Origin of the sequence: Streptomyces sp. AN091965 (genome assembly GCF_022698285.1) — a bacterium.
In the GTDB taxonomy this organism is placed as follows: domain Bacteria; phylum Actinomycetota; class Actinomycetes; order Streptomycetales; family Streptomycetaceae; genus Streptomyces.
The window spans coordinates 5019846-5246707 of the sequence record NZ_JALDMY010000001.1 but is presented as its reverse complement, the minus strand read 5'-3'; the positions used below and the strand labels follow the sequence as shown (position 1 = coordinate 5246707).

At 72.0% G+C, this 226862-nt stretch carries 206 protein-coding genes, 4 tRNA genes and 2 pseudogenes (2 of these 212 cut by a window edge); 108 read left to right on the top strand and 104 right to left on the bottom strand.

Annotated elements, in window-relative coordinates:
- A protein-coding gene (locus tag MQV74_RS41200) for a helix-turn-helix transcriptional regulator (protein ID WP_242720243.1) crosses the window boundary here: on the top strand, nt 1–973 show its 3' portion. 59 nt of this gene lie to the left of the window's left edge; 973 of the gene's 1032 nt are visible here — the last part of the coding sequence; the start codon falls outside the window, past its left edge; the stop codon is at nt 971–973.
- A 14-nt stretch (nt 974–987) separates the two neighbouring features.
- Nucleotides 988–2049: a helix-turn-helix transcriptional regulator gene (locus MQV74_RS22240; RefSeq protein ID WP_242720241.1), complete on the top strand. Its 1062-nt coding sequence runs from the start codon at nt 988–990 to the stop codon at nt 2047–2049.
- A 217-nt stretch (nt 2050–2266) separates the two neighbouring features.
- Here the strand turns inward: MQV74_RS22240 and MQV74_RS22235 are convergent, their stop codons facing one another.
- The gene (locus tag MQV74_RS22235; protein ID WP_242720239.1) at nt 2267–2773 is read right to left on the bottom strand and encodes a hypothetical protein; all 507 of its coding nucleotides are present in this window, start codon (nt 2771–2773) and stop codon (nt 2267–2269) included.
- Nucleotides 2774–3013: 240 nt separating this feature from the next.
- Here MQV74_RS22235 and MQV74_RS22230 point away from each other — a divergent pair, with 240 nt between their 5' ends.
- Nucleotides 3014–3742, top strand: a complete 729-nt coding sequence (locus tag MQV74_RS22230; protein WP_242720237.1) for a fibronectin type III domain-containing protein — start codon at nt 3014–3016, stop codon at nt 3740–3742.
- Nucleotides 3743–3838: 96 nt separating this feature from the next.
- Here MQV74_RS22230 and MQV74_RS22225 read toward each other — a convergent pair whose 3' ends face one another.
- The 4 genes from MQV74_RS22225 to dnaK form a co-directional block, all read right to left on the bottom strand.
- Nucleotides 3839–4294: a heat shock protein transcriptional repressor HspR gene (locus tag MQV74_RS22225; protein ID WP_030682652.1), complete on the bottom strand. Its 456-nt coding sequence runs from the start codon at nt 4292–4294 to the stop codon at nt 3839–3841.
- A gap of 4 nt (nt 4295–4298) precedes the next feature.
- Nucleotides 4299–5486: a molecular chaperone DnaJ gene (gene dnaJ / locus MQV74_RS22220; protein ID WP_242720235.1), complete on the bottom strand. Its 1188-nt coding sequence runs from the start codon at nt 5484–5486 to the stop codon at nt 4299–4301.
- A 120-nt stretch (nt 5487–5606) separates the two neighbouring features.
- The gene (gene grpE, locus MQV74_RS22215) at nt 5607–6353 is read right to left on the bottom strand and encodes a nucleotide exchange factor GrpE (protein WP_242720233.1); all 747 of its coding nucleotides are present in this window, start codon (nt 6351–6353) and stop codon (nt 5607–5609) included.
- Nucleotides 6353–8221: a molecular chaperone DnaK gene (dnaK, locus tag MQV74_RS22210; protein ID WP_242720231.1), complete on the bottom strand. Its 1869-nt coding sequence runs from the start codon at nt 8219–8221 to the stop codon at nt 6353–6355. The genes grpE and dnaK overlap by 1 nt, the downstream gene beginning before the upstream one ends.
- A 313-nt stretch (nt 8222–8534) precedes the next feature.
- Between dnaK and MQV74_RS22205 the strand changes: the two genes are divergently transcribed.
- The 11 genes from MQV74_RS22205 (at nt 8535) to MQV74_RS22155 (ending at nt 23188) form a co-directional block, all read left to right on the top strand.
- The gene (locus tag MQV74_RS22205) at nt 8535–10826 is read left to right on the top strand and encodes a (Fe-S)-binding protein (RefSeq protein ID WP_242720229.1); all 2292 of its coding nucleotides are present in this window, start codon (nt 8535–8537) and stop codon (nt 10824–10826) included.
- A 112-nt stretch (nt 10827–10938) separates the two neighbouring features.
- On the top strand, nt 10939–12249 hold the full coding sequence (locus tag MQV74_RS22200; RefSeq protein WP_242720227.1) for an FG-GAP repeat domain-containing protein: 1311 nt from the start codon (nt 10939–10941) through the stop codon (nt 12247–12249).
- Between the two features lie 101 nt (nt 12250–12350).
- A complete protein-coding gene (locus tag MQV74_RS22195) occupies nt 12351–13781 on the top strand; it encodes an FG-GAP-like repeat-containing protein (RefSeq protein WP_242720226.1) in 1431 nt (476 codons plus the stop codon).
- A gap of 48 nt (nt 13782–13829) precedes the next feature.
- Nucleotides 13830–15269: an FG-GAP and VCBS repeat-containing protein gene (locus MQV74_RS22190; RefSeq protein WP_242720224.1), complete on the top strand. Its 1440-nt coding sequence runs from the start codon at nt 13830–13832 to the stop codon at nt 15267–15269.
- 377 nt (nt 15270–15646) lie between these two features.
- Nucleotides 15647–16210, top strand: coding sequence for a hypothetical protein (locus MQV74_RS22185; RefSeq protein ID WP_242720222.1), 564 nt, complete (start codon nt 15647–15649; stop codon nt 16208–16210).
- Nucleotides 16211–16342: 132 nt separating this feature from the next.
- Nucleotides 16343–17851 carry an FG-GAP repeat protein gene (locus MQV74_RS22180; protein WP_242720220.1) on the top strand — a complete coding sequence of 503 codons (1509 nt, stop codon included), beginning with the start codon at nt 16343–16345 and terminating at the stop codon, nt 17849–17851.
- A gap of 61 nt (nt 17852–17912) precedes the next feature.
- Entirely contained in the window at nt 17913–19274 is a 1362-nt protein-coding gene (locus tag MQV74_RS22175) for an FG-GAP and VCBS repeat-containing protein (protein ID WP_242720218.1), read from the top strand.
- Nucleotides 19275–19369: 95 nt separating this feature from the next.
- Nucleotides 19370–20848 carry an FG-GAP-like repeat-containing protein gene (locus MQV74_RS22170; protein ID WP_242720217.1) on the top strand — a complete coding sequence of 493 codons (1479 nt, stop codon included), beginning with the start codon at nt 19370–19372 and terminating at the stop codon, nt 20846–20848.
- A gap of 178 nt (nt 20849–21026) precedes the next feature.
- The gene (locus MQV74_RS22165; protein WP_242720215.1) at nt 21027–22088 is read left to right on the top strand and encodes a YIP1 family protein; all 1062 of its coding nucleotides are present in this window, start codon (nt 21027–21029) and stop codon (nt 22086–22088) included.
- Nucleotides 22089–22233: 145 nt separating this feature from the next.
- A complete protein-coding gene (locus MQV74_RS22160) occupies nt 22234–22614 on the top strand; it encodes a PadR family transcriptional regulator (RefSeq protein ID WP_242720213.1) in 381 nt (126 codons plus the stop codon).
- Complete coding sequence (locus tag MQV74_RS22155) at nt 22601–23188, top strand: HAAS signaling domain-containing protein (protein ID WP_242720211.1); 588 nt, start codon at nt 22601–22603, stop codon at nt 23186–23188. The genes MQV74_RS22160 and MQV74_RS22155 overlap by 14 nt, the downstream gene beginning before the upstream one ends.
- 75 nt (nt 23189–23263) lie before the next feature.
- Here the strand turns inward: MQV74_RS22155 and MQV74_RS22150 are convergent, their stop codons facing one another.
- The 3 genes from MQV74_RS22150 to MQV74_RS22140 all read right to left on the bottom strand — a co-directional run bounded on the left by MQV74_RS22150 (nt 23264) and on the right by MQV74_RS22140 (nt 24636).
- Nucleotides 23264–23761 carry a phosphoribosyltransferase gene (locus MQV74_RS22150; RefSeq protein WP_138960925.1) on the bottom strand — a complete coding sequence of 166 codons (498 nt, stop codon included), beginning with the start codon at nt 23759–23761 and terminating at the stop codon, nt 23264–23266.
- Between the two features lie 8 nt (nt 23762–23769).
- Complete coding sequence (gene dcd, locus MQV74_RS22145) at nt 23770–24345, bottom strand: dCTP deaminase (RefSeq protein ID WP_138960924.1); 576 nt, start codon at nt 24343–24345, stop codon at nt 23770–23772.
- A gap of 132 nt (nt 24346–24477) precedes the next feature.
- Nucleotides 24478–24636, bottom strand: a complete 159-nt coding sequence (locus MQV74_RS22140) for a hypothetical protein (RefSeq protein ID WP_170316473.1) — start codon at nt 24634–24636, stop codon at nt 24478–24480.
- A 458-nt stretch (nt 24637–25094) separates the two neighbouring features.
- Here MQV74_RS22140 and MQV74_RS22135 point away from each other — a divergent pair.
- Nucleotides 25095–25168: transfer RNA gene (locus tag MQV74_RS22135), tRNA-Gly, on the top strand.
- A gap of 253 nt (nt 25169–25421) precedes the next feature.
- Here the strand turns inward: MQV74_RS22135 and MQV74_RS22130 are convergent.
- From MQV74_RS22130 to MQV74_RS22120, 3 genes and pseudogenes are all read right to left on the bottom strand, one after another.
- A pseudogene (locus MQV74_RS22130) lies at nt 25422–25690 on the bottom strand (FtsK/SpoIIIE domain-containing protein); the annotation flags it as partial.
- Entirely contained in the window at nt 25690–26046 is a 357-nt protein-coding gene (locus MQV74_RS22125) for an SCO3933 family regulatory protein (RefSeq protein ID WP_242720209.1), read from the bottom strand. The pseudogene MQV74_RS22130 and the gene MQV74_RS22125, both read right to left, overlap by 1 nt.
- 158 nt (nt 26047–26204) lie before the next feature.
- The gene (locus tag MQV74_RS22120) at nt 26205–26993 is read right to left on the bottom strand and encodes a GntR family transcriptional regulator (RefSeq protein ID WP_242720207.1); all 789 of its coding nucleotides are present in this window, start codon (nt 26991–26993) and stop codon (nt 26205–26207) included.
- Nucleotides 26994–27102: 109 nt separating this feature from the next.
- On the opposite strand from MQV74_RS22120, the gene MQV74_RS22115 reads away from it, so the two are divergent.
- From MQV74_RS22115 to MQV74_RS22105, 3 genes are read left to right on the top strand one after another with little or no spacing between them, the layout of a single operon-like run.
- Complete coding sequence (locus MQV74_RS22115) at nt 27103–27510, top strand: NUDIX hydrolase (protein WP_242728984.1); 408 nt, start codon at nt 27103–27105, stop codon at nt 27508–27510.
- Between the two features lie 45 nt (nt 27511–27555).
- Nucleotides 27556–27987 (top strand): ATP-binding protein, encoded by a 432-nt coding sequence (locus MQV74_RS22110; RefSeq protein WP_242720205.1) that lies wholly within the window; start codon nt 27556–27558, stop codon nt 27985–27987.
- Nucleotides 27981–28370, top strand: coding sequence for a hypothetical protein (locus MQV74_RS22105; RefSeq protein ID WP_242720203.1), 390 nt, complete (start codon nt 27981–27983; stop codon nt 28368–28370). The genes MQV74_RS22110 and MQV74_RS22105 overlap by 7 nt, the downstream gene beginning before the upstream one ends.
- Nucleotides 28371–28712: 342 nt before the next feature.
- Here MQV74_RS22105 and MQV74_RS22100 read toward each other — a convergent pair whose 3' ends face one another.
- Both MQV74_RS22100 and MQV74_RS22095 read right to left on the bottom strand, forming a co-directional pair.
- Entirely contained in the window at nt 28713–29612 is a 900-nt protein-coding gene (locus MQV74_RS22100; RefSeq protein WP_242720202.1) for a hypothetical protein, read from the bottom strand.
- 35 nt (nt 29613–29647) lie between these two features.
- Nucleotides 29648–30844, bottom strand: coding sequence for an AAA family ATPase (locus MQV74_RS22095; RefSeq protein WP_242720200.1), 1197 nt, complete (start codon nt 30842–30844; stop codon nt 29648–29650).
- 755 nt (nt 30845–31599) lie between these two features.
- Here MQV74_RS22095 and MQV74_RS22090 point away from each other — a divergent pair.
- The 4 genes from MQV74_RS22090 (at nt 31600) to MQV74_RS22075 (ending at nt 34639) form a co-directional block, all read left to right on the top strand.
- The gene (locus MQV74_RS22090; RefSeq protein ID WP_242720198.1) at nt 31600–32325 is read left to right on the top strand and encodes a transporter substrate-binding domain-containing protein; all 726 of its coding nucleotides are present in this window, start codon (nt 31600–31602) and stop codon (nt 32323–32325) included.
- A gap of 504 nt (nt 32326–32829) precedes the next feature.
- Entirely contained in the window at nt 32830–33033 is a 204-nt protein-coding gene (locus MQV74_RS22085) for a cold-shock protein (protein WP_030362120.1), read from the top strand.
- Nucleotides 33034–33402: 369 nt separating this feature from the next.
- Nucleotides 33403–33720: an SCO5918 family protein gene (locus MQV74_RS22080; RefSeq protein ID WP_242720196.1), complete on the top strand. Its 318-nt coding sequence runs from the start codon at nt 33403–33405 to the stop codon at nt 33718–33720.
- 568 nt (nt 33721–34288) lie between these two features.
- Nucleotides 34289–34639: a helix-turn-helix domain-containing protein gene (locus tag MQV74_RS22075; protein ID WP_242720194.1), complete on the top strand. Its 351-nt coding sequence runs from the start codon at nt 34289–34291 to the stop codon at nt 34637–34639.
- 36 nt (nt 34640–34675) lie between these two features.
- Here the strand turns inward: MQV74_RS22075 and MQV74_RS22070 are convergent, their stop codons facing one another.
- Nucleotides 34676–37744, bottom strand: a complete 3069-nt coding sequence (locus tag MQV74_RS22070; protein WP_242720192.1) for an ATP-binding protein — start codon at nt 37742–37744, stop codon at nt 34676–34678.
- A gap of 81 nt (nt 37745–37825) precedes the next feature.
- Nucleotides 37826–37948, bottom strand: a complete 123-nt coding sequence (locus tag MQV74_RS40835; RefSeq protein WP_260422877.1) for a hypothetical protein — start codon at nt 37946–37948, stop codon at nt 37826–37828.
- Between the two features lie 146 nt (nt 37949–38094).
- On the opposite strand from MQV74_RS40835, the gene MQV74_RS22065 reads away from it, so the two are divergent.
- Entirely contained in the window at nt 38095–38952 is an 858-nt protein-coding gene (locus MQV74_RS22065) for a DUF72 domain-containing protein (protein WP_242720189.1), read from the top strand.
- Nucleotides 38953–39034: 82 nt separating this feature from the next.
- Here the strand turns inward: MQV74_RS22065 and MQV74_RS22060 are convergent, their stop codons facing one another.
- Nucleotides 39035–39796, bottom strand: a complete 762-nt coding sequence (locus MQV74_RS22060; RefSeq protein ID WP_242720181.1) for a 3-oxoacyl-ACP reductase family protein — start codon at nt 39794–39796, stop codon at nt 39035–39037.
- Nucleotides 39797–39931: 135 nt separating this feature from the next.
- Between MQV74_RS22060 and MQV74_RS22055 the strand changes: the two genes are divergently transcribed.
- Together MQV74_RS22055 and MQV74_RS22050 are read left to right on the top strand one after the other, a co-directional pair.
- Nucleotides 39932–40432: a MarR family winged helix-turn-helix transcriptional regulator gene (locus MQV74_RS22055; RefSeq protein ID WP_242720179.1), complete on the top strand. Its 501-nt coding sequence runs from the start codon at nt 39932–39934 to the stop codon at nt 40430–40432.
- A 145-nt stretch (nt 40433–40577) separates the two neighbouring features.
- Nucleotides 40578–42017, top strand: coding sequence for a condensation domain-containing protein (locus tag MQV74_RS22050; RefSeq protein WP_242720177.1), 1440 nt, complete (start codon nt 40578–40580; stop codon nt 42015–42017).
- Here the strand turns inward: MQV74_RS22050 and MQV74_RS22045 are convergent.
- Nucleotides 42001–42921, bottom strand: coding sequence for a LysR family transcriptional regulator (locus tag MQV74_RS22045; protein ID WP_242720175.1), 921 nt, complete (start codon nt 42919–42921; stop codon nt 42001–42003). The two genes, MQV74_RS22050 and MQV74_RS22045, sit on opposite strands and share 17 nt — an antisense overlap.
- Before the next feature lie 155 nt (nt 42922–43076).
- Between MQV74_RS22045 and MQV74_RS22040 the strand changes: the two genes are divergently transcribed.
- Together MQV74_RS22040 and MQV74_RS22035 are read left to right on the top strand one after the other, a co-directional pair.
- Nucleotides 43077–44162 (top strand): YncE family protein, encoded by a 1086-nt coding sequence (locus MQV74_RS22040; protein WP_242720173.1) that lies wholly within the window; start codon nt 43077–43079, stop codon nt 44160–44162.
- A 122-nt stretch (nt 44163–44284) separates the two neighbouring features.
- Nucleotides 44285–45070, top strand: coding sequence for an HpcH/HpaI aldolase family protein (locus MQV74_RS22035; RefSeq protein WP_242720171.1), 786 nt, complete (start codon nt 44285–44287; stop codon nt 45068–45070).
- A gap of 199 nt (nt 45071–45269) precedes the next feature.
- On the opposite strand, the gene MQV74_RS22030 is transcribed toward MQV74_RS22035, so the two are convergent.
- Nucleotides 45270–45866: a TetR/AcrR family transcriptional regulator gene (locus MQV74_RS22030; protein WP_242720169.1), complete on the bottom strand. Its 597-nt coding sequence runs from the start codon at nt 45864–45866 to the stop codon at nt 45270–45272.
- A gap of 195 nt (nt 45867–46061) precedes the next feature.
- On the opposite strand from MQV74_RS22030, the gene MQV74_RS22025 reads away from it, so the two are divergent.
- On the top strand, nt 46062–47624 hold the full coding sequence (locus MQV74_RS22025) for an outer membrane protein assembly factor BamB family protein (RefSeq protein WP_242720167.1): 1563 nt from the start codon (nt 46062–46064) through the stop codon (nt 47622–47624).
- Between the two features lie 67 nt (nt 47625–47691).
- Nucleotides 47692–49302: an outer membrane protein assembly factor BamB family protein gene (locus tag MQV74_RS22020; RefSeq protein ID WP_242720165.1), complete on the top strand. Its 1611-nt coding sequence runs from the start codon at nt 47692–47694 to the stop codon at nt 49300–49302.
- Here the strand turns inward: MQV74_RS22020 and MQV74_RS22015 are convergent.
- The 3 genes from MQV74_RS22015 to MQV74_RS22005 are packed head-to-tail and all read right to left on the bottom strand — an operon-like array spanning nt 49299 to nt 52026.
- Nucleotides 49299–49817 (bottom strand): hypothetical protein, encoded by a 519-nt coding sequence (locus MQV74_RS22015; protein WP_242720163.1) that lies wholly within the window; start codon nt 49815–49817, stop codon nt 49299–49301. The genes MQV74_RS22020 and MQV74_RS22015 overlap by 4 nt on opposite strands.
- Complete coding sequence (locus tag MQV74_RS22010) at nt 49814–51340, bottom strand: ATP-binding protein (RefSeq protein WP_374120665.1); 1527 nt, start codon at nt 51338–51340, stop codon at nt 49814–49816. Before MQV74_RS22010 ends, MQV74_RS22015 begins: the two co-directional genes overlap by 4 nt.
- Entirely contained in the window at nt 51337–52026 is a 690-nt protein-coding gene (locus tag MQV74_RS22005; RefSeq protein ID WP_242720161.1) for a response regulator transcription factor, read from the bottom strand. Before MQV74_RS22005 ends, MQV74_RS22010 begins: the two co-directional genes overlap by 4 nt.
- Before the next feature lie 134 nt (nt 52027–52160).
- Between MQV74_RS22005 and MQV74_RS22000 the strand changes: the two genes are divergently transcribed.
- From MQV74_RS22000 to MQV74_RS21970, 6 genes are all read left to right on the top strand, one after another.
- Nucleotides 52161–52838 carry a hypothetical protein gene (locus MQV74_RS22000; protein ID WP_242720159.1) on the top strand — a complete coding sequence of 226 codons (678 nt, stop codon included), beginning with the start codon at nt 52161–52163 and terminating at the stop codon, nt 52836–52838.
- Nucleotides 52835–53908, top strand: a complete 1074-nt coding sequence (locus tag MQV74_RS21995; RefSeq protein ID WP_242720157.1) for an efflux RND transporter periplasmic adaptor subunit — start codon at nt 52835–52837, stop codon at nt 53906–53908. Before MQV74_RS22000 ends, MQV74_RS21995 begins: the two co-directional genes overlap by 4 nt.
- A 47-nt stretch (nt 53909–53955) precedes the next feature.
- Complete coding sequence (locus tag MQV74_RS21990; RefSeq protein WP_242720155.1) at nt 53956–54645, top strand: ABC transporter ATP-binding protein; 690 nt, start codon at nt 53956–53958, stop codon at nt 54643–54645.
- Nucleotides 54642–55847 carry an ABC transporter permease gene (locus MQV74_RS21985; protein WP_242720153.1) on the top strand — a complete coding sequence of 402 codons (1206 nt, stop codon included), beginning with the start codon at nt 54642–54644 and terminating at the stop codon, nt 55845–55847. Before MQV74_RS21990 ends, MQV74_RS21985 begins: the two co-directional genes overlap by 4 nt.
- Before the next feature lie 31 nt (nt 55848–55878).
- A complete protein-coding gene (locus MQV74_RS21980) occupies nt 55879–57351 on the top strand; it encodes an aminotransferase class I/II-fold pyridoxal phosphate-dependent enzyme (protein WP_242720151.1) in 1473 nt (490 codons plus the stop codon).
- 486 nt (nt 57352–57837) lie between these two features.
- Nucleotides 57838–58524: a hypothetical protein gene (locus MQV74_RS21970; RefSeq protein WP_242720149.1), complete on the top strand. Its 687-nt coding sequence runs from the start codon at nt 57838–57840 to the stop codon at nt 58522–58524.
- Between the two features lie 1395 nt (nt 58525–59919).
- Here the strand turns inward: MQV74_RS21970 and MQV74_RS21965 are convergent.
- Nucleotides 59920–61371 (bottom strand): MFS transporter, encoded by a 1452-nt coding sequence (locus MQV74_RS21965; protein ID WP_242720147.1) that lies wholly within the window; start codon nt 61369–61371, stop codon nt 59920–59922.
- Nucleotides 61372–61594: 223 nt separating this feature from the next.
- Here MQV74_RS21965 and MQV74_RS21960 point away from each other — a divergent pair, with 223 nt between their 5' ends.
- The 3 genes from MQV74_RS21960 (at nt 61595) to MQV74_RS21950 (ending at nt 63025) form a co-directional block, all read left to right on the top strand.
- On the top strand, nt 61595–62080 hold the full coding sequence (locus tag MQV74_RS21960) for a MarR family winged helix-turn-helix transcriptional regulator (RefSeq protein WP_242720145.1): 486 nt from the start codon (nt 61595–61597) through the stop codon (nt 62078–62080).
- Nucleotides 62081–62187: 107 nt separating this feature from the next.
- Nucleotides 62188–62553, top strand: a complete 366-nt coding sequence (locus MQV74_RS21955; RefSeq protein WP_030688977.1) for a PH domain-containing protein — start codon at nt 62188–62190, stop codon at nt 62551–62553.
- A gap of 139 nt (nt 62554–62692) precedes the next feature.
- Nucleotides 62693–63025 carry a putative quinol monooxygenase gene (locus MQV74_RS21950; RefSeq protein ID WP_242720144.1) on the top strand — a complete coding sequence of 111 codons (333 nt, stop codon included), beginning with the start codon at nt 62693–62695 and terminating at the stop codon, nt 63023–63025.
- 71 nt (nt 63026–63096) lie between these two features.
- Here the strand turns inward: MQV74_RS21950 and MQV74_RS21945 are convergent, their stop codons facing one another.
- Nucleotides 63097–63474, bottom strand: coding sequence for a nuclear transport factor 2 family protein (locus tag MQV74_RS21945; protein WP_242720142.1), 378 nt, complete (start codon nt 63472–63474; stop codon nt 63097–63099).
- A gap of 214 nt (nt 63475–63688) precedes the next feature.
- Here MQV74_RS21945 and MQV74_RS21940 point away from each other — a divergent pair, with 214 nt between their 5' ends.
- Nucleotides 63689–64684 carry an SGNH/GDSL hydrolase family protein gene (locus MQV74_RS21940; protein WP_242720140.1) on the top strand — a complete coding sequence of 332 codons (996 nt, stop codon included), beginning with the start codon at nt 63689–63691 and terminating at the stop codon, nt 64682–64684.
- Nucleotides 64685–64701: 17 nt separating this feature from the next.
- Here the strand turns inward: MQV74_RS21940 and MQV74_RS21935 are convergent, their stop codons facing one another.
- Both MQV74_RS21935 and MQV74_RS21930 read right to left on the bottom strand, forming a co-directional pair.
- A complete protein-coding gene (locus MQV74_RS21935) occupies nt 64702–65541 on the bottom strand; it encodes a hypothetical protein (protein WP_242720132.1) in 840 nt (279 codons plus the stop codon).
- Entirely contained in the window at nt 65534–66070 is a 537-nt protein-coding gene (locus tag MQV74_RS21930; RefSeq protein ID WP_242720130.1) for an RNA polymerase sigma factor, read from the bottom strand. Before MQV74_RS21930 ends, MQV74_RS21935 begins: the two co-directional genes overlap by 8 nt.
- 106 nt (nt 66071–66176) lie before the next feature.
- Between MQV74_RS21930 and ctaD the strand changes: the two genes are divergently transcribed.
- Both ctaD and MQV74_RS21920 read left to right on the top strand, forming a co-directional pair.
- Nucleotides 66177–67805 carry an aa3-type cytochrome oxidase subunit I gene (ctaD, locus tag MQV74_RS21925; protein ID WP_242720128.1) on the top strand — a complete coding sequence of 543 codons (1629 nt, stop codon included), beginning with the start codon at nt 66177–66179 and terminating at the stop codon, nt 67803–67805.
- Nucleotides 67806–67810: 5 nt separating this feature from the next.
- Nucleotides 67811–68161 (top strand): hypothetical protein, encoded by a 351-nt coding sequence (locus MQV74_RS21920; RefSeq protein ID WP_242728980.1) that lies wholly within the window; start codon nt 67811–67813, stop codon nt 68159–68161.
- 49 nt (nt 68162–68210) lie between these two features.
- Here MQV74_RS21920 and MQV74_RS21915 read toward each other — a convergent pair whose 3' ends face one another.
- Entirely contained in the window at nt 68211–69077 is an 867-nt protein-coding gene (locus MQV74_RS21915) for an LLM class flavin-dependent oxidoreductase (protein WP_242720126.1), read from the bottom strand.
- An 83-nt stretch (nt 69078–69160) separates the two neighbouring features.
- Between MQV74_RS21915 and MQV74_RS21910 the strand changes: the two genes are divergently transcribed.
- The gene (locus MQV74_RS21910) at nt 69161–69619 is read left to right on the top strand and encodes a nuclear transport factor 2 family protein (protein WP_242720124.1); all 459 of its coding nucleotides are present in this window, start codon (nt 69161–69163) and stop codon (nt 69617–69619) included.
- Between the two features lie 46 nt (nt 69620–69665).
- Here the strand turns inward: MQV74_RS21910 and MQV74_RS21905 are convergent, their stop codons facing one another.
- Nucleotides 69666–70655, bottom strand: a complete 990-nt coding sequence (locus MQV74_RS21905) for an esterase/lipase family protein (RefSeq protein ID WP_242720122.1) — start codon at nt 70653–70655, stop codon at nt 69666–69668.
- 237 nt (nt 70656–70892) lie between these two features.
- On the opposite strand from MQV74_RS21905, the gene MQV74_RS21900 reads away from it, so the two are divergent.
- The gene (locus MQV74_RS21900) at nt 70893–71585 is read left to right on the top strand and encodes a TetR/AcrR family transcriptional regulator (protein WP_242720120.1); all 693 of its coding nucleotides are present in this window, start codon (nt 70893–70895) and stop codon (nt 71583–71585) included.
- 27 nt (nt 71586–71612) lie between these two features.
- Here the strand turns inward: MQV74_RS21900 and MQV74_RS21895 are convergent, their stop codons facing one another.
- Both MQV74_RS21895 and MQV74_RS21890 read right to left on the bottom strand, forming a co-directional pair.
- Nucleotides 71613–71882: a DUF397 domain-containing protein gene (locus MQV74_RS21895; RefSeq protein WP_242720118.1), complete on the bottom strand. Its 270-nt coding sequence runs from the start codon at nt 71880–71882 to the stop codon at nt 71613–71615.
- Entirely contained in the window at nt 71842–72690 is an 849-nt protein-coding gene (locus MQV74_RS21890; RefSeq protein ID WP_242720116.1) for a helix-turn-helix domain-containing protein, read from the bottom strand. The genes MQV74_RS21895 and MQV74_RS21890 overlap by 41 nt, the downstream gene beginning before the upstream one ends.
- Before the next feature lie 88 nt (nt 72691–72778).
- Here MQV74_RS21890 and MQV74_RS21885 point away from each other — a divergent pair, with 88 nt between their 5' ends.
- From MQV74_RS21885 to MQV74_RS21875, 3 genes are read left to right on the top strand one after another with little or no spacing between them, the layout of a single operon-like run.
- Complete coding sequence (locus MQV74_RS21885; protein WP_242720114.1) at nt 72779–73222, top strand: ATP-binding protein; 444 nt, start codon at nt 72779–72781, stop codon at nt 73220–73222.
- On the top strand, nt 73212–73682 hold the full coding sequence (locus MQV74_RS21880) for a cupin domain-containing protein (protein ID WP_242720112.1): 471 nt from the start codon (nt 73212–73214) through the stop codon (nt 73680–73682). The genes MQV74_RS21885 and MQV74_RS21880 overlap by 11 nt, the downstream gene beginning before the upstream one ends.
- Nucleotides 73675–74451: an SDR family NAD(P)-dependent oxidoreductase gene (locus MQV74_RS21875; protein WP_242720110.1), complete on the top strand. Its 777-nt coding sequence runs from the start codon at nt 73675–73677 to the stop codon at nt 74449–74451. Before MQV74_RS21880 ends, MQV74_RS21875 begins: the two co-directional genes overlap by 8 nt.
- A 150-nt stretch (nt 74452–74601) precedes the next feature.
- On the opposite strand, the gene MQV74_RS21870 is transcribed toward MQV74_RS21875, so the two are convergent.
- Entirely contained in the window at nt 74602–74841 is a 240-nt protein-coding gene (locus tag MQV74_RS21870; protein ID WP_242720108.1) for an SH3 domain-containing protein, read from the bottom strand.
- A gap of 324 nt (nt 74842–75165) precedes the next feature.
- Nucleotides 75166–76731 carry an MFS transporter gene (locus MQV74_RS21865; protein WP_242720106.1) on the bottom strand — a complete coding sequence of 522 codons (1566 nt, stop codon included), beginning with the start codon at nt 76729–76731 and terminating at the stop codon, nt 75166–75168.
- 135 nt (nt 76732–76866) lie between these two features.
- On the opposite strand from MQV74_RS21865, the gene MQV74_RS21860 reads away from it, so the two are divergent.
- On the top strand, nt 76867–77610 hold the full coding sequence (locus MQV74_RS21860; protein WP_242720105.1) for a TetR/AcrR family transcriptional regulator: 744 nt from the start codon (nt 76867–76869) through the stop codon (nt 77608–77610).
- Between the two features lie 73 nt (nt 77611–77683).
- Nucleotides 77684–78139 (top strand): DUF7144 family membrane protein, encoded by a 456-nt coding sequence (locus MQV74_RS21855; RefSeq protein WP_242720103.1) that lies wholly within the window; start codon nt 77684–77686, stop codon nt 78137–78139.
- On the opposite strand, the gene MQV74_RS21850 is transcribed toward MQV74_RS21855, so the two are convergent.
- Nucleotides 78136–79044, bottom strand: a complete 909-nt coding sequence (locus MQV74_RS21850) for a LysR family transcriptional regulator (protein ID WP_242720101.1) — start codon at nt 79042–79044, stop codon at nt 78136–78138. The genes MQV74_RS21855 and MQV74_RS21850 overlap by 4 nt on opposite strands.
- Before the next feature lie 155 nt (nt 79045–79199).
- Here MQV74_RS21850 and MQV74_RS21845 point away from each other — a divergent pair, with 155 nt between their 5' ends.
- Nucleotides 79200–80471 (top strand): SGNH/GDSL hydrolase family protein, encoded by a 1272-nt coding sequence (locus MQV74_RS21845; protein ID WP_242720099.1) that lies wholly within the window; start codon nt 79200–79202, stop codon nt 80469–80471.
- A 71-nt stretch (nt 80472–80542) separates the two neighbouring features.
- Here the strand turns inward: MQV74_RS21845 and MQV74_RS21840 are convergent, their stop codons facing one another.
- Nucleotides 80543–80920 (bottom strand): hypothetical protein, encoded by a 378-nt coding sequence (locus MQV74_RS21840; RefSeq protein ID WP_242720098.1) that lies wholly within the window; start codon nt 80918–80920, stop codon nt 80543–80545.
- A gap of 198 nt (nt 80921–81118) precedes the next feature.
- Here MQV74_RS21840 and MQV74_RS21835 point away from each other — a divergent pair, with 198 nt between their 5' ends.
- The 5 genes from MQV74_RS21835 (at nt 81119) to MQV74_RS21815 (ending at nt 87098) form a co-directional block, all read left to right on the top strand.
- On the top strand, nt 81119–82174 hold the full coding sequence (locus MQV74_RS21835) for an ATP-binding cassette domain-containing protein (RefSeq protein ID WP_242720096.1): 1056 nt from the start codon (nt 81119–81121) through the stop codon (nt 82172–82174).
- Nucleotides 82171–83016 carry an ABC transporter permease gene (locus tag MQV74_RS21830; protein ID WP_242720094.1) on the top strand — a complete coding sequence of 282 codons (846 nt, stop codon included), beginning with the start codon at nt 82171–82173 and terminating at the stop codon, nt 83014–83016. Before MQV74_RS21835 ends, MQV74_RS21830 begins: the two co-directional genes overlap by 4 nt.
- A 77-nt stretch (nt 83017–83093) precedes the next feature.
- Nucleotides 83094–83957, top strand: a complete 864-nt coding sequence (locus MQV74_RS21825) for a hypothetical protein (RefSeq protein ID WP_242720092.1) — start codon at nt 83094–83096, stop codon at nt 83955–83957.
- 57 nt (nt 83958–84014) lie between these two features.
- Nucleotides 84015–85031 (top strand): endonuclease/exonuclease/phosphatase family protein, encoded by a 1017-nt coding sequence (locus MQV74_RS21820; protein ID WP_242720090.1) that lies wholly within the window; start codon nt 84015–84017, stop codon nt 85029–85031.
- Between the two features lie 102 nt (nt 85032–85133).
- Nucleotides 85134–87098 (top strand): FUSC family protein, encoded by a 1965-nt coding sequence (locus MQV74_RS21815; protein ID WP_242720088.1) that lies wholly within the window; start codon nt 85134–85136, stop codon nt 87096–87098.
- A 22-nt stretch (nt 87099–87120) separates the two neighbouring features.
- On the opposite strand, the gene snpA is transcribed toward MQV74_RS21815, so the two are convergent.
- Nucleotides 87121–87798, bottom strand: coding sequence for a snapalysin (gene snpA, locus MQV74_RS21810; protein ID WP_242720086.1), 678 nt, complete (start codon nt 87796–87798; stop codon nt 87121–87123).
- Between the two features lie 208 nt (nt 87799–88006).
- Here snpA and MQV74_RS21805 point away from each other — a divergent pair, with 208 nt between their 5' ends.
- Nucleotides 88007–89059, top strand: a complete 1053-nt coding sequence (locus tag MQV74_RS21805; protein ID WP_242720084.1) for a LysR family transcriptional regulator — start codon at nt 88007–88009, stop codon at nt 89057–89059.
- A gap of 162 nt (nt 89060–89221) precedes the next feature.
- Nucleotides 89222–90208: a hypothetical protein gene (locus MQV74_RS21800; protein WP_242720082.1), complete on the top strand. Its 987-nt coding sequence runs from the start codon at nt 89222–89224 to the stop codon at nt 90206–90208.
- Nucleotides 90209–90263: 55 nt separating this feature from the next.
- Here MQV74_RS21800 and MQV74_RS21795 read toward each other — a convergent pair whose 3' ends face one another.
- Nucleotides 90264–92375 carry a PhoX family protein gene (locus MQV74_RS21795; RefSeq protein WP_242720080.1) on the bottom strand — a complete coding sequence of 704 codons (2112 nt, stop codon included), beginning with the start codon at nt 92373–92375 and terminating at the stop codon, nt 90264–90266.
- 84 nt (nt 92376–92459) lie between these two features.
- On the opposite strand from MQV74_RS21795, the gene MQV74_RS21790 reads away from it, so the two are divergent.
- Both MQV74_RS21790 and metG read left to right on the top strand, forming a co-directional pair.
- Complete coding sequence (locus MQV74_RS21790) at nt 92460–93896, top strand: VWA domain-containing protein (protein ID WP_441349358.1); 1437 nt, start codon at nt 92460–92462, stop codon at nt 93894–93896.
- A gap of 38 nt (nt 93897–93934) precedes the next feature.
- Nucleotides 93935–95563 (top strand): methionine--tRNA ligase, encoded by a 1629-nt coding sequence (gene metG, locus MQV74_RS21785; RefSeq protein ID WP_242720076.1) that lies wholly within the window; start codon nt 93935–93937, stop codon nt 95561–95563.
- A 91-nt stretch (nt 95564–95654) separates the two neighbouring features.
- On the opposite strand, the gene MQV74_RS21780 is transcribed toward metG, so the two are convergent.
- The gene (locus MQV74_RS21780) at nt 95655–96242 is read right to left on the bottom strand and encodes a TetR/AcrR family transcriptional regulator (protein WP_242720074.1); all 588 of its coding nucleotides are present in this window, start codon (nt 96240–96242) and stop codon (nt 95655–95657) included.
- A gap of 118 nt (nt 96243–96360) precedes the next feature.
- Here MQV74_RS21780 and MQV74_RS21775 point away from each other — a divergent pair, with 118 nt between their 5' ends.
- A complete protein-coding gene (locus MQV74_RS21775) occupies nt 96361–97230 on the top strand; it encodes an NAD(P)-dependent oxidoreductase (protein WP_242720072.1) in 870 nt (289 codons plus the stop codon).
- Between the two features lie 131 nt (nt 97231–97361).
- A complete protein-coding gene (locus MQV74_RS21770) occupies nt 97362–97559 on the top strand; it encodes a hypothetical protein (RefSeq protein WP_242720070.1) in 198 nt (65 codons plus the stop codon).
- A 3-nt stretch (nt 97560–97562) separates the two neighbouring features.
- Here MQV74_RS21770 and MQV74_RS21765 read toward each other — a convergent pair whose 3' ends face one another.
- From MQV74_RS21765 to aspS, 4 genes are all read right to left on the bottom strand, one after another.
- Nucleotides 97563–99140: an amino acid ABC transporter substrate-binding protein gene (locus tag MQV74_RS21765; RefSeq protein WP_242720068.1), complete on the bottom strand. Its 1578-nt coding sequence runs from the start codon at nt 99138–99140 to the stop codon at nt 97563–97565.
- A 53-nt stretch (nt 99141–99193) separates the two neighbouring features.
- Entirely contained in the window at nt 99194–101407 is a 2214-nt protein-coding gene (locus tag MQV74_RS21760; RefSeq protein WP_242720066.1) for a hypothetical protein, read from the bottom strand.
- Nucleotides 101408–101517: 110 nt separating this feature from the next.
- Nucleotides 101518–102102 carry a TetR/AcrR family transcriptional regulator gene (locus MQV74_RS21755; protein ID WP_242720063.1) on the bottom strand — a complete coding sequence of 195 codons (585 nt, stop codon included), beginning with the start codon at nt 102100–102102 and terminating at the stop codon, nt 101518–101520.
- A 227-nt stretch (nt 102103–102329) separates the two neighbouring features.
- Nucleotides 102330–104111, bottom strand: a complete 1782-nt coding sequence (gene aspS, locus MQV74_RS21750) for an aspartate--tRNA ligase (RefSeq protein WP_242720061.1) — start codon at nt 104109–104111, stop codon at nt 102330–102332.
- Between the two features lie 240 nt (nt 104112–104351).
- Here aspS and MQV74_RS21745 point away from each other — a divergent pair, with 240 nt between their 5' ends.
- Nucleotides 104352–106649: a SpoIIE family protein phosphatase gene (locus MQV74_RS21745; protein WP_242720059.1), complete on the top strand. Its 2298-nt coding sequence runs from the start codon at nt 104352–104354 to the stop codon at nt 106647–106649.
- Here the strand turns inward: MQV74_RS21745 and MQV74_RS21740 are convergent.
- The 3 genes from MQV74_RS21740 to MQV74_RS21730 all read right to left on the bottom strand — a co-directional run bounded on the left by MQV74_RS21740 (nt 106583) and on the right by MQV74_RS21730 (nt 110373).
- Nucleotides 106583–107668: an AI-2E family transporter gene (locus MQV74_RS21740; protein ID WP_242720058.1), complete on the bottom strand. Its 1086-nt coding sequence runs from the start codon at nt 107666–107668 to the stop codon at nt 106583–106585. The genes MQV74_RS21745 and MQV74_RS21740 overlap by 67 nt on opposite strands.
- Before the next feature lie 265 nt (nt 107669–107933).
- Complete coding sequence (locus tag MQV74_RS21735) at nt 107934–108890, bottom strand: pirin family protein (RefSeq protein ID WP_242720056.1); 957 nt, start codon at nt 108888–108890, stop codon at nt 107934–107936.
- 1003 nt (nt 108891–109893) lie between these two features.
- Nucleotides 109894–110373 carry an SseB family protein gene (locus MQV74_RS21730; protein ID WP_172385119.1) on the bottom strand — a complete coding sequence of 160 codons (480 nt, stop codon included), beginning with the start codon at nt 110371–110373 and terminating at the stop codon, nt 109894–109896.
- A gap of 144 nt (nt 110374–110517) precedes the next feature.
- On the opposite strand from MQV74_RS21730, the gene MQV74_RS21725 reads away from it, so the two are divergent.
- The 4 genes from MQV74_RS21725 to MQV74_RS21710 all read left to right on the top strand — a co-directional run bounded on the left by MQV74_RS21725 (nt 110518) and on the right by MQV74_RS21710 (nt 115354).
- Entirely contained in the window at nt 110518–111375 is an 858-nt protein-coding gene (locus MQV74_RS21725; RefSeq protein WP_242720054.1) for an alpha/beta fold hydrolase, read from the top strand.
- 129 nt (nt 111376–111504) lie between these two features.
- Nucleotides 111505–113331: an acyl-CoA dehydrogenase gene (locus MQV74_RS21720; RefSeq protein ID WP_242720052.1), complete on the top strand. Its 1827-nt coding sequence runs from the start codon at nt 111505–111507 to the stop codon at nt 113329–113331.
- Nucleotides 113332–113486: 155 nt separating this feature from the next.
- Nucleotides 113487–114791: a M18 family aminopeptidase gene (locus MQV74_RS21715; RefSeq protein WP_242720050.1), complete on the top strand. Its 1305-nt coding sequence runs from the start codon at nt 113487–113489 to the stop codon at nt 114789–114791.
- Between the two features lie 65 nt (nt 114792–114856).
- On the top strand, nt 114857–115354 hold the full coding sequence (locus MQV74_RS21710; protein WP_242720048.1) for an LURP-one-related/scramblase family protein: 498 nt from the start codon (nt 114857–114859) through the stop codon (nt 115352–115354).
- Between the two features lie 161 nt (nt 115355–115515).
- On the opposite strand, the gene MQV74_RS21705 is transcribed toward MQV74_RS21710, so the two are convergent.
- Entirely contained in the window at nt 115516–116346 is an 831-nt protein-coding gene (locus tag MQV74_RS21705; protein WP_242720046.1) for a carbon-nitrogen family hydrolase, read from the bottom strand.
- 136 nt (nt 116347–116482) lie between these two features.
- On the opposite strand from MQV74_RS21705, the gene MQV74_RS21700 reads away from it, so the two are divergent.
- Nucleotides 116483–117307 carry a maleylpyruvate isomerase family mycothiol-dependent enzyme gene (locus tag MQV74_RS21700; RefSeq protein WP_242720045.1) on the top strand — a complete coding sequence of 275 codons (825 nt, stop codon included), beginning with the start codon at nt 116483–116485 and terminating at the stop codon, nt 117305–117307.
- 67 nt (nt 117308–117374) lie between these two features.
- Here MQV74_RS21700 and MQV74_RS21695 read toward each other — a convergent pair whose 3' ends face one another.
- Together MQV74_RS21695 and MQV74_RS21690 are read right to left on the bottom strand one after the other, a co-directional pair.
- Nucleotides 117375–118697 carry an MFS transporter gene (locus MQV74_RS21695; protein WP_242720043.1) on the bottom strand — a complete coding sequence of 441 codons (1323 nt, stop codon included), beginning with the start codon at nt 118695–118697 and terminating at the stop codon, nt 117375–117377.
- Nucleotides 118694–119416, bottom strand: a complete 723-nt coding sequence (locus MQV74_RS21690; protein ID WP_242720041.1) for a GntR family transcriptional regulator — start codon at nt 119414–119416, stop codon at nt 118694–118696. Before MQV74_RS21690 ends, MQV74_RS21695 begins: the two co-directional genes overlap by 4 nt.
- 460 nt (nt 119417–119876) lie before the next feature.
- On the opposite strand from MQV74_RS21690, the gene MQV74_RS21685 reads away from it, so the two are divergent.
- Complete coding sequence (locus tag MQV74_RS21685) at nt 119877–120761, top strand: D-alanyl-D-alanine carboxypeptidase family protein (RefSeq protein WP_242720039.1); 885 nt, start codon at nt 119877–119879, stop codon at nt 120759–120761.
- Between the two features lie 77 nt (nt 120762–120838).
- Here the strand turns inward: MQV74_RS21685 and MQV74_RS21680 are convergent, their stop codons facing one another.
- The 3 genes from MQV74_RS21680 to pdhA (MQV74_RS21670) are packed head-to-tail and all read right to left on the bottom strand — an operon-like array spanning nt 120839 to nt 124499.
- Nucleotides 120839–122269 (bottom strand): dihydrolipoamide acetyltransferase family protein, encoded by a 1431-nt coding sequence (locus MQV74_RS21680; RefSeq protein ID WP_242720037.1) that lies wholly within the window; start codon nt 122267–122269, stop codon nt 120839–120841.
- A gap of 11 nt (nt 122270–122280) precedes the next feature.
- On the bottom strand, nt 122281–123261 hold the full coding sequence (locus MQV74_RS21675; RefSeq protein WP_242720035.1) for an alpha-ketoacid dehydrogenase subunit beta: 981 nt from the start codon (nt 123259–123261) through the stop codon (nt 122281–122283).
- 2 nt (nt 123262–123263) lie between these two features.
- Nucleotides 123264–124499, bottom strand: a complete 1236-nt coding sequence (gene pdhA, locus MQV74_RS21670) for a pyruvate dehydrogenase (acetyl-transferring) E1 component subunit alpha (RefSeq protein WP_242720033.1) — start codon at nt 124497–124499, stop codon at nt 123264–123266.
- 359 nt (nt 124500–124858) lie between these two features.
- Between pdhA (MQV74_RS21670) and MQV74_RS21665 the strand changes: the two genes are divergently transcribed.
- The gene (locus MQV74_RS21665) at nt 124859–125521 is read left to right on the top strand and encodes a response regulator (RefSeq protein ID WP_150512111.1); all 663 of its coding nucleotides are present in this window, start codon (nt 124859–124861) and stop codon (nt 125519–125521) included.
- A gap of 206 nt (nt 125522–125727) precedes the next feature.
- Nucleotides 125728–126168: a pyridoxamine 5'-phosphate oxidase family protein gene (locus MQV74_RS21660; protein WP_242720029.1), complete on the top strand. Its 441-nt coding sequence runs from the start codon at nt 125728–125730 to the stop codon at nt 126166–126168.
- Between the two features lie 8 nt (nt 126169–126176).
- Here MQV74_RS21660 and MQV74_RS21655 read toward each other — a convergent pair whose 3' ends face one another.
- Nucleotides 126177–127778, bottom strand: coding sequence for a protein kinase domain-containing protein (locus MQV74_RS21655; RefSeq protein ID WP_242720027.1), 1602 nt, complete (start codon nt 127776–127778; stop codon nt 126177–126179).
- A 363-nt stretch (nt 127779–128141) separates the two neighbouring features.
- On the opposite strand from MQV74_RS21655, the gene MQV74_RS21650 reads away from it, so the two are divergent.
- Together MQV74_RS21650 and MQV74_RS21645 are read left to right on the top strand one after the other, a co-directional pair.
- Nucleotides 128142–129803, top strand: coding sequence for a protein kinase domain-containing protein (locus tag MQV74_RS21650; protein ID WP_242720025.1), 1662 nt, complete (start codon nt 128142–128144; stop codon nt 129801–129803).
- Between the two features lie 164 nt (nt 129804–129967).
- On the top strand, nt 129968–130429 hold the full coding sequence (locus MQV74_RS21645) for a carboxymuconolactone decarboxylase family protein (protein WP_242720023.1): 462 nt from the start codon (nt 129968–129970) through the stop codon (nt 130427–130429).
- Between the two features lie 81 nt (nt 130430–130510).
- Here MQV74_RS21645 and MQV74_RS21640 read toward each other — a convergent pair whose 3' ends face one another.
- The 9 genes from MQV74_RS21640 to pdhA (MQV74_RS21600) form a co-directional block, all read right to left on the bottom strand.
- Nucleotides 130511–131053 carry a bacterial proteasome activator family protein gene (locus MQV74_RS21640; protein WP_138960842.1) on the bottom strand — a complete coding sequence of 181 codons (543 nt, stop codon included), beginning with the start codon at nt 131051–131053 and terminating at the stop codon, nt 130511–130513.
- A 99-nt stretch (nt 131054–131152) separates the two neighbouring features.
- A complete protein-coding gene (locus MQV74_RS21635) occupies nt 131153–131572 on the bottom strand; it encodes a hypothetical protein (RefSeq protein WP_242720021.1) in 420 nt (139 codons plus the stop codon).
- A gap of 201 nt (nt 131573–131773) precedes the next feature.
- Nucleotides 131774–132751, bottom strand: a complete 978-nt coding sequence (locus MQV74_RS21630) for an NAD(P)H-quinone oxidoreductase (RefSeq protein ID WP_242720019.1) — start codon at nt 132749–132751, stop codon at nt 131774–131776.
- A gap of 134 nt (nt 132752–132885) precedes the next feature.
- Nucleotides 132886–134001 carry a potassium channel family protein gene (locus MQV74_RS21625; protein WP_242720017.1) on the bottom strand — a complete coding sequence of 372 codons (1116 nt, stop codon included), beginning with the start codon at nt 133999–134001 and terminating at the stop codon, nt 132886–132888.
- A gap of 25 nt (nt 134002–134026) precedes the next feature.
- Nucleotides 134027–135475, bottom strand: a complete 1449-nt coding sequence (locus tag MQV74_RS21620) for a molybdopterin molybdotransferase MoeA (RefSeq protein ID WP_308402295.1) — start codon at nt 135473–135475, stop codon at nt 134027–134029.
- Between the two features lie 314 nt (nt 135476–135789).
- Nucleotides 135790–136851: a DUF6457 domain-containing protein gene (locus MQV74_RS21615; RefSeq protein ID WP_242720013.1), complete on the bottom strand. Its 1062-nt coding sequence runs from the start codon at nt 136849–136851 to the stop codon at nt 135790–135792.
- Between the two features lie 201 nt (nt 136852–137052).
- Nucleotides 137053–138516 carry a dihydrolipoamide acetyltransferase family protein gene (locus MQV74_RS21610; protein WP_242728974.1) on the bottom strand — a complete coding sequence of 488 codons (1464 nt, stop codon included), beginning with the start codon at nt 138514–138516 and terminating at the stop codon, nt 137053–137055.
- Nucleotides 138516–139520, bottom strand: a complete 1005-nt coding sequence (locus MQV74_RS21605) for an alpha-ketoacid dehydrogenase subunit beta (RefSeq protein ID WP_242720011.1) — start codon at nt 139518–139520, stop codon at nt 138516–138518. Before MQV74_RS21605 ends, MQV74_RS21610 begins: the two co-directional genes overlap by 1 nt.
- Nucleotides 139517–140659: a pyruvate dehydrogenase (acetyl-transferring) E1 component subunit alpha gene (gene pdhA, locus MQV74_RS21600; RefSeq protein WP_242720009.1), complete on the bottom strand. Its 1143-nt coding sequence runs from the start codon at nt 140657–140659 to the stop codon at nt 139517–139519. The genes MQV74_RS21605 and pdhA (MQV74_RS21600) overlap by 4 nt, the downstream gene beginning before the upstream one ends.
- Before the next feature lie 216 nt (nt 140660–140875).
- Here pdhA (MQV74_RS21600) and MQV74_RS21595 point away from each other — a divergent pair, with 216 nt between their 5' ends.
- Complete coding sequence (locus MQV74_RS21595) at nt 140876–141361, top strand: Lrp/AsnC family transcriptional regulator (protein ID WP_242728971.1); 486 nt, start codon at nt 140876–140878, stop codon at nt 141359–141361.
- Between the two features lie 62 nt (nt 141362–141423).
- On the opposite strand, the gene MQV74_RS21590 is transcribed toward MQV74_RS21595, so the two are convergent.
- Nucleotides 141424–142017 carry a TetR/AcrR family transcriptional regulator gene (locus MQV74_RS21590; RefSeq protein WP_242720007.1) on the bottom strand — a complete coding sequence of 198 codons (594 nt, stop codon included), beginning with the start codon at nt 142015–142017 and terminating at the stop codon, nt 141424–141426.
- Nucleotides 142014–143528 (bottom strand): 3-hydroxyacyl-CoA dehydrogenase, encoded by a 1515-nt coding sequence (locus MQV74_RS21585; RefSeq protein WP_242720005.1) that lies wholly within the window; start codon nt 143526–143528, stop codon nt 142014–142016. Before MQV74_RS21585 ends, MQV74_RS21590 begins: the two co-directional genes overlap by 4 nt.
- A gap of 194 nt (nt 143529–143722) precedes the next feature.
- Between MQV74_RS21585 and paaN the strand changes: the two genes are divergently transcribed.
- Nucleotides 143723–145414, top strand: coding sequence for a phenylacetic acid degradation protein PaaN (gene paaN, locus MQV74_RS21580; RefSeq protein ID WP_242720002.1), 1692 nt, complete (start codon nt 143723–143725; stop codon nt 145412–145414).
- Between the two features lie 49 nt (nt 145415–145463).
- Here paaN and MQV74_RS21575 read toward each other — a convergent pair whose 3' ends face one another.
- From MQV74_RS21575 to MQV74_RS21565, 3 genes are read right to left on the bottom strand one after another with little or no spacing between them, the layout of a single operon-like run.
- Nucleotides 145464–146267 carry a TrmH family RNA methyltransferase gene (locus MQV74_RS21575; RefSeq protein ID WP_242720000.1) on the bottom strand — a complete coding sequence of 268 codons (804 nt, stop codon included), beginning with the start codon at nt 146265–146267 and terminating at the stop codon, nt 145464–145466.
- A complete protein-coding gene (locus MQV74_RS21570; protein WP_242719998.1) occupies nt 146264–147502 on the bottom strand; it encodes an HTTM domain-containing protein in 1239 nt (412 codons plus the stop codon). Before MQV74_RS21570 ends, MQV74_RS21575 begins: the two co-directional genes overlap by 4 nt.
- A 20-nt stretch (nt 147503–147522) precedes the next feature.
- Nucleotides 147523–148152 carry a DUF5819 family protein gene (locus tag MQV74_RS21565; protein ID WP_374120664.1) on the bottom strand — a complete coding sequence of 210 codons (630 nt, stop codon included), beginning with the start codon at nt 148150–148152 and terminating at the stop codon, nt 147523–147525.
- Between the two features lie 932 nt (nt 148153–149084).
- On the opposite strand from MQV74_RS21565, the gene paaA reads away from it, so the two are divergent.
- From paaA to MQV74_RS21535, 6 genes are all read left to right on the top strand, one after another.
- The gene (paaA, locus tag MQV74_RS21560; protein ID WP_242719996.1) at nt 149085–150140 is read left to right on the top strand and encodes a 1,2-phenylacetyl-CoA epoxidase subunit PaaA; all 1056 of its coding nucleotides are present in this window, start codon (nt 149085–149087) and stop codon (nt 150138–150140) included.
- Entirely contained in the window at nt 150137–150427 is a 291-nt protein-coding gene (gene paaB, locus MQV74_RS21555; RefSeq protein ID WP_138960827.1) for a 1,2-phenylacetyl-CoA epoxidase subunit PaaB, read from the top strand. The genes paaA and paaB overlap by 4 nt, the downstream gene beginning before the upstream one ends.
- Nucleotides 150424–151149: a 1,2-phenylacetyl-CoA epoxidase subunit PaaC gene (gene paaC, locus MQV74_RS21550; RefSeq protein ID WP_242719994.1), complete on the top strand. Its 726-nt coding sequence runs from the start codon at nt 150424–150426 to the stop codon at nt 151147–151149. Before paaB ends, paaC begins: the two co-directional genes overlap by 4 nt.
- The gene (gene paaD, locus MQV74_RS21545) at nt 151143–151643 is read left to right on the top strand and encodes a 1,2-phenylacetyl-CoA epoxidase subunit PaaD (RefSeq protein ID WP_242719992.1); all 501 of its coding nucleotides are present in this window, start codon (nt 151143–151145) and stop codon (nt 151641–151643) included. The genes paaC and paaD overlap by 7 nt, the downstream gene beginning before the upstream one ends.
- Nucleotides 151643–152710 (top strand): 1,2-phenylacetyl-CoA epoxidase subunit PaaE, encoded by a 1068-nt coding sequence (paaE, locus tag MQV74_RS21540; RefSeq protein WP_242719990.1) that lies wholly within the window; start codon nt 151643–151645, stop codon nt 152708–152710. Before paaD ends, paaE begins: the two co-directional genes overlap by 1 nt.
- 144 nt (nt 152711–152854) lie before the next feature.
- Nucleotides 152855–154003, top strand: coding sequence for an acyl-CoA dehydrogenase family protein (locus tag MQV74_RS21535; protein ID WP_242719988.1), 1149 nt, complete (start codon nt 152855–152857; stop codon nt 154001–154003).
- Between the two features lie 77 nt (nt 154004–154080).
- Here the strand turns inward: MQV74_RS21535 and MQV74_RS21530 are convergent, their stop codons facing one another.
- The 4 genes from MQV74_RS21530 to MQV74_RS21515 all read right to left on the bottom strand — a co-directional run bounded on the left by MQV74_RS21530 (nt 154081) and on the right by MQV74_RS21515 (nt 157675).
- Nucleotides 154081–154410, bottom strand: coding sequence for a rhodanese-like domain-containing protein (locus MQV74_RS21530; RefSeq protein WP_138966823.1), 330 nt, complete (start codon nt 154408–154410; stop codon nt 154081–154083).
- Nucleotides 154411–154515: 105 nt separating this feature from the next.
- Nucleotides 154516–155358 carry a J domain-containing protein gene (locus MQV74_RS21525; RefSeq protein ID WP_242719986.1) on the bottom strand — a complete coding sequence of 281 codons (843 nt, stop codon included), beginning with the start codon at nt 155356–155358 and terminating at the stop codon, nt 154516–154518.
- A gap of 202 nt (nt 155359–155560) precedes the next feature.
- On the bottom strand, nt 155561–157096 hold the full coding sequence (locus MQV74_RS21520; protein WP_242719984.1) for a DUF2252 domain-containing protein: 1536 nt from the start codon (nt 157094–157096) through the stop codon (nt 155561–155563).
- A 492-nt stretch (nt 157097–157588) separates the two neighbouring features.
- Nucleotides 157589–157675 (bottom strand) — tRNA-Leu (locus tag MQV74_RS21515).
- 1638 nt (nt 157676–159313) lie between these two features.
- Here MQV74_RS21515 and MQV74_RS21510 point away from each other — a divergent pair.
- From MQV74_RS21510 to pknB, 6 genes are all read left to right on the top strand, one after another.
- Nucleotides 159314–160204: an FhaA domain-containing protein gene (locus MQV74_RS21510; RefSeq protein WP_242719982.1), complete on the top strand. Its 891-nt coding sequence runs from the start codon at nt 159314–159316 to the stop codon at nt 160202–160204.
- Between the two features lie 10 nt (nt 160205–160214).
- Complete coding sequence (locus MQV74_RS21505; protein WP_138960818.1) at nt 160215–160751, top strand: FHA domain-containing protein FhaB/FipA; 537 nt, start codon at nt 160215–160217, stop codon at nt 160749–160751.
- Between the two features lie 120 nt (nt 160752–160871).
- Nucleotides 160872–162413 carry a Stp1/IreP family PP2C-type Ser/Thr phosphatase gene (locus MQV74_RS21500; RefSeq protein WP_242719980.1) on the top strand — a complete coding sequence of 514 codons (1542 nt, stop codon included), beginning with the start codon at nt 160872–160874 and terminating at the stop codon, nt 162411–162413.
- Nucleotides 162414–162439: 26 nt separating this feature from the next.
- Nucleotides 162440–163867, top strand: a complete 1428-nt coding sequence (locus MQV74_RS21495; protein ID WP_242719978.1) for an FtsW/RodA/SpoVE family cell cycle protein — start codon at nt 162440–162442, stop codon at nt 163865–163867.
- Nucleotides 163864–165327: a peptidoglycan D,D-transpeptidase FtsI family protein gene (locus MQV74_RS21490; RefSeq protein WP_242719975.1), complete on the top strand. Its 1464-nt coding sequence runs from the start codon at nt 163864–163866 to the stop codon at nt 165325–165327. The genes MQV74_RS21495 and MQV74_RS21490 overlap by 4 nt, the downstream gene beginning before the upstream one ends.
- A gap of 170 nt (nt 165328–165497) precedes the next feature.
- The gene (pknB, locus tag MQV74_RS21485; protein ID WP_242719973.1) at nt 165498–167540 is read left to right on the top strand and encodes a Stk1 family PASTA domain-containing Ser/Thr kinase; all 2043 of its coding nucleotides are present in this window, start codon (nt 165498–165500) and stop codon (nt 167538–167540) included.
- Between the two features lie 69 nt (nt 167541–167609).
- Here pknB and MQV74_RS21480 read toward each other — a convergent pair whose 3' ends face one another.
- From MQV74_RS21480 to MQV74_RS21460, 5 genes are all read right to left on the bottom strand, one after another.
- Nucleotides 167610–168344 carry a class E sortase gene (locus MQV74_RS21480; RefSeq protein WP_242719971.1) on the bottom strand — a complete coding sequence of 245 codons (735 nt, stop codon included), beginning with the start codon at nt 168342–168344 and terminating at the stop codon, nt 167610–167612.
- 36 nt (nt 168345–168380) lie between these two features.
- Complete coding sequence (locus MQV74_RS21475) at nt 168381–169487, bottom strand: class E sortase (protein ID WP_242719969.1); 1107 nt, start codon at nt 169485–169487, stop codon at nt 168381–168383.
- A complete protein-coding gene (locus MQV74_RS21470; RefSeq protein WP_030683943.1) occupies nt 169484–170122 on the bottom strand; it encodes an aminodeoxychorismate/anthranilate synthase component II in 639 nt (212 codons plus the stop codon). Before MQV74_RS21470 ends, MQV74_RS21475 begins: the two co-directional genes overlap by 4 nt.
- A gap of 228 nt (nt 170123–170350) precedes the next feature.
- Nucleotides 170351–171040 (bottom strand): class E sortase, encoded by a 690-nt coding sequence (locus tag MQV74_RS21465; RefSeq protein WP_242728964.1) that lies wholly within the window; start codon nt 171038–171040, stop codon nt 170351–170353.
- Nucleotides 171041–171069: 29 nt separating this feature from the next.
- A complete protein-coding gene (locus MQV74_RS21460; protein ID WP_242719967.1) occupies nt 171070–171861 on the bottom strand; it encodes a DUF881 domain-containing protein in 792 nt (263 codons plus the stop codon).
- Nucleotides 171862–172003: 142 nt separating this feature from the next.
- On the opposite strand from MQV74_RS21460, the gene crgA reads away from it, so the two are divergent.
- On the top strand, nt 172004–172261 hold the full coding sequence (crgA, locus tag MQV74_RS21455) for a cell division protein CrgA (RefSeq protein WP_138960810.1): 258 nt from the start codon (nt 172004–172006) through the stop codon (nt 172259–172261).
- 443 nt (nt 172262–172704) lie between these two features.
- On the opposite strand, the gene MQV74_RS21450 is transcribed toward crgA, so the two are convergent.
- Complete coding sequence (locus MQV74_RS21450; RefSeq protein ID WP_242719965.1) at nt 172705–173598, bottom strand: rhomboid family intramembrane serine protease; 894 nt, start codon at nt 173596–173598, stop codon at nt 172705–172707.
- Nucleotides 173599–173760: 162 nt separating this feature from the next.
- Nucleotides 173761–174294, bottom strand: a complete 534-nt coding sequence (locus tag MQV74_RS21445) for a peptidylprolyl isomerase (RefSeq protein WP_144319944.1) — start codon at nt 174292–174294, stop codon at nt 173761–173763.
- Nucleotides 174295–174665: 371 nt separating this feature from the next.
- Here MQV74_RS21445 and MQV74_RS21440 point away from each other — a divergent pair, with 371 nt between their 5' ends.
- Entirely contained in the window at nt 174666–175379 is a 714-nt protein-coding gene (locus MQV74_RS21440) for a DUF5324 family protein (protein ID WP_242719963.1), read from the top strand.
- A gap of 37 nt (nt 175380–175416) precedes the next feature.
- On the opposite strand, the gene MQV74_RS21435 is transcribed toward MQV74_RS21440, so the two are convergent.
- The 4 genes from MQV74_RS21435 to MQV74_RS21420 form a co-directional block, all read right to left on the bottom strand.
- Nucleotides 175417–176133, bottom strand: a complete 717-nt coding sequence (locus MQV74_RS21435) for a GAF and ANTAR domain-containing protein (RefSeq protein ID WP_242719961.1) — start codon at nt 176131–176133, stop codon at nt 175417–175419.
- Complete coding sequence (locus tag MQV74_RS21430; RefSeq protein ID WP_242719959.1) at nt 176130–176993, bottom strand: GAF and ANTAR domain-containing protein; 864 nt, start codon at nt 176991–176993, stop codon at nt 176130–176132. Before MQV74_RS21430 ends, MQV74_RS21435 begins: the two co-directional genes overlap by 4 nt.
- A gap of 172 nt (nt 176994–177165) precedes the next feature.
- Nucleotides 177166–179031: a CheR family methyltransferase gene (locus MQV74_RS21425; protein ID WP_242719957.1), complete on the bottom strand. Its 1866-nt coding sequence runs from the start codon at nt 179029–179031 to the stop codon at nt 177166–177168.
- Nucleotides 179031–179639, bottom strand: a complete 609-nt coding sequence (locus tag MQV74_RS21420; RefSeq protein WP_242728962.1) for a chemotaxis protein CheB — start codon at nt 179637–179639, stop codon at nt 179031–179033. Before MQV74_RS21420 ends, MQV74_RS21425 begins: the two co-directional genes overlap by 1 nt.
- Before the next feature lie 143 nt (nt 179640–179782).
- On the opposite strand from MQV74_RS21420, the gene MQV74_RS21415 reads away from it, so the two are divergent.
- Nucleotides 179783–180577, top strand: a complete 795-nt coding sequence (locus MQV74_RS21415) for a M23 family metallopeptidase (RefSeq protein WP_242719955.1) — start codon at nt 179783–179785, stop codon at nt 180575–180577.
- A gap of 21 nt (nt 180578–180598) precedes the next feature.
- Here the strand turns inward: MQV74_RS21415 and MQV74_RS21410 are convergent, their stop codons facing one another.
- Nucleotides 180599–180883, bottom strand: coding sequence for a hypothetical protein (locus MQV74_RS21410; RefSeq protein WP_242719953.1), 285 nt, complete (start codon nt 180881–180883; stop codon nt 180599–180601).
- Between the two features lie 223 nt (nt 180884–181106).
- On the opposite strand from MQV74_RS21410, the gene MQV74_RS21405 reads away from it, so the two are divergent.
- Entirely contained in the window at nt 181107–181379 is a 273-nt protein-coding gene (locus MQV74_RS21405) for a chaplin (RefSeq protein WP_242719951.1), read from the top strand.
- A 161-nt stretch (nt 181380–181540) separates the two neighbouring features.
- Here MQV74_RS21405 and MQV74_RS21400 read toward each other — a convergent pair whose 3' ends face one another.
- The 8 genes from MQV74_RS21400 to MQV74_RS21365 all read right to left on the bottom strand — a co-directional run bounded on the left by MQV74_RS21400 (nt 181541) and on the right by MQV74_RS21365 (nt 186824).
- The gene (locus tag MQV74_RS21400; protein WP_242719949.1) at nt 181541–182410 is read right to left on the bottom strand and encodes a tyrosinase family protein; all 870 of its coding nucleotides are present in this window, start codon (nt 182408–182410) and stop codon (nt 181541–181543) included.
- A 46-nt stretch (nt 182411–182456) separates the two neighbouring features.
- Complete coding sequence (locus MQV74_RS21395; RefSeq protein ID WP_278194193.1) at nt 182457–182849, bottom strand: tyrosinase family oxidase copper chaperone; 393 nt, start codon at nt 182847–182849, stop codon at nt 182457–182459.
- Nucleotides 182850–182992: 143 nt separating this feature from the next.
- On the bottom strand, nt 182993–183499 hold the full coding sequence (locus MQV74_RS21390) for a hypothetical protein (protein ID WP_242719947.1): 507 nt from the start codon (nt 183497–183499) through the stop codon (nt 182993–182995).
- Nucleotides 183500–183672: 173 nt separating this feature from the next.
- Nucleotides 183673–184176, bottom strand: a complete 504-nt coding sequence (locus tag MQV74_RS21385) for a DUF5949 family protein (protein ID WP_242719946.1) — start codon at nt 184174–184176, stop codon at nt 183673–183675.
- Nucleotides 184177–184523: 347 nt separating this feature from the next.
- Nucleotides 184524–184763 (bottom strand): chaplin family protein, encoded by a 240-nt coding sequence (locus tag MQV74_RS21380; protein WP_242719943.1) that lies wholly within the window; start codon nt 184761–184763, stop codon nt 184524–184526.
- A gap of 132 nt (nt 184764–184895) precedes the next feature.
- Nucleotides 184896–185174 (bottom strand): hypothetical protein, encoded by a 279-nt coding sequence (locus MQV74_RS21375; protein WP_138960796.1) that lies wholly within the window; start codon nt 185172–185174, stop codon nt 184896–184898.
- A gap of 335 nt (nt 185175–185509) precedes the next feature.
- Entirely contained in the window at nt 185510–186244 is a 735-nt protein-coding gene (locus tag MQV74_RS21370) for a hypothetical protein (RefSeq protein ID WP_242719941.1), read from the bottom strand.
- Nucleotides 186245–186584: 340 nt separating this feature from the next.
- Nucleotides 186585–186824 carry a chaplin gene (locus MQV74_RS21365; protein WP_030683987.1) on the bottom strand — a complete coding sequence of 80 codons (240 nt, stop codon included), beginning with the start codon at nt 186822–186824 and terminating at the stop codon, nt 186585–186587.
- An 814-nt stretch (nt 186825–187638) separates the two neighbouring features.
- Between MQV74_RS21365 and MQV74_RS21360 the strand changes: the two genes are divergently transcribed.
- The 8 genes and pseudogenes from MQV74_RS21360 (at nt 187639) to MQV74_RS21325 (ending at nt 197521) form a co-directional block, all read left to right on the top strand.
- Nucleotides 187639–188802 carry a glycosyltransferase gene (locus MQV74_RS21360; RefSeq protein ID WP_242719939.1) on the top strand — a complete coding sequence of 388 codons (1164 nt, stop codon included), beginning with the start codon at nt 187639–187641 and terminating at the stop codon, nt 188800–188802.
- Nucleotides 188799–190355: a sugar transferase gene (locus MQV74_RS21355; RefSeq protein ID WP_242719937.1), complete on the top strand. Its 1557-nt coding sequence runs from the start codon at nt 188799–188801 to the stop codon at nt 190353–190355. Before MQV74_RS21360 ends, MQV74_RS21355 begins: the two co-directional genes overlap by 4 nt.
- 6 nt (nt 190356–190361) lie before the next feature.
- Nucleotides 190362–191750 carry an O-antigen ligase family protein gene (locus MQV74_RS21350; protein WP_374120663.1) on the top strand — a complete coding sequence of 463 codons (1389 nt, stop codon included), beginning with the start codon at nt 190362–190364 and terminating at the stop codon, nt 191748–191750.
- Complete coding sequence (gene murJ / locus MQV74_RS21345; RefSeq protein WP_242719935.1) at nt 191747–193504, top strand: murein biosynthesis integral membrane protein MurJ; 1758 nt, start codon at nt 191747–191749, stop codon at nt 193502–193504. The genes MQV74_RS21350 and murJ overlap by 4 nt, the downstream gene beginning before the upstream one ends.
- A pseudogene (locus MQV74_RS21340) lies at nt 193494–194222 on the top strand (polysaccharide deacetylase family protein); the annotation flags it as partial. The gene murJ and the pseudogene MQV74_RS21340, both read left to right, overlap by 11 nt.
- A gap of 398 nt (nt 194223–194620) precedes the next feature.
- Complete coding sequence (locus tag MQV74_RS21335) at nt 194621–195769, top strand: glycosyltransferase (protein ID WP_242719933.1); 1149 nt, start codon at nt 194621–194623, stop codon at nt 195767–195769.
- Nucleotides 195762–196406, top strand: a complete 645-nt coding sequence (locus MQV74_RS21330) for a lipopolysaccharide biosynthesis protein (protein WP_242719931.1) — start codon at nt 195762–195764, stop codon at nt 196404–196406. Before MQV74_RS21335 ends, MQV74_RS21330 begins: the two co-directional genes overlap by 8 nt.
- A gap of 17 nt (nt 196407–196423) precedes the next feature.
- Nucleotides 196424–197521: a GNAT family N-acetyltransferase gene (locus tag MQV74_RS21325; protein WP_242728953.1), complete on the top strand. Its 1098-nt coding sequence runs from the start codon at nt 196424–196426 to the stop codon at nt 197519–197521.
- Nucleotides 197522–197555: 34 nt separating this feature from the next.
- On the opposite strand, the gene MQV74_RS21320 is transcribed toward MQV74_RS21325, so the two are convergent.
- The gene (locus MQV74_RS21320) at nt 197556–198857 is read right to left on the bottom strand and encodes a glycoside hydrolase family 26 protein (RefSeq protein WP_242719929.1); all 1302 of its coding nucleotides are present in this window, start codon (nt 198855–198857) and stop codon (nt 197556–197558) included.
- A gap of 127 nt (nt 198858–198984) precedes the next feature.
- On the opposite strand from MQV74_RS21320, the gene MQV74_RS21315 reads away from it, so the two are divergent.
- Entirely contained in the window at nt 198985–200217 is a 1233-nt protein-coding gene (locus tag MQV74_RS21315; RefSeq protein WP_242719927.1) for a carboxylate--amine ligase, read from the top strand.
- A gap of 73 nt (nt 200218–200290) precedes the next feature.
- Here MQV74_RS21315 and MQV74_RS41190 read toward each other — a convergent pair whose 3' ends face one another.
- The 3 genes from MQV74_RS41190 to MQV74_RS21300 form a co-directional block, all read right to left on the bottom strand.
- On the bottom strand, nt 200291–201556 hold the full coding sequence (locus MQV74_RS41190) for a chaplin (protein WP_308402294.1): 1266 nt from the start codon (nt 201554–201556) through the stop codon (nt 200291–200293).
- Nucleotides 201557–201676: 120 nt separating this feature from the next.
- The gene (locus MQV74_RS21305) at nt 201677–201934 is read right to left on the bottom strand and encodes a chaplin (RefSeq protein WP_138960788.1); all 258 of its coding nucleotides are present in this window, start codon (nt 201932–201934) and stop codon (nt 201677–201679) included.
- Nucleotides 201935–202261: 327 nt separating this feature from the next.
- Nucleotides 202262–202672, bottom strand: coding sequence for a rodlin (locus tag MQV74_RS21300; protein ID WP_150512052.1), 411 nt, complete (start codon nt 202670–202672; stop codon nt 202262–202264).
- A 339-nt stretch (nt 202673–203011) separates the two neighbouring features.
- Here MQV74_RS21300 and MQV74_RS21295 point away from each other — a divergent pair, with 339 nt between their 5' ends.
- The 4 genes from MQV74_RS21295 to MQV74_RS21280 all read left to right on the top strand — a co-directional run bounded on the left by MQV74_RS21295 (nt 203012) and on the right by MQV74_RS21280 (nt 206937).
- Nucleotides 203012–203422 (top strand): rodlin, encoded by a 411-nt coding sequence (locus MQV74_RS21295; RefSeq protein ID WP_242719925.1) that lies wholly within the window; start codon nt 203012–203014, stop codon nt 203420–203422.
- A 581-nt stretch (nt 203423–204003) separates the two neighbouring features.
- Nucleotides 204004–204411, top strand: a complete 408-nt coding sequence (locus MQV74_RS21290) for a rodlin (RefSeq protein WP_242719923.1) — start codon at nt 204004–204006, stop codon at nt 204409–204411.
- Between the two features lie 217 nt (nt 204412–204628).
- On the top strand, nt 204629–205495 hold the full coding sequence (locus MQV74_RS21285; protein WP_242719921.1) for an LPXTG cell wall anchor domain-containing protein: 867 nt from the start codon (nt 204629–204631) through the stop codon (nt 205493–205495).
- 239 nt (nt 205496–205734) lie between these two features.
- Nucleotides 205735–206937 carry a low temperature requirement protein A gene (locus MQV74_RS21280; protein WP_242719919.1) on the top strand — a complete coding sequence of 401 codons (1203 nt, stop codon included), beginning with the start codon at nt 205735–205737 and terminating at the stop codon, nt 206935–206937.
- Nucleotides 206938–206999: 62 nt separating this feature from the next.
- On the opposite strand, the gene MQV74_RS21275 is transcribed toward MQV74_RS21280, so the two are convergent.
- Nucleotides 207000–207072 (bottom strand) — tRNA-Ala (locus MQV74_RS21275).
- Between the two features lie 184 nt (nt 207073–207256).
- On the opposite strand from MQV74_RS21275, the gene MQV74_RS21270 reads away from it, so the two are divergent.
- Together MQV74_RS21270 and MQV74_RS21265 are read left to right on the top strand one after the other, a co-directional pair.
- On the top strand, nt 207257–207805 hold the full coding sequence (locus MQV74_RS21270) for a helix-turn-helix domain-containing protein (RefSeq protein ID WP_138960712.1): 549 nt from the start codon (nt 207257–207259) through the stop codon (nt 207803–207805).
- A gap of 52 nt (nt 207806–207857) precedes the next feature.
- Nucleotides 207858–209918, top strand: a complete 2061-nt coding sequence (locus MQV74_RS21265; protein WP_242719917.1) for a serine/threonine-protein kinase — start codon at nt 207858–207860, stop codon at nt 209916–209918.
- A gap of 20 nt (nt 209919–209938) precedes the next feature.
- Here the strand turns inward: MQV74_RS21265 and MQV74_RS21260 are convergent, their stop codons facing one another.
- Nucleotides 209939–211441, bottom strand: coding sequence for a hypothetical protein (locus tag MQV74_RS21260; RefSeq protein WP_242719915.1), 1503 nt, complete (start codon nt 211439–211441; stop codon nt 209939–209941).
- 247 nt (nt 211442–211688) lie between these two features.
- A complete protein-coding gene (locus tag MQV74_RS21255) occupies nt 211689–211817 on the bottom strand; it encodes a DLW-39 family protein (protein WP_003999697.1) in 129 nt (42 codons plus the stop codon).
- Between the two features lie 323 nt (nt 211818–212140).
- Between MQV74_RS21255 and MQV74_RS21250 the strand changes: the two genes are divergently transcribed.
- The gene (locus tag MQV74_RS21250) at nt 212141–212476 is read left to right on the top strand and encodes a DUF6344 domain-containing protein (RefSeq protein ID WP_172382851.1); all 336 of its coding nucleotides are present in this window, start codon (nt 212141–212143) and stop codon (nt 212474–212476) included.
- 66 nt (nt 212477–212542) lie between these two features.
- Here MQV74_RS21250 and MQV74_RS21245 read toward each other — a convergent pair.
- The 9 genes from MQV74_RS21245 to dnaA form a co-directional block, all read right to left on the bottom strand.
- Nucleotides 212543–212619, bottom strand: a tRNA-Ile gene (locus MQV74_RS21245).
- A gap of 367 nt (nt 212620–212986) precedes the next feature.
- Nucleotides 212987–213700: a DUF3566 domain-containing protein gene (locus tag MQV74_RS21240; protein ID WP_242719914.1), complete on the bottom strand. Its 714-nt coding sequence runs from the start codon at nt 213698–213700 to the stop codon at nt 212987–212989.
- A gap of 18 nt (nt 213701–213718) precedes the next feature.
- Nucleotides 213719–216304 carry a DNA gyrase subunit A gene (gyrA, locus tag MQV74_RS21235; protein WP_242719913.1) on the bottom strand — a complete coding sequence of 862 codons (2586 nt, stop codon included), beginning with the start codon at nt 216302–216304 and terminating at the stop codon, nt 213719–213721.
- A gap of 56 nt (nt 216305–216360) precedes the next feature.
- Nucleotides 216361–218460 (bottom strand): DNA topoisomerase (ATP-hydrolyzing) subunit B, encoded by a 2100-nt coding sequence (gene gyrB / locus MQV74_RS21230; protein WP_308402293.1) that lies wholly within the window; start codon nt 218458–218460, stop codon nt 216361–216363.
- A gap of 286 nt (nt 218461–218746) precedes the next feature.
- Entirely contained in the window at nt 218747–219325 is a 579-nt protein-coding gene (locus MQV74_RS21225) for a DUF721 domain-containing protein (RefSeq protein WP_242719912.1), read from the bottom strand.
- A complete protein-coding gene (gene recF, locus MQV74_RS21220; protein WP_242719911.1) occupies nt 219322–220446 on the bottom strand; it encodes a DNA replication/repair protein RecF in 1125 nt (374 codons plus the stop codon). The genes MQV74_RS21225 and recF overlap by 4 nt, the downstream gene beginning before the upstream one ends.
- Nucleotides 220447–220578: 132 nt before the next feature.
- Entirely contained in the window at nt 220579–221463 is an 885-nt protein-coding gene (gene gnd / locus MQV74_RS21215; RefSeq protein WP_138960702.1) for a phosphogluconate dehydrogenase (NAD(+)-dependent, decarboxylating), read from the bottom strand.
- 133 nt (nt 221464–221596) lie between these two features.
- The gene (dnaN, locus tag MQV74_RS21210; RefSeq protein WP_030676844.1) at nt 221597–222727 is read right to left on the bottom strand and encodes a DNA polymerase III subunit beta; all 1131 of its coding nucleotides are present in this window, start codon (nt 222725–222727) and stop codon (nt 221597–221599) included.
- Between the two features lie 1141 nt (nt 222728–223868).
- Entirely contained in the window at nt 223869–225812 is a 1944-nt protein-coding gene (gene dnaA / locus MQV74_RS21205) for a chromosomal replication initiator protein DnaA (RefSeq protein WP_308402292.1), read from the bottom strand.
- 386 nt (nt 225813–226198) lie between these two features.
- Here dnaA and rpmH point away from each other — a divergent pair, with 386 nt between their 5' ends.
- The 3 genes in view from rpmH to yidD are tightly spaced (at most 21 nt apart) and all read left to right on the top strand, a layout consistent with a single transcriptional unit that may run on beyond the window.
- The gene (rpmH, locus tag MQV74_RS21200) at nt 226199–226336 is read left to right on the top strand and encodes a 50S ribosomal protein L34 (RefSeq protein ID WP_003956500.1); all 138 of its coding nucleotides are present in this window, start codon (nt 226199–226201) and stop codon (nt 226334–226336) included.
- A 21-nt stretch (nt 226337–226357) separates the two neighbouring features.
- Nucleotides 226358–226729 (top strand): ribonuclease P protein component, encoded by a 372-nt coding sequence (rnpA, locus tag MQV74_RS21195; protein ID WP_078868812.1) that lies wholly within the window; start codon nt 226358–226360, stop codon nt 226727–226729.
- Nucleotides 226726–226862, top strand: partial view of a membrane protein insertion efficiency factor YidD gene (yidD, locus tag MQV74_RS21190; RefSeq protein ID WP_242719909.1) — the 5' end (the start) only. It continues 223 nt past the right edge of the window; the window shows 137 of its 360 coding nt (coding positions 1–137); its start codon is at nt 226726–226728; its stop codon lies beyond the right edge, outside the window. The genes rnpA and yidD overlap by 4 nt, the downstream gene beginning before the upstream one ends.

Genomic DNA, 226862 nt, shown 5'->3' with positions numbered 1-226862 from the left:
CCACGACGTCCTCTGCGAGCAGGCGCGGGCCCTGTACGCCCGGGCCCTGCACGACGGCCGCGTCCCCGCCGGCGCGGCCCACGCCGACTGTCTGCGCCCCTTCGGCCTGCTGCGCGCGGACCCGGCGGGCGACCCGGCGTGGCTGCTGCCCGCCGCGCCCGTCGTGGCCCTGCCCCGGCTCCTTGAGGACATCGAGCGGCGCGTGGCACGGCACCGCGCCCGGGCCGCCCGGCTCGCGGCCGCCTTCGAACCGCTCATCCGGGCGGAGCCGGTCCCCGACCCGGACTCGGCGGCGGCGCACCTCACCGTCCTCCAGGGCGTGCCGAGGATCAGGACGGCCGTGCGGCAGGCCCTCGCCGACGCCCGCGAGGAGCTGCTCGCGGTCCAGCCGAGCGGCCCGAGGCCGCGCCTGCTGCCCCACGACGAGCCGTGGCGCATGGCCGAGTTCGTCGCACGCGGCGGGCAGCTGCGCACCCTCGCCCGGCCGCCGCGGGGCGGCGCGCCGCCGCCCCGGACGCATCCGCTGGGGCCCGCAGCCGACGGCGAGGCCCGCACGCTCGACGAACTCCCGCCCTGCCTCATCCTCTTCGACCGGCGCGTCGCGTTCATTCCGGCGGACCCCGGCGGCGAGATCTCCTTCGAAGTGCGCTCGCCCGCACTCATCTCGTACGTCGCGAGCGCCTTCGACATTCTCTGGCGGCTCGCGCGGCCGCTGTACCGGGAAGACGCCCCGCCCCTGCCCGACAAGGCGATCTCACCGGTGCAGCTGGAGATCGCACGCCTTCTCACCGAAGGCCTCACCGACACGGAAATCGCCACGCGCACGGATCTGAACGTCCGTACCGTACGCGTCCACATCGCCAAGGTGGCGCAGGTCCTCGGCAGTACGAGCCGGACCCAACTCGGCTTTCTCATAAGCCAGTCCGGAATACTCGAACGCCATTCCTCACGGCGTTTCTCACCCGGCCGGTGAGAGGGAGGACCGACATGCCCCCGGGGGACGAGCGGCACCGCCCGCACGGGGCCGACGCGTGGTGCGCCGCGGGGGCCGCGCTCTACGCCCGGGCCCTGCGCGAGCGCCGCGTACCCGCGCGGGACGCGGAACGCGCGCCCTGCCTGGTCGACTTCGGCCTCCTGCACCCCGACCTCGACGACATGGCGTGGCTGCTGCCCAGCGCCCCCTCGCGCGCCCTGCTGCGGCTGCTGCGCGGCATCGAGGAGGACGTGGCGCACGAACGGCGCCGCGAGGCCGAGCTGACCGCCGCCTTCGAGCCGCTGCTCGCCCTCGCGCGCCGGGCGGCGGAGCGGACGGCCGCGCCCGCTCCACCGGACCGTGGCGCACCGCCCAGGAGTTCCGCGATCACCCTGCTCAGGGGCGTGCCCCGGATCACCGACGCCGTCTGCCGGGCCGCGGACACCTGCGCCGACGAGGTCCTGACCGTGCAGCCGGGCGGGTTCCACCGCGTCTGGGACCTGGGCTCGGCGCCGCCGCGCGAACAGCCGCTGCTGTCCCGCGGCTGCCGGCTGCGCACCCTGTACCAGCACACGGCCCGGCACGCCTTCCCCGTGCTCGCCCGCTTCGAGGAGCTGGCGGGCGACGTGGAGGTCCGCACGCTGAGCGAGGTCACGGCCCAGCTCGTCGTCTTCGACCGCGCGGTCGCCTTCGTCCCCGCCGACCGGGACCGCGCCCTGGCCCTGGAGATCCGCGTGCCCGCCCTGGCCCGCTATCTGGCCGCGCTCTTCGACCGCCTGTGGCGCCTGGCGACGCCCCTGTTCCCGCATCCGGCGCCGCAGCCCGCGCGGGACGGCGTCACCGCCCGCCAGCGCGCCATCGCCGAACTGCTCACGGAGGGCCTCACGGACGCGGGCATCGCCGAACGCCTCGGCATGAACGTGCGGACCGTACGCGTCCACATCTCCAAGCTGGCCGAGGTCCTCGGCAGCACGGGCCGCACCCAACTCGGCTACCGCATCGGCCAGTCGGGCCTCCTCGGCCCCACGGACCCGGGCGGCCCCCGCGGATCCCACGGCCCCGGCCGTAGCCGCTGAATCACGAACGTCCGCAATTGCGGCTACTTGCCCCCGCCCCCGCCCCTTGCACCGCAACAAGTTGACGGTAGCGGAGCGTGGGCGCGGCACTGCATGGTGATGACCGCAGCGGCTCTGTTGTGGTCTCCCCCCGCGGGGTCGCGCTTCCCTAAGATGCCCCGGCCCGCCACGTTTCCGTGGCGGGCCGGGGCAGCCACGCGCCCCGCGGACCGGGCGCCTACGCCTGACCCGCCCACTCCCGCAGCAGGCGCTCGCGCAGCTCGCGGCGCGGCGTGCCGCCCTCGTGCGAGCGCCCCCACTCGGCCATCGCCGACAGCGTGGTCAGCAGCGTGGCGGCCCCCTCCGTGAGCCGGGCGAGCAGGGCGCGGGACAGGTCGTACTCCTTCTGGGAGTAGCCGTACGCCGCCGCCACGTACGCGGTCAGCTCGACCTCCTGGTCGGCGGTCTCCACGCACACGGTCATCGAGGGCGCGTCCTCACCGCCGCCGAGCCCGACCGTGAGCGCCATGTCCACCACCATCCCGACCTGCCGCTTCAGCGACTTCACCGGGACGTCCTCGATGCTCAGCGCCCGTACGTCGTCCCAGAGCCACAGGCCCGACTGCTGGTGCCCGAGCCCGGCCACCCCCTCGGGTGTCAGCCGGACCCCGGGAGCGAGCCCGGACGGCTTCGAGCCCACGTACACATCGCCCTCGGCGATCCAGAACAGCCCGACCATGGCCATGGAGAATCCAGCTTTCCCGCGGAAGAGACACGACAGCCTGCCAACTATAGGAGTGCGGCGCGCCGTCTATCGTTCCCCTACGGCTCCTCGCTAGAGTGCCCCGTCCCCCACGGACCAGCGGTTTCTCCCCCCACGTGTGCACCTCCCGTCACTCCTGGAAAGGGACTGCCAGCCGTGTCTCACCCCTCGTCTCCCTCCCCGTCTCCCTCCCCGCGAAGATCCCGTCTCCGCTCGTTCGCCGTGCCGTCGGCGGCGGCCGCCGCCGTGCTCGCCGCGGGGCTCGGCCTGGGCGCCGCGCTCGACACCGGGTCCGGCGGCGCCACCGCCGCCCCCGCCTCGGGCACCGCGCCCAAGGCCCCCGAGAAGCTCAGGGCCGTGTCCGGCGAGCGCGCCAACTCGGTGACCTGGGACGCCTCTTCGGGCGCTCGCACGTACGAGGTGTACCGGGCCGAGGCCGACGGCGCCTTCACCCGCCTCGGCACCGTGACGACGCCGAAGTACACCGACGGGCGGGTCGTACCCGACGTGCCGTACGCCTACAAGGTCAAGGCCGTCGGTTCCGGCGGCAAGACCTCGCCGTACTCCTCGGCCGCGCGGGCGGCCCGGGACACCATCGCGCCACTGCCGCCCGAGCAGCTCTCCGTCGTCACGCCCGACGACGGGCCCGGTGTAGCCCTGGCCTGGCGCGACGGCACCGAAGCGGTGTCGTACACGGTGTACCGCTCGGAGTCCCCGCACGCGCCGCTCAAGAAGATCGGCACGTCCACGACGACCTCGTTCCGCGACACCGGGGCCCCGGGCGGGGACCGCCCGGCCGTCTACTGGGTGAAGGCGGTCGACGCCGCGGGCAACGCCTCCAAGGCCGCCATGGCCACCAGCCGCCCGACCGAGCCGACCCTGCCGCCGACGCAGCCGCCGACCGGCTCGCCGTCCCCCGGGGAGCCGTCGCCGACGCCCGGCGACGGCTGAGCCGCACGGCCGCCCCGGCACGACGAAGGCCGGGCGCCCGCCCACGAACGACTCGTGGGCGGGCGCCCGGCCTGCGCGTGCCGGACTTCCGGCGGGCTACTGCTCCGGCGACCTCTTCGGCCGCCACACCACGAGCGCGCTCGCCTGCTGCACGTCCTGGTACGGCACCAGGTCGCGGCGGTAGGAGGCGTGGACCTGGGCCTCGCGCTGCTGCATCGCGGCGGCCGCGCCCTCGACGGCCGCCGACAGCTCGGCGACCCGGGACTGGAGCGCCGCGACCTGGTTCTCCAGCTCGATGATGCGCTTGATGCCCGCGAGGTTGATGCCCTCCTCCTGGGAGAGCTGCTGGACGGTGCGGAGCAGCTCGATGTCCCGGGCGGAGTACCGCCGGCCCCGGCCGGCGGTGCGGTCGGGCGAGACCAGGCCCAGGCGGTCGTACTGCCGCAGGGTCTGGGGGTGGAGACCGGAGAGCTGGGCCGCCACCGAGATGACGTACACCGGGGTCTCGTCCGTCAGCTGATACGGGTTGCGTCGGCGGCCGTCCCGCTCCATGAGGTCACGCTCCCTTCGCGGCCTTGAACAGTTCTGCCCGCGGATCGAGATCCGCAGTCGCCTTGCGGTACTCCTCCAGGGCTTCCTTCGCCTCGGGGGACAGCGTCGTCGGTACGGACACCTCCACCGTGACGAGCAGGTCGCCGGGGGTGCCGTCCTTGCGGGCGGGGCCCTTGCCGCGCACCCGCATCGTGCGTCCGTTCGGCGTGCCCGGGGGCAGCTTCAGGGTGACGGGCACGCCGCCGAGCGTGGGCACCCGCACCTCGCCGCCGAGCGCGGCCTCGGAGAGGGTCACCGGGACCGTCACCGTGAGGTTCTCGCCCTTGCGGCCGAAGACCGGGTGGGCGTCCACATGGACGACCACGTACAGATCGCCCGCGGGGCCGCCGCGCTCACCGGGCGCGCCCTTGCCGCGCAGCCGGATCCGCTGGCCGTCGCTGACGCCCGCCGGGATGCGCACCTGCATCGTCCGCGACGACTTCGCGCGGCCGCTGCCGTGGCACACCTCGCAGGGCGTCTCGGCGATCAGGCCGCGGCCCTTGCAGTCCACGCAGGGGTCGGTGAGGGAGAACCCGCCACCGCCGCCCCGGGAGACCTGGCCCGTGCCCACACAGGTGGGGCACACGCGCGGCGTGCCGTTCTTGTCGCCGGTGCCCGAGCACGCCTTGCAGGCGGCCTGCGAGGACATGCGCAGCGGAACCGTCGCGCCCTCCACCGCCTCCGTGAAGCTCAGCGTGACCTCGGACTCGATGTCCTGGCCGCGGCGCGGCTGCGTACGCGTCCCCGTGCCCGCGCCACCGCGGTTGAACAGGCCCCCGAAGACGTCACCTAGGCCGCCGCCGAAGCCGCCGGCGCCCGCTCCACCGCCGCCCGGGGCGCCGCCTCCGAAGAGGTCGCCCAGGTCGAAGTTGAACGTGCCGCCGCCCGCTCCGGGGCCTGGCCTGAATCCGCCGTTGCCGAAGAGCGCGCGGGCCTCGTCGTACTCCTTGCGCTTCTTCGGGTCGCCGAGGACGTCGTTCGCCTCGGAGATCTCCTTGAAGCGCTCCTCGGCCTTCGCGTTGCCCTTGTTGGCGTCCGGGTGGTTCTCGCGGGCGAGCTTCCGGTACGCCTTCTTGATCTCGGCTTCGGTGGCGTCCTTGGGGACGCCGAGGACCTTGTAGAAGTCCTTCTCGATGAAGTCCTTGGTGCTCATCCCCGACGTCCCTCCTTCCTCGTCGTCAGGTCGACGCCGACGCCGACCGCGACGCCGGGTCCGCGACCATCATGGTCGCCGGGGGCCCGGCCGCGGCCGACGTCGCCGTCCGTGTCAACGTCAGCCCTTGTCCGGGCCACCGTTCTCCTTGCTCTCGGCCTTGTCGGCCTGGTCGGCGGGCCGGCCCGCGTCCTTGGCCTCGGCCTTGTCCGCGACGTCGGGCGTCCCGCCCTCGCCGTCGGCGTCCTCGGCCGCGTCCGGCTGCACCGTCTGCGCGCCGGGCTGCGGCTCCGCCACCGCCACGCGGGCGGGACGGATGACGCGCTCGCCGATGCGATACCCCGGCTGGAGGATCGCGACGCACGTCGTCTCCGTGACGTCCGGTGCGTAGCTGTGCATCAGGGCCTCGTGGATCGTCGGGTCGAAGGGCTCGCCCTCCTTGCCGAACTGCTGGAGGCCCATCTTGGCGACGACGGTCTCCAGCGATTCGGCCACCGACTTGAAGCCGCCGACCAGCTCGCCGTGGTCCCGCGCGCGGCCGACGTCGTCGAGGGTCGGGAGCAGCTCGGAGAGGAGGTTCGCCGAGGCGATCTCCTTCACCGTCACCTTGTCCCGCTCCACGCGGCGGCGGTAGTTCTGGTACTCGGCCTGGAGCCGCTGGAGGTCCGCGGTGCGCTCGCCGAGCGCCGAGCGGGCCTGGTCCAGCTGGGCCGTCAGTCCTGCTTCTCGCATTGCGTCCCCGGCCGGGGCCGCCGGGCCCTCCTCGGTGGAGGGCTCGGCGGCCTGCGGCGCCGCTTCGTCAGGGGTGGCGCCGGAGGGGACGTCGGGCCGGTCGGCGTCGCCGAAGCCCGGGGTCTCCTCCGTCATCAGACAGCGCCGCCCTTCGCGTCACCGGGCTTCTCGTCGTCGACGATCTCGGCGTCCACGACGTCGTCCTCCTTGGACATGTTCGGCGCGTCGGCGCCGGGGGCGGCACCTTCGGCGCCGGCCGCGCCCGCGGCCTGGGCGTCGGCGTACATGGCCTGGCCCAGCTTCTGGGAGACGGCGGCGACCTTCTCCGTGGCGGTGCGGATCTCCGCGGTGTCCTCGCCCTTGAGCTTCTCCTTCAGCTCGGCGACGGCCGTCTCGACCTCGGTCTTGACGTCACCGGGGACCTTGTCCTCGTTGTCCTTGAGGAACTTCTCCGTCTGGTAGACGAGCTGCTCGCCCTGGTTGCGCGACTCGGCGGCCTCGCGGCGGGCGTGGTCCTCGTCCGCGTACTTCTCGGCCTCTTCGCGCATGCGGTTGACCTCGTCCTTCGGCAGCGAGGAGCCACCGGTGACGGTCATCTTCTGCTCCTTGCCCGTGCCGAGGTCCTTCGCGGTCACGTGCATGATTCCGTTGGCGTCGATGTCGAAGGAGACCTCGATCTGCGGGACGCCGCGCGGGGCCGGGGGCAGACCGGTCAGCTCGAACATGCCGAGCTTCTTGTTGTACGCCGCGATCTCGCGCTCGCCCTGGTAGACCTGGATCTGCACGGACGGCTGGTTGTCCTCGGCCGTCGTGAAGATCTCGGAGCGCTTCGTCGGAATCGTGGTGTTCCGCTCGATGAGCTTGGTCATGATGCCGCCCTTGGTCTCGATGCCGAGGGACAGCGGGGTCACGTCGAGGAGCAGGACGTCCTTGACCTCACCCTTGAGGACACCGGCCTGGAGGGCGGCGCCGATGGCGACGACCTCGTCCGGGTTCACGCCCTTGTTGGCCTCGTTGCCACCGGTCAGCTCCTTGACGAGCTCGGCGACGGCGGGCATGCGGGTGGAGCCGCCGACGAGGACCACGTGGTCGATCTCGGAGAGGGCGATGCCCGCGTCCTTGATCACGTTGTGGAACGGCGTCTTGCAGCGCTCCAGGAGGTCGCTGGTCAGCTGCTGGAACTGGGCGCGCGTGAGCTTCTCGTCCAGGTGCAGCGGGCCCTCGGCGGAGGCCGTGATGTAGGGCAGGTTGATCGTCGTCTCGGTCGAGGACGAGAGCTCGATCTTCGCCTTCTCGGCGGCCTCGCGCAGGCGCTGGAGCGCCATCTTGTCCTTGGACAGGTCGACGCCGTGGCCGTTGGCGAACTGCTTGACCAGGTAGTCGACGACGCGCTGATCCCAGTCGTCACCACCGAGGTGGTTGTCGCCGTTGGTGGCCTTCACCTCGACGACGCCGTCGCCGATCTCGAGCAGCGAGACGTCGAAGGTGCCGCCACCGAGGTCGAAGACGAGAATGGTCTGGTCGTCCTTGTCGAGGCCGTAGGCCAGGGCGGCGGCAGTCGGCTCGTTGACAATGCGCAGGACGTTCAGACCCGCGATCTCGCCGGCCTCCTTGGTGGCCTGGCGCTCGGAGTCGTTGAAGTACGCGGGCACGGTGATGACCGCGTCCGTGACCTTCTCGCCCAGGTACGCCTCGGCGTCGCGCTTCAGCTTCTGCAGGATGAAGGCGCTGATCTGCTGCGGGTTGAAGTTCTTGTCATCGATGTCGACCTTCCAGTCCGTGCCCATGTGGCGCTTCACGGAGCGGATGGTCCTGTCGACGTTGGTGACCGCCTGGCGCTTGGCGACCTCGCCCACCAGGACCTCACCGTTCTTGGCGAAGGCGACGACGGACGGCGTGGTCCTGGCGCCTTCGGCGTTGGTGATGACGGTGGGCTCGCCGCCTTCGAGAACGCTGACGACGGAGTTAGTCGTGCCCAGGTCGATGCCGACCGCACGTGCCATTTCAATGCCTCCAGATACCTACTTGAGTGGAACTGACTCAAGGATGCCCCACAGGTTGCCCCGAGTCAACAGAGCTGAGTCGATGGGACTCAACTCTTATCCCACCCTTACGCGCAACCCGGGGATCACGGAGAGAGACGGCCCCCGGCCCGGAAGGGTTGAGCGGAGACGAGCGAGGGCGGAAAGGGGAGCCTGAGCGACACAGATCACCGCCTGGCTGGCTGCGCGGCCGCACCGTATGTGGGTAGTCTCAGACGGACTGCATAAGTTACTGCTTAGTAATAGACGCCTCGCAGGCCTGAGGAGCCCCGAAATGCAACTCGCCGCGATCATCGTGTCGCTGGTCCTAATCGCGGTCGGCGTCGCGCTGTTCGGCCGTGCCATCCTGCAGATCTACCAGTTCGTGCGGCTCGGCCAGGCCGTGCCCGCAGGCACCCGGACCGACGCGCCCGCCGAGCGCACCCTCACCGTGGCCAAGGAGTTCCTCGGCCACACCCGGATGAACCGGTGGGGCATCGTCGGCGTCGCGCACTGGTTCGTGGCGGTGGGCTTCTTCTCCCTGCTGCTCACGATCGTGAACGCCATCGGCCAGCTCTTCAAGGCCGACTGGATCCTGCCGGTCATCGGTGACTGGGCGCCGTACAACGTCTTCGTCGAGTTCCTCGGCACCATGACCGTGCTCGGCATCCTGACGCTGATCGTCATCCGGCAGCTGAACCGGCCGGGCAAGCCGGGCCGCAAGTCGCGCTTCGCGGGCTCCAACACGGGTCAGGCGTACTTCGTCGAGGGCGTCATCCTCATCGTGGGCGTCTGCATCTTCATGCTGCACGCCCTGGAGGGCGCCCAGCACCACGTGGACGGCTACGAGGCCTCGTTCTTCCTCTCGTACCCGTTCGTCTCGTGGTTCTCGGGCATGGACGTCTCCACCCTGCAGAACCTCACGTACTTCTTCGCGGGCCTGAAGATCGCCACCTCCTTCATCTGGATGATCACGGTCGCCCTGAAGACCGACATGGGCGTCGCCTGGCACCGCTTCCTGGCCTTCCCCAACATCTGGTTCAAGCGGAAGGCCGACGGCTCCACCGCGCTCGGCCCGCTCCTGCCGATGACGAGCGGCGGCAAGGAGATCGACTGGGAGGACCCGGACGAGGACACCGTCTTCGGCGTCAGCCAGGTCGAGCAGTTCTCCTGGAAGGGCATCCTCGACTTCTCCACCTGCACCGAGTGCGGCCGCTGCCAGTCGCAGTGCCCCGCCTGGAACACCGGCAAGCCCCTGTCGCCGAAGCTCCTGATCATGTCGCTGCGCGACCACGCGCACGCCAAGGCCCCGTACCTGCTGGCCGGTGGCGGCAAGTCCATGGAGGGCGAGGAGAAGGCCTCGGCCGAGCAGCTCGCCGACGTCCCCGCCACCGCCCTCGCCGAGGCCGAACGCCCGCTGATCGGGACCCTGGAGGAGAACGGCGTCATCGACCCGGACGTCCTGTGGTCCTGCACCACCTGCGGCGCCTGCGTCGAGCAGTGCCCGGTCGACATCGAGCACATCGACCACATCGTCGACATGCGCCGCTACCAGGTGATGATCGAGTCCGCGTTCCCGTCCGAGGCGGGCACGATGCTCAAGAACCTGGAGAAGAAGGGCAACCCCTGGGGCTTGGCCAAGAAGCAGCGCCTGGAGTGGACCAAGGAGGTCGACTTCGAGGTCCCGGTCGTCGGCAAGGACATCGAGGACCTCACCGAGGTCGACTACCTGTACTGGGTCGGCTGCGCGGGCGCCCTGGAGGACCGGGCCAAGAAGACCACGAAGGCCTTCGCGGAGCTCCTGCACATCGCGGGCGTCAAGTTCGCGATCATGGGCGGCGACGAGAAGTGCACCGGTGACTCGGCCCGGCGCCTCGGCAACGAGCCGCTGTTCCAGCAGCTGGGCGCCGAGAACGTGGCCTCGCTGAACATGGCGTTCGGCGAGTCCCTCGACGAGGACGGGGGTGTGGACGAGTCGACGAAGAAGCCCCGGTCGGCGAAGAAGATCGTCTCCACCTGCCCGCACTGCTTCAACACCATCGCGAACGAGTACCCGCAGCTCGGCGGCGACTACGAGGTCATCCACCACACCCAGCTGCTCCAGCACCTCATCGACGAGGGCAAGCTCGTCCCGGTCACCCCGGTCGAGGGTCTGATCACCTACCACGACCCGTGCTACCTGGGCCGGCACAACAAGGTCTACACGCCCCCGCGCGAGATCATGTCCGCCGTCCCCGGCCTGCGCCAGCAGGAGATGCACCGCCACAAGGAGCGCGGCTTCTGCTGCGGCGCGGGCGGCGCGCGGATGTGGATGGAGGAGCGGATCGGCAAGCGCATCAACACGGAGCGCGTGGACGAGGCGCTCAGCCTCAACCCGGACATCGTGTCGACGGCCTGCCCGTTCTGCCTCGTCATGCTCACGGACTCGGTGAACGGCAAGAAGAACGACGGAGCGGCCAAGGAGTCGCTCCAGGTCGTCGACATCGCGCAGCTCCTGCTCGACTCGGTGAAGGCCCCGGCCGACGACCCGCCCCCGGCGGGCGAGGCCGAGACGGAGAGCGAGCCGGAGCCCGAGCCGGTGAAGTGAGCCGTACAAGACGGTCGTAACGGGCCGGTTCCGCCCTGGCGGAACCGGCCCTTCGTCGTTCGTGTAAACCTGTGGTGCTCATGACGACTGTGGTGACTCAGGGGTGGGTGGCTTGAGGAGATCCGGTATACGACTGCTGGCCGCCGCCGTCGGCGGCGCCCTGGTCCTCGCGGGCTGCGGCGGCGACGGCGAGTCCCACGCCCGCCCCGCGCCCGAAGGACTCACGGCCCGCGGCGCGCCCCACAAGGCCGTCCCGCAGGGCAAGGGCAGCAAGGTGCCCGACGACTTCAACGGCGACGGCGCCCGCGACCTCGTCCTCGACGACCTGGCGCACCGCGGGCACGGCGACGACCCCGGCATCGGCATCGTGTACGGCGGCCGCGCCGGACTCGCCCCCGGCACCCGGCAGCTGCTGACCGTGCGCGCCAACAGCGCCCGTACGCGGGGCGAGCGGCCCGCCGCGTTCGAGTCCGAGGCGGCCTGCGACCTGGACGGGGACGGGTTCACCGACCTGGTGGTGTCGACGGATCCGCCCTACGACGGCCAGGGGCAGCCGCCGGTGCCGCTCCAGCTCCTCTTCGGCTCCCCGAAGGGCCTGACCGGCAAGGCCGTCAAGCTCCGGGTGCCCGCGCGGGCCCGGCTCGGCAACGACTGGCCGGACCAGCCGGTGTGCGGCGACTTCGACGGGGACGGCGCCCAGGACCTCGTCCTGCACGCGAGCGGCGCCCGTCTGACCTTCCTGCGCGGCCCCTTCACCCGCGCGGGCGGGCCGCGCGCGGCCGCGGCCCCGCTCACCGCGCCCGGCAACGAGCTGGTGACGGGCGGCCCCGCCGTGGACGTGAACCGCGACGGCTACGACGACCTGGTGGTCCGCGCCGAGGCGGGCGCGTCCCGCGGCGGCCTGGTCCTCGGCGGCCCCCAGGGGCCGAGCCGCACCGGGGCGCTGCTCCCCGCGGGCACGGACACGGTCTTCGGCGCCTTCCGCGGCGGCCGTGCGGTGGACGCGGCGCTCCCGGGGCCGCGCGGCATCGCCCTGCGCTACGACGTGCCCGGCACCGCGCGGGCCACCCTCCCGGTGCGCGACGCCTTTGTGCGCACCGGCGACCTCGACGGCGACGGCCGCAGCGAGCTCGTCGTGACCGGGGGCCGCCCCGGCGAGGTGTGGCTCTACCGGGGCCGCGCCACGGGCCTCCCGGCCCGCCCCACGGCGACGTTCGCCCCCGCGGGCGGAGGCGACGACGTCCAGGTCCTGAAGGTGGCCGACGTCGACGGCGACCGCCGCGCGGACGTGGTCGTACGGACGGCCCCGGGCCGGGGCGGGGGCACGGACCGCGTGGCGGTGTACCGGGGCGTGCGGTCCGGCGCCCTGGTGGAGCGGAAGCCGGGCCTCGCCTTCTCCACCACGCTGTTCACCAACCGCTAGCCCGCAAGGTCCGGTTCACTTCACAGCCGACCTCGCACAACCATTCGTACAGCCCGCCGGTCACATCCCCGGAAGGACCACTTCACTCACGGGGAGCGTTCGTGCGCGCAAGGAACCTGGCCCTCACGGCGACCGCGGTCGCCCTCGCCGGCGCCGGTGCCACGCTGCCGTTGGCCGGGACGGCCGCCGCCGCGCCCACCGTCCGCAAGGACGACTTCAACGGCGACGGCCACCGCGACCTGGTGATCGGGACGCCGGGGGCCAATTCCGTGACCGTGTCCTACGGTTCGGCGGCGGGCGTCGACGAGCGCCGGTCCACGACCGTCACGCAGAACACGGCCGGGGTGCCCGGAGTCACCGAGCAGGGCGACGAGTTCGGCGAGAGCGTCACCAGCGGGGACGTGAACAGCGACGGCTACGCGGACCTGATCGTCGGCGCGCCGGGCGAGAAGACGGCGGGCAAGCCCGAGGGCACGGTCACGATCGTCTGGGGCGGCAGGGACGGCTTCAAGAAGGGCGGGAGGACGCTCACCGCCCCGGCCGGCAGCGAGCACCGCTTCGGCGAGGCCGCCGTGTTCGTCGACTTCGACGGCGGCGAGGCCGCCAACCTCGCCGTGATCAGCGGGAACAGCTGGTGGTACTACCCCGACAGCGGCCTCCCGCAGGACGGCCGCGCGATCGGCCTCGAGGTCGACTTCCTGCCCGAGGGCGTCCGCCTGGACAACATGACCGCGGGCCACTTCACGTCCAAGGACGGCTATACGTACGTCCTCACCGGCGAGCGCGCGGACGGTGGCGCCTACACCGCCTACATGGTGGGCAGCGCGGGCGATCTCGGCTACTGGTCCGGCGTCCTCGCCGAGGGCAGCGCCCCGAGTGCCTCGCGCGACCCGCTCGCCGTGGGCGACGTCAACGGCGACGGCTACGACGACCTGGTCACCGGCAACCCGCGCGCGGCCAGGGGCGGCGCGATCAGTGTCCGCTTCGGCGCCGACGCGAAGTTGGGCGAGCCCGTGACGTACACGCAGGACAGTGCGGGCGTGCCCGGGACCGCTGAGACCGACGACGCGTTCGGCTGGTCGGTGGCCGCGGGCGACGTGACCGGCGACGGCCGCGCGGACGTCGCCGTCGGCGTGCCGGGCGAGACGTCCGGCGAGGCGGCCCCGCGGCACGCGGGCAGTGTCGTCGTCCTCAAGGGCGGCGCGCGCGGCCTGCGGGACGGCCGCAGCCGGCACCAGGACACACCCGAGGTGCCCGGCGTCGGCGAGAAGGGCGACGTGTTCGGCTCGACCGTCCGCCTGAAGGACGTCACCAAGGACGGCAAGGCGGACCTGGTGGTCGGCGCCGGCGGCGAGGACATCGGCTCGGGCTCCGCCGCGCGGCGGGACGCGGGCGCCGTGTGGGTCCTGCGCGGCTCCTCGGGCGGCGTCACGGCCTCGCACGCGACCTCGTTCAACGGCTCCGACGTCGGCGTACGGCTGCCCGCGGGCGCGGGCGGCGTCGGCAGCGCCTTCGGCGAAACGCTTCGCTGAACCTGCCCCTCCCCCTTCCCCATCTCTCCCAGCACAGTTGGAGCAACCTTGCGCAAGAAGACCCTGTCGGCCGCGGTGCTGTGCGCCGCGACCGTGATCGGTGTCGCGGGCCTGTCCGTCACGCCCGCCGCGGCGGCCGAGCCCGCGCCCCGGCCAAAGGCCGACTTCAACGGCGACGGCTTCGCGGACCTCGCGGTCGGCGTCCCCGACGCGACCGTCGGCGGCAAGACCAAGGCCGGATACGTGAACGTGGTCTGGGGCGGCAAGAACGGCCTCGGCAAGCACGGTTCGGCGACCATCAGCCAGGACTCGGCCGGTGTCCCCGGCAACGCCGAGAAGGGCGACGGCTTCGGCCGCACGGTGAAGCCCGCCGACATGAACGGCGACGGCATCACGGACATCGTCGTCGGCACCCCCGACGAGGACAGCGGCGCCAAGCTGAGCACGGGCACCGTCACCGTCCTGTGGGGCTCGAAGTCCGGCATCAAAGGCGGCTTCACGGCCGCCGGCGGCGACTACTCCGACAACAGCCTGGGTGCCGTCCTCACCACCGGCGACTTCAACGGCGACGGCAAGCAGGACATCGTCCTGAACAGCCACTTCGACGAGTCCAGCGCGCTGATGCTGCGCCCCGGCCCGTTCAAGGCGGGCACGCCCGCGAAGCTGTCGCGCATCGACAGCTGGCACTTCGGCGGCCCGCGCGCGGTCACGACCGGTGACTTCGACGGCGACGGGCGCGACGACCTGGCGCTGGCGTACGGCGGCATGGAGATCCTGGGCACCAAGGTCGTCAGCCGCGCCTCCGGCGAGTGGAAGCCCCAGTGGTCCACCGCCAACGGGTCGACCGCCCTTGCCGCGGGCGACTTCGACGGCGACGGCACGACGGACCTGGCCCTGGGCGGCGTACAGGCCAACCCCGAGTCGGAGGACCCGAGCGAGGCGTTCTGCCAGAACCCGGTGGGCGGCGCGATCGCCACGGTCTACGGCAAGAAGGACGCCGCGCTCGGCGGCCCGGTCGCCTGCACCACGCAGGACTCCCCCGGGGTCGGCGGCACCGCCGAGATCGAGGACGACTTCGGCGCGCACCTGGCCGTGGGCAACCTCGACCGGGACGGCATCGACGAGCTGATCGTGGGCGCCGACACGGAGACGGTGGGCACCGCGAAGAAGGCGGGCAGCTACTGGACGCTGGCCTCCGCGGGCACCGGCAAGCCGTTCGTGGGCCCGTCCTTCACCCAGAACTCGGCGGGCGTCCCCGGCACGGCCGAAGCGGGCGACGGCTTCGGCGCGGCCGTCGCCACCGGTGACTTCAACGGCGACGGCTACCCCGACACGGCGGTCGGCGCGCCCGGCGAGGACGCGGCGACGGGCGGCGTCTGGTACGGCCGGACCCCGAAGGACGGCCCCAACCCGGCCCAGGTCACCGTCACCCCGGGCAAGCTCTCCCTCAAGGGAGCCCACAAGTACGGCACGGTCCTGGGCCGCTAGCCCCACCGCCCCCGTACGGGCCGGGGCCGCGCGCCGGTGCGCGTGGCCCCGGCACCGGCGTCCCCCCTCCGGAACCCCGTGAACGCCGATGGCCCCCTCACTGAACCAGTGAGGGGGCCATCGACTTCATGGAGCGCCCGGCAGGCCTTGCACCTACATTTCCCATCGGATGATGGGCGTCTTTCCTTGGACCACAGACGCGCGACTCCGGTGTTGTGCGCCGAAGTTGTGCCTTGATCTTACACAGCTTCAGGGGCTCAGGTCCAACTCCGCACCCCGTGGCGGACACCTGCGCCGGGGCCTCCGCCACGCGGGGGAGGCGAACATCGCGCGACAGCACGATCCCGGTGTGCCGGTGGCCAACAAGACTGATCCACATGGCGATCAGCGAAGTGAAGCCGGCGGTTGCGGACCACGGCACCGGGGAGACCGAGCGGCCCGTGCCCCTCTGGGCGGAGCGCGTCGCCCGCCTGCTCCCCCTCGTGGCACTGCCCGTGTGCCTGTGGCGGCTGCCCATCGGCTTCGGCCACCGGATGGGCATGGACGTGGCGGCCGAGACGTGGCCACGCTGGCTGAGCGTGCTCTACGTCGTGTCGCTGAGCCTGTTGTCCGAGGCGTTCGCCCTGCTGTGCCGGGGCCTGGTGCGGCCGTGGGGCGAGACCTTCCCTGCCTGGGTGCCGAAGCTTCGCGGGCGGCGGGTGCCGCCCTTGCTCGTGGCCGTGCCGGCGGCGCTGAGCGGCCTCCTGTTCACCGCGCTGCTGGTCGACTGGGTGCTCTGCGTGTTCCACATCGGGGGCTTCTCCGACGTCCCTTACACGAATGGGTGGTGGCGCGTTCTCGCCGCGGTCGTCAGCGGCCTGTTCACGCTGTGGAGCCCGATGGTCCTCGCGTTGACGTACGCGTACTGGCGGCGACGCCAACTCCCCATTACAGCAAGGTGACTTCACCCGGCGGGCACACAACCCTCACACCCCGTCGGCGGTCTCTCCTAGGTCAAGGTCCAGGCCAACGCATACGCAAACGCGTGGCCGGACCCGCACATCCGTCATCAGACCCGCAGGAGAGATCACCGCATGGCTCAGCGCAAGCGCACCGCCTCCCGCGACACCCGGACCCACAGACCCGGCCACCACCTCCGCCTCGCCGCCGCCACGACCGCCGTGGCGCTCACCGGCGGGCTCCTCCTGGGCGCCGTACCGACGGCCACCGCGGCACCGCGGGCCGCCCTCCCCGCCGAGGACGCCGACTTCGACGGCGACGGCTACGCGGACATCGCCACCTCCGCCCCCTTCACCTACGTGAACGGCAAGAAGGCGGCGGGCGCCGTCGTCGTCACGTACGGAAAGGCGAGCGGCGTCGACCGTTCCGTGAAGTACACGCAGAACAGCCAGGACGTCCCCGGGGACGCCGAGGCGCAGGACTGGTTCGGCAACGACCTGGCGTACGGGGACTTCGACGGCGACGGCTACGACGACCTGCTCGTGAGCGTCTCCGGCGAGGACGTCGGCCGGGACAAGGACGGCGGCAGCCTCCAGATCCTGTGGGGCTCGGCCATCGGCCTGCGGGGCGGCACGACCCTGAAGGACCCGCGCCCCAGCAAGCACGACCACTTCGGCGGCGTCCTCCAGGCCGGTGACTTCGACGGCGACGGCAAGGACGACATCGCCATGGGCACGGTGACGACGGCGGTCGTCGACGTCTACCGCGGCGGCTTCACCCGCGCGGGCCGGACCGGCGGCCACTACACCGTCACCCCTCGCATCCACGGCAACGGCGAGGTCGGCGTGCAGAACCTGCACTCCGGGGACGCCAACGGCGACGGCAAGGACGACCTGATCGTCAACGGCTACGAGAACGACACCCAGCGCGGCTACGACGCCAACTGGTGGATCCCCGGCTCCCGTTCCGGCCTCAAGGTGGCCGCCGCGCAGAAGCTGCTTCCCGGCATCATCACGGACCTGGGCGACACCGACAAGGACGGCTACGACGACGTCGTCGTCGGCAACTACTGGGACAGCGGTATCCCGGGCGCGGCCAAGGGCGGCGCGGTGCACGTCGTGCACGGCGGGGCGCGGGGCCCGGCGCACGGGGACCGCGACAAGTTCACCCAGAACACCTCCGGCGTCCCCGGCGGCAGCGAGAAGGGCGACAGCTTCGGCAACGAGCTGGACCTCGGCGACATCAACGGCGACGGCAACCTCGACCTGGTCGTCGGCGCCCCCGGCGAGACCGTCGACGGCATCAAGGACGCGGGCGCGGTGACCGTCCTGTACGGCCGCGCGAACGGCTCCGGCCTCAGCGGCCGCGGCGCGCGGCTCCTCACCCAGGACAGCCCCGGCGTACCGGATTCCAACGAGAAGCACGACTTCCTCGGCACGGACGTGCACGCCGACGACCTGAACGGCGACGGCCGCGCGGACGTGGTCCTGGGCGCCCACGGCGAGAACGCCGGCAACGGCGCCGTCTACCCCCTGCTCTCCGCCCCCGACGGCTCCCTCAGGGGCACCTCCGGCATCTACCCCGGCACAGCGGGCCTCCCGTCCACCGGCACCCCCCGCTTGGGCTCGAACTTCGCCGACTGATAGCCCTATGTCACCACGGCCGGGCCCGCACGGGCCCGGCCCCGACCTCCAGGAACCTCCTTTGCGTCTCCGCACCACCGCCCTGCTCACCACCACCCTCACCGCGGCCGCGCTCGTCCCGGTCGCCCTCCCCGCGACGGCGACCGCGGCCCCGGCCAAGTACGCCGACGACTTCGACGGGGACGGGTACCGGGACTACGCCGCCGGCACGTCCACCGCGGACGACAAGGGCGGCGCCGTCCGCGTCACCTTCGGCACGCCGACCGGGCCCGGCACCAGGACCCAGGTCCTCACACAGAAGAGCCCCGGGGTTCCCGGCGCGGACGAGACCGACGACATGTGGGGAGACGGCACCCGGGTCGCGGCGGACTTCAACCGGGACGGGTACGGGGACCTGGTGGTGCCGGCCGTGAACGAGAAGGTCGGCCGGGACGAGGCCCAGGGCGCGGTGACCATCCTCTGGGGCTCGAAGAAGGGCCTCTCCACGGGCACGGCGCTCCCCAACAAGAACCCGCAGTCGTACGGGAACTTCGGCCGGGACCTCGCCACCGGCGACTTCAACGGCGACGGCAAGCCGGACCTCGCCGTGGTGAACGGCGGCGACACGTACGTGCACTTCGGACCGCTCTCCCCCTCGGGGGCACGCGGTCCGGTCAAGCGCTTCGACCGGGACGGCGCCGGATTCGACGCGACGGCGCTGATCGCGGGCAAGGTCACCAAGGACAGGGCGACCGACCTCGTCGTCATCGGCTCGGTCGTCAAGCCGGGGAAGCGGGCCGCCGACGCCTGGTTCATCAAGGGCGGCAAGACCCTCAAGCCCGGCAAGACACTGCGCGTCGACAAGTCCGCCACCGAGGGCGGGGACGGCGTGATCGCCGACTTCGACAAGGACGGCTACGGCGACATCGCCATCGGGAACCCCGAGGACTCGCACCGCAAGGGCGCCGTGACCGTCTGGCGCGGCGGCCCCGCCGGGCCCGGCACCTCCGTCCGCCTCACCCAGGCCAGCGCGGGGATCGCCGGGGCGCCGGAGAAGGAGGACGCCTTCGGCTCCTCGGTCTCGGCGGGCGACACCGACGGCGACGGATACCAGGACCTGGCGATCGGCGCCCCCGGGGAGACCGTCAACGGCAAGGAGTACGCGGGCGGCGTCCACGTCCTGCGCGGCGGCCGGGGAGGTCTGAAGGGCACCCGCTCGCAGTGGTTCGCCCGCAACACCCCCGGTGTTCCCGGCGAGCTCGGCACGGACGACTCCTTCGGCCGCACCGTGCGCCTGCGGGACACCGACCGCGACGGTCACGCGGACCTGTACGTGGCGGGCATGGACGGCTCGCTCCGCCTGCCGGGCTCGCCGTCCGGCACCACCGTCGCCGGGGTGACGCGCCTGGAGGACGGCGAGATCGTCGAGGGCATCCTCCAGTAGCTCCCGCTCGCGGGCGGCCCGTCACCACAACCCTCGCCCAACCTCGCGTGTCACACAGGTGAAGACCAAGCGTCACCCACAGAGTTGGAGCACCCGTGCGCACACGCACCCTCGCCCTGGCCGCCGCCTCGGCGCTCGCGGCGACCGGCCTCACCCTGCCGTTCGCCGCGAGCGCGGGCGCCGCGCCCGGCGGCGCGACCAAGCCCGTCAAGGCCGACTTCAACGGGGACGGCTACGAGGACCTCGCCGTCGGCGTCCCCGCCGGGAGCGTCGGCGGAAAGGCCAAGGCCGGTTACGTCAGCGTGGTCTGGGGCGGGCCCCAGGGGCTGCACGTCAAGGACAACGTACGGATCAGCCAGGCGACGGCGAACGTGCCGGGCACCCCGGAGGCCGGGGACCGCTTCGGCGCGGCCGTGGCCGTGGCCGACTTCGACGGCGACGGGCTCACGGACCTCGCGGTCGGCGCCCCCGGCGAGGACGTCGACGGCAAGGCGGACGCGGGCAACGCGACCGTCGTGTACGGCGCGAAGGACGGCTTCGGCAAGGCCAACAGCGCGGGTCGCGGCACCAAGGCCAAGGACAGCTACGGCAACGCCCTGGCCGCCGCCGACTTCAACGGCGACAAGCGGACCGACCTGGCCATCGGCGGCACCGACAAGGTCGTCGTCAACTACGACCCGCGCGGGGCGAAGACCCAGCCGGGCATGGGCGACCGCATGGGCGGCCGCGCCCCCGTCCTGTCCACGGGCGACTTCGACGACGACGGCCTCACCGACCTGGCCGTGGCGTACTACACCAAGCAGCAGCCGTACACCCAGTCCCACGTCCACCTCTACCGCTACGACAAGCAGGAGAAGCGCCTCCTGCTGTCCTGGGCCAGCAGCAACGGCGCCGCCTCCGCCCTCGCCACCGGCGACTTCAACGGCGACGGCCTGGACGACCTCGCGTTCGGCAACTGCCGGGAGATCGCCGACGAGAACATCGACGACCCGTGCGGCCCCGAGGAGCTCACCAAGGGCGGCGGAGTCCACATCAAGTACGGCAACCCCAACGGCAGCCTCGGCGCCCGCGAGCAGACCCTCAACCAGGACACCCCTGGCGTCCCCGGCGTCGCCGAGAAGGGCGACGGCTTCGGCGAGGCCGTCACCGCCCGCGACATCGACAACGACGGCTACACCGACCTGATCATCGGCGCCCCCGGCGAGGCCATCGGCAGCAGGAAGAACGCGGGCAGCGTCACCGTCCTGTACGGCGCCAAGAAGGGCATCCTCGACGCCGACGACGAGCTCGGCGACGGCAAGGCCAACGGCTACGCCTTCCAGCAGGACACGAACCACATCCCCGGCCCCGCCGAGACCGGCGACCGCTTCGGCGCCGCCCTCGCCACCGGCGACTTCGACCACGACGGCAAGCCCGACCTGGCCACCGCCGCCCCCGGCGAGAACGCCTCCTCCGGCGGCGTCTGGGCCTCCCCGGACGTCCTGCCGCCCGGCACCACCGTCTTCACCCCCAAGTCCCTGAAACTGCCCGCGCCTTCGTCCGCGCTGACGTACGGCGCCGTCCTCGGCCGCTAGTCCGCCGCACCGCCCGCGCCACCCGAGACACCCGCGTCACGGCAGGTCACCCGCGTCCCGGGGACCCTGAGGACAACCCCTCAGGGTCCCCCTAGGGGTTGTCACAGGTCGGCCGCAAACGGACTCTCCGCCACAGGAGGGGCGCGGCCGCCCCGCCGGACCAGGTACGTTCGATTCCGTGGCTGGATTCAGGATCGGACGCGGCGGCCGGGACAACCGCGCACAGCAATCGGGACGCCCCCAAGGACACCAGGGGCCGGGACAGAGCCCTCAGCAGGGCCCCGGGCAGGCCCCGTACGGACAGCGGCCCCCGCACCAAGGCGGCGGCCAGGCGCCGTACGGCTACCCGCCCGCGCCCTCGCACGGACACCCCGCCCCGCCCCAGTACGGCGGCCGCCCGCCCTACGGCGGCGGCCAGGGCCCCGGCCCCGGCCAGTACGGCGGCGGTCAGCCCGGCGGCGGCCAGCACCACGGCGGCGCCCAGCAGTGGCCCCAGCCCCCCGGCGGCCGGGACGAGCCCGAGTACTTCGGCGGCCAGGGCGGGCACGGTGGCCAGGGCGGCCACGGCGGCCACGGCGGCGCCCACGACCCGTACGCCGCCAACAACCCCGGCAACACCCAGGCCTTCTCCCTCGGCGAGGACCCGTACAACGACGGGGACACCTACCGCGCGGGCCAGGCCCCGGCCGGCCCCATCGGACCCAAGCTGCCCTGGAAGGACCTGCTGCGCGGCATCGTGCTGCGCCCGGGCCCGACCTTCCTGCAGATGCGCGACTACGCGATGTGGGCCCCGGCGGTCGTCGTCACGTTCCTCTACGGCCTGCTCGCCGTCTTCGGCTTCGACGAGGCCCGCGAGGACGTGCTCAACGCCACGCTGTCCACGGCGATCCCGTACGTCCTCACCACCGGCGTCGCGATCTCCCTGAGCGCCCTCATCCTCGGCGTCGTCACGCACAGCCTGGCCCGCCAGTTCGGCGGTGACGGCGCCTGGCAGCCGACCGTGGGCCTGTCCATGCTGATCATGGCGATCACGGACGCGCCGCGCGTCATCGTCGCCCTGTTCCTCGGCGGCGGCAACGGCTTCGTCCAGCTCCTCGGCTGGGCCACCTGGCTCGCGGCGGGCGCCCTGCTCACCCTGATGGTGAGCAAGTCGCACGACCTGCCCTGGCCGCGCGCCCTCGGCGCCTCGGCCATCCAGCTCCTGGCCATCCTGTCGATCATCAAACTCGGTACGTTCTGACGCTGCCGCGCACGCGACCGAGAGCGACCGAGAGCAAGGGCCCCGGCGGGCACGACCGCAGGGGCCCTTGCTCATGCCCGCCTCCGTCACGTACCTTGCAATGCAATGTTCCAGGCAAAGCAAGGAACTGAAAGGGGGCGAGGGGATGACGGAGCCGCTGACGAAGGCCGCGAGCCAGCTGCGCAAGGGCGTACTGGAGTACTGCGTCCTGGCCCTGATGCGGGACGGCCCGCGCTACGGGGTGGAGCTGGTCGAGGAGCTGTCCGCCGTCGCCGTGATGACGACGAGCCAGGGCACGATCTACCCGCTCCTGTCCCGGCTGCGCCGCGACCGCCTGGTGGACACGGAGCTGCGCGAGTCCCCCAGCGGCCCGCCCCGCCGCTACTACACGCTCACGCCCGAGGGCCGCACCGCCCTCGCCGACTTCCACACGAGCTGGCCCCTCTTCCGGGACGCGGTCGACCACTTCCTGGCCCCGGCGCCCCGCACCCCGCACGACACGGAGACCCCCCATGAAGGCACCTGACCACGCCCTCGTCCTCGCCTACCTGACCGACGTGGAGCGGGCGACCACCGCCCTCGACCCGGCCCGCCGCGCGGAGCTGCTCGCGGACCTGCGCGAACACATAGAGGTCAGCCTCGCCGAGGCCGACACGCGGGACGACGCGACGGTGCGCGGGGTCCTGGCCCAGCTGGGCGACCCGGCGGCGATCGCGGCGTCGGCGCTCGCGGAGGCCCCGCCGGCGCCCGACGCCCCCGAGCCGGAGCGGCTCCGCACCCGCCTCACGATCCTCGTACTGGCGGCATCGGGACCGCTGATGCTGTTCGGCGGCCCGCTCGCGATGGTGTGCGCCGTCGCCGCCGGCGTCTACCTCCTGTCCACCTCCACCCGGTGGACCACGCGCCAGAAGCTCAAGGGCGGGGCGCTGACCCTGTCGCTCCCGGCCCTGCTGCTTGTCGGCCTCACCTTGGGCGCGGGCCGCATCGGCATCATGGAACTCCTGCTGCTCCTGCTCCTGAACGTACTGCTGCCCGTCCTCGGCGCACGGCTCCTGTGGCGCACGCGGCGGCACGCCCGGCCGCTGCCGGCCCGGGCATGACGAAGGCGCGGTGCTCCCGCCCGGACGGGCAGGGGGCACCGCGCCCCAGTACGACGATCAGGACCCGGCCACGGGTCAGGCGTCGAGGACCTGCCCGTGCCGCTTCACGACCGGCGGCTCGACGCTCCACGGGAAGTTGATCCACTCGTCGGTCCGCTTCCACACGTACTCGCACTTCACGAGCGAGTGGGACTTCTCATAGATCACGGCGGAGCGGACCTCGGCGACGTGGTCGAGGCAGAAGTCGTGCACGAGCTTCAGCGTCTTGCCGGTGTCGGCGACGTCGTCGGCGATGAGCACCTTCTTGTCGGTGAAGTCGATCGCGTTCGGCACCGGGGCCAGCATGACCGGCATCTCCAAGGTGGTCCCGACACCGGTGTAGAACTCCACGTTCACCAGGTGGATGTTCTTGCAGTCGAGGGCGTACGCGAGGCCGCCGGCGACGAAGACGCCGCCGCGGGCGATGCTCAGCACGACGTCGGGCTCGTACCCGTCGTCGGCGATCGTCTGGGCGAGATCACGGATCGCGCCGCCGAACTTCTCGTACGTAAGGTTCTCGCGCACGTCGCTCATGGGGGATGTCACACCTGGGTCCGATGGAAGTTGAGGAAGGAACGGGAGGCGGTGGGCCCGCGCTGGCCCTGGTAACGCGACCCGTAGCGCTCGGACCCGTACGGGGCCTCGGCGGGCGAGGTCAGCCGGAACATGCAGAGCTGCCCGATCTTCATCCCCGGCCAGAGCTTGATCGGCAGCGTGGCGAGGTTCGACAGCTCCAGGGTCACGTGCCCCGAGAAGCCGGGGTCGATGAACCCGGCGGTGGAGTGCGTGACGAGCCCGAGCCGCCCGAGGCTCGACTTCCCCTCCAGCCTGCTCGCCAGGTCGTCGGGGAGCGTGATGACCTCGTACGTCGACGCGAGCGCGAACTCCCCCGGGTGGAGGATGAACGGCTCGTCCCCCTCCGGCTCGACGAGCCGGGTCAGGTCCGCCTGCTCGACGGAGGGGTCGATGTGCGGGTACCGGTGGTTCTCGAACACCCGGAAGTACCGGTCGAGGCGCACGTCGATGCTCGACGGCTGCACCATGGATTCGTCGTAGGGATCGATCCGTACCCGCCCGGCGTCGATCTCGGCCCGGATGTCCTTGTCTGAGAGAAGCACGCACCGAGGATACGCAGAGCGCGCGGGAAGGCCGCAATTTGCGCAATGCGGCACCCGCGCGCTCTGTCGCCGTACTGGCGGTGGTGGTGCGGGGAGGAGGGGCGCACGGCCCCTCCTCCCCGCACCCCCCGCTTACCGCTTCTCGAACTCCACCGGCACCGCGTGGCGGAGCCGCGCACACCGCGGACAGCGGATGAGGCGGCCGGGCCCGAGCCGGTCGGCCTGCTGCATCGGGAACGAAGCGGTGCTGAACACGTGCCCCTCGGCACAGCGGACGACGGTGCGCTCCATCAAGTCTTTGAGTCCCTTCCCCAAAGCCGTAACTGGCGGACGACGAAAGCCACATTACGGGATGAAAGGGACGCCACTCCAGGCGGCACTCCGACCCCTCGGGGACCCCTCACGACCCCCACACAGGTCCCGCCGGGACCACCCCCGGATCCACCCGGACCTACGACGACGAGACCGACGGCATCCGCTGCGGCGAGGCCCACGGGAGTCGGTGTGACCGCGCCCCCGGGACCCGCTACTGCCGAGCCCACGGGATCTGCCATGGCGAAGCCCGCGGAGGAACCTGCCGAGGAACCTCCGGAGAGACCTCCGGGAGACCCCCACCGTACGCCCCAACTCCCTTCGCCCGCAGTCACCCAGAGCCCACCCAGCGCAGCCGGGCCCGAGGGCGCGGTGCCCGGGGCCTGGGATGAGGTAGAGTGTGCGACAGTACGAAACCGGTTCAACCGGTGTACCGCGCGGGTGTAGTTTAATGGTAGAACATCAGCTTCCCAAGCTGAGAGCGCGAGTTCGATTCTCGTCACCCGCTCCACGCGAAGCCCCCAGGTCATGGACCCGGGGGTTCTTTGTTACCCGGACACTCCGAGCCAGCGGGCGGGGCGTACGGCTAGCTCCCGGCGGGGTCCTCGCCTTGGCGCTCGGGGCGCCCTTGCGGTGCGCCGCACGCCCCACCCGAACCATGCCGCCAGGCCCGACGGCCACGTCGCACTGCCGCTCCTCGCCGGAGGGCTGGCCCGAGGACTGCCCCACACGCCGACGAATAGAACGTTCGTCCCAGCCGGTCACAGTTCGACGACACCTGGCTTGACCGTGGTGACGTACACGGCGTGAACTCCCCAGGCGTGCCGCAGCCGTTCGACGGAGGCGGCGACGTCGGCGGCTTCCTGGCCAGAAGCGAGACGGGGCCGTACGAGCCGATCAGGCGGGCGGCGGATAACGGCATGCCGACCGTGGACCAGTAGACCCCCGGGTGTCGTGCCCGGGTGTAGGCGGCCCCACCGCCGATCGCGGCGACGGGACCACCCACCTCCAACAGCGCCGTCAGATCGACCATCAGGCAGCGGCTCCCGCAGCGGCCGGGAAGGCGGCGGGGGTCACGGCGGCGGAGCGGTAGGCGATGCCGTGGCGCTGCTGGCCGTTGAAGACGTTCTCCCACGGGCGGGCGATGAGCCCCGGGAGCGAGACGGGCGAGCCGAGGACCAGGCCCTCCGCGATCCCGCTCTCCGGGACGGTCACCTTGATCAGGGACGACTCCCCCTCCTCGATATAGACGACGCCGAGGGTCATCAGCGGCTCGCCGCTGACGGCGTCCACGGCCCGCTCGCCGGTCTGACGGTCGCGGACCTTGGGCTCCGGGGCTTCGGTGAGCAGGATCGTGGCGCCCGAGGTCTGAACATGGATGGTGCGCAAGACAGTTCCCCTATCTACTCGTCTATACAAGATGCGTCCGACGAACCCGAACTCTCGGGAACACGAATCACCTTGGCACACAACTTGCCCACTCGTCTATACGAGTATGCCTGTTGGGATGTACGAGTCCGGAAGATGGCCTCGCGCCCCATCGCCCGTCAGGTGGCGGGCAGTTGGTAGGACAGGACGTAGGCGTCCGCGGCCATCACGGTGTCGCAGACCTCCACGGCCCGCCCCTCCGTGTCGTATGCCGTCCGGATCAGATGGATCACGGGCACGCCGGACGCGAGGCGGAGCGTCTTGACCTCGGCGGGTGAGGGCATGCGGGCGCGGATGTCCTCCTCGAAGTGGTCGAGGCGGTGGCCGAGTTCTTCGAGGCGGGCGTAGATGCCGCCGGGGCCGGGGTTGGGCTCGGCGATCTGCGTACCGCGGGCGATGTCGAGCGGGAGGTAGGAGGTGGCGAACTCGACGGGGCGGCCGTTGAGGAGGTAGCGGCGCCTGCGTGCGAGTACCTTGCGCGCCGAACCGAGCCGGGTGGAGATGTCCTGCGTGGCCTTCTCCTCCTTCACCTCCAGGCTGTCCACCTGGGGGTGGCTGCCGGCCGCGTCCGCTTCGACGATGAATGCCGACTTCCCCTGGTCGCGGTGGCGCCGGGCGAACCTGTCCGAGGCGAGGCGCCGTACCGGCGGCCGCGGGCGGACGAAGACGCCCTTGCCGTGCTCGGCATGTACGAGTCCCTCCCCCTGGAGGATGGAGAAGGAGTTGCGGACCGTCATCCGGGACACCCCGTAGTGGTCGACGAGCTCAGCTTCGGAGGGCAGCTTCTCGCCCTCACTGAACCGCCCACGGTCGATGGCCTCGCGCAACTGATCGGCGATCTGCCGGAAGACCGCACGATCGCTCGTGGGGTCGACCTCGCCGAGCAAGCCGGTAGGGAGTGAGGTCACGTGTGTACTCCTTTAGGTATCTAGACGAGTGGGTGAGTGCTGTTGCTACGGTGGAGAGCCTAGCCAGCCGAGAGGGCCGAGGAACGTGAGCACTGACCGCCCCCATTCCGTGAGCGTCGCCGGAGTCATAGTCGACGACCAGGGGCGGGCTCTGCTGATACAGCGCCGCGACAACGGCCAGTGGGAGCCCCCGGGCGGCGTCCTCGAACGTGAGGAAACCATCCCCGAGGCCCTCCAGCGCGAGGTTCTCGAAGAGACCGGCGTGAAGATCGCGCTTCCCGCGACCCTGACCGGCGTCTACAAGAACATGACGGGCCTGATCGTCTCCCTGGTCTTCCGTTGCGAGGCCGCCGACGGCACGCCCACCACCGGCGAGGAGACCCGCGCCCTGCGCTGGGCCACCCGCGAAGAGGTCACCGAACTCGCCGACGAGGCCTACGCGATCCGCGTCCTGGACGCGCTCGACGTGACGACCCCACCGGCCATCCGCGCCCACGACGGCGTGAAACTCGTCTAGCCGAACCCGCTGCACATGGCGGCCTAGCAGCACAAAGGAACTTGTATGCATGAGTATACGAGCACCGCCCGGGTCTGGGGACTCACTTGCCCAGGTCTCCCCGAAGAGGTCAGCCGAGCCCGCCGCTGGACCCGCGACATCCTGGGCTCCTCGCCCCTCGCGGAAGACGCCGAACTCATCGCGAGCGAGCTGAGCGCCAACGCAATCCTGCACACGGCCAGCGGCCGGCCCACGGGCAGCTTCCACCTGGCTCTGGCGGTGTCGCCCCAGGTCATCGCCCTGTCAGTCACGGATGGCGGGGCCGCGGGCGGGACTACTCCGAAGGTCGAGCACCCCGACGAGGAGGCGGTCCACGGCAGAGGCCTGGGCATGGTCAGCGCGCTGGCCCACCGGGTGGTGGTGCGCAACAGCGACGGGGCGCACACGGTGACGGCGGAGCTGTTCAGCGCACCGCGACCGGGGGAGCATCCATGCTGAGCGACGACGACCTAACCCGCGGGTTCTGGTGCGAGTGCTGGGCGGAGGACCTCGCGGAGTCGGGCCGACCGACGGTGACGACATCCTTCGGCGCGTACTCCGCGACACAGGCGGACGGCTGGCTCCCCACAGCCCTACGAGCCATCACGGCGGAGCTGAACCCCGCGGCCCCCAAGGAGACTTGGGACTGGCTCTACGAGAGCCGCATCGACACCCGACGAGCCCTCCTGCGCTCGGAGCCCTGCACGGTGTCGGTGACCTACGCCAGCACACGCATCACGTGGACGGTGCACCCGGTGCTCTTCCTGCCCCTCGCGGACCATCAGGAGCACGTTGAATTCCACCCGTACATGCACGACTTGAAGCCCCCTGCGACCGACTGAGTTACAACTTTCTCTACTGGTTCAAGGCGGCTCGCTCCGCTCCCCGCACGTCCCGGCCCCCAGCCGGGCCTGCGCTCCTGTCTCCGCCCCGCTCCAGCCCGGCCGGCGTCCGTACCGCGCTCAAAGCATGCAGCCGCCTGATGCCAGAGAAGGGGGAGTCATGGCTGGGGCGGTCGGCTCCACGGCTTTACGGAGCCACTTCGGCATGAGCCTCGAAGATCATGGCCCCAACGTCGTGCTTTACGGGCAGGTTCACAGACTGCCCGACTTGCGATGAGCTTGAGGGGCCATGATCACTCGCCCCAAAGCAGCTCCAGCCCAAAGCCGCTCCACCGACCTAGGCTACTCAGCGGACGTCGCGCGCAACCCGTGTGAGACAGCAAGATTTTGGATCGCTTGCTGCATAGCCAGCGACCACGGGCTATCAAATTTCATTGTAGCCGCAACATGCTTCACCAAAGAGGCAGTCAAATGCTTCGCATCTATCTTATTAGGGCAATTGGCCAATATTTGAGATGAGAGAATATGGGCGTACCACTTCCCCTTGAATACTTTATCCCAGCATCCGGATGAGTATTCCGAATCAACGACAGTAAACGCCTCACCCCAATCTCTATCCGCAATTCCTGCTTTTTGAGCATCAGACTGCAACTTAGATGAATATCCCGCCACCAGTGCAGCGTCTGCGGCAAGATGGGCAGCGGAATTGACTGCGGAAGGCCTCCCGTAATTTGCCGCACCCGATATCTTGAGTGTTTTTGCCGCAAAACAAAGACGGACCCATTCCATCCACAGCCTGGCCGCCATCTCCTGCCATGAACCGCGGCCACCAAACTCTTGGCGACACCAGTTTGGCGCTAGGCTGCAACTGGAACTGACCGCTTCCGCAACGTCTCCCTCATGAAACACGTGATTTTCGACGTCATAGAACCAAGTGTAAAGAACGTGCGGCGAATCTACCTGCAATCCCAGCCGGTCATCAACGTCCTTATCCAGGAAAAAGAGAACGACTGTGGCCTTTCCTTTGAAGTCTGTAACCAGGGAGCCGTTCTCCGCAAGATGGGAGTAGTAAGACTTCAGACGTGTTTTTCCACCGCCAGTACCTGGGAGTTCATCTGCCGGCGCGACTCTATATTCAACCCCTAGCGGCCGCAGAGCGCGATCACAGTTAGTGCCATGGACATAGCCATCGACGTTCACCCCTTCCACAAAAGCAAACATCGGAACACGTGACATTTGCATTTGCCTGAGCTTCCCGCCCAGCGAGTGCTGAAGTCTCAAAGTCGGAAGATCTTTTCGTCAGCGATATCGGCCATGATCTCGGGAGAGTGCGTCGCAGTGACAACCTGCGCATCTTCATCCACCGTCTGGATGGACTCGATTAGAACTTGCTGCCAATCGATGTGCATTGAGAGTTCGGGTTCATCAATGATGATGGGCCGACCACCCGCCGACAGCGCCTCGACAAGGATTCGGATTAGCTGACGCTCGCCCGATGAAAGCTTCTCCAGGGAAATTTCCTTTTTGTCTGAAGTGATAGCCTTAATCTGCGTATCAAGAAAGCTAATCTGCTTCGGTCCCTCGATCAAGCGAGAAACTAGTTTCTGTAGCTTCGTGCGCGGCTCTAGCGCATTTTCGATGCGCTCCTCAACTTCATTGATATCCAAGACAACCCGCTTAAATGCCGGGTCTGTGTCAAACCTCTCAAGGAACCCTTCTCTATCGAGTGCGAGGTGAGAGGAACCACGCCGCTTCAAAAAGTTCGTAACGCGAGCGAAAGCTTTATCGTAGTCCAACTCCCAGTCAGCCACGATGGTTTGCTCGGGCGAGATGACTCCTGCAAGAATACGGCCCAAGCCATCTTCCTGCGCCTGTCGCACTGCTGCTAGAATTTCAGTGGAATAGTTGGACCAGAGTCGCTGAATCGAGTCGGCAAAATAGTCATCTAGGTTCCTGTCTCCCATCTCGATTGAAATGTCTCGTGCGTCAAAAATTCGGGACGTAGGCAGGTAGCGATGAGGAAAATCCCCGGCAAATCGAATCTTCTCAGTGTCGTTCGGCTCGTTGCCCGTGTATACGTGACTTGTCTGCCAAGAGAACATCTCCTGCACGTAACGCTCAACGCGGGGATTCATGCGGGCGCCAGGCCGGTTACGAATAGTCGGAGGTAGCGCTCGCCTTATAGAAGCTTCGACATCAGCATCATCAGGAATTTGGATGCTGCGAACTACGATCATTTCATGCTCGGGCACCGAGATCTCCACTGTAGCGCTGTGGAATGGCGCTCCAATTAGAGGCATCAGCTCCTCATTTAGGGCACAATGGATGATGCGAAGCAAAGTTGTTTTACCACTGCCGTTGAGGCCAAAGAAGATGTTAACGTCAGGATTCAATTCCTGTTCGTACGCTTCCTTACGCCCTGCCAGGCCATCTACACGGACACTCTTCACGTACCAACGTGGCGACACGGCCACAGGGGCCCCCTTCAGAGCTCAGAGCAGCTGGAGCCATGATGCCAGGGCCTACGGCACGTAGGGGCTTCTTCCTGCAAGTCAGCACATGGTTCTGCTCAGAAGCCCGCCGTGGAGGCTCGCGCGGCAGCCGTCTCGGTCAAGCGGCTCATGTATGGCGGTCGTCCGCTGCACAGCCGTCCCATTGACGGCTCCGGGCTCGCAGATGGGCGAGCGTGCCATACGCGTGCCAGATCAGACGGGGAATCACGGGGAACGCCGGACAACACGTGGCGGCTCAACCAGGCGCCGACGCCACTACACCCAGGTCAGCACACCAGCTATCCTTACAACACACGAGCTTCCCAAGCTGAGAGCGCGAGTTCGATTCTCGTCACCCGCTCTTCTGAAGCCCCAGGTCAGCGACCTGGGGTTTGTTGTTTTCCGGGGCGGCTGCCCGGTCGTGGGGCAGGACACCGCCGTCGAAGACGAAGCACAGCTGGTCGTTCCACGGGCCGTGGGGCGGAACCCAGTCCACGACCAGGAGCCGGAGCAGGGCGACGTCAAGCCCAGCTCTTCCCGCAGGTCTCGCAGGGCCGCCCGGTGCGGGGGCTCGTTGGCCTTCCGAGCCCGTGCGCGCCCCTTGGACGGAGATGATGCTTCCGGTCGGGGATCGGCCGGTGCGGGGCGGCGCTGCTGGGTGCGGGCGCGCGGTGCCCCAAGCCCGGGCTTCGGCTTCGGTCGCGAACGTTTGGGCAGCTGCCGCCTAGGCTCGGGCCATGACTTCCATAGACGCAGAGCTCGTCCGTGATCTGGCCCCCGCTGGTGTGCTGCGGGTTTCCATCAATCTTGGTAATCCCGTGCTTGCGCAGGGCACGCCCGAGGAGCCGGGTGGGGTAACCGTCGCGCTGGCGCGGGAGGTTGGGGGGCGGCTGGGGGTGCCGGTGCGGTTCGTTTGTTTCGACGCGGCTCGTAAGTCGTACGCCGCGATGGTCGAAGGGCACGCCGACCTGTGTTTTCTGGCCGTGGATCCGGACCGGGAGGAGGAGGTCGCGTTCAGTACGCCGTACGTGCACATCGAGGGGACGTACGCGGTGCCGGTGGGTTCGCGGTTCGCCTCGGCCGCCGACGTGGACCGGGACGGGGTGCGGGTCGGCGTCAAGAAGGGGTCGGCGTACGACCTTTATCTGAGCCGCTCGCTCCGGCACGCCACGGTGGTGCGGGGTGTCGACGGGGTCGACGTGTTCCATGCCGAGGGCCTGGACGTGGCGGCCGGCATCCGGCAGCCGCTGACCGCGCACGTGGCCCCGCGCCCCGAACTGCGCCTTCTTGAGCCCGCGTTCATGACGATCCGGCAGGCCATGGGCACGACGAGGGAGCGGAGTCCGGAGACCGTGCGGTTCCTCAGTGACCTCGTGAGCGAGCTGCTGGCATCCGGATTCGTGGCCGAGGCGCTGCGCTGCTCCGGCCAGGAGCCCACACTGGCCGCCCCCGCTGTGGCGTGACGCCAACCGGGGTGCAATGAGAGTCGGCCGGGGGACCCACATCGGTGCGCCCGGAGCGGAGGGCCGGGGCGTCCCGATTCGTCGCCGAGGCGTTGCGCCGCTCCGGCCAGGAGCCCACGCTGGCTGCCCCCGCTGTGGCGTGACGCCGGCCCGGGTGCGGCGAGGGTCGGCCGGGGGCCCACTCCGTCCGCGCCGGGCGGAGGGCGACGGGCGCCCCTGCCCCGGCAGGGGCGCCCGCACCAGGGTGTGCGACAGGAATACCGCGCCCGGAGAAGAGCAATATCTGTGCTCGCGGAAGGAGAAATAGGAGCGAGCCGTGGCGAGTATTTCTCGGGCGTTGGACGGAGTGAAATGATGGACCGTGCCCGGCCGATCGCAGCGTGCTACTGTCGACCTCAGTTGCAGGTGTGGTTGCCAACAGGTTCATTTCCGACGAGGTAATCATCACGGCGACATGGAATGCGCGCAGCGGATTCCGGAAACCGCCTCTGAAGGAGAAATGACATGGCTGCCGGCACCGTGAAGTGGTTCAACGCGGAAAAGGGCTTCGGCTTCATCGAGCAGGACGGCGGCGGCCCCGACGTCTTCGCCCACTACTCGAACATCGCCACCCAGGGCTTCCGCGAGCTGCTGGAAGGCCAGAAGGTGACGTTCGACATCGCGCAGGGCCAGAAGGGCCCGACGGCCGAGAACATCGTTCCCGCCTGACACCCGCACCACCGCGCACACTTCGCAGCTGGGGCCCGCACCTTGGGGTGCGGGCCCCAGCTCGCTGCGTTTTCGGGTGTGCCCCACGTCATTCCAGCCTGCCGTTTCGGCTCGCCGCTGGGGCTCATTCCTGTGATTTCCCGGCGCCGTCCTCTCGACGTGCCGGGGAATGACCCCCATGAATTTCAGGCGTGCGGCGTGCCCCGCTCCACGCGTAAGTGTGCGGAAATCGAAAAGCCGTACACGGCGCGTTCGCGCTGCCGATGACGGCGACTCCCGCGCCGCCCGTCAACGCCCCCTTCCCAGGAGGCCCTGCCGACCCTCGCGCCCGGTCACCCCACCCTCCTGACTCCTTCCCTGTGAGGCAACATGCGCTGTGTCATCGCCCGGTACCCGTTCGAGCTGACCAAGGACGGGGTGCTGGCCTCGATGGAGGGCGTCACGCCCGAGCCCGTCACGGGCGAGTCCGTGACCATCGGCCGTCGCCGCTACCCGGTCAAGCAAGTGGGCCAGGTCATCACCCGACAGGACCGTCGCGACTTCACCAGCGGCGAGATCGTCCGGGCCATGACCCGCCTCGGCTTCACCTGCCACGCGCAGCCCGAGGCCGCGCCGGCGGACGCCCTCACGCCGTTCCAGAACGCGTCGGCGCTGCTCGGCGGCACCGACGCCGCCGCGGAGGTGTGACGACCGGCGGGAGACCGCCACCAGAGACCCCGTGAGGGCCCCGCCGACACGTGTCGGCGGGGCCCTCACTGCTGTGTCACCGCTTCGCCGCCCTCGCCCCTCCCCCCGCCCGGCGTCCCGGGCCGCAGGGTTCCCCTGACCACTGGAACATAAAATCTGCTCTCGCCAGAGTAGACATCGGCCCATGACGCCTCTACCATTTTTCTTGTCGAGACAGTCGAGTGAGACCCGGCAGACATGAACTGGCGGGTAGCAGTACGAGAAATTCGCAGGTCAGTGCGGCTCTGGAGTTCCGAAGCCACGGTGTTCGCGGAACGGTGACGGGGCTGAGAACCGCACTGGGCAGCCCGCAGGCCAAGGGGCTGCCGACATCGTCCCCACGTCCCCGGAACGGATGGTGGTCCCCGGTCACGCAGTCGCGATCCCCGCACCCCCGCCCCTGCCGGGCCGGGTGACGGAAACAGAAGGTCGGCACAGCATGAGGGCCGACAGATGGTGTTGAATTCCCTTCGGGGCCCTGGTGCCGTACGGCATCGGGGCCCCTCGACGCGTTGCATGACGAGGTGACATGGCAGCAGATAATCCGCTCAGCGGTCGTCTGGACGACGACGACTACCCCGCGTACACCATGGGCCGGGCCGCCGAAATGCTCGGCACCACCCCCGGCTTCCTCCGAGCCATCGGTGAGGCTCGGCTGATCACTCCGCTGCGCTCGGAGGGCGGACACCGCCGGTACTCGCGCTACCAGCTGCGGATCGCCGCCCGCGCCCGCGAGCTCGTCGACCGGGGAACCCCGATCGAGGCCGCTTGCCGCATCGTCATCCTTGAGGACCAGCTCGAGGACGCCCAGCGCATCAACGCCGAGTACCGCCGTGCCGCGGCCGCGGCGTCCGACCGCTCCGCCCCGGGCTCCGACTGACCGCGCGCGGGCCAACGGGCCCCGGCCCGTGGCCGTTCAGGGGCGGCGGGGTGCGAAGCGCCAAGGGCCCGCGAGGGTTCCTTCCGCGGTGAGGCCGTAGTGGGGGAGGTCGTGCCAGCGGGGGTCCGTGCGGGCGCGGAGGGTGGACCAGGCGGGCAGGGACGCGTCGTGTCCCGCGTCGACGGCCAGGCGGTAGAGGCGGTCGGCCTCGGCCAGGGAGCCGCGCTGGGCGCAGAGGTGGGCCAGGTCGGAGAGGGCCTCCACATGGCCCGCGTGGGCGGCGGCGCGGGCGTGGTGTCCGGCCGCCTCGTGGTCGCCCGACTGCTGTTTGAGGCGGGCCAGTTCACCCAGGGCCCGGGTGCGGCCCAGGTCGGCGGCGCGCTGGTAGAGGCGCTCCGCCTCGGGCTTCCTGCCGTCGGACTCCCAGAGCCGGGCCAGTTGCAGCAGGACGCGCCCGCCCCCGGCGGCGGCCAGGCGCTCGGCGCCCTCGCTGTCGCCGCTCTTCTCCCGGCGCAGAACGAACTCGTTGAGCACCTGGGCGTCCCCGGCGCGGGCCGCGCGCAGGACGAGCGCCTCGGCACCGGACTTGTCGCCGGACTTCTCGCGCAGCCGGGCGAGGAGGACGAGGGCACCGGAGTTGCCCGCCCGGTTGGCGGTGTGGGCCAGGCGTTCGGCGCCTTCGGAATCACTGTTCTTCTCGCGCAGCCAGGACAGTTCGAGCAGCGCGAAGGTGCTGCCGCCGCCCGCCGCGCCGCACGCCATGCGCTCGGCCTCCTCGCCCTCGCCCTCCTCCTCCTTGAGCAGGGCGAGGTGGGCGAGCGCGTCCGTGCTGCCGTACGAGGCCGCGCTGCGGTACAGGCGCACCGCGGCCTGTCTGTCCCCGGCCTTCTCCCGCAGCCGGGCCAGCTCGGTCAGCGCGTACACGCTGCCCTGGCGCACGGCCGTGCCCAGGAACCGCTCGGCGCCCTCGCTGTCGCCCCACCGCCGCTTGAGCCGGGCCAGTTCGGTGAGGGCGAAGATGCTGCCGGAGTCCGCGGCGAGGTCGAGGGCGCGGGCCGCGCCCGCGCGGTCCCCGGCCTGCCGCCGCACCCCGGCGAGGCGCAGCGCGGGACGCACCTTGCCCCGGGCGGCGGCCGCGACCACCAGGCGCTCCGCGGCCGCGCCGTCGCCCGCCTTCTCGCGCAGGCCCACCAGGTCGGAGAGGGCGTACGTGCTGCCGGTCTGGGTCAGGGCGAGGAACGCGAGCTCCTCGGCGCCGTGGCGGTCCCCCGCCTCCTCCCGGGACCGGGCGAGTCCCGCGTACGTCCTGATCTTGCCGGTGGCGGCGGCGTTCCTGGTCAGGCGCTGAGCGCCCTCCTCGTCGCCGGCCTCCTGGCGGAGCCGGACGAGACGGGTCAGGGACGAGCTGTCGCCCTGGTTGGCGGCCTCGTGGGCCAGCTCCTCCGCCCGGCCCGGCTCGCCCTTGAGCTGGCGAAGCCGGACGAGTTCCCAGCGCGCCCTGCGGTCGTCCTCCCAGGCGGCCTCGTAGAAGTCCTTCGCCCGGTCGAGGTCCCCGACGGCCTCGGCGAGGCGGCCCAACTCGGGGCGCACGTCGGTGTTCCCGGCCTTCAGCGCCCGGCCGTAGAGGGACGCGGCGATCCGGAGGCGGCCCCGCGTCTGCGCGGCGCGGGCCAGGGTGACGCTGTCGTCGGTGGTGAGGCAGTGGCGCTCGGCCGCGGCCCAGAAGGGGGCCGGGGGGCACATCAGGCGGCGCTCGACGCGGCCGTACTGCTCCAGGTAGTCCGCGAGCCGGTAGGCCCGGCCCTGGCCGGTGCCGCTCCGGGACGCCACGGGCGTGAGCGGTCCCGGCACCCCGTGGCACGGCATGGCGCAGTACGCGAGGGCCTCCTCCAGCCAGGCGCCGCCGCGCAGGCCGCGCTCCTGGTCCTTCAGATAGCCCTCGGCGGCCTCGGCGAGCAGCTCGTGCGGGAGTGCGGGCCCGTGCCCCAGCCTGCGGTAGTCCATGGCGGCGTGGACGAGCGCCTTCTCCGCAGGGGGCGCGCACAGATAGCGCCGCATCAGTTCGGGCACGCCCGCGAGGAACTGGGTGATCTCGCCGTCGGTCGCCCCCGCGAGGGCGCTGGCGAGGCGCGGGTCGTGGTGCGCGCGCTGCCGCGCCCGGTACAAGTCGTGCTCGGTGAACGCCTTGGGCACCACGACGCACCGGCCGATGCCGGTGAGGAGCTTGCGCTGCTGCTCGAAGCGGTCGTCGGCGCCGGTGGCCGAGGGCAGCGTCAGGGCCTCCCAGAACCGGGGCCAGATGGTGGCGAGGACCAGGACCGGGCCGCGGCGCCGGTCGGTCAGGAGCGAGCGCAGGGCGGCGGCGATGCCCTCGGCGGTCCGCGCGTCGGGGGCGAGGAGGTAGTGCTGGATCTCGTTCAGCCAGATCACCGTCTGGGCGCCGACCTCCGCGAGGTGCACGAGGGCGGCGTCCGGGCGGGTCGGGTCGAAGGGGTGCCACACCCGCCACCCCGGCGGAAGCCGCCGCAGCACCTCCCAGCAGGCGCGGGTCTTGCCGGTCGAGGACTCGCCGACCAGCGTGACCAGGAGGCTCTCACCGCCGGTCGCCCGGTCCACGAGGTCGCCAAGGGCCGCGTCGTGGTCCCTCGGTACGTACGCGGGCAGCCTCGGCAGCGACCTGTCGCCGGGCACGCTGATCGCCCGGTGCACCTCCAGGGCGAAGGGGTCGAGGTCGACGACGGGGCTGCCCAGCGGCTGGGCGAGCTGGGCGGCGACCCACATGCGCCGCACCCGCGTCGCCACCTTGCCCGGGTCCCGGCCCGCCCACCGGGCGAGCAGGAGGGCGACGGAGGCGACGTCCTCCTGCCCCGCCGGGAGTTCCGTGGAGCCGATGATCCGGTGGATGGTGGCCTTCGAGGGGCTGCCGGGGAGGGCGTCGTCCTGCCCGATCTCCTCCGCCATGCGCTGCGTCGACGGCGTGCCCGCGTCCACGTAGAGCTCGTAGACGTACTCCTTCAAGTCCCGCAGCGGCGCGGGAGTCACGCCCAGCGGCTGCGGAATCCGTCGCTGGCTCCCTTGCCGCGCACCACTCTTGCGACCGGTCATCGAAGCATCCTTGCGTGGGGGAGGCGCGGCCGCCGCGAAAGTCGCGGAATCGGCCGCGGACGGGGTGTCGGGGGGCGTCGGTCAGGAGACGAGGGCCCGGAAGGTCTCGTCGGCGGCCGCTCCGACGAGGGCGGAGACGAGGCCGCTCAGGACGAATCCCAGCAGGGTCAGCCGCTCGCGACGGCTCAGGGGGCGTCGGGGCATGACGGGGCTCCTGTCTCGGTGGACTCGGGCGGCCGACCGGATCGCCGGCCGGGATCCACTCTCGCGGACGGGCCCGCGCCCGGGACGAGTTGAGACGAGACGGCGGCACGCGTACTGGCCCTGAGGGGCCCGGGTAACCGCACGGGATGGGTGACATCCTCGTGGGCACGTGTTCGTGGACCGACCGGGAGCTCGTGCGGAGCGGCTGGTATCCGGTGGGGCGGCGGGACGCCGAGGGGCGGTTGCGGCACTACGCCGAGCGGTTCCCGGTCGTGGAGGTGGACGCCTCCTACTACGCGCTGCCCAGCGCGCGGAACAGCCTCCTGTGGGCGGAGCGTACGCCGCCCGGGTTCGTCTTCGACGTGAAGGCGTTCTCGCTGCTCACCGGCCATCCCACGCGGAGCGCGGCGCTGCCGGAGGGGATGCGGCACGGGGTCCGGGGCCCGGGGGCGCTCGACGAGGTGTGGGAGCGGTTCACCGCGGGGATCGCACCGCTGCGCCGGGCCGGGCGGCTGGGCAGCGTGCTCTTCCAGTTCCCGCCGTGGTTCCGGCCCGGGCCTGAGGCGGAGGAGTTCCTCGCGGACTGCGCCCGGCGCACCCGGGGGTGGCCCGTCGCGGTCGAGTTCCGGCATCCGGCGTGGTGGTCCACCGAGCGGGTCGGGGCCACGCGCGCGCTGCTCGCGCGGTACGGCATGGCCGCCGTCGCCGTCGACATGAACCGGACGCTGTCCGCCTCGGTGCCGCCGGTCACGGCCGTCACCACGTCACGGCTCTCCGTCGTGCGGTTCCACGGGCGCAGCGCCGCGTGGGGGACGGGGAGCAAGGAGGAGCGGTTCCGGCACGCGTACACGGACGCCGAACTCGCCGAGTGGGTACCGAGGCTGCGCGCCCTCGCCGAGCGGGTCGAGCGGATCCACGCCCTGTTCAACAACTGCTGCGGTGACGCCGCGGTGCGGGCCGCCGAGGCCCTGACACGGCTGCTCGGCCCCACCGGCCCGGGGTGACCGCCGCCCCACCGGTCCGCGGCGACCGCCGCCCCCCGTCCGCGGTGACCACTGCCCCACCCGTCCGCGGTGACCGCCGCGCTCAGCTCAGGAAGCCGCCGTCGATGTTGATCGTCGCGCCCGTCACGTACGCCGACTCCGGGCCCGCCAAGTAGACGATCAGGCCGGTCAGTTCCTCGGGGGTCGCGTAGCGGCCCGCCGGGGTCAGGCCGGTCATGACGTCGGCGATCGGGCCCTGGGGCGGGTTGGTGTCGGTGGCCACCGGGCCGGGCTGGACGTTGTTGACCGTGATCGCCCTGGGGCCGAGCTCCCGGGCGAGGGCCCGGGTGAAGCCGGCGACGGCCGCCTTGGTGAGGGCGTACGTCGTACCGTTCGGGAACGGCATCCGGTCGGCGAAGACGCTGCCGATCGTGATGATCCGGCCGCCGTCGCCCAGGTGCCGCAGGGCCTCCTGCGAGGCCACCCAGACCGCGCGCACGTTCACCGCGACGTCCCGGTCGAAGTCGTCGACGGTGAGCTCGCCGAGCGGGCCCATCGAGCCGACGCCCGCGTTGTTCACCAGGACGTCCAGGCGGCCGAAGGCGGACACCGTGCCGGTGACGGCGGCGCGGACCGCCGCCGCGTCGGCCGAGTCCGCCGCGATGGCCACCGCCGTGCCGCCCTCGGCCTCGATGTCGGCGACGACGCCGTCCGCGCTGCCGGGCGACGAGTGGTAGGTGAGCGCCACGGCCGCGCCCTCGCGGGCGAGCCTGCGGGCGATGGCCGCGCCGATGCCCCGGCTGCCGCCGGTCACCAGGGCGGCCTTGCCGCTGAGGGGTCCGTCCTGCTTCGGCGTGCTCGTCATGCGGCTGCCCTTCGTCGATCGCCCGTTGGCTGATGTGTCAGGTTGATGTGTCAGGTTGATGTGTCAGGTTGATGTGTCAACCCGAAGCTAAGTCCGGTAGGTTGATACGTCAACCTGAACGCGTAGAATCGCGCCATGAGCGATTCCGGTTGGCTGAGCGACGAACAACAGCGCGCGTGGCGGAGCTTCGTCTCCCTGCACACGGCACTGCTCACGCGCCTGAACGCCCACCTCCAGGACGAAGGGGGCCTGTCCTCCTCCGACTACCAGATCCTGGTCGCGCTCTCCGAGGCGCCGGACGGCCGCGCCAGGGCCACCGCCCTCGGCCGGGAGACCGGCTGGGAGAAGAGCCGCCTCTCGCACCACCTCAGCCGCATGGAGCGGCGCGGCCTGCTGCGTCGCGAGGCGTGTGCCGACGACAGCAGGTACGCCGACGTCGTCCTGACCGCCACCGGCCGGGCGGCGATAGAGGCGGCGGCGCCGCGCCATGTCGCGCACGTGCGCGCCTGGTTCGTCGACGCGATGACTCCGGAGGAGCTCGCCGCCTTCGGTGACCTGTGCGACGCGGTGGTGGCCAAGGTGCACGCGCCCACGGATGGGCCCTGCCGGATCGGTTTTGAGCCGACCGGGGCCTGAAACCCGCGCCCCGGGCCCTTTTGCCCCTACGCTCGTTGATCCCCTCAGTGCGGTGTGAGCGGTGCCCGAGCGGCATGGAGGCATGGATCGACAGTGCTGCCCGGCGTCGGCCTCCCGAGGGCAGGTGAGGTGAGATCCCGTGCGCATGACCGACCTTCAGCGCTGCGAGCTCCGTCCCGGACGGCTCGTGGAGTGGACACTGCACCCGACGGCGGTGGGGGCCGCGCGCGAACTGCCCGACGACGTCCGGCCGCCCGCGTACGTGCAGGAGTCGCACATCCGCACCTCGCGCACGGTGCGCAGCGACGGCCTCTTCGTGCCGACCTGGCTCGGCACGGTCTTCGACCTGCCGGGGCGGATCGACCTCGACGTGCTCCAGGACGCGCTGCGGGCCTGGACGCTGCGGCACGAGACGCTGCGCAGCGGCTTCCGCTGGGCGGGCGACGAGATGCGGCGCTTCACGCTGGCCGCCGAGGACGTGGCGCTGCACCGCGCGGAGGGCGGCACCTTCACCGACGCCGCGACCCTGACCCGCTATCTCCAGGACCGCTTCGACACCGCTGCCGACGCGCTGACCTGGCCGAACTTCATCTTCACCGCGATCGTCCGGGACGACGGGGCGACCGTGTGCATGGCGTTCGACCACAGCAACGTCGACGCGTACTCGGTCCACCGCATCACCGCCGAGATCCACGAGCTGTACGCCGCCGGGATCGGGGGCACCCCCGTGGCCGCCGCGCCGGTGGCCAGCTACGTCGACTTCTGCGCGAGCGAGCGCACGGACGCCGACCGGATCGACCACACCCACGCCGTCGTGGCGCGCTGGCGGGAGTTCATCGGCCGGTGCGACGGGAAGCTGCCGAACTTCCCCGTCGACCTCGGCCTCGACCCCGAGGGCCCGCTGCCCGAGCAGCGGCTGCTGCACGAGATGCTCGTGGGCGACGCGGAGGCCGCCGCCTTCGAGGCGTACTGCCGTCCCTACGGCGGCAGCCTCGTCGGCGTCCTCGCGGCGGTCGCCCTCATCACCCGGGAGATCAGCGGCCTGCGGGTGTACCGCACGGTGGTGCCCTTCCACACCCGGGTGCGCTCCCAGTGGGCCGACTCGGTGGGCTGGTACGTGGGCGGGGCGCCGATCGAGGTGCCCGTGGCCGACGCGGTGGACTTCGACGACGCGCTGCGGATGGTCCGCGCCGCCCTGCGCGAGGCCAGGCCGCTGTCCCGCATGCCGATCGCGCGGGTGCTCCCGCTCCTCGGCGCCGACTTCCGGCCCACCTCCCCCGACCTGTACTCGATCGTCTCGTACGTCGACACGCGGGCCCTGCCCGGCTCGGAACGGTGGCAGGAGCTGAAGGCGTACGGCCTGATCCGGGTGTCGTACGGCGACCAGGTGTGCGCGTGGATCACGCGGCTCCACGAGGGGCTGCAGTTCGCCTGCCGCTACCCGGACACCGACGCCGCGTACAAGAACATGCGGCTCGTCGTGGAGCGGCTGCGGGAGCGGGTGGTGGAGGTGGCGCGGGCGGTGCCGGGCGCCGGCAGGACCGTGCGGGCCGAGGGCGTGTCGCGGTTCAACCCGGTTTCCTAGAACCGGGCTTCGCCTCGCGCGGGGCGCGGACCGCCGCCTCCAGGTGGCCGCGGAACCAGCGGTGGCCCGGGTCGGCGTCGTTGCGCGGGTGCCAGGCCATGCCCAGGTCGATCGGCGGCAGCGGCAGCGGCACGGGGAAGGTCCGCAGGCCCAGGGCCTCGGTCGCGCCGGGGAGCCAGCCGGGCAGGGTCAGGGCGACGAGGTCGGTGTCCCGGGCCAGGAGCATCGCGCCGGTGTGGCTGGGGACGACGACCGCGACCCGGCGGCTGAGGCCCAGCTTCGCCAGCTCGGTGTCGATGGGGCCCAGGCGCTTGCCGAGCCGGGAGATGCCGATGTGGCCCGCCTCGGCGAAGCGGCGGGCGTCGACGGGGCCGTCGAAGAGCGGGTGACCGGCGCGGGCGACGCCGACCAGGGTCAGCCGGGACAACTGCCGGGTGCGGGTCTCCGGGTCCAGATGGGCCAGGACGCCCAGTTCGACGTCCACCAGGCCCTGGCGCAGGGCCGGGCCGCCCTCCGCCGACTCCGGCAGGAAGACCACGTCGACGTGCGGCGCCTCGGCGTGGACGCGCTCGGTGAGGGTCCCGGCGAGGCCCGCCTGGAGCAGGTCGATGGTCTGCACGGTGAAGGTGCGCCGGAGGTGTTCGGCCGCGAAGCCCGCGCCGGGGCGCAGGACGTCGTCGCAGCCGCGCAGCAACGCCGCGACCTCCTCGCGGAGTTCGAGCGCCCGCGGGGTGGGGACCATGCCCTGGCCCGCGCGGACCAGGAGGGGGTCGCCGACGGCGCGGCGGAGCCGGGCGAGGGTGCGGCTGGCCGCCGCCGGGGACGTGCCGAGCCGCTCCGCGGCGCGCGTCACGCTGTTCTCCTGGAGCAGGGCGTCCAGGGCGCGCAGCAGGTTGAGATCCATGGGCCCTCCTGAGCTGCATTTTTGCGTAGGCGGCAACTATGGGGTGCCGATCCTTGCATTGCTCCCGCCTCCCGCGGTGGCGAGGGTGGAGGCGTTCCCCGGGGCGGCCGCGACCGCGCGGGCCCCGCCCCCCTTCGCCTTTCTCAGGAGACCTCATGCAGCAGTTCGACCAGGACAAGTCCGCGCGTGCCGGCCGCGAGGGCGACGTGCTCGCCGTGGTCAGCCAGAGCGGCCCGACCGTCTCGTTCTTCGACGCGGTCAGCGACCGGTGCGTCGGCTCGGTGGACGTCCGCGCCGAGCCGCACGAGGTGTGCTTCGACCCGGCGCGGCGGCTGCTGTGGTGCGCGACGACGTACGCCTCCGGCTACTACCACGACAACACCGGGCGGCGTACGGAGCTGACCGTCATCGACCCGGACGCGCGCCGCGTCGTCGAGGTCGTCGACATCGCGCCCGAACACGGGCCGCACGGCCTCGCGTTGGACGTCGGGCGCGGGCGGCTCTACGTCAGCGTGGAGGGGTCCGACGACCGGACCGGCGGGGTCGTGGTGATCGACGTCGAGAGCCGCAAGCCGCTGGGCCGGATCGACACGGACGCGCCGGGCCCGCACTGGTTCGCCATCGACCCGGCGGGCACCATCGGGTACGCCACCAACAAGGAGGCGCCGTTCGTGTCGGTCGTCGACCTCGAACGGGGCGTGCTCACCGCGAAGGTGGAGGTGCCGGGCAGCGAGGGCCTCGCCGTCTCCGCCGACGGCACGCACGCCTTCGTCGCCTCCCCTTACGGGTCCTTCGCCCCGCCGCGGGCCGCCGACGGGACGGCGGGGGCCCCGCCCGCTCCCGGCATCCGCGTCGTCGACGCCAAGACGGCGTCCGTCACGGGATTCCTGCCCACGGAGAACGTCGTCTTCCCGGTGCACCTGACGTCGACGGGCAAGCTGCTCGCGGGCGAGCTGCGGATGACGCCCGCGCCGGGGAGCGGCCTGGGAGGCCACGCGCCCGGCCGCCTCCGGGTGTACTCCGCGGACACCCACGAGGCCCTCGGCGAGACCGAGGTGGGGCACTTCCCGCTGACGATCACCTCGTCGCCCGACGGCAGGCTCGGCTACGTCTCCGGCGTCGTCTCCTCCACCGTCGACGTCGTGGACCTGGAGACGCTGCGGCGCCTGGCCCGCATCGACGTCGCCCGGCACGGCGAGGCCGGCGCCCACGGCCTGGCCTACGTGCCGCGCCCGGCCTGAGGCACCGGGCCCCGGCTCGCCCCGGCGCTCCAGTTCCCGCCGACTTCGGCCGTCCGGGGCCCGCCCCGGGCGGCCGGGGGCCAGACTTCCCGGCAACCGCCGCCGCCCCACTGGAGGACGCCATGCCCACCTCCCCCACCCCTCTCAACGCGTTCAAGACACGCCTGGCCGCGGGCGATTCCCTCACCGGGCTCTGGCTGAGCCTCGGCGATGCGTCCTCGGCCGAGGTCTGCGCGGACGCCGGGTTCGACTGGCTGCTCGTCGACGGCGAGCACGGGCCCAACGACGTGCGCAGCACACTGGACCAGCTCCGCGCGATCGGCGACCGGACCGACGCCGTCGTACGGCCCCCGAACGGGAGCGCGGACGGGCTGCGGCCGCTGATCGACATCGGCGTGCGGACGTTCCTCATTCCGATGGTCGAATCGGCCGCGCAAGCACGGGAGTTGGTCCGCGCGACCCGCTACCCGCCGCACGGCACCCGGGGCGTCGCCAGCGCGGTGACCCGCGCCTCGCGCTGGGACCGCACGCCCGGCTATCTGGGCGCCGCCGACGCCGCCATGTGCCTGGTCCCGCAGATCGAGACGCCGGGCGCGGTGGCCGCGGCGGCGGACATCGCGGCGGTGGACGGCGTGGACGCGCTGTTCGTGGGGCTCTACGACCTGTCGGCCGCGCTCGGGCACCTGGGCGCGCCGGACCACCCGGACGTGTGGGACGCCTTCACCGGGGTCGTCGCCGCGTGCCGCGGGGCGGGGAAGCCGTGCGGCACCTTCGCGCCGACGCCCGAACTCGCCGCTGCCGCACGGCGGGAGGGCTGCGGCTTCGTCGCCGTCGGCAGTGACGTGGGCCTGCTCGTGCGGGGCGCCGCGGAGCTCCTCGCCCGCTCCCGCGCGGGCGGTCGGGCCTAGGGCCTGTCCGATGGGTCGGCGTGGAGCAAGGAGCGGCGTCTGGTGCGTGCGATCGCAAGGCGCCGGGATGTCCTCGGGTGGGGTCTCCCCTGCTCGAACGCAGCTGAGAGCTCGGGGAAGGAGCTACTAGGGCATTTCGGCAACGCGGCGAGCGTGCGTGCCAGACGCCGCGACGCCGCGCCGACCCATCGGACAGGCCCTAGTCGGGGCGCAGCGACCGCCAGATGCGGTCCGGCAGGACCCGGGCCGCCTCGTCCAGGTCCACCTCGTAGGTGCTGGAGAGCCAGCGGTGGGCCGTCTCCGCGACGGGGCCCATGACCAGGACCTCGATCAGGGCCGGCGGCAGGGCGGCCACCTCGCCGGAGACGATGCGCGGGCGCAGCCAGGCGGCGATGGGCGCGAACTTGGCCTCCTTCGCCGCCATCACCTCCTGCGCGTGGGCCGCCAGATAGCTGGAGTACGCGGAGCCGTGCAGGAAGAGGGCCACGTCGCGGTGGTCGCGGGTGAAGTCCAGATACGTCCGCACCAGGGCGCGGATGCCGGTGCGGGCCGTGCGGCAGCGGGTGACGGCGACCGCCACCGGGTCACAGAGCTGGTCCACGCAGCGCAGATAGAGCGCGGCGGCCAGGCCGTCGAAGCTGCCGAAGTGGTGGTACAGGCTGCCGAAGCTCACGCCGCTGCCCGCCGTGACCGCGTTGACCGTGAAGCCCTGCGCGCCCGCGTGCGCGTACACCCCGAGCGCGGTGTCCAGGAGCAGGTCGACGGTGGCCTCGCCCCGCTGCTGCTTAGGGGACACGGCGCCGCCCGGACTTCTCCGTGGCTCCGGAACGGATGCGTCCGGCCGCTGTCACCTCGTCCGCCGCCATGTGCTCCAGCGTAGAGCAGAACCGGCCGCGCGGAGGTCGGCGAGAACGCTTCGGCATCCAGGGCTTCTAGAGGAATTTTCTAGAAAGTATCTCCACCAACTCGCTTACTGGGCCACACTCTTGTCATGGCAGGTCCACCGCCCCAGCGCCCGCACGAGCCCGTCCCCGGCAATCCGTACGTCGACCCCGTCCCCGCCCCGCGGCGGCGCAGGGGCGCGACGGCCTGGATCGTCGCGGGCGCCGTGCTCGCGGCCGCCTGCGCGGGCACGGGGGCGTACGCGCTCCTGAAGGAGGACGGCGGCAAGGGGTCCGGCGGTTTCCGCGCCCCCCTCGCCCGGGAATCGGGGCCGTCGGGCGAGCCGTCCGGCTCGGGGGAGCGGACGGACGCGCCCGGCGGTTCCGGCACGCCGGTGCGGCGGATCGACGTCAACGCCGGGGCGAAACCGGGCGAGTCCAAGGGCTGGCTCGACCTGAACGGCGTCCGGCTGCCCGGCAAGGGCGCCATGCTGGGCGACCTGTGGACGGTGCACAGCGGGTCCGACGCGCTCGTCGTACAGGCCCTCTACGACACGGTCACCGCGTACCGCGCGCGGGACGGCAAGAAGGCGTGGACGCTGCGGCTGCCCGACAAGGTGTGCGACACCCCCGTCGACACCGCGTCCGGCGGCCGCGTCGTCGTCGCGTACGGCGACGGCAGCACCAGCGGCACGGGCAAGTGCAACCAGCTCCAGCAGATCGACCTGCGCACCGGCGAGCGGGGCTGGCACCGCGAGCTCAAGGAGCACGACCTCTCGGACAGCACCAGCTCCGTGCGCCTCGCCGTCACCGGCGCCGCCGTCACCGTCGCCCAGGGCGACCTCGCCCACACGTACCGCGTCAGCGACGGCAAGCGGCTCTTCACCTCGAAGCGGGACCGCGTGGGCACCTGCTACCTGAACGACGTCGCGGGCGGCGCGCGGCTCCTGTACGTCGAGAACTGCGCGGCCGGGGCACCCAAGGCCCACGGGCGGGTGAAGAACGTGGACCCGAGGACCGGTGCCGTGCGCTGGCAGTACCGCAGCAGGAAGGGGTGGAGCGTCGACAAGGTGTACTCCGTCGACCCCCTCGTCCTCGCCGTCCGGAAGCGGGGCGACTACGACAAGTGGAGCGTCGTCTCCGTGGACGGCCGAGGGCGCCAGCGCGCCTGGATCCCGATGGACCGGGGGCCGTACGCGTTCGAGTTGTGCGACGGGGCGGGGGACGCGGGCGAAGGCGTGCAGAACTGCCCCGGCGGCGCCGTCGGCGGCGACGCGCTCGCCCTCCCCACCGAGCCCAAGGACGGCATGCTCGGGCCCAACAAGGTCGTCGCCTTCGACCTGGCGACGGGCAAGCGGCGGTGGGACGCCGCCGTGCCCGGGCGGCAGCTCAGACCCGTGCGGCAGACCGGGGACGGCCGGGCCTCCGGGATCGTCGTGTACGTGCGCGCGCAGCACGGCAAGACCGGCCGCACCGTGCGGTTCCCGGCCCCGGGCGGGGCGCCGCGGGTGCTGCTGCGGCACTCGACGCCCGCCCAGAAGTGGGAGGCCGAGATGTTCGCCGGAGAGACGCTGTACAGCGGCGGGCGCTTCTTCGTGGCGCCGTCGCGGCTCGGCCCCAAGAGCCTCAGCGGCAAGAAGGAGCAGGGGCGGCTGCTGTCGTTCGGCCGGTGACGGCCGCGGCCGCGGTGACGCCGCACGGCGCTGAAGCCCCTCGCAGAGCAGAGACCTTGGAGAGACGATGACGCAGCCCCCGCCCGGACCACCCGAGCCCCAGGGGCAGTTCGGGCCGCCGCCGCGGCTGCCGGCGCCGCCCGAGGGCTTCGGACCGCCGCAGGCCGGCTTCGGGCCGCCGCAGGCCGGCTTCGGGCCTCCGGTGGAGCCGCCGCCCGGGGGCTTCGGGCCGCCCGCGCCGGTGCCGCCCCCGCCGAGGGCCCGCCGCCGCAGGGCCGTCGTGATCGCCTCGGTGGTCGCGCTCGCCCTCGTGGCCGGGGGCGGGGCCTGGTACGTCGCCGCGCGCGGGGAGGGCTCGGACGGCGGCGGGGGCAAGGGCGGCGGCAAGAAGCCGGGGCCCGCGTACGCCGAGCCGACGGAGGCCGTGCCCGCCGATCCGAAGGCGACCTTCCACGGCGGGGCGCCCGTGCCCGCGCTGCCGAAGAAGGAGAGCACCTGGCCCGTGAAGGGGTCCTGGCTCACGGACGAGGTGTACGTGAAGTCGTCCGTCGCGAAGATAACGGGCCTCGACGCCGCCACCGGCGAAACGCGCTGGACCCTGCCCAAGCCCGGCCAGTCCTGCGGCGGTTCGCCGGAGATCGGCGCGGGCGGGATAGCCGTGGTGGTCGTCGCGCCCACCACGCACGACAAGAAGGGCTACCGCACGCCCTGCACCCAGGTCATGGCCTTCAAGGTCGCGACCGGCGAGAAGCTGTGGACGAAGACCGTCAGGACCGGCTACCAGACGGAGAAGACGGCGTTCAACCAGGTCGCGATCAGCGGCCGGACGGTCGCCGTCGGGGGGATCTACGGCGGGGCCGCCTTCGACCTGCGCACCGGCGAGCCGCGCTGGAAGCCCAGCGCCAGTGACACCTGCCGGGACGTGGGCTACGGCGGCGGCGCCCGGCTCGTCGCGATCCGCTCCTGCGGCGACTACGGCTCGCAGAAGTACGAGGTGCAGGACCTCGACCCCAGGTCCGGCAAGCCGCGCTGGAGTCACAAGCTGCCGGGCGGCGTGAAGAACCTCAACGTCATCTCCACCTCCCCCGTGGTCGTCGGCGTCGACTCGGGCGAGATCACCGGGCAGGGGGCGAGCGACGTCTTCTCCCTGGACGGCCGCGGCAAGCTGCGCTCGAAGATCTCGCTGCCGGAGCGGAGGTACATGCACGACTGCGGCGACACCAGCGTCGTCAACGACTGCCAGGGCCTCGTCGTCGGCAACGACCGGCTGTACGCGCCGACCGCGCGCCGCGACGCCAAGGACGGGATCTCGTCCACGAACGACATCGTCGTCTTCTCCCTCGCCACCGGGAAGACGACCGGGCAGCGCGGCAACGCCGACAGCAAGGGCCCCGTGTTCCCCCTCCGCATGGACGGCGGGAACGTGCTCGCCTACCGCGACCAGCTGGGCGTCCAGGTGGTGACCCTCGACGGCCGGACCCTGCGCGAGAGGAAGCTGCTCACCTCCACCAGGAGGCCGAGCGGCCTCGTCCCGGTCGGCTCGGAGCTGCTCTTCACCCACGGCCGCCTGTACATCAGCACCGACCTGGTGTCCAGGTCCAGCTCGAAGACCCAGCAGTTCATGATGTACGTCTTCGCCCGCAAGGACCAGAAGGGACAGCAGGGGCAGGGCGGCTAGCCGTCCAGGAACTGCGAGCAGCGGTACGGGCCGAAGCGGCGCTCGCCGTTGTCGAGGGTGACCCGGACGTCGTCAGGGCGGATGCGGCGGTCCTCGTCCTTCGACGACAGGTACGACTGGGCGCGGGCGAGGGTGCAGACGAGCTGGCCGTTGGGCAGGCGGTCGCTGTCGGAGTCGAAGAAGGCTCCGGGCGAGCGGTAGGTGACCCGGTTGCCCCGCCCCGTCACGTCGATCTCGCGGATATCGACGAGGTTGGTCAGGCCGCTCTCCCGCTCGGTGCGCGTCGGGCCGACTCCGAGCATCTTGATGACACCGGCGAGGTCCCTGAGGTTCGTGTAGGGGCGGGACACGCCCCGCAGCCCGGTGCCGTCCACGAAGTAGAGCCGAAGGCCCCGGGTGAGGCCGGTGGCCGGGTCCGCGCCGGTCACCACGCCGGTGGGGCGCACCCCGCAGGCCGTGAGGGCGGCGGCGAGCGTGAGCGCCAGGGCGAGCGCGGCAGCGCGTGCGCGGGTCACCGGGGCTCGTCCTCGGGGCCCGCCGCCGGGCGGAGCGGCAGGCGCAGGGTGAAGACCGCGCCCCGGCCGCCGGGGCCGTTCGCGGCCTCGATGGTGCCGCCGTGCAGGCGCGCGTTCTCCAGGGCGATGGCCGTGCCCAGGCCGCTGCCCTCGGAGCGGGTGCGGGCCGCGTCGGCCTTGTAGAAGCGGTCGAAGACGTGGGCGAGGGCGTCCGGGGCGAGCCCGGGTCCGTGGTCGGTGACGGTGACCGTGGCGAGCCCCGCCCCGGTGGTGAGGCGGACGGTCACCGGCGGGGCGCCGTGCCGCAGCGCGTTCCCGACGAGGTTCGCGACGACCACGTCGATCCTCCGTACGTCGATCAGGGCGGGCGCGGAGTCCGGGAGTTCGGCGGTCACCCGGCCGGTCCAGGCGCGCAGGTCGAGGGACGAGCGGACGGTGGCGGCCAGGTCCGCCTCCGTCAGGTGCAGCCGGGCCACCCCGGCGTCGAAGCGGGACATCTCCATCAGGTCGTCGACCAGCCGGGTCAGCTTCGCCGTCTCGGCGCTGACGGTGCGGGCCGCGTGCGCGGCGTCGGGCGGGAGCCGGTCGGCGTCCTCGTCGAGCACGGTCGCCACCATCGTCATGGCGGCCAGCGGGGTGCGCAGCTCGTGCGACACGTCGGCGACGAACCGCCGCGCCTTCGCCTCCTGCTCCCGGGCCCTGGCCTCCTGGTCGCGCAGCTCGGCGACCGTGGTCTGGAGCGCGTCGGCGGTGGTGTTGAAGTCCCGGGCGAGATCGGCGAGTTCGTCCCGGCCCCGGGGCTCGACGCGGGTGCCGAGGTCGCCGTCGGCGAGGCGGCGCGTGGCCCGGCCCAGGTCCCGCACCGGGCGGAGCACCGTACGGGCGGCAAGGAGCGCGAGCACGGCGGTGAGGACGAGGACGGGCAGCAGTCCGTCGCGCACGGAGGTCAACAGGGCGGCGACGTCCCGCTCTTCGGCGCGCAGCGGCGTGACGGCGAAGACTTCGAGGCGGGAGGCGCGCCCGCCCTCGTAGGTGACGGGCGTGCCGACCGCCAGATACGGCTCGCCCTCGTAGGCGACCCGCTGGAAGCTCATGCGGCCCGAGACGCGGACGTCGGCCCGCAGCCCCGCGGTGATGCGGGGGTCGTCCGGCGCCCCGTCGGAGGCCGCCTTGAGGTTCTCGTACCGGGCCACGACCAGGGGCGAGCCGGGGAGCCCGGAGGACACCGAGCGTGCGAACACGCTCAGCGAGCGCTGGTCGGGCGGCACGTCGACGTCGGGCGCGAGCGCGTCGACGCGCGTGCGGAGGTCCTGCTGCGCGGCCTCCTGGGTGCGGCTGAGGACGGCCGTGCGGGCCTCGCGGTAGGCGAGGGCGGTGGCCGTTGCGGTGCCGATGAGGGCGACGAGGACGAAGGTGACGACGAGACGGGTGCGCAGACCGCGCGGGGCCCGCAGGCCGCGCGGGGCCCGGTCCTTGCCGGGGCGGCGGCCGGGGTGCCCGGGGCGGCGGCCGGGCCGTTTCACAGCGGGCCGAACCGGTAGCCGAAGCCCCGGACCGTCTGGACGTAGCGCGGCCGGGACGCCACGTCCTCGATCTTCGCGCGCAGCCGGCCGACGGCGGCGTCCACGATGCGGGAGTCCCCGAGGAAGTCGTGGTCCCACACGCTGCGCAGCAGCTGTTCGCGGCTGAAGACCTGGCCGGGCGACGCGGAGAGCTCCAGGAGGAGGCGGAGTTCGGTGGGCGGGAGCGCGAGGGGGGTGCCGCCCTTGGTGACGGTCAGGCCCGCGCGGTCCACGACGAGGCCCGCGTAGGTGTCCCGGGCCGGGACGGGGGTGGCGCGGCGCAGGGCCGCGCGGATGCGGGCCTCCAGGACGGGCGCGGTGACGGGCTTGACCACGTAGTCGTCGGCGCCCGCCTCCAGACCCCGGACGACGTCCAGGTCGTCGCCGCGCGCGGTCAGCATGATCACGGGCAGCGTCGGGTGGGACGTGCGGGCCCGCACGCGGCGGCACACCTCGAAGCCGTCGAGGCCGGGGAGCATCAGGTCGAGCACGGCGATGTCGACGGCCTCGCCCCCGGGCCCGTCGAGCAGCGCGAGGGCGGCTTCCCCGGTGGCGGCGACGGACACCTCGTAGCCGTGGCGGCGCAGCACCAGCTCCATCCCGTCGCGTACGGAGGCGTCGTCCTCGATCAGCAGCACATGCGGCATGCGCTCGATTATGGGCGAGGGCCCGGCCTTTCCAAGCTGGTCAGAGGGGTCGGACGGGCGCCGCCCGCACATTGTTACGTGCTCATCATGTGGCCATGGAGGGACCATCATGTGGCCACCGGACGGTGAGGCGCATGACCACCACCTCACGCAGGGCGCCGGTCTCCGGCGCACCCCGGCTCCGGCTCGTCGCGCTCGTCGCGGCCCCCGTGCTCGCGCTCGCCGTCGGCTGCGGCTCGGGCTCCGGCTCCGGCTCCGACGACGGCGGCAAGCAGGACCAGGTCGCCTCCGTGCCCGAGGCCTCCGGCAAGGAGAGCGGCGCCGACAAGGCGAAGGGCCCGGCGGACGCCTCCGCCGGGGACAAGGCAGGCAAGAGCGCCTTCTTCGACGCGCAGATGAGGTACGTCCGCTGCATGCGCACCAAGGCGGGCCTGAAGGACTACCCCGACCCCAAGCTCAGCGGCTATCTCAACTGGCCCGAGATCGACAAGATCGTCGATCCGAAGGGCGGCGGCGAGGAGTACAAGGGCGGCAAGGGCGGCGTCTGCAGCGACGAGCTCCTCGCCGCGATGGACCTGGAGCCCGAGCGCGACCAGCAGCAGGACTTCGAGTCGATGCTCGCGCACGCCAAGTGCATGCGGGACAAGGGCGTCTCGCAGTTCCGTAACCCGACGATGGCCGACGGCAACGCGCAGCCCGGCGGCGAGCCCGACCCCACGTCACCCAAGCTCGACCGGAAGTCCCCCGCCTACAAGGAGGCGCGGGAGGCCTGCGCGGCCAAGCTGCTCGACGGCCTGGACGGCAGGCAGTGAGACGCCGTACGGGCTGGCTGGTGGCGGCCGGTGCGGCCGCCGCCGGGGTCGTGACGGCGGGCGCCTTCGCGTTCGGCGGCGGGCCGCGGGACGGCGTCAGGGACGAGGGCGGTGCGCCGCCCTCGACCGCCGAGGTCGTCCGCACCGACCTGGTGCTCAGCAAGACGGTGGACGGCACGGTCGACTTCGCCGGGCGCAGGCCCGTGAAACCGGCGGTGGAGGGCACGGTGACCGTGGCCGCGCGCGAGGGCGCGACGGTGCGCCAGGGCCAGGCCCTGTACGAGCTGGACGACAAGCCGGTGACCCTGCTGTACGGGCCGGTGCCGATGTTCCGCGCGATGAAGGAGGGCGACCGGGGCACGGACGTGCTCCAACTGGAGCGCAACCTCCGCGACTTGGGGTACGGGGCCGGTCTCTACATCGACGTACGGTACGACGCCGCGACCGCGGCCGCCGTCAAGCGGTGGCAGAAGTCCCTCAACCGGGTGCCGACCGGCCGGGTCGGCAAGGGCGAGGTGGTGTTCCAGGGCGGCCCGGTCAAGGTCGTCGCCGCGGACGCCGCCCTCGGTGACCAGGTCGGTCCCGACGGGGCCGTGCTCACCGCCGCCTCGCCGACGCCCGTGGTGCGGGCCGAGGTCGACCAGGGCGACAGCTCGCTCGCCGCGCGCGGCACCAAGGCGGAGATCCGCCTCGCGGACGGCAAGAAGGTGCGGGGAAGGGTGACGGGGACCGTGCGCCCCGAGACCACCGAGGACTCCGGCCCGCCCGGCGACGGCATCACCGTGGAGATCGCCCTGGGCGGCGGCGCGGCCGCGCCCTCCGGCGAGGCGGCGCGGTCCACCGCCAGCGTCACCTTCGTCAGCGAGAGCAGGCGCGGTGTCCTCGCCGTACCCGTCGAGGCGCTCGTCGCCCTGCGCGGCGAGAGCGGCGGCTACGGCCTCCAGCTCGTACCCGCCTCGGGCCCGCCCCGCATGGTCCGCGTCGAGACCGGCATGACGGCCGACGGCCGCATCGAGGTGCGCGGCGCCGGCCTGCGCGAGGGCGTACGGGTGGGGGTGGCGACCCAGTGAACGGGCCTGCGGCCTGGGGGGAAGCCGTCGCGCCGAGGGAAGCCGTCGTGGCGAGTGGAGACGTCGTGGCGAGTGGAGACGTCGTGGTCGAGCTGCGGGGGGCCGGCAAGGTCTATCCCGGGGGTGTCACCGCTCTGCGTGAGGTCGACCTCACCGTCCACGACGGGGAGTTGCTCGCCATCGTCGGGCCCTCCGGGTCGGGGAAGTCCACCGCCCTGAACCTCATCGGCACGCTGGACCGGCCCACCTCCGGCAGCGTACGGGTGGCCGGGCACGACGTCGGGGCGCTGTCCGACGCGCAGGTGGCGGCGCTCCGGGCCCGGCACATCGGGTTCGTCTTCCAGCACTTCCACCTCGCCCCCGGGCGCAGTGCCCTCGACAACGTCGCCGACGGCCTGCTGTACGCGGGCGTCCCCGCGCGGCGGCGGCGCGCGGCCGCCGCCGAGGCCCTCGGGCGGGTGCGGCTCGGCCACCGGCTCGACCACCGGCCCGGCGAGCTGTCCGGCGGCGAGAAGCAGCGCGTGGCGATCGCCCGCGCGCTGGTGGGCGCGCCCCGGCTGCTGCTGGCCGACGAGCCGACCGGCGCCCTCGACTCCGCGTCCGGACAGGTGGTGATGGATCTCCTTCGCGAGCTGAACGCGGCGGGCACGACCGTGTGCGTCATCACCCACGACCACGACATCGCCGACGCGCTGCCGCGCCGCGTCCGCTTCCGCGACGGGGAGGTCGTCGTATGAGCGCGCCCGGCAGGGACCGGCTCAGGCCCGCGCGGCTCTCCCCCGCCGACGTGCTGCGCGTCGGCTCCGTCGGCCTGCGGGCCCGGCGCGCCCGTGTGGTGCTCTCCTCGCTCGGCATCGCCATCGGCATCGCCACGATGGTGGCCGTCGTGGGCCTTTCCACGTCCAGCCGCGCCGACCTGATGCAGCGCCTCGACCGGCTCGGCACCAATCTGCTGACCGCCGAGGCGGGCAAGGACGCGAGCGGCCGGCCGGTGAAGCTGCCGAAGAGCGCCGTCGCCATGGTCGAGCGCATCGGCCCGGTGCACCAGGCCACCGCCACGGCGGACGTCGACGCGCGCATCCGCCGCAGCGCCGCCGTACCGGAGGAGCGGTCGGCACCGGTGACCGCGCAGGCGGCCCGCACCGACCTGCTCCCGGCCCTCAACACCCGGGTGGCGAAGGGCGCCTGGCTCGACCGGGGGCGGGAGCGGCTGCCCGTGACCGTGCTCGGCCGGATCGCCGCCGAGCGGCTCGGCGTCACCGCGCCCGGCGAGAAGATCATGATGGGTGACCGGTACTTCGTGGTCGTCGGCATCCTCGCGCCGGTGGAGCTGGTGCCGACGCTCGACCGGGTCGCCCTGGTCGGATTCCCGGCCGCGGAGCGGTACTTCGGCTTCGACGGCCACCCCACGACGGTCTTCGAGCGCTCCACGGACGCCTCCGTCGAGGACGTCCGCGCGGTCCTCGCCCGCACGGTCAACCCCGGCAACAAGGGCTCCGTGACGGTCTCGCGCCCCTCCGACGCGCTCGCCGCCAAGACCGCGACCGACGAGGGCCTGACCGCGCTGATGCTCGGGCTCGGCGCGGTGGCGCTCCTCGTCGGCGGGGTCGGCGTCGCCAACACCATGGTGATCTCGGTGCTCGAACGCCGTGCGGAGATCGGCCTGCGGCGCGCCATCGGCGCCACCCGGGGCGCCGTCAGGATCCAGTTCCTGACCGAGTCCCTGCTCCTGTCGGCCATCGGCGGCGTCGCGGGCGCGGGCCTCGGCGCCCTCGCCACCTACGGCTTCGCCCTCGTCCAGGACTGGACCCCGGTCGTGCCGCCCTGGTCCCTCGCGGGCGGCCTGGCCGCGACCCTCGTCATCGGCGTGCTCGCGGGCCTGTACCCGGCGGCGCGGGCGGCGCGGCTGCATCCGACGGTTGCCCTGAACGCCACGTGACATCCGGCGCGATCGCGGTACCCATCCCCCTATGGAGCCCATCGACCACACCGCGGCCCCGGTCCTGGAAGCCCTCGACGCCTACCACGACCGGGGTCGGCTCGCCTTCACCCCGCCCGGCCACAAACAGGCCCGCGGCGCCGATCCACAGGCGCGGCGGGTCCTGGGGGACGCCGTGTTCCGGTCCGACGTGCTCGCCGTCGGCGGCCTCGACGACCGGCGCGCGAGCGGACACGTGCTGAGCCGGGCCGAACACCTCATGGCCGACGCCGTGCACGCCGACCACACGTACTTCACCACCTGCGGCAGCTCCCTGTCCGTCAAGGCGGCCATGCTGACCGTGGCCCACCCCGGAGACCGGCTCCTGATCGGCAGGGACGCGCACAAGTCCGTGGTCGCGGGGCTGATCCTGTGCGGCATCGACCCGGTGTGGGTGGAGCCCCAGTGGGACGCGGAGCGCTCCCTGGCGCACCCCCCGTCCGTGGCCTCGTACAAGGAGGCCCTCGACCGGCACCCCGACGCGCGCGGCGCGCTCGTCACCAGCCCCACGCCGTACGGCAGCTGCGCCGATCTGCGGGGGCTCGCCGAGCTGTGCCACGCGCACGGCCTGCCCCTCGTCGTCGACGAGGCGTGGGGCGCGCATCTGCCCTTCCACGGCGACCTGCCGTCGTGGGCGATGGACGCGGGCGCCGACATCTGCGTGACCAGCATCCACAAGATGGGCAGCGGCCTGGAGCAGGGTTCCGTCTTCCACCTCCAGGGCGACCGCGTCGACCCCGCCGAACTGGCCTCGCGCGCCGACCTGCTCGGCACCACCAGCCCCTCCGTCCTCATCTACGCGGGACTCGACGCCTGGCGCCGCCAGATGGTGCTGCGCGGCCACGAGCTGATGTCCGGCGCGCTGCGGCTCGCCGCCGAGGTCCACGAGGAGATCGAGCTGATCCCGGGCCTGCACGTGAACGGCCGCGCCGACCTCACGGGCCCCGGGCTCGCCGCCGACCTCGACCCGCTGCCCACGGTGATCGACATCTCCGGACTCGGTACGACGGGCTACCGCGCCGCCGACTGGCTGCGCGAGCACCACGCGCTGACCGTGCACATCGGCGACCACCGCCGCATCGGCGCGCAGCTCACCCACGCCGACTCCCGCGAGACCGTCGACCCCCTCCTCGACGCCCTGCGCGACCTGGCCGCCCACCGCGCCGAACTCGCCGACGCGCCGCGCGTCGACGTGCCCTCCCCCGCCGAGCTGCGCATGGAGCAGGTGTGCCTGCCGCGCGACGCGTACTTCGGCGCCGTGGAGTCGGTGCCCCTCGACCGGGCCGCGGGCCGCGTGGCCGCCGAGATGGCCACGCCCTACCCGCCGGGCATCCCCGCCGCCCTCCCCGGCGAACGCCTCACCGAACCGGTCCTGGAGTACCTGCGGAGCGGCCACGCGGCGGGCATGTACATCCCCGACACCGCCGACCACACCCTCCGTACGCTCCGCGTCCTCAAGGAATGAGCGGCGCCGGGCCGCCCGGACCATGACGTTCTCCTCTAGCCTTGCGTACGTGTGTCGCACGCGTGTCCGACACACGTACGCACTGGAGCGAAGTGCCTCGCGGCGCGACGCGGTGAACAAGAGGACGGACAACCGATGCCGCGGCGGCCCCCGAGACGCCCCCGCGGGCGAAGACGCCCGCAGCCCCGGATAGCGGGGGCGCTGCCGCCGGGGGCTGCGGGCTCGACGCCGTGCCCGGCTCGGGACGGGGCCGGGCCGGGGGTGGGTCCGGTGCTCCGGGCGGAGGGCGAGTCCCGGACGCAGGGCGAAGCGGGGCCGGAGCCGGGCTCCGCGCCTCGGGTGCAGGGTGAGGCCGAGACCCGGGCTCAGGGTGGGGCCGGGGCGGAGCCGGGCCCCGTGCCCCGGGCGCAGGGTGAGGCCGGGGCGGAGTCGGGTCCCGTGCCCCGGGCGCAGGTTACGGAGGCCGGGCTCCGGGCCGAGCCCGGCGTGGCTGTCCGGGACCGCGGTGTGCTGCCCCGGCTCCGTGGCGTCCTGCGGCGGGAGTGGCAGGACGTCGCCGTCGCCGCGTGGCGGGAGCTGCGCTCCCGGGGCGTGGCGGGCATCGCGCTCGCCGTCGGCGGCACCCTCGCGATGCTCGTCCTGCACGGCCTGGAGCAGATACCCGACCCCGACCGGGTCGTCCGCATGCTCGGTGAGGTCCGCGCCGACCAGCCCCTGTGGCAGTCGCTGCTCCGCACGCCCCTGTCCGTGTTCATACCGACCCGCGACCAGCCGCCCTGGGGCGGCGTCCCCCGCCTGGTCCTCGCCTTCGGCCTGGCGCAACTGCTCGTCGGCTGGCGCCGCACGCTCCTCGTCGCGTACGGGGCCACGCTCGCGGGCACGCTCGGCGCCCGCGTGATGATCGCCATCGGCCCCGGCCACTGGGCCGGGGTCCCGGCCTCCTACGCCCACGCCGTGGACACGGGGGCCTCCGCGGCCGTCGTGGGCCTCTTCACCTATCTGGCGGTACGGCTACGGGCCCCCGTCCTGTGCCTGGCCTTCGTCGTCCCCACGGTCGTCGGTTCCCTCCTCAACCCGAACCTCGCGGGCCGGGAGCACCTGGTGGCGGTGGCGGTGGTCGCGGGGGTGGCCGCGCTGCGCCAGGGCCGGGGCGGACTGGCGCGCAGCGGCTGAGGCGGTGCCCGCCGCTACCGCGGCGGGGTTCCTCCCGCCCTCCCACCCGGCACTCGGCAGCCTTGCCGACCAGACCCCGACGCGGAGCGCCCGCGGGTGGTGCCCTACGGATCCCGGTCCGGGCGGGGGCGGGCGGCGGGACCACGCCGGGCTCGCACGGCCGGGCCTCAGCACGTCGCGAAGCGCCTGCGCCTGCGTGGGCGGTACCGCCGCTACCGCGGCGGATCTCCCCCACCCTCCCACCCGACACTCAGCAGCCTTGCCGACCAGGCCCCGACGCCCAGCGCCCGCGGGTGGCGCCCCATGCCTACCCGGCGGGGGCGGGCGGCGGGACCACGCCGAGCATGGACGGCCGGGCCCCGCCCTCAAGCACCCACGGGTGGCACCCCAGGCACCCCGCCCCGGGCAAGGGGCGGAGCGCAGGACCACCCCGACCTGGACAGCCGGGCCCCCGCCACAAGCACCCACAGGTAGCCCCCAGACACCCCGCCCCGGGCAAGGGCGGAGCGCAGGATCACCCCGGGCATGGATGGCCGGGCCCCGGCCTCAAGCACCTACGGGTGGCACCCCCAGGCACCCCGCCCCGGCCGGGGCAGAGGGCAGGACCACCCCAAACCTGGACAGCCGGGCCCCCGCCACAAGCACCCACGGGTGGCACCCCCAGGCACCCCGCCCCGGCCGGGGCAGAGGGCAGGACCACCCCAGGCGTGGGCGGCCGGGCCCCGACGCCAAGTGCCTGCGGCAGGGTGCGCTGCCCTCGGCGGGGGCGGGACCGCGTCGGGCCTCGGCGCCAGGCTCCTTCGGCCGGGCGCCCCACGGGCCGCACCCCGGGCTGGCGGGGCCGCGCCGGGCCCGTGTGACGGGGCCCGGCGCGGCGCGTCTGGGGCAGGGGGTGCCGAGGCACCCGTTCGAGTTCTGGGCGGGTGGGTGGGACCGTCCCGGGCGCGCGGAGCGCGGCCTCCTGGCGCCGGGGCCGAGGGCGGGCGCCCTCCCTCGGGGTCGCCTCCCCGGGCGAGGGCGGGCGGCGGGACCCCGCCGGGCCTGGTCCACCAGACCTGGACCCCAGACCTGGACCCCAGGCTTGGACCACCAGACCTGGACCCCAGGCCAGGACCCCAGACCTGGGCCCCGGGCCAGGGGACCCCGGGCCAGGACCCCGGGCCAGGACCCCGGGCCAGGACCCCGGGCCAGAGCCCCGGGCCAGGGCCTCCGGGCTCGGCTGTGGGTGGGGGGCGCGTGGTGCCCCGTTCAAGTTGGGGGCGGGTGGGTGGGGCCGCCCCGGCTGCGCGGAGCGCGGCCTCCTGGCACCGGGGTCAGGGGCAGGCGCCCTGCCTCGGGGGCACGTCCCCGGACGGGGCGGAGCCGGGGCCCTGGCCCGGCTCCGCAGGGCCCTCGTCAGCGCCTGGGGCGCAGGAGGGTGGCCGCGGTCAGGAAGGCCGCGGCGAGCAGGGCCGTGCCGACGCCGAAGGCCAGGTGGTAGCCCGAGGTCAGCGCCTCGGCCCGGGAGTGGCCGGAGGCGAGGAGGGACTCCGTACGGGAGGCGGCGAGCGTCGAGAGGACGGCGACGCCGAGCGCGCTGCCGACCTGCTGCGTGGTGTTGAAGAGCCCGGACGCGAGCCCCGCGTCGTCGGCCCGGGCCCCGGACATCGCGAGGGAGGTCAGCGCGGGCAGCGCGAGACCGAAGCCGGCGGCGAGGAGCATGACGGGGAGCAGGTCCACCCAGTAGTTGGCGTGCACGGGCACCCGGGTCAGCAGGCCGAGGACGCCGAGGAGCAGCACGAGCCCGGCGAGGAGCACGGTGCGTTCGCCGAAGCGGGCGTTGAGGCGGGCGGAGACCCCGAGGGACACCACGCCGATGACGGCGGCGGCGGGCAGCATGGCGAGGCCGGTCTCGGCGGCGCCGTACCCGAGGACGTTCTGCAGGTAGAGGGCGACGAGCACCTGGAAGGAGAAGAGGGCGGCGACCATCAGCATCTGCACGACGTTGGCCCCGGTCACGGCCCGGGAGCGGAACATCCGCAGGGGCAGCAGCGGCGTACGCGCCTTGGTCTGGCGGACCGCGAAGCCGCCGAGCAGCGCGACGGCGAGCCCGCCGAAGCCGAGCGTGTGCCCGGAGGCCCAGCCGTGCTGTTCCACCTTCACCACGCTGTAGATGCCGGTCATCAGGCCCGCCGTCACCAGGAGCGCCCCCGTGACGTCGGCCCCGGCACGCAGCCCGAGCCCCCGGTCGGCGGGCAGCGCGGGCAGGGCGAGGAGCAGGGCGGCGAGGCCGATCGGCAGGTTGATGAAGAAGATCCAGTGCCAGTTCAGGGCGTCGGTGAGGACGCCGCCGAGCACCTGCCCGAGGGAGGCCCCCGCGGCCCCGGTGAAGCTGAACACGGCGATGGCCCGGGCCCGTTCGCCCGGCTCGGTGAACAGGGTGACGAGGATGCCGAGGCTGACCGCCGAGCTCATGGCCCCGCCGACGCCTTGCAGGAAGCGCGCGGCGATGAGCGTCGCGGGGCTCGTGGCCGCGCCCGCGAGGACGGAGGCGAGCGTGAAGAGACCGATGCCGGTGACGAACATCCGCTTGCGGCCGATCAGGTCGCCGAGCCGTCCCGCGAGGAGGAGCAGGCTGCCGAAGGCGATGAGGTAGGCGTTCACCACCCAACTCAGCCCGGCGGGCGTGAAGTCGAGGTCCTTCTGCATGGCGGGCATGGCCACGGTCACGATGCTGCCGTCGAGGATGATCATCAGCATCCCGGTGGCGATGACACCGAGGGCAAGGCGCCGGGAGCGGCCCGCGGACGGTGCGCCCGCGGCATCCGGGGCCGCCGGGGCCTCGGCCGGTGCGGTGGTGGCGGTCATGGGTCTCTCCTGTCCGGTACGGCCGGGCGACGGAGCCAGGCACGCGAGAAGGGGGGGGCGGGAAGCGCGGCGCCCGGGGCGGTCACGACCGGCGCCGAGCCCGAGCCCGAGCGCCGAGCCCGGGCGGCGCCCGTCCCTGCCGATAGCCAGGACCGTAGCAGATAGTTTTGTTGCAGACTATCTATCTCGGGCGCACTGCTCGCCGCTCGGCTACCCTGGCCCCATGACCGCCATGGCACCCACCCGCACCGAACCGGACCTCTCCTTCCTCCTCGACCACACCAGCCACGTCCTGCGCACGCAGATGGCGGCGGCGCTCGGCGAGATCGGGCTCACGGCGCGCATGCACTGCGTCCTCGTGCACGCGCTCCAGGAGGAGCGCACGCAGGCGCAGCTGGCCGAGATCGGGGACATGGACAAGACGACGATGGTCGTCACCGTGGACGCCCTGGAGAAGGCGGGCCTCGCCGAGCGGCGCCCGGCGCGCGAGGACCGCAGGGCCCGTGTCATCGCCGTCACGGAGAAGGGCGCCGAGGTCGCGGCCCGCAGCCAGGAGATCGTCGACGGGGTGCACGAGCGGGCGCTCGGCGCGCTGTCCAAGACCGACCGCACGGCCCTGCTCCGCGCCCTGAACCGCCTGGTCGAGGGCCACTTGGCGACGCCGAGCGAGAGCCCGCGCCCCGCCCGCAGGGCGCGCCAGCGGGCCTGACGGCCACCCTTCGCGGTCCGTCCGCGCGGTCCCGTACGGTGAGAGGTCCCGGTGCGCCGTCGGCGCGTACGGGCGACCGCAGAGGAACGAACGAGGGTGGGGCCACCATGGCGCTGTTCGGAAACGCGCACACCGTCGACCCGGCGTCGGCGCAGCAGGAGTACGCGCGGCTCATGGGCCACGGCGAGCAGGTGTACGCCGCGTACCGGCTGATACGCGACACGATCCTGCTCACCGACCGGCGCATGATCTTCGTCGACAAGCAGGGGATGACCGGCAAGAAGGTCGAGTACCACTCCGTGCCGTACCGGAGCATCACGCACTTCGCGGTGGAGACCGCGGGCCACTTCGACCTGGACGCCGAGCTCAAGATCTGGATATCCAGCAACCCGGTGCCGATCGAGAAGACCTTCACCAAGGGCGTCGACATCTACGAGGTGCAGGCGATCCTGACGCAGTTCGTCGCGCGCTAGGGCCTGACCGGCGGGTCGCGGCGACGCCGCGCCGACCGTTGGGCGGATGCCGGCCCCCGCGCGGGCGCCCCGGACGGGCGCCGGGTGGGCGGGTCGGGGTACGTTCGTAGGGCACCTAAAGGCTAAGAGGGAACGCCCCATGATCTTCATCACCGTGAAATTCACCGTCCGCCCCGAGCGCAGCGAGGACTGGCTCGACCTCGTCGACGACTTCACGCGTGCCACCCGTGACGAACCCGGCAACATCTTCTTCGAGTGGTCCCGCAGCGTTGACGACCCCCACCAGTTCGTCCTGGTGGAGGCCTTCCGCGACGGCGAGGCGGGCCGCGAGCACGTGGAGTCCGCGCACTTCGCCGCCGCGATGGAGACCATGTCGTACGCCATCGCGAGCACCCCGCAGATCGTCAGCACGGAGATCCCCGGCATGGACGGCTGGGGCGCGATGGGCGAGGTCTCGCCGCGCGAGGCCTGAGCACGGCGGCGCGCACGCGCGAGAGGGGCCCGGACCGTCGAACGGTCCGGGCCCCTCTCGCTCTGTTCACGTCACGCCTGCGGCAGCCGGTCCAGGAAGCCGTACACCCTGCGGATGCGGCCGTCCTCCGCGAGCACCGCCACGTCCGAACCGGCCACCGGGGCGGAGCCGTCCGCCCCCGACACCAGCTCCCAGCTGAACCGGACGATCCCGTGGTGCCCGTCGACCTCCCCCGTCCGCCGGAACTCGAACCCCGGGAACTGCTTCTGCGCGGCGGCTATCACCGCCACCAGCGCCTCCGTCCCCGCCGCGTCGGCCAGCGGGTCGGTGTACGCGGCGTCCTGCGTCCAGGCCGCCTCCACGGCCTTGCGGACGTCGTCGGCGCCCGTGGCGTTCCAGGCCTCGAAGTACCGGGCGACAGCGGTCTCGTGAACGTCCTGTGCGGGCATGGTCTTCGCCTCCGGTGAGTGTCGGTCTCCGTACGTCGTTCCCGGGGCCCGGCCGGAGTGCGCCGCCCGGGCCTCGGTGACCTCACAGTGCCGCGCGGGGGCCGCCCGGCGCGATTACGCCCCAGGTAAAGCAGTCTCGTGGGTGGCTTCCGCCGGGCGCGCGCGTGTGTTGTCCTAGGGGGCCGATTTCGTTCGCCGAGCCGGGAGTTGCCGGATGCGGAAGCAGTTGGTCGGTGGTGTCGTCGCGGGGATGCTGCTGCTCGGGGCCTGCGGGGACCCGGGTGCGGAGGACGGCTCGGGCGGGGTGCCCGCGCAGGATCCGCCCGCGGCCTCGCGCACGGACGGGTCGGGCCCGCCGTCGCAGACGAACCGGCAGCAGGCGGAGCCGGACGAGCCCGGGAAGCCCCGCAAGTCCCCCAAGTCGCCCGGCGCGTCGGCCGGTCGGGCGCCCGGGCCCAAGCCCGCGCCCCGCGTGCTCTACCTCGGCGACTCCCTCGCCATGGAGAACCAGGACGTCCTCGGCGACCTCCTGCGCGACCGGCTCGCCGCCCGCTACACCAGCGCCCCCTACTCCGGCACCACCCTCTGCGACTACCTGGAGGACACCGGCGAGGACTCCCTCGTACCGGACGGGGACAAGGCGGCCACGCTCGTGCGCAAGCTGCGGCCCGACTTCGTGGTGCTCCAGTTCTGGGGCAACGCCTGGGGCTACACGCCGTGCATGGGCGGCGTCACGTACGACAAGCAGCGCGCCACGTACTTCACGCGGTACGCGGCCGACGCGCGGCGCCTGACCCGGCAGATCGAGGAGGCCGCGCGGGACGTGGGCGCGGCGCGGCCGAAGGTGGTGTGGGTGTCGCAGGGCCCGGACGTCATGACGCCCGACCGCGTGCGCCGCGTGAACGAGCTGTACCGGCGCCAGGCCGCCGCCTCCGGCGACCTGGTCTCGGACGCGGGCCGGGCCGTCAGCCCGGCGTCGGCCCGCTACCGGTGGGTGCGGGAGCTGCCCTGCACGGCGGACGAGCGCGCGCACCCGGTGTACTGCACGGAGCCGGACGGCCGCACCGCGCTGCACCGGGGCGACGACCACCTGCACTTCTGTCTGGCGCCCACGACCCCGAAGTCCCGGCCCTGTCCGGTGCGTTCACCGGGCATCCGCCGGATCGGGCAGGCGGTCACGGACACGGTGGCCCGCGCCGCCCGGCGCTGACCGGGCCCGGCAGCGGCTCAGTCCCGGCGCCACGCGCTGTAGGTCTTCACGTCCCCCGCCCGCGCCTCGATCCGCGGCTGCGCCTTGGTGAACATCACCTCCAGGCCGAGCACGGCCCCCGTCCCCGGGTCGAGGATCAGCATGCGGCGCAGCGCGTCGTCCCCGGAGCGCCCGGAGAGCCCGGCCCGGGACTTGTGCACGTACGCCTGCCCGGGGCGGCCGAGCCGGTCGGTGATCGCCCCCGCGGGCCGCAGGCCCTCGGTGTCGGCGAGCACGCGGGCGAGCGCGGCGCTCTCGCGGGCGCCGAGCGTCCAGGTGTCGAGGAGCCGCGGCAGCACGTCGAGGAGCTGGTCCGCGGTGAGCGGACCCGAGCGGCGGCCCGCGCCCGGGTCGTAGGCGTCCGTCAGATACGCGCGCAGCCCGGCGGGGGTGTGCGGCGGCCTGGCCGTCCTCGCGGGCGGCTCGGCGCGCGGCCCGGTCTCCGCGGGGAGGCTCCAGGTCCGGACGTGGCTGCCCTCGCGCAGGCCCGGCTCGCCGTCGCGCGCGGCGGCCCGCGCCCGCTCGGCGACCTCGGCGAGCGGCACGGCGGCGGAGCCCGCGCGCGGGTGCAGGGCGCGGGGCGCGGCCGTGGCGGACGTGGCAGCGAGGTCGGGCAGGGTGAGCACGAGCACCGCGGCGAGCGCGACGGCGGCGGCCTCCGCCCACAGCACGACGCGGCGGCGGGCCCGGCGCCGGGAGGTGTACAGGAGCTGGTGGAGGCCGCGTTCCGCGCGGGCGTCGAGCGGCCGGTCGCGCCAGGGGCCCTCGGTGGCGGACACGGGGTCGGCCGCGCGCAGCAGGTCCAGTTCGTCAGTCATGGGTGCCGTCTCCTGCCGTTACGTTCATCCGCATCCGGTCGATCTCCGCGCGAAGGCGCCTCCGGGCCCGGTGCAGCCGCATCGCGGCGGCGCTCCGGCCGCAGCCGAGGGCGACGGCCAGGTCGTCGACGCCCAGCTCCTCCCAGGTGGTCAGGCGCAGCGCCTCCTGGTCGGCGGGCGAGAGCCGGGCGAGGGCCTCGTGCACCCAGGCGCCGGGCGCGTCGGCGTCGGGTCCGGTGACGACCTGGCCGTGCCGGGTGGCCTCGTGGTGGCCGATGCGGTGCAGCAGCCGGCGGTAGCGGCCGAGGCCCCGCACCGTGTTGGCCAGGCAGTTGCGGGCGACGCCGTACAGCCAGGGCAACGCGTTCTCGGGCAGCTCGGCGCGGCGCCGCCAGGCTATGGAGAAGACCTCCGCGACGACTTCCTCGACCTCGTGCGTCTCGCCCGCGCCGAGTCTGCGCGCCACGAAGCGGCTCACCGCCCAGTAGTGCGCGCGGTAGGCGGCCGCGAAGGCTTCGTCCGTGCTCATGAACCGTAGGTGTCCGGCATGTCCCCGATCTTCACACCCGGGCGCTGTGACCTTCGTGGCAGGGGTTCGCGGTGACGCCCCGGGCGGTCCCGGACACGTACGGGGCATGAAGGCAACCGTGAAGTGGCTGACGACCACCGACCACAAGACGATCGGCACGCTGTATCTGGTCACGGCGTTCGCGTTCTTCTGCATCGGCGGTGTGATGGCGCTGTTCATGCGCGCCGAGCTGGCCCGCCCGGGGCTCCAGATCATGTCGAACGAACAGTTCAACCAGGCGTTCACGATGCACGGCACGCTCATGCTGCTGATGTTCGCGACGCCGCTGTTCGCGGGCTTCGCGAACTGGCTGATGCCGCTCCAGATCGGCGCCCCCGACGTGGCGTTCCCCCGTCTGAACATGTTCGCCTACTGGCTGTACCTGTTCGGCTCGCTGATCGCGGTGGGCGGCTTCCTCACCCCGGGAGGGGCGGCGGACTTCGGCTGGACCGCGTACGCGCCGATCACGGACGCCGCGCACGCGACGAACATCGGCGCCGACATGTGGATCATGGGTCTGGCCCTCTCCGGCTTCGGCACGATCCTCGGCGCGGTCAACTTCATCACCACGATCATCTGCATGCGCGCGCCCGGCATGACCATGTTCCGCATGCCGATCTTCACCTGGAACGTGCTCCTGACCGGCGTCCTGGTGCTGCTCGCCTTCCCGGTGCTCGCGGCGGCGCTGTTCGCCCTCGAAGTGGACCGGAAGTTCGGCGCGCACATCTTCGACGTGGCGAACGGCGGGGCGCTGCTGTGGCAGCACCTGTTCTGGTTCTTCGGCCATCCCGAGGTGTACATCATCGCGCTGCCGTTCTTCGGCATCATCTCCGAGGTCATTCCGGTCTTCTCGCGCAAGCCGATGTTCGGCTACATGGGCCTGATCGGCGCGACCATCGCCATCGCGGGCCTTTCCGTGACGGTGTGGGCGCACCACATGTACGCGACGGGCGGCGTCCTGCTGCCGTTCTTCTCCTTCATGACGTTCCTCATCGCGGTGCCGACGGGGGTGAAGTTCTTCAACTGGATCGGCACCATGTGGAAGGGCTCGCTGAGTTTCGAGACCCCGATGCTGTGGGCGGTCGGCTTCCTCATCACCTTCGTGTTCGGCGGTCTGACCGGGGTGCTCCTGGCGTCCCCGCCGATGGACTTCGCGGTGACCGACTCGTACTTCGTGGTCGCGCACTTCCATTACGTCATCTTCGGCACGGTCGTGTTCGCGATGTTCTCCGGATTCCACTTCTGGTGGCCCAAGTTCACCGGGAAGATGCTCGACGAGCGGCTCGGGAAAATCACCTTCTGGACGCTCTTCATCGGCTTCCACGGCACGTTCCTCGTGCAGCACTGGCTGGGCGCGGCGGGAATGCAGCGCCGCATCCCCGACTATCTGGACGCGGAGGGCTTCACCGGTCTGAACACCCTGTCCACGGTCTTCTCGTTCCTGCTCGGGATGTCCCTGCTGCCGTTCTTCTACAACGTCTGGAAGACCGCGAAGTACGGCGAACACGTCCAGGAGAACGACCCCTGGGGCTACGGCCGCTCCCTGGAGTGGGCGACGACCTGCCCGCCGCCGCGCCACAACTTCCACTCCCTGCCGCGCATCCGCTCCGAGTCCCCGGCGTTCGACCTGCGCCACCCCGAGATCGCGGCGGAGCTCGCGCCCGCGCCGACGCCGGCGGAGAGGGCCGCCCTGTGACCGCGATGGACGACCGCCCGGTGGCCCCGGCGGAGGCGGCCCTGCTCATCCACGAGATCGAGGGCCACCTCCTCCTGGAGTCCGCCCGCACGGAGAGCCGCGCGGCGGCCGCCCGGTTCACCGCCCGCCTCGACTGGCTGACCCAGGCCCAGCGCGAGGAGGTGGAACGGGCCTACGCCGACGACCACATGGCCCTCACCCGCCGCACCTGGCGCCACACCGCCCACCGCTGCCGACAGCTCCGCACGGAGTACGAGACCCGCTACCGGTCCCTGCGCCGCCGTCTCCTGGCCTCGTGCCTGCTGGGCGTCACGTTCGCTCTGATGGTCACCGGGGCCTGGCTGAGCGCCCTTTAGGGGCGCGGGGAACTGCGCGACCAGCCCCCACCCACCCGCAGACGACCGACTAAAGGGCAGGAGGCCCGGCCTCCACCCGCCGGAGAACGGGGGCAAGCCGGTCAAGGCCAGGGCCCGACTGAAGCTGCCGCTCGTCCCACCAGGTCGCACCAGCGTCCCGCAGGGGCGCGACCACATCCCCCGCGGCGGCGGGGTCGAGGGGCGTAGCCCCACCCAGCACGAGATCGAAGGCCCCGCCCCCGTAAGGACGGTGAGCCCGAAGGTAGGACACAAGGTCGCGCACCTCGGCGACAGCCGGAACGCACCCGTGTCGGGCGGCCTTGAACAAGGGCACGGCCCCGTCCCACCGGGCGGCCCTGCGCATCGGGGGCCGGTTCGGCCAGAACCCCCCGATCCACACGGGCGGCCGGGGCCGCTGCACGGTCGCGGGCAGCAGCGTGACGTCACGGACCTGGAAGTGCGGGCCCTCGTGGCTGACGGCCTGCCCGGACCAGTACCGGCTCAGGAGGTCCAGGCCCTCGTCCAGGAGCTCGGCGAGGACGCGCGGGTCCGTGGGCTCGCCGAAGCTGCCGTACTCGTCGTCGACGGGCCCGCCGAGCCCGGCGGTGAAGATCACCCGGCCGCCGGACAGGGCGTCCAGGGTGGCGACCTGCCGGGCCAGCTGGTGGGGCCGGCGGCGGGCCACCGGCGTCACCAGGGTGCCGAGCCGCAGCCGCGAGGTGGCGAGCGCGGCGGCGGTCAGGAGGATCCAGGGGTCCCCGAAGGGCTTGCCCGCCTGCGCGGCCTTGTCGTGCACGACGTGGTCCCAGACGAACAGGCCGTCCCAGCCCGCCTGTTCGGCGGCGACGGCGACCCGCGCGACCGCCCTCGGGTCGGCGAAGTCACCGAAGTTCGGAATGTTGATCGAGAAGCGCATGGAACGCATGGTGACGCCCGTGCCCGGACGCGGGCAATCACTTTGCCCCGCGCGGGGCCGCGCGGATCGCCACCATGGACTCCATGGAACCCCATGAGGAAACCGACGCGGAAGCAGACGCGGAAACCGGCGCGGAAACCGGCGCGGAGTCCCCCACCGACATCGCCGTCCGTTACCACCGGGCCGTGGGCGCCGGTGTCACGGGCGACGAGCTGGCGGCGTTCTTCACGGCGGACGTGGTCCACCACGAGCTGCCCAATCTGCTCTTCCCGAAGGGCGTCGTGCGCGATCTGCCGGGCATCCTGGAGGCCGCGGAGGCCGGACGCGGCACGCTGCGCCGCCAGACGTACGACATCCGCAACGCGGTGGCCTGCGGCGACAAGGTGGCCCTTGAGGTGGAGTGGACCGGCGAACTCGCCGTCCCGCTCGGCACCCTGCCCGCGGGCCACGTGCTGCGGGCCCGCATCGCCGCGTTCCTGGACTTCCGCGACGGCCGGATCAGCGCCCAGCGGAACTACGACTGCTACGAGCCGCCGGCCTGAGGGCGAACGCCCCCGGGCCAGCGGCCCGCGCACACCCCGGCCGGGGTCAGAACGGCAGCCCGTAGTCCTCGCACCTGGGCTTGAAGTCGGGCTCGTCGGCGCCCAGGGCGTTGACGACGTCCTGGGTCGTCGGGCCGTCGGTGAACAGGCCGACGTGGCCGACCGGGTTCTTCGGACACTGGTCCTGGACGACGATGTTGCGGACGTCGTCGCCCTTCAGGAAGCCCTGGCTGTACGGGGTGGAGACGCGGTCGTTCTTCGTCGCGATGACCGTGTAGCGCACGCCCGGGACGGTGTCGCCGTCCGCGAACAGGGCCTTCTGGAAGTCCGAGCCCTCCTCCTGGTCCTTGAGGCCCTGGAGGTTCAGATGGTCGAACGCGCCGTTGACCAGGCCCATGACGCCGAGGGCGTGGCCCAGTTCGACCAGGCCGCTGAGGGTGGTGCCGTGGTTGGTGGGGGCGAGCGCGACGAGCCGGTCGACCTTCTTCGCGCCGCCGAGCCGCTTGATGTAGTAGTTCGGCATCATGCCGCCCTGCGAGTGCCCGACCACGCTGACCTTCTTCGCACCGGTCGACGCGAGCACCTTGTCCACGAAGGCGCTCATCGACCCGGCCGACCGGGCGATGCCGGTGAGGCCGCCGACACGGCCGCCGAAGTTGAACGGGCTGCCCATGCCGTAGTTGAAGGCGTAGACGCAGTGGCCTTCGTTGGCGAGGGTCGGGCCCATCGTGACCCAGTTGGCGCCGAGGTTGACGCCGGTGCCGTGGACGAGCACGACGGGGTTGGGGTGCTCGGCGGACGGCTTGCAGCTCCAGTCGTTCACGCCGGTCACGGCGTTGGGGCTGAGTAAGAAGTTGCGGACGCCGTCGGCGACCCCGCCGACGGGGTACGACGGCTTGCGCGGCTGCTCGGCGGCGCCCGCCGGGGCCCCGGCGGCGGTGAGCGCGGTGGCGGCGAGGGCGACGGGCACGACGACGGCGGCGCCGCGCCGCAGGGAGCGCGGCAGATGGCGGCCCGGTGCGGATGTTCCGTTCACGGTTCCTGTCCCTTCGGGCGAGTTGGCACGTGCGGGGGGGTGAGGGCGTCACGAGGACGCGCCAGGGGAAGGTCATGGCCATGACACACCGACGAGAGGAAATCTGAAACGACACCGCTTCAGATTTGGTTACTTGAAAGTAGGAGCGGGGCGGCGCCAGCGCAAGAGGCGTGCGCGAGACAATTTCCCTACGAGGGCGGCGAGTTGGCGAAGCGGCAGGTGGGAGGGGCAGCAGAGGTGGAGTCCGACGAGGCGGGCGGGCCGGGTGGGGCCGCGCGGCGCCCCGCGCGGGCGTACGGAGGCAAGTCGGCCGAGCAGCGCAAGGCGGAGCGGCGGCGGCGCCTCCTCGACGCGGGCGTCGACCTCTTCGGCACGGGCCCCGGCGCCTACCGCGCCGCGTCCGTCGCCGCCCTGTGCGCCCGCGCGGGCCTGTCGACGCGCCAGTTCTACGAGGAGTTCCGCAACCTCGAAGAGGTGCTCGCGGCCCTGCACCAGCACGTCCAGCAGGCCGCGCAGACCGCCGTCCTCGCGGCCCTGGCCGAGGTCACGGACGGCACCGTGCGCGAGCGCGTGGAGTCCGCGTTCCGCGCGTACGCGCGCGTGCTCACCGCCCATCCGCACCTCGTACGGATCGCCTTCGTGGAGGTCACCGGCGTCACACCGGAGCTGGAGAAGCAGCGCCTCGAGGCCCGCAAGGGCTGGGTCGGCCTGCTCGTCGCCGCCCTCGACGAGGCCGCGGCGCGCGGCGAGATCGGCGCCCGCGACTACCGCGTGGCCGCGCTCGGCTTCGTCGGGGCGGTCAACGCGCTGCTCTACGACTGGACCACCGGGTACGTGGACGCGGACCTGGACACGATCGTGGACGAGCTGATGCGGATGTTCATGGGTCTGCTCCAGCCTCCGCCCGGGCCCGCGCCGGGCCTGGCCTGACGCCCTGGGGCGGAGGCCCTGCCGCCGCTACCGTGTGGCCCCGCGCACGAGGGCGGTGAAGGCCGCCACCGAGACGGTGACGCGGGGCCCGTCGGGCCACTTGCTGTCGCGGATGGCTATGTGGGGGCCGGGGAGTTCGGCGACCTCCAGACACTCGCCACCGGTGCCACCGCTGTACGAAGACTTCCGCCAGGCTGTGCCGTTGAGGGCGGCACACTCCACACAATCGCCGCCGGTGCTTCCGCTGTACGACGACTTACGCCACCGCGCGTTCGTCAGGCCCAGAGTGGTCCCCATAACGTTCCTCCATCACGCGGGTGATCAGTTCCGCCGAGTGCTCCACCGAGAGGGCGGCAGCCTGCAAATTAGCGTAACGGAGCGAAGCATCGCGGATGGTCTCCGGATTAGCCGTCATGTGTCCGGAGATCAGATCCTCGGTGTAGACGATCTCGGGGTCGTCATCGAAGCGGAGCAGGTTGAACCAACCGTCGAGGCCTGTGTGTTCACCTGCGGAGTAAGGCAGGACCTGGATGCGCACCCAGCGCCGCTGTTGGCAGTCCAACAGGTGCCGCAGTTGCTCGCGCATAATCGCGCGACCCCCGATGGGCCGGTGAAGGACCGCCTCATCCAGCGTTACCAAAGTCAGCGGCGGACGCTCGCGCTCCAGGATGCGCTGGCGGTCCATACGAGCGGCTACTAGGTCGTCGAGGTTGTTGGGCATGCCCGTGGCCAGTACAGCTCGGGCGTACCTCTCGGTTTGCAGCAGTCCGTGGACCAACTGCACTTGGAAGGTGGAGATGTAGGTAGCCTTCGCCTCCATCTCGGCGTAGGCCTGGAACCAGCTGGGCAACTGGCTGCGCAGCACCAGCCCCACCAACCGCGAGAACAACCCATCCGTGCCGAGGGCGGCGTCCACCCGCTCGGAGAACTCGCGCGTGGGCACCTTCTTGGCGGTTTCCACCTGTCCGACCAAGGACCCCGTACAGAAAATGCAGCCGCCGAGCTCGGCCTGGTTGAGGCCCGCGCCTTCTCTCAGGCGGCGGAGCTCCGATCCGTAGAAGTCGAGCGGGGACGCGCTCGGGTCGAGTTCGTTGATGCGTACCACGGGAAGGTTCACCCCCGGCGTCAAACGCCCGTCAGCGTTGCTCTCGTTGCGTAGCCAAGGGTAAGCGGAGCGCGTCAGCCTGAGTGACATGAATCACGCAACTGACCTCCTTGACCAAGGAGTTGGCGGCAGCTATCGGATGAGCTTCACCGTCGGTGAGCACTCGGCGCGGCCGCTGCGGCGGATCCTGCGGACGTACCTGGGGCGCTGGGGCCTGGCCGGGCTGGCGGACGACGCGGAGCTGGCGCTCACGGAGCTGGTCGCGAACGTCGTCCGGCACGTGCCGGACCGGCGGTGCGCGGTGCTGATCGTGCGGCGGCCCAGAGGGCTCCGGGTGGAGGTGATGGACGGCAGTCCGGTGCTGCCCGCCCCGGCGGAGGGCACGGACGGCGAACCGGCGGAGGGCGGGCACGGGCTGAGGCTCGTTGCGGCGGTGACGGACCGGTGGGACGTTACGGTCCTTCCGGGTGGCGCGGGGAAGACCATCTGGTTCGAGTGCGACGACGGGAAGGGTGTGGACGGTGACCCCTGAGGAACTGATCGCCGAGCACGGTCTTGTGCCGCTGGAGTTCGAGGGCGGCAGGTTCCGCAGGACGTGGGCGGGGCCGCCGGACGCGGCGGGGCGCCCCGTGGGGACGGCGATCATCATGCTCCTGACGTCGGAGCCGGGCGACTTCTCGGCGCTGCACCGCCTGCCGATCGACGAGGTGTGGCACTTCTACCGGGGGGACGCGCTGGAGCTGCTGCTCCTGCACCCGGACGGGAGCGACGAGGTGCGGGTCCTCGGCGGGGACGGGGGCGAGTTCCAGGTCGTCGTACCGGCGGGGACGTGGATGGGCGCGCGGGTGCGGGGCGGGGGCGACTGGGCGTTCTTCGGTACGACGATGGCGCCCGGGTTCATGGACGAGGATTACGAGGGCGGGGAGGCGGGCGCGCTCGCCGCCGCGTACCCGAGCCGAGCGACTCACATCAGGGAGCTGTGCCGTGACTGACCCCGAACTTCCCTCGCTGGCGGGCCGCGTGGCCCTCGTGACCGGGGCCAGCGGACTGCTCGGCGGCGGGATCGCCCGGCGGTTCGCGGCGGCCGGGGCGGCGGTGGTCCTGCACGGCCGCCAACAGGCCGCGCGGGCCGAGGCGTTGGCCGAAGAGATCCGTGCGGCGGGCGGGGACGCGCTGGCCGTGGCGGCGGACCTGCGGGAGGAGAGCGAGTGCCGACGCCTGGTCGGCGCGGCCCACGCCTGGCGGGGGCGGCTCGACGCGCTGGTGAACAACGCCGGGGTGCAGCCCGTGCAGCCGCTGCCCGGCATGTCCGTCGGCGACTGGCGGGAGCTTCAGGAGGCCAATGTGACCAGTGCGTTCGCCTGTACGCAGGCGGCGGCCGAGGTCATGGGGGCGCAGGAGGGCGGGGGCAGCGTCACGCAGATCGCCTCCATCGAGGGGCACCAGCCCGCGCCGGGGCACGCGCACTACGCCGCGTCGAAGGCGGCGCTGATCATGTTCGCGCGGGCGGCGGCGGTGGAGTACGGGGCGGTGGGGGTGCGGGTGAACAGCGTGTCGCCGGGGCTCATCGGGCGGCCCGGGCTCGCGGAGGACTGGCCCGAGGGGGTGGAGCGGTGGGGGCGGGCCGCGCCGCTCTCTCGCCTCGGGCGGGCGGAGGACGTGGGCTCGGCCTGTGTGTTCCTGGCGTCCTCGGGGGCCTCGTGGATCACGGGGGCGGACCTGGTCGTGGACGGCGGGGTGAGCGCCCGCCCCACGTGGTGACCTGACGGTCAGTCCCCCCGGGCTCCCGCGCGACCCCGGCTCTTGCACCGGGGGGGGGCTGCCCCGGGCCGCCCCTGCGCCGGGGGCTCCCCGGGGCCCTGCCCTGCGCTGGAGGCCTCCCCGGGGCCCTGGGCCAGGGCCTGGCGTCCGCTAGCCCTCCGTGTCGCCGGCGGTCGCGTCGCCGCAGGTCCGCACGGTGCCGGTGTTGTCCACGTACCGGGCCGAGACCCATCCCGGGCGGTCGCGCAGCAGGTACCAGACCGCGTTGCCGTCGATGAGCTGAGCCCTCACCTTGCAGCGCAGGCCGACCGTGGCCCTGAAGGGCAACCTGGCGATGGCGGAGGAGTCCGTGCTGGGGAACTCCCGCACGTTGACTCCCGCTTCGTTCACGACGGTTCCGTAGGGCTGCCTGGGTGTCGAAGCCATCTCTTCCTCGCTTTCCTGCGTCGCCGAAACCCGGGTGAGGGTCCACCCGTGTGCCGAGGGCCTGAAGGAGTTGTCGGCACGATCCGCCTCGCTGACACCGTCTCGGCAATCTGTTCGCGCGAAACAGGCCAGGTGTGTCCCTCCCCGGGCAAGGGCCCCGGAACGGCGACAACCCGCGAGCCGGGGGAGGATCGCGGGTGTCGCCGGGGGATCTATGGAGGGCCGGGCGGGGTTGACCCGCCGCAGGCCCAGGGCCGAAGCCCCGTGGTGGAGGCCCAGGGGCCAGGGTCAGTGGGAGACGAGGTCCGGCTCCCGGTCCTCGTCGACGGCCGGGGCCTCGGGCCCGGGCTTCATCAGGAAGAGGGAGAGGACCGCGGCGACGAGGACGGCGGCCGCCCCGGTCACGAAGGTCGCGGACATCGCCTCGGTGAAGGCGGACCGCACCGCGTCCCCAAGCGCCGCGTTCCCCGTCTTGGCGGCTTCCGCGAGCCCCTCGACGACGGAGTTGTCCGCGGTGTCGGAGGCCGACGCCGGCATCTCCTTGGCGTACGTGCTGGAGAGGACGGAGCCGAGGATCGCGACGCCGAGGGCGGCGCCCGCCTGCTGGACGGTGTCGTTGAGGGCGGAGCCGACACCGGCGTGCTCACCGGGAACCGCGCTCATGAGGGCGGCCACGGCGGCGGGCATCGCGAGGCCGCCGCCCATGCCCATCAGGACCATGGCGATGGCGACGATGCCGAAGCCGTCACCGGGCTCCAGCGTGGTGAGGGTGAAGAAGCCACCGGCGGTGATGGTGAGACCGACGGCCACCAGGAAGCGGTTGCCGAGCTTCTGGCCGAGCGTGGCGCCCAGCGTGTTGAAGACGAGGGAGGCGACGGCGAGCGGCGCGAAGGCCCAGCCGGTCTTCGTCGGCGAGTAGTGCAGGACGAACTGGAGGTACTGGGTCAGGACGAGCAGCAGACCGCCGTTGGCGAAGGTCAGCAGGACGATCGAGAAGCTGGCGCCGGTGAAGACGCGGTTGCGGAACAGCTCGATGGGGACCATCGGCTCGTCGACGCGCGTCTCCCAGAAGCCGAAGCCGACGAGGGCGGCCACGGCCACGATCCCGGCGACGAACACCTTCGGGGAGTCGAAGCCCTCCTTCGGCCACTCGGTGATCGTCCACACCAGCGCGACCATGCCGACGACCGACAGGATGATGCCGAGCGGGTCGGCCTTGCGCCAGGGGCCCTTGGACTCCGGCATCAGGATGAGCGCGGCCAGGATCGCGAGGCCCACGATGGGCAGGTTGATCAGGAAGACCGAGCCCCACCAGAAGTGGCCGAGCAGGGCACCGCCGAACACCGGGCCGCCGACGAGGCCGACCATCGCCACGGCGCTCCAGGCCGCGATGGCCTTGGGCCGCTCGTCCTCGTCGAAGACGGTGATGAGGATCGAGAGGGTGCTGGGCATGATCAGCGCGCCGCCGACGCCCATGAGGACGCGGCCCGCGATCAGCTGCTCGGGGCTGTTCGCGATGGTCGCGATCAGTGAGGCCCCGCCGAAGAGGACAAGGCCGAGCACCATGACCTTGCGGCGACCGAAGCGGTCCGAGAGCGAACCGGACGTCAGCAGCAGGCCCGCGAAGACCAGCATGTACGAGTCGAGGATCCACTGGATGTCGGAGGCGGTGGCGTCGATGTCCTCGGCGATGGGCGGGATCGCCACGGTCAGGATCATGTTGTCCACGACCAGGACCAGCGTGCTCAGGCACAGCACGACGAGGATCAGCCAACGTCGCGGGTCACGCACCGGGGTCTCACCGCCCGTTCCCTCCCCCCGGTCGTCCGTGCCCTGCGCTGCAAGCCCGTCCATCGGACCTCCTCGGTACGTCGTTCGCTGACACCGAACACTGTACGCACGCCGCACACTGTTCGCAAGCTCCGAACACTGTTCGCATTCTGCGCTAAGGTGGGGGCTTCACGTCGGAGCAGAAAGAAGGGTGGCCGCATGCCGCGCACCGGGAAGCCGACCGCGATCTCCGTCTGGACCCGGCCGCAGCGACCGCGCCGGGAACAGCCCGCGCTCAGTCGCGACCAGATCGTCTCCGAGGCCATCGCGCTCCTCGACGCCGAGGGCCTGGAGGCCCTGAGCATGCGCAAGCTGGGCACGCGGCTGAACGCGGGCGCCACCTCGCTCTACACCCACGTGTCGAACAAGGACGAGATCATCGAGCTCGCCGTCGACCGGGTCTACGGCGAGATCGAAGTGCCGCTGCCCGCCTCCGGCTCCCGCGACGACTGGCGCGCCGCGACCAAGCAGTTCGCCGAGAACGTCCGCGAGACGCTCCTGAGTCACCTGTGGATCTCCTCCGTCCTCGGCGAGCTGGGCATGGCCCATCTGGGGCCGAACATGATGGGGCTCACGGAGGAGATGCTCGGCCTGTTCGAGGCGGGCGGCTTCGACCTGGAGACCTCCGAGATCGCCGTCAAGACCATCTGGGCGTACGTCATCGGCATCGCCACCACCGAGGCCGCGTACCTCACGACGGTCGCGCGCAGCGGCCGCACCGAGCAGGAGTGGCACGACACGGTGCGGCCCGCGGCTGCCGACGCGGTGCAGGCGTATCCGCGCCTGCGGAAGATGTACGCGATGTCGCCGCAGGGCGCCGACGCGAGCAGTGCGCGGCAGGGCTACTTCGAGGTGGGCATCGCGTGCATCCTCGACGGCCTGGAGACCCACGTCGCCCCCTGACGCGGGCGGGCCCCGGTCCCTCCAATGGCCCGCTCCGGTGGCCGTCCCCCGACGGCCGCCGGACGCTCGGGCCATGACCTCACCGGAACGTGACACGCATCGCGCGGCGCCCCCCGGGCCCGCCGGACCCTCGGGCTACGGCGACGACAAGAGCGCCTGGGCGACGGGCGGCACGCTCTTCGCCGGTGTGCTCATGCTCGTGTACGGGACCCTCGGGGTGCTCACGGGGATCGCAGGCATCGGCAAGGACGACGTGTACGCGCGCATCGGCGACTACGTGTACAAGTTCAACCTCACCGCCTGGGGATGGATCCACCTCGTGCTCGGAGTCCTGGTGGCGGTGACGGGCTGGGGCATCCTCAAGGGCGCCGAATGGGCCCGCGCGACCGGCATCGCCCTCGCCGCGGTGGCCATGGTCGCCCAGTTCCTCTGGCTCCCCTACAGCCCCCTGTGGGCCCTGATCTCCCTGGCCATCGGAGCGTTCATCATCTGGGCCCTCTGCACGAACGACTCCGCCGACAACGTCTAGAACGTCGCGGGGCCGCCGTTGGCCGCCAGGGCGTCGTGGATGGCCTGGGTGAAGGCCTGGGCGGGGGCCGACGGGGTGCCCGTGCGCCACACCGCCGCCACCTCCGCCGCGGGCAGGTCCGGCACAGGTACGAAGGTGATGTCGGGCCGGGAATAGTACGTCTCCACGGAGGCGATGACCGGCGAGACCCCCTGGCCCGTGGCGATGAGCGTGATGAGCTCCTGGAACGTGGCCACCGCCTGCCCCCGCCTGATCTCCCGGCCGGACGGCGTCCGCGGCGGCACCTGGAAGTCCCACCAGTAGGACGGCGCGCTGTTCACCACCCCGAAGCAGGTCTCGCCCGCCAGGTCCTCCCAGGACAGGGAGGCACGCCCGGCCAGCCGGTGCCCCACGGGCATCGCCAGGACGCGGGGCTGGCTGATGACGACGGGCCCGACGGTCAGGTCGGGCTCGCGCACGGGCAGGCAGGTGAAGAGCACGTCGACCTCCCCGGACCGCAGCGGCCCGAGCGGATCCTGGAACTGGGTCTCCCGCATCCGGACCTCGCACCGCGGGCACCGCTCGCGGAACAGCTTGAGGATGGGCTGGGTCAGCGCCCCGGCCCCCGCGCCGAGGAAGCCGACGCCCAACTCGCCCTCCACCCCGCGCGCCACGTCCTTGGCGCGGGCCACCGCCTCCTCCATGAGCCGGTGCAGCGGCGCCAGGTCCTCGTACAGCTGACGCCCGAGCGGCGACAACCGCACCACGCGGCTGGTGCGTTCGAAGAGCGTGCCGCCGATCGTGCGCTCCAGCTTCTTCACGGTCTGGCTGACGCGTGCCTGCGAGACGAGCAGGCGCTCCGCCGTGTGCCCGAAGTGCAGCTCCTCGGCGAGCGTCAGAAACGTCTCCAGCTCCTGCCGTTCCATCCCCGGCCCCTCCCCTGCTCGGCCCCTGGCCAGCCCCTGACCTGCATCGATAAGTCGGAGCATGGTGATCGTTTCATGAATCGTCGTTGATCGGCCGCGGGCGGCGGCGGATCGTTGGCCTTGGCCCGCCCCACGTCAACTTCCAAGGATCCGCCATGTCTTCGCGCCCCCGCAGGTCCGTCGTCGCCGCCACCGCACTCGCCCTCGTCGCGGGACTCTCCGCAGCCGGGGCCAGCGCCTCCACCGCCCCCGCGGGCAAGGGCACGCAGTGGAACGCCGCCTGGGCCGCCGCCCCGCAGCGTCCCAGCACCGGCTTCAAGCCCAACTGGTCGGAGGCGGGCTTCGACCGCCACACGCTGCGCCAGGTGGTGCGCGTGACCCAGGGCGGCGACCGGGCCCGCATCCGCCTCTCCAACGCCTACGGCGCCTCCCCGCTGCGCATCGAGGGCGCCACCGTCGCACGCACCGAGGGCGCCAAGGGCGCCGCCGTCGAGAAGGGCACGCTGCGCCGCCTCACCTTCGGCGGCGAGCGCACGGTCACGATCCCGGCCGGAGGGCAGCTCTCCAGCGACGCGGCCGCACTCGGCCTCGACCGCTTCGACTCCGTCACCGTGACGCTCCGGCTCGCGGGCACCACCGGGCCCGCCACCTTCCACGCCCAGTCCTTCGCGACCAGCTACCGCGCCGCGGGCGACCACCTCACCGACACCGGCGGCGGCGCCTTCGGCGAGTCCACCGAGTCCTGGTACTACCTCTCGGGCGTCGACGTACGCGGCGAGCGGCCCGCGCGGCGCGACGGGGTCGTCCTGTTCGGCGACTCCATCACCGACGGCTTCGGCTCCTCCGCCGACCTCAACCGCCGCTGGTCCGACGCCCTCGCCGAACGCCTCGCCAAGGCGGGCAAGGCACGCCCCGTGGTCAACTCCGGCATCGGCGGCAACCTCGTCCTCAACGACTCGGCGTGGTTCGGCGACAAGAGCTCCACCCGGTTCGCGCGGGACGTCACCGACCTGCCGAACGCCGGGACCGTCGTCGTCCTCGAAGGCGTCAACGACATCGGCTTCAGCGAGACCGACAAGCCGACGTACAAGCCCGCGCCGGTCGTGACCGCGAAGGAACTCATCAACGGCCACCGGAAGCTGATCCGCGCCGCGCACGCCAAGGGCCTGAAGGTCGTCGGCGCCACCCTGGTGCCGTTCGGCGGCTCCGACCACTACGGCGAGCGCGCCGCCGCCGTCAGCGACGCCTTCAACACCTGGGTGCGGACGTCCGGCGCGTACGACGGGTACGTCGACTTCGACAAGGCCCTCGCCGACCCCGCGGACCCCGAGCGCATCCGGCCCGCGTACGACAGCGGCGACCATCTGCACCCGAACGACGCCGGGTACCGGGCCATGGCCCGCGCGGTCGACCTCACGACCCTCTAGCCCCGCCCCCTCTTCTGTTCCCGCTCTGGATAGAACGTTCGCTCCACTCGGTGATGAGGTTCCGCCGTGGGCTACTCGCGCGTGTAGAAGTGGTAGAACGTCGCCGCGAAGACGCCGCCCGCGACCACCGCGGCCATGCCCGTCGCCCGCAGCACGCTCGCGTCCGTGAGGCTGTACAGGAAGCCGAAGCTCACACCCGCGAAGGTGGCCCAGGCCAGGGCGCGCAGCTCGCGCGGCAGGCCGGGGGCGAAGCGGCGCACGGCGGCGTACAGGGCGCCGAAGGCCACCCCGGTGACCACGCCGTACAGGACGTTCCCGCCGGTGATGGGGCCGCCCTCGCGATGGATGCCCGCCGCCCAGACGCCGTAGACGACGGCGAGGACGAGGGGCCCCGCGAGGACGTGGGAGAGGCTGCGGATGCCGGGGGATCCGTGTGCGGTGAGTGCCATGGCGGTTCCTCTCTGCTCGGGCCCTGCGGCCTCCTCCCAGGAAACACCCGCGCGGCCACGCGCTCCACCGGAGCGCGTGGCACGCTGGGAATGAGCCACGGCCCCGGCGATGAGTTTCCGGGCCGGGCCCGGTCTCCCTCATGACACGGCGCACCGCTACCGCACCGCGCGAGGCATCGCATCGGAGGGCGTAGGGACATGAGCAGCACACAGCCGGGACGGGACCCGAATCCGGACGGCCTCGCCATCGAGACCGCGGGCCTGGTGAAGACGTTCGGCGACAACCGCGCGGTCGACGGCGTCGACCTGGCCGTCCCCGGGGGCACGGTCTACGGCCTGCTCGGGCCGAACGGCGCGGGGAAGACGACGACCGTGAAGATGCTCGCCACGCTGCTGCGCCCGGACGGCGGCGAGGCGCACGTCTTCGGCCACGACGTGGTCCGCGAGGCCGACGCCGTCCGCACCCGCGTCAGCCTCACCGGGCAGTACGCGTCGGTGGACGAGGACCTCACCGGCACCGAGAACCTGGTCCTGCTCGCCCGGCTCACGGGCCACGGCAAGAAGGCCTCGTACGCGCGCGCCGAGCAGCTGCTCGCGGCGTTCGGCCTGGCCGAGGCCGCCGGGCGGCAGGTGAAGAACTACTCGGGCGGCATGCGGCGCCGCATCGACATCGCCGCGTCCATCCTGAACACGCCCGACCTGCTCTTCCTCGACGAGCCGACCACGGGGCTCGATCCGCGCAGCCGCAACCAGGTGTGGGACATCGTGCGGGCCGTCGTCGCCCAGGGCACCACGGTCCTGCTGACCACGCAGTATCTGGACGAGGCCGACCAGCTGGCGTCCCGGATCGCCGTCATCGACAAGGGCCGGGTCATCGCCGAGGGCACCAAGGGCGAGCTGAAGGCGTCCGTCGGCGCGGGCTCCGTGCACGTCCGGCTGCGGGACGCGGCCCAGCGCGAGGAGGCGGCCCGGCTGCTCGGACGCACCCTGGACGCGCAGGTGCAGCCGGAGCCCGACCCGGTGGCGCTCACCGCCCGGGTCGGCGACGGCGGGCGCGGCGCCGAGGAGGCCGCCGCCGAGAAGGCCTCCCGGGCCCTCGCCGAACTCGCCCGCGCGGGCATCGTCGTCGACAACTTCTCCCTGGGCCAGCCCAGCCTCGACGAGGTGTTCCTGGCCCTCACCGACCAGCCGCTCGACCCCCACCAGCAGAGCCGCACACAGCAGGACCGCGAGGAAGCCGAGGCCGCGCTATGAGCACCGTGACCACCGTCGAGGCCCAGGAACTCGCGCCCGTCCACACGGAGTCCCTCGCCGAACTGCTCATCTCCAAGGACCGGCCGCGCCGGCCCAGCGCCCTGTCGACGTCCCTGACGTTCGGCTGGCGGGCCGTCCTGAAGATCAAGCACGTGCCGGAGCAGCTCTTCGACGTGACGGCTTTCCCGATCATGATGGTGCTGATGTACACGTACCTCTTCGGGGGAGCGCTCGCCGGATCGCCGCGCGAGTACATCCAGTACCTGCTGCCCGGCATCCTCGTGATGTCCGTCGTCATGATCACGATGTACACGGGCGTCTCGGTCAACACCGACATCGAGAAGGGCGTCTTCGACCGCTTCCGCTCGCTGCCGATCTGGCGGCCCTCGGCGATGGTCGGCTATCTCCTCGGTGACGTCCTGCGCTACGCCATGGCCTCCGCCGTGATGCTGAGCGTCGGCCTCATCCTCGGCTTCCGCCCGGACGGGGCGCTCGGGGTGCTGCTCGGCGTGCTGCTCCTGCTGGTCTTCTCGTTCGCCTTCTCCTGGGTGTGGACGATGTTCGGGCTGCTCCTTCGCACCGAGAAGTCCGTGATGGGCGTGAGCATGATGGTGCTGTTCCCGCTGACGTTCCTCTCCGACATCTTCGTGAAGCCCGAGACGATGCCGGGCTGGCTCCAGGCCTTCGTCAACAACAACCCCGTCACGCACGTCGCCTCCGCCGTGCGCGGCCTGATGGCCGGCGACTGGCCGGGCGCGGAGATCGCGTGGAGCCTGGGCTGGGCGGGCCTGCTCGTGGCGGTCTTCGGGCCGGTGACGATGCGCCTGTACAACCGCAAGTAGGCAGCCGCACGCCCGTCCTGCTCCATCCGGAGTCACCCCGGTCGCGCCCGGCGCGGCCGGGGTCTTGCCTGGGTGGCGTGCCCCCACGCCTGCGCGCCGCCCTCTGTGCCGTCCTGCTCGTCCTCGCCTGCCTCCTGGTGCCCCTCGGCGCGGTCTCGACCTGGGCGGCGTACGAGATCCACGACACGGACCGGTACGTGGCCACGATGGCGCCCCTGTCCTTCGACCCGGCGGTGCGGGCGGCCGTGGCCGACGCCGTCACCGACTCCGTGGTCAAGGAGATCGACGCGGGGCCGCTCCAGTCCACGGTCGAGTCGTTCGTCCGGGACGCCGTGGGTTCCTTCACCGGTACCGCGGCCTTCCGCACCGCCTGGAACGCGGCGAACCGCGCCGCGCACGCGGCCGTCGAACAGGCCCTGGAGCACGACTCCGACGGCGAGGTGAGCATCGACCTCGCACCGATCACGGAACAGGTCAAACGGCGGCTCGCCGAAGAGGGCGTGCCGTTCGCCGACCGCATCCCGGTGCGCCACACCGAGGTCACGGTCATGAAGGCGCAGGACCTGAGCGACTACCGGAAGGTGTTCCGCATGCTCCAGGCCGCGGGCCTCTGGCTGCCCGTCGCCGCGGCGGTCTTCGCCGTCGGCGGCATCCTCCTCGCGGTGCGCCGCCGCCGCGCCGTCATCGCGACCGCCCTCGGCACGGCCGCCGGGGCCGCCGTGCTCGCCGCCGCCGTCGCCGTCGGCCGCGCGCTCACCCTGGACGACCTGCCCCCGGACGTGTCCCGGGCCGCCGCGGGTGCCGTCTACGACGCGCTCACGGAGAGCCTGCGCGTGACGGCGTGGGTCCTGCTGGGCCTCGGTCTCCTCGTGGCGGCCGGAGTGTGGTGGCTCTCCCGCGGGCGCCCCGGGAAACTTTCCGCGGGGCCGCCACGTCTCTAAGGGAGGATTCGGACAGCGCGCCGCCCGGCGGGCGCCCCGTCGAGGAAAGGCCGCCCCTTGGAGCACGCGACGGCACCGCCCACCGCCCCCGAGGACCCGTTCCCCGACGACGCCCCCGTCCGGCGGCCGGGCCGGTGGCGGGCCTGCGCCTGGACGGCGGGCCTGCTGCTCGCCGGGGTGAGCGCGGTCCTCGGCTGCCGCGCCGCCGACACCGACGCCGTCACGCCCGTGCCGCAGGTCCTCGCCTTCCTGCCCTGGCTCCTGGCGCCCGCCGTGCTCGCGCTGCTGCTCGCCGCGTACGGGCGCTGGCGCGTCGGGCTCGTCTGGGCGGTGGCCGTGCTCGGCGGGCTCGCCTGGTTCATGGAGCCGTACGGGAAGCTCGCGGAGCCGGACGGGCCGCCCCTGGCCGATCTGCGCGTGCTCGCCGCCAACGTCGAGTTCGGGCACGGGGCCCCCGGCCTCGTCGAGGCGGTACGCAAGCACAAGCCGGACCTCGTCTTCGTCTCCGAGTGCGACCGCGCCTGCCAGGACACGCTGCGCGAGGGGCTGCCGAAGTCGGCGTACCCCCACCGGGTGGCCGCCGGGGGCAACGGGGCCGACGGGTCCGTCATCCTCGCCGACGTGCCCCTGAAGCGGGCCGAGGGCGTGCGCGGCACGCTCGGCATGCCCGGGGCCGTCGCCGACGTCAAGGGCGTGGCCGTGCGGCTCCAGCTCGCCCACCCCATGCCGCCCACGCCCGGCGACGTCGACCGCTGGCGCACCGAGCTCGGCGCCCTGCGGGACTTCGCCGCGGCGGGGGACGGGCGGCCCACCATCCTGGCCGGGGACTTCAACGCCACGCAGGACCACGCGGCGTTCCGGCGCATCCTCGGTACCGGGCTGCACGACGGGGCGCGTCTCGCCGGGGCCTCGCGGACGCCCACCTGGCCCACGGTGCTGCCGCGGCCCTTCGGCGCGCAGATCGACCACGTCCTCACGACGCCGGACTTCGCCGCGCGCTCGGCCGGCTTCCTGACCCTCGGCAACACGGACCACCGTGCGGTGCTGCTCGACCTGACCTTGCACCGGGGCTGACCCTGGATCTTTCCGCCCCTCCGGCGTTTGAGGAGCGGGGTCTGGGGGCGGGGCGCGCGGCCGTAAGCGCAGGTCAAGCCGAGCCCCGGCGATAATGGCGGCATGCCCCGCCCACCGGACTGGCTCGTCAGGTCGCTCAAGCCCCAACCGGCCCCCGTCCCCTGGGCGGCGGTCGCCCGCGCCGCCATCGCCATGGCCCTGCCCCTGGCGATCGGCACGGCGGCGGGCCACCCGGCCTACGGGGCGCTCGCCAGCATGGGCGCCCTGTCCGGCGTGATCGGCGACACCGCCGACGCGTACCGCATGCGGATCCTCAACATCGCCGTCCCGCAGCTGTTCGGCGCGCTCGGCGTCACCCTGGGCTCGCTGGCCCACGGCCACGCCTTGGCTGCGGTCGCCGCGGTGACCGTCATCGCCCTGGTCTCGGGGATGATGTCGACGATCGGCGCCGTCGCCTCTGTGTCGGGGCTCCTGCTGCTGCTCAACGCGGTCATCGGCGCGGGCCTGCCGCTGCCCGGCGCGTGGTGGCTGGCCCCCGCCCTGATGACCGGCGGCGGCCTGCTCGTCCTCGTGCTCGCGCTGCTCGCCTGGCCGCTGCGGTCCGGCGTACCCGAACGGGCCGCCGTCGCGGCCGCGTACGACAAGGTGGCCGCGCTCCTGGAGGCGGCGGGCACCGAACACACCGGGGACGACGCCTACGACGAGGCCCGCGCCGCCGTCACCGCCCAGCTCAACCAGGCCTACGACCTCGTCCTGGCCCGCCGCGCCCGCGACCACGGCCGCAGCCCCGACCTGGTGCGGCTCATCGCCGAGCTGAACGCCATCACCCCGGTCGTCGAGGCAGCGCCCGCCGCCCACCAGTACGGCGAGGAGCTGCCGCCCGAACTGCCGGAGGCGGCCCGCCGGCTCGCCGCCGCCATCGCGCGCGGCCCCGGCGCGGAGCCCGCGGAACTCGGGCTGCCCGTGGAGCTGCCGGGGACGTACGGGGCCGCGGCCCGCGCCGTGTACCAGGCGCTGCGGCACGCCGCCGACACCCTCGCCGACCCCGACCCGCTGACCGCCGTGCACGCCGACGACCGGCTCGGACGGCCCGCCGCGCTGCGCGTGCGGGCCCGGCGCGCGACCCGCAACGTCGTGCTCTCCGGGGCCTCCTGGCGCTACGGTCTGCGGCTCGCGCTGTGCATCGGCATCGCGCAGTCCCTGGTGTCCCTCATCGACGTGCCGCGCTCGTACTGGGTGGCGCTCACCGTCACCTTCGTCCTGAAACCGGACTTCGGCTCGGTGTTCTCGCGCGCGGTGATGCGGGCCGTCGGCACGGCGGTGGGCCTCGTGGTGGCCGCGGCGGTGCTCGCCGCCCTCGAACGGGGCTGGTGGGACGTGCCCGTGGTGCTCGTCCTCGCCATGCTCATCCCCGCGCTCACCCCGCGCGGGTACGGCTACCAGACCGCCGCCATCACCCCGGTGATCCTGCTCCTGTCGGACGTCCTCAACCACCAGGGCTTCGGGCTCGTCCTGCCCCGGCTGCTCGACAGCCTCATCGGCTGCGCCATCGCGCTGGTCGCGGGCTATCTGCTGTGGCCGGAGAGCTGGCACACGCGGATCGGGGACCGGCTCGCGGACGCGGTCGCCGACACGGCGGCGTACGTGGAGTGCGCGTTCGGCAAGGACGGCGCGGGAGGCGATCCCGCCGCGCGGGCCCGGATGCGGCGGCGCCTGTACCGCGACCTGTCCGACATCCGCACCGAGTTCCAGCGGGCGCTGACCGAGCCGCCGCCCGTGGGGGCGCGGGCCGCCGCGTGGTGGCCGCTGGTGGTGGCCGTGGAGCGGATCGTCGACGCGACCACGGCCGCGCGGGTGCGCGTACGGCACGGAGCCTCCGCCCCCGAGGGGGCGGAGGCCGGGGAAGTCGTGCGTCAGCTGCGCGAACTGGCTGCCGCGCTGCGGGAGGTGGAGGTGCTCGTCCCGGTGCCCGTGGAGTTCACGGGCCCCAAGGACAGCGTCCTCGAACCCCTCCGTCAGGAGGTGGCCGCGGCCCGCGCGATCGCGTCACCGCGGCCTCGGCCCTAGCGGGCCCTGGCTCCCCGCGAGGTCACTTCGCCGCTTCGACCTGCTTCATGGCCTTGGCCAGGCCGTTGGCCCAGAGCTGGTTGACGCGGGCCCGCTCCTGCGCGTTCGGCTGGGCGTTCTGGCAGGACGTGCCGGGGCCGCCGCCGGACATCAGTTCCGAACAGGGGCCGGAGTAGTGGTCGGGGAGGCCGAGCACGTGGCCGGTCTCGTGGGCGGTCACGCGGGTGGAGTTGTACTGCTGGTTCTGCCGGTAGTCGAGGAAGATGTAGCCGCGGCCGTGGCCGTTGGTGCTCGCGTACGAGCCGCGCGGGTCGTTGCCCTCGCGGTACTCGAAGCTCGTACCGCTCGTGCCCTCCTGGAGCTTGACGTTGGAGACGGCCGCGTTCCATATGGAGGTGCTCGCGGCGATCTGCTGCCGGAACGACGGGGCGCGCTGGGTGCTGTAGGTCACCGTGACGGCCTTGACGCCGGGGTTGGCGGCACGCTTCTCGGCGACCGCCTTGACGACGGCCTCGAAGAACGCCTTGTTGGCCGCGGCCTCTTCGGAGGAGCCGGTGTACCCGGCGTAGGAGGACGACGCGGTGGTCCTGGCGGCCTTGGCCGAATCGGACGACGTGGCCGCCGAAGCGACGGAGGAGGTGCCGAGCGCGGCGACCGCGAGTCCGAGTGCGGCGGCGACGGACACATAACGCTTGTGCATGTGGGGGGCTCCCTACTCGTTCGGTGAAAGATGAACGTTTCGGTACCCGTGAGTGTCGGGGAGCCAGGCGCGTTGCGGATGATGGCAGCTGGCGATAGCCCGGGCCTATCGCCGTACATCCGGTCACCGGACGGAGGGGCAACTTCTACGGTTCCATGGGTGTTTGGGAGGCTGGTGTGCTGCCGTAACCCGCTCTACGCTCACGGCCATGGAGCTCGAGGTCAGGCACCTCCGCGCACTCTGCGCCATCGCTGACAGCGGCAGCCTGCACAAGGCGGCGCGCCAACTCGGCATGAGCCAGCCCTCGTTGACCACCCAGCTGCGGCGCATCGAGCACGCCGTGGGCGGCCAGCTCTTCACCCGCGAGCGCACCGGCTGCCGCCCCACCCCGCTGGGCCGCACCGTCCTCAGCCGCGCCCGGCCGCTGGTCATCGAGATGCGGGCGCTCGTCACCGAGGCCCGCGCGGCCGCCGCCCGCTCCGCCGACGGGGAACCGCGCCTGCGCATCGGCTCCACGGCGAGCCGCGCCATACCGGGCTGGCTGCGCAGGCTGCGCGCCAGCATGCCCGGCACCGAGACCTCGCTCCAGATGGACGTGTCCGCGAACGCGCTGCTCCGCGACGTCGCCGAGGGCCGCCTCGACGTCGCGTTCGTGCACGAGGTGGAGGGCAGTCCGCTCAGATTCCCCGACGGGCTCGCCCGCCGCGTACTCATCGACCGCGAGCCGCAGTTCGTCTCGCTCGCCGCCGACCACCCCGCCGCCCGCGAGCCCGTCATCAGCCTCGCCGACCTCGCCGACGACCGCTGGATGGTCGACCCGACCGTGGACGGCGAGTGGGACGGCCTGCGGAGGATGCTGAGATCCGCGGGGCTCGACCCCCGCGTGCTGCACGGCGACTATCTGACCGCCGCCACGCTCGTCGCCACCGGCGAGGTCGTCACCGTCTGCCAGCCCACCTCGGTGGCGAGACCCGACATGGCGGTCAGACCCCTGCACGGCGATCCGCTGGGCGTCCGCCTGTACGTCGCGGCCCGTACGGAGACGGAGCTGAACGCCGTGTACGGCGAGCTGGAGGCCGCCTACTGGGAGGCCGCCGCGGAGGCCCCCGCCTACCAGGACTGGCTGCTCGGCACCCGCGGCGCCGGACCCCCCTCGACCTGTCCCCCCGCGCCTCCCCCCGGCCGTCCGGCACGGTCTGTCCCCGCGCCCGGGGACCTTGGCCCCCACCCCGCTCGGGACCTTCGGCCAACGCCTCTCTGACCTGCATCTTTTACCGTTTTACGGTTCCGCGTGGCGGTCTGCGGCCAGTTGTTACGTTCCCTACGGACGACGCACACATGGCGCCCGTAGCTTCATATCCGTCGCCACCGCAAAGGGGCACAAAGACGGACAAGACGCCGACCAGTACGAGGGAACCACGCCATGCGCGCCACCCGACGCACCATCCGCACCGCTGCCATCGCCACCGGCGCGATCGCCGCGCTCGCCGTCCCCACCACCGCGGCCTTCGCCGACTCCCCGGCGGCCCCGCACCCGGTCGACGGCGCCGCCGCGCCGGGCGATCGGACCGGCGACGACACGACGCCGGACCCGGACCCCACGCCGACCCCGGACGACCACACCAAGCCGGACGACGAGACCAAGCCGGACGACCACACCAAGCCCGACGACGAGACCAAGCCGGACGAGGACAAGGACAAGCCGGTCCCCGGCGGCTGGGAGTCCAAGGGCACGATCGCCCTCGGCCACGGCTGGACCGCGAAAGTCGACGTCAACGCCTCCGCGCGCTCCGCCAAGGCCCAGCTCCTCAAGGACGGCGTCGCCAAGGGCTCGCTGAAGGCGTACATCAAGTCCGCCTCCACGAAGATCGACGGCTGTACGTTCACGCTGACCGCCGACGGCACGGTCACCAAGACCGGCACGCCGACCCCGCCGAAGCCGCAGCCGAAGCCGAAGCCGCAGCCCGCGAAGAAGCGCACCTTCGTGCGCGAGTACGAGAACCTCGGCAAGACCGGCTTCGACGCCAAGGTCTACAAGACCAAGGCGGGCTACGAGGCGGACCTGATCGCCCCGGCTCCGGACACCGGCAGGAAGACCGTCTGGGACACCCTGAAGCAGACCGGCGCCAAGGCCGCCTACGGGCAGCACAACGGCGCGCACTTCGTGCTCAACCCCGACGGCACCATGAAGGGCTGGGTCGAGGGCCGCGCGCAGGGCGGCACCGCGCCGAAGCCCACGCACCCCTCCACCAAGGTGCCGCAGGGCGGCGTCAAGGCGGGCGCCGACGGCGTGGACGGCTCCGCCGACGCCTCGCACGCCACCCCGCTGGTCGCCGCGGGCGGCGGCATGGCGGCCCTGGGCGCGGCGGGCCTGGGCTTCGCGATGTACCGCCGCAAGCAGAACGACTAGGCACCGGTACGTGAGACGGGGCGCCCCCGGACAAGGGGGCGCCCCACCCGCGTACTCAGACGCCGATGTCGTCGCCGTCCGCGCGCCACACCGACACGACCGCCGGGCGCACGATCTTCCCGGGGCCGTCGGGCCAGACGCTCGCGGGCTTCTCGACGGACGCGCCGTCGACCTCACCCGGGTGCTGCACGGCGACGAGCACGCGCCGCTCCTGTACGAGCGGACCGCAGGTCTCCGCGCCGGTCGGCATCGTCAGGAACTGCTTCAGCTCACCGCGCCGCTCACCCTTCGTGGCCACGCCGAACAGGCCGTCGTGGGAGCCGAGCTGGTTGCCGTCGGTGGAGATCCACAGGTTGCCGTGCGGGTCGAAGGCCACGTTGTCGGGGCAGGAGATGGGGCTGACCTTGTCCTTGGGGAAGCCCGCGAAGTACGTGGCCGGGTCGTTCGGGTCGCCCGCGACGAGGAAGAGGTTCCAGGCGAAGCGCGTGGACTCCGGCCGGTTGCGCGACTCCGTCAGTTCGAGCACCTGCCCGTGCTTGTTGAGGTTGCGCGGGTTGGCCTCGTCGGCGCCGGCCTTGCCGGGCTTGCCGCGGTCGGAGTTGTTCGTCAGGGCGACGTACACCTTGCCGGTCGTCGGGGACGGCTCGATGTCCTCGGGGCGGTCCATCTTCGTGGCGCCCACCTTGTCGCCCGCGAGCCGCGTGAAGACGTACACCTCGTCGGCGGTCATGCCCTCGACGTGCGAGACGGCCTTGCCGCCCGCGTACGCGGTGGCCAGCGGGATCCACTGGCCGCTGCCGTCGAACTCGCCGTCGGCCGGGAGCTTGCCCGTGCCGTCGATCTCCGTCACCGGCGAGTCGCCGGTGAACTTGGCGACGTACAGCGTGCCCTCGTCGAGCAGCGTGAGGTTGTGCTCGCGGGCCCAGCGCGATTCGCCCTTGGCCATGCGCTTGCTGCTGACGAACTTGTAGACGTAGTCGAAGCGCTCGTCGTCACCCATGTAGACCACCGGGCGGCCGTCCCGGGTCAGCCGGGGCTGGGCGCCCTCGTGCTTGAAGCGGCCGAGCGCGGTGCGCTTGCGCGGCACGGAGTCCGGGTCGTACGGGTCGAGCTCGACGACCCAGCCGAAGCGGTGCGGCTCGTTCGGCTCCTTGGTCAGGTCGAAGCGGTCGTCGAACCGCTCCCACTTGCGCTCGGACTCGCCCCCGACGACGCCGTAGCGCTTCAGGCGCGCGGCCCGGTCCGGGTCGGTGACCTTGTCCGCGTGCGCGAAGTACTGGTTGAAGTTCTCCTCGCCGTGCAGCGTGGTGCCCCACGGGGTGGTGCCGCCGGAGCAGTTGTTGAGCGTGCCGAGGACGGTGGTGCCGCGCGGGTCGGCCTTCGTGCGGACGAACTCGCTGCGGGCGGCGGGGCCGGACAGGTGGAACTTGCTGGTGGTGGTCAGGCGCCGGTTCAGCCGGTGGCGGGGCACGGCACGCAGGGCGCCGGTCTTCCGCTCGCCGTCGACCACGACCACGGACAGGCCGTGCGCGGCCCAGGCGATCTCGACCTGCTCGCGGGTCGGGTTCTTGGCGTCGTAGCCCTTGAACATCAGGACTTCGTCCGTGTACTCGTGGTTGGCCACGAGCACCTGACGGCCGTGCTCCTCGCTCTCGCCGCGCAGCGGCAGCAGGCTGAGGAAGTCGTTGTTGTAACCGAACTGGCCGGCCTGGGCCTTCGCGGACTGCTTGTCCGCGTCGAAGGCGGGGGCCCCGCGCAGGATGGGCTCGCCCCAGCGGATCACGACGTTCTGGCGGTAGCCCGCGGGGACGGTGACCTGGTCGGCCGTGTTGGGCGCGACCGGTGTGAACCGCAGGCCGCGGGCCGCCTTCTTCCCTCCGGGTTTGTACGCCGCCGGGGCCGCGCCCGGGGCCGCCGCGGCCTGTCCCGCGCCGGGGCCGAGGGCGACGCCGCCCGCCGCGGCCGTGGCCACGGTCACCACGGCGGCCGCGCGCATCACGGAGCGGCGGCTCAGGGCACCGGCTATGACGTCGCCGACGTACTCGTTGTCGCTGGTGTTCGGCACCGGGTGGAAGCAGGCGTCGCCGCAGCGGAACCGGCACGTCATGGCCGAGCGGCCGCCGGTGCCGCCCGGGTGTGAGGTGATCAGGGGCAGCAGCTTGCGCACGGGTTCCTCCAGGGTGGCTGAAATGGGCTGCGACGTGGCTGTTTTCACTCGATTCACAGCGGTCCGGCTGGAGGCTAGGGGCGGCTGCCAGCAGCACGGGGGACTGCGGGTGAACGGAGCGTGAACCGCGCCTGGCCCCTGGGGTCGGCCGGGGGCCCCGTGCGGCCGGGGAGGCGGCGGATACCCTTACGTGTCCCTTGTGGCCTGGGGGCCGGTCGGGGACTCACTCACGCCGAACTCACACTTAGGGGTGCGCACATGGGCATTCTGGATCGACTGCGGAGCGCCTTCCGCCGCCGCCGAACCACTCCGCCGCCCCTTCCCGAGGCCACGCCCCGGCCGGAGTCCCCCGCCGAGCCCGCGCCCGAGCCCGAGTCCACGCCCGCGCCCGCGGCCACCGTTCCGGCCCCGGCCCCGGTCCCGGCCCGGGAAGAACCCCAGGCCTCCGTCCCCGGCCAGGCCTCCGCGATGGAGGACCTCGTGGCCGCGGCCTTCGACAACGTCACGGTCCGCCGCGCCGCGACGGCCCCCCTCACCGACCCCGCTCATGACGGGGAGGCCCCCACCGCCGCTGGGGGCAATCGTCCCGCGGGGCGGGACGGGTGGGCACAGCCCGAGGTGCCGAGCAACCGTGAAGCAGAGCCCGCCCCGGTGGAGCCCGCTCCCGCAGCGGCGCCCCCGGCGGAGGAGCCCCAGGCCATAGAGACCCCGGCGGAGGAGGAGCCCGAGGCCGAGGTCCCGGCCGAGGCGACGGCCCCCGCCGAGCAGGAGCCCGAGGCGGAAGCCTCGGAGGAGGGCCCGGCCGAGGTGGAACCCCCGGCCCAGGCAGACGCCCCGGCCCAGGCGGAAGCCCCCGCCAAGCCCGCGCTCAGCCTGGCCAGGCTCAAGGCGCGGGCGCCGGGCCTCGCCCCGGCCTACAAGGCAGCAGGCGCGGCCCTGCGCAAGCAGGGCCTGACGGGCACCCGAGCCCGGGTCTACCTCGTACTGGACCGCTCCGGCTCCATGCGCCCGTACTACAAGGACGGCTCCGCCCAGGCCCTCGCCGACCAGACCCTCGCCCTGGCAGCCCACCTCGACCCCACCGCCACCGTCCACGTCGTCTTCTTCTCGACGGACGTCGACGGCACCGGCACCCTCACCCCGGCCGACCACGAGAACCGCGTCGACGAGCTGCACGCGGCCTGCGGCCGCATGGGCCGCACCAGCTACCACCGCGCCGTCGAGGAGGTCGTGGCCCACTACGAGAAGACCGAGGGCGAGGGCCCCGCCCTCGTGGTCTTCCAGACGGACGGCGCCCCGGACGCCAAGGGCCCCGCGACCCAGGCCCTGGCGGACGCCGCCCGGCACCCGCTGTTCTTCTCCTTCGTCGCCTTCGGCGAACAGGACAACAAGGCCTTCGACTACCTGCGCCGCCTCAAGGCGGACAACGCCGCCCACTTCCTCGCGGGCCCCGCCCCCAAGGAGCTCACCGACAAGCAGCTCTACGAGGGCCTCCTGGCGACCTGGCGCCCCCGGCCGTGATGTGAGTCGATCTTCGTTGGGCCGTTAGGATTTCGACCATGGCGGCCACTGGATCCGAGAAGCAGGGGGCGGACGAGAGCGCGAAGGCGTTCTACGTCTCGACCCCCATCTACTACGTAAACGACGCTCCTCACCTGGGCCACGCCTACACGACCGTCGCAGGCGACGTGCTCACGCGCTGGCACCGTCAGCGCGGCGAGAAGGTGTGGTACCTCACCGGCACGGACGAGCACGGTCAGAAGATCATGCGCACGGCCGAGGCGAACGGCGTGACGCCCCAGGAGTGGTGCGACAAGCTCGTCGAGGAGGCCTGGCGCCCCCTCTGGGAGCACCTGGAGATCGCGAACGACGATTTCATCCGGACGACGGAGAAGCGGCACACCGACCGGGTGCAGGAGTTCGTCCAGGACCTCTACGACAAGGGCGAGATCTACAAGGGCGGCTACGAGGGCCCGTACTGCGTCGGCTGTGAGGAGTACAAGCTCCCGGGCGAGCTCCTCGACGGCGAGGGCGCGTACGAGGGCCAGAAGCTCTGCCCGATCCACAAGAAGCCGGTGGAGCTCCTCAGCGAGGAGAACTACTTCTTCAAGCTGAGCGAGTACGGCGACAAGCTCCTGGAGCACTACGCCGCGACCCCGGGCTTCATCCAGCCCGAGTCGGCGCGCAACGAGGTCGTGAACTTCGTCAAGCAGGGGCTTCAGGACCTGTCGATCTCGCGCTCCACCTTCGACTGGGGCGTGAAGGTGCCGTGGGACGACAAGCACGTGATCTACGTGTGGGTCGACGCGCTGCTCAACTACGCCACGGCCGTGGGGTACAACGAGAACCCGGCGAAGTTCGACGGCACCTTCCCCGCGAACGTGCACCTCGTCGGCAAGGACATCCTCCGCTTCCACGCGGTCATCTGGCCCGCGATGCTGATGGCCCAGGGCCTCCCGCTGCCCGGCAAGGTCGCCGCGAACGGCTGGCTGATGGTCGGCGGCGAGAAGATGTCGAAGTCGAACCTGACCGGCATCAAGCCGCAGGACCTGACCTCGCACTTCGGCGTCGACGCCTACCGCTGGTACTTCCTGCGCGCCATCGCCTTCGGCCAGGACGGGTCCTTCTCCTGGGAGGACTTCACCGCCCGCTACACCAGCGAGCTGGCCAACGACTACGGCAACCTCGCCTCGCGCGTGGCCGCCATGGTCGGCAAGTACTTCGGCGGCGCGCTGCCCGCGGCCACGGCGGACGGCCCGGCGGAGGCCGCGGTGCACGAGGGCCTCGCGAAGGCCGTCGCCACGGCGGACGCGAAGATCGGCGACGACCTCGACTTCCAGGGCGGCATCCTCGCCGTCTTCGACTTCGTGAAGCAGGTCAACGGCTACATCACGGAGCAGGAGCCGTGGAAGGTGGCCAAGGACGAGAGCGAGCAGGGCAAGGCCCGCCTCGCGACCATCCTGTACACGGCCGCCGAGTCCCTGCGCGCGGTCGCCGTGCTCCTCAACTCCGTCATGCCGGACACCTCCCAGAAGCTCTGGGACTCCCTCGGCGCCGAGGCGTCCCTGGGCGCGCTGGCGGACCAGAGGGTCCAGGACGCGGGCGCGTGGGGGCAGCTCCCCGCGGGCTCGACGGTGACGAAGGGCGCGGTCCTCTTCCCGCGTCTGGAGGAGCCGAAGAAGGCCTAGCCGGACACGCGGCACAGCTCGGAGGAAGGGCCCGGAACCATGTGTTCCGGGCCCTTCCCGCGTCTCCGCCCGCCTTCCGTACCAGGTGGCGTCAGTCCTCGTACGTCCGGACGAGCCGCGCCAGCTGGCGTCCGGCCGCCCGCAGGGGCTCCTCGCTGCGGTTGACCTGCGCCGTCACCTCGGCGCCCTCCAGGGCGCTGATGACGGTGGTGGCCACCTCGCGCGCGTCGGCCTCCGTGAAGCCGCAGGCCAAAAGCTTCTCGGCGACGATGTTCTCCCAGCTGCGCAGCGCCTCGCCGCACACCCGCTGGATCTCCGAGTCCGTGCCCAGGGTCTCCAGGGCGGCGGCCGTGATGGGGCAGCCGTCGGTCCAGCCCGACGCGCGCAGTTCGACGGCAAGGCGCACGGCGCAGGCCTCGATCGCGGCGGCCGGGTCGCCCTCGGGGCGGAGCGCGTCCTGGAGCAGCCGGCCGAACTCCCTCTCCCCGTGCTTGATCGCGGCCACGGCGACGGCTTCCTTGCCGCCCGGGAAGAAGTGGTAGACGGAGCCGAGCGTGGCCTGCGCCTCCTTGGCGATCTGTTTGATGCCGGTGCCGACGTAGCCCTGCCGCTGGATGAGCTGCGCGGCGACCACGACGATCCGCTCGCGCGTGCTGGGGGGCGCGCTGTACATGCTCATCCCGCCACCTTACCCATCCTCTGAGTAGAGCGTTCGTTCTAGTGCTGTGCTACGTTACTCCCGGCTCTGGATAGAGCGTTCGTTCTAGAGGTACTCAACAGAGAGACAGGAGACAGCTATGTCACAGTCCGTAACTGTTCTGGGGCTCGGTCCGATGGGGCAGGCCATGGCGGGCGCGTTCCTCGACCGGGGCTACGAGGTGACGGTGTGGAACAGGACCCCCTCGCGCGCCGCCGCGCTCGCCGAGCGGGGCGCCCGCGTCGCCGCCACCGCCGAGGAGGCCCTGCGCGCCAACGACCTGGTGGTGCTCAGCCTGATCGACTACGACGCGATGTACACCGCGCTCCAGGGCGCCGAGGCCGCGGTGGCCGGCCGGGTCCTGGTGAACCTCAGCTCGGACGTCCCCGAGAAGGCCCGCGCCGCGGCCCGCTGGGTGACGGAGCTCGGCGGCACCCATCTGACCGGCGGCGTCCTGTCCCCGCCGCCCACCATCGGCAGCCCGGACATGTCCACCTTCTACAGCGGCCCCCGCGAGGCCTACGACACGCACCGCGCGGCCCTGGAGGTCATCACCGGCAAGACCGACTACCGCGGCGAGGACCCGGGGCTCGCGGCCCTGATGTACCAGCTCAACATGGTCGTCTTCTGGCCCGCGATGCTCGCCTACTGGCAGGCCGTCGCCCTCGCCGGGGCGCACGGCATCTCGGCCTCGGAGATGGCCCCGTACGTGGCCGGCAACTACGAGGGCATGCGGCAGTTCATCGACTTCTACGCGCCCCGCATCGACGCGGGCAACCACGCGGGCGACGTGGACCGCATCTCGATGGGCATGGCGAGCATGGAGCACGTCGTCCACACGAACGCGGACGCGGGCGTGGACACGGCGTTCCCGCAGGTCGTCCTGGACGCCTTCCGCCGGGGCGCGGACGCCGGGCACGGCGCCGACAGCTTCAGCAAGCTGGTGGACCTCATGAAGGAGCCCGCCTGACCGCCGGGGCCGTGCGGGCCGCGCGCCGCGGCCCGCACGAGTGGCTTGATCTCTACCCCGTCAATGAGCTCTTGATCACTTCGTGACCGGACTCACTCCCTCTTCACGCCCACGCACGTACGCTTCACAGCATGGCCACGAATCCCGCTTCCGACCCGCGGCGCCCCCAGCGCACCGCGGACGAGGTGAACGAGGAGATCCGTGCGCTGTGGCTGCGCTGCGGCGGGCGGTTGAGCACCGACCAGCGACGCGAGTATCAGCGCCTGGTGACGGAGTGGGCGACGGCGGAAGCCGCGGACCAGCAGGACTCCCCGACCAGAGCGGCGTAGGCGTCAGCCACTGGGCACGACGCAGTCGCGCGGCTGTGGGCGCCCGCCCGGCCACCCGAGCCCCACGAACCTCAGCTTGCGCGTGCGGGGGTCGAGTTCGACCACCGCCACCGGCTTGTCGTAGGGATTGCCCGCATTGGTCAGACACACCCACCCACTGGTTCCGGCCACCCGGTGCGCGGACTCCAGGCGCGACCACTGGGCGGCCACCCGCTCGCGGGGCGGCACCGACCCGGCCGACCGGGCGTTGGCGAGGAAGACGGCCCGGGAGATCGTGAGCACGCCGTCGTGCACGAGCATCGTGCGCGAGTCGTCGTAATGGACGGGCCCGATGTCACCGGCCCCCTGGCGGTCGGTGAGCGCGCGCAGCTCGGCCAACTCCCGCTGCGGTTCTGCCAGGTGGGCGGGTCGGCCCTTCGCCCCGGCCAGCGCCCGCGACCAGGCCTCGGGGTGTCCGGGCGCGGTGTACTGCACGGTGACCGTGGGCTCCTTGGCGCCCGCGTCGCCGCGCAACTTCCGCCAGTCCGCGGCGCTCATGTAGCGGTCCAGGGTCGCCGCGCCCGAACCGCTCACCACGGTGTACCGCTTGCCCCGGCACGGCACTTCCGCGAGCTTCAGCGCGAACAGGCGCAAGTGCACCGGGCGGCCCGCGAAGTAGACGACCTTCGCCCGGGACTGGCAGATGTTGTGGCCGATCAGCGAGAAGTCGTTGCCGGTCTCGCCCGCGTCGCCGATGGACGGGGACGTGAACTCCTGGTCCTTCGCGCCCGGCGGGCCCGCCTCGTCCCCGCTGAACGCCCGCGCGAGCGACTCCACATAGATGTCGTCCGGGCGGGTGTCCTTGACCAGGACCGTCTCCTCGTCGCGCAGGCCGTGGTGGAACGCGGCGAGCGCCGCCGCCTGCTGCCGGTTGGTGGGGATCACCCGCGCGAGCCCGGGGAAGCGCGGCCTGCCCTCGCGCCGCTCGACGTTGGCGAGTTCGTCCGCGCTGGCCCGGCTGATGAGGACCGGGACGCGCAGCTCGTTCGTCAGCCGGTCGACGGCGTCGACGGTGTGCCGCAGGCTCAGGTTGAAGCCGGTCACCGCGCGCAGGTTGTGCTTCCGGTCGTCCGCGAGCTCCGCCAGGTCGTCGACGACGCGGGCCTGCTGGGCGTAGTTCCGGCCGGGGTTGGCCAGCACCAGACGGATCAGCGGCTTCTGCTCGGTGCGGTTGGCGCGGTACTGGGCGAGATAGGCGCCCTGTACGTCGCTGCGCAGCTGGGTGCGCTCGGCGGCCGACTCCGGCTGGAGGGGCAGCATCATCGCCACGGTGACGTGCGGCTCGCCGTCGATCCGCCGGTTCTCCCTGGCGATCGCGGCGCTGACCCTGCTGATCTCGGACGTGCCGAAGTCATAGCCGGAGCCGTTGATTCCGACGCATTCGCCGCCGTGCTTCTCCACGCCGTCCGCGCAGTGGTCGGGACCGCCCACGGCGGGCGGCACCAGGATGCCCACGGCGGCCCCCACGGCCGCCACGACCAGGATCGTGACGGCCTTCTTCAGGCGTGTGGCCCACACGTGGTTGTACAGCCAGTTCAGCACCGCCGCCCCCTTCGCCCCGCCATCCGACGTCCCTTCGCCGTCCGCCCGGCCCGTCAGCCGATGTGCCGCGTGCACGCACACGGCTTCAACGGCTGTCGCTCCCCCGCCCGTTCGGCCCACTCCCCGGCCGTGCGCGACAGCACCTCGACCCCCGGCACGGGTTCGTCGCCGAGCCGGTCGAGCAGCTGCCGCCAGGTGCCCGTCACCGCCGGGTCCACCGGACCCGTGCGGTCCTCGTACAGCCACACCGCGTGCAGCAGCCGGTCCACGCGGCGGCGCAGCACGTCGTCGCCGGGCGCGGGCACCTCCCCGAGCGCGCGGGCGTGCCGGTCGTCCGGCGTGCCCGCGAGCGGCGCCTCGCAGGGCGCGCCCGCGACGGCGAGCAGCTCTCCGCACCAGTCGGCCATGGAGCGGCGCGGGTCGCGTGCGGGGAACGACCGCGTCAGGTGGTCGACGGCCCGCGCGGCCCCGGACGCGGCCAGGTCGTGGTGCGCGGCGTGCGCGGCCGCCGAGCCGAACAGCTCGTCGGCGGCGTCCTGGCCGGGCCCCGCGGCCGGGGGCGGCGGCCCGAAGTGGTCCCGCAGCAGGGCGTGGTCGGCGCGCCACACCGCGCCCCGCCCCCGGCCCGCGCCGCCCGCCGTCGCGTACAGGCGCCGCATCAGGAGGTGGCGCAGGCCGCGGTCGCCGATGAAGTGGCGCGGGCAGTGCGGCCAGCCGTTGTCCTGGAGGAGTTCGGCGACGCGGTACGCGGACAGGCGCTCGTCCCGCTCGCCCTGCCGGGCCCGGATCAGGCGCTGTGCGCACGGCCCGGTGTGCGCGACCGACAGATGGCTGAGCAGGTCGAGCCAGTGGCCGTGCTGCTCGGGCGGCAGTTCCTCGGGGAGCTGGCGTCCGACCAGATCGTCGAGGAGCAGCTCGGCGACGGGCCGCGGCGGCGCCTCGGACGCCTCCCGGCAGCGCACCGGCGCGTCGAGCAGGGACCAGTCGGTGAGCGCGGCCGGGTCCGGGACGCGCAGCGCGGCCGCGGCCTCGCCGAGGCGGGTGACGAAGCGGGGGCGGCCGCCGCTGAGCCGGTGCACGGCGCTCTCCACGCGCAGCCGCGCGGCGTGCTCGTCCGGCCGGTGGCCCACGTCGCGGCCGTGCCCCCGGAGCCGGGCCAGCTCGTGGTTCTGCTGCTCGGGGGTCAGCAGCGGCATCCGGACGAGCAGCACGCCGCGCGCGGGGGCGACCAGGCCCGGAACGCCGCCCTGTCTTCGCGCCCAGCCGGGCAGGCCGCCGTCGGCGGGGCCCCAGACGGCCGGGGCGTCCGCGGCCCCGTCCGGCGAGCGGTACAGGAAGCGGCCGCCGTCGGCGCGGCGCGCGGTGGCGAGGACGACCACGCGGTCGTGGTGGCCGCTCTCGCGGTCGAGCAGCACGGACCGGACGAGGCGGCGGCCGACGCCGTTGTCGGCGTGGTCGAGCAGGACGGCGGGCCGCCCGGCGCGCGCGACGCGGCCGCGTACGGAGGTGTACGCGGCCTCCACGTCCTCGCGCAGGGCCCGGAACAGGAAGCTCTCCGCGTTGGCGCGGGCCTCGCCGCCCTGCTGGAAGTCGACGCTCAGCGCGTGCAGGCCGAGCCGGGGGTGTCCGGCCGCGCCCGAGTAGGAGCCGTAACAGGCCTCCAGGGCGGCCTTGCCCTCGGACGAGGTCCGCTCGAAGAGCTCGTCGAGTATGGCGGTGATCAGCGGTGTGGCCAGCGGCTGGGCGACGAGGAGCGCGCCGAGCGCGGCCAGGTAGGCGCGGAAGGCGCGGTGCAGCACGCCGCCCCAGAACGAGCCCCTCGGCAGCAGGTCGTCGTATCGGCGCACCTCGCCCAGGCCGTCGGCCGGGTTGGCCAGGGCGTCCCCCGCGGCGACCGCGACCAGGCCCGCGTACAGGCGCGGGGCGCCGATCGCCCCGCCGTCGCCGCTCCAGGCGCCGAACTGGACGGCCAGCTCCCGCAGGGCCTCTGTCGCCTCCGAGCGGGTGCTGCGCCGCTGGTCGGCGCCTTCGCGGAACACGGGCGCGGCGCAGTCGACGTGCGCGGCCGGAACGTGGCGCCCGAACGCGTCGCGCACGCACGCCAGCAGCCGCCCCTTGCCCATGCCGGGTCCGCCGGTGACGAGCACCACCGGCAGGTCGGGCCCGTACAGGAGCGGGCGGTTGCGGCCCTTGGCCGTCTTGCCGAGCAGCCGGGCGACCAGGCCGTCGTCGTCCAGCAGTTTGCCGAATCCCAGATCGTCGGGCACCGGTCCCCCGAAGCGTCACGATTCCGTCCCGCGCCCCGTAGCGTGACGGATCGTCAGGGTAAGGGCACGACAGGGGTGTTGAGGAGACCCCGCCGCGTCACGATTGGCCGTCAGGCTCCGGTGAGCGCGGGGTTCGGGGTGAGGATGCGGCGCAGGATCGCCTCGACCTCGGCCCGGGTCGGGGGGCTCTGCGAGGCGAGGGAGCGCAGGCTGATCCCCATGAGCGCGGCTCCCGCGGCGGCGGCGGTGTCCGGGTCGGTGTAGTGGGCCAGGGCGCGCAGGATGTGCCCCTGGTGCTCCTCGGCGATGTGGCGCAGCGCTGGCCGGCGCAGCGCGGCGAGGTACAGCTCCAGGTCGACCACCTGCTGGGCCCGCTCGGGCCCGGCGAGCGGCGGCAGGACCGCGTCGGCGAGCAGCACGGCGTGCTGCTCGGGCGTGAGCTCGGGCCGACGGGCGACCCACTCGTCGAGGTACGCGGCGAACCGGTCGACGGATCGGCGCAGGGCCGCCGCGATCAGGTCGTCCTTGGTGGCGAAGTGGTACGTCGTCGCGCCGAGCGGCACCCCCGCCTCGGCGGCGACGGCCCGGTGCGTGAGCCCCTCGACGCCGCGCTCGGCGATGACGCGCTCGGTGGCGGCGGCGATCTCCTCGACACGCCGCGCGGGATCGCGCCGACGGGGCTCGGCGGCGGCCATGGGGGCCCTTCCTGACGGAGCAGACAACAGTACGTATGTACTGTAACGCGGCACGAGCGCCTGGCGGAGTTCAAGCCCGTCCGGCGTTTGAGGACGAGGCGCGAAGCGCCAATGAGGGGGAAAGGGGCGAAGCCCCAGACGAATGGGGCCCGAACCGGAAGGGGCCCGAACGGAAAAGGGGGCCCGGGACCGCCAAGGTCCCGAACCCCCTGACCTGAGCCAGAGGCTTACTTCTCGGCCTGCTCACCCTTGGCGGGAGCCTTGCGCAGGGCGATGTTCAGCTCCTTGAGCCGCGCCTCCTCCAGGACCGTGGGCGCGCCCATCATCAGGTCCTGGGCGTTGCCGTTGAGCGGGAAGGCGATGGTCTCGCGGATGTTCGGCTCGTCCGCGAGGAGCATGACGATGCGGTCGACGCCCGGCGCGATGCCGCCGTGCGGCGGGGCGCCGAGGCGGAAGGCGCGGAGCATGCCCGCGAACTCCTGCTCGACGGTCTCCGCCGCGTAGCCCGCGATCTCGAAGGCCTTCAGCATGACCTCGGGCTCGTGGTTGCGAATGGCGCCGGAGGACAGCTCGATGCCGTTGCAGACGATGTCGTACTGCCAGGCGAGGATGTCCAGCGGGTCCTTCTCCTCCAGGTCCTTCATGCCGCCCTGGGGCATCGAGAAGGGGTTGTGGGAGAAGTCGATCTTGCCGGTCTCCTCGTCCTTCTCGTACATCGGGAAGTCGACGATCCAGCAGAAGCGGAAGACGTTCTCCTCGAAGTGGCCCGCGCGCTTGGCGGCCTCGACGCGGACCGCGCCCATGATCTTGGAGACCTCGTCGAACTCGCCCGCGCCGAAGAACACGGCGTGGCCGGCCTCCAGGCCGAGGCGCTTGGTCAGCTCCGCCACGTTCGCCTCGGTGAGGAACTTGGCGATCGGGCCCGCGAAGGCCCCGTCCTCGCCGACGCGGATCCAGGCCAGGCCCTTGGCGCCGTGCTCGACGGCGTACTCACCGAGGCCGTCGAAGAACTTGCGGGACTGCCCGGCCGTGTCCGGCACCGGCAGCGCGCGCACGTGCTTGCCCGCGAAGGCCTTGAACTCCGAGCCCTCGAAGACGTCGGTGATGTCGACGAGTTCGAGCTTGGCGCGCAGGTCCGGCTTGTCGTTGCCGTACTTCAGCATCGACTCGCGGAACGGGATGCGCGGGAACGGCGAGGTGACCTCGCGGCCGCCGCCGAACTCCGTGAACAGCTCGGTCATGAGCTTCTCGATGGGCTGGAAGACGTCTTCCTGCTCCACGAAGCTCATCTCGACGTCGAGCTGGTAGAACTCGCCCGGCGAGCGGTCCGCGCGCGCGTCCTCGTCGCGGAAGCACGGCGCGATCTGGAAGTAGCGGTCGAAGCCGGAGATCATCAGCAGCTGCTTGAACTGCTGCGGCGCCTGCGGCAGGGCGTAGAACTTGCCCGGGTTCAGCCGGGAGGGGACCACGAAGTCGCGCGCGCCCTCGGGGGAGGTCGCGGTGAGGATCGGCGTCGCCATCTCGTTGAAGCCGAGGGCCACCATCTTGTGGCGGATCGCGGCGATGACGGCCGAGCGCAGCATGATGTTGCGGTGCATGCGCTCGCGGCGCAGGTCGAGGAAGCGGTACTCCAGGCGCCGCTCCTCGTTGACCCCGTCCTCCGCGTTGATCGTGAAGGGCAGCGGGGCCGCGGCGCCGAGCACCTCGACGTCGGCGGCCTCGATCTCGATCTCGCCGGTGGGCAGCTCCGGGTTCACGTTGTCCGCGCCGCGGGAGACGACCTTGCCGTCGACGCGGACGACCGTCTCCTTGGAGAGCTTGTCCAGGGCCTCGGCGGCGGCCGTGCCGGGACGGGCGACGAGCTGCGTGATGCCGTAGTGGTCGCGCAGATCGATGAAGAGGATGCCGCCCAGGTCGCGCCGATTGTGCAGCCAGCCGCTCAGCCGGACGTCCGTGCCGACGTCAGAGGCGCGGAGCTCACCGCACGTGTGGGACCTGTACCGATGCATCGTCGTTCATCCAGTCTTTCGAGATCGGGGGGACGCTAGCGCTCAAGGCTACCGTTTGCCAGCGCCCCATAGGGGCGCGGGACCGTACCCATGAGCGGCTCCGCCGCGTGGCGCGCCCGGCCACCGCAAGCCCGCGGCCGCGAAATCGAGCGAAGCGATGCGGCGAGAGCGCGAACCGCCAGCGAAGCCGCGCCCGGCACTCGGTGGCGGCTGGTCCGTACCTCTTCCTACAGTGAAGCAATGCGCACCAATGAGCCCCGCGAGCAGGGGGGTGACGCCTCCCTGCCGCCCGGCCAGGGCGCACTGCCCCCTGTGGAGGACGTACTCGCCGCGATCGCCACCGGCCTGTGGCGGTGGGACAACGCGAGCGGCACCGTCACCCTCGACGCGGAGGCCGCCCGGCTGCTCGGCCTCGCGCCGCGCGCCCAGACCACCACCGAGGTCGGCGTGCGCTCCCGCTTCCACCCGGTCGACTGGAACGAGATCCACGGCATCGTGCAGCTCGCCGTCGCCGAGGGCACCCTCGCCGAGGCCCGGCTGCGGATCATGGACGAGCAGGGCCGGCACGTCCTGCGCACGGTCCGCAGCCGCACCAAGCCGGTCGTCCACGACTCCTCGTCGACGGCGTACGAGCTCATCGGCACCCTCCAGGAGGTCACCGAGCCGGGGCCGGGCGCCGCCGCCCGCGCGCCCGTCACCGGCGACTGGCGCCGCTCCCGCGAGGCCTTCCTGCTCGACGCGGGGCGCGCGCTCGCGGAGGCGCGGTCCACGGAGGAGGTCCTGCGGGTCGCCGCGGGCCTGTCGATGCCCGGGTTCTCCCCGGACGGCCTCGCCGTCTTCGGCTCCACCGGCGACCGGCTCACCGTCGTCGGCCACCACGGACACCACGGCTACGGGGACGACGATCCGCTCGCCGCCATGCCCCTGGACACCGACTACCCGGCCGCCGAGGTGCTGCGCACCGGCCGCGCCGTCTATCTGTCGTCGCCGCAGGAGTACCGCCGCCGCTATCCGACGACGTGGCCCCTCGCGTCCCGCTTCAAGCGGCAGTCCTGGGCGTTCCTGCCGCTGACCGTGGCGGGCCGCACGATGGGCGCCTGGATGGCCGCGTTCACGTACCCCGTGTCGTTCACGCCCGACGAGCGCTCCGTCCTGACGACGGTCGCCCGGATGCTGGCGCAGGCCCTGTCGCGGGCCGGGGTCGCGGAGTCCGAGCGGGAGCTGACCGAGGGCCTCCAGCGGTCCATGATGCCGACGCTCGGCCCCGAGATCCCCGGCATGAGCGTCGCCGCGCGCTACGTCCCGACCGGCGGCGGCCTCCAGGTCGGCGGCGACTGGTACGACATGATCCCGCTGCCCAGCGGCCGCATCGCCTTCGTCATCGGCGACGTACAGGGCCACGACGTCCGGGCGGCGGGCCTGATGGGGCAGCTCCGCATCGCCCTGCGCGCGTACGCCTCGGAGGGCCACCGCCCGGACGCGGTCCTGTCCCGCGCCACCCGCTTCCTGTCCGGCATCACGGACGGCATCACCTACGGTTCCACGGACTCCCGCAACGACCCCGACCACGCGGCCACGGACCCGCGCTTCGCGACGTGTCTCTACGTAGAGGCCGATCCGGCGACCGGCCTCCTGGAGATCGCCCGCGCGGGCCACCCCGAACCCGTCATCCGCATGTCCGACGGAACGGTCCTGCAGCGGCCCATCGCGGGCGGCCTGCCCCTGGGCATCGACCCGGACGCGGACTACCCCACGACCCGGCTCGTCCTCGACACCGGCGAGACGATGCTGATCTGCACCGACGGCCTGATAGAGACCGGCGGCCACGACCTGGAGACCGGCTGGACGCGGATCCGGCGCATCCTGGAGAACTACGACGGGTTCTCCGAGTACGCGGAGCCCGCGGGCCCGGAGTACGAGACCCGGTCCCGTCCCTCCGGGGCGGACGACGACCTGGAGACCCTCGCCGACGCCCTCGTCCAGGCGGTGCACGGGCCCTCCTCGCACCACACCACGGGGCCGCTCGCCGACCGCCGCGAGGACGACATCGCCCTCCTGCTGCTGCGCCGCACCGGGCGCCCCGAGGAGCGCGTCCGCATCCGCCGCACGATGCTGACCATCGCGCAGGCCGAGCCGGAGCGCGTCGCGGGCGCGCGCGGGCACCTGCGGGACCTGCTGCACGACTGGGCGGACACCGACCAGGTCGACTCCGCCGTCCTGCTGATCTCCGAGATGATCACCAACGTCCTGGTGCACACCGACGGCGACGCCCTCCTCGTCGCCGAGGTCACCGGCGAGAACGGCACGCGCAGGCTGCGCGCGGAGGTCACCGACAGCAGTGACGACCTGCCGCACAAGCGCCACCCCGGCGAACTCGCCTCCTCCGGGCGCGGCCTCGTCCTCATGGACCTGCTCGCCCACCGGTGGGGCGTGGACCCGCGCGGGGAGGGCAAGAGCATCTGGTTCGAGCTCTACGAAGGCTCGGCCTCGGCCGAAGGGGATGCCGGGGAGGGCCCCGCGGACGCCTTCTCCGTGTAGCGGGCCCGCAACTCGCTGACCACTCCGAAGGCCGCGGCCGTCAGCGGCACGGCGAGCAGCATGCCGATGATCCCGGCGACGGACGCGCCCGCGGTGATCGCGAGCATCACCACCGCCGGGTGCATCTGCACGGTCCTGCTCTGGATCATCGGCTGGAGCACGTGCCCCTCCAGGACCTGCACCGCGAGCACCACGCCGAGCGCCCACAGGGCGATGACGAGGCCCCGGTCGGCGAGCGCCACGAGGATGGCGATGGCCCCGGAGAGGAACGCCCCCAGGTACGGGATGTAGGCCCCGACGAACACCAGGGCGCCGAGCCCCCACGCCCCCGGAACGCGCAGGATCAGCAGCCCGACGGTGATGCACACCGCGTCGATGAGCGCGATGAACGTCGTCCCGCGCATGAACCCCTCGACGGCCGTGAAGGCCCGCCGCGCCATCGCCTCCACGGTGTCCCCGGAGTGCGCGGGCACCAGGGACCGCAGCGTGCTCGCCGCCTTGTGGGAGTCCCGCAGGAAGAAGAACACGAGCAGCAGCGCGAGGACCGCGGTCGCGATCATCTCGCCGACCACGCTCAGGCCGCTGACCACCCCCGAGGCCGCCGTGCCGCCGAACTTGCCGAGGAGGTCCTTGGAGTTGGACGCCAGGTCGTCCAGGGAGGTGCCGGCCGCGCCGAAGTGCTTCGACAGGTCGTGCGCGGCGTTCTTGAGGGAGTCCACGATCTGGCCGCCGGTGTCGATCAGGGCCTTCACGACGATGTACGTCGCCCCGCCGACGACCGCGAGCACGGCCGCGCACGTCAGCCCCGCCGCGAGGGACCGCTGCACCCGCATCCGCACCAGGCGCCGGTACAGCGGCCCGAGCAGCGCGGTCCCGAGCAGCGCGAGCAGCACGGGGGTGACGGCGGTCTTGAAGACGACGCACAGCCAGACCCCGACGGCCGCGACACCCGTGACGAGCAGGGCCACCACACACCAGGCGGCAAGCCGCCGCACCACCTCAGGCAGAAGCGAAGACACCCTGCCACCCGACCACGCCCCCCACCGCTCCGCACGCGGAACGACGCGCCCGGGTGCCCCACCCGCTCCACCGCGGCTGCCCCTCCCGCCCCGGCTGCGGGCAGCTGGGCCGCCCAGAGGGCGGAACGGGTGGGCACAGCCCACGGCGCCGAGCAACCGTCCAACAGGGGCACCGCCCCGGGCAGAGGGGCACCGCCCCGCGCCGAGCGCCCGCGCGGGCAGAGGGCACCCGCCCCGCAGAGGGGGGCAGGCGCCCAGCCGGAGGTCACATGCCGTGCACCGCGGGCACGGACCCCAGCCGCCCCTTCTGGAAGTCCTCGAACGCCTGCTGCAGCTCCTCGCGCGTGTTCATCACGAACGGCCCGTAGTGCGCCATCGGCTCCCGAATCGGCTGCCCGCCAAGGAGCACGACCTCCAGATCCGGCGTGTGGGAGTCCTGCTGCTCGTCCGCCCGGACGGTGAGGGAACCCCCCGCCCCGAAGACGGCGGTCTGCCCCACCTGGACGGGCCTCCGCTCGGCGCCCACGGACCCGCGCCCGGCCAGCACGTACGCCAGCCCGTTGAAGTCCTCCCGCCAGGGCAGCGTGACCTCGGCCCCCGGCCGCACCGTCGCGTGGACCATGGTGATCGGGGTGTGCGTGATCCCGGGCCCCTCGTGCCCGTCGAGCCCACCGGCGATGACCCGCAGGAGCGCCCCGCCGTCCGGCGAGGTGAGCAGCCGCACCTGACCACCGCGGATGTCCTGGTAACGGGGGTCCATCATCTTGTCCTTGGCGGGCAGGTTCACCCACAGCTGGAGCCCGTGGAAGAGGCCGCCGGACATGACGAGCGACTCCGGCGGCGCCTCGATGTGGAGCAGGCCGGAGCCGGCCGTCATCCACTGGGTGTCGCCGTTCTTGATGGTGCCGCCGCCACCGTTGGAGTCCTGGTGCACGAACGTGCCGTCGATCAGATACGTCACGGTCTCGAAGCCGCGGTGCGGGTGCCAGGGCGTGCCCTTGGGCTCTCCGGCCGCGTACTCCACCTCGCCCATCTGGTCCATCATGATGAACGGGTCGAGGTACTTGTAGTTGATCCCGGCAAAGGCCCGGCGCACCGGGAACCCTTCGCCCTCGAAGCCGCTCGGCGCGGTCTTCACGGCGAGCACGGGCCGCGCCGTGGTGTCGGCGGGCACGGTCACGCGGGGCAGGGTCAGCGGGTTCTCAACGGTCACTGCAGGCATGGTTCGGACCTCCTCTTGCGCTCAGGTTAGTTGAACGTAGAACTTTCTGCCACCTGGAACGCGGCACGGCCCGACGGCATTCCCGCCGCCCGCCCCGCCACACACCCCCCTGACCGAAACGCGCCCCCCGCCACCCGCGGCACACCTCCGCACCCCGCCGCACACCCACCCCGCGCCCACCGCCACAAGACCGCCATATATCCCACATATAGAGATAACGACTCCCCGGAACGCACCGAAAGAAGCGCAACCCATTGACAACGTGATCCGGAGACCAATTCGCTCTCCACGCAACAACAGGAGCGCATTTCTCGACACCCTTTGGGGCGTCCGTGAATTGCCGCCCCTAAACCACTGTTTCCGCGTACTCAAAACGCAGAGAGGGAGGTTTTCGCATGGCTAAGATCATCAAGGCCCTTAAGGCCGCCACGAAGAAGAACGAGCCGAGGACGAGGCGAGCCTGAAGCAGTCCGCCTGGCACATCTGGTACTGAGCGCCCTGCTGACCCGGGTCCGGACCGCCCGGCACGTCCGGTACTGGCCTTCGGGCCCGTGGGCCCGCGCACGGCACAGGAGCCGGTTTCCTTCCGTTCCGCCGCGCGGGCCCCTCATTCCGGAGACCTCCGCATGCCATCCACCGAGCACAGCCAGAATCGGCGGAGCCAAAAGGCGGGGGCGCCACCGCCGCCACCGTAGAGAATTCATAAAGCGCAGCGATGTACGGAACCGGCGGCCCCGGAAATCCATCGGCCCCGCCGCGGACATATCCGCGAAATCGCCGCACCACCGTTTTCGCGCCGCGGCTTCAGGCCCTCCTCGACGAGCACACCGGCAAGGATCTCGTACGGCTGGAACCCGACACGATCGGCGTCGCGGGCGCGGAGCTCCCCGACCACGTCCTGGCCGCGCGCCGGACGACCGAGACCGAGCGCCCCGCCTTCAAGCCCCTGCACGGCCGCTCGATCTCCAAGGCTCCCAGGACCGGCCTGCTCGTAGCCCGGTGGTCAGCCGTACATGCGGCGCATCGCGAAGTCCACCATCTGCTCGACGGCCTTCGCGTCGAACACCATGCGGTGCTCGCCCTCCATGTCCAGGACGAAGCCGTAGCCGGTCGGCAGCAGGTCGATCACCTCGGCGCCGGTGATGACGAAGTACTTGGAGTCCTTGCCCGCGTAGCGGCGCAGCTCCTTGAGGGACGTGAACATCGGGATGACCGGCTGCTGGGTGTTGTGCAGCGCGAGGAAGCCCGGGTTGTCACCGCGCGGGCAGTACACCTTCGAGGTCGCGAAGATCTGCTGGAAGTCCTCGGCGGACATCGAGCCCGTGGTGAACGCGCGCACCGCGTCCGCGAGGGACGGCGGCGACGGCTCGGGATACAGCGGGGGCTGCTGGCCGTAACCACCGGGCATCTGCGCGTGCTGCTGCGGCTGCTGCGGCGGGGCGTACCCCTGGCCGACACCGGCGTGTTGGTCGTAGCCGTACATGACCCCCAGCCTACCGAGAGCGGCGTGGCGGGCCGCCGGAATATTTATCTAGTGACCGCTAGACAATGGCGTGGCGACTCGGCTACGGTTTTTGTAGTGGCAGCTACAGATAGTCGTGGCCGCCGGAACCGGAGGGGGACTCCCATGCCCGCACACCCGCAGACGCCGACCTCAGCGACGGATTCGCCGGTCGCGACCGCACCCGCGCCCGGCGCGACGTTCGCCCGCACGGCCGCGGGCACAGGCCCCGGAGTGCTGCTCGCCCACGGCGCGGGCGGCTCGATCGCGGCCAACTACGGCCCGGTTCTTGACGCGTTGACGCCGACGCACCGCGTCGTCGGCGTCGACTACCCGGGCACGGGAGCCACCCCCCGGTCCCGGACCCCGCTGACCCTGGACGCGCTCGCGGACGAGCTGGTCGCGGCGGCCGACGCCGAGGGCCTGGAGACCTTCGCCCTGGTGGGCTATTCGCTGGGCACGGCCGTGGCGCTGCGGGCGGCGACGCGGCACCCGCAGCGGGTGACGGCCCTGGTCCTGACGGCCCCCTTCGCCCGCCCGGACACCCGTACGCGACTGACGGCCGAGGTCTGGCGCGGCCTCGCCGCGTCCGGCGACCGGGACACCCTGGCCCGGTTCCTGCTGCCGCTCGCGCTGAGCCCGGCGGCCCTCGCGTCCCTGTCCGCAGCCGACACGGAGGCGACCGTGCGGGGCACGGCGGAGTCGGTCCCGGAGGGCTCGGCGGACCATGTGGACCTGGTGGCCAGGGTCGACGTGCGGGCCGACCTGGCGCGGATCGCGGTGCCGACCCTGGCGGTCATCACGACCGAGGACCAGCTGATCCCGCCCGCGCTCCAGCGCGAGGCGGCGGCGGGCATCGCGGGCGCCCGGACGGCGGACCTCGCGACGGGCCACCTGCCCTTCGCCGAGAAGCCCGCTCAGTGGCAGCGGCTGATATCCGACTTCCTGGACGGCCTGCCCGCGCACGGGAGCGGGAGGAAGTAGACCCAGCTCACACTTGGCCGCTCAGGGGTTGCCTCTTATTACCGACGGGTAGCATCATTTAAGACCACAAGCTACTTACTGGTACGCCTACGAGGTCCCCGCCTCCCAAGCCATTACGGAGCCGTCGCCATGGGGCACTACAAGTCGAATCTCCGCGACATCGAGTTCAACCTCTTCGAGGTCCTCGGCCGCGACAAGCTGTACGGCACCGGCCCGTTCGCGGAGATGGACGTCGAGACCGCCAAGAGCGTCCTCAGCGAGCTCGCCCGCCTCGCGGAGAACGAGCTGGCCGCTTCCTTCGAGGACGCCGACCGCAACCCTCCGGTCTTCGACCCGGAGACCAACACCGCCCCCGTGCCGGCCTCCTTCAAGAAGAGCTACCAGGCCTTCATGGACTCCGAGTACTGGCGCCTCGGCCTGCCCGAGGAGATCGGCGGCACCACCTCGCCCCGCTCCCTGATCTGGGCGTACGCGGAGCTGCTCCTCGGCTCGAACCCGGCGATCTGGATGTACTCCTCGGGCCCGGCGTTCGCCGGGATCCTCTTCGAGGAGGGCAATGACGTCCAGAAGAAGATCGCCGAGATCGCCGTCGAGAAGCAGTGGGGCTCGACGATGGTCCTCACCGAGCCGGACGCCGGTTCGGACGTGGGCGCGGGCCGCACCAAGGCCGTGCAGCAGGAGGACGGCTCCTGGCACATCGAGGGCGTGAAGCGCTTCATCACGTCCGGCGAGCACGACATGTCGGAGAACATCCTCCACTACGTCCTCGCCCGCCCCGAGGGTGCCGGCCCCGGCACCAAGGGCCTGTCCCTCTTCCTCGTCCCGAAGTTCGAGTTCGACTTCGAGACCGGCGAGCTCGGCGCCCGCAACGGCGCGTACGCGACGAACGTCGAGCACAAGATGGGCCTCAAGGCGTCCAACACCTGCGAGATGACGTTCGGCGACCAGCACCCCGCCAAGGGCTGGCTGATCGGCGACAAGCACGACGGCATCCGCCAGATGTTCCGCATCATCGAGTTCGCCCGCATGATGGTCGGCACGAAGGCGATCTCCACCCTCTCCACGGGCTATCTGAACGCCCTGGAGTACGCCAAGGAGCGCGTCCAGGGCCCCGACCTCGCCCAGTTCATGGACAAGAGCGCGCCGAAGGTGACGATCACCCACCACCCGGACGTGCGCCGCTCCCTCATGACGCAGAAGGCGTACGCGGAGGGCATGCGCGCCCTGGTCCTGCACACCGCCGCCGTCCAGGACGAGATCGCGGTCAAGGAGGCGGCGGGCGAGGACGCCACCACCCTGCACGCGCTCAACGACCTGCTGCTCCCCATCGTCAAGGGCTACGGCTCCGAGAAGGCCTACGAGCAGCTGGCCCAGTCGCTCCAGACCTTCGGCGGCTCGGGCTACCTGCAGGAGTACCCGATCGAGCAGTACATCCGCGACGCCAAGATCGACACGCTCTACGAGGGCACGACCGCCATCCAGGGCCAGGACTTCTTCTTCCGGAAGATCGTCCGCAATCAGGGCGCCGCACTCAACGGCCTCGCCGAGGACATCAAGAAGTTCCTCGCCGTCGGCACCGGAGGCGAGGAGCTCGCTGGGGCCCGCGAGGAGCTGGCCAAGGCCGCCGTCGAGCTGGAGGCCATGGTCGGCGTCATGCTGACCGACCTCGCCGCCACCGAGCAGGACGTGAAGTCGATCTACAAGGTCGGGCTCAACACCACCCGCCTGCTGCTCGCCTCCGGTGACGTGGTCGTGGGCTATCTGCTGCTCCGCGGTGCCGCCGTGGCCGCCGAAAAGCTGCCGACCGCGGCCTCGAAGGACGTGCCCTTCTACCAGGGCAAGATCGCCGCCGCCAGGTTCTTCGCGGCGAACGTCCTGCCGGGCGTCGCCACCCAGCGCGCCCTCGCCGAGGGCGTGGGCCTCGACCTGATGGAGCTGGACGAGGCCGCGTTCTAGGCCTCACCGATGCTCTGGTGGCCCGCTCCCGTCCAGGGGCGGGCCACCGGCGTCGGACGGCGCCCGCCGCGGCGGGCGGAAGGGGACGGGACCAGGGGCACCACCGCGGCCGGAGGCCCCGCACAGGGCCCGAGGGCCTGGTTAGGCTGAGCGGCATGCGCACACGCCCCCGCTTCGATCGCGGTCACACCGACGACCTGATGTCCTTCCTCGCGGCCAGCCCGTCGCCGTACCACGCCGTGGCGAGCGCCGCGGAGCGACTGGAGAAGGCGGGCTTCAGGCAGGTCGAGGAGACCGACGCCTGGGACGCCTCGAGCGGCGGCAAGTACGTGCTGCGCGGCGGCGCGATCATCGCCTGGTTCGTGCCGGAGGGCGCGAGCGCCCACACCCCGTTCCGCATCGTCGGCGCGCACACCGACTCCCCGAACCTGCGGGTGAAGCCGCTGCCGGACGCCGGCGCCCACGGCTGGCGCCAGGTGGCCGTCGAGATCTACGGCGGACCGCTCCTCAACTCCTGGCTGGACCGCGACCTCGGCCTCGCGGGCCGCCTCACCCTGCGGGACGGCTCCACCCGTCTGGTCAACGTGGACCGCCCGCTGCTGCGCGTGCCCCAACTGGCCATCCACATGGACCGTTCGGTGCCCACCGAGGGCCTCAAGCTCGACAAGCAGAAGCACATGCAGCCCATCTGGGGCCTGGGCGACGACGTGCGCGAGGGCGACCTGATCCGCTTCGTGGAGGAGGAGTGCGACCTCGCCCCCGGCGAGGTGACCGGCTGGGACCTCATGACCCACTCCGTCGAGGCGCCCGCGTATCTGGGCCGCGACCGCGAGCTGCTCGCGGGCCCGCGCATGGACAACCTCCTGTCCGTGCACGCCGGTACGGCCGCGCTCGCGGCCGTGGCCACCGCCTCCGGGGCCGACGCGCTGCCGTACATCCCGGTGCTCGCCGCGTTCGACCACGAGGAGAACGGCTCGCAGTCCGACACCGGCGCCGACGGCCCGCTGCTCGGCGGCGTCCTGGAGCGCTCGGTGTTCGCCCGCGGCGGCCGCTACGAGGACAAGGCCCGCGCCTTCGCGGGCACGGTGTGCCTGTCGTCCGACACCGGGCACGCCGTGCACCCCAACTACGCGGAGCGGCACGACCCGACGCACCACCCGCGCGCCAACCGCGGCCCGATCCTGAAGGTGAACGTCAACAACCGCTACGCCACCGACGGCGCCGGCCGCGCGGTGTTCGCCGCCGCGTGCGAGAAGGCGGGCGTGCCGTTCCAGTCGTTCGTCTCCAACAACGCGATGCCCTGCGGCACGACCATCGGCCCCATCACGGCGGCGCGGCACGGCATCAAGACGGTCGACATCGGCGTGGCGATCCTGTCCATGCACAGCGTGCGCGAGCTGTGCGGCGTCGACGACCCGCCCATGCTGGCGGACGCGCTGCGGGCGTTCCTCGAAGGCTGACCCCTTTCGGGCCGTCCCTGCGCCCAGGAGGCGGAAACATCCCGTTTGCGGGTACCCATGGGCACATGAGGCTTCTCGTACGCGACCGTCTGTTCGGCATCGGTGACGACTACTGGATCGAGGACGACCGGGGCCGCAAGGTCTTCCTCGTCGACGGCAAGGCCATGCGGCTGCGGGACACCTTCGAACTGAAGGATCCGCAGGGCCGGGTGCTCATCGACATCCACGCCAAGATGCTCGCCCTGCGCGACACGATGGTGATCGAGCGCGAGGGCGAGCCGCTGGCCAGGATCAAGCGCAAACGGCTCTCGCTGCTGCGCAACCACTACCGCGTGGAGCTGGCCGACGGCAGCACCGTGCTCGACGTCAGCGGCAAGATCTTCGACCGCGAGTTCGCGATCGAGTACGAGGGGGAGCTGCTCGCGGACATCTCCCGCCGCTGGTTCAGCGTGCGGGACACCTACGGCCTCCACATCACCCGCGAAGACGCCGACCCGGCCCTCCTGGTGGCCATCACGGTCTGCGTCATCCGCCTGGCGGAAAAGGAACACGGCGAGGACTAGCCGCCCCCCTGCCTGCAGCGGTCGGCCCCCGCCGCTGTGGGCAATCGTCCCGCAGGGCGAGTGGGGCATCCCCTGCTCGAGCGGAGCCGAGAGCTTGGGGAAGGCGTGGGCACAGCACCGAGGCGCCGCTCAGCCGTCAAAGCAAGGGCGCGGCCCAGCCGTCAAAGCCGGGGCTCGGCCACGCCCAGCCGCCGGTCCTTCAGCGCCGGGAACTGCTCCCGGACCTCCGCGACCTTGGCAAGGTCGAGATCCACGGTGAGGACCTCAGCCCCGGAGGGCCCCGCCTCCGCGAGCACCTCTCCCCAGGGGTCGACCACCACACTCGCACCCGCCTGCTCCACCCCCGCATGCGCCCCCGCAGTCCCGCACGCGAGCACGAACACCTGGTCCTCCACCGCCCGCGCCCGCGCGAACAGCGACCAGTGCGCGCGCCGCCGCGCGGGCCACCCCGCGGGCACCACGAAGACCTCGGCCCCCGCGTCCACGAGCCCCCGGAAGAGCTCGGGGAAGCGCAGGTCGTAGCAGGTGGCGAGGCCGAGCACGGCCTCGGACGCCCGGACGGTGACCAGTTCGTGGCCCGCGCCCATCAGCACGGCCTCGCCCTTGTCGAAGCCGAAGCGGTGGATCTTGCGGTAGGCGCCGGCGAGCTCACCGGCGGGCGAGAAGACGAGGGAGGTGTTGTAGAGGGCGCCGTCGGCCCCGGCGGAGCCGCCGTCGGACGGGGCGCGCTCAGGAATGGACCCCGCGTGCAGCCACACGCCCGCGTCGCGCGCGGCCTCGGCCATCGCCTCGTACGTCGGACCCTGAAGCGGTTCCGCCTCCGTGGCGAACGCCTCGTACCCGAAGGCCCCGGTGGTCCACAGCTCGGGCAGGACGATCAGATCGGGGCCCTCACGCTCGGCCACCTCGCGCACCAGCGAAGAGACCCGCAGCCGCCGGGACTTGACTGATTCGTCATCCTCTACGGCGATCTGGAGGAGAGAGGCGCGCACAGTACCACCGTCCTGGCATTCGAACCGTCAAGTAGGCCTACGATCGTCACACGAAAGCACTGCCGGGGTGCCCACGGGCAGCGTAACTTAAAGCCCCAAGACACCCACCGCCCGCGTACGACCGCCGAGGGGTCCCGTGAGTCTCCATCCCAGCCTGCAAACCTACGCCGATGCCTGGGCCCACGCCGTGGAAGCGATATCCGAGCTGGTGACCCCGCTCGCCGAGGGCGAGTGGAACCAGCCAACCCCGTGCCCGGGCTGGTCCGTCCGGGACATCGTCTCGCACGTCATCGGCCTGGACTGCGAGATGCTCGGCGATCCGCGTCCGATCCACACGCTGCCGCGCGACCTGTACCACGTGAAGACCGAGGGCCAGCGGTACATGGAGATGCAGGTGGACGTCCGCCGCCACCACACGGCACCGGAGATGACCTCCGAGCTGGAGTACACGATCATCCGCCGCAACCGGCAGATCCGGAACGAGTCGCGCGCCCCGGAGACCATGGTGCGCGGCCCCCTCGGCACCGAGCAGAGCCTCGAACTCGCCATGCGGATCCGGGCCTTCGACGTGTGGGTGCACGAGCAGGACCTGCGGGTCACGCTGGGCAGGCCGGGAAACCTCGACTCTCCGGGCGCGTACGTCGCCCGCGATCTGATGCTGTACGGCCTCGCGAAGGTCGTCGCCAAGAAGGCGGGCGCCCCCGCGAACTCCGCCGTGGTCGTCGACGTGAGCGGCCCGGTGGAGTTCCTGCGCACGGTCCGCGTCGACGCGGAGGGCAGGGGCACCGTCGACAACACGCCCTCGCTGGGCCCGCTCGTCACCATCGCCACCGACTGGGAGACGTACGCGCGGCTGGCCTGCGGGCGCGTGACGCACACGGCGGTCCGCGACCGCGTGAAGGTCGAGGGCGACCAGGAGCTGGCCGAAGCGATCCTGGGGGACTTCTCCGTCACCCCGTGACCCGGCCCCGAGGAGACGCCTGCCCACGATGCGGCCCCGGGGAGGGGGCGAGCCCCCTCCCACCGCCTCACGCCGCGGGCACGTGCACCGTCTCCACCCGGCTGGCGACGAGCCGCTCGCGCTCCCGGCGCGCCGCGCGTCCCCGCAGCCGCAGGATCTGGCTCACCCCGAGCGCCTGAAGGACGAAGACCGAGGAGAACGCGATCCGGTAGTCGTCGCCCGTGGCGTCGAGGAGGACGCCGACCGCGAGCAGCGTGGTCATGGACGCCACGAAGCCGCCCATGTTGGTGATGCCCGAGGCCGTGCCCTGGCGCTCCGGCGGGTTCGCGGGGCGCGCGAAGTCGAAACCGATCATCGAGGCGGGACCGCACGCCCCGAGCACCACGCACAACACCACGAGCAGCCACATCGGCGCGTGCGCACCGGGGTAGGCGAGGGCGCCCGCCCAGACGGCCGCGGTCGCGCCCACCGTGCCGAGCGCCAGCGGAAGCCGCGCCGCGTGGTGCCGGGCCACGATCTGGCCGAAGACCAGGCCGACCGCCATGTTCGACAGGACGACGAGGGTCAGCAGGTCGCCCGCCGCACCCCGGCTGAGGCCCTGCGCCTCGACCAGGAACGGCAGGCCCCACAGCAGCAGGAACACCATCGCCGGGAACTGCGTGGTGAAGTGCACCCACAGGCCGAGCCGGGTGCCGGGCTCCCGCCAGGACCGCGCGATCTGCTCGCGCACGAAGCCGGGCCCGGCCGCGTCCCGGGCGGCCCGCGGCGGCGGCTCGTGGCCCTCGGGGTGGTCCTTCAGGAACAGCGCCATGACGACGAGGACGACGACTCCGGCGAGCGCGCTGCCCGCGAACGCCTTGGTCCAGCCGACGTCGTGCAGGAGCCTGGCCAGGACGAGCGTGGAGACCAGGTTGCCCGCCATGCCCACCAGGCCCGCGAGCTGCGCGACCAGGGGCCCGCGCCGGGCCGGGAACCAGCGGGTGCCGAGCCGGAGCACGCTGATGAACGTCATCGCGTCGCCGCAGCCGAGCAGCGCGCGGGCGGCGAGCGCCGTCCCGTACGAGGGCGCGAGCGCGAAGCCGAGCTGCCCCGCGGTGAACAGGACCGCGCCGAGCGTGAGGACCTTCTTCGTGCCGAGCCGGTCGACCATCAGGCCGACGGGTATCTGCATGCCCGCGTACACGAGGAGCTGGAGGATCGAGAACGTCGACAGGGCCGACGCGTTGACGTGGAAGCGGTCGGCGGCGTCCAGGCCCGCGACGCCGAGCGACGTACGGAAGGTGACCGCGACGAAGTAGACGGCGACGCCGACGGACCACACGAACACGGCCCGCCGTCCGCCCGGCGGGTCCCCGGGCAGCCGCCCGGCCTTGGTGACGGAGGAGCTCATCGCGTGGCCCCCCGGGCCAGGTTCTGGAACCAGCCCACGTGCCGGGTGACGACCGCCACCGCGGCGTCCGCGTCCTCGGCCGTCAGCGCGGCCAGGATCTCCTCGTGCTCGGCCAGGGTCTTGGCGATCCGGTCGGGGTGGGAGTGCATCACCGCGACGCCCATCCGCAGCTGCCGGTCGCGCAGCTGGTCGTACAGGCGCGCCAGGATCTCGTTGCCGCCGCTGCGGACGATCGTGGCGTGGAAGCAGCGGTCCGTGGTGGCCGCCCCCGCGAGGTCGCCCGCTGCGGCCTGGCCCCGCTGCTTCTCCAGGAGCTCGGCGAGCCGGTCGAGCAGGCCCGGCGGCGCGGGCACCGCCTTGCGCACCGCGTGCGTCTCCACCAGGAGCCGGGTCTCGACGACGTCCGCGATCTCCTGCGCGGAGACGGGCAGGACGAGCGCGCCCTTCTTCGGGTAGAGCCGGAGCAACCCCTCCACCTCCAGCTTCAGGAGCGCCTCGCGCACGGGGGTGCGGGACACCCCCACGGCCTCGGCCAGCTCGCCCTCGGTCAGGAGCGTGCCGCCCTCGTAGTGCCGCTCCAGGACGGCCCGCTTCACGTGCGCGTAGACGCGCTCGGCGGCGGGGGGCTGTTTGCCGGAGGCGGCGGGGGCCGTGGCGGGGGCGGCGAGGCCGGACGTGGCGGGGGCGGGGGCCGTCGGAACGAGGGGAGCGGTCGGCATGCGCACAGCATAGATACAACAGGTATGCGATGGATCTTGCGTCCACGATCCGGACAGCGCTCCCACGCCGCCCCGACCCGCGCCCTCGCCTCGATCCGGCCGGCCCCCGACGTCGGCCCGCGCTCCGATGCGCCCCGCACCCACGCGTCGATCCGGCCAGCCCCCGCGCTTCGATCCGGCCAGCACCTCCGCACCGGCCCGCGCTTCGATCCGGCCAGCACTCACACGCACCCGGCCGCCCCCCCGCCCCGCCCGGACGCGGCACTCGTACGTACGTGACCATGCGACAACTTTCGGGTCACTTTTTCCGTCGTCCGTGCATCCTTCACGCCCCGTCGCGAGTCTTGTCCGTGGCGGCTCCCCCATGTCGTCTGTAATTCAGGGTGATTTGGGGTGCGGGCCGCCCAACTTACGCATCAGGGACAATGGAGCGTTTACTTTGAGAATCCGGACAACAGGCATGCGCCGGGCCTCGGCCGCCGCCGTCATCACGGCCGGAGCCGTCATGACGACGACGGTCATCACGGTCCCCGCCGCGCACGCCGCCGCGCCGCCCAAGCCGTCGATCTCGGCCAAGGGCGGCTTCCTCATGAACAGCGGCACGGGCAAGACGCTGTTCACGAAGAGCGCCGACACCCGCCTCAAGACGGGGTCCACCACCAAGATCGCGACCGCGCTCACGGTGCTGAACCAGCCGGGTCTGAACCTGAACCGCAAGGTCAAGTACCAGAAGGCGTACAGCGACTACATCGTCCGCAACGGCGCCTCCTCGGCCAAGGGCCTGATCGTCGGCGACACCGCCACGGTCCGCGAGCTGCTCTACGGCCTGATGCTGCCGTCCGGCTGCGACGCCGCCTACGCCCTCGCCGACACCTACGGCAAGGGCTCCTCGCGCGCCGCCCGTGTGAAGTCCTTCATCGGCAAGATGAACAAGACCGCGCGCGACCTGGGCCTGCGCAACACGCACTTCGACTCGTTCGACGGCATAAGCAATGGCGCGAACTACTCCTCGCCGCGCGACCTCACCAAGCTGACGGTCAAGGCGATGAAGAACTCGCTCTTCCGCACCGTCGTGAAGACCAAGGGCTTCAAGGCCAAGCCCAAGATGCCCAACGGCGGCACCCGCGGGATGCCGACCTGGGGCAACACCAACCAGCTGCTCGGCACCTACCGCGGTGCCATCGGCGTGAAGACCGGCTCCGGCGCCCAGGCCAAGTTCAACCTGGTCTTCGCCGCGACCCGCAACGGCAAGACGATCGTCGGCACGGTCCTGACCGCGCCGACGAAGGAAGCCCGTTACAAGGACGCCAAGAAGATCATGGACTACGGCTTCCGCGTCGCGTAACTCCCCCGCGAGCAGGACACGGGAGAAGGGGGCCCGCCGCACACCGCGGCGGGCCCCCTTCTCCCGTACGCGCGCAACTACGCCCAGGTCAGCAGCCGCTTCGGCTGCTCCAGGATCGCCGCCACGTCGCCGAGCACCTTCGAGCCCAGCTCCCCGTCCACCAGGCGGTGGTCGAAGGAGAGGCCGAGGGTGGTCACCTGGCGCGGCTTCACCTTGCCCTTGTGGACCCACGGCTGGAGCTTGATCGCGCCGACCGCGAGGATCGCCGACTCGCCGGGGTTCAGGATGGGCGTGCCCGTGTCGATGCCGAAGACGCCGATGTTCGTGATCGTCACCGTGCCGCCCTGCATGGCGCCGGGCGACGTCCTGCCCTCGCGGGCCGTGGACACCAGCTCGCCGAGCGAGGCGGCCAGTTCGGGCAGGGTCTGGGCGTGCGCGTCCTTGATGTTCGGCACGATCAGACCGCGCGGGGTCGCCGCGGCGATGCCCAGGTTCACATAGTGCTTCTGGACGATCTCCTGGTTCGCCTCGTCCCAGGCGGCGTTCACCCCCGGGTTGCGGCGGATCGCCACCAGGAGCGCCTTGGAGATCAGCAGCAGCGGGTTGACCCGCAGGCCCTCGAAGGCCCGGTCCTGCTTCAGCTCCTCGACGAGCTTCATCGTGCGCGTCACGTCCACCGTCACGAACTCCGTGACGTGCGGCGCCGTGAACGCCGAGCTGACCATCGCCTGCGCGGTCGCCTTGCGGACGCCCTTGACCGGGATGCGCGTCTCCCGCGCGTCCCCGGCCACCACCGCTACGGGCTCCTGGACCGCCGCCGCGGGGGCCGCGGGCGCGGGCGCCGGGGCCACCGCCGCGTGCACGTCCGCACGGGTGATGACGCCGTCCGGGCCCGTCGGCGTGACCGTGGCGAGGTCCACGCCCAGGTCCTTGGCGAGCTTGCGCACGGGCGGCTTGGCCAGCGGCCGGGTCCCGGCGGGCGCGGCGGGCGCGGCGGCCGCCGCCGGGGCGGGCGGCGCGCTGTGGCCGTTCAGCTCGGCCTGGACGGCGGCCGCCGCCGGCGAGGGCTCGGCCTGGCCCGGCACCTGCTTGCGGGCGCGGCGCTTGGTGGAGGACTCCGACACGCCGTACCCGACGAGGACCGGCTGGCGCCCCGAGGGGGCCGCGGGCTCCGCCGACGGCGCGGGCTCCGGCGCGGCGGCGGGCGCGGGCGGCGCCGCCTCGGGCGCGGGCGCCGCGCCCCCGGACACGTCCACGGTGATGATCACCTGGCCGACGTCCACGGTCGTGCCCTCGGCGAACCGGAGTTCACGGACCGTGCCGTCGAACGGGATCGGCAGCTCCACGGCCGCCTTGGCCGTCTCCACCTCGCACACGACCTGGCCGTCGGTGACGGTGTCGCCCGCGGCCACGTACCACTTGAGGATCTCCGCCTCGGTGAGTCCCTCGCCCACGTCGGGCATCTTGAACTCGCGGACGGCCGACGTGGTGTCAGTCATTGTCGTCACGACCTCTTCCCTCAGTACGCAAGCGAGCGGTCGACGGCGTCGAGCACCCGGTCGAGGCCCGGCAGATAGTCCTCTTCCACCCGCGCGGGCGGATACGGGGAGTGGAAGCCGCCGACCCGCAGGACGGGCGCCTCCAGGTGGTAGAAGCAGCGCTCGGTGATGCGCGCGGCGATCTCCGCGCCCGCGCCGAGGAACACCGGCGCCTCGTGCACGACGATCAGCCGGCCGGTCTTCTCGACCGAGGCCTGCACCGTGTCGAAGTCGATCGGCGAGACGGAGCGCAGGTCGACGACCTCCAGGGACCTGCCCTCCTCGGCCGCGGCCGCGGCCGCCTCCAGACAGGTGCGCACCATCGGGCCGTACGCCACGAGCGTCGCGTCCGTGCCCTCGCGGGCCACGCTCGCGCCGTGCAGCGGGTCCGGGATGGCCTCGGTGTTGACCTCGCCCTTCTCCCAGTAGCGCCGCTTGGGCTCGAAGTAGATGACCGGGTCGTCGCTCTGGATGGCCTGCTGGAGCATCCAGTACGCGTCCGACGCGTTCGAGGGAGAGACCACCTTCAGGCCCGGGACGTGTGCGAACAGCGCCTCGGGGGACTCGCTGTGGTGCTCGACGGCGCCGATGCCGCCGCCGTACGGAATGCGGATGACGACCGGCACCTTGACCTTGCCGAGCGACCGCGCGTGCATCTTCGCGAGCTGCGTGACGATCTGGTCGTACGCGGGGAAGACGAAGCCGTCGAACTGGATCTCCACGACCGGCCGGTAGCCGCGCAGGGCCAGGCCGATCGCGGTGCCGACGATGCCGGACTCGGCGAGCGGCGTGTCGATGACGCGGTCCTCGCCGAAGTCCTTCTGCAGCCCGTCCGTGACCCGGAAGACGCCGCCGAGCTTGCCGACGTCCTCACCCATCACGAGGACCTTGGGGTCGGCCTCCAGGGCCGTGCGCAGGGATTCGTTGATCGCCTTGGCGACCGGCAACTTCTTCACGGCCATGACTACTTGACCTCTCCGCCGGTGACGGCGTCCGCAGGGGCGTCCGCGAACGACGCTTGGTAGGCGGCGAAATCGGCCCGCTCCTCGTCCACGAGAGCGTGCCCGTCCGCGTAGATGTTCTCGAAGATCGACATCGGCTCGGGGTCGGGCATGGACCGCACCGCGTCCCGCACCCGCTTGCCCAACGTCTCGCTCTCCGCGTCGAGTTCCGCGAAGAACGCCTCGTCCGCGTGGCCCCCGGCCTCCAGATACGCCCGCAGCCGCTTGATCGGGTCCTTGGCCTCCCACGCCTCGCGCTCCTCGTCGCGGCGGTAGCGCGTCGGGTCGTCGGAGGTGGTGTGCGCGCCCATGCGGTACGTGAACGCCTCGATGAGGGAGGGGCCCTCGCCGGTGCGCGCCCGCTCCAGCGCCCACTTGGAGACCGCGAGGCAGGCGAGGACGTCGTTGCCGTCGACGCGCACGCCCGGGAAGCCGTAGCCCTGCGCGCGCTGGTACAGCGGTACGCGGCTCTGCTTCTCGGTCGGCTCGGAGATCGCCCACTGGTTGTTCTGGCAGAAGAACACCACGGGGGCGTTGTAGACCGCGGAGAACGTGAAGGCCTCCGCCACGTCGCCCTGGCTGGTGGCGCCGTCGCCGAGGTACGCGACCACCGCGCTGTCCGCGTCGTCCTTGGCCACGCCCATCGCGTAGCCCGTCGCGTGCAGCGTCTGGGAGCCGATCACGATGGTGTACAGGTGGAAGTTGTTGCTGTTGGGGTCCCAGCCGCCGTGGTTCACGCCGCGGAACATGCCGAGCAGCAGCGTCGGGTCGACGTCCCGGCACCAGGCGACGCCGTGCTCGCGGTAGGTGGGGAAGACGTAGTCGTCGGCGCGGGTCGCGCGGCCCGAGCCGACCTGCGCCGCCTCCTGGCCGAGCAGCGAGGGCCACAGGCCCAGCTCGCCCTGGCGCTGGAGCGTGACGGCCTCCGCGTCGAAGCGGCGGGTCATCACCATGTCCCGGTACAGCGCGCGCAGGTCCTCGGGGGTCACGTCCGCCACGTACTTGTCGTACGCGGGGTTCTCGACCCGCTCGCCCTCGGGCGTCAGCAGCTGGACGAGCTCGGGCTCAGCGCCCGGGCCCACGGCCTTCTTGGCACTCGCGCTCTTCTTCGCGCCTGCGCTCTTCGCGCCGGCACTGGTGCGCTTGGCGCCGCTGCCTGCGCGGCGCGGCGTACGCGCGGCGGTGCTTTCCACGGTCACGTGTGCTCCTCCGTCGGTCCGGCCCCCGGGGTCCACCGGCAGGCCAGTACGGCTCGCCCGATTCCAGCCCGTCGCACGGGGTGGGTGCGGCTCAGCGGGATTAGGCGTGACAGTCGTCCCGGCGAGCGCCCTTCTCCAAGCACGTTACCCAGTGCGTACCGAAAGTGTGAAACCCCGTCTGACCTGCAATTTTGCTTGGATTTCCAAGTAAAGGCCCACTAGGAAATCCAACTAAACCGAGAAGCCGGGAAACACATGCTGGTCACGCCACTGATCACAGCCTGGCAGGGGGCCGGAACACCGGCACGTTATCCCGGCCACCCCGGGCACGGGAAGAGTTGATGTGTGACACTGGCACCGTGCGCGAACAAGGAAAAATCACGGTATTCCTGCTCGATGATCACGAGGTCGTGCGTCGCGGAGTCCATGAGCTCCTCTCGGTGGAGTCCGACATCGAGGTGGTCGGAGAGGCGGGCACGGCCGCCGACGCCTTGGTGCGCATTCCGGCCACGCGTCCGGATGTGGCGGTGCTCGACGTCCGCCTTCCCGACGGCAGCGGGGTCGAGGTCTGCCGTGAGATCCGTTCGCAGGACGACTCCATCAAATGCCTGATGCTCACTTCCTTCGCGGACGACGAGGCCCTCTTCGACGCCATCATGGCCGGTGCCTCCGGATATGTCCTGAAAGCCATTCGCGGCAATGAACTCCTGACCGCCGTGCGGGACGTCGCCGCCGGAAAGTCCCTGCTCGACCCGGTCGCCACGGCCCGCGTCCTGGAGCGCCTGCGCGACGGCAACGGCGCGAAGGGCGACGACCGCCTGGCCAACCTCACCGAGCAGGAGCGCAAGATCCTCGACCTGATCGGCGAGGGCCTCACCAACCGCGCCATCGGCGAGCGCCTCCACCTCGCCGAGAAGACGATCAAGAACTACGTCTCCAGCCTGCTGTCCAAGCTCGGCATGGAGCGCCGCTCGCAGGCGGCGGCGTACGTGGCGCGGATGCAGGCGGAGCGCCTTCGCTGAGCGCTCGGCGGGGTGTGCCGCGCCTGGCTCGGGCTTCTGCGGCACCGTTGTGCCTTGCCGCGCCCACGCGGCGGAGCCGCACAGGCACACAGCCCCGCGCCCCTTCGGGGCGCTCCCGTACCCCGGGCCTTTGGGACTTACGGCCCCCTGTCTACGGGGCGGGCGGCTCTTCTGCTGCCCCGCGCGCGTGCGGGACGGTAGGAACCATGCCCTCCGACTCCGACCAGCAGCTCGCCTTCGCCCTGCTCCGGCGCACCGACTACGGCCGGGTCGCGACCAGCATGCGCGCCCTGCCCTTCCTCGCGGCGGCCCGCCACATCGTGACCGACGGGCACGTCCTGCTGCGCATGCACCGGGGCTTCGGGTACCACGACGCCTGCGTCGGGAGCGTCGTCGCGTACGGCGCGGACAACCTGGGCACGGCGGCGGCCGCCGAGGGCCAGTGGACGGTCCAGCTCGTCGGCCTCTGCGAGGCCGTACGCCCCACCACGGCGGAGCTCGCGCGCTTCGGCGCACCCCCGCGCTTCGTGGACGGCGAGCCGTACGACGCGGTGTACCTCCGCATAGCCCCCCAAAAGGCCGTGGTGCACACGCTCAGCCCCGCGGTGAGCGGCGCCGTCGCCGACGCCTTCCCCGCGGTGGGCTGAGCCGGGGGTCACTCGGAGTCGGACCCCTCGCCGCCCTCCGTACCACCGTCGTTCCCACCGTCATCCGGCGGCGAGACCGGATCGGACGGCTCCGTGGGCGGATCCGTGGGATCGGTGGGCGGATCCGTCGGATCCGTCGGCGGATCCGTGGGCTCCGTAGGCGGATTCGTCGGCTCCGTCGGCTTCGTCGTCGGCTGGGTCTGCTGATGCGTGGGCCGGTTCGACTGCTGGGGGTAGTCGTTCTGCCCCCCGGTGCCGTCGCCACCGGGCTGCGTGTTGTTGTCCGCCGTCTCGTCGTCGTCCGCGCTCTTGCTCGGCTTCTTCTCCTGCGACTGCTTGGTCGAGGGCGTCTTGGAGGGACCGCCGTCCTTCTTGTCGCCGCCGCCGTTCCCGGACAGCGCGAACGCGACGCCCACCGCGACCGCGATCACCGCGAGCACGGCCAGGATCCACACCTTGCCCGCGCGGCCCCGTCCGCCGCCGTCCCGGTGACCGCCGTCGAAGCCGCCGTCGTCGCCGCCCGGCGGCCGCAGCATGGGGCTCGGGATCTGCTGGGTGCCGCTGTCCCCGGGGTGCGGCATCGCAGTGGTGCCGCCGACGCCCATCGCCGGGGTGTGCGCACCCTCGTGCCCGTGCACGGCCGTCACCGGGCCGGTGTTCCAGGTCCCCGTGTGGCTGCCCTGCTCGGCGAGCATCTGGAGGCCGTACTGGATCAGACCGCGCATCTCTTCAGCGGTCTGGAAGCGGTCGTCGGGGTCCTTGGCCAGGGACCGCATGACGAGGCCGTCGAGCTCCGGAGGCGCCGCGTCGGACACCTCGGACGGCGGCACCGGCGTGTCCTGGACGTGCTGGTAGACCACGGACAGCGGCGTCTCACCGGTGAACGGCGGCCGCAGCGCGAGCAGTTCGTACAGCAGACAGCCCGTCGCGTACAGGTCGGACCGGTGGTCGACGGCCTTGCCGAGCGCCTGCTCGGGCGACAGGTACTGGGGCGTGCCCATGACCATGCCGGTCTGCGTCATCGTCGTGGACGCGCCGTGCAGGGCACGCGCGATGCCGAAGTCCATCACCTTCACCGCGCCGGTGTTGGTGATGGAGACGTTCGCGGGCTTGATGTCGCGGTGCACGATGCCGTGCTGGTGCGAGTAGGCGAGCGCCTCCAGGACGCCCGACACGATGATCAGCGCCTGCTCGGGCCCGGGCGCCTCCGCGTTGATCAGCAGATCGCGGATGGTGCGGCCCTCGACCAGCTCCATCACGATGTACGGGACGGAGTTCCCGCCGATGAAGTCCTCGCCGGAGTCGTAGACCCCGACGACCGCGTGGTGGTTCAGACCGGCGACCGACTGCGCCTCGCGCGTGAAGCGGGCCTTGGACACGGGGTCCTCGGCGAGGTCGGCGCGCAGCAGTTTGACCGCGACCGTACGTCCCAGACGTACGTCCTCCGCGGCGAACACCTCGGCCATGCCACCGCGGCCGAGCCGGTGGGTCAGCCGGTACCTACCGTCTCCGACCAGGCCACCGTTCCCCCACATCTCGGGCACGTCTGACATACCGCCGCCAGTCGCCTCGGGGTCGGACGGGCCCTGAGCGCGCTGCGTCTGTGCCATCAGTCCTCGCCGTCGTTCTGATCGTGGTCCGCCCGTGGAGGGCGTGCACCGGATACGTGATAGGAGCGGTACGGGGTACTCCGCCGTGCCACGCTACAGCCTCCGCGTGGCATGCCGGTCCGAGGTGGACCGGCCATCAAACCCGCCGAGGGCGCCCCGAGGCAAACTTGTAACGCTTCCGAGACTCTTCTTGCGCGTACGGTCACGGAACGGGCACCGAGCTTGACGTGGCATCCCCCTCGGGCAGACTTGGCCAGGAATAGCGGATCGATCACCGTCCACTGGACGTCATCGGTCGCAACCCATAGCCACAGTCACAGCCGCGGCGCCGTCTCGCGTCCGCGCCGATGGGGGACGCACGACATGAGCCAGGACGGCGCTCAGGGCCGGTACGCGGGCAGTTCACTGGCCGGCGGCCGCTATCAGCTGCGCGATCTGCTCGGCGAGGGCGGCATGGCCTCGGTGCACCTCGCTTACGACACGGTGCTCGACCGACAGGTCGCGATCAAGACACTCCACACCGAGCTCGGCCGTGAGCAGTCCTTCCGCGAGCGCTTCCGGCGCGAGGCCCAGTCCGTGGCCAAGCTCACGCACACGAACATCGTGTCGGTCTTCGACACCGGCGAGGACACGCTGACCTTCAGCGGCTCCGCCGCGGGCGACGGCTCGCCCATGCCGTACATCGTCATGGAGTACGTGGAGGGCAAGCCGCTCGGCTCCGTCCTGGACGCCGCGATCCGCCAGCAGGGCGCGATGCCCACCGACCAGGCCCTGAAGATCACCGCCGATGTGCTCGCGGCCCTGGAGATCAGCCACGAGATGGGCCTGGTCCACCGCGACATCAAGCCCGGCAACGTGATGATGACGAAGCGGAACGTCGTCAAGGTCATGGACTTCGGCATCGCCCGCGCCATGCAGTCCGGCGTCACGTCGATGACGCAGACCGGCATGGTCGTCGGCACCCCGCAGTACCTGTCGCCCGAGCAGGCGCTCGGCCGCGGCGTCGACGCCCGCTCCGACCTGTACTCGGTCGGCATCATGCTGTTCCAGCTCGTGACCGGCCGCCTCCCCTTCGAGGCGGACTCGCCGCTCGCCATCGCGTACGCGCACGTCCAGGAGGAGCCGGTCGCCCCGTCCTCCGTCAACCGCTCGCTGCCCCCGGCCGTCGACGCCCTCGTCGCCCGCGCGCTCAAGAAGAACCCGAACGAGCGCTTCCCGACCGCCGAGGCGATGCGCGACGAGTGCCTGCGCGTCGCGCAGTCCTTCCAGGCGGCGGCCCCCAGCATCGTCCCGGGTGCGCAGACCGCGAGCGGCGCGGGCGTCGGCTCCGCCGTCTTCCCGCCGGTCGACTCGACGAACCCGCAGGCCCCGGGCAGCGTCCAGACGCCGTACCAGCCAGGCCCCTACGGCCCCGCGACCCCGGCCGCCCCCACCCCGCAGCCCGGGTACGGCTACCCGCAGCAGGGCTACCAGACCCCCGCGCCGACCAACGCGTACGTCCCGGCCCCGCAGGCGGCCCAGACCCCGCCCCCGTACTCCCTGTCCCCGCAGCCCGCCACGGCGGCGCCGACCGGTGGACGGGGCGGCCCGGGCGGCGGCAAGCGGACCATGCCGGTCGTCATCGGCTCGATCGTCGTCGCCCTGCTCGCCATCGGCGGCGTGATCACCGCGATCTCCCTGAACGGCGACAGCGACGACGGCGGCGGCTCCAAGGAGTCGAAGAAGCCGGTCGCCGGACATCGCGGTCCGGACCGCACGAAGACGATCGAAAAGACGGAGTGCACCGAGCCGGACACGGCGTACAACGACCCGGCCAAGATCAAGCTGCCCGACTTCAGCTACAAGGACTGGCGCTCGGTCCTCTCCTGCCTCCAGGCGGCCGGGTGGAACTACGACAAGCAGAAGCTCGACGAGAACACGTACGGCGAGGACACCGTCATGGGGCAGATCCCCAAGGCGGGCTCCGACGTCGACCCGAAGGACGTGGAGATCACCTTCCAGATCTCGACGGGCGACCCCTCGTAGCGCCTACGCGTGGGCCCCTCGCAGGGCCGGCCGGTGGGCCTTCGCAGGGCCACCGGCCGCTGTGCCCGGAAGTTTCTTCCGCGCACCGGTCACATTCCCTCCTCCCGCTCCGTCAGTGAAACAACAGACCGAGCGGCGCGAGAGCGGCACAGAGGAGACCAGCCATGCAGGCCCGTATGAAGAACCCGGCGTACGTCCTTCCCGACAGCCTCAAGGGCATCGGCAGCATCATGCAGGCCATCGCCGAGAGCGGCCTTCCGCAGGAGCTCCAGGAGATCGTCGGCCTGCGGGCCAGCCAGATCAACGGCTGCAGCGCCTGCATCCACAGCCACACGGCGAACCTGGTCAAGGCCGGGACGAGCACCGAGCGGCTCGCCGCGGTGGTGGCCTGGCGCGAGGCGCCGTTCTTCACGGACGCCGAGCGCGCCGCGCTGGCCCTCACGGAGCACGTCACGCGGCTCGCGGACCGCTCCGCGCAGGCCGTGTCCGACGCACTCTGGGACGAGGTCGCCGACCACTTCGACGAGCGGGAGCTGTCCGCCCTGATCCTGGTCATCGGCGTGACGAACCTGTTCAACCGGATCAACGCCACGATTCAGGAGCCCGCGGGCCGTACGTGGGGCTGAGCCCGGCGCCCCAGACCGAGGGCCCGGTACGCGGGGTGCGTACCGGGCCCTTTCGTGTCCGAGCCATCCGGGGTAGGGGCCTTAGAGGTAGGGGCCGCCGCTGCGGCCCGCCACGCCGCCCTCCTCGTCGTCCTCGTGACCGCCCACGCCCGGGGGAAGCGCGCGGCGCATCTGCTCCAGCTGGGCCCGCGCGGCCATCTGCTGCGCGAACAACGTCGTCTGGATCCCGTGGAAGAGACCCTCCAGCCAGCCCACCAGCTGGGCCTGCGCGATGCGCAGCTCCGCGTCGCTCGGCGTCGTCTCGTCGGTGAACGGCAGCGACAGGCGCTCCAGTTCCTCCACGAGCTCGGGCGCGAGGCCGTCCTCCAGCTCCTTCACGGAGCTGGCGTGGATCTCCTTGAGGCGCACCCGGCTCGCCTCGTCCAGAGGTGCCGCGCGCACTTCCTCCAGAAGCTGCTTGATCATGCTGCCGATGCGCATGACCTTCGCCGGCTGTTCGACCATGTCCGTCACCGGGACCTCGCGGACGTCGTCGCCGCCTCCGCCGCCGAGCGCCATGCCGTCCTGGCCGACAACCAGGACCTGGGGATTCTCCGGCGACCGTTCGTTCCTCGGCATCTCCATGCCGCCATTCTCTCGCACCCGTTGTCCACACATCCTTGGTGCCCCCATTCGCCGATGATCCACCGTGCGCGGGCGCGCGGAACCGGGGCTCGTTGGCGGTCAGCCCCGGCGCACGCGCAGCCCCAGGAACCCCAGGCCGAGGCCGATCAGGACCAGGCCCGCGCCGAGCGGCAGGACGCGCAGGCCGGGGATGGGCGGTCCGGTCGCCGTACGCCGCGCGGACGACGGCTCGGCGACGTCGGCGGCGGGCGGCGGCCTCGGCTCGGTGCGCGGTTTCCGGGCCGCCGGGGGCGGCAGCGGACGCCAGCCCCGCGGATCGGGCACGACGAGCGGCTCCGCACGCCCGGGCCGGGTCCTCCCCTCGCCCGCACGGCTCCCGGCGAGCGCCACCTCGTCGTAGTACGCGGCCGAGGGGGCGGGGGACGGATCGGCGGCGTACCCCGGGGCCGGGGCGAGCAGCACGCTCACCAGCGCCACCGGTACGACCGCACGCGCAGCACGGCACAGCCACGACGTCACCGCACGACTCCCTCCCGCTGCCGGGTCGCCAAGATCGCGGGCGTGCAGCCAGCGTCACACGGCACGAACCATCCGGCATCTCGGCGCCCTAGCCCGTCCGGCGTTTGAGGACGAGGCGCGCAGCGCCGACAACGGGGGGGGCCGGGGGGAGCCCCCCCCCGTTTCGGGAAGGGGCGGATCTGGGGCGCCCCCGCGAGGGTCCTACCGCACCAGCAGCACCTTCCCCATGTGCCCACCACCCTCCAGAACCTGATGCGCGGCCCCCGCGTCCCGCATCGGCACCGTCCGGTCCACCACCGCCCGCACCTGCCCCGCCCCGATCAACGGCCACACGTGCTCCCGCACCGCCGCGACGATCGAGGTCTTCTCCGCGACGGGCCGGGCCCGCAGCGAGGTCGCGGTGACGGCGGCGCGCTTGCGCAGCAGCGTGGCGATGTTCAGCTCGCCCTTGACGCCGCCCTGCATGCCGATGATCGCGAGGCGGCCGCTGACCGCGAGCGAGTTCACGTTCCGCTCCAGGTACTTGGCGCCCATGATGTCCAGGATCACGTCCGCGCCCGCCCCGTCGGTGGCTCGCTGGATCTCCTCGGCGAAGTCCTGCTCGCGGTAGTCGATGAGGATGTCCGCGCCCAGGTCGGCGCAGAACGCCAGCTTCTCCTTGCCGCCCGCCGTCACCGCGACGCGCGCCCCGACGGCCTTCGCGAGCTGGATCGCCATGGTGCCGATGCCGCTGGCGCCACCGTGCACGAGGAGCGTCTCGCCGGGGCGCAGATGGGCCACCATGAACACGTTCGACCAGACCGTGGCCGTGACCTCCGGGAGCGCGGCCGCCGTGACGAGGTCGACGCCGTCGGGCAGCGGCAGGACCTGCCCCGCGGGGACGGCGACCTTCTCCGCGTAGCCGCCGCCCGCGAGCAGCGCGCACACCTCCTGGCCCACCGCCAGACCGGCGACGCCGGGGCCGAGCGCCGCGATCCGCCCGGAGCACTCCAGACCCGGGTACGGGGACGCGCCGGGCGGCGGGTCGTAGAAACCCTGCCGCTGCAGCAGATCGGCGCGGTTCACGGCACTGGCCGCCACGTCGATGAGGACCTCGCCCTCACCGGGTACGGGATCGGGGACCTCGGCCCACTGAAGCACCTCGGGCCCACCGGATTCGGGGATCGTGATCGCATACATGCGGGCGAGGCTACTCCCGCGCCCTGGGGCCGGAAGCGGCGTGCACACGAACGACACGGCCCCGGCCCTCCCGGGGCACGGGGCCGGCCCTCCCGGGGCACGGGGCCGTGTCGGCACTCCGGGCAGCGCGGCCCTCAGTCCAGCGGCCGAGCCACCCGCCGCGCGTCCGCCGCCGGGGGCTCCGGAGCCGGGGAGGCCCGGACGATCGTGATCAGCCGGTCCGTCAACTGGAGCTCGCCGATGGCGGGATCGTCGTACGCGAGCAGCCTGTGCCCCCGTACGACGCTGACGACGAGGTCCTTCATATCGCGCACCCCGCGCCCCACCTCGGCCTTTATCACCGGCCGTTCGACCAGGTCGAGGCCGCTGCCCTGCTGGATCAGGTCCTCCATGACCACGCCCGCGCTCGGGCTGAGCACCGAAAGGCCGAGCAGCCGTCCCGCCGCGCTGGCACTGGTGATGACGGCATCGGCACCGGACTGCCGCAGCAGCGGCGCGTTCTCCTCCTCGCGCACCGCGGCCACGATCTTCGCCTGCCGGTTGAGCTGCCGGGCGGTGAGCGTGACCAGGACCGCCGTGTCGTCGCGCTGGGTCGCCACGATGATCTGGCGGGCCTTCTGCACCTCGGCCCGCAGCAGCACGTCGCTGCGCGTCGCGTCGCCGACGACTCCCGCGTAGCCCTCCGCCGTGGCCGCGTCGACGACCTTCGAGCTGGGGTCGACGATCACGACCTGCTCGGGCTTGAGTCCCGTGGCCTGCACGGTCTGGATCGCGGAACGGCCCTTGGTGCCGAAGCCGACGACGACGGTGTGGTCACGCAAGTTGGACCTCCAGCGGGAAAGCCGCCATTCCTCACGGGTGCGTTCCGTCAGCACTTCGAGCGTGGTGCCGACGAGGATGATCAGGAAGAGCACGCGCAGGGGCGTGATCAGGAAGATGTTGGCCATCCGCGCGCTGTCGCTGTGCGGGACGATATCGCCGTACCCGGTGGTGGAGAGCGTCACGGTGGCGTAGTACGAGGCGTCGAGGAAGTCGATCGTCCCGTTCGCGTTGTCGTGGTAGCCGTCGCGGTCGACGTACACGATGAGGATGGTCAGCCCCAGCACGAACATCGCCATCAGCAGACGTTTGCCGACCTGGCGCAGGGGGCGCTCGACGACGCGCCGGGGGAGTTTGACGCGGTGGGTGACGAGGTGTTCGTCGGCTTGGCGCGCGATCGCGTCATGGCCGGGCAGTTTCACGTGAAACACACCTCGCCGAAGGGGTCCGCCAGTTTCACGTGAAACACACCTCGCTGAAAGGGTCCGCCGAGCCCTCGGGCCCCAACTCGCCGTGTGAACCGCCCGGTTCGGTCCAGGGCAGATCGAGGATCTCCACTTCTTGCCGACGGCGCGCGCCGCCCGGCGGCACCACCGCGAGCCCGTCGGCGACCGCGATGCCCCGCAGCATCGCCGGGCCGTTGTAGTGCAACGGCACCGCGTACTCGGCCCGCAGGACGACCGGCACGAGGCGCGTGTCGTGCGGATGCCCGTGTACGTCGTCCCGCAGCGGCGCGGTGTACGGCTCGGCGCCGGGACGGCCCACGAGCCCGCGCAGCAGCGGCTCGGCCAGGGTGAGCAGGCCCGAGACGGCGGCGAGGGGGTTTCCGGGGAGGCCCACGAGGTGACGGACCGGGGGCCGGGCCGCCTCGGATCGAGGTGCCTCCGGCAGGCGGGCGAGCAGCATCGGATGGCCGGGGCGCACCGCGACCCCGTCGACGAGCAACTCGGCGCCGAGGCGGTGGAGTGCGGGGTGGACGTGGTCGACGGGTCCGGACGCGGTACCGCCGGTCGTCACGATCACGTCGGCCGTGGACCGGGCCAGGGCTTCGTAGAGGGCTTCCGCGTCATCTCCGAGGCGGCGTACGGCCGTCACGACCACGCCGAGCGCGCGGAGCCAGGGCGGCAGCATCGGACCGAGGGCGTCCCGGATGCGGCCTTCGTGCGGCAGCCCTTCGGTGAGCAACTCATCGCCCAGGACGAGCACTTCTGCGCGGGGGCGTGGGGCGACGGGCAGCGCGTCGTACCCGGCCGCGGCGGCGAGGCCGAGCACGGCGGGCGTCACCAGGGCGCCGGGCGGCAGGAGTTGATCACCCGCGCGGCACTCCTGGCCGCGCGGCCGGATGTCCTGGCCGGGCACGACGTCGCGCTGGGCGTGCAGCTTGCTCTTGTCGTCCACGCGCGCGTGTTCGCTGCGGATGACGGCGGTGGTGTCCTGCGGGATGCGGGCGCCGGTCGCGATCCGCACCGCCTCGCCGTCGCCGAGCGGCTCGGGCCGCTCCTGCCCGGCCAGGACCCCGTCCGCGAGGACCGTCCAGGGCCCCGGCCCCGCCACGGCCCACCCGTCCATCGCCGAGGTGTCGAAGGAGGGCAGGTCGGTGAGGGCGGCCAGGGGCGAGGTGAGGACACGGCCGAGGGTGTCGGACAACGGTGTGACCACGGGGGCGGCGGCCCCCGGAGCCCCGGCCCTGCGGGACGCGGCGCGGGCTTCGGGCCAGGAGGTGGCGCGAGCGCGGTGCCGCGCGCCGCCGTGGGCCGCCGGGTCGTCGCCGGGCGCCGCGCCTCGGTCGCGCTGGGGCCCGGGGCGGCCTTGGGCAGGCGTGGACGGCGCCGACGGCTCGCGGTGGGAGCGGGGTGCGGCGGACTCGTCGCGGTGGGGCGGGGTGCCCGGGCCGGTGGGCGGCACGCTCGCGGGCCCGGGCCCGGTCTCCGGCTCGGGGCTGGATGCGGTGCCCGGCGCGGGGGCGGGTGGGCCGTTCGCAGCCCCGGGGGCGGGTGAGGTGCCCGGGGCCCCGGGGGAGGGTGGAACGCTGGGTGCCCCGGGAGCGGGCGGCACGCACGTGGCCTCTGCCGCGGGTGAGGCACCCGGGGCCCCCGGAGAGGGCGGAACGCTGGGTGCCCCGGGGGCAGGCGGCACGCTCGCGGCTCGGGTGGCGGCGCGGTCCTCGTTCACCAGGGCCAGTGCCTCGTCCAGTTCGGCGTCGGCCGATTGGCCCCCGGTCATCGGGCGCCCGGATTCTCGTCGGCCGGGGCGGCCTGCGCGCCGCCGGACGACGCGCCCGGCGCCGTACCGGTGGGGGTGCCGGGCCCTGGCGGCGGGTTCCCGGCCGCGGGCGCACCGCCCGGGTCCCCTTCCTCGGCCCAGCGGGCCGCGAGCGCGGCCGCCTTGCGCGCTGCCTCCGCGACGGCCTGCGGCCCGCCGCTCGCCCCGGCGAGCCCCGCCGCGTACCCGACCAGGAAGGTGGTCAGCGGCGCGGCGGGCCGGGCCACTCCGTGCGCGGCGTCGCGGGCGAGGTCGAGGAGGGTGCCGGTGTCGACGTCGAGGTCGATGCCCAGTTCGTCCTTGACTGCGGAAATCCATTCATCCAACAACACGTGCCCATGCTCCCTGATCCGCGCGCGGGCGGCGGCGATGTCGTCCCAGGTGTCGCAGTCGAACGCGGCCAGGGGCTCGGCGATCCGGGCCAGGTCGAGGCGTTCGGTGAGCAGCCGCAGCGGCAGCCCGGCGAGCCCGGCTCCCGCGCGGGCGGGCTTCCCGGCCGTGATGCGGGGTGGCCCCCCGGCCGCGCCGGAATCCACGGTGGCGGCCCGGGCGGGGCCCTCGGCCGCGATCCGGGCCAGTTCCCGGCGCAGCGCGGCACCGCGGTACACGGCGACCAGTGGCTGGTCACGGCCGTCGGGGTCGGTGAGCAGCGCACCGTCCGCCGTGCCCACCGCCGCGACGAGGCCGCGTACCGTCTCCTCGCGCAGGAACGGCAGGTCGGCGGAGAGCACCAGCACCAGTTCGGCGGCGGTGTGGCGCAGGCCCGCGTCGAGCGCGGCCAGGGGCCCGCCGCCCGCGGGCTCCTCGCGCGCCCACACCACGGGCCGCCCGGTGGGCCGGGGCTCCGCCACGACGACGGTCGTCGTCGCGCCGGAGCAGGCGCTCAGGACGCGGTCGAGCAGCGCCCTGCCGCCCACCCGCACACCGGGCTTGTCCGCGCCGCCGAGCCGCGCCGCGCGGCCTCCGGCGAGCACGACGGCGTCGAACGCCGCCGTGCCGGGGGCCGTGTTCGTGGTCATCCACCGAGTATGGGCGCCCGAGATGTCAACGCCACCCCTTATGGGTGCCCCGCAGGTCTCATGTTCCTCACAGGCGGAGGGACCCGGCGGGTGAGGGCGCCACCCGCTGAGGGCGCTCGGGGGTGACATCCGGGCGCCCCCGGGCGGGGCCTTCGCCCTCGGCCTGGGGGGGGCGGGGCGACCCTCATCAGTGGCGCCCGGTCACACCTTGCGCAGCAGGACCGCAGGCTGTTCGACGCAGTCCGCCACGAAGCGCAGGAAGCCGCCCGCCGTGCCGCCGTCGCACACCCGGTGGTCGAAGGTGAGCGACAGCTGGACGACCTGCCGGACCGCCAACTCGCCCTGGTGCACCCATGGCTTGGGCACGATCCGGCCGACGCCGAGCATGGCCGCCTCGGGGTGGTTGATGATCGGCGTGGATCCGTCGACGCCGAACACCCCGTAGTTGTTCAACGTGAACGTGGACCCCGTCAGTTCCCCAGGCGTGAGCGTCCCGGCCCGGCCCGCCTCCGAGAGGCGGGCGAGCTCGGCGCTCAGCGACTCCGTGTCGCGCGCGTGCGCGTCCCGTACGACGGGCACGACGAGCCCGCGCTCGGTCTGCGCGGCGAAGCCGAGGTGGACCTCGGCGAGCTGGACGACCTCGCGCGCCTCCATGTCGACCGTCGAGTTGAGCTCCGGATGGCGGGCGAGGGCCGCCGTGCAGATCCGGGCGAGCAGCGCGAGCAGGGAGACCTTCGGGCCGCCCGCCGCGTTCATCGCCGCGCGCGCGTTCATCAGTTCCGTCGCGTCCGCGTCGACCCACGTGGTGGCGTCCGGTATCTCCCGGCGGCTGCGGGACAGCTTGTCGGCCACCGCACCGCGCACACCGCGCAGCGGCACGCGCGTGCCGGACGCGGCGGCACGGCCCGCGGCGGGCGCGCTCTCGCGGGTGCTGCCGAAGGTGGCGCCGAGGCCCGTCGCCGTGGTGCGCGCGGCGGCGGACGCCGGGGCGGGGCCCGCGGACGGCGCGGCGGTGGCCGCCGACGCCCGCATGACGTCCTCCACGTCGGCCCGCAGGATCAGCCCGTCCGGGCCCGAACCCGCGAGCTGCCGCAGATCCACGCCGTTCTCCCGCGCCAGCCTGCGGACGAGCGGCGAGATCACCGGCACGGGCCCCTCGTCGTGCTCGGGCCCCTGTCCGGCGTCGGTGGTCCGGCCGGAGTCGGTCCGGGGCTCCACGGGTGCTTCCGCGCGGGCCTCTGGCCGGGCTGCCGTCGGGGCGGACGGGGTGGCCGTCACGTCCAGCGCGGGGCGTATCCGCCGCCGCCTGGCGGGGGCGGCTCCCGTGCCGTAGCCGACGAGCACGTTCCCCGACGTCTCGTCCGCCGGGGCCGGGCCGCCGTCCGCATCTCCACCGCGCGCCGGTGCGCCCACGGCCGGGGAGCCCACCGCGACCGTCAGCAGGGGTGCTCCCACCGGCAGTTCGGTGCCCTCCTCTCCGAAGCGGGCGGTGACCACGCCCGCGTACGGGCACGGGACCTCGACCATCGCCTTGGCCGTCTCGACCTCGACGACCAGCTGGTCCACTTCCACCACGTCGCCGACCTGCACCAGCCAGCGGGTGATCTCCGCCTCCGTGAGCCCCTCACCGAGGTCGGGCAGCTTGAACTCCAGGACCTGGGCCATCAGCTCCGCGCCTCCCATTGCAACCGCGCCACGGCGTCCAGGATGCGGTCGACGCCCGGCAGGTGGTGCCGCTCCAGCATCGGCGGCGGGTAGGGGATGTCGAGCCCGGCGACCCGCAGCACCGGCGCCTCCAGGTGGTGGAAGCAGCGCTCGGTGATGCGCGCGGCGATCTCCCCGCCGGGCCCGCCGAAGCTGCTCGCCTCGTGCACCACGACCGCGCGCCCGGTGCGCCGCACGGACGCGGCCACCGTCTCGTCGTCGAACGGCACCAGCGAGCGCAGGTCGACCACTTCGAGGTCCCAGCCCTCCGCGCGCGCCGCCTCCGCCGCCTCCAGACAGACCGGCACGGACGGGCCGTACGTGATCAGCGAGGCGCTGCGTCCGGTGCGCCGCACCACGGCCCTGCCGATCGGCTCCACCGGCTCCGGAGTGTCCGGATTCCACTCGGCCTTCGACCAGTACAGGCGCTTGGGCTCCAGGAAGACCACGGGGTCGTCGGAGGCGATGGCGGCCCGCAGCAGGCCGTAGGCGTCGGCGACCGTGGCGGGCGTGACGACATGGAGCCCCGGCGTCGCCATGTAGTACGCCTCGGAGGAGTCGCTGTGGTGCTCGACGCCGCCGATCCCGCCGCCGTACGGCACCCGGATGGTGAGCGGCATGGGCATCGCGCCCTTGGTGCGGTTGCGCATCCGCGCCACATGCGAGATCAGCTGCTCGAAGGCGGGGTAGGCGAACGCGTCGAACTGCATCTCCACGACGGGCCGCAGGCCGTACATCGCCATGCCGACCGCGGTCCCCAGGATGCCCGCCTCGGCCAGCGGCGTGTCCGTACAGCGGTCGTCGCCGAACTCCGCGGCGAGTCCGTCGGTGACGCGGAAGACGCCGCCGAGCGTGCCGACGTCCTCGCCCATGACGTGCACGGTGGGGTCCTCGGCCATCGCGTCGCGCAGGGCGCGGCCGAGGGCCTGCCCCATGGTGGCCGGTTTCACGGCGACAGTGGTCATCGGCCCGCTCCGTCCGACTCGGTCTCGGCGTCGAGCTCGGCCCGCAGCTGGGCGGCCTGCTCGCGCAGTTGGGAGGTCTGCTCGGCGTACACGTGGGTGAACAGGTCCATCGGGTCGAGCTCGGGGTCCTGGTTCATCCGTTCCCTCAGGTCCGCCGCCATCGCCTCGGCGTTCTCGCGCACCGTGGAGGCGCGGTCCTCGTCGAGCAGCCCGCGCGCGGTCAGCTCCCGCTCCACGAGCAGGACCGGGTCGTGGTCGCGCCAGGCCTCCACCTCGTCGTCCTGGCGGTAGCGCGTGGCGTCGTCCGCGTTGGTGTGCGCTTCCAGGCGGTACGTCACCGCTTCCACGAGGGTGGGTCCGCCGCCCTCGCGCGCGCGGCGCACGGCTTCGCTGAGCACCTGGTGCACCGCGACCGCGTCGTTGCCGTCCACCAGGCGGCCCGGCATGCCGTAGCCGACGGCCTTGTGTGCCAGGGAGGGGGCGGCCGTCTGCTTGGCGAGCGGCACGGAGATCGCGAAGCCGTTGTTCTGCACGAGGAAGACCACCGGCGCCCGCCACACGGCCGCGAAGTTCAGCGCCTCGTGGAAGTCGCCCTCGCTGGTGCCGCCATCGCCGACCATGGCGAGCGCGACCACGTCGTCGCCCTTGAGGCGGGCGGCGTGCGCGAGGCCCACGGCGTGCGGCAGCTGGGTGGCAAGGGGCGTGCACAGGGGCGCTATCCGGTGCTCACGCGGGTCGTACCCGGTGTGCCAGTCGCCGCGCAGAAGCGTCAGGGCGCGCACCGGGTCGAGGCCGCGCGCCACGGCCGCGAGGGTGTCCCGATAGCTCGGGAAGAGCCAGTCGCGCTCCTCCAGGGCGAGTGCGGCGCCGATCTCGCACGCCTCCTGCCCGGTGCTGGACGGGTACACCGCGAGTCTGCCCTGCTTGGTGAGGGCCGTCGCCTGGGTGTTGTACCGCCGTCCGCGCACCAGCTCGGCGTGCAGGCGCAGGAGCAGCTGCGCGTCGGCCGAGGCGGCGGCCTCGGTGCCGAGCACCCGAAACGGCGCCGCGTCGGGCAGCAGCGGCTCAGGGTCGGTCCTGAGCTGCCATGCGGGGGGCGGGGCGGGTCGATAGGCGCCCCGCTGCTCCATGACCGTCATGACGGCACCTCCTGGGGGGATGCTGAGGGAAGCGGTCTCCTCGTGGGAGCTGCAAAAGAGGCGCGGCGATGTGATGCGCCTCACCTACCGATTGTTCGGTCGTTGGCACATTTTGGCTACAGGCACCTCCAGGCTGTGGACAAACGGTTCTGCACAGCCTGGGATGGACGCATTACGTCCATGGTAAGGAGGCGGGGGGACATGGCAGCTGAACGAATGGCCGACAAGCAGGACGGGGGTCGTCCGGAACCGCCGCCCCGTTCGCTGGACGCCATCGACCGCGACATCCTGCAGATCCTGCACACGGACGGTCGCGCCTCGATACGTTCCGTGGCGGAGCGCGTCCACGTGTCGCGGGCGAACGCCTACGCGCGCATCAACCGGCTCATCGAGGACGGTGTCATCCGCGGCTTCGGCGCCCGGATCAACCACGAACGGGCAGGCCAGGGCGCTTCCGCGTACATCACCCTGAAGATCGTCCAGAACACCTGGCGCACGGTCCGCGACCAGCTGCGCACGCTGCCGGGCGCGTCGCACATCGCCCTGGTCAGCGGCGACTTCGACGTACTGCTCCTGGTGCACACGCCCGACACGCGCGCGCTGCGCGAGTTGGTGCTCACCCGTCTGCAGTCCATCCCCGAGGTCCTGAGCACGCGCACGCTGCTGGTCTTCGAGGAGGACGACCTGGAGACGGAGGGCTGAGTCACCGGCCGTTCGCACCGGTGGCGCGCCGACGGGTTCAGCCGTCGGCGTACCACCGGCTCTCAGCCATCCGTACGCAACCCCGCGAACGCCAACTGCACCACCGCTTCGGCGACTTCCGTCCCGTCGACGGCACCACGGCTGTCCGGCCGGTACCACTCCACGATGGAATTGATCATTCCGAAGAGCAGCCTGGTGGCGAGACGCAGCTCGACGTCCGAGCGCAGATCGCCGTCCGCCGCGGCCTCCTTGAGGAGCGCCGCGACCTGGTGGTCGAAGTCCCTGCGCCGCTCCATCGCCCATCGCTCGGTGTCGGTGTTGCCGCGAACGCGCAGCAGCAGCGTCACATAGGGCAGCTCGGTCACCAGCACCTCGACGGTGCGGCGCGTGACGTACTCCAGGCGGTCCACCGCCCTGCCCACGCGCGCGTGCTCCTCGTCGAGGACGGCGAAGAGGCCGTCGAGCGCCCGGCTCACCGCGCGCCGCAGCAGCTCCTCCTTGCCCGCGACGTGGTGGTAGATCGACGACTTGGAGATGCCGGCCGCCTTGGAGAGGTGCTCCATGGACGTGCCGTCGTAGCCCCGTTCGTTGAAGACCCGCACGGCGACCTCGAGGAGGGTCTGCGGGGTGTAGGTGTCGCGCCTGGCCGTGGTCATCCGTTCTCCTCCTGAGCGGCCGCGAGGCGCAGCCCCGGAGAGGGGGCGTAGCGCCCCGAGGGGTACTCGCTGTGCACGTCGTCGAGGAACTGGGCCACCCAGGAAAGACCGAGCCCGGTTCCCCAGGAGAGCGGTCCGCGCGGATAGTTGACGCCCAGGCGCATGGCGGTGTCGACGTCGTCCGCGTCGGCCACCTCACGCGCGACGGCATCGTGCGCGATGTCCACGAGCATCGCGACGGTACGGGCCACGATCAGGCCCGGGGTGGCCCGGATGACGCTGACCTTCTTGCCGAGCGCCTGGAAGAGGCCCACGGCCTCGCTGAGGGCCCGGTCACTCACCCGCACGTCACGGGCGAGGGCGACCCGGGTGGCGCTCGCGTAGTCGAGGGCCAGGTCGAACTCGATCGTGGGCATCTCCATGGCGTGCACGGACGTGCCGGAGACGAGGGCGAGCCGCGCTCCGCCGGGCAGCTCGATCCAGCCCGGGCAGGGCGCGCACGCGGACTCCTCGCGGTCCACGCGGATGCCCGCGGCCTCGATGAGCCCGACGAGGGCCGCGGCCTGGAACAGCTCGCCGCGCAGGGTGACGGCCGCCGGCGCGTCGGCGGGCGCCGCCGTGTGCGGCTCGGCGCGCGGGGCGTCGTCCCCGTACACGTACCAGCCCTGGCCCGACTTGCGTCCCAGGCGGCGCGCTTCGACGAGGCGCCGCTGGGCGAGGGACGGCGTGAACTTGGGGTCCTGGAAGAACGACTCCCACACCGAGCGCGTGACGGCCTCGTTCACGTCCTGGCCGATGAGGTCGGTGAGCTCGAAGGGGCCCATCCTGAAGCCGCCGCACTCGCGCAGCACGGCGTCGATCGTCGCCGGGTCCGCGACCCGCTCCTCGTACGCGCGCAGCGCCTCGGCGTAGAAGGGGCGCGCGACGCGGTTCACGATGAACCCGGGGGTGTCGGCACAGCGCACCGGCGTCTTGCCCCAGGCCTTCGCCGTGTCGTACGCGCGCGTGGCGGCCGCCTCGTCGGTCGCGAAGCCGCTGACGACCTCGACGAGGGGCAGCAGCGGCGCCGGGTTGAAGAAGTGCAGGCCCACGAAGCGGCCGGGCCCGGTCAGCGCGCCCGCGATGGCGGTCACGGACAGGGACGAGGTGTTCGTGGCCAGCAGACAGTCCTCGGAGACGACGCCCTCAAGTTCTTGGAACAGCTTCTGCTTGACGTCCAGTTGCTCCAGGACGGCCTCGACCACGAGCCCGCACCCGGCGAGCTCGGCCAGGTCGTCGACCGCCGTGAGGCGCCCGGCGGCCGCGGCACGGGCGCCCGCGTCAAGGCGGCCCTTCTCCACGAGCCGGTCCAGACGGGCGGTGATCGCCTCGGCGGCCGTCTTCGCGAAGCCGGGCGCGGCGTCGTACAGCCGCACGGGGTGTCCCGCCACCAGGGCGACCTGGGCTATGCCCTGGCCCATGGTGCCGGTGCCGACGACGGCGACCGGGCTGCTGAGATCGAGTGCTGTCATGCTCGCGATCCTCCCGCACAAGGGTCTTGGCCAGGGGTTCGGGGTGGGCGGGGAGGTTTTCCACAGCTTTGGCAGACCCTCTTGTCCCGACCGATCGTTCGGTTACTCTAGCTCTGTCCAGCTGTTCCTGCCCACCGCCCCTGCCCAGCTCGCCAGCTCGAAGGAGAGCTGACTCGACGAGGAGTTGGTCCCTCATGGCCGCCGAAGTCACCGCGCACCAGCTGATCGCCAAGCACCGGCCCACGCTCGACCAGGCCCTCGAGGCCATCAGCACGCGCGCGTACTGGTCGCCGCACCCCGAGCACCCCAAGGCCTATGGGGAGAACGGCAGCCTGAGCCTGCCGGAAGGCAAGGCCGCCTTCGAGTCCCTCCTGAACGGCCGCTTCGACCTCGACCAGCCCGGCACGGACGACTGGACGGGCGCGGAAGTCTCCCCCTTCGGCCCGGAGTTGGGCATCACGTATCCGCACCCGGACGTGGACACCCTGCTCCCCGCGATGCGCGCGGGCCTGTCCGGCTGGCGCGACGCGGGCGCCGAGGCGCGCGCGGCGGTCTGTCTGGAGATCCTGTCGCGCATCAGCGCCCGCACGCACGAGTTCGCGCACGCGGTCATGCACACCAGTGGCCAGGCCTTCATGATGGCGTTCCAGGCGGGCGGCCCGCACGCCCAGGACCGCGGCCTGGAAGCGGTGGCGTATGCGTATGCCGAGCAGGCCCGCACCCCCGGCACCGCCGAGTGGAACAAGCCCCAGGGCAAGCGCGACCCCCTGGTCCTCACCAAGCGCTTCACCCCGGTCGGCCGCGGCATCGCCCTCCTGATCGGCTGCAACACCTTCCCGACGTGGAACGGCTACCCGGGCCTCTTCGCCTCCCTGGCCACGGGCAATGCCGTCCTGGTCAAGCCCCACCCGCGCGCCGTGCTCCCGCTCGCCCTGACGGTGCGGGTCGCCCGCGAGGTCCTCGCCGAGGCGGGCTTCGATCCGAACCTGGTCGCGCTCGCCGCCGAACGCCCCGGCGAAGGCATCGCCAAGACCCTCGCCGTCCGCCCCGAAGTCAAGATCATTGATTACACGGGCTCCACGGCCTTCGGCGACTGGCTGGAGACCCACGCCCGCCAGGCGCAGGTCTACACGGAGAAGGCCGGGGTCAACACGGTCGTCATCGAGTCGACCGACAACTACAAGGGCATGCTGGCGAACCTCGCCTTCTCCCTGTCGCTGTACAGCGGCCAGATGTGCACGACCCCGCAGAACCTCCTCATCCCGCGCGAGGGCATCTCCACGGACGCGGGCGCCAAGGCGTACGACGAGGTGGTCACGGACCTCGCCGCGGCGGTCAGCGGCCTCCTGGGCGACGACGCCCGGGCCAACGGCATCCTGGGCGCCCTGGTCAACCCGGACGTGAAGGCCCGCCTGGACGCCGCGCCCGGCATCGGCGAAGTCGCCCTGCCCTCACGGGAGATCGCCAACCCGGAATTCCCGGACGCCGTGGTGCGCACCCCGGTGATCGTGAAGCTGGACGGCGCGAAGCCGGACGCCGAGGCCGCGTATCTGAGCGAGTGCTTCGGCCCGGTGTCGTTCGCCGTCGCCGTGGACTCCGCGGCGGACGCGGTGGACCTGCTGCGGCGCACGGTGCGCGACAAGGGCGCCATGACCGTCGGCGCGTACACCACCTCCGAGGACGTCACCTCCGCCGTCGAGGAGGCCTGCCTGGAGGAGAGCGCCCAGCTGTCGCTGAACCTGACCGGCGGGGTCTATGTGAACCAGACCGCGGCGTTCTCGGACTTCCACGGCTCCGGCGGCAACCCCGCGGCGAACGCCGCGCTGTGCGACAGCGCCTTCGTGGCCAACCGCTTCCGCGTGGTGGAAATCCGCAAGGAGGCGTGAGCGCACGGCCCCGGACCCCGGGAGGAGCACGGCCCCCGGGGGCGGAGGCTCAGTCCTTCGCCCCCGGCGGTCCGCCCGCCGGCCCGTGGAGCGACGACCAGTGGAACAGCGTCATGCCGACGCTCGTCGCCAGGTTGTAGCTGGAGACCTGCGGCCGCATCGGCAGGGACACCAAGTGCTCGGCGCGGGCCCGCAGCTCCGGCGACAGACCGCTGCGCTCGGAGCCGAAAGCGAGAACGGCGTCGTCGGGGAGCTTGAGCCCCCGGATGTCCTCGCCCTCGGCGTCGAGGGCGAACACCGGGCCCGGGGGCAGCTCGTCGACGTCCAGGCGCTCCACCGCCGTGGCGAAGTGCAGCCCCGCACCACCACGGACCACCGTGGGATGCCAGGGGTCGAGCGTGCCGGTGGTCACCACACCCGTCGCGCCGAAGCCCGCGGCGAGCCGGATCACCGCCCCGGCGTTGCCGAGGTTGCGCGGATCGTCCAGGACGACGACGGGCGTGGTCCTCGGCCTGCGGGCCAGCACCTCCAGGTTGGCGGCGCGCGACGGACGTACCGCCAGAGCGGCCACGGCGGTGGGGTGCAGTCGGGGCACCAGGGCGCGCAGCGTCGCGTCGTCGGTCTCGGCGAGCAGCCCGTCGAGCGCGTCCGTGACGTCCGGCGCGAGGTCCTCCGCAAGAGCGAGCGCGGCCGCCTTGTCGCTGGTCAGCGCCACCGGGACACGCGCGCCGAAGCGCAGGGCGTGCTTCAGCGCGTGAAAGCCGTCCAGCAGGACCGACGTAGCCGCGAGCCCGCGCCACACCCGCACCGCGTCCGCCGTGCCCGGCCCCTCGCCCTCATCCGTACCGCTCATGCACCGAAGCCTACGCGCGCGTGCTCGGCGCTCTCCTGTGCGCTCCGGCCGCCCTGCGGGGCCGTCCGCGGCTCCGCAGGGACCCGGGCAGGACCGGAGTCCCCGCGGAGCCGGGACAGCGGCAGGCGGGCGGACAGAGCTCCGCGCGCGCGTGCCGACCACGTCCCGAGCCGCCGCAGGAACGGCGTCGGCAGGAACACCGCGTCGGCCGCGATCATCGCGAGCGAGAAGAACGGCAGGCCGAGGACCACCGCGATGACGGCGTGCTCGCAGATCATCAACGTCAACAGCACGTTCTTGACACGCCGGTTGAGCAGCGTGAACGGGAAGGCGACCTGCACGACGACCGTCCCGTAGGTGATGACCATGATCATCACGCCGTGCGAGGACAGCAGCTCCGACAGCGCGGGCCAGGGCGAGAAGTAGTCCAGGTTCAGCGGGTAGTAGACCGCCGTCCCGTCCTGCCAGCGACTGCCCTGGATCTTGTACCAGCCCGCCGTCGCGTAGATCAGACACGCCTCGACCATGATCACGAGAAGGGCCGCGTTGTGCACGAGGTTGGCCACGACGTCGAGCAGCAGCCGCTGCGCCCCGCGTGGCGCGTGCCGCTCGGCGGCCCACCACAGGCCCTGGGACGCCCACAGCCCCCAGAAGAGCACCAGCCAGAACCAACCGAGCTCGCCCATGCCCGTCACGAGGGCCAGCGCGAGCCCGAGCGCCCCCCACAGCACGGGACCGACGCGGTCCACGCCGTCCGCACGCGCGCGTGCCCGTCGTCGCGCGTCCAGGGACCACACGTGGCCGCAACGCGTGAAGACCAGGTAGATCGCCATCAGATGGATGACGTTGTCGCCGCCGTCGCCCATGAAGATGCTGCGGTTCTGCAGCGAGAGGACACCGATCATGAACAGCACGGACATGGTCCGCGTACGCCACCCCACCAGCAGCAGCGCACTCGTGAGCATGGCGAAGCCGTAGACGAACTGGAACCAGAGCTGCGCGTCGGACCACATGAGCACCGTGAACGCGTCGTTCTCGGAAAGCAGCTGGCGTGCCATGTCCCAGCCCCACGGGCCGTCGGGGCCGTACAGCTCGTTCCGGTGCGGCAGTTCGCGCAGCAGGAACAGCAGCCACGTCGCCGCGAAGCCGATGCGGACCACCGCGCTCTGGTACGGCCCGAGGGCCTGCGCGGAGACGCGCTGGAGCCCCCGCGCGAGCGGTACGAGACGCGGCACTTGACGCTCCTTCGGGCGGCTCACCGGGCACCACTCCCCTCGGCGACGTCACGCCTCGCGCGCGTGCCGTCGGCCAGCGGCAGGTCGTCCGGGGTCACTGACCACCACGGCAGCAACCGGAGAATCGGTTTGGCGTCGTTCTTCTCGTCGCTCCACTTCGGCGGCCGTACGCCCGTCGTCCGCGAGCGGACCTGCACCTGGTCGATCGCCTCACCGCGCGCGAGCGGCTCATGGCGGTCGATGCGCAGCAGCACGATGCGGCGGACGTAGCGCTCGGAGATTTCCCCGCGCAGACCGGTGGGACGATTCTGCGCGTCGTGCGTGGACACGAAGAAGTCCCAGGCCCGGCGCAGTTCGTTCTGCTGGGTGTGGCTCGGCAGGAGATTGTGGTCGATGGCCGCGCCGTCCTGCGCCGACAGGTCGTACCAGCGGGTGACCCGGCGGCCGCCGTCGGCGGTACGCAGTTGCGCGCGGGCCTGCACCGCGACGTTCTGCTGCAGCGGATTGGGCGCGAACAGCTTCCAGTTCTGCTCGAACTCCGGGTACACCCAGTCGTAGATCTTCTTGCCGTGCTCCTTGCTCACCGTGTTCGCCGGGGCGACGTGCAGGAACAACATCCCCAGGTGCACGCAGACGGTGACCGCGACCAACGCGAGCGCGAGGGCGGCGGCGAGCTGGTAGCCACGGGGGAGACCGGCGATTCCTGCGGGCAGGCCGGGGCCGAGGCTGGGGCCGGTGGGGAGGTCGGGGCCGGATCCGGGGCGGCTGGGGAGGCCGGGTCCGGGGCCGGCGGGCAGGCCGGGCGGGGGGCTGCCGCTGTTCGGGGGAGCACCCGCGGTCGAGGAGTCCGCCTCGGCCCACGAGCCAGCGCCGGCGGGGAAACCTCCGTCGGCCGAAGGGGCACCCTCTGCGGAAGAAGCCCCGTCGGCCGTCGGGGCACCACCAGCAGAAAGACCGCCGTCGACTGAAGGGGCACCACCCTCAGAAGAAGCGCGGTCAGCCGAAGGGGCGCCAAACGCCGCAGAGGCGCCATCAGCCGCAGAGGCACCACCCATCGCAACGGCACCGTCGACCGAAGAGACGCCACCGTCGACCGAAGAGACGCCACCGCTGCGGGATCCGCTGTCGGTCGAGGGACCCTCGTCGGCCTCGTGCGCCCCGTCGCTCACGGATGCCTCATCCGTCCCAGGCAGCTCATCAGCCGCAGGTGCCCCATGGACCTCTTGCGCCTCCCTCACCTCGGGGGTCTGCTCAGTCCCACCCGACACTGAAGGCGCAATGGCCTCGTCCGGCGCGGAAGGCCCGTCGGCCCCGTCCGGCACAGGGGACCCGTCAGGCCCGACAGGCCCGTCCCGCGGGCCCTTGTCGTAGGCGTCCATTCCGTCCCGTTTCCCGTTCCCGCACCGAACCCTGCCGCCGGAACCGTACTCAGGCCTGCCCGCCAGGCACAGCGGCACGGAGGTTATCCACAGGGTTGACACCTTATGGCGAGGCGCCGCACCATTGAATTCCGGCGGACCGAACGATCGGTCGGGAGGCCGTCGAAGGACGCAGAGACTGCCCGAGGTCGAGGGGGACCGAGATGGCGACAGCGCACAAGGCGCCCGACGCGGCGAAGGACAGGGCCGCGCCCGGCCCCGCGACCACCGGCGCGGTCCCGGACACCACCGAGCTCGAAGCCCTCTTCGACGCCGCCGTGGCGGCCGACGAGCGCATCGAGCCCCGCGACTGGATGCCCGACGCCTATCGCGCGACGCTCGTGCGCCAGATCGCGCAGCACGCCCACTCCGAGATCATCGGCATGCAGCCGGAGGCGAACTGGATCACGCGCGCCCCGTCGCTGCGCCGCAAGGCGATCCTGATGGCCAAGGTCCAGGACGAGGCGGGCCACGGCCTGTATCTGTACAGCGCGGCGGAGACGCTCGGCGTCAGCCGCGACGAGCTGCTCGACAAGCTGCACTCGGGCCGCCAGAAGTACTCATCGATCTTCAACTACCCGACGCTGACCTGGGCGGACGTAGGCGCCATCGGCTGGCTCGTCGACGGCGCGGCGATCACCAACCAAGTCCCCCTGTGCCGCTGCTCGTACGGCCCGTACGCACGCGCGATGGTCCGCGTCTGCAAGGAAGAGTCCTTCCACCAGCGCCAGGGGTACGAACTGCTGCTGGCCCTCAGCCGCGGCACCCCCGAGCAGCACGCCATGGCCCAGGACGCCGTGGACCGCTGGTGGTGGCCGTCCCTGATGATGTTCGGCCCCCCGGACGCCGAGTCGTCGCACTCCGAGCAGTCCATGACCTGGAAGATCAAGCGCCACTCGAACGACGAGCTGCGTCAGCGCTTCGTGGACATTTGCGTCCCCCAGGCCGAGTCCCTCGGCCTCACCCTGCCCGACCCCGACCTGCGATGGGACGAGGAGCGGGGACACCACACGTTCGGCCCCATCGACTGGAGCGAGTTCTGGTCGGTCCTCAAGGGCAACGGCCCGTGCAATGAGGAGCGCATCACCCAGCGCAGGCGCGCCCACGAGGAAGGCGCCTGGGTGCGCGACGCGGCAGCCGCGTATGCCGCCAAGCACAGCGACCACGACAAGGACCGCCGCCCCGCGGCGCTCGGCACCCCCGCGGAGGCGACCGCATGAGCAGCTCGACCGAATGGCCCCTGTGGGAAGTGTTCGTGCGCTCGCGCCGCGGCCTCTCGCACACCCACGCGGGCAGCCTGCACGCCCCGGACGCCGACATGGCCCTGCGCAACGCCCGTGATCTGTACACCCGCAGAAGCGAAGGCGTCTCCATCTGGGTCGTGCCCTCCGCCGAGATCACCGCGTCGTCCCCGGACGAGAAGGACTCCTTCTTCGACCCGGCCGCCGACAAGCCGTACCGCCACCCGACGTTCTACGACATCCCGGAAGGAGTGAAGCACCTGTGACCACGACCCCCCGCACCGCCGACGTCGCGGCCCTCGCCCTCGGCGACGACGCGCTGGTGCTCTCGCACCGCCTGGGAGAGTGGGCGGGCCACGCCCCCGTCCTCGAAGAAGAGGTCGCCCTGGCGAACATCGCCCTGGACCTCCTCGGCCAGGCCCGCATCCTGCTGTCCCTCGCGGGCGACGAGGACGAGCTGGCGTTCCTGCGCGAGGAGCGCGCCTTCCGCAACGTCCAGCTGGTCGAGCAGCCCAATGGCGACTTCGCCCACACCATCGCCCGCCAGCTCTACTTCTCCGTGTACCAGAACCTGCTGTACAACCAGCTGGCCACCACGGACAGCGAGTTGGCGCCCCTGGCCGCGAAGGCCGCCAAGGAAGTCGCCTACCACCAGGACCACGCCGAGCAGTGGACGCTCCGGCTCGGCGACGGCACGACGGAGAGCCACCAGCGGATGCAGCGCGGCCTGGACGCCCTGTGGCGGTTCACGGGAGAGCTGTTCCAGCCGGTGCCCGGCCTGGACATCGCCTGGCAGACGCTGCGCGAGCAGTGGACCGCCACGGTCACCGGAGTCATCGAGAAGGCCACGCTCATCGTCCCAGATGGCCCGCAGAGCGGGGCCTGGACAGCGGGCGCGGGGCGCGAGGGCCTGCACACGGAGCCGTTCGGCCGGATGCTCGCCGAAATGCAGCACCTGCACCGCAGCCACCCGGGGGCGTCATGGTGAGCGTGGCGCCCACCGCCCTCGAAGAGCGCCTGCTCGCCCTGGCGGGTTCGGTGCCCGATCCCGAGCTGCCCGTCCTGACCCTCGCCGAGCTCGGCGTGGTCCGTGCCGTGCACGCCAGCGGCCCCGGCCGGGTCGAGGTCGAGCTGACGCCGACGTACACCGGCTGCCCCGCGATCGAGGCCATGTCCGCCGACATAGAGCAGATCCTCCACGAGCACGGCGTGGCCGACGTCCAGGTGCGCACGGTGCTCTCCCCGGCCTGGTCCACGGACGACATCAGCGCCGAAGGCCGCCGCAAGCTCGCCGAGTTCGGCATCGCACCGCCCCGCCCGCACACCGCCGAAGGGCCCGTGCCGCTCACCCTCGCCGTCCGCTGCCCGCACTGCGGCTCCACCGACACCGAGCTGCTCAGCCGCTTCTCGTCCACGGCCTGCAAGGCGCTGCGCCGCTGCGTGGCCTGCCGCGAACCCTTCGACCACTTCAAGGAGCTGTGATGGCGCGCTTCCACCAGCTGCGCGTAGCGGCCGTCGAGCAGCTCACCGACGACTCCGTGGCCCTGACCTTCGAGGTACCCGCGGACCTGCGCGAGGACTACCGCTACACCCCGGGCCAGCACCTCGCCCTCCGCCGCGTTGTCGACGGCGTGGAGATCCGGCGGACCTACTCGATCTGCTCTCCGGCACCCGCCCCCCAGGACACCGGGGCCCCCGGCACGTTGCGGGTCGGCGTGCGCGTGGTGGACGGCGGCGCCTTCTCGACGTACGCGCACAAGGAAATAGCCGTGGGCGACGAGCTGGAGGTGATGACCCCCGCGGGCCGCTTCACCCTGGACCCCGCCCCCGGCCGGTACGCGGCGGTGGTCGGCGGCAGCGGCATCACCCCGGTGCTCTCCATCGTCACCACGCTCCTGGAGCGGGAGCCGCGTGCCCAGTTCTGCCTCATCCGCAGCGACCGCACCACGGCGTCCACGATGTTCCTCGAGGAGGTCGCCGACCTCAAGGACCGCTGGCCGGACCGGTTCCAGCTGGTGACGGTGCTCTCCCGCGAGGAGCAGCAGGCCGGGCTCACCTCCGGGCGGCTCGACCAGGAGCGGCTCGCGGCCCTGCTGCCCGCGCTGCTCGCGGTGCCCGAGGTCGACGGCTGGTTCCTGTGCGGCCCGTACGGCCTGGTGCAGAGCGCGGAGCGGACCCTGCGGTCCCTCGGCGTGGACCGACGCCGCATCCACGAGGAGATATTCCACGTCGACGACGCCCCCACGGCAGCCGCGACCGCACCGGTGCGCGAGCACAGCACCGTCACCGTGACCCTCGACGGCCGCTCCGGCACCTGGCCGGTACAGGCGGGGGAGACGCTCCTCGACACGGTGCTGCGCAACCGCGCGGACGCGCCGTTCGCCTGCAAGGGCGGAGTCTGCGGCACCTGCCGGGCCTTCAAGGTCTCCGGCGACGTCCGCATGGACCGGAACTTCGCGCTGGAGCCGGAGGAGACCGAGGCCGGATACGTCCTGGCCTGCCAGTCCCATCCGACCACGGACAAGGTGGAGCTGGACTTCGACCGCTGAGCCGACCGCTGCCGCGCGAGTGCGCCCACCACTGGGGCAGCATCTGTTCCCATCCGTTAGAACCTGTTCTATCTTGACGATCCGTCAGAAACGGTGACGGGGCGAACGGACACGACCAGGCCGGCGCGCGCGGGAGGACGAACAGTGGACTTCACCTTCACCGAGGAGCAGCAGGCCGCACTCGAAGCGGCCCAGGCGGTCTTCGCCGACGTCGCGCCCGACGGCGTGCCCAGCCCCTCCCTCACCCCCGGGGCCGTCGCCGACGACTTCGACCGCGCCCTGTGGGCCAAGCTCGCCGAGGCCGACCTGCTCAGCCTGCTCCTCGCCCCCGAGTACGGCGGCTCCGGCCTCGACGCCATCGCGCTCTGCCTCGTCCTGCGCGAATCCGCGAAGGCACTCGCCCGTGTCCCGCTCCTGGAGTCCAGCGCGGCCGCGTACGCCGTCCAGGCCTACGGCAGCGACGAGTTGAAGCAGCGGCTCCTCACGAGGGCCGCTCGGGGCGAGGCCGTCCTGACCGTGGCCGCGCACGGCCGCACCGGACACGACGGAGCCGAACTCGCCGTCACCGCACGGCCCGACGGCGCCGGCTGGCTCCTCGACGGCGTCCAGACCGCCGTGGCCTGGGCGTACAACGCCGACTTCGTCCTCGTACCGGCCACCGCCCCGGAAGGCCGCACCGTCCTCGCCGTCGTCCCCCGCGCCGCCCCGGGCCTGAGCCTCGCCGAGCAGATCTCCACCAGTGGCGAACGCCTCGGCGAGCTGCACCTGGACTCCGTACGCGCGCCCGCCTCCGACGTCATCACGACCGACGGCGCCTGGGACTTCCTGCGCGACCTGCTCACCACAGGCACCTGCGCGCTCGCGCTCGGCCTCGGCACCAGGGTGCTGCGCATGACCAGCGAATACGCCGGGAAGCGCGAGCAGTTCGGCCACCCCATCGCCACGTTCCAGGCCGTCGCGGTCCAAGCCGCCGACCGCTACATCGACCTGCGCGCGATGGAAGCGACCCTCTGGCAGGCCGCCTGGCGCCTCAGCACACCGGACCGCACGGCCCCCGGCGACGGGCTGCTCCCTGTCGCCGCCGACATCGCCGTGGCCAAGACCTGGGCCTCGGACGGCGTACGCCGCGTCGTCCAGACCGCACAACACCTGCACGGCGGCTTCGGCGCCGACACCGACTACCCCCTGCACCGCTACCACGCCTGGGCCAAACACCTGGAGCTCTCCCTCGGCCCGGCGGCAGCCCACGAGGAAGCACTGGGCGAGGTACTCGCCGCCCACGCCCTCGGCTGAGCCGACACGCGACACGGCCGGAGCCCACCCGACGGGGCACACCGCCCGCGCGGGAAAGAGGCAGCGGCGGCAGCGCCCTAGATCACGGTGCCCGGCTGACCCTTGTCATCGACGACGGGCTTGCCGGAGGCCTCCCAGACCTGCATGCCACCGTCCACGTTGGCCGCGTCGATGCCCTGCTGGGCGAGGTACATCGTCACCTGCGCCGAACGGCCCCCGGACCGGCAGATCACATTCACCCTGCCGTCCTGCGGCGCCGCCTCGGTCAACTCCCCGAAACGGGAAACGAACTCACTCATCGGAATGTGCAGCGCATCCGCCGCGTGGCCAGCCTGCCACTCATCGTCCTCACGGACGTCGAGCAGAAAGTCGCCGTCCGAGAGATCAGCGACCGTGACCGTGGGCACACCAGAACCGAATTCCATGCCACCGACGCTACCCGACCCCCGCACCACGGCCCCGCCCGACCGCCCGGAGCCGACGGGCCACCGCAGCCACCCGGCCGCCGCCGCTCACGTCGCGGTCAGCCGCTCCAGCTCCGCCTCACGCTCCGCGACCTGCGCGAGCAACTGCTCGGCGATCTCCTTGAGCAGCCGGTCGGGGTCGTCGGGCGCCAGCTTCAGCATCGCGCCGATCGCACTCTCCTCCAGCTCCCGCGCGACCACCGAAAGGAGCTCCTTGCGCTGCGCGAGCCACTCGAGCCGGACGTACAGCTCCTCGCTGGGGCTGGGCCGCTGATCCTCGGACACCGGCCCCGCGTCCCACTCCTCCAGGAGCTCCCGCAGCAACGCCTCGTCACCACGGCCGTACGCCGCGTTCACCCGGGCGATGAACCCGTCACGCCGCTCCCGCTCCTGCTCGTCCTGCGCGAGATCGGGGTGCGCCTTGCGCGCCAGCTCCCGGTAGAGCTTGCGGGCCTCGTCACTCGGCCGCACCCGCTGCGGCGGCCGCACCGACTGATCGGTCAGCATCGCGGCGGCCTCGGGCGGCAGCCCGTCACCGTCCATCCAGCCGTGGAACAGCTCGTCGACCCCCGGCATCGGCAGCACCCGCGCCCGCGCCTCATCGGCCTTGCGCCGGTCCTCCGGATCACCGGACCGCGCCGCCACCGCCTCGGCGATCTGCGCGTCCAGCTCGTCGAGGCGCGTGTACATCGGGCCGAGCCGCTGGTGATGCAGCCGGGAGAAGTTCTCCACCTCGACCCGGAACGTCTCCACCGCGATCTCGTACTCGATCAACGCCTGCTCGGCCGCCCGCACAGCCCTTTCGAGCCGCTCCTCGGGCCGCGCACCACCCTCGGGCGGCGCGCCCTCCGGCGTCTCGTCTGGCACCTGCTCGGCTTCCGGGCTCGTCACCAGCCCAGCGTAGGCCACACCCCGAGCAAGCCCCCGCCCAGAGCCCCAATCTCCGGGGCCCCACCCCCTCCCCCCTCCCCCTCAGCCCCCCACGCCCAGCCTTTCAGACACACCCCCGCCCCCAGGCCGTGTCCGCCCACCACCATTACGGACACGCCCTCGCCCCACCCACCCCTCAAACGCCCGCCTCCGCAGATGCCCCTCAAACGCCCGCCTCCGCAGCCACCCGTCCCTCGCGCACGGCCGCGACAAGTCGGGCGTGGTCCGCCTCTGTGCGGTCGGCGTACGTGATCGCGAAGTCGGCTATCGCCTCGTCCAGTTCGTCGTTCTTGCCGCAGTAGCCGGCTATGAGCCGGGGGTCCGCGCTGTGGGCGTGGGCGCGGGCCAGCAGGGCGCCGGTCATGCGGCCGTAGTCGTCGAGCTGGTCGGCGGCGAGCGCGGCCGGGTCGACGCTGCCCTTGCGGTTCCTGAACTGCCGTACCTGGTAGGGGCGTCCGGCGATCGTGGTCCAGCCGAGCAGGAAGTCACTGACGACCTGCATCCGCTTCTGGCCCAGCACCACGCGCCGGCCCTCGTGGGTGGCTTCCTGCTCCTTGAACCCGGCCGTCGGCAGGTGCGGCAGCAGCGCCGAGGGGCACGCCTCCTTGACCTGGAGGACGAGCGGCTCGCCCCGGTGGTCCAGGAGCAGCACCACATAGGAGCGCAGCCCGACGCTTCCCGTGCCGACGACGCGGAACGCCACGTCCTGGATCGCATAGCGTGCGAGCAGGGGCAGCCGGTCCGCCGACAGCGTGCTCCGGTACTCGCCCAGGGCCAGGGCCACCGCTGCGGCCTCGGCGTCCGGTATGCGGCGCAGGACCGGAGGCGCGTCGACGAAGCGCCGGGGTATGACGCCGCCGTGGTCGTCCCCGGCGGTGGGAACGGGCTCGGTCGACTTGGCCGCGAAGCGGGCGCTCGTGTTCTGCCGGGCCTTCTCCGAGACCCGGTCGAGGGTGCCGAGCAGGTCGCGTGCGTCGGTGTGGGAGACCAGTTCCTCGTCGGCTATCGCGTTCCACGCGTCGAGGACCGGGAGTTTGGCGAGGAGCCGCATCGTGCGGCGGTACGCGCCGACGGCGTCGTAGGCGGCTTCCTTGCAGGTGTCCTCGGTGGCGCCCGCCTCGCGGCCCGCGAGGACGAGGGAGGTGGCCAGGCGTTTGACGTCCCACTCCCAGGGGCCGTGCACGGTCTCGTCGAAGTCGTTCAGGTCGATGATGAGGCCGCCGCGCGCGTCTCCGTAGAGCCCGAAGTTGGCCGCGTGGGCGTCGCCGCAGATCTGTGCGCCGATGCCGGTGGTGGGGGTGCGCGCGAGGTCGTACGCCATGAGTCCGGCGGCGCCGCGCAGGAAGGCGAAGGGGGTCGCGGCCATTCTGCCGGTGCGGATGGGGGTGAGCTCGGGGATCCGGCCCTTGTTGGTCTCGGCCAGGACGGCGAGGGGGTCGGGGCGGTGATCGTCCTCGGCGTACTCCGCGTGTGCGGAGCGCGGGACGCCGGTGCGCAGGGCCTTGCCTTCCTGCTTGGGCCGCGGGTGGTGGCCCGCACCGTGCGCGGGCAGACGGGCGAAGCCGTCCACGTGCGGCAGCCGCCTGGCACCTTCCGGCTCCCGCGGCCCCGGCACCACCGCACCGGCCCCGGACGCGCCCGCGTCACCGCCGAGCGACCCGCCCGAGCCGGATGTGTCAGTTGTCTCAGTCACGGCCATCGCCCCCCGAATTCCGGCGTCCGCGTGGCCACGTCGGCGTGTGCGCCCCGTCCGGGGCGGAGCCGTAGCACGGCGTCGCGGACATCAACTGGCTTCGACCGTACCGCCGTGAGCGAATCCTCGTCACAGCCTGTGGATAACTTCGGTCGGACGCTCACACGCGCCGCCGCATGACATACATCACTGATCCGGAGGGGGGGGCGCACTCGGCTCCGGAGGGGGGCGCCCTCGCCTCCGGAGGGAGGGTCGCTCGGCGGGATCGGCAGGACCGACAGAAAGGCCGACCGCGAGCGCACGCACCGGCACCGACACCGACCGAAGTGACCTCCAGCACAGTCCGGCCTGCAACGGCCCGGCCCGCCGAGTCAGGCCCGCAGCCCGCCCCCAGCACTGCACCCCAGCCGCAGCCCGGCCTCGGCCCGACCCACGGGCCCGACCCCCGGCACAAGTCCGGGAAAAACAGAAAGACCCCAGATGAACTGGGGTCTTCACTGGTGCGCGAGGGGGGAGTTGAACCCCCACGCCCTTTCGGGCACTGGAACCTGAATCCAGCGCGTCTGCCTATTCCGCCACCCGCGCATGGGTGTTGTCTTTGGGTCTCTCACTGTGTGGTGCGAGCGCCTTCCGACATGCAGAAGATTAGCACGCTGCGGAGGGTGGATTCACATCCGTATGTGCGAGCACCTGCACGGCAGGGGCGAGCACCCACACGAGTCCCCCTGCGACCGCCCCTACCGCCCACCACCCCGGCGACCTGCACACCCACCGCCGAGACGACTTGTGCATCCGCCGCCGGGCCGACCTGCGAACCACCGGTGAACAGCACCCCAGCCCTCCGGCCCGCACAGCCCCCGACCCCGCACCCCGGCACCGCCCCCGGCACCACCCCGAGCCCACAGCACCGCGGCAGCCGCCCAGGCCCCCCAGTCACACCACAGCCGTCACACAGCCCGGCCGCGCAGCCCAACATCACCCCATCGACTCCCGCCCCCGACGCAACCGAGCCGCCCGTCAAGTCCTCCTCCAGAGTCGACAGCCACGTACGGGACACTGTCTTGAGAGCCCCTCTACGATCCCTGGTAAAGAGGAACCCCCGCCCGGTTCGTAAGGGCACTGGATGTCCGCCACGGACATGGGCGGGTACCTGGAAGGGAACTCGGTGGGAACGCCGGGCCCCGGCGGGCGCCCAGCGGGTCGGCAACGAACCCGCCGGGCCCGTGCAGGACCGAAGGACTGGAGGACCGGAAGGCCGCTCGGCGGACCCGAAGGCCACCAGGTCCGGGCGCCCCCGGTACGGGCGACCACGCGGGGTCGGACGGAAGCGCCCGCGGACGAACCGCGGCGCGGGCCGGCAGGGGCCGCGGAAGGCAGCGGAAGTCCGCGGAAGGCAGGGGACGACAGAGGAAGGAAGGAAGGGCTGGAGGCGAGGGCGGAGCGAGACGAGGCGACACGGAGCGAGCAGCGAGTGCGGCAGGACCTGGGCCGAAGGAAGCCGAAGGAACAGGACCTGAGCCGAAGGACCTGAGTCGAGGGACCAGAGCCACATACCGAACAGATGGATCCGAACCCGAGGACCCGAGCGCGGAGACCTGGACGGCGGCCTCCGAGGGAGACCTCAAGGCACGTGACAGGGCCCCCGGGGGCACCTGATCGGGGACCGCGAGGAACCTCACAGAGGCTCCGCGAGGAAACCCCGGAGGAGCCCGTGAGGGAATCCCTAGAAGTCTCGCGGGAGCCCACGAGGAGCCTCACAGGAGCCCCGTGAGGAGCCCCACAGGAAGCCCCACCAGGAACCCCGCAAGGAGATCCGCAAGGAGATCCGCAGGAGCCCCCGAAGGGCCCCGGCACGGCACGCGCCAGGGCCTCTTGAGGACGCCCCGAGGAGCCACCCGGGGAAGCCTCCGCGGCGGCGGCCGCAAGGCCTCCGCGGGCACGCGGAACGCCCCGGAAACGGGCGCCCCGCGATGGTTCCCGACGGAGCCCCTGAGGTGTCCCTGAAGATCTTCGGCGGATCTTCGCCGAAGGCCTGGGCAGGACCCTGGCGGGACTCCGGTGGAACCCTGAAGGAACCCGGAGGATCCCGGAAGAGCGGTGCGGGAATGCCTTGTGAGAGGCGACACTCGTGGTCTGGGCAGACAGGGGGAACCAGCTGATTTCCCGGCGCGTGGATACGATCAGTAAGCAGTACGAGGATGACAACGACGGAGGAGGTGCCCCATGGGAGTTCTGAAGAAGTTCGAGCAGCGACTCGAAGGTCTGGTCAACGGCACCTTCGCCAAGGTGTTCAAGTCCGAGGTCCAGCCGGTCGAGATCGCGGGCGCGCTCCAGCGCGAGTGCGACAACAACGCGACGATCTGGAACCGCGAGCGGACGGTCGTCCCGAACGACTTCATCGTGGAGCTCAGCGCCCCCGACTTCGAGCGCCTGAGCCCGTACTCCGGACAGCTCGGCGACGAGCTGTCCGGCATGGTGCGTGAGTACGCGAAGCAGCAGCGCTACAGCTTCATGGGCCCCATCAAGGTCCACCTGGAGAAGGCCGAGGACCTCGACACCGGCCTGTACCGGGTGCGCAGCCGCACTCTCGCGTCCAGCACCTCGCAGACCCCCGACGCCGCTCCCGGCGGCCCTGCGGGCCCTGGTGGCCCGGCGAGCCCCGGCGGCGGGCCCACGAGCGCGGGCCAGGGTGCCCGCGGGGGCTTCGGCCATCCACAGGGCCCCTCGGGCGCCCCTCCCATGCCCGCCGCGCCGCCTCCCGGCGCGGGCGCGGGCCGCGGCGCCCAGGCGCCGGGCCGCCCGCCGCAGGGCCCCGGCGCGGGCCCGGGCGCACAAGTACGGCGCTGGATTGAGATCAATGGCAATCGCCACCAGATCTCCCGCCCGACGCTGGTGCTGGGCCGCAGCACCGACGCCGATGTGCGGATCGACGACCCCGGCGTATCGCGCCGGCACTGTGAGATCCGGACCGGAACGCCCTCGACGATCCAGGATCTCGGGTCTACCAACGGCATCGTGGTAGACGGGCAGCACACCACCCGCGCTACGCTCCGCGACGGCTCGCGGATCGTCGTGGGCAGCACGACCATCATTTACCGGCAAGCCGAAGGGTGAAGCGGGGGCAATGTCAGAGCTGACCCTGACGGTCATGCGGCTGGGTTTCCTGGCCGTTCTGTGGCTGTTCGTGATCGTGGCCGTCCAGGTCATCCGCAGCGACCTGTTCGGTACGCGCGTCACTCAGCGCGGCTCGCGCCGTGAGGGCGGACGGCAGGCGGCCCGGCAGGCCGCCGCGCCGCCGCCGCAGCGCCAGCAGGACGGTGGCGGTCGCGGACGGCAGGGCGGCGGGGGCGGCCGCCAGCGCCGTGGCGCCCCCACGAAGCTGGTCGTCTCGGAAGGGACGCTCACGGGTACGACCGTGGCGCTGCAGGGCCAGACGATCTCGCTCGGCCGGGCGCACGACTCGACCATCGTGCTGGACGACGACTACGCCTCCAGCAGGCATGCCAGGATCTATCCGGACCGTGACGGCCAGTGGATCGTCGAGGACCTCGGGTCCACCAACGGCACGTATCTCGACCGGACCCGCCTGACCACCCCGACGCCCGTTCCGCTGGGCGCGCCGATCCGCATCGGCAAGACCGTCATCGAGCTGCGGAAGTAGTACGACAATGAGCGAGCGGAGCGAGCGAGCCGACGCGGTCCAGATTCAGGACGCCAGCGCGCTCCCGACCGGAGGGTGGGCACCGTGCGGATGTACCCGGAGCCGACGGGCGAGGTGCGCATGAGTCTGTCACTGCGCTTCGCCGCCGGATCGCACAAAGGCATGATCCGGGAGGGGAACGAGGACTCCGGTTACGCCGGTCCGCGGCTCCTGGCCATCGCCGACGGCATGGGGGGTCAGGCCGCGGGCGAGGTGGCGAGCTCCGAGGTGATCTCGACGCTCGTCACGCTCGACGACGACGTGCCGGGTTCGGACATCCTCACCTCGCTCGGCACCGCCGTGCAGCGGGCCAACGACCAGCTGCGTCTGATGGTCGAGGAGGACCCGCAGCTGGAGGGCATGGGCACGACGCTCACCGCCCTGCTGTGGACGGGCCAGCGGCTCGGTCTGGTGCACGTCGGCGACTCGCGCGCGTATCTGCTGCGCGACGGCGTGCTCACGCAGATCACGCAGGACCACACCTGGGTGCAGCGGCTCGTGGACGAGGGCCGCATCACCGAGGAGGAGGCGACGACGCATCCGCAGCGCTCGCTGCTGATGCGCGCCCTCGGCAGCGGTGACCACGTGGAGCCGGATCTGTCGATCCGCGAAGTCCGCGCGGGTGACCGGTACTTGATCTGCTCGGACGGCCTCTCCGGCGTCGTGTCGCACCAGACGATGGAGGACACGCTCGCCAGCTACCAGGGCCCCCAGGAGACCGTGCAGGAGCTGATCCAGCTCGCCCTGCGCGGCGGCGGCCCGGACAACATCACGGTGATCGTGGCCGACGTCCTGGACATCGACACCGGTGACACCCTCGCGGGCCAGCTGTCCGACACCCCCGTGGTGGTCGGCGCGGTCGCGGAGAACCAGCTGCAGACGAGCGACGGCGGAGCCATGGAGACCCCGGCGGGCCGCGCCTCCGGCCTCGGCCGTCCCGCGCCGCCGTCCGCGGGCGGCTTCGGCCCGCCCGGTAGCGGCGACACCGCGGGGTACGTCCCGGAGGGCTCCTTCGGCGCGTACGACGACGAGGACTTCGTGAAGCCCGGCGGCGGCCGCAAGTGGCTGAAGAGATCGCTGTACACGGCGCTCGCGCTCGCCGTGGTGGCGGGCGGCCTCTACGGGGGCTACCGCTGGACGCAGACGCAGTACTACGTCGGTACGAACGAAGAGCACGTGGCGCTCTACCGCGGCATCGACCAGGACCTGGCCTGGGTGAGCCTGTCGAAGGTCGAGAAGGACCACCCCGAGATCGAACTCAAGTACCTTCCGCCATACCAGCGCAAGCAGGTCGAGGAGGCCATCGTCGAGGACAGCCTCGACGACGCCCAGCGGAAGATCGAGGAGCTCGGCCTGCAGGCGTCGGCGTGCGAGAAGGACGCCGAGCGGCGCAGGATCGAGCGGGAGAACAAGGAGCGTTCGGAGCGCGAGGCCAAGCCGAGCGCCAAGCCCGGTGAGGGCGAGGCGGGCGGCATGAGCGGCCAGACCGGCGCACCCGCGTCCGACGACGACAAGAACGCCAAGGACGACAAGTCCAAGTCCACCACCGCACCGACTCCCACACCCGGCCCCAGCCTCTCCGAGGAGGAGAAGAAGCTGGTCCCGCAGTGCGGTAAGCAGTAAGCAGCCGTTGGGGGCCCTTGCACGCCATGAGCAGTAGCACTACACACACGTCGACGATCGGCGCCATCGGTGCGCCGAGCCGGCGCAACACCGAGCTCGCGCTCCTGGTGTTCGCCGTCGTCATCCCGCTGTTCGCCTATATGAACGTGGGCCTCGCCATCTCCGGCGAGCTCCCCCCGGGCATGCTCGGCTACGGCCTCGGACTCGGCCTGCTCGCGGGCGTCGCGCACCTGGTGGTGCGCAAGTTCGCGCCGTACGCCGACCCGCTCCTTCTGCCGCTCGGCACGCTGCTCAACGGCCTGGGCCTGGTGGTGATCTGGCGCCTCGACCAGTCGGAGAGACTCCAGCAGCTGGCCAAGGCGTCGTTCGGGGCGTTCAGCCCGTCCGCGCCGAAGCAGTTGCTGTACTCGGCGGTCGGCATCGCGCTGTTCGTGATCGTCATGCTGTTCCTGAAGGACCACCGCGTCCTGCAGCGGTACACGTACATCTCGATGGTCGCCGCGATCGGGCTGCTGCTCCTTCCGCTGGTCCCGGGCCTCGGCAAGAACATCTACGGCGCCAAGATCTGGATCCAGGTCGGCGCCTTCTCGATCCAACCGGCGGAGTTCGCGAAGATCGTCATCGCGGTGTTCTTCGCGGGCTATCTGATGGTCAAGCGGGACGCGCTCGCGCTGGCCAGCCGCCGCTTCATGGGTCTGTACCTGCCGCGCGGTCGTGACCTCGGTCCGATCCTCGCCGTGTGGGCGATGTCCATCCTGATCCTGGTCTTCGAGACCGACCTCGGTACGTCGCTGCTGTTCTTCGGCATGTTCGTCGTGATGCTGTACGTCGCCACGGAGCGCACCAGCTGGATCGTGTTCGGTCTGCTGATGTCGGCCGTGGGCGCGGTCACCGTGGCCTCCTTCGAGCCGCACGTGAAGGTGCGTGTGGACGCCTGGCTCGACCCGTTCAACGCCGACGTCATCGCGGCGACCGGTACCGACCAGATCGCCCAGTCGCTGATGGCGTTCGGCTCCGGCGGCACCCTCGGCAGCGGCCTCGGACAGGGCCACTCCGACCTGATCGGCTTCGCCGCCAACTCCGACTTCATCCTCGCCACGTACGGCGAGGAGCTGGGTCTCGCCGGTGTCATGGCGATCCTGCTGCTCTACGGCCTGATCGTGGAGCGGGGCGTGCGCACGGCGCTCGCGGCCCGCGACCCGTTCGGCAAGCTGCTCGCGGTCGGCCTGTCCGGCGCGTTCGCCATCCAGGTGTTCGTCGTCGCGGGCGGCGTCATGGGCCTGATCCCGCTGACCGGTATGACGATGCCGTTCATCGCGTACGGCGGTTCGTCCGTGATCGCCAACTGGGCGCTGATCGGGGTCCTGCTGCGCATCAGCGACACCGCGCGCCGCCCGGCGCCGTCGCCCGCCCCGAACCCCGACGCCGAGATGACCCAGGTGGTACGGCCGTGAACAAGCCCCTGCGCCGCATCGCGATCTTCTGCGGGCTGCTCGTCCTCGCGCTGCTCGTCCGGGACAACTGGCTGCAGTACGTCAAGGCCGACAAGCTCGCCGAGCACACCATGAACCGCCGCGTGCCGATCGAGCGGTACGCGCAGCCGCGCGGCGACATCATCGTGGACGGCAACCCGATCACGGGCTCCAAGAAGGTCGACGGCGACGACTTCAAGTACAAGCGGACGTACAAGAACGGGCCCATGTGGTCGCCGGTCACGGGTTTCGCCTCGCAGCGCATAGGGGCCACTCAGATCGAGTCCATCGAGGACCGCATCCTCACGGGCAACGACGACCGGCTCTTCTTCCGCCGCAGCCTCGACATGCTGACCGGCAAGAAGAAGGAGGGCGGCAACGTCGTCACGACGCTGAACGCCGCCGCCCAGAAGGCCGCGTACAACGGCCTGAAGAACCGCGGCAAGGGCGCCGTCGCCGCGATCGACCCGGAGACGGGCGCGATTCTGGCGCTGGCCTCCACCCCGTCGTACGACCCCTCCCGGTTCGCGGGCAACACCAACAAGGAAGCCGAGACCTTCGGGAAGCTGGACAAGGACCGCGACAAGCCCATGCTGAACCGGGCGCTGCGCGAGACCTACCCGCCCGGCTCCACCTTCAAGGTGGTCACCGCCGCGGCGGCGCTGGAGCACGGCCTGTACTCGGACATCGACTCCAAGACGCGCTCCCCGCTGCCCTGGGTGATGCCCGACACCCGTACGGAGCTGAAGAACGAGGGCCCGATCCCCTGCAAGAACGCCACGCTGCGCGAGGCGCTGCGGGTGTCCTGCAACACCGTCTTCGGCAAGATCGGCTCCGATCTCGGCAAGGACAAGATGCTGGAGACCGCCGAGGAGTTCGGCTTCAACGAGGAGCAGTTCGTCCCGGTCCGTTCCAACGCCTCGAACTTCCCCAAGGAGATGGACAAGCCGCAGACCGCGCTGTCGTCCATCGGCCAGTTCGAGACCGCGGCGACGCCGTTGCAGATGGCGATGGTGACGTCCGCGATCGCCAACGACGGCACCCTCATGGAGCCGTACATGGTCCGTGAGCTCCAGGCGCCGAACCTCGACGTGGTCGAGAAGCACTCGCCGAAGGAGATGAGCACCCCGCTGTCCAAGGAGAACGCGCAGAAGCTCCAGGACATGATGCAGACGGTCGTGAACGAGGGCACCGGCACCAAGGCCAAGATCCCCGGCGTCACCGTCGGCGGCAAGACGGGCACGGCCCAGCACGGCCTGAACAACAGCAAGAACCCGTACGCGTGGTTCATCAGCTACGCGAAGACCGAGTCGGGTTCCCCGGTCGCGGTCGCCGTGGTCGTCGAGGACAGTGCGGCGAGCCGTGACGACATCTCCGGCGGCGGTCTCGCGGCTCCGATCGCGAGGGACGTGATGAAGGCGGTCCTCGACAGCAAGAAGTGACCCGTGTCACGGCCACTCCCCATCGGTGCACGTTGCGATACCGGTCCTGTATCGGGTGACGGTTGCGGCCGGGTCACGTCAGGCGAGCCGGGTACGGTATGCCCGGACAGCACACCGCCGGACCGCGCAACACGGTGCGGTCGGGACCGACGGAGAGGGCTGGAATAGCTATGGAAGAGCCGCGTCGCCTCGGCGGCCGGTACGAGCTGGGCCAGGTGCTCGGCCGCGGCGGAATGGCCGAGGTCTACCTCGCGCACGACACCCGCCTCGGCCGCACCGTGGCGGTGAAGACGCTGCGGGTGGACCTCGCCCGCGACCCGTCGTTCCAGGCCCGGTTCCGCCGTGAGGCCCAGTCGGCCGCCTCGCTCAACCATCCGGCGATCGTCGCGGTCTACGACACCGGCGAGGACTACGTCGACGGGGTCTCCATCCCGTACATCGTCATGGAGTACGTCGACGGCTCCACGCTGCGCGAGCTCCTGCACTCCGGGCGCAAGCTCCTTCCCGAGCGCGCCATGGAGATGACGATCGGCATCCTCCAGGCCCTGGAGTACTCGCACCGCAACCAGATCGTCCACCGCGACATCAAGCCCGCGAACGTCATGCTGACGCGCAACGGCCAGGTCAAGGTCATGGACTTCGGCATCGCCCGCGCCATGGGCGAGTCCGGCATGACGATGACGCAGACCGCGGCGGTCATCGGCACCGCGCAGTACCTCTCGCCCGAGCAGGCCAAGGGCGAGCAGGTCGACGCGCGCTCCGACCTCTACTCCACGGGCTGTCTGCTGTACGAGCTGCTGACCGTGCGCCCGCCGTTCGTGGGCGACTCCCCGGTCGCGGTGGCCTACCAGCACGTGCGGGAAGAGCCGCAGGCCCCGAGCGTCTTCGACAACGAGATCACGCCCGAGATGGACGCGATCGTCCTCAAGGCGCTCACCAAGGACCCGGACTACCGCTACCAGTCGGCGGACGAGATGCGCGCCGACATCGAGGCCTGCCTCGACGGCCAGCCCGTCGCCGCCACCGCCGCGATGGGCGCCGTCGGCTACGGCGGCCCGGACGACCAGGCCACGGCCATGCTGCGCCCGCAGAACGGCGCGCCGGGCCAGGGCCAGACGTCGATGATGCCCCCGGTCAACCCGGACGACGGCGGCTACGGCTACGACGAGAACGGCCGCCGCGGCCGCCAGAAGAAGAGCAACACGTCGACGATCCTCCTCGTGGCCGCGGGCATCCTCGTCCTGGTGGGCGCGATCCTGATCGGCAAGTGGGCGTTCAGCGGCGGCGGGGGCGCGGCCGACGACAAGAAGGCACCGAATTTCGTCGGCGAGACGCTGAAGGAAGCCAAGGAGTCCGCGGCGAACGTCGACCTGAAGATCGAGGTCTCCGAGCGCAAGACCTGCGAGAAGTACCCCAAGGGCGAGATCTGCTCGCAGGACCCGACCGAGGGCACCAAGGTCGAGAAGGGCGACACGATCAACGTGGTCGTGTCCACGGGAGCCCCGAAGGTGGCCGTCCCGAGCGTCCTCGGCCTGGACGAGGACGAGGCCACCGAGAAGCTCGAGGGCGACGACTACCAGCTCAAGGTGGAGACCAAGCAGCGGATCTCCACGGAGACCGAGGGCAAGGTCCTCGAGCAGGACCCGGTCACCGGCACCGAGGTGCAAAAGGGCAGCACGATCACGCTGTACATCGCCAAGGAGCAGCAGAAGCCCACCGTCCCGGACGTGTCCGGTCAGACGTGGGAGGCCGCGAAGAAGCAGATCGAGGACAGCGGGCTCACCGCGACCCGTACGGACGTGGAGAGCGACAGCGTCGAGGAGGGCAAGGTCATCCAGACCACGCCCACCGCGGGCACGAAGGTCGACCCCAATTCCACGGTCACCGTCCAGGTGGCCAAGAAGAAGGCCGAGGAGGAGGACGTCCAGGTGCCCACCGTCACCGGCCAGAAGCTGTCCGACGCCCGTGACGCCATCGAGGACGCGGACCTGACGGTCGGCAACATCCAGGGCCCGCAGGACGACGACGCGCTGGTCGTCCTCGTCACCCCGACGCCGGGTACGAAGGTCAAGCCCGGCACCGCCGTCAACCTGACGACCGTCGGCGGCAGCGGCGGCCAGCAGGGCGGCGGCGACAACGGCGGCGGCGGTGACGACGGAGGCGGCGGCTTCATCGAGGGCGCCACCGGCTTCGGCCGTCACGAGCGGGACTGAGTCCCGAGCCCCCTACGGGAAGAGCCCCGGCACCACACGGTGCCGGGGCTCTCTCGTGCGCGGGCCGCGTCAGCGGAGCTCGGGCGGCGGTGTCCGCCTGTTGTCGACCTTCTCGACGCGTTCCAGCTCGCCCCACACCACGTAGCGGTACGCCGACGTGTACACGGGCGTGCAGGTCGTGAGGGTGATGTAGCGGCCGGGCTTCTTCGCGCCCGACTCCTTCGGGACGGGGTCGAGGACGCGGACGTTGAACTTCGAGGTCTCGGGAAGGGTCTTGTAGACCTTGTACACGTACCACTTGTCGCGGGTCTCGAAGACGATCGGGTCGCCCTCGCCGATCTTGTCGATCTTGTGGAACTTCGCGCCGTGGCCGTCGCGGTGGGCGGCCAGCGAGAAGTTGCCCTTCGCGTCCTGCGGCAGGGCGGACTTGACCGGGTCCGTGTAGTAGCCCGCGACTCCGTTGTTGAGGGTGTGGGTGGCGGTGCCCTTCTTCACGAGGATCTCGCCGCCGCCCATCGCCGGTACGTGGAGGAAGCCGATGCCGTCCTTGGTGTTCAGGGCGCCGGGGCCGCCGGCCCAGTGGTCGCGGACGCGGTCGCCCTGCTTCCTCGCCTCGCGGTCCGCTATGACGTTGGTCCACCACAGCGAGTAGACGACGAACAGGCCCAGGACCAGGCCCGCGGTGATGAGGAGTTCGCCGAAGACGCTGACGGCCGTCGCGATGGGGCCGCGGCCGCGCGGCCGCGGCCCGTCCGCGGGCTTGGACTCGTCGGTCCGCTCGTCCTCTTCGGTGGTGGCTGCCACTGCATCCGCCCTGTCTGTCTTGGCTTTCCGGCGCCCTTAGTCGACCAGCGCGGCCGGTTTCCCCTTGGCCCGTGGCCGGTCTTCGACCATCTTGCCCCACACGATCATTCGGTACTTACTCGTGAACTCGGGGGTGCAGGTGGTCAGTGTGATGTAGCGGCCTGGTTTCGTGAAGCCGGAGCCGGGTGGGACGGGGCCGAGGACCGCCGTGTTGCCGGGGCTGGTCTGCGGGAGGATGCTCGCCATCTTGTAGACGTAGTACGTGTCCTGCGTCTCGACCACGATCGGGTCGCCGGGTTTGAGCCGGTTGATGTACCGGAACGGCTCGCCGTGGGTGTTGCGGTGTCCGGCGACGGAGAAGTTGCCCGGGTCCGCGTCCGGCATCGGGGTCTTGGTGCCGCCCTCGCTGTAGTGGCCGACCATGCCCCGGTCGAGGACCTTGTGCTTGTCGATGCCCTCGGCGACCGGCACGACGACGTCGAGCTTGGGGATGTGCAGCAGCGCGAAGCCCTGGCCCGGCTCGAAGGTGCCGGGCTTGCCCTTGCCCTTCGCCCAGTCCTCCTGGAGGTCGCGGGCGGCCGCGTTCGCCTGCTGATGGGCCCTTATGTTCGTCCACCACAGCTGGTACGTGACGAACAGGAGCATCAGGACGCCCGCGGTGATGAACAGCTCGCCGATGACGCGGCTCGCCACGGTGGCCGGGCCCGGTCTGCGGGCGCGCTCGGCGCGCCGGGCTTCGAGCCTGGTCAGCGGGCGGTCCGGCGGGCTCTCGGTGGCGGGAGCCGCCCGCGCCCGGGCCTTCGCGCCCCGGCGGCCCTTGTGCTTGGCGGCCTTCCGCCGCGCGGCCCGGCCGCCCGGCACCACCGGCTCGCCCGCTATTCGGCGGGTGTCCGCCGTCCGCAGGCCGATGGTCTCGTCGTCCGGCGGCGGATCGTACGCCGGTACGTACGGCTCCGGGGCTTCGGGAACGAGCCCGGGCGCAGGAGCCTCGGCGGCAAGCTGAGGCGCGGGCGGATCGGCGGCAAGCTGAGGCGCGGGGGGATCGGGATCAGGCGCGTCCGGCGCCGGCGCACTGCGGAACCACGGTGACGGATGCTCCCCCGCCCCCGTCGCGTCGGCGCCCCCGTGCGCCTCCGCGGTCACGCCGTGGCCCTGCCCACCACCGGGGCGAGCCCGCTCGATCGTGCGACGGCCCCGGCGTCTCCGCACTCGGCGAGCCAGTTGGCGAGCATCAGGTGCCCGTGCTCGGTGAGGACGGACTCGGGGTGGAACTGCACGCCCTCGACGGGCAGTTCGCGGTGGCGCAGGCCCATGATGATGCCGTCCGCCGTGCGGGCGGTGACTTCCAGCTCCGCGGGCACCGTGGCGGGCTCGGCCGCAAGCGAGTGGTACCGGGTCGCGGTGAAGGGCGAGGGCAGGCCCGCGAAGACGCCCTTGCCCTCGTGCGTGACCGGCGAGGTCTTGCCGTGCAGGAGCTCCGGCGCCCGGTCCACGACGCCGCCGTACGCCACGGCCATCGACTGCATGCCCAGACAGACGCCGAAGACAGGCACCCCGGTGGCGGCGCAGTGGCGCACCATGTCCACGCAGACGCCCGCCTGCTCGGGGGTGCCGGGGCCCGGCGACAGGAGGACACCGTCGAAGCCGTCCTGCGCGTGCCGCAGCTCGACCTCGTCGTTGCGCAGGACCTCGCACTCCGCGCCCAGTTGGTACAGGTACTGCACGAGGTTGAAGACGAAGCTGTCGTAGTTGTCGACGACGAGGATGCGCGCGCCCATCAGTTGTCCACCGTCACGTCGTTGAAGGGAAGCAGGGGCTCGGCCCAGGGGAACACGTACTGGAACAGCACATAGACCACGGCGAGGACCAGCACCAGGGAGATCAGTGCTCTCACCCATGCGTTCCCCGGCAGATGTCGCCAGATCCAGCCGTACATGCCGTCCCTTTCGTCGCCACACGGCCACCCGGCCCCATCGCACCGGCCGTCGCCGCCGTACCGCACCAGACTAACGGCGCAGTGCCTCGGGTTTCCCTGCCTCCACGGGCTGGGTGGCGTCCAGATGGGCCCAGGCGATCAGCCGGTGGCTGTGGCCCCACTCGGGCTCGCAGGTGGTCAGGGTGAGATAGCGGCCGGGCGCGCGGTAGCCGGAGCCCCGCGGCACCGGGTCGACGACCCCGATGTCGCTGGGCAGCGTCTTGTACGGCTTCTTGTCGATGCGGTACGTGAACCAGGTCGTGCCGTCGGTCAGGACGACCGCGTCGCCGGGGCGCAGTGCGGGGAAGTCCTTGAACGGGTCGCCGTAGGTGCGCCGGTGTCCGGCCACGGCGAAGTTGCCCCGCTGGCCGAGCCGGGCGGTGCGCGCGTAGTGGCCGAGGCCCTTCTTGAGGGTGTCGGTGGCGGTGCCCTGGAGCACGGGCTTGTTCCACGTGAAACCGAAGCGGGGGATGTACATGACGGCGAAGGGCTCGCCGTTCTCGTAGGGGGCGGTCTCCTTGGCGAGGAGCGGGGCCGCGCCACCGCCCTCGCCCGCGGCCAAAGACTGTTCGGCCCACCGGTCCTGGAGGCGGTCGATCTGGTCGTCCATGGCCCGGTCGGCCTTCACTCCGGTCCAGAACAGCACGTAGACCACGAAGAGCACGATCAGGGTGCCGACGGTGACGCACAGTTCGCTGGCCGTCCGGACGAGCACGCGCACCGACACCGCAGGGACCTCCCGAGCGAGCGCTACTCCACAGGCTTCGCGTGATGAAGGTTCACTGTGCCCGAGTAGCCGGGAAGAGTCACCGCCCCGTCGTCGTCGACTTTCCAGCCGAGCCCGTAGGCGTTGACGTACAGCATGTAGTTCTGGATCTCGGGCGAGGCGGCGAGGGCCTTCTTGAGGCGGTCCGGGTCGCCGATCGCGGTCACCGTGTACGGCGGTGAGTAGACGCGGCCCTGGAGGATCAGGGTGTTGCCGACGCAGCGCACGGCGCTGGTGGAGATCAGCCGCTGGTCCATGACCTTGATGCCCTTGGCGCCGCCCTGCCACAGGGCGTTGACCACGGCCTGGAGGTCCTGCTGGTGGATGACCAGGTCGTTGGGCTGCGGCTCGGGGTAGCCGGGGAGCTTGGCGGTGGCGTGCGGCGGGGCGTCGGTGAGGGTGACCGAGACGGCCTGGCCGCTCAGCTTCTTGGTGCCCGCGTTCCGCTCCAGGGCACTGAGCCGGGCGTCGTCGGCCTTGGTGCCGGGACTGTCGCGGCGGGCGAGGGAATCGACCTCGTCGCGCAGCGAGCCGGTGGACGCGTCGAGGTCCCTGTTCTTGCGGCTGCGCTCCTGGATGAGGTCGGAGAGCTTCAGGAGGGAGTCGTCGGTGCGGATGTTGGTGCCCTTGGCCGTGTTGAAGCTGGTCATGAAGAGCAGGCCGGCGAGCGCGAAGACGCCTGCGGTGAGCACGCGGACCGGCCGCCAGCGGCGGCGTCGGCCCGTGCCCGGGGACGGCCGGCCCGGGCCCGTGGGGAAGTCGGCGGAATTGCTCAACGTACCCTTATCTCCTTCACCGCCGCGGAAGCACTACGCTAACGGACGCCCGGGGGAAGACTTAGCGCACCGTAGTGTCCGCCCCCGGCGCCCGACCCAGTTACCTGCGCGGCCACGCAGCGCATCGACAGGAGAGACCCTCGTGCCGAAGTCACGTATCCGCAAGAAGGCAGACGACTACACGCCCCCGTCGTCGAAGAAGGCGACGAACATCAAGCTGACCAGCCGCAGCTGGGTCGCTCCGGTGATGCTGGCGATGTTCCTGATCGGCCTCGCCTGGATCGTCGTCTTCTACGTCACGGACGGCGAGCTGCCGATCGACCCCCTGGGCAACTGGAACATCGTGGTCGGCTTCGGCTTCATCGCCGCGGGCTTCGGCGTCTCCACTCAGTGGAAGTAACGAGCCGGGGTAACGCCGGGGGCGGAACGCAAGCCCTGGCCTGAGTTATCCACAGCGCGAGCGGTGCCATCCACAGACCTGGGGAAAGGTCTGAAGATCTGTGGATAACTCTCCGGACGTTGACGCCGGTGTGACTGGTCGACCGCCCTGGCCCGACCCGTCCACTCCTTGCCCCGCCTGGGAAAACCCGGATCGGCGACGCACGGAACAGACGTTCCCCACTTCGTGCACAAGATCGGGCACAGACTGTGGACAACCTGGGGTGAGACGGTGGGGAGAACCCCGTATCCGCACCGGATACGGGGATCGTCCTGTATCCGCGGGCAGGCACGGCGATCGCCCCCGCACCGGGCTCGGGACTGTCCCGCATCCCCCGGCCGACAACGGCCGTGGCCCCGCCCGGGAACGGGCGGGGCCACGGAAGCCTCGGCTGAACCGGTGCCTCAGGTGAGCTGCACGGTCCGCACGATCACGGTGGCCGCGATCACCAGGAACACCAGGGCGCAGGTGCCCCACTGCACCAGGGCCCGGCGCTCGCGCGGCGCGTGCACCATGCCGTACGCGATGGCGACACCGGCGACGAGACCGCCGACGTGCGCCTGCCAGGCGATGCCGCTCCAGGTGAAGGTGAAGAGCAGGTTCAGCGCGAGCAGGGCGATGACCGGACGCATGTCGTAGTTCAGCCGGCGCATCAGGACCGCCGTCGCGCCGAGCAGGCCGAAGATCGCCCCGGAGGCGCCGAGCGAGGCGTCACTGGGGTCCGAGACCAGGTACGTCAGAGCGCTGCCGCCGAGCCCCGACAGCAGATACAGGGCGAGGAACCGCGCCCGCCCGAGCGCCGCCTCCAGGGGGCCGCCGAGCCACCAGAGCCCCAGCATGTTGAACGCGATGTGCCAGATCTCCTGGTGCGTGAACATGGCCGTGACCAGGCGGTACGCCTGACCGTCCGCCACGCCCTCGGTGGCGGGGAACGGCTCGGGGGGCCACCGGCCGATCAGGAACAGGTCCCCGACGAGGTCCTCACGGGCGCGCACCGCGACGAACACCAGCACGTTGAGGACAAGGATGATCTTCGTGAGCAGGCGCGGGTCCTGCGTGAGCGTGCCGCCCGCCAGGGTGCGCGGCTGAGTGGCCGCCGGGGCGTGTCCGGTGCCGGAGCCGCCCTTGACGCACTCGGGGCACTGGAAGCCGACGGAGGCGCTGATCATGCACTCCGGGCAGATCGGACGCTCGCAGCGGGTGCAGCTGATCGCCGTCTCCCGGCCGGGATGGCGGTAGCAGCTCGGCAGGCTCTGCGCGTCCTGCGGCCCCTCCGGGCTGCCTGGCGCCTGGTCCATCGCGGTCCCCTCTGGTCTGCCGTACGCGGGCGGCGTCGGCATGCTGGTCAACGCACCGCCCCGCCCTCCTCTACGGATGGGCGGGGCGGTTTTGTTCCCCGGCGGGCGGGAGCTCACCGGCGGGCGGGAGCTCCCGACGGACGGGATCGAGCGTGGAGGCGCTCAGCCCTCGCGCGTCTCGACGACGACGGACTCGATGACGACGTCGTTCACCGGGCGGTCCGTGCGCGGGTTGGTCTGCGTACCGGCGATGGCGTCCACGACCTTCTTGCCGGCGTCGTTGGTGACCTCGCCGAAGATGGTGTGCTTGCGGGTCAGCCACGCGGTCGGGGAGACCGTGATGAAGAACTGCGAGCCGTTGGTGCCCGGGCCCGCGTTGGCCATGGCGAGGAGGTACGGCTTGTCGAAGGCCAGGTCAGGGTGGAACTCGTCCTCGAACTCGTAGCCGGGGCCGCCCGTGCCGTTGCCCAGCGGGTCGCCGCCCTGGATCATGAAGCCGCTGATCACCCGGTGGAAGACCGTGCCGTCGTACAGCTTGTCCGTGGACTTCTTGCCGGTGGCGGGGTGCACCCACTCGCGCTCGCCCTGGGCGAGCTCAACAAAGTTCCTGACCGTTTTGGGCGCGTGGTTCGGCAGAAGCCGGATCTCGATGTCGCCCTGGTTGGTCTTGAGAGTGGCGTAAAGCTGCTCAGCCACGATCTGCCTTCCGTTGTCCTCTGTGACCCTCCGATCCTCGCACGGACCGGTTTGGGACGAGTAGCCGCCGAGCAGGCGCACCTGGGGACGATCCGTGGCATTGTCGTCGGCGGGCCCTGCCCGTACCGGATCGAGCGGCTTCGCCCGCCACGGATCGCGTGGTTCCGGGTGCGCCGGGAGCCGCGGGCCGTGCCCGACGCCGTGCCGGACACCGTGTCGCACCGGCGGCCGGGGCGGACCGACGCGCGCCCCGCGCTCGTGGGGGCGCCCCGGATGCCCATCCGCGCGTGGACCGGTTCCATCCCGGCAGGCATGATCCCGGAAAGGGTGGAAAGGTGACATACCTATACGCCACCAAGGAGGAGGATCCCGTGACCCGCAAAGACAGCGTGCGCGCCGCGGCCGACTCGGCGAAGGAAAGCGCGCGGCACGCCGCGGACGCGGTGGCGCCCTACGCCGAAGAAGCCAAGGACCGGGCCACCCACCTGGCACAGGAGGCGCGCTCGCGCCTCGCCCCGAAGGTGTCGCACGCGGCGCACACCGCCGCCGACCAGGCCCGCGCCCAGTACGGGGCGCACGTCGCGCCGCGCGTGGTGCAGGCACGGGGGCATGTGCCGCCGAAGCTCGACCACGCGGCGCACGAGGCCGCCGTCCGCACCCGCAGGGCCGCCCGCCAGGCCGCCGATTTCTCGAAGCCCCGCATCGAGCACGCCGTGGCCGTCTCCGGCCCGGTCCGCGAGGAGGCGGCGGCCCGGGGCGCGGCGGCGCTCGCCGCGCTGCGCGGTCAGGTGTCGCCGCAGGAGATCAAGGAGATCGCCCGCAGGCAGGAGCGCCGGTCCCGCACCGGCCGCACGGTCAAGCGGCTCGCCGTGCTCGGTGTGCTCGGTGCCGCCGCGATCGCCGTGTGGAAGTGGTGGGACAAGCAGGCCAACCCGGACTGGCTGGTCGAGCCCCCCGCGGCCACGGAGGTCCCCGACCGCACCCCGCTGACCTCGGTGGACGGCAGCGGCCAGGCGTCACTCGACCCCGAGGTGCAGGCGAAGCAGGCGGAGGCCGAGGCGGAGGGCGGGGACGAGCGGAGCTGACGCGGGGGCAGGGGGCGGGGAGGGGCAGGGTGTCCCGTCAGGGATCCAGCCTCCCCTCCACCACGTCCCGCGCCACCCCCGCCAGCTTCCGCTGGTGCGAGCGGGCGTAGCCGCGCAGGAGCGCGAACGCCTCGTCCATGGTCAGCGCCCGGCTCGCGGCGAGGATGCCCTTGGCCTGCTCGATGACGAGGCGGCTGGTCAGGGCGTGCTGGAGCTGCCCGGCGAGGGTGTGGGACCGGCGCAGCTCGTCCTCCCGCAGCAGCGCCGTGGCCACGATGTCCGCGAGGGACTGGCCGATGGCGAGCCCCTCGTCGGTGACCGGCTCCTCGGGGGAGCCCAAGAGCACGAGCGCGCCCACGGTCCGCTCCCGCCCGCGCAGCGGCCGGGCCGCGACATGCGTATAGCCCAGGGCCAGCGCACGCGGCACGTAGTGGGGCCAGCGCAGCCGGACGACCGGGTTCTCCAGGTCGGTCCGCGGCACGGGGCGCCCGGTCTCCCGGCAGTACGCCCCCGGCCCCTCGTCCTCCTGGTGCACGCCGAGGGCGAGGTCCCGGGCCGCGGTCTCGGAGGCGTACACCTGCGCTTCGCCCGACTCGGACGGCTCGCCGAGGACCGCGCAGGCGCGGGCGCCGAGGAGTTCGCTGCCGCGCGCGGCGAGCGCCGCCAGGAGCGCGGACGGGTCGACGGGATCGCCGGGAGCACCGCCCGCCAGCTCCACGAAGGCCTCGGCGAGGCGCTGCTGTGACATCGTCATGGTGACCCTCTCGGGGTGATCTTCAAATCACCGGCCACGATCTGCCCAGCGAGGGTCTCCAGGCTCTCCGCGTCGCTGAACGCCCGCGCCTTGATCAGTGCGAGGGCGTCCTCGACGTGACATCCCAGGTGCACGGAGAGCATGCCCGCCGCCTGCTGCACCACGTCCCGGTGGTCGATGCCGCCGTACAGCTCGGGGTCGGCGTCGGGGTCCAGGAGGACGGTGCGGGCCAGCGCCCCCACGATCTCCGTGAACGTCCGGGTGCCGACCAGGCCCGGGCGCGGGTCGAACACGGCGAGCGCGCCGAGGCAGCGGTCGCTGGAGTCCAGCGGGACCGCGGCGACCTCGTGGATGCCCAGCGCGGTCAGGGCCGGGCCGTAGCAGGGCCAGCGCGCCTCGATCGCCTCGCGGGAGGCGAAGACCAGGTTCCGGCTGCGGGTGGCGTCCTTGGTGGGGCCCTCGCTGAGCATGAACTCCAGGTCCTGCGCGGCGCGGGCCGGCCGGTCCGACGCGGCGACGGCGAGCTGCCGCTGCCTGCCGTCCACGAGGGTGAGGGCCGCGCTGCTCGTGCCGCAGGCCTCGGCGACACCGCTCATGAACCGCGGCCGGGCCCCGTGTCCCTGCTCCCACCACGTCATGCGGCGGGCGAAGGACTCCTGTAATCGCGCCGACGAACGATGGCACCCCGCGGCGGAGTACAGCGCGGCGGCGATGTCGAGGTGCAGCTCGCGACCCGTGGCCGCCGCCCACCTCTCGTGCCGCGCGGCCGCCTCCTCGGCGCGGACGGCCCGCTCCCGCGCCGATGCGGCACGGCGCCAGGCCGCCATCGCCTGGCTGACGGAGCCGTCGCCCGGAGTCATGGCCGAAGCGTACGCCCGCGCCCACATGTGGAGGAGGCCGTTTCGGTCTTTCCCTCACAACGTGGTGTGAGCTTCGCGCTCCGGTACGAGACTCGTCGTATGCGGACGCCCCGGCGCGCGGGGACCGCCTACCGCGTCCGTACGAAAGGGACCACGCCGGGTCGTGGAGGCGTCAGGCCAGGGAGGCGCTGTGGCTCTCCTCCATCAGCAGGACGACGCCTCCGTGATGGCCGTCGAAGGGTGAGCAGACCACGTTGCACACGATGGCGCGGCCGATGCGGTTCACCGCGGGCACGGCGATCGGGCCGGTGCGCCTGCCGGAGTCGAGGCACTTCTGGATCACCGGCCGCAGGTCCTCCGTCGGCAGCCCGAAGTCGAGCCCGAAGAACACCTCGTCCATGACCTCGTCCGGGCGGAGCCCCCACAGCTCGGCCGCGCCCCGGTTCCAGCTTCTGACCCGCGCGTCCGCCTCCAGGACGACCACACCGGCGGCGATGCTGCTCATCACGCCCTCCAGGAAGGCGCGGGCCTCGTCCAGTTCCTCGGTGCGGATGCGCATCTCTTCGTTCATGGTCTCCAGTTCCTCGTTGCCGGACTGGAGTTCCTCGTTCGTCGTTTCCAGTTCCTCGTTGGTGGACTGGAGTTCCTCGTTGGTGGTCTCCAGCTCCTCGATGCTGGACTGGAGTTCCTCGTTCGTCGTCTCCAACTCCTCGTTGGTGGACTGGAGCTCCTCGTACGCGGTCTCCAACTCCTCCCGGACCCGCTTGATCTCGGACTTGAGCTGGGTGGGAACCGTGACGTCGGAGAAGCTGATGACCGTGCCCGCGGGCAGTCCGTTGGCTCCGGTGAGCGGCTGGATCAGGATGTCGACGTACTGGAGGTCGTCGCCGACGCGGCGCTCCACCCGGTTCACCCGCAGTGATCTGCGCTCGTGCGTGGACTGCTCGATCAGCGAGCGCAGCTCGACGGGCCGGTAGGAGATCTCCAGGTCCTGGAAGAGCCGCCCGCAGTCATTGGCGGTGAGGCCGAACTGCACCCGCGCCTGGCTGTTGACGAGGACGACGACGCCCTCGGGGTCCAGGGCGACCGCGGAGACCGGCAGGGAGTCCACGATGAGGTCACGCATCTGGCGGTTGCGGGCCACCGAGCGCGGCTCCGCCCCGGCGCCCGCCCTGATCTTCAGCGGCGACGGCGGGTAGGGCGGCCCGGCGTCGCCGGGGCGGCGCCGGAAGACGCGCTGCCGCATGCTGACGATCTGGAAGCGGTCGGCGTCGTTCAGAAGCATCTCGGCCTTGCCGAGGAAGAGGTAGCCGCCCTCGCGCAGGGCGAAGTGGAAGCGGTCGATGATCTGCGTCTGCGCCTCGACGTTGAAGTACATCAGGGTGTTGCGGCACACCAGCAGGTCGAGCCGGGAGATGGGGGCGTCCCGGGTCACGTCGTGCCGCCCGAAGATCACCCGCCGCCGCAGATCGGGCCGGACGCTGTACTGCGTGCCGTTCTGCTCGAAGTACTTGTCGCGCAGCTCCGTCGGCAGCGCCTCCAGGGACTTGGCGGTGTACAGCGCCGAGCGGGCGTCCCGCAGGGCCTCCTCGTCGACGTCCGTGCCGTAGATCTTGACGCGGTTCAGACACTCCTCGATGCCGAGGGCCTCGGCGAACATGATCGCCAGGGAGTACGCCTCCTCGCCGCTGGAGCAGCCCGCGCTCCACACCCTGATCTCCTCCTCGGGCCCGGCCTCGGCGAGCAGCTCGGGCAGGACCTCGCGCTGGAGGTACGTCCACGCGTCCGGGTCGCGGAACATCGAGGTCACGTTGATCAGGATGGTGTTGAAGAGCACCCCGAATTCGTCCGAGTTGGTCTCCAGGAGGTCGCGGTAGTCCGCGTACGAGGAGATGTCGGCGTCGGCCATGCGCTTGCGGATGCGGCGCCCCAGGGACGAGCGCTTGTACCCGGTGAAATCGAAACCGCGGGCGTCCCGGAGAAAGCCGAGAAGTTCCTCCAGCTCCTCGTCCGTCTCGGATTCTCGTGTTGCGCCCATCACTGCCTCTTGGTCTCGACAAGTCCGCGGATCACCGCGGCGATCTCCTCCAGGGGTAGCACGAAGTCCACTGTTCCCGTACCCACGGCCGCCTCGGGCATGCCCTTGAATTCCGCTGACCACGGATCCTGGACGATCACGGTCCCGCCGCGCGACTTCACCGCGTCCACGCCCATCGCGCCGTCGACACCCGTCCCGGTCAGCACACAGGCGATGGCCCCGGGCCCGTACGCACCCGCCACCGACTCGAACAGCAGGTCCGCGGAGGGGCGTACGAAGTGGACGAGCGCGCTGCTCGACAGGGACAGCACGCCGTCGGAGCCCACCAGCAGGTGCCGGTCGGGCGGCGCGACGTAGACCGTGCCCGGCAGCGCGCGCTCGTCGTGCCCGGCGAGCTTCACAGGCAGGCGCGTACGGCGGGCGAGCACGTCGACGATGACGGTGCGGTGCCGCGGGTCGAGGTGCTGGACGACGAGAACGGGCACGGACAGGTCCTCGCCCAGCGCACCGAGCAGCTCGCCCAGGGCTCGGATCCCTCCGGCCGAGGAAGCGACGGCCACTACCGCGTACGCGTCGTCGGGGGACGCCTCCGAAGGCTGATGAGCCATCACGGGACGAGCCTATCGAACCCTCAGGACCGTGACAGGTGGGCCCGAACGCCCATGCGACGGGGCCCGTGCGCCCCCGCGCGTTACGCCAGGTGGCGCAACCGGGCGTGCGCCGCTCCGCCGCCCCCGTTGTCCTAGCGGACATGGGCTCCCACATAGACGGCCCGCAAACAGCGGGCAGAACTCGACGTGACGCACTGGGCATCGGTGTGGTCCTGCTCGCCTCAGGAGCGCTCGGCATGGCGGGCACCCCGCCGGACGCCGTCGCGGACCACGACGGCCCCGACGCCGACTCCGACGGCATCGCCGAATTCGACGGCCCGGACGGATTCGACAGCCCGGACGGGTTCGAAGACCTCGACGGACCCGTGGATCCGGACGACGTCGCAGGCGATGACGTCATGGGCTTCGACGGCGCCACAGACCCGCACAAGGACTGCGTGGTCGGCTACGACCCGCACTTCGAGGACGACCTGGCGGCGGCCGACGCCGCGGTCCCCGAGGTCCGCGCGCTCACCGGACCGCCGCGCCGCTTCGCACGCCCCCTGCGCCGCCGCTTCCGCGTCAGCGCCCGCTACGGCATCCGCGGCAACTGGCTCGCGGGCCACCACACCGGCATCGACCTGGCCGTGCCCCGGGGCACCCCGGTGTACGCCGTCGGGTCGGGCGTCGTCGTGCTCGCCCGCTGGTCGGGGGCGTACGGCAAGGCCGTCACGGTCCGCATGCCGGACGGCCACTACGCGCTGTACGCGCATCTGAACCGCATCTCCGTGCGGCAGGGGGCGCGCATCCGCACCGGCACCCGCATCGGCAGCAGCGGCAGCACGGGCCGCGCCACGGGACCCCACCTCCATCTGGAGATCCGGTCCCGGCGCGGCTACGGCTCGGACATCAGCCCGGTCCGCTATCTGGCCCGGCGCGGGGTCCGGCTCACCTAGCGGGCGCGGCCCGGCGCGTGCTCAGGTCTGCACGGCGGGGACGAGCTGGGTCACCGGCTGCACCAGGTCGGTGACCTGGTGCAGCTCGTTCAGCCGGTGGAGGCCGCCGAGCTGGCTGGACACCGTCGGCACGGCGTCGTGCTGTGCCTCGGGCAGCGGCATGCGGCCCAGCTCGTCGATGGTGGCCATCGGCGAGATCTCCTTGGCCTGCTGGGCACCGGTGGACGCGTGGGCGGCGGGTGCCACGAGCGCCGCCGCACCGGCGGCGAGGGACACGGCGGCAAGAATTCGTCGCGCTGAAGTCATGCCCTCAGCAACGGCCGAGCCGCCCGCGGGACACGGCCGCGCACCCCATTCCGCCCGCCGCTGGCACTAATGGCCTACAGAAGTACTGCTCGAATCGCCGCGCCTGTTCGATCTCCCGAAGATCATCGAAGAATTCGCGCCGTTACTTCACATCAGAGCGGCGCGTTAGAACAATCGCGGCCACACCCACGCGGCCGTGCTTTCCAATTCGAAGGAGAACGTGATGTCTCGCATCGCGAAGGCAGCCGCCCTTACGCTCGGCGCGGGTGCCGTCGTGCTGGGCGGCGCCGGACTCGCCACGGCCGACGCCGGCGCGCACGGCGTGGCCAAGGGTTCCCCCGGTGTCCTCTCGGGCAACCTGATCCAGGTTCCGGTCCACGTCCCGGTCAATGTCTGCGGCAACACCATCGACGCCGCCGGCCTGCTGAACCCGGCGTTCGGCAACACCTGCGTCAACAACGGCGGCACCGGCGGCGAGGGCGGCTACGGCCACTGAGCACGCCACCAAGGAGAAGCCCCCGGCGAGCTGCTCGCCGGGGGCTTCCCGTTTCCCGCGTACGGTTCCCCAGGTACTGGTTTCGCCGTACTGACTCCCTCGTACCGGCTCCCCGTACCGGCTCCCTCGCGCTAGCTCCCCGCACTGGGTCCCGTACCGGTTCACGCGTAGCGATAGATCCGCTCGTGGTCGAGCATGTCGCCCGGAGTCGTCCGCCACGGGGGCATCGGCTCGTTGCGGGAGACGACGCGGCCGTGCCCCGGCTCGCCGAGGCCCGGCGGGCGCTCCGGCAGAAAACGCGCGCCCCTGCGGTGCTCCCGTTCCCAGCGGCTCCACAGCAGGTCCACGAACGCGTGGTTCAGCCAGAACACGGGGTCGTTCACGGAGCCGCCGCCCAGCATGTGTCCGCCGACCCAGCGGTGCACGCGGTTGTGGTTGCGCCACCGCGCGGTGCCGACGCCGGACGTCCAGCCCTCCAGCTTGTTGCGGAAGCCGCCGTCCGCCCGCGAGTCCCAGGGCGGGACGTCGTACCGGGAGTCCTTCATCGCCCACTCCACGTCGGCGGGCGTGGGCAGGTCGATGGGGTTCGAGGGATTGCCGAACGCGCGGGTGAGGAAGTCCCCGTCGGTGACGCTCTCCTTGATCCGCCAGTGCCCGTTGCGGCGGGCGAACGGACCGGTGAGCACCTGCCGGTCGCCCTCGCGCCCGTTGCCGCCCAGGAAGCCGTCGCCCCACAGGGACGCGGCCGGGGTGCGGTCGCGCGTCCAGTCCCAGTACGGGACCGTGACCGCGTCGTCGACCCGCTGGAGGGCCCGCTCGAAGTCGAGCAGGAAGCGCCGGTGCCAGGGCAGGAACGTCGGCGTCATGTGGGCGACCCGGAGCCGCTCCTCACCGTCCGCCACGTAGAAGTCGATGTGCGTACGGACGAATTCGTCGTACTCGCCCCGACGCTTGAGGCTCAGCACCGCGTCCACGAATCTGCGCCGCTCCGCCCCGGTCAGCCGGTTCTGGTTCTTGCGTGTGTAGGCCACGCGCGCCCCCTTCGCATTCCCTCGCGCCCCGTGCGGTCGGGGCCCGTCAGTGGGTGTGACCGTTCAGCCGCGCCGTCACCCCGAGCTCGTCCACGGCCCCGCGGGCGGCCGCGAGCGGGGTCGCGTACGACCCGTAGTGGTCGACCATGGTCAGGTAGGTGCCGTCGGCGCGGCGCATGAGGCCGAGCTGCCGGCCGTCGACCGTGACGCGCCACCGGTCCTGGCCCGCGCCGCGCTCGCCCAGGACCGGGTCGCCCTGGATGCGCCGCCCCCGGTACGTCTCGTCGAACGAACCCTCGTCCGTGGCGCCCGGCGGGGTGGCCCGCGCCCCGCTCGCCCGCATCACCCCCACGGCGGCGAGCGTGGCCGCGGCCGCGACGCCCAGCAGGTGGCGCCGCCCGAGGCGGTGGGTCAGTGGCGTACCGGGCGCTGCGCTCATGTGCTCCCTCTTCCGCGGCCGTGTGCTGCCGGACCTCTAACCGCCCGACCCCCACGGTCCGTTACGGGCCGGGGTGCCGCGGGCCCGGCCGCACCGGCATGGGGCCCGCCCGGTCCACCGGCCCTGTGGGCTTCCCCAGGGCGTCAGTTGAGGCCCAGGTCGGCGGCCGGCTGCGCGCTGAGCAGGGGCTGGTGCAGGCCGCCGCCGGGCAGGCCGAGCGGCGGCAGGGCGGTGCCGTCGGCGCCCGGCGTACCCAGCGGCGCCTCCAGCGTGGCGCCCGGCGTGAGGGCGTACACGTCGGAGCCGCGCGCCGACAGGTCCACGCTCTTCAAGCTGTCCTCGCCCAGCACGTCCGTCAGCGGGGCCGTGAGCTGTACGTCGGGCAGCGCGTTGCCGACCGGGATCTGCGGGACGGCTCGCTCGGGCAGCAGCTTGCCCTCCACATAGCGGGGGCCTTCGAAGTCGCCGCCGGGCAGCGGCACCGGCAGGGTGCTGGTGACCTCGGGGGTCTGCAGGCCCAGGGAGTGCTTGACCCCGTCGAGCGGCACGGTCACGCCGGGGTGGTCCGCCGCGGCCGCGGTCGACGCCGCACAGGCTGCCGCGGTGCAGGCGAGGGCCGTGGCGATGGCCCCCCTCGTGGTGTGCTTCATGGCTCGGATCCTTTCGCTCACGGCGACCACTCGGTTCGCACAGGCTCAACGAGCCCGCCCCGCGCACCAGCACAAACTTCGCCCGAGCAACCGAATACTCGCTTTAGCGGATGATCCCCTCGACTGATCTCCCTGCCGGAGTCCGTCGGCCGGGACGGGGCCGCGGCGCCGCCTCAGCCGCGCAGCCGCTGCACCGGCAGCAGGCAGTGCGTTGCGTTCGTCAGGGTCTCCTCGTCGCCCGCGAAGGACCTGAGGTTGTCCTCCGAGACGGGTGCGCCGGGCGTACCCTCCGGCCACGCGCGCGTGGTCATGATGAAGTACGCGTGCCCGCGCTCCTGTACGGCGGCGAGCCACTCGGGCGGGACCACGCACTGGGCGTTGACGTGCGGCATGCTGACGACCGCCTGCCCCGCCTCGACGAGCAGGGTCACCGGCAGGCTGGGGTTGCGCGCGCCGTCGAGGAGCGGGCCGCCGACCGGCAGGCCGGAGTTGTGCAGCAGCGCGCCGACCGCCTCCGCCGAGGCGTCAGGACCGCCCTCGGCGTCCCCCAGGGGATAGGCCATGAGAAAGGCCATGTCCTTTTCTTCCTCGGGGTGTTCACCGCTCCAGGCGATGACACCCAGGGTGCCCATGTCGGCCGCCCGGAAAGGACGCTGCTCGCTCGGTTTCGTGGTCATGGGCGAAACCGTAGCGACGCGCGCGGCACGGATTTCGCGCTTGTCACCTAAGTGGCCGAACGGCCGTTCCGCATCACACGAAGGGAGGAGTCGGTCGAACGGGTGCGCTGGGGCAGGGCTGCCGAATTCGCTCTGCCACGCGTGCGTGTGGTCGAGCGCGTGCGGCGGGTCGGTCTCGCGCACAGGTGGCCGGGCAGGCGAAAGGCCGGCCCGCGGAAAGGGTTCCGCTGACCGGCCTTTGAGTGCCGCGTTCGCCCGGAAAGAGCACCGAGAGTGCCGGAGTCACCAAGAGCGCGGGGCGACGCCCCGTGGCGTCGAGCCGGGGCGCAACGTGCTGCGGGCGAACGTCAGTTGTTCACGCCGGTGTTGCCGAACGCCGGGTTCAGGGCGCCGATCAGATTCGCGGTGTTGCCCACGACGTTGACCGGGACGTTCACCGGGATCTGACCGACGTTGCCCGAGCCGACACCCGGGGAGTGCGCGGCGTCAGCGGCGGCGTCGGCGTCGGCGAAAGCGGCCCCCGACGCGGCACCCGCGGCCATGCCGGCGGCGGCGAGGACGAGAGCGGCCTTCTTGGCAGTGTTCATCATCAAACCTTCCCTTAGGGTTTGGCTGAAGCCTAGGGGCGGAATTCAGGGGATTCCTGGAATAACACGCCCAAGCATTTTCGGTTTCCCGTTCGGCTCAGCCCACCCGAAGGGAAACGGGAATTCGGGCGGCTAGTTGGCGAGCGGCAGGCCGCCGAGCAGCTGCGTCGGGCCGCCGCTCGCGTTCAGCCCGTCCGTGGCCTGCTTGACCGTGTTGACGACCGAGTTCTTGTTCTCGGTGTCCAGCATGTTGGTGTTCAGCGGCGCCGCGTCCAGGGTCGACTGGCTGAGCAGCGTGTCCAGGCCGCCGTTCAGGCTGGTGGGCGTCAGGTCGTTGGCGAAAGCGGGCGCGGCGGCACCGGCGATCGCCATCGATCCAGCGAGGACAGCGGCAGCCTTCAGGGGCTTCATCGTGTTCCTTTCTTGGTAACTCTTGTCACCGTTGGCCGGGTCACCAATGGGCTTCACTGCTCAGGCAATTACTTCTGCCTGTCGTCTCTCTCACCGGTCCTAACGAGCGGAACTCGGCACGGAAACCCCTGAAACTCAAACTTCCCGGAACCCACTCGATGGAAGGGAATCCGCATTCTTCTCATATCAACTGGACTACGCACACGTGAAGTTGACGAACAAATGACGGCCCGCGCATGACGAGACCCGCCGCACCGGAACGTGCCGGTGGGGCGGGTCTCGTCATGCGCGCCCCGGAAGGGACGCGTGCTTTCCCGGGCCGCTCGCTTCCCTGGCTACTCCTCCACCGGGAGCGGGACGGGCAGCTTCGGCAGCGGCAGGGCGTCCGTCGGCAGCTTGGGGAGCGCGGGCAGGCCCGGCAGGTTCGGGATCGGCAGACCACCGCTGAGCACCGTGGACACGACCACGTTGACCAGGCCGGTGACGACACCGGTGACGGCGGGGACGACCTGGGTCGGGTCGCCGCTCGTGACGGCCTTGAGCAGGCTGTCCACCGCGGTCTGGAGCGCCTTCAGGGCGTCGTCCTTGATGTCGAGGGGGACCTGCGCGGCCTGCGGGCCGCCCAGCGGCAGCTTCGGCACCGCGGCGGGGAGCGGCGGCAGGGCGGGGGCCGGGGGGACGGCGGGCGCGGCCGGTGCGGCCGGTGCGGCGGGTGCCTGGGGGACGCCGGGCACGGCGGCGGGCGGGGCGACCGGCGCCCCGGCGGTGATCTTGGCGATGGCTTCCTTGACCGCGTCGACGAGCTTGGTGGCGTCGGCGGCGGGCAGCTGGCCGTTGTCGGCCTTGAGCGCGGCCTGGAGGAGGTCGGTGACGGGGGTGAGGACGGCGCCCAGGTCTCCGAGCGCCTTCACCTGGCCGAGCAGGGCGTCCGCCCCGGGGACGGGCGCCTTCACGGCGGTCGCTTCCTGGCGGGCCTCCGCCTGCATGGCTATGGCCGGTCCGGCCGTGCCGAGGAGAAGCGCCGCGCAGAGCGTGGTGGTCGCGATACGCCGTGCGGGTGTAGCACGCATAGGTCGTTCCCTTTCGGTGGTCCGTCGGATCTTGTGATCACCGTGAAAGGGAGGATCGCCCTCCGCAACCGAGCGGGCGCGTCGCGTCACACCCCCCTGCGGGTCGACCGGACGTTTACGCAGGTGGGAAGCGGAAGTACGGGGCGGCCCTTGGGCGTTGCGGCTACCCGCCATTCGAGTACGGGCCCGAGGGCGCGACACGCCGACGACGCGGGGCCGACACGCCGGGACGGCCGCCTGTGCCGGTCACCCGGACGCCGCACGGGGCGAGGGCGCCGTCGGCGCATGGAAACGGCCGCCCCACAGGCTGCGGGGCGGCCGTACCGATCGAGGCGTCAGCTCAGTCGTTGACGCAGGTGTTGCCGAACGCCGGGTTCAGCAGGCCGATCACGTTGATCGTGTTGCCGCAGACGTTCACGGGCACGTGCACCGGAACCTGGATGACGTTGCCGGAGACGACACCGGGGGAGTTGGTGGCGGCACCCTGCGCGCCGCTGTCGGCGGCGGCGACACCGGCGCCACCGGCCACGGCGGCGGCCGCGACGGCGGAGAGGGCGAGAGCCTTGGTGGTACGCGACATGGAGAGTTGCTCCTTGGTCAAATGACGCTTGTGCCGTGCGGGATGCCCGGCGCGTGGATCAACGGCCATGCCTGACGGTCGGTTGTGCCCCGGACGGGTGATGGATGGGGCGAGCCATTTCGGTGACAGCCGTGTCGCCGTGTTGCCCCGCCGTGTTACTCACACCGGCGGCTCACGTCCACGAACCCTCTCCGGCCAGCGAATTGACCACCCGCTTCACAGTTTCGACACACGCGGTCGGGTCACGGAGAAGGCTCTTGGCTCCCGCTACAGTTGCGCTTCCTCTTGAGGAATTTCAGCCATAGATGTGCTCATGCCACAAATGTGCATATTCACTCGGTTAGCCCCGCCTTCGCCCCCGCAATCCCTTTTACGCCCGCCTCCGTGCTCCAGCGTTTCTCCGCTCCTCCCACTCCGGAAGGCCAACGCCGTCATGTGCCACTCCCCGGGCCCGCGTCGCGTCCTCGCCGTCCCGCTGCCGTGCGCCGCGTCCCCGCTGGTGCCCGGGCACGCGGCGGCCGCGCCACCCGGCGGCGGGGCGAAACACGGTGAGTCGGCAAAGAGGTATCACGCGCCGCGCCGCACGGGGGTCGTACGCGCCGCCGCCCCCGCGATCACCTCCCGCCGGGCGGTCACCCGGACGGCGGCACCGGGCCGCTGCCCCCTCGCCGGGGCCCGTTCCGTCCACGGCCCTCGCCCTGTCGGCGGCCCTCGCCCCTCCGCCCCGCGCGGCTCCCTCCGGGCCCGGGCCACCGCGGCCGTCGACGCGCGGCGGTAACGCACCTTGCCTCGCACCCATCCAGAGGAATCGCGCATGCCGCAGCCGTCGGTCCTCCCTCCCCCGCGTGTCCTGCACGTCAGCCAGCCCGTGGACGGCGGCGTCGCACGCGTGGTCCTGGACCTCGTCGAGGCCCAGCGCGCCGCGGGCCTCGACGTCCACGTCGCCTGCCCCGGAGGCGTCCTCGCGGGCGGACGCGGGCACGCCTGGGCGGCGAGCCGCTCCCCCGGGCCCTCGCTGTGGTCCGAGGTCCGCGAGCTCGACCGCGTCGTGTCCCTCGTACGCCCCGACCTCGTGCACGCCCACAGCGCCAAGGCGGGTCTCGCCGTGCGGCTCGCCGTGCGCGGGCGCGTGCCGACCGTCTTCCAGCCGCACGCCTGGTCGTTCGAGGCCGTCGGCGGGGTGACGGCCGTGCTCGCCCGCGCCTGGGAGAGGCACGGCGCGCGCTGGACGGCCCGGCTCGTGTGCGTCAGCGAGGCCGAGCGGCACACCGGCCTGCGCGCGGGCGTCGGCGGCACCGCCCGGGTCGTCCCCAACGGCATCGCCGTCGACCGCTTCCCGCCCCGGAACAGGGAGGCGAGCCGGGCCGAACTGCCGCTGCCCCCGGCCCGCGACGCCGCGACGCCGCTGGTGGTGTGCGTGGGGCGACTGTGCCGCCAGAAGGGGCAGGACGTGCTGCTCCGGGCCTGGGCGGCCGTCACCGCGGCGCTGCCCGCAGCCCGCCTCGCCCTCGTCGGCGACGGGCCGGACGCCGAGGCCCTGCGAGCGCGCGCCGACGGCTCGGTGCTCTTCGCCGGTGCGGTGCCGGACGCGGCGCCCTGGTACCGCGCAGCCGACGTGGTCGTCCAGCCGTCGCGCTGGGAGGGCATGGCGCTGGCCCCGCTGGAGGCCATGGCGTGCGGCAGGACCGTCGTGGTCACCGAGGTCAACGGCGCGCGCGAGAGCCTGCCGTCCGACCTCGTGCCCCACGCCCTGGTGCCGCCGGAGAACCCCGACGCCCTGGCCCGCGCGCTCATCGCCCTCCTCGAGGACCGGGCGCTGCGCGACCGGCTCGGGGAGCGGGCGCGCCACCACGTACTCGACCACCACGACGTGCGGCACACCGCCCGCGCGATCGAGGAGGTCTACCGCGAACTGCTCGGCACGGCACCCCCCACGTACGCGGCCGCCACGAAGGACAGGGAGTGCACCAACCCGTGAGTGCGGAACGAACCGTCGTCACCTCGTCAGGGGAGCTGAGACAGCACCAGCAGGACCCGGCCGCGGCCGTCGTCGTGGCGCCCCGGGAGGCGCTGGCCAAGCGCGTCGGGCACGGCCCCTGGCGGCCCGCGCGCCGACGGCGGGCGGCCTGGCCGCTGTTGGCCGTCGACGGGACCGCGGCGGCACTCGGAGTGTGCGCGTACGCCGTGTCCGAGGCCGCCGGGTCCGGACCCTTGCCGGGGTCCGCAGCCGACTGGGTGGCGGCGGCTCCCTGGACCCTCGTCTCCTGGGCCGCCACGGTCGCGCTGCTCACCACGGCCGTCGTCGCGCTGCACGCCCACGGCGGTCTGTACCGGCCCGCGCGGATGCCCCGCGCGCTCGACGAACTGCCCCCGCTCGGCGGGCGCGTGGCGGTCGCCTGGTGCGTGACGGCCACGTGCGCGGCCTCCGTGTCCGGCCTTCCCGTCCTGCCGCCGCTCGCTCCGCTCGCCTCCCTGTCGCCCGTCCCGCTCGTGACGGCGTGCGCGGCCCACTGCGCGCTGAGCACGGTCGGCCGGGCTCTGGTGTACGCACGGTTCCGCGGGGCGCTCGCGCGCGGGCCGCGGCCGGTTCTCGTCCTCGGCCACGGCCCCCGCGCCCGCGCGGTCGCCACCGCGCTGCTGCGCCAGCCCCGGTGCGGGATGCGCCCGGTCGGTGTCGTCTGCGACCCCGCCGACCTCGCCGCCCAGGGCCAGGAGACGGCCCCCGGCCTGCCGGTGCTCGCCACCCTGGACGAACTCCAGCGCGCCGCCATCCAGAACGACGTCCGCACCGTGCTGATCGCCACCGGCCGTACGGACTCCCGCGAGCACTGGCTGCCCGCCCTGCGCGCCCTCGGCTGCGACCTGTGGGAGCTCGCTCCGGTGCCGTCCCCCGCGGGGCACCAGCACGTGGCCGGGTTCCCGTGCCGCCCGCTGCCGCCCGGCGGTCCGCTCCGCACCAGCCTGCGCAAGCGCGCCCTCGACGTGCTGGTGTCGGCCGCGCTCCTCGTGCTCGCCGCGCCGCTCCTGCTGGTGTGCGCGGCGCTCCTGCGCGGCCTGGAGGGACCCGGCATCGTGTTCCGCCAGGAGCGCGTGGGCAAGGGCGGCCGACCGTTCACCCTGCTCAAGTTCCGCACCCACCGGCCCGCCGACCCGCAGGAGGCCGCGACCCGGTGGAGCGTCGCCGACGAACACCGGATGAGCGCGTACTGCCGCTTCCTGCGCCGCACCTCCCTCGACGAGCTGCCGCAGCTGTGGAACGTGCTGCGCGGCGACATGAGCCTGGTCGGGCCGCGTCCCGAACGCCCGTACTTCGTCGCCCAGTTCAGCCAGAAGTACCCCGACTACGCGCTCCGCCACCGCATGCCCACCGGCATCACCGGGCTCGCCCAGATCCACGGCCTGCGCGGGGACACCTCCATCGAGGACCGGTGCCGCTTCGACAACGCGTACATCGACAGCTGGTCGTTCTGGCAGGACCTGTGCATCCTGCTGCGCACCGTCGGCTGTCTCGTACGACACTCGGGGAGCTGACCCAGGGTGCCCACCGCTGACCACGCGCTGGCGCCGCCGCCCGCATCGGCCTCCGCGCCGCCGTACCTCGCCGCGCTGGTGCCCGTCGTGCGACGGGCCGCGCCCGTGCTGCCGATCGTCGCCGTCGTGGCGCTGCTCGCGCTTCCGGTGCCCGCGGGGGCCTCCGGCGACGGACCGCAGATCACGGTCGCCGACGTGGCCTCGGGGCTCGTCGTGGCGCTGTGCGTCCTGACCGCCGTGCGCTCCGCGCGGCGCCCGCTGACCCGGACCGCCGCGCTCCTGTTCGGCCTGCCCGTGGTCGGCGTCACCGCCGCCGCGTGCGCCGCACCGACCGGCGGCGCCGCGCTCGCCGGGGCCGCCCGCTACCTCCAGATCTTCGTCCTGGTGCCGCTCGCCGTCCTCGCGCTGCTCCGGGACGGCCGTGACGTACGCCTGGTGGCCTGGTCGTTCGTCGGGCTCGCCGGGTGGCAGGGCGCGCTCGGCGTGCACCAGTACGTCACCGGGACCGGCGCCTCGTACATGGGCGAGGACATCCGCGCGGTCGGGACGTTCGGGCCGACCGACGTCATGGGGATGGCCACCGTCGTGTCGTTCGGCGTGGTCTGCGCCCTCGCCCTCGCCTTCCGCGACGGCGCGCCCCGGCAGCGGGCCGCCGCGGTCACCTGCGCGGCGCTGCTGCTCGTTCCGCTCGCCCTGTCCTTCAGCCGGGGCGCGTGGATCGCCACGGCCGCCGCCTGCGGCGTGGTCCTGGTGCTGGCCGGGGTGCGGCGGGCGCTGCGCGTGCTGCTCGCCGCGACCGCCGCGGCCGTGGTCCTCGTCGGCGGCTTCGGGGTGGGCTCGCAGATGCTCCAGCAGCGCCTCGGCAGCATCACCGAAGTCGCCGACGCACCCGACCAGTCGGTCACCGACCGGTACACGATGTGGGCCGCTTCGTTCGACATGTGGCGCGAGCGCCCGGTCACCGGCGTGGGCCTCAAGAGCTTCCCCGAGTACCGCGACAGCCACGCCTCCGTCGCGCTCTCCTCCGGCAGCGATACCGCGGGCGCGGGTCACGGCTTCGCCCGTCAGCCGCTCCTGTCCCCGCACAACATGTACTTGCTGATCCTCAGCGAGCAGGGGCTGCTCGGCCTGTGCGCCCTCGCGGGCTGCTGGGTGGGCCTCCTGACCTGCGGACTCCGGCGCTGGGCCCGCACTCGTGCGCAGCCATCGGCCGCGCACGGCGACCGCCTCGACTGCGCGCTCCTGGCCTGTGGCCTCCTCGTCTGGCAGCTGGTCGACTTCCTGTACGCCGACATCGGCGGGCCCTCGACGGTCCTCACGGCCATCGTCCTGGGGGTCGCGGCCTGGTGGGGGGTCGGCGACCACACGCGGCGGCGGGAGGTGCCCGCACCATGATCACGGCCTCCGGGGGCGGGGACACGGGAGCGCCGGCGCCTCCCGGGGAGGCACCCGTCGACGTACGACCGCCCGAAGGGTCCGCCGGGGAGCGGGCCGACGGTCGGCAGGCGGCTCCTGCCGACCCCGACGGCCAGGGGAAGGCTCCCGCTGGAGCCGGGTCCGCCTCGGCCGATGCCGCGCCCGCGCGGGGCGGGAGGTTCCTCGCCAAGGCCGCGCTGGTGACCGCCGCTCTGTCCGTCGCCGGGTCGCTGCTCGGGCTCGCCCGGGACCAGGCGCTCGCGCACTTCTTCGGCGCCGGGGCAGACACCGACGCCTTCCTGGTGGCCTGGACCGTGCCGGAGATGGCGGCCACGCTCCTCATCGAGGACGGCCTGGCCTTCTTCCTCGTACCGGCGTTCAGCCTGGCCCTCGCCCAGCGCGGGCGCGGCACCGGACGCGATCCCGTGCGGGCCCTCGTCGCCGCCTCGCTGCCCCGGATGTGCCTGTGCTTCGCGGCCGCGGCCCTGGCCCTCGCCCTCGCGGCGCCCTGGGTGGTGGCGGCCCTGGCGCCCGGTCTGCCGGACCAGCGGCTCGCCGTGGATTGTACGAGGCTGACGGCGACCTGCGCCTTCTCGTTCGGCCTCGCGGGTTACTGCAGCGCCGCCCTGCGCGCCCACCAGCGCTACACCGTTCCCGCCCTGATCTACGTCGTCTACAACGCGGCCATCATCGCCACGCTCGCCCTGCTCGCCGCGCGGTGGGGCGTCCGGGCGGCGGCCGCCGGGGTCGCGGTGGGCGGCGCGCTGATGGTGGTCGCGCAAGTTCCTTCGCTGTGGCGTCAGTTGCGGCACGGCTCCGGCACGGGCACCGCCCGGGCGCTCACCGAGCCGACGTCGCCCCGGCTGCGGACCACGGTCATCTGGACCGTGCTGCTCTTCGCGCTGTGCCGTCAGTCGCAAGTCCTCATCGAGCGCTTCCTGGCGTCGTCGCTGCCCGGCGGCGCCATCTCGCATCTGAACTACGCGCAGAAGGTCGCGCAGATGCCGATGGCCCTGGCCCTGATGCTGTGCACCGTCACCTTCCCCGTCCTGGCCCGGGCGCAGGCCGAAGGGCAGACCCTCAAGGCACGGGACCGCGTGGAGCGGGACGTCGTGATGGCGGGGTGCGTGGTGCTGCTCGGCGCGGCCGCAGTGATCGCCGGGGCGCACCCCCTCATCCAACTCCTCTTCGAGCGTGGCGCGTTCACGCCCGAGGACACCGCCGCCACGGCGTCCGTCATGCGTGTGTACTCCCTGGGGCTCCTCGGTCACACCCTCGTCGGCGCCCTCGCCCGCTCCTACTTCGCGGGGGGCCGCGTCACCTGGGCGCCCGTGACCGCGATGGGCCTCGGCATCGTCGCCACGGCGGGCCTCGGCGTACTGAGCGTCGGCACCTTCGGGGTGTACGGGATCGCCGCCGCCAACGCCATCGGCATCTGCCTCACCGCCACGCTGCTGCTGCGCGGCATGGGCCCGCGCACCGTTCCCATCCGCATCCCCAAGGTCGTCGCGGAGCTCGCCGGGCTGGTCATCGCCGCCGCCGTCGCCACGCTCCTGGGCGCGCTGTGCGCTCGCTCCCTGACCGCACCGGTGCCCGCCCTGCTGGCCTGCGGCCCGACCGTGCTCCTGACCTTCGTCCTCGTGGCCTGGTTCCTGCGCGTCGGCCCGCTGGTCTCCGCCGTCTCCGCCCTCGGCCCCGCCCTACGAAAGCTGGCTTCGCGTCATGACCGCTGACACCAGACCCACCCCCCGCACCGCCTCCACACGGTCGTGGATCGCCATGTACCACTCCGTGGACCGCTGCCCCGACGACCCGTACCGGATCACCGTCACCCCCGAGCGCCTCGACGCCCAGCTCGCCCGGCTGCGCCGCCGCGGCCTCACCGGAGTGTCCATGGCCGAGCTGCTGCGCGCCCGCGCCGAGGGCCGCGCGGACGGGCTCGTCGGCCTCACCTTCGACGACGGCTACCAGGACTTCCTGGACCACGCCCTGCCGCTGCTCCACCGCCACGGCTGCACCGCCACGCTCTTCGTCCTGCCCGGCCGCCTCGACGGCGACAACGCCTGGGACCCGCTGGGCCCGCGCAAGCCCCTCCTGGGCGCCGAGGGCATCCGCGCCGCGCACGACAGCGGCATGGAGGTCGCCTCGCACAGCCTGACCCATGTGGACCTCACCCAGGCCGACGACGAGCAGCTCCAGCACGAGATCGCGGGCAGCCGCAGCGCCCTCGTCCAGCTCATCGGCGCCCCCGTGGACGGCTTCTGCTATCCGTACGGGTACGTCGACGCCCGGGTCCGGGAGGCGGTCCGCACGGCCGGGTACCGCTACGCCTGCGCCATCGACTCCGGGCCGCTCACCGGGGACTTCACCCTGCCGCGCGTCCACATCGGGCAGCAGGACATCGGCGTACGACTGTGGTTGAAGGAGCGCCTGAACAAGGCGCGGGGGAGGACGCTGCCGACGGCCGGGAGCCCTTCGACGCCGACGGCGGCGAGCCCTTCGACGGGTGCGCCCTGCGGGCATGTTTCACGTGAAACAGCCGCGCGGGCATCGCGGGAAGCGGCCCCACGTCCGCCGCGGGAAGCGGCTCTCCATGTACCGGGGGAATCGAACCCCCGTGCGCTACGGGAGGCGACCCCCCGTCCGGCACGGGAAGCGGCCACCCGGGTTCCTCGGGACGCGACCGCACGGGTTCCTCGGGACGCGACCGCACGGGTTCCTCGGGACGCGACCGCGCGAGTTCCCCGGGACGCGACCGCGCGTGTTTCACGTGAAACATCGGCGGGCGCGACGGCCGACCCTCGCAGCACCTCGAACACGGCTGCCGCGCCCTCCAGGACGGTGAAACCGTGAGGGCCCTGCACGTCATCACCGGTCTCGGCATGGGCGGCGCTGAGCAGCAACTCCGTTTGATGCTGCGGCACTTGCCCGCCAGCTGCGATGTCGTCACGCTCACCAACCCCGGCTCCGTCGCCCGTCAGATCATGGCCGAGGGCACCCGCGTCACCCACCTCGGCATGTCCGGCAACCGCGATCTGTCCGCCCTGCCCCGGCTCACCAAGCTGATCCGCGCCGGGCGCTACGACGTGGTCCACACCCATCTGTACCGGGCCTGTCTGTACGGCCGGATCGCCGCCCGCCTCGCGGGTGTCCGCGCGGTGGTCGCCACCGAGCACTCGCTGGGCGAGTCCCAGATGGAGGGGCGGCCCCTGACGGGCGGCGTACGCGCCCTGTATCTCGCCGGGGAGCGCCTCGGCCGCGTCACCGTCGCCGTGTCACCCGCCGTCGCGCGGCGCCTGCACCGGTGGGGAGTGCCTCGGCAACGCATCAGCGTCGTTCCGAACGGCATCGACGCGGACCGCTTCCGCTTCGATGCCGCCGCCCGTGCGATCACGCGCCGCCGCCTGGACCTGCCGGAGGACGCCTACGTCGTCGGAGGAGTGGGCCGCCTCACGCCCGGCAAGCGCTTCGACGTCCTGCTGCGCGCCGTCGCCCAGCTCCCGGGGGACGTCCTGGCCGTGCTCGTCGGCACGGGACCGCAGGAGGCCGAGCTGCGGGAGCTCGCCGAGCGGCTGCGGATCACAGGCCGCGTGCGCTTCGCGGGGGAGGCCCGGCACGAGCCCGAAGCCGCCCCGTCGGACGGCACCGACCTGCCGGCCCTGCTGTCGGCCATGGACGCGCTCGCCTCCCCCTCGCCCGAGGAGGCCTTCGGGCTCGCCCTCCTGGAGGGCCTGGCCAGCGGGCTTCCCGTGCTCTACGCCGACTGCCCGGCCATCGACGCCCGGCCCTGCGCCGAGCGCGGCCTCGCCATGCCCTGCCCGAGCAACCCGGACGCCCTCGCCCGCGCGCTGCACACCCTGCGCCCGCGCGGCACCGCGCCCCGCACGGCACCGCCCGCCGCCCACCACTACAGCGTCGCCCGCAGCGCCGGGCAGCTGATGAACGTCTACGAGTCGGCTCTCTCCGGCTCGACCTCGGAGGTGACCTTCGATGCGTAACCCCTTCCCCGCCAGGTCCGGTGGCGTGCGCGCGCGTCTGGCCCGGCTGCCCCGCTGGTGGCCGCTGCCCGCCTGCGCGCTGCTCGGCGCCACCGCGGGCGGCGCGTACGGCGTCCTGCACACCCCGCAGTACGCGGCGACCAGCTACGTCATCGCCGTGCCGCAGGAGCGCGCGGACCCGTCGACGGCCATCGGCTACGCGCAGGCCTACGGGCGGGTCGCGACCCAGCTGGCCGTCCTCGGCGACGCCCAGGTCGCGGCGGGCATGTCGGCCACGCGACTCAAGGACAGCGTGCGCGTGGCGACCTCACCGGACGCGCCGATGATCGCCATCACCGCGTCCTCGGCCCACCCGGGCGAGGCCGCGCTCACCGCCAACGCCGTGGCCCGCTCCCTCACGGTCAGCGCCAACCACACCAAGAAGAGCACCCAGATCAAGCTGCTCCCGTTCTCTCGTGCGCTGAAGCCCACCGCGCCCTCGTCGGTGTCGACGCCGGTGAGCGCCCTGGTCGGCACCAGCGCGGGCGGCCTCCTCGGCGGTCTCGCCCTCCTCGTCAGGCCCCGGCGCCCCGCCGCGCGGGCGGGGACGGCCGCCGTGCCCGCACCGAGTCCGGTCCTGGCCGGGGACGCGGTGTGACGGCGGCGATCGGCGGGATGACGGTCGAACTCTGCGTACGGGAGGAGGAGTTCGAAGGCCTGGCCGCGCCGTGGGGACGGCTCTACCGGGCCTGCCACGCGGCCACCCCGTTCCAGAGCCACGCCTGGCTGTCCTCCTGGTGGCAGTCGTACGGCACCCGGGGACGGCTGCGGGTCCTGCTGGTCCGGGACGGCGGGGAGCTGGTCGCGGCGGCGCCCCTCATGCGGGCGCGCGGCCCGCTGCCCGTGCTCACCCCGCTGGGCGGCGCCATCTCCGACTTCACCGACGTACTGCTCGACGAAACAGTCGCCGGTGACGGCCTGCGCGCCCTGACCGAGGGCCTCGCGGGCCTGGCGCGCGGCGCCCTGCTCGACTTCCGCGAGGTCCGCCCGGGTGGCTGCGTGGAACGCGTGTACGCGCGCTGGCACGGGCCCCGCCACGTCGTGGACGATTCGCCGTGCCTCGAACTCCCCCCGCTGCCCATGGAGGAGCTGCTCGCCCGGCTGCCGACGCCCCGGGCCCAGCGCACCCGCGCCAAACTGCGCAAACTCGCGAAGCTCGGCGTGGAGTCACGCGTCGTCCTGGCGGAGGACGTACCGGAGTCCCTGGAGACGCTGCTGCGCCTTCACCAACTCCAGTGGGAAGGACGGAAGGTGACTACCGAGCACCTGCGGCCGCGCTTCCGCGAGCACCTGATCCGCTCGGTGCGGCCCATGGTCGCCGCGGGCGAGGCGGTCGTCACCGAGTTCCACCTGGACGGCGAAGTGATGGCCGCGGATCTGACCCTCCTGTCCGGCGGCCTGGCCGGGGGCTATCTGTACGGCGCGCATCCGCTGCTGCGGGAGCGCAAGGCGGACGTCGCGACCATGCTCCTGGACGCCTGCACCCGTCACACGGCGGGCGAACGGCCCCGCACGCTCAGCCTGTTGCGCGGCACCGAGCCCTACAAGCACCACTGGCGCCCCGACCCGGTCGTCAACCGCCGCTATCTGCTGGCCCGTACCGGCACGGCCCCGCTGCTCGCCGCGGCCGCCGCCTCGGCGGCCGGGCGCCGCTGGGGCAAGCGGCTGCTCGACGCCCGGCGTGAGCGTCGCGGTGACGCGGCCCCCGAGTAGGTCCGCGCCACCGCGACCGACTGTGCGGCCCGCCTCAGCGGTCCCTGCGCCACCAGTCGAAGCGCAGGCACAGCTTGCCTCCCAGCCAGTACTCGACCCAGTCACCGAGGTCCAGCGGCGAACACTCGGTCGGGGTCGGCTTCGGCTCGGTCGGCTTCGGCGGCGTGTCCCCGCGTCCGGTGAGGAGTTCGCGGTAGACCCGCGAGGACCGGGGGTTGGTGGAGCACTGCCACACGCCGTGGGGGCAGTAGTCGGTGATGGTGTTGTAGAGCGGCTGCTTGTCGTCCATCCAGGCCAGCATGCGGCGCATGTACTCCGCGTTGTCCCCGTTGCGGAACAGGCCCCATTCGGGATACGAGATGGCCTTCTTGTGCTGCGCCGCGAACTCGACGTGGTGCTGGAGCCCGTACGGCTCGCTCACCTGCTCGTCGAACGCCATGCCCCGCGGCTGGTCGTACGAGTCCATGCCGACGATGTCGACGACGTCGTCACCGGGATAGCACTCGGTCCAGGGAACGGCGTCCCGGCCCCGGCTCGGCGTGAAGTCGAACCTGAACTTCTGCCCGGGCACCGCGCGCATGGCCGTGACGATGCGCTTCCAGTACGCCTTCCAGGACTCGGGGTCGGGAGCACACCGGTGCGTGTACGTGATGCCGTTCATCTCCCAGCCGAGCACGAGGACCGTGTCCGGCACCCCGAGGTCGACCAGGCGCCGCGCGAGCACCCGGTAGTGCTCGTCGAACTCGCCCGCCGCGCCCCGGCGCAGCAGCGAGCGCACCGCGTAGTCGCCGACGCCCTCCTCGTTGCGGTCGAGCATCGGCACGTTCAGCACGAACAGCCGGTCGTCCTTCTCCTTGCGCCAGTCCGCCCAGCTCTCCAGGAAGTCGGGCGCGCCCTCGATGTTGCTCCACCGGTCCCCCGGCAGATACGTGTGGCCGACCCGCAGCTCCGCGCCGCCGAGCCATGCGCTGAGCTCCTGGATCCGGCGGGGGCCGCGCGAGCCGTAGTCGACGTACGCGCCGAAGGTGCTCGCCCCGGCGGCTTCAGCGGGCTCGGCGGGCGACGGCACGGCGGGAGCGACGGGTGGCCGGGGAGCGACGGGACTCGCGGGCACGGGGCTGGCGGGAGTGGCCGGGGTCGCCGGAGTCGCGGGGGTCGCCGGAGTCGCCGGAGTCGCCGGAACAGCCGGCGCCGGCGTGGCGGGCGGGGGCGGGTCGTCGGCACGCCTGATGTCCACCGTGTATCCCGGCCCGGCGGCCAGTGCGGCCGACATAATGACTCCGGCGGCGATAAAGACCGCGCGTTTACCGCGTCGATGACTGTGTCGGGTCCTCATGCCTGCTCCTCGATTCCGCCTCCGCTTACTGACGCTCAGTCATTTTTATGTTTATTGCGCCAATCGAGCTCCTAATCCTCCGCGCCGACAGATCGCCCCTTTGGGCGATCGAACAGTAAGGGCGAAAGTGCAGCGTCTGGATACACGCATCCCCGCGGTCCTGCTGCGGATCGACAGGAATTCCTTCCACCACGGAACGCTGGGCGCGGTGCGCTCCCTGGGGCGTGCGGGAGTGGAGGTGCACCTGGTCGCCGCCGACGCGCACAGCCCTGTGGCCCGCTCGCGCTATCTGCACCGGATGCACCCACCGCCCGGACCCGCCGCGCCCCCGGCCGAGGTGGCCGCCGCGCTGCTCCGCGTCGCCGCCACCCTGCGCGGGCCCGCCGTCCTCATCCCCCTGGACGACGCGGGCTCCCTGGCCGTCAGCGCGCTGCGGACCGAGCTGAGCGACCGGTTCCTGCTGCCCGCGATGGCACCCGGCACGGCGGAGAGCGTGGCGGACAAGGCGGCGCTCGCCGAGCTGTGCGCGGCCGCCGGAGTACCGCATCCGCGGACCGAACTGCCGGACTCGGCGAGCCGGGCCGCGGCGGTCGCCCGCAGCCTCGGCCCGGCGGCGGTCGCCAAGTGGAGCCGCCCCTGGTGCCTGCCGCGCGACGCGGGCCTGCACAGCACGGTGGTCGTCCGCTCCCCCGGCGAGGCCGCGGCCCTGTTCGAGCGCGGCGCGGAGGCGGGCAGCCCCCTGCTGCTCCAGGCCTTCGTGGCGGCGGGCGGCGGCAACGACTGGTTCGTGCACGGATACGTGGGCCGCGACGGGCGCGTGCACGGCGGCGGCACGGGACGCAAGCTGCGCGCCTGGCCCCGCGCGGCGGGCATCACCGTGCGCGGCGAGTGGGTGCCCAACCCCGCCCTGGAGGCGCTCGCCGCCCGGCTCATGGCGACGGTCGGCTACCGGGGCGTCTTCGACCTCGATTTCCGCCAGGACACCGCGACGGGCACGTACCACCTGCTCGACTTCAACCCGCGCCCCGGCGCCCAGTTCCGCCTCTTCGCCGACGGCGCCGAGCTCGACGTCGTACGCGCGCTGCACCTGGACCTGACGCACCGCCCCCTGTCCGCGCCGCGCCCCCTGCCCGGCCGGACCTTCCTGGTGGAGAACTACGCCCCGCTGAGCGCGCTCCTCCCGCAGCAGAGCACGGCGCGCGAGCTGGCCTGGCACGCCCCGGACGACCGCGCCCCCGGCACGGCCCTGCGCAGCCTGTGGGGCCGCAATGTCGCACGGCGACTGCGTGAACGCGTACGCGCGCGTGCCGTACCGGCGTCACGGACGGGCGTACGGGAACCGGAGCGGCTCGGGAGCTGAGCGGCCCATGCGTAAAGCGTGGGGGCCGACCCGGATCGGGTCGGCCCCCACGCTTTACGTGGTGAACGTTCGGCTACGGCCGGGCCGTGGCGCGTCCGCGTCGGTAGAGAACCGCGCCGGCGCCGAGCAGCGCGGCACTCGCCGCCGCAGCACCGAGGAGGCCGGGCTCCGCACCCGTCCGCGCGAGCTGGGCCCGGGGGGCGGGGACGACGTCGGCCCGGGGCGCGGGCGGCACGGCCGGGGCCTCGTGCACCGGCACGGGGGCCTCGGGCGGCGTCACCGACCGGGGCGGAGCCTTCGGTTCCGGCGCCGTGGGCTCGGCGGGGCGGACCGGAGGCTTCCCGCGCGGCGGCACCGGCTGCTCCTGCGGCGGGGTGGGCGTGGAGTCCTCCTCGCAGCGGTTGCCGAAGGCCGGGTTGAGGGCCGCGACGACGTCCGCGGTGTTGCCGCAGAGGTCCAGAACGGGCTCCAGGGGCAGCTGCCCGAGGTTGCCCGACAGGAGACCCGGCGAGTCCGAGGCCTCACCCGTGGCCGTGGCTCCCGAACCGGCGGGCCGGGGGGCCGGGGGCGGCGTCGTGACGCTGCGCTCGGCGACCGGCTCGGCCGCGGGGCGCGCGGCGGGCTTGGGGGCGGCCTTGGGGACTGCCTCCACCGCGGGCCTGGCCGCGTGCTTGGCGGCCGGAGGCTGCGTGCGGGGGGACTCCTGCCGCGGGGCGGCGTGCTTGGGGGCCGCGTGCTTGGGGGCCGCGTGCCGCGGGGACGTGTGCGGCCGGGACTCCTGCCGCGAGGACACCGGGGCGTGGTGCGCCGTCGCGCGCTGGCTGGAGCGGTCGGCGCGATCGGCGTGGTCCGCGCGGTCGTACGCCTCCGAGCGCTCCCCGTAACCGTGCGCCGTCGAGGGCTTCCGCGCCTTCGGGGCCGCAGCCGTGCGGCGCTCGTGGGCGGGCTTCGCCTCGTGGGCGGACTTCTTCGCTTCCTCGGCGCGCTTCGTCGCCTCGTGCGCGGGCTTCTTCACCTCCCGGGCAGCGGTCGTCGCCTCACGCGCGGGCGTGGTCGTCTCCTGGGCGGGGGCCGCCGACTGCTGCTGCGCGCGGGCGGCGGCGCGCTCGGGGTGGTCCGACCGCCCCGTGTTCGCGCAACTGTTGCCGGTCGCCGGGTTAAGGCCTGCCGCAGCATCGGCGGTGTTGCCGCAGACGTTCACCGGCACTTCCACCGGGGCCTGCACGCTGTTGCCCGACAGGAGGCCGGGAGAACCGTGGGCCGCTCCGCTCGCGTCAGCCGCGAGGGCGGAGGTGCCAGACAGAGACAGGATGCTCGACGCCGCGGCGGCGGAGAGCATTCCTTTACTGAGGGCCTGTCGCAATCTAGTGATCTTCCTCTGTGCGGTGGAGCCGGCCTTGGCACCGAGTGGTACGCCAAGGCCGGCGAAGGCGCAGCCTGAACAGCTGGGCTGGCTGCGTCAGTCGTTGACGCAGGTGTTGCCGAACGCCGGGTTCAGCAGCGCGATCAGGTCGACGCTGTTGCCGCACACGTTGACGGGAACGTGGACGGGAACCTGGATGACGTTGCCGGACAGCACGCCCGGGGAGCCGTGCGCGCCACCCTTGGCGTCGGCGTCGGCGAACGCCGGGGAAGCCACACCCAGAGCCAGAACCGCGCCCGCGACGATGGCAGCGCTCTTTTTGAGCTTCACAACATTTCCCTTCTGTCGAGTCACGCCTATACGGCGGTCGAAACCGGGCGGTCAATATTTGCTTCCCGCACCGTGACCTGAGTCCTGTTAACGAGTGGAACTGGGCGAGGAAACCGAGATGGTGACGCGATTCGGAATTTCACTCGATTGACTCAGCAGACCAAGAAGCCCTGAAGCAGGGAGAGTTGAAAACCCATACGCGGGATCCGGACCGAAGCGTCCCGAGGCATCAGAAGCTCAGCCCGCACAGCGCCGCCGCACACCACACGGGCACAGAAAAGGGCCGCCCGGGCCGCCATCCCCCGAAAACGAGGTACGGGCGGCCCGGGCGACCCGGGAACACCGGCGCAATCAGCCGTTGTTCACACCGTTGCCGGACAGCGCCGAGATGTCGTCCAGGATGTGCGACAGCGGCTCGTCGCCCTTGGCCTGCGTCGAGTTCTCGACACACTGCTGGTTCTGCGGCGCCGACAGGATCGGGATGTCCTGGACGGCGATCGGGACCAGGCCGACGATCGAGCCCACGTTGGCCTTGATCGGCACGCCCGCGCACAGCTTGTTCAGCGAGCCCTGGACAGCCGAGAGCTGCGGGCTCATGTTGCCGTGCGTGGCCGAGTTGCCGAACGCCGACTTGGCGTCGTTGCCGCTCATCGAGTGGGTGCCGTTGTCGTCACCAATGGCCAGCGCGGTGGGCGCGGCGGCGGCAGACATTCCGACGACGGACGCGGCGACCGCGGCCGCTGCCATTGACTTCTTAAGCATTTCCTGTTCCTTTTCCTGGACAGAGACACGGCTTGCTTCAGCCCGGTTCAACAGGCCTACCAGGCGCACGGTTGCGCATGTTCACCCCATCGGATCCTTTTCCAGGAGAGAACTCGACACCGCATCGACAACGCGTCCGCAGCACAGAAATCAGCTGATCGCACCACCCTTGTCCTTTTGTCATTTCTTCTGCTTCCGCCCGTCTCTGCAGGGAAGTAGGAGATTCATATCCCGTACGTGGGCCATCCGAGTGAACCGGAGCAACCCCTGGCCATAGCGGCAGTTACCCAAAGTGCTCCTGGAAGGGGCTGAGACGGGGCTCATCAGAAGGGAAATCCTGTGCTCAAGAAGGTTATGGCCGCGACCGCGGTCACCGCTTCCGCAGTAGGCATGACCGCCGCGATGGCACCCACCGCCGGCGCCATCGGCAACGACCACGGCACCACCTCGGCGAGCGGCAACGGCGCCTCGCAGGAGTTCGGCAACTTCGCCACCCACGGCAACATGAGCCCGCAGATGGCGCTCATCCAGGGCTCGTTCAACAAGCCCTGCATCGGCCTGCCGGCCAAGGCCAACGTGGGCTCGATCGTCGGCGTGGTCCCGATCGCCGTGCAGGACATCCCGATCCTGTCGGCGCCGCAGAACCAGCAGTGTGTCGAGAACTCGACGCAGGCCAAGGGCGACGAGCCGCTGTCGCACATCCTCAACGACATTCCCGTCCTGTCCGGCAACGGCGCGGGCAACCACTGACGTCCGCCCGTCGCCCCCGGTACCAGCGGGCCGCCACGCTCTCCTCGGCGGCCCGCTGTGCTGTGAGGGGGCGCCCCTCACCGGGCCCGGGCCGACTCAGGACCGGGGCCAGAAGTCACGTCCCACGAGCTTCTGCCACTCCTGATCGGGTCGGCCCGGAACTGTCTTTCCCTGAGCGCTCCACTTGTGCAGAAGCGATTCATAGATCGGCTCAACGCGGCATTCCGAGGAACGCCTGCTGACCGGAATGACACCCTGCCTCTGCCATTTTCCGCCAGGGTTGCTCATGCCCTCACCTCGACACCGTGAAGCTTTCGCTTTCTTACGTACTCGATCGCCTTTTGCGTACTTGACCTACGTACCTGATTGCCTGCCCGGCAAAACAGCGGGCGGCCGCTTCGGATACGCGTGGGCGACACCCCTGTAATACCCGAGCGACACCCGATCGGTTCCACGATTCCACGTTTTGAGCGATGACCTCACTAATGGGCCGACCGGGTCGAGGGGCGCAACTCCGGCGCCATCACTCAGTTGATCATCACGCGGCTCCGTAACGGAGCCTCTTTCCGAAGGGAACCCACATGAAGAAGGTCCTGGCCTCCGCCGCCATCGCCGCGTCCGTCGCGGGCATGTCGGCCGTCGCGGCCCCGCAGGCCCTCGCCATCGGCGACGACTCGGGCACCACCTCGAAGAGCGGCAACGGCGCCTCGCAGGCGTTCGGCAACTCCGCGACGCACGGCGACATGAGCCCGCAGATGTCGCTGGTCCAGGGCTCGCTCAACAAGCCCTGCATCGGCCTGCCGGCCAAGGTGAACGCGGGCTCCATCGTCGGCCTGGTCCCGATCGCCGTCCAGGACATCAACGTCCTGTCCGCCCCGCAGAACCAGCAGTGTGTCGAGAACTCGACGCAGGCCAAGGGCGACGAGCCGCTGTCGCACATCCTCAGCGACATCCCGATCCTCTCGGGCAACGGCGCCGGCAACCACTGACGCCTCCTCCCTCCCGCCACCGTTCGGGGCCGGCCACCGCCGTGGCCGGCCCCGAACGCGTCTCCGGCGGCGCCACGCCCGCCGCTCGTCTTCCGGTCGGGTGAAGGCGCGAGCGGCACGCATCCCCTTCCGCGAGTCATCGGCGGCGGAGCAAAAGTGCCCTGTTTGGATGCGGATTAACCAGATTGTCTGCTTGTCTGCATGGAGGGATCCGATCATGCGAGTTCTGAGAAAGTCCGGGACGGCCTTGGCCATGGCCGTCGGTACGGCCTGCGCCGTGGGCGTCGCCTGCGGCACGGCCCTGGCTGGGGACGCCGATCAGACGCCAGGAGCAGCCGAGGTGCACGCGCCACCCCCGGCCGCGGCGGCGCCACCTGCCCCAGCGGGGCCCGCCGCGCGGAAGGCCGAGTCGCCGTCGGGCGACACCGCCTCCGACAGCACCTCCGACAGCACCGTCGCCAGTAGGGCCGAGCCCCCATCACCCGCCACCGACAAGCGGGCTGAGGCCCCGTCATCGGCGGGCGGATACGGCCACCAGGACGGATACGGCCACCACGGCCCCGCCGCGGACGCGCCCTCCACGAACCGCGGGGACGCGCACGATTACGGTGACGACGCCCCGCACGGATCCGACTACGGCGATACCGACGAGGACGGCCACGCGGACGGCTACGGAGACGGCGGCGAGACCGGCTACGGCGGCCCCAAGGATTCCGGTTACGGCGACGACCACGGCCCCTCCGGCTACGGCGACACCCCCTCCAGCCCGCCGCCGCACACGCCGCCCACGACGAAGCCGCCCACGACCCCGCCTCCGACGACGCGGCCGCCCACCTCGCAGCCGCCGACGTCTCAGCCCCCGACGTCTCAGCCCCCGACCTCCACCCCGCCGACGTCGCAGCCGCCGACCTCGGGGCCGCCCACCTCGGGGCCGCCGTCCCCGTCGCCCAGCACCTCCCGGCCGCCGGAGATGCCCCAGACCGGCTCCGGCAGCACCGTCGCCCTCGTCACCGCGAGCGGCCTCCTCATCGGCGCCGGGGTGCTCGTACGGCGCCTGAACCGCCGATTCGGTGACCGAGCGTAATAATCTGAACCAGGGTCAGCGGCCGTACGGCCACCTCGCCAGACACCGCTGACCTGCGGAAATGTCGCGAAGATCGATGTGGGGCCCGCCTTGGCAGCTCAAGGCGGGCCCCAGAGTGGTTGCGCAAGCGAACGCCCACTCGCGCTCACCCACCGACGTGCTGCGGCCCACCCCGTCCCGGGACATTCTGGAAGCAAACGGCCGTCATCCGGCCGGACCCGGAAGCGGGAGGCACGGCGATGAGCGAGGACACCCCGTCAGGCGTGGGGCACGGCCGGTCAGTGGTACCGCTCGTGCGCATGACGGCCCGGAGCCGCGACGAGCCGCACCGCACGGCGACCCCGCTGGAACTGCTCTTCGACCTGTGTTTCGTGGTCGCGGTGGCGCAGGCGGGAGCCCGTCTCGTGCACGCGATCGCCGAGGGCGACCCCGGCCACGGCATCGGCGGCTATCTCCTGGTCTTCTTCGCCATCTGGTGGGCCTGGGTGAACTTCACCTGGTTCGCCTCCGCCTACGACACCGACGACGTTCCCTACAGGATCGCCACCTTCGTGCAGATGGCGGGCGTCCTCGTGCTCTCCGCCGGGATCCCCCGGGCCTTCGACCAGGGCGACTACGCCGTCGCCATCACCGGCTACGTGATCATGCGAGTGGCGCTCGCCTTCCAGTGGCTGCGCGCCGCACGCGGCGAGACGGGAGCCGCCCGGCAGACCGCCCTGCGCTATGCCGTCGGCCTGGTGGTCGTGCAGATCGGCTGGGTCGTCCTGCTGCTGCTTCCGGACGCCGCCTGGTGGTGGGGGTTCGTGCCGCTGGCCGCCGCCGACCTCGCGGTGCCGGCCTTCGCCGAGCAGCACTACCGCACCACCTGGCACCCGCACCACATCGCCGAACGCTACGGCCTCTTCACCATCATCGTGCTCGGCGAAACCATCGCCGCCGCCACCGTCGCGGTGCGCTCGGCCCTGGATGAGTCCGCGGCCCTGGACGACCTGCTGCCGATCGCGGCCGGTGGGCTGCTGATCGTCTTCGCCGCGTTCTGGATCTACTTCGCCGTGCCCATCCACGAGTACCTGGCCACCCACCAGCACCCGTTCCTCTGGGCCTACAGCCACTATGTGATCTTCGGCTCGGCCGCCGCGATCGGCGCGGGCATCGAGGTCGCCGTCGAGCAGGCCACCCACCACGCCCACATCTCGACGCTCGCCGCGTCCCTCGCCGTCACCCTGCCGACCGCCCTGTTCATGATCACTACCTGGGCCGTGCACGCCCGCCATTTCAAGCGCGGCACCGCCCAGCACGCTGTCCTGCCCGTCGGCGCCGTCCTGGTCCTGGCCTGCAGCCTCGCCGGTCACTGGGCCGTCCCCCTGGCGGGCCTCGCCCTGACCTGCACGGTCGCCACCGGCATCTGGCTCGCCGCCCGGCCCGCCGCCCCACAGCCCTGACCAGTACCGCAAAAGAGCCCCTTCACCCTACGTTTCCGCAGGTCAAAGGGGCTCTCCAGGAGTGGAGCCTAGGGGAGTCGAACCCCTGACATCTGCCATGCAAAGACAGCGCTCTACCAACTGAGCTAAGGCCCCGGACAACGACACCGGTACGTGAAGATCACGGCCCGGGGAGCGTCGCAGACCAGAGTACCGGGTCCCACCGGGGATCTCGCAAAAGGATTGGGGGTCCCCGTGCGCGACCACTCTCCGTAAGATGCTCGACGTGGTTCGCGGCAGCGAACCGCAGTCCAATGGGGAAGCGATGGGGAGACGCAACATGGACGCTGCACAGCAAGAATCGACCGCAAGAGCACGGGAACTCCAGCGGAATTGGTACGGGGAGCCGCTGGGGGCACTCTTCCGTCGCCTCATTGACGACCTGGGCCTGAACCAGGCGCGGCTGGCCGGGGTGCTCGGCCTGTCCGCGCCCATGCTGTCCCAGCTCATGAGCGGCCAGCGCGCCAAGATCGGCAATCCGGCCGTGGTCCAGCGCGTCCAGCTGCTGCAGGAGCTGGCCGGGCAGGTCGCGGACGGCAGCGTGAGCGCCGCCGAGGCAACCGACCGCATGGACGAGATCAAGAAGTCCCAGGGGGGTTCCGTACTGACCAACACCACCCAGACCACGTCGAGTTCGGGCGCCCCCACGGTGAAGCGCGTGGTGCGCGAGATCCAGTCGCTGCTGCGCTCCGTCGCGGCGGCGGGCGACATCATCGATGCCGCGGACTCCCTCGCCCCGACCCACCCGGAACTGGCAGAGTTCCTCCGGGTGTACGGGGCGGGCCGCACCGCGGACGCCGTCGCCCACTACGAGGCGCACCAGAGCTGAGCCGTCGGCCGGGCCGCTGCCGGGCGGCCCGGAAGGGGAGCGGGGCACGACCATGGGTGAGGTCTTCGCCGGCCGGTACGAACTCGTCGACCCGATCGGCCGCGGGGGAGTAGGCGCCGTCTGGCGTGCCTGGGACCAGCGGCGGCGCCGGTATGTGGCCGCCAAGGTCCTGCAGCAGAGAAACGCCCATACGCTGCTCCGCTTCGTGCGGGAGCAGGCGCTGCGGATCGACCACCCGCACGTGCTCGCCCCCGCGAGCTGGGCCGCCGACGACGACCAGGTCCTGTTCACCATGGACCTGGTCACCGGCGGCTCGCTCGCCCATGTCATCGGTGACTACGGAGCGCTGCCGCCCCGCTTCTGCTGCACGCTCCTCGATCAGCTCCTCGCCGGTCTCGCCGCGGTGCACGCGGAAGGCGTCGTGCACCGTGACATCAAGCCCGCCAACATACTCCTCGAGGCCACCGGGACAGGGCGCCCGCACCTGCGCCTGTCCGACTTCGGCATCTCGATGCGCAAGGGCGAGCCACGGCTGACCGAGACGGACTACGTGGTGGGCACGCCCGGGTACTTCGCACCCGAGCAAATGCTGGGCGCCGAGCCGGACTTCACCGCCGACCTCTTCGCCGTCGGCCTCGTCGCCCTCTATCTGCTGCAGGGTGCCAAGCCGGACGCCAAGGCCCTCATCGAGCACTTCGCGGCACACGGCACCCCGGGCGCTCCCCGGGGCGTGCCCGAGCCGCTGTGGCAGGTCATCGCGACGCTGCTGCAACCCGATCCGCAGGCGCGCTTCCGCACCGCCACGGGAGCGCGCAAGGCGCTCGCCTCCGCCACCGAGGTCCTGCCGGAGCCCGGCCCCGACGACGAGCTCGTCGAGATCTTCGACCAACTGGGCCCGCTGCCCGAGGGGTTCGGCCCCGACGGCCCCCTCACTCCCGCACCCAATCCACCACCGCCCAATCCACCACCGCCCCAGCCGCCTTCGTCCCAGCATGCCGCCTCCCAGCACGCTGCCTCTCAGCACACTGCTTCGCAGCACGCCGCACCTCAGCCCCCTGCCTCCCAGCACGCCGGGCCTCAGCACGCCACGCCTGAGCACGGCGTCTCGCGGCACGCTGCCTCTCAACCATCCGCTTCTGGGCACACCTCGTCTCAACCATCCGCCTCTCAGTACAGCTCGCCCCAACCGTCCGCTTCTCCACACGCCGCGCCTCAACCGCCCGCGCCTCAACGGCTCTCGGCCCAACCACCCTCGGCTCAGCCGCCCGCAGCCCACCAGGCCTCGCCCCGTCAGCCTCCAGCCCACCCGCTCGCCGCTCAGCAGCCCGCGTCCCAGCCGCACACGCCACCGTCCGTACCGCGGCCACCCTCGGGACAACCCTCCGCGGGCCAACCGTCCATGGCCCGCCCCGCTGTGGGCCAACCCGCCACCGGTCAACCGGCCCTCGTCCAACCGCCCGTGGGCCACCCACCCCTGCCCCAGCACCCGATGGCGGACCCGTCCACGCCACAGCGCCCCATCGCACCGCCTCCACCCGTATCGCAACCGCCCACGCCCTCCACGCCCTCCACACCCCCCGCATCCCAACCGCTCGCGCCACCGTCGTCGCTCCCTCCGCACCCCCCGATGTCGGAGACCGGCAGCTTCCACCTGCCCCCGCCCACGCAGGCGCCCCCGCAGCCCGCGCAGCCGCCCACTCCCCCCGCGCGCACCCCGCTCCACTCCGTACCCGGCCATGCGGCATCCCCCCGTCCGACCGCACCGGCGGAGGACGGCCCCTCACAGGTCACGGGCTCCTCGGTGCGGCGCGCCTACGCATACGCTCCTACTTCTCCATACACCGCTCACCCGGCGCAGGTTCCCCACCCGAGCACCCCAATTCACGGACCTATCGCGCCGGTTGAAGCCCTGCTGTCGCCAGGCACGGCGGAGTCGGCGGAAGCGTCGCAGGAGGAGCAGCCCTCGCGCTCCCGCACCGCCCGTTCCCGGCCTGCCCGCTCCCACGCGGCCAGGCCGCAGCGCAACGGCCCGCCCGTGAAGGTGGCCCTGCCGATGCTGCTCGCCGCGCTGGCCTGCTTCGCGGTGGGCTTCTGGGCCCTGTCCCGCATCTGAGGCGCGGCCCGGGCGGGCCCTCAGGCCGAAGCGCGGCGCCCCGCTGCCCGTCTCCGCCCCACCAGCGTCCACACCCCCAGCACGGTCACCAGCACCGTTCCGGTGCCGATGCCCGCCGCGGCCAGGACCTTCATGGCTTCGTCGCCACCGGTGCCCGCGGCGGCCGTGCCACCCCGGCCCTCGCCGCGCGCGCCAGGGCCGCCGGAGGCGTCGTCCCCTCCTGCGCCGCCCCGTGCCGCCGCCTCGTCCCGCTCCGTCACGCCGAAGGCGTCCGCGGGGCGCGCCGCCCCGACGTACGCGGGTCCCGGCCGCCGCTCGCCGGAGACGTCCACCCGCAGGGTCAGTCCGACCGCCCCGTCGCCGAACTGCGCGCCGACGTCCGGGTCCAGAGAGACCGCCAGGTAGTACCACCCGGCGAAACGCACCCCTGCGACCCGGGAAATGGGCGCGTACCGGTTCTCGTAGGCGACGGGCGGCAGCGTCGGCAGCGTGGTCGACTTCTGGCGGCCGTCGTACGCGGTGTCCATGTCTTCGACCGGGCCGCGCGCGGGGTTGAACACGGACACCACCAGCGCGGACGTGACGTACTCACGGTCTGCGGCACCGCCGCTCACCCCGGACCCCCTGGCCCTGCCGGAACCATCGGATCCGCCAGGGCCCCCGATCCCGCCGGAAACCCCGGTGCCCCGCGCCCCGCCGACCTCGACCGTGACGGACAGCCGCTGGCCCCAGTCCACCGGTACGCGGTAGTAGCGTGTGCGCCCCGGCTCGACCCCGTCGCCCCAGACACCCCTGTCCAGGGCCTTGGCCGTGCTGAAGCTGCTGCCTCCCGCGCGCGGGAGGGCCGGGCCCGCGGGCGGGGCCGGCGTCCTCGGGTCCCCCGTCCGGGGCGGTGTCGTCGCGCCCCGCTCGGCGAGCGCGGGCTCCGAGCTGACGTGGAGCTCCAGATCCCAGGTCTCCGAAGTGGACGGTTTCTCGGTCGGGGACGAAATCGACGACCTGGAGTCGACGGTCCGCTCGACGACTACGTAGTAGGTGCCTGCCGTCGCGCACTGGCGCTCGTCCGGCCCGACCACGCGCGAGGCCGACGCGGTGAGGGGCCGGGGGCTGCGCGAGGCACCGAAGCGCACGGAGCCCGAGTCGCAGTCGAAGCCGTTCGCGTCCTCGACGGACACCCGGATGCCGTCCGCGAAGCCCACCTGGCTGCCGAGGCCGGGGAGCGCGGTGGCGGAGACGTAGACGTTGTCCTTGGCACCCAGGTCGAGCCGGTAGTAGAGCTGGGTCGTGCCGCCGGGGCCGGGGGGCTTGATGGAGCTCCTGTACGTCGATCCCGGTGTGAGAGGGCGGCTCCCGGTGCTGCTCGGCGTACCCGTGACGGTTCGTACGCCATCGGCGAAGGCGTACGGCAGCGGAGTCTCGGCCGCGTGCGCGGTCGCGGGGAGCGCGGCCGCGCACCACACCGCGCCCAGGAGCACGGCCCCCGCGCCCGCCACTGTCCGACGGCTCGCCCGGTGCCGCGTCACGCCGCTCTCCACCTCACCCTCCATTGATTTGCCCAAGCAAGCAATGAAATTGCGTAAGTGAATCAAGGGGGTCGCGGCCGCCGACCCGGGCGGCACCAGCCCCTCCGCCCCGGCGGGGGAACATCACACGTGCGGACCGAGCGTCAGCTGCCCAGCCCAGGAGGAGCGGGACAAAAGCCCCCTCGCACAGCACAGGGCCCCGACCGCTCTAGCGATCGGGGCCCTGTGACGAGACTGCCGTCGATACTCACGAACCCGTGGGCACGGAGTCAGTCGCCTCCGTCCACAGATCCTGCTCGGCGCGATCCGCCTGGATCTGGCGGTACACGAGGAGCCCGCCGATGGCGGCCAGTGCGACCAGGAGAAGCTTCTTCACCGCGCGACCTCGTCTTTCCTTGACGTAGGGGACTTCTGGCGCCCGACTATACACACCGACCGATACCGATCGGTGACCTGGATCGGCCTCAACTCCCCTCCGGAACACCGCAGTAGATGCGGACCGAATCCCTCCGCCTACGCTCCGTCCCCAGCGGGGTTCGCCGAGCTTGCCCCGCTTCCCGCTTTCTCGGGCCTCCTGCACCCATCTGGGTGGTGTTCATCTGAACATCGGCGCGACGCGAGCGTCGGTCCCCCACTGTCGGCCCCGCATACACATCATGAGGAAAGTACGCAAATCGCCCAACCCGAAAGTGAGGGGTTATGCCCGCCACCAAGGCCATGAAGCTGTGGGCCACACTCGTCTCCGCCGTCCTCGCGCTGTTCGCCGCGCTCGGCTTCGCCTCCTCGGCGGCCGCGGCCACGCCCGTACAGGACGCCACGACGACGTGCAAGAGCACGACGAGCGCACAGGAGCACGTGCTCGCCGCCTGGGCGATGGCGTACGAACGGTCCCTGCCACCCACCATGAAGCAACGCATCCGCGCCGAGGCCCACGGTTCGACGCCCAGCTGCCGCCACCTCCCCACGACGGACGCGGAGGCCGCGGACGACGGCTCAGGGGCCCTCACGAGCGCCAGCCTCGCCGCGGAGCCGTAACCCCGGAGCGGTGGACGTCACCCACGCAGAAGACCCCCAGCCGATACCGGCTGGGGGTCTTCTCGCTGGTGGGGCTAACAGGATTTGAACCTGTGGCCTCATCCTTATCAGGGATGCGCTCTAACCAACTGAGCTATAGCCCCGCCGCGCTCTGCGGGATGTCCCGCGCGCTGACCTCTGAAGATTAGCGCACGTGGGGGCCAGTCCCAAAATCGATAGCCCGTGGACCGGTGACCACGCCCTCGCCGGGGCACGCGCGTGTCGGCCGGGGCCCGCCGCCCCTGGGCCGACGGCCCCGTCACGAGCCGATCGGCCACCCGTCGGGAGCCCCGAAGCCCACGCGGAGCCCCGCCGCCCACGCGGAGCCTTGGAGGCCACGCGGGCCCCGGAGGCCGCGCGCAGACCGCACCGGAGCCGCGCAGCACGCTGCCGGGCTCCCTGGGCACAGGGACCCCGGCAGCGTACGGAAGCGCGGCGGGAAAGCGTGAGGAGCGTGTGGAGCGGAAAGGGCTACTCGTCCTCGGCCAGCGTCAGTTCCACGCCGCCGACGAAGCCCGCCGAGAGGTTGTAGATGAACGCGCCGAGGGTCGCGAGGGCCGTGGCGAGGACGACGTCGATGACCGCGATGATCGAGGTGAAGATCAGCACGCGCGGCAGCGAGAGGAACGCCTGGAGGTCGAAGCCGTTGGACTCGTTCGACCCCGTCGCCTCGGAGATCGTTCCGCCGACGGTGGAGAAGACGCCCATGGCGTCCATGACCATCCACAGCGTCGCGGCCGCGACGATCGTGCAGATGCCGAGCGCGATGGACAGCAGGAAGCTGACCTTCATCACCGACCAGGGGTCGGCCTTGGCCACGCGCAGCCTGGCCTTGCGCGTGCGCGGGGTGGTGCGCGCCCCCGTGCGGGGACGGCGGACCGCGCCGGTCGGCGCCGCCTGATAGGCCTGCGGCGGGTGGTACGGCTGGGAGCCCTGCTGCTGGGGCGGGCGCTCACCGGGCAGGGCGCTGGATCCGCCCCCCGCGGGCGCGCCCTTCTTGGCAGCCCCGCCCTTGGCGGGGGCCTCGGTCTCGGACGTCTGCGTGCCGCGACCTCGGGTGTCTGTCACAGTCCCCCCCTGGGATCCATGAGACTCGTGGGAGTCGTCATCAGTGGCGGAGCCACGGGCACCATCCTTGCCGGTTCCACGCGATCCAGCCGCTCCGGCGCCCGGGGCTCCACTCACGATGACTCACTCCTCGCGCTACTCGGCCGGGGACGGTGTGCCCTCGTCCGTACCGACGGCCGGAGTGCCGTCAGACGATTCGTCGACCCCGTCGACTTCCTCGGCCTCGCGCCCGGCCTCGGCGTTACGAGCGATGCCGACGACGGCATCGCGCTTGCCCAGGTTGATCAGTTGGACGCCCATGGTGTCACGGCCCGTCTCCCTGACCTCGTTGACTCGCGTGCGAATCACACCGCCGGAGAGGGTGATGGCGAGGATCTCGTCGGTCTCCTCGACCACCAGTGCGCCGACGAGCTCACCACGGTCCTCGACGATCTTGGCAGCCTTGATGCCGAGACCACCGCGGCCCTGGACGCGGTACTCGTCGACAGGGGTCCGCTTCGCGTACCCACCATCGGTGGCGGTGAAGACGAACGTACCGGGCCGGACCACGTTCATCGAGAGCAGCTGATCACCGTCGCGGAAGCTCATGCCCTTGACGCCGGAGGTCGCGCGGCCCATCGGGCGCAGCGCGTCATCCGTCGCGGTGAACCGGATCGACTGCGCCTTCTTGCTGATCAGAAGCAGATCGTCCTCGGCGGACACCAGCTCCGCGCCGATCAGCTCGTCGTCCGAACCGTCGTCCGTCTCGCGCAGATTGATGGCGATGACGCCGCCGGAGCGAGGCGAATCGTAATCCTTCAGAGGCGTCTTCTTGACCAGACCGCCCTTGGTGGCGAGCACCAGGTACGGCACGGCTTCGTAGTCACGGATCGCGAGGATCTCGGCGATCGACTCGTCCGGCTGGAAGGCGAGCAGGTTCGCGACGTGCTGGCCGCGCGCGTCCCGCCCGGCATCCGGGAGCTCGTACGCCTTCGCGCGGTAGACGCGGCCCTTGTTGGTGAAGAACAGCAGCCAGTGGTGCGTCGTCGACACGAAGAAGTGGTCGACGATGTCGTCCTGCTTCAGCTTCGCGCCGCGCACGCCCTTGCCGCCGCGCTTCTGCGAGCGGTAGTCCTCGGTCTTGGTGCGCTTGATGTAGCCGCCGCGCGTGATGGTGACGACGATGTCCTCTTCGGCGATCAGGTCCTCGATGGACATGTCACCGTCGAAGGGCACGAGGGCGGAGCGACGGTCCTCGCCGAACTTGTCGACGATCGCGGCGAGCTCCTCGCTGACGATCGCGCGCTGCTTCTCGGGCGAGGCCAGGATCGCGTTGTACTCGTTGATCTTCTGCTGGAGCTCGTCGTGCTCCTGGATGATCTTCTGGCGCTCCAGGGCGGCCAGTCGGCGGAGCTGCATCTCCAGGATGGCGTTGGCCTGGATCTCGTCGATCTCCAGGAGGCCCATCAGGCCCTCGCGCGCGACGTCGACGGTGTCGCTGCGCCGGATGAGCGCGATGACCTCGTCGATGGCGTCCAGGGCCTTGAGGAGGCCGCGCAGGATGTGGGCGCGCTCCTCGGCCTTGCGGAGCCGGAACTTCGTGCGCCGGACGATGACCTCGATCTGGTGGCCCACCCAGTGGCGGATGAACGCGTCCAGGGAGAGGGTGCGCGGCACGCCGTCGACGAGCGCCAGCATGTTGGCGCCGAAGTTCGTCTGCAGGTCCGTGTGCTTGTAGAGGTTGTTCAGGACGACCTTGGCGACCGCGTCCCGCTTGAGGACGATGACCAGGCGCTGGCCCGTGCGCGAGGACGTCTCGTCGCGGACGTCGGCGATGCCGCCGACCTTGCCGTCCTTCACCAGGTCGGCGATCTTCTGCGCGAGGTTGTCCGGGTTGACCTGGTAGGGCAGTTCCGTGACCACCAGGCACTGGCGGTTGTGGATCTCCTCGACCTCGACGACCGCGCGCATCGTGATGGAGCCGCGACCCGTGCGGTACGCCTCCTCGATGCCCTTGCGGCCCACTACGAGGGCACCGGTCGGGAAGTCGGGGCCCTTGATGCGCTCGATCAGGGCGTCGAGCAGCTCCTCGTGGGAGGCCTCCGGGTGCTCCAGGGCCCACTGCGCGCCCGCCGCGACCTCGCGGAGGTTGTGCGGCGGGATGTTGGTCGCCATGCCGACCGCGATGCCCGCCGAGCCGTTGATCAGCAGGTTCGGGAAGCGGGACGGCAGGACGGTGGGCTCCTGGGAGCGGCCGTCGTAGTTGTCCGTGAAGTCGACGGTGTCCTCGTCGATGTCCCGGACCATCTCCATGGACAGCGGCGCCATCTTGCACTCGGTGTAGCGCATGGCGGCCGCGGGGTCGTTGCCCGGAGAGCCGAAGTTTCCGTTCGAGTCCACCAGGGGCATGCGCATCGACCACGGCTGCGCGAGGCGGACCAGCGCGTCGTAGATCGAGGAGTCGCCGTGCGGGTGGTAGTTGCCCATGACGTCGCCGACGACGCGGGCACACTTGTAGAAGCCCTTCTCGGGGCGGTACCCGCCGTCGTACATCGCGTACAGGACGCGGCGGTGCACGGGCTTGAGACCGTCGCGGACGTCCGGCAGCGCGCGCGACACGATGACGGACATCGCGTAGTCGAGGTACGAGCGCTGCATCTCGGTCTCGAGCCCGACGGGCTCGATGCGCACCGTCTGGCCCTCGCCGTCCTCGGAAGGGGTGGGGTTGTTCTCGTCGGCCATGGCCGGTCAAGATCCTTTCGTACGTCAGTCAGCAGCCGTCGGGGTGCCTGACCGGCTCAGATGTCGAGGAAGCGGACGTCCTTGGCGTTGCGCTGGATGAACGAGCGGCGTGCCTCGACGTCCTCGCCCATGAGGACCGAGAAGAGGTCGTCGGCCTGGGCGGCGTCGTCGAGGGTGACCTGGCCGAGCACGCGGTGCTCGATGTCCATCGTGGTGATGCGCAGCTCCTCGGCGTTCATCTCGCCGAGACCCTTGAAGCGCTGGACCGAGTCGTCCCGGATCCGCTTGCCGTTCTGGCGGCCGAGCTCGATGAGCGCGTCGCGCTCGCGGTCCGAGTACGCGTACTCGAAGTCGTCCTTGCCCCACTTGATCTTGTACAGCGGCGGCCGGGACAGGAAGACGTGGCCCGCCTCGACGAGCGGACGCATGAAGCGGAACAGGAACGTCAGCAGCAGGGTGTTGATGTGCTGGCCGTCGACGTCGGCGTCCGCCATCAGGATGATCTTGTGGTACCGGAGCTTCTCGATGTCGAAGTCCTCGTGGACTCCGGTGCCGAAGGCCGAGATCAGCGCCTGGATCTCCTGGTTCTGCAGGATCTTGTCGACGCGGGCCTTCTCGACGTTCAGGATCTTGCCTCGGATGGGCAGGATCGCCTGGTACTCCGGGTCGCGGCCGGACTTGGCCGAGCCGCCGGCGGAGTCACCCTCGACGATGAAGATCTCGCACTTCGTCGGGTCGTTCGACTGGCAGTCGGAGAGCTTGCCCGGCAGGGACGCGGTCTCCAGGAGGCCCTTGCGGCGGGTGAGGTCACGCGCCTTGCGGGCGGCCACGCGCGCGGTGGCGGCCTGGATGCCCTTGCGGATGATGTCCGCGGCCTCATTCGGGTTGCGGTCGAACCAGTCCGTCAGGTGCTCGTGCACGACCTTCTGGACGAACGTCTTCGCCTCGGTGTTGCCGAGCTTCGTCTTGGTCTGGCCCTCGAACTGGGGCTCGCCCAGCTTCACCGAGATGATCGCGGTCAGACCCTCGCGGATGTCCTCACCCGTGAGGTTGTCGTCCTTCTCGCGGAGCAGCTTCTTGTCGCGCGCGTAACGGTTCACCAGACCGGTCAGCGCGGCGCGGAAGCCCTCTTCGTGGGTGCCGCCCTCGTGCGTGTGGATCGTGTTGGCGAAGGAGTACACGCCCTCGCTGTACTGCGAGTTCCACTGCATCGCGATCTCGACCGAGAGCATGCGCTCCTTGTCCTCGGCCTCGACGTCGATGACGGTCGGGTGGACGACCTCGCCCTTGCGGGAGTTGAGGTACGTCACGAAGTCGACGATGCCGCCCTCGTAGTGGTACGTGACCGAGCGGACCTCTTCGACGGTGTCGTCGGTGGCCTCGGCGGAGTCGGCGCCCGCCGTGGCCTTGGCCGACTCGCGCTCGTCGGTGAGCTTGATCGTCAGGCCCTTGTTGAGGAAGGCCATCTCCTGGAAGCGCCGCGCCAGCGTCTCGAAGGAGTACACGGTGGTCTCGAAGATGTCACCGTCGGCCCAGAAGGTGACCGACGTGCCCGTCTCGTCGGTGGCCTCGTGCCGCTCGAGCGGTGCCGTCGGGGCGCCCCCCTTGTAGTCCTGCGTCCAGCGGTAGCCGTCGGTCTTGATCTCGACGGACAGCTTGGTGGAGAGCGCGTTCACCACCGAGACACCCACGCCGTGCAGACCGCCGGAGACGGCGTACCCGCCACCGCCGAACTTGCCGCCCGCGTGCAGCACCGTGAGCACGACCTCGACGGCCGGCTTCTTCTCGACCGGGTGGATGCCCACCGGGATGCCACGGCCGTTGTCGATGACGCGCACGCCGCCGTCGGCGAGGATCGTGACGTCGATGGTGTCCGCGTGCCCGGCCAGGGCCTCGTCGACGGAGTTGTCGACGACTTCCTGCACGAGGTGGTGCAGGCCACGCTCGCCGGTCGAGCCGATGTACATGCCGGGCCGCTTGCGGACCGCGTCCAGACCCTCGAGGACGGTGATGGCGCTGGCGTCGTACGAGGCCGTGCCCTCGCCGGAGGCCTCGATGGCCTCGGGGGGTACGGCGCCGTCGCCGGCGGCAGTGGACGGGATGTTCTCGTTGGGGTTGCCGGAATCGGCCACGAAGCGCCCTTTCTGGCACAGCACAAAGCCAAGCTCCCGGCGCTGGCCGGAGCGGCTGCGGCGTGTTGCGTTGGTAAGCCTGGTTCAGCTCTTGCTCAGCTTCTCCCGCTGCTCCCCACGACTGGGGCGGGATTAGCTTCCAGTCTACCGGTAGCGCCGACAGTGATGGGGGTTTGCCGGTACCTGAGTCCGCATGTGCCGCCCTGAACCGGCATCAGCCGACTCCCCATATGCGCCCCCGGGCTCTAAGAGGCTCACAGCGGCACTCAGCGCTTCGGGCGGTCAACCCCCAGCTACCGACCGGATCTCGTCATCCGTAGGTGTCGCCGGGACCGGTGCTGCCGGGCGCTCGCAAGGGCCCGAAGCGGCGCGCGGGGCCACCGGGTCCGAGGACCTTGATGAGGCGTACGGTGCCGTGCCCGAGGTCCTCGTTCAGGCGCGCGACCAGCTGCGGAGCGAGCAGTCGCAGGTTCGTCGCCCAGGCCGTGGAGTCGCACTGGACGGTCAGGACGTGCTCGTTCTCGTCGTACCGCTGCGGTACGCAGTGCTTGGCAAGGTCCTCGCCGACGATCTCGGGCCAGCGGCCCATCACGCCGCCGACGGCCGCCGGGGTCTCCCAGCCGCGCTCGGTGATCAGGCGATTGATGGCGGAGCCGAGCGGCAGCGGATCGCGCCCGTCAGAGCGCGCGCCCGAGCGCAGGCCGCCGCGCCGGGCCTGCTTCTTCTGGCGGGTCGCGTCCCCACGCGCGCGTGCCTGCTCCTTGGCGGCGCGCAGGGCCACGCGGGCGAGGTCGACCCCGGAGGGCTCGGGCGGCGCGGGCTTGGCCGCCCCGGCGCCAGCGGGCTCCGAGGGGCGGTCGGGCTTCGAGGGCCTGCCGGGCTCGGTCATACGCGCTCCACCTCGCCGCCGGACACGGCGTACCGCGCGCCCGCCAGGACACCCGGTACGTCGTCGTCCACGGCGGCCGTGACCAGGACCTGCTCCCCGGAGGCCACCAGTTCCGCGAGCCGCTCGCGCCGGCGCGCGTCCAGCTCGGCGAACACGTCGTCCAGGACGAGGACCGGCTCATTGCCCTCGGCCCGGAGCAGGTCGTACGAGGCGAGCCGCAGCGCGAGTGCGTAGGACCACGACTCTCCGTGGGAGGCGTATCCCTTCGCGGGCAGCTGGCCAAGTTTGAGTAGTAGATCGTCCCTGTGGGGTCCTACGAGGGTGACGCCCCGCTCGATCTCCTGCTTGCGGGCCTCTCCCAGGGCGGCGATCAGCTGCTCGTAGAGCTCCTCGCGCGCGTGGCCGACGATTCCGGCCGAGGAGGGCTTGTAGTCGAGGCCGAGCGGGCCGCCGCCGGGGGCCAGCTGTTCGTACGCCTTGTCGGCGAGCGGCTGGAGCGCGGCGATGAGGTCGAGCCGCTGGGCGAGCAGCTCGGCGCCCGCCTGGGCGAGGTGCTGGTCCCAGACGTCGAGGGTGGACAGGTCCATGGAGCGGCCGCCGTGGCGCCGGGCGAGGGCGGCGGACTTCAGGAGCGTGTTGCGCTGCTTCAGGACGCGGTCGTAGTCGGAGCGGACCGCCGCCATGCGCGGGGAGCGGGCGGTGATCAGCTCGTCGAGGAAGCGGCGCCGCTCTCCGGGGTCGCCCTTGATCAGGGCCAGGTCCTCGGGGGCGAACAGGACCGTGCGCACGATGCCCAGCACGTCACGGGGTCTGACCTGCGAGGATCGATTGATGCGGGCGCGGTTCGCCTTGCCCGGGTTCAGTTCGAGCTCGATGAGCTGCTGGCGCTCGCCCTGGCGCACTGCGGCCCGGATGACGGCCCGGTCGGCGCCCATGCGCACCAGGGGAGCGTCCGAGGAGACCCGGTGGCTGCCGAGCGTCGCCAGATAGCCGACGGCCTCGACGAGGTTGGTCTTGCCTTGGCCGTTCGGCCCCACGAACGCGGTGACGCCCGGGTCGAGCGGAACCTCGACCCGGGCGTACGAGCGGAAGTCGGCCAGGGACAGGTGGGTGACGTGCATGATGTGGCGCCGACCTCCCCCGGCTTTCCTGCTGTGGCTAGGGGCCGCCGTGGCCTGGGTGCCGACGGCCCGCCCGCCGCGGCCCACCGCTGTCCACACAGGCTGTGGACAGCGGGCCGCGCGGGCTGTGGATCAGTGTTCGCTCTTGGACTCGACGGCGTGGCCGCCGAACTGGTTGCGCAGCGCCGCGATCATCTTCATCTGCGGCGAGTCGTCCTGCCGCGAGGAGAACCGCGCGAACAGCGACGCCGTGATCGCGGGCAGCGGCACCGCGTTGTCGATCGCCGCCTCCACCGTCCAGCGGCCCTCGCCGGAGTCCGCGGCGAAGCCCCGCAGCTTGTCCAGGTGCTCGTCGTCGTCCAGCGCGTTGACCGCCAGGTCAAGCAGCCAGGAACGGATGACCGTGCCCTCCTGCCAGGACCGGAAGACCTCCCGCACGTCCGTCACCGAGTCCACGGCCTCCAGCAGCTCCCAGCCCTCGGCATAGGCCTGCATCATCGCGTACTCGATGCCGTTGTGAACCATCTTCGCGAAGTGGCCCGCGCCGACCTTGCCCGCGTGCACGGAGCCGAAGTCGCCCTCCGGCTTGAGCGCGTCGAAGACGGGCTGCACCTTGGCGACGTTCTCCTTGTCGCCGCCGTACATCAGCGCGTAGCCGTTCTGCAGGCCCCAGACGCCGCCGGAGACGCCGCAGTCGACGAAGCCGATGCCCTTGGCCGCGAGCTCCTCGGCGTGCTTCTCGTCGTCCGTCCAGCGGGAGTTGCCGCCGTCCACCACGACGTCGCCGGGCGACAGGAGCTCGGCGAGCTCGTCGATGGTGGACTGGGTCGCGGCTCCGGCCGGGACCATCACCCACACCACGCGCGGGCCCTTGAGCTTGCTCACCAGCTCTTCGAGGCTGTGGACATCCGCGAGGTCCGGATTGCGGTCGTATCCGATGACGGTGTGGCCTGCGCGGCGAATGCGCTCGCGCATGTTGCCGCCCATCTTGCCGAGGCCGACGAGACCGAGCTCCATCAGTGCGTTCCTAACTAGCGATGTGGCGTAGAGGCACGTCACGGCCGCTCGGCGCTGAGCGGCTCCGCGTACCCGCGGCACGTTCGTACCCGCGTCCGAGCCTACGCCCGGACGCGGCCACACACCTGTGGGCTCAGCCGCTCAGACGTACCGGCATGATCAGGTACTTGTACGCCTCGTCCGCCTCGGCGTCCACGGCCGGCTTGCCGCTCAGGAGCGCGGGCTTCGTCGACGTCGTGAACGACAGCTGGGCGACCGGGGAGTCGATCGCGCTCAGGCCGTCGAGCAGGAACGTCGGGTTGAAGGCGATCGAGATGTCGTCGCCCTCGAGCTGGGCGTCGACCCTTTCCACAGCCTGTGCGTCGTCGCTGGAGCCGGCCTCCAGGATGAGCACGCCCTGCTCGAAGCTGAGCCGCACCGGGGTGTTCCGCTCGGCGACGAGCGCCACGCGCTTGACGGCCTCCACGAAGGGGGCGGTCTCGATGACGGCGACCGAGTTGAACTCCGTCGGGAAGAGCGTGCGGTACTTCGGGAGGTCGCCCTCCAGGAGGCGGGTCGTCGTGCGGCGGCCCGCGCCCTCGAAGCCGATGAGGCCCTCGCCCGCGCCGGAGCCGGACAGGGCCAGGGTGACCGTGTCGCCGCTCGTGAGGGCCTTGGCGGTGTCCAGGAGCGTCTTGGCGGGCACCAGGGCCACGGCGGACGTCTCCGGGTTCTCCGGCTTCCACAGGAACTCGCGGACCGCGAAGCGGTAGCGGTCGGTGGAGGCCAGCGTGACCGTGTCGCCCTCGATCTCGATGCGGACACCGGTGAGCACGGGCAGCGTGTCGTCGCGGCCCGCGGCGATGGCGACCTGGGAGGCGGCCGAGGCGAAGACCTCACCGGGGACGGTGCCCGTGGCGGTCGGCATCTGCGGCAGCGCCGGGTACTCCTCCACAGGCAGGGTGTGGAGGGTGAAGCGGGAGGAGCCGCAGACCACCGTCGCCCGTACACCGTCTGTGGAGATCTCCACCGGGCGGTTCGGCAGGGCGCGGCAGATGTCGGCCAGCAGGCGGCCGGAGACGAGGACCGTGCCCTCTTCGTCGACCTCGGCGTCCACGGAGACGCGGGCCGAGACCTCGTAGTCGAAGCTGGACAGGGAGAGGGCGCCCTCCTCGGCCTTCAGCAGCAGGCCCGCGAGGACGGGCGCTGGCGGCCGAGCCGGGAGGCTGCGTGCCGCCCACGCCACCGCCTCCGCGAGTACGTCGCGTTCCACCCGGATCTTCACTTAGCCGCCCTCCTGCTGTTGCTGGCACTGGGGACCAGTCTGACGCACCGCACTGACAGCTGGTGCCCGTCGGGGTCAAGTCGTGCCGAGAGGTCGTGGCGGCCCGAGCGGCGAGTTGTACACAGCCCCCACTTCAAAGCGGAAATCTGACTCTCTCTAGTCGGGAGTAGTAGTAGGGCCTGTGGAAACCGTGGATAACCGCGAATGCGCAGGTCAACGCCCATTTTTTGTCCACTGGCCCTGTGGGCGACGGCGGTGGACAACCGGGGGTAACTGTGGACGGGCGAAAGTTCTGCACACCCGATGCACAGGAGAGGGGGACTTCTCCCCAGCCCTGTCCCCAGCTTTACCCAGCTTCCCCACAGGCCAACCCGGCAGCTTTGTGTGACGCCTTTCACTCGACCCGGTGAGAGCGCGCGTCGCGTTGCCGAACAGTGGACAGGCCTGGGGAGAAGCTGTGTACAACCGGCCCCAGCCTGTGGGCCGCCGGTGGACAACTTTTCCCACCCCCTGTGGAGAAGATCTTTATCCACAGTCTGTGGAGAGTCTTCGTCCACGAATCCACAACCACCTGACCTGGCCTGATGACTATTCAGCAGGGTCCCCTGTGGACACCGTTGGGACAACTTCCCAGTCCCCAGGGTGTGGAGAGCGAAAAGGCCGCAGATCTGTGGAGAACCCGGGTGAGGTGACCATGAATCGAACAGAAGATGACGAAGAGGTCGCGGTCGGCGGGGGGCATCGGGGGTCATCGAGGGGCGGAGAGCGCCGTACACAGCCGTGGGGACGGGTTTCAGCGGGCCGCCGGGCGGGTTCTGGCGGCGCTGAGGAGGGCGCTCCTGGAACCGGGAACGTGCGCCAGGGAGCTCGCCCTGCGGCCCAGCTGCGGCCCTGCTGCGGCTCTTTCGCGGCGCTTCTGGAGGCGTGCTCCCACCGCGTGGGCACGCGCCTGTGGCTGACCGTGGCCCGGCTGCCTGTGGTCGACCATGGCCCGGCTGCTCCAACGCCCCGCCGGGCCCCACCCCGTAGGCGATGGCCCACTACGTAGGTGATGGCCCACTACGTAGGCACACGAAAACGCGGCAGGGCGCCCCGGAGACGTGTCCCCGGGGCGCCCTGCCGTGGCGTATCGCCGTTGCTGTCAGCCGTTCTTGATGCGGTTGGTGAGCTCGGTGACCTGGTTGTAGATCGAACGGCGCTCGGCCATCAGCGCGCGGATCTTGCGGTCGGCGTGCATCACCGTCGTGTGGTCGCGGCCGCCGAACTGCGCGCCGATCTTCGGCAGGGAGAGGTCGGTCAGCTCGCGGCACAGGTACATGGCGATCTGGCGGGCCGTCACCAGGACCCGGCTGCGCGACGATCCGCACAGGTCGTCCACCGTCAGGCCGAAGTAGTCGGCGGTGGCCGCCATGATGGCCGTCGCCGTGATCTCCGGAGCCGCGTCCTCGCCGCCCGGGATCAGGTCCTTCAGGACGATCTCGGTGAGACCCAGGTCCACAGGCTGTCGATTGAGCGACGCGAACGCCGTGACGCGGATCAGCGCGCCCTCCAGCTCACGGATGTTCCGCGAGATGCGGGACGCGATGAACTCCAGGACCTCCGGCGGGGCGTTGAGCTGCTCCTGGACCGCCTTCTTCCGCAGGATCGCGATGCGCGTCTCCAGCTCGGGCGGCTGGACGTCGGTGATCAGACCCCACTCGAAGCGATTGCGCAGCCGGTCCTCCAGGGTCACCAGCTGCTTGGGCGGCCGGTCACTGGAGAGCACGATCTGCTTGTTCGCGTTGTGGAGCGTGTTGAACGTGTGGAAGAACTCCTCCTGCGTCGACTCCTTGTCCGCGAGGAACTGGATGTCGTCGACGAGCAGGATGTCCATCTCGCGGTAGCGCTTGCGGAAGCTGTCGCCCTTGCCGTCGCGGATGGAGTTGATGAACTCGTTGGTGAACTCCTCGGAGCTCACGTAGCGCACGCGCGTGCCCGGGTACAGACTCCGCGCGTAGTGCCCGATCGCGTGCAGCAGGTGGGTCTTGCCGAGCCCCGACTCCCCGTAGATGAAAAGGGGGTTGTACGCCTTCGCGGGGGCCTCGGCGACGGCGACCGCGGCCGCGTGCGCGAAGCGGTTCGACGCCCCGATCACGAAGGTGTCGAAGAGGTACTTCGGGTTCAGCCGCGCGGTGGGCTCCCCCGGGCCGGTCGCGGGCGCGGGCTGTGCGGCCAGCGGGCCGGGAGCGCCGCTCGACGCGGGCAGGGAGGTGCCGCCGTGGCCGACGGGGCCCGAGGGACCGCCAGGGCCCCCGTGCGGGCCTGCGCCGGAGCCCGCGCCGGAGGGCGGCTCGTGCCGCTCACGCCGGTCGTGGCGGTCGTGCCGCTCCTGCCCCGGCCGCTCGGAGAGCTGCTGCTCGTACGGCGAGCGCTCCTGCGGCGGCTGCGGGCGGTAGTCGTGCTGCTGCGGCTGCTGCCCCGGGCTCGCGTACGGATCCCGCTCGGGGAAGCCGAGGCGCGGCTGCTGCCAGCCGTAGTCGTCCTGCGGCTGCTGCGGCCATGCGCCGGGGCGCTGGTAGTCCGGGTACGCCGGGCGGGCCGTCGGCAGCTGGTCCGGGCGCGGTCCCGCGGAGCGCTCGTCCCCGGGGCGGCGGCCGTACGCGTCGTACGCGTCATGCCCCTGGCCGGAGGCGGCGGGCGGCTCCTGCCCCTCGTACCGGGGTGCGGGCTCTTCGTAGCGGGGCGGCTGCTCTTCGTAGCGGGAGGGTTGGTCCTCGTACCGCGGCTGCTGGTGCTGGACCGGCGGCGCGGGCGGGGTCTGCGGCTCGCCCACGGAGTCGTCGACCGTGATGGCGATGCGGATCGGGCGCCCACACTCCCGGCTCAGCGTCTCGCTGACGACCGGGGCGAGACGGCCCTCCAGGACGCCCTTCGCAAATTCGTTCGGAACGGCGAGGAGCGCGGTGTCGGCGACGAGCGCGAGCGGCTGGCACCGTCGGATCCAGTGCTCGTCCTTCGCCTCGACGCCCTGCCCCCGCCCTTCGCCAAGCAGCTGCTCCAGAACCCTTGGCCACACTGCGGCAAGATCGGCAGGTACGTCAGCCACAGGGCACGCTCTCTCACAGGTCCCACGAAGGTGTGGTTCTTGGGACGGGTCGGGACGGAAATCGGGAGGGGCAGGGGGAAGGGAACGAATCGGAGTTCAGCCACGGTAGTCAGGGCGACGGGTGCGGTTCAAGTTGTTGTCCACAGGCTGTGCACAGTGTCTCTCCCTGACGGCTGGTTTGACCGGATGGCGTAGCCCCGCGTACCGTAACCAGGTCGAGTTGTCGATGGCTGCTGCCGCCTGCCTCCGATGGGCAAAGATCACGGTCAGTGATTGTGAAGCGGTGCACTCGGTGCCTATACGCGAGCTTCTCCGAGCTTCTCGTGGGCGCACGGTGACAGCCAGGCGATACCCGCCACCACACGAGTCATTACTGGAGCCCCCGAGTGAGCAAGCGCACCTTCCAGCCGAACAACCGTCGTCGCGCGAAGACCCACGGCTTCCGGCTGCGTATGCGCACCCGTGCCGGCCGCGCCATCCTGGCGTCCCGCCGTAGCAAGGGTCGCGCCCGCCTGTCCGCCTAAGCGCAATTAGGTCATGACGTCGTGCTGCCTACCGAGCATCGGCTGAGGCGGCGCGAGGATTTCGCGACCGCGGTACGGCGAGGACGCAGGGCTGGTCGCCCTCTCCTCGTCGTCCATCTACGCAGCGGTGCAACGGACCCGCACGTGCCGGGGGAGAGCCTTCCCCCGACACGTGCGGGTTTCGTCGTGAGCAAGGCCGTGGGTGGAGCCGTCGTACGCAATACGGTCAAGCGCCGACTTCGCCATCTGACACGCGACCGGTTGGCCCTGGTGCCCCCCGGTAGCCTGGTAGTCGTACGAGCGTTGCCCGGCGCGGGCGACGCCACCTACGCACAGCTGGCCCAAGACCTGGACGCCGCCCTGCGGCGCCTCCTTGGAGGGGGCGCGCGATGAAGTACCCGCTGCTGGCGCTGATCAAGCTGTACCAGTGGACGATCAGTCCACTCCTCGGCCCGGTGTGCAAGTACTACCCGTCGTGCTCCCACTACGGCTACCTCGCCATCGACCGGCACGGTGCGGTCAAGGG

Excerpts from the sequence above, each read along its gene's own strand:
- MQV74_RS22000 (WP_242720159.1), top strand. The coding sequence starts at position 52,161 with ATGACCACCACCTCACGCAGGGCGCCGGTCTCCGGCGCACCCCGGCTC.
- MQV74_RS21370 (WP_242719941.1), bottom strand. The coding sequence starts at position 186,244 with ATGCGTGCTACACCCGCACGGCGTATCGCGACCACCACGCTCTGCGCG.
- murJ (WP_242719935.1), top strand. The coding sequence starts at position 191,747 with ATGATCACGGCCTCCGGGGGCGGGGACACGGGAGCGCCGGCGCCTCCC.
- MQV74_RS22225 (WP_030682652.1), bottom strand. The coding sequence starts at position 4,294 with ATGGAGCGGGACGGCCGCCGACGCAACCCGTATCAGCTGACGGACGAG.
- MQV74_RS21885 (WP_242720114.1), top strand. The coding sequence starts at position 72,779 with ATGAATCACGCAACTGACCTCCTTGACCAAGGAGTTGGCGGCAGCTAT.
- MQV74_RS21950 (WP_242720144.1), top strand. The coding sequence starts at position 62,693 with ATGATCTTCATCACCGTGAAATTCACCGTCCGCCCCGAGCGCAGCGAG.
- MQV74_RS21955 (WP_030688977.1), top strand. The coding sequence starts at position 62,188 with ATGGCGCTGTTCGGAAACGCGCACACCGTCGACCCGGCGTCGGCGCAG.
- MQV74_RS22160 (WP_242720213.1), top strand. The coding sequence starts at position 22,234 with ATGACGGAGCCGCTGACGAAGGCCGCGAGCCAGCTGCGCAAGGGCGTA.
- MQV74_RS21940 (WP_242720140.1), top strand. The coding sequence starts at position 63,689 with ATGCGGAAGCAGTTGGTCGGTGGTGTCGTCGCGGGGATGCTGCTGCTC.
- pdhA (WP_242720009.1), bottom strand. The coding sequence starts at position 140,659 with ATGACGGTCATGGAGCAGCGGGGCGCCTATCGACCCGCCCCGCCCCCC.
- MQV74_RS21660 (WP_242720029.1), top strand. The coding sequence starts at position 125,728 with ATGCCCTCCGACTCCGACCAGCAGCTCGCCTTCGCCCTGCTCCGGCGC.
- MQV74_RS22050 (WP_242720177.1), top strand. The coding sequence starts at position 40,578 with ATGACCGACCTTCAGCGCTGCGAGCTCCGTCCCGGACGGCTCGTGGAG.
- ctaD (WP_242720128.1), top strand. The coding sequence starts at position 66,177 with ATGAAGGCAACCGTGAAGTGGCTGACGACCACCGACCACAAGACGATC.
- MQV74_RS21285 (WP_242719921.1), top strand. The coding sequence starts at position 204,629 with ATGCGAGTTCTGAGAAAGTCCGGGACGGCCTTGGCCATGGCCGTCGGT.
- MQV74_RS21775 (WP_242720072.1), top strand. The coding sequence starts at position 96,361 with ATGTCACAGTCCGTAACTGTTCTGGGGCTCGGTCCGATGGGGCAGGCC.
- MQV74_RS22060 (WP_242720181.1), bottom strand. The coding sequence starts at position 39,796 with ATGACGAGCACGCCGAAGCAGGACGGACCCCTCAGCGGCAAGGCCGCC.
- MQV74_RS21895 (WP_242720118.1), bottom strand. The coding sequence starts at position 71,882 with ATGGGGACCACTCTGGGCCTGACGAACGCGCGGTGGCGTAAGTCGTCG.
- MQV74_RS21410 (WP_242719953.1), bottom strand. The coding sequence starts at position 180,883 with ATGACTTCAGCGCGACGAATTCTTGCCGCCGTGTCCCTCGCCGCCGGT.
- MQV74_RS22140 (WP_170316473.1), bottom strand. The coding sequence starts at position 24,636 with ATGGAGCGCACCGTCGTCCGCTGTGCCGAGGGGCACGTGTTCAGCACC.
- paaD (WP_242719992.1), top strand. The coding sequence starts at position 151,143 with ATGGTGAGCGTGGCGCCCACCGCCCTCGAAGAGCGCCTGCTCGCCCTG.
- MQV74_RS21280 (WP_242719919.1), top strand. The coding sequence starts at position 205,735 with ATGAGCGAGGACACCCCGTCAGGCGTGGGGCACGGCCGGTCAGTGGTA.
- MQV74_RS22070 (WP_242720192.1), bottom strand. The coding sequence starts at position 37,744 with ATGACCGGTCGCAAGAGTGGTGCGCGGCAAGGGAGCCAGCGACGGATT.
- MQV74_RS21435 (WP_242719961.1), bottom strand. The coding sequence starts at position 176,133 with ATGACGATGTCACAGCAGCGCCTCGCCGAGGCCTTCGTGGAGCTGGCG.
- MQV74_RS21935 (WP_242720132.1), bottom strand. The coding sequence starts at position 65,541 with ATGACTGACGAACTGGACCTGCTGCGCGCGGCCGACCCCGTGTCCGCC.
- aspS (WP_242720061.1), bottom strand. The coding sequence starts at position 104,111 with ATGCATCGGTACAGGTCCCACACGTGCGGTGAGCTCCGCGCCTCTGAC.
- MQV74_RS21805 (WP_242720084.1), top strand. The coding sequence starts at position 88,007 with ATGGAGCTCGAGGTCAGGCACCTCCGCGCACTCTGCGCCATCGCTGAC.
- MQV74_RS21420 (WP_242728962.1), bottom strand. The coding sequence starts at position 179,639 with ATGGCTCATCAGCCTTCGGAGGCGTCCCCCGACGACGCGTACGCGGTA.
- MQV74_RS21590 (WP_242720007.1), bottom strand. The coding sequence starts at position 142,017 with ATGACCACGGCCAGGCGCGACACCTACACCCCGCAGACCCTCCTCGAG.
- MQV74_RS21500 (WP_242719980.1), top strand. The coding sequence starts at position 160,872 with ATGAGTCTGTCACTGCGCTTCGCCGCCGGATCGCACAAAGGCATGATC.
- MQV74_RS21800 (WP_242720082.1), top strand. The coding sequence starts at position 89,222 with ATGCGCGCCACCCGACGCACCATCCGCACCGCTGCCATCGCCACCGGC.
- MQV74_RS21910 (WP_242720124.1), top strand. The coding sequence starts at position 69,161 with ATGGAACCCCATGAGGAAACCGACGCGGAAGCAGACGCGGAAACCGGC.
- paaE (WP_242719990.1), top strand. The coding sequence starts at position 151,643 with ATGGCGCGCTTCCACCAGCTGCGCGTAGCGGCCGTCGAGCAGCTCACC.
- MQV74_RS21710 (WP_242720048.1), top strand. The coding sequence starts at position 114,857 with ATGAGGCTTCTCGTACGCGACCGTCTGTTCGGCATCGGTGACGACTAC.
- MQV74_RS22020 (WP_242720165.1), top strand. The coding sequence starts at position 47,692 with ATGACGCAGCCCCCGCCCGGACCACCCGAGCCCCAGGGGCAGTTCGGG.
- MQV74_RS22085 (WP_030362120.1), top strand. The coding sequence starts at position 32,830 with ATGGCTGCCGGCACCGTGAAGTGGTTCAACGCGGAAAAGGGCTTCGGC.
- paaN (WP_242720002.1), top strand. The coding sequence starts at position 143,723 with ATGGCCGCCGAAGTCACCGCGCACCAGCTGATCGCCAAGCACCGGCCC.
- metG (WP_242720076.1), top strand. The coding sequence starts at position 93,935 with ATGGCGGCCACTGGATCCGAGAAGCAGGGGGCGGACGAGAGCGCGAAG.
- MQV74_RS21360 (WP_242719939.1), top strand. The coding sequence starts at position 187,639 with ATGCCGCAGCCGTCGGTCCTCCCTCCCCCGCGTGTCCTGCACGTCAGC.
- MQV74_RS22180 (WP_242720220.1), top strand. The coding sequence starts at position 16,343 with ATGGCTCAGCGCAAGCGCACCGCCTCCCGCGACACCCGGACCCACAGA.
- MQV74_RS21685 (WP_242720039.1), top strand. The coding sequence starts at position 119,877 with ATGCGCCGGGCCTCGGCCGCCGCCGTCATCACGGCCGGAGCCGTCATG.
- MQV74_RS21855 (WP_242720103.1), top strand. The coding sequence starts at position 77,684 with ATGACCTCACCGGAACGTGACACGCATCGCGCGGCGCCCCCCGGGCCC.
- paaB (WP_138960827.1), top strand. The coding sequence starts at position 150,137 with ATGAGCAGCTCGACCGAATGGCCCCTGTGGGAAGTGTTCGTGCGCTCG.
- MQV74_RS22105 (WP_242720203.1), top strand. The coding sequence starts at position 27,981 with ATGCTGAGCGACGACGACCTAACCCGCGGGTTCTGGTGCGAGTGCTGG.
- MQV74_RS21250 (WP_172382851.1), top strand. The coding sequence starts at position 212,141 with ATGCCCGCCACCAAGGCCATGAAGCTGTGGGCCACACTCGTCTCCGCC.
- MQV74_RS22025 (WP_242720167.1), top strand. The coding sequence starts at position 46,062 with ATGGCAGGTCCACCGCCCCAGCGCCCGCACGAGCCCGTCCCCGGCAAT.
- gnd (WP_138960702.1), bottom strand. The coding sequence starts at position 221,463 with ATGGAGCTCGGTCTCGTCGGCCTCGGCAAGATGGGCGGCAACATGCGC.
- MQV74_RS22235 (WP_242720239.1), bottom strand. The coding sequence starts at position 2,773 with ATGGCCATGGTCGGGCTGTTCTGGATCGCCGAGGGCGATGTGTACGTG.
- MQV74_RS22240 (WP_242720241.1), top strand. The coding sequence starts at position 988 with ATGCCCCCGGGGGACGAGCGGCACCGCCCGCACGGGGCCGACGCGTGG.
- MQV74_RS21640 (WP_138960842.1), bottom strand. The coding sequence starts at position 131,053 with ATGGAGATGCCGAGGAACGAACGGTCGCCGGAGAATCCCCAGGTCCTG.
- MQV74_RS21510 (WP_242719982.1), top strand. The coding sequence starts at position 159,314 with ATGGGAGTTCTGAAGAAGTTCGAGCAGCGACTCGAAGGTCTGGTCAAC.
- MQV74_RS21980 (WP_242720151.1), top strand. The coding sequence starts at position 55,879 with ATGGAGCCCATCGACCACACCGCGGCCCCGGTCCTGGAAGCCCTCGAC.
- pknB (WP_242719973.1), top strand. The coding sequence starts at position 165,498 with ATGGAAGAGCCGCGTCGCCTCGGCGGCCGGTACGAGCTGGGCCAGGTG.
- MQV74_RS21715 (WP_242720050.1), top strand. The coding sequence starts at position 113,487 with ATGCGCACACGCCCCCGCTTCGATCGCGGTCACACCGACGACCTGATG.
- MQV74_RS21690 (WP_242720041.1), bottom strand. The coding sequence starts at position 119,416 with ATGCCGACCGCTCCCCTCGTTCCGACGGCCCCCGCCCCCGCCACGTCC.
- MQV74_RS22045 (WP_242720175.1), bottom strand. The coding sequence starts at position 42,921 with ATGGATCTCAACCTGCTGCGCGCCCTGGACGCCCTGCTCCAGGAGAAC.
- MQV74_RS22065 (WP_242720189.1), top strand. The coding sequence starts at position 38,095 with ATGGGTGACATCCTCGTGGGCACGTGTTCGTGGACCGACCGGGAGCTC.
- MQV74_RS21365 (WP_030683987.1), bottom strand. The coding sequence starts at position 186,824 with ATGTCGCGTACCACCAAGGCTCTCGCCCTCTCCGCCGTCGCGGCCGCC.
- MQV74_RS21945 (WP_242720142.1), bottom strand. The coding sequence starts at position 63,474 with ATGCCCGCACAGGACGTTCACGAGACCGCTGTCGCCCGGTACTTCGAG.
- MQV74_RS21505 (WP_138960818.1), top strand. The coding sequence starts at position 160,215 with ATGTCAGAGCTGACCCTGACGGTCATGCGGCTGGGTTTCCTGGCCGTT.
- MQV74_RS21650 (WP_242720025.1), top strand. The coding sequence starts at position 128,142 with ATGAGCCAGGACGGCGCTCAGGGCCGGTACGCGGGCAGTTCACTGGCC.
- snpA (WP_242720086.1), bottom strand. The coding sequence starts at position 87,798 with ATGCACAAGCGTTATGTGTCCGTCGCCGCCGCACTCGGACTCGCGGTC.
- MQV74_RS22075 (WP_242720194.1), top strand. The coding sequence starts at position 34,289 with ATGGCAGCAGATAATCCGCTCAGCGGTCGTCTGGACGACGACGACTAC.
- MQV74_RS40835 (WP_260422877.1), bottom strand. The coding sequence starts at position 37,948 with ATGCCCCGACGCCCCCTGAGCCGTCGCGAGCGGCTGACCCTGCTGGGA.
- MQV74_RS41190 (WP_308402294.1), bottom strand. The coding sequence starts at position 201,556 with ATGCTCTCCGCCGCCGCGGCGTCGAGCATCCTGTCTCTGTCTGGCACC.
- MQV74_RS22110 (WP_242720205.1), top strand. The coding sequence starts at position 27,556 with ATGCATGAGTATACGAGCACCGCCCGGGTCTGGGGACTCACTTGCCCA.
- MQV74_RS21695 (WP_242720043.1), bottom strand. The coding sequence starts at position 118,697 with ATGAGCTCCTCCGTCACCAAGGCCGGGCGGCTGCCCGGGGACCCGCCG.
- MQV74_RS21840 (WP_242720098.1), bottom strand. The coding sequence starts at position 80,920 with ATGGCACTCACCGCACACGGATCCCCCGGCATCCGCAGCCTCTCCCAC.
- MQV74_RS21225 (WP_242719912.1), bottom strand. The coding sequence starts at position 219,325 with ATGACCGAGCCCGGCAGGCCCTCGAAGCCCGACCGCCCCTCGGAGCCC.
- MQV74_RS21270 (WP_138960712.1), top strand. The coding sequence starts at position 207,257 with ATGGACGCTGCACAGCAAGAATCGACCGCAAGAGCACGGGAACTCCAG.
- MQV74_RS21860 (WP_242720105.1), top strand. The coding sequence starts at position 76,867 with ATGCCGCGCACCGGGAAGCCGACCGCGATCTCCGTCTGGACCCGGCCG.
- MQV74_RS21325 (WP_242728953.1), top strand. The coding sequence starts at position 196,424 with ATGACGGTCGAACTCTGCGTACGGGAGGAGGAGTTCGAAGGCCTGGCC.
- MQV74_RS22080 (WP_242720196.1), top strand. The coding sequence starts at position 33,403 with ATGCGCTGTGTCATCGCCCGGTACCCGTTCGAGCTGACCAAGGACGGG.
- MQV74_RS21930 (WP_242720130.1), bottom strand. The coding sequence starts at position 66,070 with ATGAGCACGGACGAAGCCTTCGCGGCCGCCTACCGCGCGCACTACTGG.
- MQV74_RS21575 (WP_242720000.1), bottom strand. The coding sequence starts at position 146,267 with ATGAGCGGTACGGATGAGGGCGAGGGGCCGGGCACGGCGGACGCGGTG.
- MQV74_RS21380 (WP_242719943.1), bottom strand. The coding sequence starts at position 184,763 with ATGAACACTGCCAAGAAGGCCGCTCTCGTCCTCGCCGCCGCCGGCATG.
- MQV74_RS21960 (WP_242720145.1), top strand. The coding sequence starts at position 61,595 with ATGACCGCCATGGCACCCACCCGCACCGAACCGGACCTCTCCTTCCTC.
- MQV74_RS21290 (WP_242719923.1), top strand. The coding sequence starts at position 204,004 with ATGAAGAAGGTCCTGGCCTCCGCCGCCATCGCCGCGTCCGTCGCGGGC.
- MQV74_RS21915 (WP_242720126.1), bottom strand. The coding sequence starts at position 69,077 with ATGCGCTTCTCGATCAACATTCCGAACTTCGGTGACTTCGCCGACCCG.
- MQV74_RS21645 (WP_242720023.1), top strand. The coding sequence starts at position 129,968 with ATGCAGGCCCGTATGAAGAACCCGGCGTACGTCCTTCCCGACAGCCTC.
- MQV74_RS21920 (WP_242728980.1), top strand. The coding sequence starts at position 67,811 with ATGGACGACCGCCCGGTGGCCCCGGCGGAGGCGGCCCTGCTCATCCAC.
- MQV74_RS21450 (WP_242719965.1), bottom strand. The coding sequence starts at position 173,598 with ATGGACCAGGCGCCAGGCAGCCCGGAGGGGCCGCAGGACGCGCAGAGC.
- MQV74_RS21770 (WP_242720070.1), top strand. The coding sequence starts at position 97,362 with ATGGCCACGAATCCCGCTTCCGACCCGCGGCGCCCCCAGCGCACCGCG.
- MQV74_RS21610 (WP_242728974.1), bottom strand. The coding sequence starts at position 138,516 with ATGGCCCAGGTCCTGGAGTTCAAGCTGCCCGACCTCGGTGAGGGGCTC.
- MQV74_RS22040 (WP_242720173.1), top strand. The coding sequence starts at position 43,077 with ATGCAGCAGTTCGACCAGGACAAGTCCGCGCGTGCCGGCCGCGAGGGC.
- MQV74_RS21965 (WP_242720147.1), bottom strand. The coding sequence starts at position 61,371 with ATGACCGCCACCACCGCACCGGCCGAGGCCCCGGCGGCCCCGGATGCC.
- MQV74_RS21865 (WP_242720106.1), bottom strand. The coding sequence starts at position 76,731 with ATGGACGGGCTTGCAGCGCAGGGCACGGACGACCGGGGGGAGGGAACG.
- MQV74_RS21850 (WP_242720101.1), bottom strand. The coding sequence starts at position 79,044 with ATGGAACGGCAGGAGCTGGAGACGTTTCTGACGCTCGCCGAGGAGCTG.
- MQV74_RS21495 (WP_242719978.1), top strand. The coding sequence starts at position 162,440 with ATGAGCAGTAGCACTACACACACGTCGACGATCGGCGCCATCGGTGCG.
- MQV74_RS21815 (WP_242720088.1), top strand. The coding sequence starts at position 85,134 with ATGCCCCGCCCACCGGACTGGCTCGTCAGGTCGCTCAAGCCCCAACCG.
- MQV74_RS21720 (WP_242720052.1), top strand. The coding sequence starts at position 111,505 with ATGGGGCACTACAAGTCGAATCTCCGCGACATCGAGTTCAACCTCTTC.
- MQV74_RS21520 (WP_242719984.1), bottom strand. The coding sequence starts at position 157,096 with ATGGCCGTGACTGAGACAACTGACACATCCGGCTCGGGCGGGTCGCTC.
- MQV74_RS21830 (WP_242720094.1), top strand. The coding sequence starts at position 82,171 with ATGAGCACCGTGACCACCGTCGAGGCCCAGGAACTCGCGCCCGTCCAC.
- MQV74_RS22090 (WP_242720198.1), top strand. The coding sequence starts at position 31,600 with ATGACTTCCATAGACGCAGAGCTCGTCCGTGATCTGGCCCCCGCTGGT.
- MQV74_RS21730 (WP_172385119.1), bottom strand. The coding sequence starts at position 110,373 with ATGTACGGCTACGACCAACACGCCGGTGTCGGCCAGGGGTACGCCCCG.
- MQV74_RS21585 (WP_242720005.1), bottom strand. The coding sequence starts at position 143,528 with ATGACAGCACTCGATCTCAGCAGCCCGGTCGCCGTCGTCGGCACCGGC.
- paaA (WP_242719996.1), top strand. The coding sequence starts at position 149,085 with ATGGCGACAGCGCACAAGGCGCCCGACGCGGCGAAGGACAGGGCCGCG.
- MQV74_RS21630 (WP_242720019.1), bottom strand. The coding sequence starts at position 132,751 with ATGTATGCGATCACGATCCCCGAATCCGGTGGGCCCGAGGTGCTTCAG.
- MQV74_RS21745 (WP_242720059.1), top strand. The coding sequence starts at position 104,352 with ATGCGCACCAATGAGCCCCGCGAGCAGGGGGGTGACGCCTCCCTGCCG.
- MQV74_RS22005 (WP_242720161.1), bottom strand. The coding sequence starts at position 52,026 with ATGCCGCATGTGCTGCTGATCGAGGACGACGCCTCCGTACGCGACGGG.
- MQV74_RS21595 (WP_242728971.1), top strand. The coding sequence starts at position 140,876 with ATGGCCGACAAGCAGGACGGGGGTCGTCCGGAACCGCCGCCCCGTTCG.
- MQV74_RS21430 (WP_242719959.1), bottom strand. The coding sequence starts at position 176,993 with ATGACTCCGGGCGACGGCTCCGTCAGCCAGGCGATGGCGGCCTGGCGC.
- MQV74_RS21845 (WP_242720099.1), top strand. The coding sequence starts at position 79,200 with ATGTCTTCGCGCCCCCGCAGGTCCGTCGTCGCCGCCACCGCACTCGCC.
- MQV74_RS21385 (WP_242719946.1), bottom strand. The coding sequence starts at position 184,176 with ATGACCACGAAACCGAGCGAGCAGCGTCCTTTCCGGGCGGCCGACATG.
- dnaJ (WP_242720235.1), bottom strand. The coding sequence starts at position 5,486 with ATGAGCACCAAGGACTTCATCGAGAAGGACTTCTACAAGGTCCTCGGC.
- dnaK (WP_242720231.1), bottom strand. The coding sequence starts at position 8,221 with ATGGCACGTGCGGTCGGCATCGACCTGGGCACGACTAACTCCGTCGTC.
- MQV74_RS21985 (WP_242720153.1), top strand. The coding sequence starts at position 54,642 with ATGAGCGCGCCCGGCAGGGACCGGCTCAGGCCCGCGCGGCTCTCCCCC.
- MQV74_RS22185 (WP_242720222.1), top strand. The coding sequence starts at position 15,647 with ATGGCGATCAGCGAAGTGAAGCCGGCGGTTGCGGACCACGGCACCGGG.
- MQV74_RS21375 (WP_138960796.1), bottom strand. The coding sequence starts at position 185,174 with ATGAAGCCCCTGAAGGCTGCCGCTGTCCTCGCTGGATCGATGGCGATC.
- recF (WP_242719911.1), bottom strand. The coding sequence starts at position 220,446 with ATGCACGTCACCCACCTGTCCCTGGCCGACTTCCGCTCGTACGCCCGG.
- MQV74_RS21300 (WP_150512052.1), bottom strand. The coding sequence starts at position 202,672 with ATGCTTAAGAAGTCAATGGCAGCGGCCGCGGTCGCCGCGTCCGTCGTC.
- MQV74_RS21735 (WP_242720056.1), bottom strand. The coding sequence starts at position 108,890 with ATGCCTGCAGTGACCGTTGAGAACCCGCTGACCCTGCCCCGCGTGACC.
- MQV74_RS21415 (WP_242719955.1), top strand. The coding sequence starts at position 179,783 with ATGGGCTCCCACATAGACGGCCCGCAAACAGCGGGCAGAACTCGACGT.
- MQV74_RS22155 (WP_242720211.1), top strand. The coding sequence starts at position 22,601 with ATGAAGGCACCTGACCACGCCCTCGTCCTCGCCTACCTGACCGACGTG.
- MQV74_RS21405 (WP_242719951.1), top strand. The coding sequence starts at position 181,107 with ATGTCTCGCATCGCGAAGGCAGCCGCCCTTACGCTCGGCGCGGGTGCC.
- MQV74_RS21780 (WP_242720074.1), bottom strand. The coding sequence starts at position 96,242 with ATGAGCATGTACAGCGCGCCCCCCAGCACGCGCGAGCGGATCGTCGTG.
- MQV74_RS21655 (WP_242720027.1), bottom strand. The coding sequence starts at position 127,778 with ATGGCACAGACGCAGCGCGCTCAGGGCCCGTCCGACCCCGAGGCGACT.
- MQV74_RS21725 (WP_242720054.1), top strand. The coding sequence starts at position 110,518 with ATGCCCGCACACCCGCAGACGCCGACCTCAGCGACGGATTCGCCGGTC.
- MQV74_RS21675 (WP_242720035.1), bottom strand. The coding sequence starts at position 123,261 with ATGGCCGTGAAGAAGTTGCCGGTCGCCAAGGCGATCAACGAATCCCTG.
- MQV74_RS22205 (WP_242720229.1), top strand. The coding sequence starts at position 8,535 with ATGCAACTCGCCGCGATCATCGTGTCGCTGGTCCTAATCGCGGTCGGC.
- gyrA (WP_242719913.1), bottom strand. The coding sequence starts at position 216,304 with ATGGCCGACGAGAACAACCCCACCCCTTCCGAGGACGGCGAGGGCCAG.
- MQV74_RS22150 (WP_138960925.1), bottom strand. The coding sequence starts at position 23,761 with ATGAGCGACGTGCGCGAGAACCTTACGTACGAGAAGTTCGGCGGCGCG.
- MQV74_RS21395 (WP_278194193.1), bottom strand. The coding sequence starts at position 182,849 with ATGAGCGCAGCGCCCGGTACGCCACTGACCCACCGCCTCGGGCGGCGC.
- MQV74_RS21390 (WP_242719947.1), bottom strand. The coding sequence starts at position 183,499 with ATGAAGCACACCACGAGGGGGGCCATCGCCACGGCCCTCGCCTGCACC.
- MQV74_RS22100 (WP_242720202.1), bottom strand. The coding sequence starts at position 29,612 with ATGCAAATGTCACGTGTTCCGATGTTTGCTTTTGTGGAAGGGGTGAAC.
- MQV74_RS21320 (WP_242719929.1), bottom strand. The coding sequence starts at position 198,857 with ATGAGGACCCGACACAGTCATCGACGCGGTAAACGCGCGGTCTTTATC.
- MQV74_RS21425 (WP_242719957.1), bottom strand. The coding sequence starts at position 179,031 with ATGGGCGCAACACGAGAATCCGAGACGGACGAGGAGCTGGAGGAACTT.
- MQV74_RS21605 (WP_242720011.1), bottom strand. The coding sequence starts at position 139,520 with ATGACCACTGTCGCCGTGAAACCGGCCACCATGGGGCAGGCCCTCGGC.
- MQV74_RS22055 (WP_242720179.1), top strand. The coding sequence starts at position 39,932 with ATGAGCGATTCCGGTTGGCTGAGCGACGAACAACAGCGCGCGTGGCGG.
- MQV74_RS21755 (WP_242720063.1), bottom strand. The coding sequence starts at position 102,102 with ATGGCCGCCGCCGAGCCCCGTCGGCGCGATCCCGCGCGGCGTGTCGAG.
- MQV74_RS21615 (WP_242720013.1), bottom strand. The coding sequence starts at position 136,851 with ATGACCACGAACACGGCCCCCGGCACGGCGGCGTTCGACGCCGTCGTG.
- MQV74_RS21330 (WP_242719931.1), top strand. The coding sequence starts at position 195,762 with ATGCGTAACCCCTTCCCCGCCAGGTCCGGTGGCGTGCGCGCGCGTCTG.
- MQV74_RS21835 (WP_242720096.1), top strand. The coding sequence starts at position 81,119 with ATGAGCAGCACACAGCCGGGACGGGACCCGAATCCGGACGGCCTCGCC.
- MQV74_RS22035 (WP_242720171.1), top strand. The coding sequence starts at position 44,285 with ATGCCCACCTCCCCCACCCCTCTCAACGCGTTCAAGACACGCCTGGCC.
- grpE (WP_242720233.1), bottom strand. The coding sequence starts at position 6,353 with ATGACGGAGGAGACCCCGGGCTTCGGCGACGCCGACCGGCCCGACGTC.
- MQV74_RS21470 (WP_030683943.1), bottom strand. The coding sequence starts at position 170,122 with ATGGGCGCGCGCATCCTCGTCGTCGACAACTACGACAGCTTCGTCTTC.
- MQV74_RS21265 (WP_242719917.1), top strand. The coding sequence starts at position 207,858 with ATGGGTGAGGTCTTCGCCGGCCGGTACGAACTCGTCGACCCGATCGGC.